The organism is Xanthomonas sp. NCPPB 1826, assembly GCF_056725285.1.
The window spans coordinates 457,369-685,211 of sequence record NZ_CM161521.1 but is presented as its reverse complement, the minus strand read 5'-3'; the positions used below and the strand labels follow the sequence as shown (position 1 = coordinate 685,211).

General features: G+C 65.8%; 199 protein-coding genes, 3 tRNA genes and 2 other RNA genes (2 of these 204 only partly in view). 95 read left to right on the top strand and 109 right to left on the bottom strand.

From position 1 onward, the window contains the following. The 3 genes from AC1PLA_RS02985 to AC1PLA_RS02975 all read right to left on the bottom strand — a co-directional run. A protein-coding gene (locus tag AC1PLA_RS02985; protein ID WP_481105566.1) for a beta strand repeat-containing protein crosses the window boundary here: on the bottom strand, positions 1-3,650 show its 5' portion. Its footprint begins 649 nt before the window's first position; 3,650 of the gene's 4,299 nt are visible here — the first part of the coding sequence; it begins with the start codon at positions 3,648-3,650; the stop codon falls past the left edge of the window. Between the two features lie 144 nt (positions 3,651-3,794). Continuing rightward, on the bottom strand, positions 3,795-4,109 hold the full coding sequence (locus AC1PLA_RS02980; RefSeq protein ID WP_481105565.1) for a hypothetical protein: 315 nt from the start codon (positions 4,107-4,109) through the stop codon (positions 3,795-3,797). 27 nt (positions 4,110-4,136) lie between these two features. Continuing rightward, positions 4,137-4,346 carry a hypothetical protein gene (locus tag AC1PLA_RS02975; RefSeq protein WP_481105564.1) on the bottom strand — a complete coding sequence of 70 codons (210 nt, stop codon included), beginning with the start codon at positions 4,344-4,346 and terminating at the stop codon, positions 4,137-4,139. 42 nt (positions 4,347-4,388) lie between these two features. Between AC1PLA_RS02975 and AC1PLA_RS02970 the strand changes: the two genes are divergently transcribed. The 4 genes from AC1PLA_RS02970 (at position 4,389) to yccS (ending at position 10,151) form a co-directional block, all read left to right on the top strand. Continuing rightward, positions 4,389-4,832: a hypothetical protein gene (locus tag AC1PLA_RS02970; protein WP_481105563.1), complete on the top strand. Its 444-nt coding sequence runs from the start codon at positions 4,389-4,391 to the stop codon at positions 4,830-4,832. After that, entirely contained in the window at positions 4,822-6,405 is a 1,584-nt protein-coding gene (gene purH / locus AC1PLA_RS02965) for a bifunctional phosphoribosylaminoimidazolecarboxamide formyltransferase/IMP cyclohydrolase (protein ID WP_481105562.1), read from the top strand. Before AC1PLA_RS02970 ends, purH begins: the two co-directional genes overlap by 11 nt. A gap of 120 nt (positions 6,406-6,525) precedes the next feature. Then, positions 6,526-7,821 carry a phosphoribosylamine--glycine ligase gene (gene purD / locus AC1PLA_RS02960; protein ID WP_481105561.1) on the top strand — a complete coding sequence of 432 codons (1,296 nt, stop codon included), beginning with the start codon at positions 6,526-6,528 and terminating at the stop codon, positions 7,819-7,821. A gap of 116 nt (positions 7,822-7,937) precedes the next feature. Further along, positions 7,938-10,151, top strand: coding sequence for a YccS family putative transporter (gene yccS / locus AC1PLA_RS02955; protein WP_481105560.1), 2,214 nt, complete (start codon positions 7,938-7,940; stop codon positions 10,149-10,151). Positions 10,152-10,282: 131 nt separating this feature from the next. On the opposite strand, the gene AC1PLA_RS02950 is transcribed toward yccS, so the two are convergent. After that, entirely contained in the window at positions 10,283-11,473 is a 1,191-nt protein-coding gene (locus tag AC1PLA_RS02950; RefSeq protein WP_481105559.1) for an MFS transporter, read from the bottom strand. A gap of 97 nt (positions 11,474-11,570) precedes the next feature. Here AC1PLA_RS02950 and AC1PLA_RS02945 point away from each other — a divergent pair, with 97 nt between their 5' ends. From AC1PLA_RS02945 to AC1PLA_RS02930, 4 genes are all read left to right on the top strand, one after another. After that, positions 11,571-12,473, top strand: coding sequence for a LysR family transcriptional regulator (locus AC1PLA_RS02945; protein ID WP_104646848.1), 903 nt, complete (start codon positions 11,571-11,573; stop codon positions 12,471-12,473). A gap of 67 nt (positions 12,474-12,540) precedes the next feature. After that, a complete protein-coding gene (locus AC1PLA_RS02940) occupies positions 12,541-14,463 on the top strand; it encodes an MFS transporter (protein ID WP_481105558.1) in 1,923 nt (640 codons plus the stop codon). A 241-nt stretch (positions 14,464-14,704) separates the two neighbouring features. Continuing rightward, positions 14,705-15,049: a CD225/dispanin family protein gene (locus AC1PLA_RS02935; protein WP_016902410.1), complete on the top strand. Its 345-nt coding sequence runs from the start codon at positions 14,705-14,707 to the stop codon at positions 15,047-15,049. Next, a complete protein-coding gene (locus tag AC1PLA_RS02930) occupies positions 15,049-15,459 on the top strand; it encodes a DUF2752 domain-containing protein (protein WP_104576671.1) in 411 nt (136 codons plus the stop codon). The genes AC1PLA_RS02935 and AC1PLA_RS02930 overlap by 1 nt, the downstream gene beginning before the upstream one ends. 41 nt (positions 15,460-15,500) lie before the next feature. Here the strand turns inward: AC1PLA_RS02930 and AC1PLA_RS02925 are convergent, their stop codons facing one another. From AC1PLA_RS02925 to AC1PLA_RS02900, 6 genes are all read right to left on the bottom strand, one after another. After that, positions 15,501-16,394 carry a hypothetical protein gene (locus tag AC1PLA_RS02925; protein WP_481105557.1) on the bottom strand — a complete coding sequence of 298 codons (894 nt, stop codon included), beginning with the start codon at positions 16,392-16,394 and terminating at the stop codon, positions 15,501-15,503. 79 nt (positions 16,395-16,473) lie between these two features. Further along, a complete protein-coding gene (gene nudC / locus AC1PLA_RS02920) occupies positions 16,474-17,364 on the bottom strand; it encodes an NAD(+) diphosphatase (protein ID WP_481105556.1) in 891 nt (296 codons plus the stop codon). A 303-nt stretch (positions 17,365-17,667) separates the two neighbouring features. After that, positions 17,668-18,930, bottom strand: a complete 1,263-nt coding sequence (locus AC1PLA_RS02915; protein ID WP_481105555.1) for a lipase family protein — start codon at positions 18,928-18,930, stop codon at positions 17,668-17,670. Positions 18,931-19,566: 636 nt separating this feature from the next. Further along, a complete protein-coding gene (gene erpA / locus AC1PLA_RS02910) occupies positions 19,567-19,953 on the bottom strand; it encodes an iron-sulfur cluster insertion protein ErpA (protein ID WP_024938186.1) in 387 nt (128 codons plus the stop codon). An 82-nt stretch (positions 19,954-20,035) separates the two neighbouring features. After that, positions 20,036-20,485, bottom strand: a complete 450-nt coding sequence (locus tag AC1PLA_RS02905) for a bactofilin family protein (protein ID WP_039513525.1) — start codon at positions 20,483-20,485, stop codon at positions 20,036-20,038. A 3-nt stretch (positions 20,486-20,488) separates the two neighbouring features. Further along, a complete protein-coding gene (locus tag AC1PLA_RS02900; RefSeq protein ID WP_349779750.1) occupies positions 20,489-21,226 on the bottom strand; it encodes a DUF6776 family protein in 738 nt (245 codons plus the stop codon). A gap of 143 nt (positions 21,227-21,369) precedes the next feature. Here AC1PLA_RS02900 and AC1PLA_RS02895 point away from each other — a divergent pair, with 143 nt between their 5' ends. From AC1PLA_RS02895 to AC1PLA_RS02885, 3 genes are read left to right on the top strand one after another with little or no spacing between them, the layout of a single operon-like run. Further along, the gene (locus AC1PLA_RS02895) at positions 21,370-21,996 is read left to right on the top strand and encodes a DUF4126 domain-containing protein (RefSeq protein ID WP_349779751.1); all 627 of its coding nucleotides are present in this window, start codon (positions 21,370-21,372) and stop codon (positions 21,994-21,996) included. A 38-nt stretch (positions 21,997-22,034) separates the two neighbouring features. Next, positions 22,035-23,993, top strand: a complete 1,959-nt coding sequence (locus AC1PLA_RS02890) for an EAL domain-containing protein (RefSeq protein WP_481105554.1) — start codon at positions 22,035-22,037, stop codon at positions 23,991-23,993. Between the two features lie 39 nt (positions 23,994-24,032). Then, positions 24,033-26,300: an ATP-binding protein gene (locus AC1PLA_RS02885; protein WP_349793481.1), complete on the top strand. Its 2,268-nt coding sequence runs from the start codon at positions 24,033-24,035 to the stop codon at positions 26,298-26,300. A 347-nt stretch (positions 26,301-26,647) separates the two neighbouring features. On the opposite strand, the gene bfr is transcribed toward AC1PLA_RS02885, so the two are convergent. From bfr to AC1PLA_RS02870, 3 genes are all read right to left on the bottom strand, one after another. Further along, complete coding sequence (gene bfr / locus AC1PLA_RS02880) at positions 26,648-27,118, bottom strand: bacterioferritin (protein WP_481105553.1); 471 nt, start codon at positions 27,116-27,118, stop codon at positions 26,648-26,650. 351 nt (positions 27,119-27,469) lie between these two features. Beyond that, entirely contained in the window at positions 27,470-27,679 is a 210-nt protein-coding gene (locus AC1PLA_RS02875; RefSeq protein WP_024938191.1) for a (2Fe-2S)-binding protein, read from the bottom strand. Positions 27,680-27,759: 80 nt separating this feature from the next. After that, positions 27,760-28,377, bottom strand: coding sequence for an RNA pyrophosphohydrolase (locus AC1PLA_RS02870; protein ID WP_024938192.1), 618 nt, complete (start codon positions 28,375-28,377; stop codon positions 27,760-27,762). Between the two features lie 118 nt (positions 28,378-28,495). Between AC1PLA_RS02870 and AC1PLA_RS02865 the strand changes: the two genes are divergently transcribed. Together AC1PLA_RS02865 and AC1PLA_RS02860 are read left to right on the top strand one after the other, a co-directional pair. Beyond that, positions 28,496-28,572, top strand: a tRNA-Met gene (locus AC1PLA_RS02865). A gap of 51 nt (positions 28,573-28,623) precedes the next feature. Beyond that, positions 28,624-28,697, top strand: a tRNA-Gln gene (locus tag AC1PLA_RS02860). 453 nt (positions 28,698-29,150) lie between these two features. On the opposite strand, the gene rpsI is transcribed toward AC1PLA_RS02860, so the two are convergent. Then, positions 29,151-29,543 (bottom strand): 30S ribosomal protein S9, encoded by a 393-nt coding sequence (gene rpsI / locus AC1PLA_RS02855; RefSeq protein WP_016902423.1) that lies wholly within the window; start codon positions 29,541-29,543, stop codon positions 29,151-29,153. A gap of 2 nt (positions 29,544-29,545) precedes the next feature. After that, a complete protein-coding gene (gene rplM, locus AC1PLA_RS02850; RefSeq protein WP_481105552.1) occupies positions 29,546-29,974 on the bottom strand; it encodes a 50S ribosomal protein L13 in 429 nt (142 codons plus the stop codon). Between the two features lie 181 nt (positions 29,975-30,155). Between rplM and coq7 the strand changes: the two genes are divergently transcribed. Then, positions 30,156-30,809, top strand: coding sequence for a 2-polyprenyl-3-methyl-6-methoxy-1,4-benzoquinone monooxygenase (coq7, locus tag AC1PLA_RS02845; RefSeq protein WP_039514749.1), 654 nt, complete (start codon positions 30,156-30,158; stop codon positions 30,807-30,809). 205 nt (positions 30,810-31,014) lie between these two features. On the opposite strand, the gene AC1PLA_RS02840 is transcribed toward coq7, so the two are convergent. Then, a complete protein-coding gene (locus AC1PLA_RS02840) occupies positions 31,015-31,329 on the bottom strand; it encodes a DMT family transporter (RefSeq protein WP_003483069.1) in 315 nt (104 codons plus the stop codon). 164 nt (positions 31,330-31,493) lie between these two features. Beyond that, positions 31,494-32,288 carry an adenosylmethionine decarboxylase gene (gene speD / locus AC1PLA_RS02835; protein ID WP_005990692.1) on the bottom strand — a complete coding sequence of 265 codons (795 nt, stop codon included), beginning with the start codon at positions 32,286-32,288 and terminating at the stop codon, positions 31,494-31,496. Between the two features lie 137 nt (positions 32,289-32,425). Here speD and crp point away from each other — a divergent pair, with 137 nt between their 5' ends. Continuing rightward, positions 32,426-33,118, top strand: a complete 693-nt coding sequence (gene crp, locus AC1PLA_RS02830) for a cAMP-activated global transcriptional regulator CRP (RefSeq protein WP_024938194.1) — start codon at positions 32,426-32,428, stop codon at positions 33,116-33,118. A gap of 289 nt (positions 33,119-33,407) precedes the next feature. On the opposite strand, the gene AC1PLA_RS02825 is transcribed toward crp, so the two are convergent. From AC1PLA_RS02825 to AC1PLA_RS02805, 5 genes are all read right to left on the bottom strand, one after another. Then, entirely contained in the window at positions 33,408-34,124 is a 717-nt protein-coding gene (locus AC1PLA_RS02825; RefSeq protein WP_016902427.1) for a haloacid dehalogenase-like hydrolase, read from the bottom strand. After that, entirely contained in the window at positions 34,117-34,989 is an 873-nt protein-coding gene (trpC, locus tag AC1PLA_RS02820) for an indole-3-glycerol phosphate synthase TrpC (protein WP_481105551.1), read from the bottom strand. The genes AC1PLA_RS02825 and trpC overlap by 8 nt, the downstream gene beginning before the upstream one ends. A 54-nt stretch (positions 34,990-35,043) precedes the next feature. Further along, entirely contained in the window at positions 35,044-36,081 is a 1,038-nt protein-coding gene (gene trpD / locus AC1PLA_RS02815; RefSeq protein WP_039518637.1) for an anthranilate phosphoribosyltransferase, read from the bottom strand. Between the two features lie 117 nt (positions 36,082-36,198). Beyond that, positions 36,199-36,831, bottom strand: coding sequence for a flavin reductase family protein (locus tag AC1PLA_RS02810; protein ID WP_481105550.1), 633 nt, complete (start codon positions 36,829-36,831; stop codon positions 36,199-36,201). Positions 36,832-37,006: 175 nt separating this feature from the next. Next, positions 37,007-37,585 (bottom strand): anthranilate synthase component II, encoded by a 579-nt coding sequence (locus AC1PLA_RS02805; protein WP_016902431.1) that lies wholly within the window; start codon positions 37,583-37,585, stop codon positions 37,007-37,009. 453 nt (positions 37,586-38,038) lie between these two features. Here AC1PLA_RS02805 and AC1PLA_RS02800 point away from each other — a divergent pair, with 453 nt between their 5' ends. After that, complete coding sequence (locus tag AC1PLA_RS02800) at positions 38,039-39,619, top strand: thioredoxin family protein (protein WP_481105549.1); 1,581 nt, start codon at positions 38,039-38,041, stop codon at positions 39,617-39,619. A 96-nt stretch (positions 39,620-39,715) separates the two neighbouring features. Here the strand turns inward: AC1PLA_RS02800 and AC1PLA_RS02795 are convergent, their stop codons facing one another. Both AC1PLA_RS02795 and dctA read right to left on the bottom strand, forming a co-directional pair. Next, the gene (locus tag AC1PLA_RS02795; protein WP_166772712.1) at positions 39,716-40,879 is read right to left on the bottom strand and encodes a mandelate racemase/muconate lactonizing enzyme family protein; all 1,164 of its coding nucleotides are present in this window, start codon (positions 40,877-40,879) and stop codon (positions 39,716-39,718) included. Between the two features lie 28 nt (positions 40,880-40,907). Beyond that, complete coding sequence (gene dctA / locus AC1PLA_RS02790) at positions 40,908-42,224, bottom strand: C4-dicarboxylate transporter DctA (protein ID WP_481105548.1); 1,317 nt, start codon at positions 42,222-42,224, stop codon at positions 40,908-40,910. Between the two features lie 154 nt (positions 42,225-42,378). Between dctA and AC1PLA_RS02785 the strand changes: the two genes are divergently transcribed. After that, on the top strand, positions 42,379-43,296 hold the full coding sequence (locus tag AC1PLA_RS02785; RefSeq protein WP_481105547.1) for a LysR family transcriptional regulator: 918 nt from the start codon (positions 42,379-42,381) through the stop codon (positions 43,294-43,296). Positions 43,297-43,348: 52 nt separating this feature from the next. Here the strand turns inward: AC1PLA_RS02785 and AC1PLA_RS02780 are convergent, their stop codons facing one another. Beyond that, on the bottom strand, positions 43,349-43,927 hold the full coding sequence (locus AC1PLA_RS02780; protein WP_047129550.1) for a TetR/AcrR family transcriptional regulator: 579 nt from the start codon (positions 43,925-43,927) through the stop codon (positions 43,349-43,351). Positions 43,928-44,039: 112 nt separating this feature from the next. Here AC1PLA_RS02780 and AC1PLA_RS02775 point away from each other — a divergent pair, with 112 nt between their 5' ends. Next, the gene (locus AC1PLA_RS02775; protein WP_481105546.1) at positions 44,040-44,789 is read left to right on the top strand and encodes an SDR family oxidoreductase; all 750 of its coding nucleotides are present in this window, start codon (positions 44,040-44,042) and stop codon (positions 44,787-44,789) included. Positions 44,790-45,053: 264 nt separating this feature from the next. Here the strand turns inward: AC1PLA_RS02775 and AC1PLA_RS02770 are convergent, their stop codons facing one another. Together AC1PLA_RS02770 and AC1PLA_RS02765 are read right to left on the bottom strand one after the other, a co-directional pair. Further along, complete coding sequence (locus AC1PLA_RS02770) at positions 45,054-45,794, bottom strand: NADPH-dependent F420 reductase (protein WP_481105545.1); 741 nt, start codon at positions 45,792-45,794, stop codon at positions 45,054-45,056. A 35-nt stretch (positions 45,795-45,829) separates the two neighbouring features. Further along, positions 45,830-47,158: an NtaA/DmoA family FMN-dependent monooxygenase gene (locus AC1PLA_RS02765; RefSeq protein ID WP_065050353.1), complete on the bottom strand. Its 1,329-nt coding sequence runs from the start codon at positions 47,156-47,158 to the stop codon at positions 45,830-45,832. A 303-nt stretch (positions 47,159-47,461) separates the two neighbouring features. Between AC1PLA_RS02765 and AC1PLA_RS02760 the strand changes: the two genes are divergently transcribed. The 3 genes from AC1PLA_RS02760 to AC1PLA_RS02750 all read left to right on the top strand — a co-directional run bounded on the left by AC1PLA_RS02760 (position 47,462) and on the right by AC1PLA_RS02750 (position 51,305). Next, positions 47,462-47,935 (top strand): TetR/AcrR family transcriptional regulator, encoded by a 474-nt coding sequence (locus tag AC1PLA_RS02760; protein ID WP_386142227.1) that lies wholly within the window; start codon positions 47,462-47,464, stop codon positions 47,933-47,935. Then, entirely contained in the window at positions 47,865-48,737 is an 873-nt protein-coding gene (locus AC1PLA_RS02755; RefSeq protein ID WP_481105544.1) for an NADPH-dependent F420 reductase, read from the top strand. The genes AC1PLA_RS02760 and AC1PLA_RS02755 overlap by 71 nt, the downstream gene beginning before the upstream one ends. Positions 48,738-49,037: 300 nt before the next feature. Next, the gene (locus AC1PLA_RS02750; protein ID WP_481106149.1) at positions 49,038-51,305 is read left to right on the top strand and encodes a methyl-accepting chemotaxis protein; all 2,268 of its coding nucleotides are present in this window, start codon (positions 49,038-49,040) and stop codon (positions 51,303-51,305) included. Between the two features lie 181 nt (positions 51,306-51,486). On the opposite strand, the gene AC1PLA_RS02745 is transcribed toward AC1PLA_RS02750, so the two are convergent. Continuing rightward, positions 51,487-53,772, bottom strand: coding sequence for a glycoside hydrolase family 3 N-terminal domain-containing protein (locus AC1PLA_RS02745; RefSeq protein ID WP_481105543.1), 2,286 nt, complete (start codon positions 53,770-53,772; stop codon positions 51,487-51,489). Between the two features lie 347 nt (positions 53,773-54,119). Here AC1PLA_RS02745 and AC1PLA_RS02740 point away from each other — a divergent pair, with 347 nt between their 5' ends. Then, complete coding sequence (locus AC1PLA_RS02740) at positions 54,120-54,944, top strand: DUF1460 domain-containing protein (RefSeq protein WP_481105542.1); 825 nt, start codon at positions 54,120-54,122, stop codon at positions 54,942-54,944. 831 nt (positions 54,945-55,775) lie between these two features. Further along, entirely contained in the window at positions 55,776-57,338 is a 1,563-nt protein-coding gene (locus tag AC1PLA_RS02735; RefSeq protein WP_481106148.1) for a hypothetical protein, read from the top strand. Between the two features lie 125 nt (positions 57,339-57,463). On the opposite strand, the gene AC1PLA_RS02730 is transcribed toward AC1PLA_RS02735, so the two are convergent. Then, entirely contained in the window at positions 57,464-58,036 is a 573-nt protein-coding gene (locus AC1PLA_RS02730; RefSeq protein ID WP_481105541.1) for a lytic transglycosylase domain-containing protein, read from the bottom strand. 374 nt (positions 58,037-58,410) lie between these two features. On the opposite strand from AC1PLA_RS02730, the gene xopA reads away from it, so the two are divergent. Next, a complete protein-coding gene (gene xopA, locus AC1PLA_RS02725; protein ID WP_039517013.1) occupies positions 58,411-58,806 on the top strand; it encodes a XopA/Hpa1 family type III secretion system protein in 396 nt (131 codons plus the stop codon). A 76-nt stretch (positions 58,807-58,882) separates the two neighbouring features. On the opposite strand, the gene sctC is transcribed toward xopA, so the two are convergent. The 9 genes from sctC to AC1PLA_RS02680 form a co-directional block, all read right to left on the bottom strand. Further along, positions 58,883-60,709: a type III secretion system outer membrane ring subunit SctC gene (gene sctC, locus AC1PLA_RS02720; RefSeq protein ID WP_481105540.1), complete on the bottom strand. Its 1,827-nt coding sequence runs from the start codon at positions 60,707-60,709 to the stop codon at positions 58,883-58,885. 174 nt (positions 60,710-60,883) lie between these two features. Beyond that, positions 60,884-61,714: a type III secretion system export apparatus subunit SctT gene (sctT, locus tag AC1PLA_RS02715; RefSeq protein WP_481105539.1), complete on the bottom strand. Its 831-nt coding sequence runs from the start codon at positions 61,712-61,714 to the stop codon at positions 60,884-60,886. Next, positions 61,711-62,220 carry a type III secretion protein HrpB7 gene (locus tag AC1PLA_RS02710; RefSeq protein ID WP_481105538.1) on the bottom strand — a complete coding sequence of 170 codons (510 nt, stop codon included), beginning with the start codon at positions 62,218-62,220 and terminating at the stop codon, positions 61,711-61,713. Before AC1PLA_RS02710 ends, sctT begins: the two co-directional genes overlap by 4 nt. Continuing rightward, positions 62,213-63,541: a type III secretion system ATPase SctN gene (sctN, locus tag AC1PLA_RS02705; RefSeq protein ID WP_481105537.1), complete on the bottom strand. Its 1,329-nt coding sequence runs from the start codon at positions 63,539-63,541 to the stop codon at positions 62,213-62,215. The genes AC1PLA_RS02710 and sctN overlap by 8 nt, the downstream gene beginning before the upstream one ends. Beyond that, positions 63,531-64,232: a type III secretion system stator protein SctL gene (gene sctL / locus AC1PLA_RS02700; RefSeq protein ID WP_481105536.1), complete on the bottom strand. Its 702-nt coding sequence runs from the start codon at positions 64,230-64,232 to the stop codon at positions 63,531-63,533. The genes sctN and sctL overlap by 11 nt, the downstream gene beginning before the upstream one ends. After that, positions 64,217-64,846, bottom strand: a complete 630-nt coding sequence (locus AC1PLA_RS02695; RefSeq protein WP_481106147.1) for a type III secretion protein HrpB4 — start codon at positions 64,844-64,846, stop codon at positions 64,217-64,219. The genes sctL and AC1PLA_RS02695 overlap by 16 nt, the downstream gene beginning before the upstream one ends. Before the next feature lie 24 nt (positions 64,847-64,870). Further along, positions 64,871-65,635 carry a type III secretion system inner membrane ring lipoprotein SctJ gene (sctJ, locus tag AC1PLA_RS02690; RefSeq protein ID WP_481105535.1) on the bottom strand — a complete coding sequence of 255 codons (765 nt, stop codon included), beginning with the start codon at positions 65,633-65,635 and terminating at the stop codon, positions 64,871-64,873. A 1-nt stretch (position 65,636) separates the two neighbouring features. Then, positions 65,637-66,029: a type III secretion protein HrpB2 gene (locus AC1PLA_RS02685; protein WP_481105534.1), complete on the bottom strand. Its 393-nt coding sequence runs from the start codon at positions 66,027-66,029 to the stop codon at positions 65,637-65,639. 31 nt (positions 66,030-66,060) lie between these two features. Then, positions 66,061-66,516 carry an HrpB1 family type III secretion system apparatus protein gene (locus tag AC1PLA_RS02680; RefSeq protein WP_481105533.1) on the bottom strand — a complete coding sequence of 152 codons (456 nt, stop codon included), beginning with the start codon at positions 66,514-66,516 and terminating at the stop codon, positions 66,061-66,063. Between the two features lie 212 nt (positions 66,517-66,728). On the opposite strand from AC1PLA_RS02680, the gene sctU reads away from it, so the two are divergent. The 12 genes from sctU to AC1PLA_RS02620 all read left to right on the top strand — a co-directional run bounded on the left by sctU (position 66,729) and on the right by AC1PLA_RS02620 (position 76,476). Beyond that, on the top strand, positions 66,729-67,802 hold the full coding sequence (sctU, locus tag AC1PLA_RS02675) for a type III secretion system export apparatus subunit SctU (protein ID WP_481105532.1): 1,074 nt from the start codon (positions 66,729-66,731) through the stop codon (positions 67,800-67,802). A gap of 8 nt (positions 67,803-67,810) precedes the next feature. Then, positions 67,811-69,733: an FHIPEP family type III secretion protein gene (locus AC1PLA_RS02670; RefSeq protein ID WP_481105531.1), complete on the top strand. Its 1,923-nt coding sequence runs from the start codon at positions 67,811-67,813 to the stop codon at positions 69,731-69,733. Next, positions 69,733-70,368: a type III secretion system protein SctP gene (gene sctP / locus AC1PLA_RS02665; RefSeq protein WP_481105530.1), complete on the top strand. Its 636-nt coding sequence runs from the start codon at positions 69,733-69,735 to the stop codon at positions 70,366-70,368. Before AC1PLA_RS02670 ends, sctP begins: the two co-directional genes overlap by 1 nt. A gap of 93 nt (positions 70,369-70,461) precedes the next feature. Then, positions 70,462-71,415 (top strand): type III secretion system cytoplasmic ring protein SctQ, encoded by a 954-nt coding sequence (gene sctQ, locus AC1PLA_RS02660; RefSeq protein WP_481106146.1) that lies wholly within the window; start codon positions 70,462-70,464, stop codon positions 71,413-71,415. Beyond that, entirely contained in the window at positions 71,402-72,046 is a 645-nt protein-coding gene (gene sctR, locus AC1PLA_RS02655; RefSeq protein ID WP_006451038.1) for a type III secretion system export apparatus subunit SctR, read from the top strand. Before sctQ ends, sctR begins: the two co-directional genes overlap by 14 nt. Positions 72,047-72,050: 4 nt before the next feature. Further along, entirely contained in the window at positions 72,051-72,311 is a 261-nt protein-coding gene (sctS, locus tag AC1PLA_RS02650; protein WP_016901415.1) for a type III secretion system export apparatus subunit SctS, read from the top strand. Beyond that, positions 72,308-73,120, top strand: coding sequence for a 4-hydroxyphenylacetate catabolism regulator HpaA (locus AC1PLA_RS02645; protein ID WP_481106145.1), 813 nt, complete (start codon positions 72,308-72,310; stop codon positions 73,118-73,120). Before sctS ends, AC1PLA_RS02645 begins: the two co-directional genes overlap by 4 nt. Further along, a complete protein-coding gene (gene hrpD5 / locus AC1PLA_RS02640; protein ID WP_481105529.1) occupies positions 73,117-74,052 on the top strand; it encodes an HrpD5 family protein in 936 nt (311 codons plus the stop codon). Before AC1PLA_RS02645 ends, hrpD5 begins: the two co-directional genes overlap by 4 nt. 22 nt (positions 74,053-74,074) lie before the next feature. Then, positions 74,075-74,317 carry an HrpD6 family protein gene (gene hrpD6, locus AC1PLA_RS02635; protein ID WP_102583248.1) on the top strand — a complete coding sequence of 81 codons (243 nt, stop codon included), beginning with the start codon at positions 74,075-74,077 and terminating at the stop codon, positions 74,315-74,317. A 73-nt stretch (positions 74,318-74,390) separates the two neighbouring features. Next, positions 74,391-74,657: a hypothetical protein gene (locus tag AC1PLA_RS02630; protein WP_102583247.1), complete on the top strand. Its 267-nt coding sequence runs from the start codon at positions 74,391-74,393 to the stop codon at positions 74,655-74,657. A 68-nt stretch (positions 74,658-74,725) separates the two neighbouring features. Then, positions 74,726-75,196, top strand: a complete 471-nt coding sequence (locus AC1PLA_RS02625; protein ID WP_104625906.1) for a CesT family type III secretion system chaperone — start codon at positions 74,726-74,728, stop codon at positions 75,194-75,196. Between the two features lie 170 nt (positions 75,197-75,366). Continuing rightward, positions 75,367-76,476 carry a pectate lyase gene (locus AC1PLA_RS02620; RefSeq protein ID WP_193552764.1) on the top strand — a complete coding sequence of 370 codons (1,110 nt, stop codon included), beginning with the start codon at positions 75,367-75,369 and terminating at the stop codon, positions 76,474-76,476. A 421-nt stretch (positions 76,477-76,897) separates the two neighbouring features. Here the strand turns inward: AC1PLA_RS02620 and xopF1 are convergent, their stop codons facing one another. Continuing rightward, complete coding sequence (xopF1, locus tag AC1PLA_RS02615; protein WP_481105528.1) at positions 76,898-78,916, bottom strand: type III secretion system effector XopF1; 2,019 nt, start codon at positions 78,914-78,916, stop codon at positions 76,898-76,900. After that, positions 78,913-79,359, bottom strand: a complete 447-nt coding sequence (gene hap3 / locus AC1PLA_RS02610; RefSeq protein WP_481105527.1) for an Hpa3 family type III secretion system protein — start codon at positions 79,357-79,359, stop codon at positions 78,913-78,915. Before hap3 ends, xopF1 begins: the two co-directional genes overlap by 4 nt. Positions 79,360-80,248: 889 nt before the next feature. Between hap3 and AC1PLA_RS02605 the strand changes: the two genes are divergently transcribed. After that, entirely contained in the window at positions 80,249-80,803 is a 555-nt protein-coding gene (locus AC1PLA_RS02605; protein WP_481105526.1) for a hypothetical protein, read from the top strand. A gap of 776 nt (positions 80,804-81,579) precedes the next feature. On the opposite strand, the gene AC1PLA_RS02600 is transcribed toward AC1PLA_RS02605, so the two are convergent. From AC1PLA_RS02600 to AC1PLA_RS02585, 4 genes are all read right to left on the bottom strand, one after another. Next, on the bottom strand, positions 81,580-84,375 hold the full coding sequence (locus tag AC1PLA_RS02600) for an HrpF/NolX family T3SS translocon protein (RefSeq protein ID WP_481105525.1): 2,796 nt from the start codon (positions 84,373-84,375) through the stop codon (positions 81,580-81,582). Between the two features lie 373 nt (positions 84,376-84,748). Continuing rightward, entirely contained in the window at positions 84,749-86,962 is a 2,214-nt protein-coding gene (gene paoC / locus AC1PLA_RS02595; protein ID WP_481105524.1) for an aldehyde oxidoreductase molybdenum-binding subunit PaoC, read from the bottom strand. A 287-nt stretch (positions 86,963-87,249) separates the two neighbouring features. Continuing rightward, positions 87,250-87,939 (bottom strand): glutathione binding-like protein, encoded by a 690-nt coding sequence (locus tag AC1PLA_RS02590; protein ID WP_481105523.1) that lies wholly within the window; start codon positions 87,937-87,939, stop codon positions 87,250-87,252. Positions 87,940-88,112: 173 nt separating this feature from the next. Next, positions 88,113-89,024: an NADP-dependent oxidoreductase gene (locus AC1PLA_RS02585; RefSeq protein ID WP_481105522.1), complete on the bottom strand. Its 912-nt coding sequence runs from the start codon at positions 89,022-89,024 to the stop codon at positions 88,113-88,115. A 171-nt stretch (positions 89,025-89,195) separates the two neighbouring features. Between AC1PLA_RS02585 and AC1PLA_RS02580 the strand changes: the two genes are divergently transcribed. Further along, positions 89,196-90,083, top strand: a complete 888-nt coding sequence (locus AC1PLA_RS02580; protein WP_481105521.1) for a LysR family transcriptional regulator — start codon at positions 89,196-89,198, stop codon at positions 90,081-90,083. A 381-nt stretch (positions 90,084-90,464) separates the two neighbouring features. Continuing rightward, positions 90,465-91,205 (top strand): SDR family oxidoreductase, encoded by a 741-nt coding sequence (locus AC1PLA_RS02575; RefSeq protein WP_104645506.1) that lies wholly within the window; start codon positions 90,465-90,467, stop codon positions 91,203-91,205. A 173-nt stretch (positions 91,206-91,378) separates the two neighbouring features. Here AC1PLA_RS02575 and AC1PLA_RS02570 read toward each other — a convergent pair whose 3' ends face one another. The 3 genes from AC1PLA_RS02570 to AC1PLA_RS02560 all read right to left on the bottom strand — a co-directional run bounded on the left by AC1PLA_RS02570 (position 91,379) and on the right by AC1PLA_RS02560 (position 92,588). After that, a complete protein-coding gene (locus tag AC1PLA_RS02570) occupies positions 91,379-91,522 on the bottom strand; it encodes a hypothetical protein (protein ID WP_481105520.1) in 144 nt (47 codons plus the stop codon). A gap of 165 nt (positions 91,523-91,687) precedes the next feature. Further along, on the bottom strand, positions 91,688-91,987 hold the full coding sequence (locus AC1PLA_RS02565; protein ID WP_481105519.1) for a YciI family protein: 300 nt from the start codon (positions 91,985-91,987) through the stop codon (positions 91,688-91,690). A gap of 31 nt (positions 91,988-92,018) precedes the next feature. Beyond that, entirely contained in the window at positions 92,019-92,588 is a 570-nt protein-coding gene (locus AC1PLA_RS02560; RefSeq protein ID WP_481105518.1) for a flavodoxin family protein, read from the bottom strand. Between AC1PLA_RS02560 and AC1PLA_RS02555 the strand changes: the two genes are divergently transcribed. The 3 genes from AC1PLA_RS02555 (at position 92,575) to AC1PLA_RS02545 (ending at position 95,032) form a co-directional block, all read left to right on the top strand. Beyond that, positions 92,575-92,889, top strand: a complete 315-nt coding sequence (locus tag AC1PLA_RS02555; protein ID WP_481105517.1) for a hypothetical protein — start codon at positions 92,575-92,577, stop codon at positions 92,887-92,889. The genes AC1PLA_RS02560 and AC1PLA_RS02555 overlap by 14 nt on opposite strands. 144 nt (positions 92,890-93,033) lie before the next feature. Then, positions 93,034-93,918 carry a LysR family transcriptional regulator gene (locus AC1PLA_RS02550; protein ID WP_230673737.1) on the top strand — a complete coding sequence of 295 codons (885 nt, stop codon included), beginning with the start codon at positions 93,034-93,036 and terminating at the stop codon, positions 93,916-93,918. 205 nt (positions 93,919-94,123) lie between these two features. Beyond that, positions 94,124-95,032 carry a LysR family transcriptional regulator gene (locus tag AC1PLA_RS02545; protein ID WP_481105516.1) on the top strand — a complete coding sequence of 303 codons (909 nt, stop codon included), beginning with the start codon at positions 94,124-94,126 and terminating at the stop codon, positions 95,030-95,032. 132 nt (positions 95,033-95,164) lie between these two features. Here AC1PLA_RS02545 and AC1PLA_RS02540 read toward each other — a convergent pair whose 3' ends face one another. The 6 genes from AC1PLA_RS02540 to rpe all read right to left on the bottom strand — a co-directional run bounded on the left by AC1PLA_RS02540 (position 95,165) and on the right by rpe (position 101,089). Further along, positions 95,165-95,941, bottom strand: a complete 777-nt coding sequence (locus AC1PLA_RS02540) for an SIMPL domain-containing protein (protein WP_053054140.1) — start codon at positions 95,939-95,941, stop codon at positions 95,165-95,167. 27 nt (positions 95,942-95,968) lie between these two features. Continuing rightward, the gene (locus AC1PLA_RS02535) at positions 95,969-97,036 is read right to left on the bottom strand and encodes a threonine aldolase family protein (protein ID WP_481105515.1); all 1,068 of its coding nucleotides are present in this window, start codon (positions 97,034-97,036) and stop codon (positions 95,969-95,971) included. Then, positions 97,036-98,511 (bottom strand): anthranilate synthase component I, encoded by a 1,476-nt coding sequence (gene trpE / locus AC1PLA_RS02530; RefSeq protein ID WP_481105514.1) that lies wholly within the window; start codon positions 98,509-98,511, stop codon positions 97,036-97,038. The genes AC1PLA_RS02535 and trpE overlap by 1 nt, the downstream gene beginning before the upstream one ends. 256 nt (positions 98,512-98,767) lie before the next feature. After that, entirely contained in the window at positions 98,768-99,697 is a 930-nt protein-coding gene (gene yegS / locus AC1PLA_RS02525; protein ID WP_039517086.1) for a lipid kinase YegS, read from the bottom strand. Between the two features lie 232 nt (positions 99,698-99,929). Next, a complete protein-coding gene (locus AC1PLA_RS02520; RefSeq protein ID WP_481105513.1) occupies positions 99,930-100,421 on the bottom strand; it encodes an N-acetyltransferase family protein in 492 nt (163 codons plus the stop codon). After that, positions 100,418-101,089: a ribulose-phosphate 3-epimerase gene (gene rpe, locus AC1PLA_RS02515; RefSeq protein WP_016901363.1), complete on the bottom strand. Its 672-nt coding sequence runs from the start codon at positions 101,087-101,089 to the stop codon at positions 100,418-100,420. The genes AC1PLA_RS02520 and rpe overlap by 4 nt, the downstream gene beginning before the upstream one ends. A gap of 123 nt (positions 101,090-101,212) precedes the next feature. Here rpe and AC1PLA_RS02510 point away from each other — a divergent pair, with 123 nt between their 5' ends. Then, positions 101,213-102,052 (top strand): outer membrane protein, encoded by an 840-nt coding sequence (locus tag AC1PLA_RS02510; protein ID WP_039511280.1) that lies wholly within the window; start codon positions 101,213-101,215, stop codon positions 102,050-102,052. Between the two features lie 126 nt (positions 102,053-102,178). Here AC1PLA_RS02510 and AC1PLA_RS02505 read toward each other — a convergent pair whose 3' ends face one another. Further along, positions 102,179-102,508 carry a J domain-containing protein gene (locus AC1PLA_RS02505; RefSeq protein WP_016901358.1) on the bottom strand — a complete coding sequence of 110 codons (330 nt, stop codon included), beginning with the start codon at positions 102,506-102,508 and terminating at the stop codon, positions 102,179-102,181. A 207-nt stretch (positions 102,509-102,715) separates the two neighbouring features. Between AC1PLA_RS02505 and AC1PLA_RS02500 the strand changes: the two genes are divergently transcribed. The 7 genes from AC1PLA_RS02500 to AC1PLA_RS02470 all read left to right on the top strand — a co-directional run bounded on the left by AC1PLA_RS02500 (position 102,716) and on the right by AC1PLA_RS02470 (position 110,323). Continuing rightward, positions 102,716-103,642: a phosphoribosylaminoimidazolesuccinocarboxamide synthase gene (locus tag AC1PLA_RS02500; protein WP_481105512.1), complete on the top strand. Its 927-nt coding sequence runs from the start codon at positions 102,716-102,718 to the stop codon at positions 103,640-103,642. A 118-nt stretch (positions 103,643-103,760) separates the two neighbouring features. Continuing rightward, positions 103,761-104,441 (top strand): hypothetical protein, encoded by a 681-nt coding sequence (locus AC1PLA_RS02495; protein ID WP_481105511.1) that lies wholly within the window; start codon positions 103,761-103,763, stop codon positions 104,439-104,441. A gap of 289 nt (positions 104,442-104,730) precedes the next feature. Further along, complete coding sequence (locus tag AC1PLA_RS02490) at positions 104,731-105,237, top strand: hypothetical protein (RefSeq protein WP_481106144.1); 507 nt, start codon at positions 104,731-104,733, stop codon at positions 105,235-105,237. Positions 105,238-105,487: 250 nt separating this feature from the next. Continuing rightward, positions 105,488-105,883, top strand: coding sequence for a hypothetical protein (locus AC1PLA_RS02485; RefSeq protein ID WP_481105510.1), 396 nt, complete (start codon positions 105,488-105,490; stop codon positions 105,881-105,883). 109 nt (positions 105,884-105,992) lie between these two features. Then, the gene (locus AC1PLA_RS02480; RefSeq protein ID WP_481105509.1) at positions 105,993-107,717 is read left to right on the top strand and encodes a peptidoglycan-binding protein; all 1,725 of its coding nucleotides are present in this window, start codon (positions 105,993-105,995) and stop codon (positions 107,715-107,717) included. 425 nt (positions 107,718-108,142) lie between these two features. Continuing rightward, positions 108,143-109,738 (top strand): M4 family metallopeptidase, encoded by a 1,596-nt coding sequence (locus AC1PLA_RS02475; protein ID WP_104590962.1) that lies wholly within the window; start codon positions 108,143-108,145, stop codon positions 109,736-109,738. A 99-nt stretch (positions 109,739-109,837) separates the two neighbouring features. After that, positions 109,838-110,323 (top strand): Mpo1 family 2-hydroxy fatty acid dioxygenase, encoded by a 486-nt coding sequence (locus AC1PLA_RS02470; RefSeq protein ID WP_104554502.1) that lies wholly within the window; start codon positions 109,838-109,840, stop codon positions 110,321-110,323. A 169-nt stretch (positions 110,324-110,492) separates the two neighbouring features. Here the strand turns inward: AC1PLA_RS02470 and AC1PLA_RS02465 are convergent, their stop codons facing one another. Then, positions 110,493-111,395 (bottom strand): NAD-dependent epimerase/dehydratase family protein, encoded by a 903-nt coding sequence (locus AC1PLA_RS02465; RefSeq protein ID WP_481105508.1) that lies wholly within the window; start codon positions 111,393-111,395, stop codon positions 110,493-110,495. A 166-nt stretch (positions 111,396-111,561) separates the two neighbouring features. Here AC1PLA_RS02465 and AC1PLA_RS02460 point away from each other — a divergent pair, with 166 nt between their 5' ends. From AC1PLA_RS02460 to AC1PLA_RS02435, 6 genes are read left to right on the top strand one after another with little or no spacing between them, the layout of a single operon-like run. Continuing rightward, the gene (locus AC1PLA_RS02460) at positions 111,562-114,390 is read left to right on the top strand and encodes a monovalent cation/H+ antiporter subunit A (protein WP_481105507.1); all 2,829 of its coding nucleotides are present in this window, start codon (positions 111,562-111,564) and stop codon (positions 114,388-114,390) included. Next, the gene (locus AC1PLA_RS02455; RefSeq protein WP_016901335.1) at positions 114,390-114,764 is read left to right on the top strand and encodes a Na+/H+ antiporter subunit C; all 375 of its coding nucleotides are present in this window, start codon (positions 114,390-114,392) and stop codon (positions 114,762-114,764) included. Before AC1PLA_RS02460 ends, AC1PLA_RS02455 begins: the two co-directional genes overlap by 1 nt. Further along, a complete protein-coding gene (locus tag AC1PLA_RS02450; protein WP_481105506.1) occupies positions 114,761-116,305 on the top strand; it encodes a monovalent cation/H+ antiporter subunit D in 1,545 nt (514 codons plus the stop codon). The genes AC1PLA_RS02455 and AC1PLA_RS02450 overlap by 4 nt, the downstream gene beginning before the upstream one ends. After that, entirely contained in the window at positions 116,302-116,808 is a 507-nt protein-coding gene (locus tag AC1PLA_RS02445; RefSeq protein ID WP_481105505.1) for a Na+/H+ antiporter subunit E, read from the top strand. Before AC1PLA_RS02450 ends, AC1PLA_RS02445 begins: the two co-directional genes overlap by 4 nt. Then, complete coding sequence (locus AC1PLA_RS02440) at positions 116,805-117,089, top strand: K+/H+ antiporter subunit F (protein ID WP_016901330.1); 285 nt, start codon at positions 116,805-116,807, stop codon at positions 117,087-117,089. Before AC1PLA_RS02445 ends, AC1PLA_RS02440 begins: the two co-directional genes overlap by 4 nt. After that, positions 117,086-117,511 carry a Na+/H+ antiporter subunit G gene (locus AC1PLA_RS02435; RefSeq protein ID WP_053046010.1) on the top strand — a complete coding sequence of 142 codons (426 nt, stop codon included), beginning with the start codon at positions 117,086-117,088 and terminating at the stop codon, positions 117,509-117,511. The genes AC1PLA_RS02440 and AC1PLA_RS02435 overlap by 4 nt, the downstream gene beginning before the upstream one ends. 145 nt (positions 117,512-117,656) lie before the next feature. Here AC1PLA_RS02435 and AC1PLA_RS02430 read toward each other — a convergent pair whose 3' ends face one another. Beyond that, on the bottom strand, positions 117,657-118,274 hold the full coding sequence (locus AC1PLA_RS02430; RefSeq protein WP_349793466.1) for a lectin: 618 nt from the start codon (positions 118,272-118,274) through the stop codon (positions 117,657-117,659). Between the two features lie 165 nt (positions 118,275-118,439). On the opposite strand from AC1PLA_RS02430, the gene AC1PLA_RS02425 reads away from it, so the two are divergent. Then, positions 118,440-118,988, top strand: coding sequence for a hypothetical protein (locus tag AC1PLA_RS02425; protein ID WP_481105504.1), 549 nt, complete (start codon positions 118,440-118,442; stop codon positions 118,986-118,988). A gap of 84 nt (positions 118,989-119,072) precedes the next feature. On the opposite strand, the gene hmgA is transcribed toward AC1PLA_RS02425, so the two are convergent. The 3 genes from hmgA to hppD all read right to left on the bottom strand — a co-directional run bounded on the left by hmgA (position 119,073) and on the right by hppD (position 122,180). Beyond that, positions 119,073-120,386 (bottom strand): homogentisate 1,2-dioxygenase, encoded by a 1,314-nt coding sequence (gene hmgA, locus AC1PLA_RS02420; protein ID WP_481105503.1) that lies wholly within the window; start codon positions 120,384-120,386, stop codon positions 119,073-119,075. Between the two features lie 102 nt (positions 120,387-120,488). Continuing rightward, entirely contained in the window at positions 120,489-120,818 is a 330-nt protein-coding gene (locus AC1PLA_RS02415; RefSeq protein WP_230582035.1) for an endonuclease domain-containing protein, read from the bottom strand. A gap of 246 nt (positions 120,819-121,064) precedes the next feature. After that, positions 121,065-122,180, bottom strand: a complete 1,116-nt coding sequence (gene hppD / locus AC1PLA_RS02410; protein ID WP_166767368.1) for a 4-hydroxyphenylpyruvate dioxygenase — start codon at positions 122,178-122,180, stop codon at positions 121,065-121,067. Positions 122,181-122,302: 122 nt separating this feature from the next. Between hppD and AC1PLA_RS02405 the strand changes: the two genes are divergently transcribed. Next, entirely contained in the window at positions 122,303-122,791 is a 489-nt protein-coding gene (locus AC1PLA_RS02405; protein WP_349779794.1) for a MarR family winged helix-turn-helix transcriptional regulator, read from the top strand. Between the two features lie 50 nt (positions 122,792-122,841). On the opposite strand, the gene AC1PLA_RS02400 is transcribed toward AC1PLA_RS02405, so the two are convergent. From AC1PLA_RS02400 to AC1PLA_RS02390, 3 genes are all read right to left on the bottom strand, one after another. Continuing rightward, positions 122,842-123,432 (bottom strand): thioredoxin family protein, encoded by a 591-nt coding sequence (locus AC1PLA_RS02400; protein WP_481105502.1) that lies wholly within the window; start codon positions 123,430-123,432, stop codon positions 122,842-122,844. 11 nt (positions 123,433-123,443) lie between these two features. Further along, positions 123,444-124,961: a peptide MFS transporter gene (locus AC1PLA_RS02395; protein ID WP_039517133.1), complete on the bottom strand. Its 1,518-nt coding sequence runs from the start codon at positions 124,959-124,961 to the stop codon at positions 123,444-123,446. Positions 124,962-125,116: 155 nt separating this feature from the next. Further along, on the bottom strand, positions 125,117-126,019 hold the full coding sequence (locus AC1PLA_RS02390) for a tryptophan 2,3-dioxygenase (protein ID WP_481105501.1): 903 nt from the start codon (positions 126,017-126,019) through the stop codon (positions 125,117-125,119). 428 nt (positions 126,020-126,447) lie between these two features. On the opposite strand from AC1PLA_RS02390, the gene AC1PLA_RS02385 reads away from it, so the two are divergent. The 6 genes from AC1PLA_RS02385 to AC1PLA_RS02360 all read left to right on the top strand — a co-directional run bounded on the left by AC1PLA_RS02385 (position 126,448) and on the right by AC1PLA_RS02360 (position 136,320). After that, the gene (locus AC1PLA_RS02385; RefSeq protein ID WP_481105500.1) at positions 126,448-130,029 is read left to right on the top strand and encodes a lamin tail domain-containing protein; all 3,582 of its coding nucleotides are present in this window, start codon (positions 126,448-126,450) and stop codon (positions 130,027-130,029) included. Positions 130,030-130,206: 177 nt separating this feature from the next. After that, on the top strand, positions 130,207-131,295 hold the full coding sequence (gene pdhA / locus AC1PLA_RS02380; RefSeq protein ID WP_016901647.1) for a pyruvate dehydrogenase (acetyl-transferring) E1 component subunit alpha: 1,089 nt from the start codon (positions 130,207-130,209) through the stop codon (positions 131,293-131,295). Continuing rightward, the gene (locus AC1PLA_RS02375) at positions 131,288-132,361 is read left to right on the top strand and encodes an alpha-ketoacid dehydrogenase subunit beta (protein ID WP_039515775.1); all 1,074 of its coding nucleotides are present in this window, start codon (positions 131,288-131,290) and stop codon (positions 132,359-132,361) included. The genes pdhA and AC1PLA_RS02375 overlap by 8 nt, the downstream gene beginning before the upstream one ends. Position 132,362: 1 nt before the next feature. Continuing rightward, positions 132,363-132,746: an SH3 domain-containing protein gene (locus AC1PLA_RS02370; RefSeq protein WP_016901649.1), complete on the top strand. Its 384-nt coding sequence runs from the start codon at positions 132,363-132,365 to the stop codon at positions 132,744-132,746. Continuing rightward, positions 132,743-134,191, top strand: a complete 1,449-nt coding sequence (locus AC1PLA_RS02365; RefSeq protein ID WP_481105499.1) for a dihydrolipoamide acetyltransferase family protein — start codon at positions 132,743-132,745, stop codon at positions 134,189-134,191. The genes AC1PLA_RS02370 and AC1PLA_RS02365 overlap by 4 nt, the downstream gene beginning before the upstream one ends. An 836-nt stretch (positions 134,192-135,027) precedes the next feature. Next, positions 135,028-136,320, top strand: coding sequence for a DEAD/DEAH box helicase (locus AC1PLA_RS02360; protein WP_167704905.1), 1,293 nt, complete (start codon positions 135,028-135,030; stop codon positions 136,318-136,320). Between the two features lie 59 nt (positions 136,321-136,379). On the opposite strand, the gene AC1PLA_RS02355 is transcribed toward AC1PLA_RS02360, so the two are convergent. After that, positions 136,380-136,712: a DUF6172 family protein gene (locus tag AC1PLA_RS02355; RefSeq protein WP_024938227.1), complete on the bottom strand. Its 333-nt coding sequence runs from the start codon at positions 136,710-136,712 to the stop codon at positions 136,380-136,382. A 363-nt stretch (positions 136,713-137,075) separates the two neighbouring features. Next, on the bottom strand, positions 137,076-137,423 hold the full coding sequence (locus AC1PLA_RS02350; RefSeq protein WP_241235801.1) for a winged helix-turn-helix transcriptional regulator: 348 nt from the start codon (positions 137,421-137,423) through the stop codon (positions 137,076-137,078). Positions 137,424-137,518: 95 nt separating this feature from the next. On the opposite strand from AC1PLA_RS02350, the gene AC1PLA_RS02345 reads away from it, so the two are divergent. Continuing rightward, positions 137,519-138,367, top strand: coding sequence for an SDR family oxidoreductase (locus AC1PLA_RS02345; protein WP_481105498.1), 849 nt, complete (start codon positions 137,519-137,521; stop codon positions 138,365-138,367). Positions 138,368-138,562: 195 nt separating this feature from the next. On the opposite strand, the gene AC1PLA_RS02340 is transcribed toward AC1PLA_RS02345, so the two are convergent. From AC1PLA_RS02340 to AC1PLA_RS02330, 3 genes are all read right to left on the bottom strand, one after another. Further along, positions 138,563-141,652 carry an efflux RND transporter permease subunit gene (locus tag AC1PLA_RS02340; protein ID WP_481105497.1) on the bottom strand — a complete coding sequence of 1,030 codons (3,090 nt, stop codon included), beginning with the start codon at positions 141,650-141,652 and terminating at the stop codon, positions 138,563-138,565. Next, on the bottom strand, positions 141,649-142,794 hold the full coding sequence (locus AC1PLA_RS02335; protein ID WP_481105496.1) for an efflux RND transporter periplasmic adaptor subunit: 1,146 nt from the start codon (positions 142,792-142,794) through the stop codon (positions 141,649-141,651). Before AC1PLA_RS02335 ends, AC1PLA_RS02340 begins: the two co-directional genes overlap by 4 nt. A gap of 77 nt (positions 142,795-142,871) precedes the next feature. Then, positions 142,872-143,489: a TetR/AcrR family transcriptional regulator gene (locus tag AC1PLA_RS02330; protein ID WP_102254977.1), complete on the bottom strand. Its 618-nt coding sequence runs from the start codon at positions 143,487-143,489 to the stop codon at positions 142,872-142,874. 88 nt (positions 143,490-143,577) lie between these two features. Here AC1PLA_RS02330 and AC1PLA_RS02325 point away from each other — a divergent pair, with 88 nt between their 5' ends. Then, a complete protein-coding gene (locus AC1PLA_RS02325) occupies positions 143,578-145,053 on the top strand; it encodes an efflux transporter outer membrane subunit (protein WP_481105495.1) in 1,476 nt (491 codons plus the stop codon). A gap of 312 nt (positions 145,054-145,365) precedes the next feature. Here the strand turns inward: AC1PLA_RS02325 and AC1PLA_RS02320 are convergent, their stop codons facing one another. From AC1PLA_RS02320 to AC1PLA_RS02305, 4 genes are all read right to left on the bottom strand, one after another. After that, the gene (locus AC1PLA_RS02320) at positions 145,366-145,803 is read right to left on the bottom strand and encodes a VirK family protein (RefSeq protein WP_102583213.1); all 438 of its coding nucleotides are present in this window, start codon (positions 145,801-145,803) and stop codon (positions 145,366-145,368) included. Positions 145,804-145,937: 134 nt separating this feature from the next. After that, positions 145,938-146,369 (bottom strand): VirK family protein, encoded by a 432-nt coding sequence (locus AC1PLA_RS02315; RefSeq protein WP_167704908.1) that lies wholly within the window; start codon positions 146,367-146,369, stop codon positions 145,938-145,940. Positions 146,370-146,924: 555 nt separating this feature from the next. Beyond that, a complete protein-coding gene (locus AC1PLA_RS02310) occupies positions 146,925-148,334 on the bottom strand; it encodes an FAD/NAD(P)-binding protein (RefSeq protein WP_481105494.1) in 1,410 nt (469 codons plus the stop codon). A gap of 243 nt (positions 148,335-148,577) precedes the next feature. Next, a non-coding RNA gene (locus AC1PLA_RS02305) (sX9 sRNA) lies at positions 148,578-148,654 on the bottom strand. 214 nt (positions 148,655-148,868) lie between these two features. Here AC1PLA_RS02305 and AC1PLA_RS02300 point away from each other — a divergent pair. Then, positions 148,869-149,645: an SDR family NAD(P)-dependent oxidoreductase gene (locus tag AC1PLA_RS02300; RefSeq protein WP_481105493.1), complete on the top strand. Its 777-nt coding sequence runs from the start codon at positions 148,869-148,871 to the stop codon at positions 149,643-149,645. A gap of 367 nt (positions 149,646-150,012) precedes the next feature. Here AC1PLA_RS02300 and AC1PLA_RS02295 read toward each other — a convergent pair whose 3' ends face one another. The 8 genes from AC1PLA_RS02295 to glgA form a co-directional block, all read right to left on the bottom strand. Then, positions 150,013-150,645, bottom strand: a complete 633-nt coding sequence (locus tag AC1PLA_RS02295; protein ID WP_481105492.1) for an NAD(P)H-binding protein — start codon at positions 150,643-150,645, stop codon at positions 150,013-150,015. A gap of 16 nt (positions 150,646-150,661) precedes the next feature. Continuing rightward, positions 150,662-152,824 (bottom strand): glycogen debranching protein GlgX, encoded by a 2,163-nt coding sequence (gene glgX, locus AC1PLA_RS02290; RefSeq protein WP_016901662.1) that lies wholly within the window; start codon positions 152,822-152,824, stop codon positions 150,662-150,664. A gap of 124 nt (positions 152,825-152,948) precedes the next feature. Continuing rightward, positions 152,949-153,122 carry a DUF2934 domain-containing protein gene (locus tag AC1PLA_RS02285; protein ID WP_005993048.1) on the bottom strand — a complete coding sequence of 58 codons (174 nt, stop codon included), beginning with the start codon at positions 153,120-153,122 and terminating at the stop codon, positions 152,949-152,951. A gap of 13 nt (positions 153,123-153,135) precedes the next feature. After that, entirely contained in the window at positions 153,136-155,739 is a 2,604-nt protein-coding gene (gene treY / locus AC1PLA_RS02280) for a malto-oligosyltrehalose synthase (RefSeq protein WP_481105491.1), read from the bottom strand. Beyond that, complete coding sequence (locus tag AC1PLA_RS02275) at positions 155,736-157,685, bottom strand: 4-alpha-glucanotransferase (RefSeq protein WP_481105490.1); 1,950 nt, start codon at positions 157,683-157,685, stop codon at positions 155,736-155,738. Before AC1PLA_RS02275 ends, treY begins: the two co-directional genes overlap by 4 nt. After that, positions 157,682-159,439 (bottom strand): malto-oligosyltrehalose trehalohydrolase, encoded by a 1,758-nt coding sequence (gene treZ, locus AC1PLA_RS02270; RefSeq protein ID WP_481105489.1) that lies wholly within the window; start codon positions 159,437-159,439, stop codon positions 157,682-157,684. The genes AC1PLA_RS02275 and treZ overlap by 4 nt, the downstream gene beginning before the upstream one ends. A 2-nt stretch (positions 159,440-159,441) precedes the next feature. Continuing rightward, a complete protein-coding gene (locus tag AC1PLA_RS02265; protein ID WP_481105488.1) occupies positions 159,442-161,673 on the bottom strand; it encodes a 1,4-alpha-glucan branching enzyme in 2,232 nt (743 codons plus the stop codon). Continuing rightward, a complete protein-coding gene (gene glgA / locus AC1PLA_RS02260; RefSeq protein ID WP_026064138.1) occupies positions 161,670-163,253 on the bottom strand; it encodes a glycogen synthase GlgA in 1,584 nt (527 codons plus the stop codon). The genes AC1PLA_RS02265 and glgA overlap by 4 nt, the downstream gene beginning before the upstream one ends. Before the next feature lie 485 nt (positions 163,254-163,738). Here glgA and AC1PLA_RS02255 point away from each other — a divergent pair, with 485 nt between their 5' ends. Beyond that, positions 163,739-165,367: a GGDEF domain-containing protein gene (locus tag AC1PLA_RS02255; protein ID WP_039811774.1), complete on the top strand. Its 1,629-nt coding sequence runs from the start codon at positions 163,739-163,741 to the stop codon at positions 165,365-165,367. A gap of 155 nt (positions 165,368-165,522) precedes the next feature. Here the strand turns inward: AC1PLA_RS02255 and AC1PLA_RS02250 are convergent, their stop codons facing one another. Beyond that, positions 165,523-166,464, bottom strand: coding sequence for a DUF808 domain-containing protein (locus AC1PLA_RS02250; protein ID WP_016901675.1), 942 nt, complete (start codon positions 166,462-166,464; stop codon positions 165,523-165,525). Positions 166,465-166,704: 240 nt separating this feature from the next. On the opposite strand from AC1PLA_RS02250, the gene AC1PLA_RS02245 reads away from it, so the two are divergent. The 3 genes from AC1PLA_RS02245 to AC1PLA_RS02235 all read left to right on the top strand — a co-directional run bounded on the left by AC1PLA_RS02245 (position 166,705) and on the right by AC1PLA_RS02235 (position 172,496). Further along, the gene (locus tag AC1PLA_RS02245) at positions 166,705-168,429 is read left to right on the top strand and encodes an ABC1 kinase family protein (RefSeq protein ID WP_039516537.1); all 1,725 of its coding nucleotides are present in this window, start codon (positions 166,705-166,707) and stop codon (positions 168,427-168,429) included. A gap of 383 nt (positions 168,430-168,812) precedes the next feature. After that, positions 168,813-170,921 (top strand): phosphoglycerol transferase I, encoded by a 2,109-nt coding sequence (locus AC1PLA_RS02240; RefSeq protein WP_481105487.1) that lies wholly within the window; start codon positions 168,813-168,815, stop codon positions 170,919-170,921. A 651-nt stretch (positions 170,922-171,572) separates the two neighbouring features. Further along, positions 171,573-172,496, top strand: coding sequence for an IS110 family RNA-guided transposase (locus AC1PLA_RS02235; protein ID WP_481105486.1), 924 nt, complete (start codon positions 171,573-171,575; stop codon positions 172,494-172,496). A gap of 317 nt (positions 172,497-172,813) precedes the next feature. On the opposite strand, the gene AC1PLA_RS02230 is transcribed toward AC1PLA_RS02235, so the two are convergent. Continuing rightward, positions 172,814-175,237 (bottom strand): DUF3772 domain-containing protein, encoded by a 2,424-nt coding sequence (locus AC1PLA_RS02230; RefSeq protein ID WP_481106143.1) that lies wholly within the window; start codon positions 175,235-175,237, stop codon positions 172,814-172,816. A 353-nt stretch (positions 175,238-175,590) separates the two neighbouring features. On the opposite strand from AC1PLA_RS02230, the gene AC1PLA_RS02225 reads away from it, so the two are divergent. Continuing rightward, on the top strand, positions 175,591-175,932 hold the full coding sequence (locus AC1PLA_RS02225; protein WP_016903259.1) for an HPF/RaiA family ribosome-associated protein: 342 nt from the start codon (positions 175,591-175,593) through the stop codon (positions 175,930-175,932). A 162-nt stretch (positions 175,933-176,094) separates the two neighbouring features. On the opposite strand, the gene AC1PLA_RS02220 is transcribed toward AC1PLA_RS02225, so the two are convergent. Then, positions 176,095-176,171, bottom strand: a tRNA-Arg gene (locus AC1PLA_RS02220). 231 nt (positions 176,172-176,402) lie between these two features. Between AC1PLA_RS02220 and ubiA the strand changes: the two genes are divergently transcribed. Beyond that, positions 176,403-177,308 carry a 4-hydroxybenzoate octaprenyltransferase gene (ubiA, locus tag AC1PLA_RS02215; protein ID WP_481105485.1) on the top strand — a complete coding sequence of 302 codons (906 nt, stop codon included), beginning with the start codon at positions 176,403-176,405 and terminating at the stop codon, positions 177,306-177,308. A 116-nt stretch (positions 177,309-177,424) separates the two neighbouring features. On the opposite strand, the gene AC1PLA_RS02210 is transcribed toward ubiA, so the two are convergent. Beyond that, complete coding sequence (locus tag AC1PLA_RS02210; RefSeq protein ID WP_481105484.1) at positions 177,425-178,150, bottom strand: ComF family protein; 726 nt, start codon at positions 178,148-178,150, stop codon at positions 177,425-177,427. A gap of 49 nt (positions 178,151-178,199) precedes the next feature. On the opposite strand from AC1PLA_RS02210, the gene bioB reads away from it, so the two are divergent. The 5 genes from bioB to bioC all read left to right on the top strand — a co-directional run bounded on the left by bioB (position 178,200) and on the right by bioC (position 183,437). Next, entirely contained in the window at positions 178,200-179,234 is a 1,035-nt protein-coding gene (bioB, locus tag AC1PLA_RS02205) for a biotin synthase BioB (protein ID WP_481105483.1), read from the top strand. A gap of 97 nt (positions 179,235-179,331) precedes the next feature. Beyond that, positions 179,332-180,537, top strand: a complete 1,206-nt coding sequence (bioF, locus tag AC1PLA_RS02200; protein ID WP_016903255.1) for an 8-amino-7-oxononanoate synthase — start codon at positions 179,332-179,334, stop codon at positions 180,535-180,537. 236 nt (positions 180,538-180,773) lie between these two features. Next, the gene (gene bioH / locus AC1PLA_RS02195; protein ID WP_481105482.1) at positions 180,774-181,535 is read left to right on the top strand and encodes a pimeloyl-ACP methyl ester esterase BioH; all 762 of its coding nucleotides are present in this window, start codon (positions 180,774-180,776) and stop codon (positions 181,533-181,535) included. A 43-nt stretch (positions 181,536-181,578) separates the two neighbouring features. Continuing rightward, positions 181,579-182,361 carry an SDR family oxidoreductase gene (locus AC1PLA_RS02190; protein ID WP_039518318.1) on the top strand — a complete coding sequence of 261 codons (783 nt, stop codon included), beginning with the start codon at positions 181,579-181,581 and terminating at the stop codon, positions 182,359-182,361. A 191-nt stretch (positions 182,362-182,552) separates the two neighbouring features. Further along, complete coding sequence (gene bioC, locus AC1PLA_RS02185; protein WP_039517288.1) at positions 182,553-183,437, top strand: malonyl-ACP O-methyltransferase BioC; 885 nt, start codon at positions 182,553-182,555, stop codon at positions 183,435-183,437. A gap of 169 nt (positions 183,438-183,606) precedes the next feature. Here the strand turns inward: bioC and AC1PLA_RS02180 are convergent. Continuing rightward, positions 183,607-183,682, bottom strand: a non-coding RNA gene (locus tag AC1PLA_RS02180) — sX9 sRNA. Positions 183,683-183,783: 101 nt separating this feature from the next. Here AC1PLA_RS02180 and lpxO point away from each other — a divergent pair. Beyond that, positions 183,784-184,689: a lipid A hydroxylase LpxO gene (gene lpxO / locus AC1PLA_RS02175; protein ID WP_016903250.1), complete on the top strand. Its 906-nt coding sequence runs from the start codon at positions 183,784-183,786 to the stop codon at positions 184,687-184,689. Positions 184,690-184,895: 206 nt separating this feature from the next. Here the strand turns inward: lpxO and AC1PLA_RS02170 are convergent, their stop codons facing one another. From AC1PLA_RS02170 to AC1PLA_RS02160, 3 genes are all read right to left on the bottom strand, one after another. Continuing rightward, positions 184,896-185,315, bottom strand: a complete 420-nt coding sequence (locus AC1PLA_RS02170; protein WP_039517295.1) for a nuclear transport factor 2 family protein — start codon at positions 185,313-185,315, stop codon at positions 184,896-184,898. Positions 185,316-185,395: 80 nt separating this feature from the next. Continuing rightward, positions 185,396-186,013: a YdcF family protein gene (locus AC1PLA_RS02165; RefSeq protein WP_026064498.1), complete on the bottom strand. Its 618-nt coding sequence runs from the start codon at positions 186,011-186,013 to the stop codon at positions 185,396-185,398. Continuing rightward, on the bottom strand, positions 185,998-186,957 hold the full coding sequence (locus AC1PLA_RS02160) for a pyridoxal-phosphate dependent enzyme (RefSeq protein WP_016903247.1): 960 nt from the start codon (positions 186,955-186,957) through the stop codon (positions 185,998-186,000). Before AC1PLA_RS02160 ends, AC1PLA_RS02165 begins: the two co-directional genes overlap by 16 nt. 157 nt (positions 186,958-187,114) lie before the next feature. On the opposite strand from AC1PLA_RS02160, the gene AC1PLA_RS02155 reads away from it, so the two are divergent. Both AC1PLA_RS02155 and mnmG read left to right on the top strand, forming a co-directional pair. Beyond that, a complete protein-coding gene (locus tag AC1PLA_RS02155; RefSeq protein WP_016903246.1) occupies positions 187,115-187,594 on the top strand; it encodes a hypothetical protein in 480 nt (159 codons plus the stop codon). A 581-nt stretch (positions 187,595-188,175) separates the two neighbouring features. Beyond that, positions 188,176-190,080, top strand: a complete 1,905-nt coding sequence (gene mnmG, locus AC1PLA_RS02150) for a tRNA uridine-5-carboxymethylaminomethyl(34) synthesis enzyme MnmG (protein ID WP_481105481.1) — start codon at positions 188,176-188,178, stop codon at positions 190,078-190,080. 87 nt (positions 190,081-190,167) lie between these two features. Here mnmG and AC1PLA_RS02145 read toward each other — a convergent pair whose 3' ends face one another. Then, a complete protein-coding gene (locus AC1PLA_RS02145; protein WP_181109634.1) occupies positions 190,168-190,305 on the bottom strand; it encodes a hypothetical protein in 138 nt (45 codons plus the stop codon). On the opposite strand from AC1PLA_RS02145, the gene AC1PLA_RS02140 reads away from it, so the two are divergent. Then, complete coding sequence (locus AC1PLA_RS02140; protein WP_104554777.1) at positions 190,304-191,014, top strand: DUF2490 domain-containing protein; 711 nt, start codon at positions 190,304-190,306, stop codon at positions 191,012-191,014. The two genes, AC1PLA_RS02145 and AC1PLA_RS02140, sit on opposite strands and share 2 nt — an antisense overlap. Positions 191,015-191,145: 131 nt before the next feature. Here the strand turns inward: AC1PLA_RS02140 and AC1PLA_RS02135 are convergent, their stop codons facing one another. Then, complete coding sequence (locus tag AC1PLA_RS02135; protein ID WP_104561278.1) at positions 191,146-192,114, bottom strand: alpha/beta hydrolase; 969 nt, start codon at positions 192,112-192,114, stop codon at positions 191,146-191,148. A gap of 43 nt (positions 192,115-192,157) precedes the next feature. Between AC1PLA_RS02135 and AC1PLA_RS02130 the strand changes: the two genes are divergently transcribed. Then, positions 192,158-192,445: a hypothetical protein gene (locus AC1PLA_RS02130; protein ID WP_146096758.1), complete on the top strand. Its 288-nt coding sequence runs from the start codon at positions 192,158-192,160 to the stop codon at positions 192,443-192,445. On the opposite strand, the gene AC1PLA_RS02125 is transcribed toward AC1PLA_RS02130, so the two are convergent. Next, positions 192,442-193,302 (bottom strand): PA4780 family RIO1-like protein kinase, encoded by an 861-nt coding sequence (locus AC1PLA_RS02125; protein ID WP_104554532.1) that lies wholly within the window; start codon positions 193,300-193,302, stop codon positions 192,442-192,444. The genes AC1PLA_RS02130 and AC1PLA_RS02125 overlap by 4 nt on opposite strands. Positions 193,303-193,449: 147 nt before the next feature. Here AC1PLA_RS02125 and AC1PLA_RS02120 point away from each other — a divergent pair, with 147 nt between their 5' ends. Then, positions 193,450-194,307 (top strand): IclR family transcriptional regulator domain-containing protein, encoded by an 858-nt coding sequence (locus AC1PLA_RS02120; protein WP_104554533.1) that lies wholly within the window; start codon positions 193,450-193,452, stop codon positions 194,305-194,307. A 16-nt stretch (positions 194,308-194,323) separates the two neighbouring features. Here AC1PLA_RS02120 and AC1PLA_RS02115 read toward each other — a convergent pair whose 3' ends face one another. The 9 genes from AC1PLA_RS02115 to AC1PLA_RS02075 all read right to left on the bottom strand — a co-directional run bounded on the left by AC1PLA_RS02115 (position 194,324) and on the right by AC1PLA_RS02075 (position 202,863). Then, positions 194,324-195,250 (bottom strand): alpha/beta hydrolase, encoded by a 927-nt coding sequence (locus tag AC1PLA_RS02115; RefSeq protein WP_481105480.1) that lies wholly within the window; start codon positions 195,248-195,250, stop codon positions 194,324-194,326. Positions 195,251-195,519: 269 nt separating this feature from the next. Then, positions 195,520-195,924, bottom strand: coding sequence for a 4-carboxymuconolactone decarboxylase (gene pcaC, locus AC1PLA_RS02110; protein ID WP_104571480.1), 405 nt, complete (start codon positions 195,922-195,924; stop codon positions 195,520-195,522). A 235-nt stretch (positions 195,925-196,159) separates the two neighbouring features. Then, positions 196,160-196,948, bottom strand: coding sequence for a 3-oxoadipate enol-lactonase (gene pcaD, locus AC1PLA_RS02105; protein WP_047127901.1), 789 nt, complete (start codon positions 196,946-196,948; stop codon positions 196,160-196,162). Between the two features lie 10 nt (positions 196,949-196,958). After that, positions 196,959-198,311 (bottom strand): 3-carboxy-cis,cis-muconate cycloisomerase, encoded by a 1,353-nt coding sequence (locus tag AC1PLA_RS02100; protein WP_104571495.1) that lies wholly within the window; start codon positions 198,309-198,311, stop codon positions 196,959-196,961. A 320-nt stretch (positions 198,312-198,631) separates the two neighbouring features. Beyond that, positions 198,632-199,195, bottom strand: a complete 564-nt coding sequence (pcaG, locus tag AC1PLA_RS02095) for a protocatechuate 3,4-dioxygenase subunit alpha (protein WP_039517326.1) — start codon at positions 199,193-199,195, stop codon at positions 198,632-198,634. A 4-nt stretch (positions 199,196-199,199) separates the two neighbouring features. Then, complete coding sequence (gene pcaH, locus AC1PLA_RS02090; protein ID WP_102255492.1) at positions 199,200-199,928, bottom strand: protocatechuate 3,4-dioxygenase subunit beta; 729 nt, start codon at positions 199,926-199,928, stop codon at positions 199,200-199,202. A gap of 81 nt (positions 199,929-200,009) precedes the next feature. Continuing rightward, a complete protein-coding gene (gene pcaF, locus AC1PLA_RS02085; protein WP_104571482.1) occupies positions 200,010-201,218 on the bottom strand; it encodes a 3-oxoadipyl-CoA thiolase in 1,209 nt (402 codons plus the stop codon). After that, positions 201,215-202,003, bottom strand: a complete 789-nt coding sequence (locus AC1PLA_RS02080) for a CoA-transferase subunit beta (protein WP_481105479.1) — start codon at positions 202,001-202,003, stop codon at positions 201,215-201,217. Before AC1PLA_RS02080 ends, pcaF begins: the two co-directional genes overlap by 4 nt. After that, positions 202,000-202,863: a CoA transferase subunit A gene (locus tag AC1PLA_RS02075; protein WP_481105478.1), complete on the bottom strand. Its 864-nt coding sequence runs from the start codon at positions 202,861-202,863 to the stop codon at positions 202,000-202,002. The genes AC1PLA_RS02080 and AC1PLA_RS02075 overlap by 4 nt, the downstream gene beginning before the upstream one ends. A 256-nt stretch (positions 202,864-203,119) precedes the next feature. On the opposite strand from AC1PLA_RS02075, the gene AC1PLA_RS02070 reads away from it, so the two are divergent. From AC1PLA_RS02070 to glpK, 7 genes are all read left to right on the top strand, one after another. Further along, a complete protein-coding gene (locus tag AC1PLA_RS02070; RefSeq protein WP_016904721.1) occupies positions 203,120-204,196 on the top strand; it encodes an aromatic ring-hydroxylating dioxygenase subunit alpha in 1,077 nt (358 codons plus the stop codon). Positions 204,197-204,216: 20 nt separating this feature from the next. After that, positions 204,217-205,020: a GntR family transcriptional regulator gene (locus AC1PLA_RS02065; protein WP_016904720.1), complete on the top strand. Its 804-nt coding sequence runs from the start codon at positions 204,217-204,219 to the stop codon at positions 205,018-205,020. Beyond that, the gene (locus AC1PLA_RS02060) at positions 205,013-205,996 is read left to right on the top strand and encodes a PDR/VanB family oxidoreductase (RefSeq protein WP_065047047.1); all 984 of its coding nucleotides are present in this window, start codon (positions 205,013-205,015) and stop codon (positions 205,994-205,996) included. The genes AC1PLA_RS02065 and AC1PLA_RS02060 overlap by 8 nt, the downstream gene beginning before the upstream one ends. 55 nt (positions 205,997-206,051) lie before the next feature. Further along, positions 206,052-206,879: a DeoR/GlpR family DNA-binding transcription regulator gene (locus tag AC1PLA_RS02055; RefSeq protein WP_016904930.1), complete on the top strand. Its 828-nt coding sequence runs from the start codon at positions 206,052-206,054 to the stop codon at positions 206,877-206,879. A 223-nt stretch (positions 206,880-207,102) separates the two neighbouring features. Then, entirely contained in the window at positions 207,103-208,617 is a 1,515-nt protein-coding gene (glpD, locus tag AC1PLA_RS02050) for a glycerol-3-phosphate dehydrogenase (protein WP_211921804.1), read from the top strand. A gap of 177 nt (positions 208,618-208,794) precedes the next feature. Then, the gene (locus AC1PLA_RS02045) at positions 208,795-209,613 is read left to right on the top strand and encodes an MIP/aquaporin family protein (RefSeq protein ID WP_016904933.1); all 819 of its coding nucleotides are present in this window, start codon (positions 208,795-208,797) and stop codon (positions 209,611-209,613) included. A 132-nt stretch (positions 209,614-209,745) separates the two neighbouring features. Then, positions 209,746-211,245: a glycerol kinase GlpK gene (gene glpK / locus AC1PLA_RS02040; protein WP_039517354.1), complete on the top strand. Its 1,500-nt coding sequence runs from the start codon at positions 209,746-209,748 to the stop codon at positions 211,243-211,245. A 135-nt stretch (positions 211,246-211,380) separates the two neighbouring features. Here the strand turns inward: glpK and AC1PLA_RS02035 are convergent, their stop codons facing one another. Both AC1PLA_RS02035 and pobA read right to left on the bottom strand, forming a co-directional pair. Continuing rightward, positions 211,381-211,893 (bottom strand): nuclear transport factor 2 family protein, encoded by a 513-nt coding sequence (locus AC1PLA_RS02035; protein ID WP_016903479.1) that lies wholly within the window; start codon positions 211,891-211,893, stop codon positions 211,381-211,383. Positions 211,894-212,149: 256 nt separating this feature from the next. Then, positions 212,150-213,334: a 4-hydroxybenzoate 3-monooxygenase gene (gene pobA, locus AC1PLA_RS02030; RefSeq protein ID WP_481105477.1), complete on the bottom strand. Its 1,185-nt coding sequence runs from the start codon at positions 213,332-213,334 to the stop codon at positions 212,150-212,152. Between the two features lie 98 nt (positions 213,335-213,432). On the opposite strand from pobA, the gene AC1PLA_RS02025 reads away from it, so the two are divergent. Further along, positions 213,433-214,329, top strand: a complete 897-nt coding sequence (locus AC1PLA_RS02025) for a helix-turn-helix domain-containing protein (protein WP_481105476.1) — start codon at positions 213,433-213,435, stop codon at positions 214,327-214,329. Positions 214,330-214,643: 314 nt separating this feature from the next. On the opposite strand, the gene AC1PLA_RS02020 is transcribed toward AC1PLA_RS02025, so the two are convergent. The 6 genes from AC1PLA_RS02020 to AC1PLA_RS01995 form a co-directional block, all read right to left on the bottom strand. Continuing rightward, positions 214,644-216,125 (bottom strand): benzaldehyde dehydrogenase, encoded by a 1,482-nt coding sequence (locus AC1PLA_RS02020; RefSeq protein WP_481105475.1) that lies wholly within the window; start codon positions 216,123-216,125, stop codon positions 214,644-214,646. Between the two features lie 28 nt (positions 216,126-216,153). After that, positions 216,154-216,921: a coniferyl-alcohol dehydrogenase gene (locus tag AC1PLA_RS02015; protein WP_154831282.1), complete on the bottom strand. Its 768-nt coding sequence runs from the start codon at positions 216,919-216,921 to the stop codon at positions 216,154-216,156. A gap of 33 nt (positions 216,922-216,954) precedes the next feature. Beyond that, positions 216,955-217,896 (bottom strand): SphA family protein, encoded by a 942-nt coding sequence (locus AC1PLA_RS02010; protein WP_481105474.1) that lies wholly within the window; start codon positions 217,894-217,896, stop codon positions 216,955-216,957. A gap of 125 nt (positions 217,897-218,021) precedes the next feature. Next, the gene (locus AC1PLA_RS02005; protein ID WP_024938805.1) at positions 218,022-218,498 is read right to left on the bottom strand and encodes a MarR family winged helix-turn-helix transcriptional regulator; all 477 of its coding nucleotides are present in this window, start codon (positions 218,496-218,498) and stop codon (positions 218,022-218,024) included. A 585-nt stretch (positions 218,499-219,083) separates the two neighbouring features. Further along, on the bottom strand, positions 219,084-220,328 hold the full coding sequence (locus tag AC1PLA_RS02000) for an HD-GYP domain-containing protein (protein ID WP_481105473.1): 1,245 nt from the start codon (positions 220,326-220,328) through the stop codon (positions 219,084-219,086). 138 nt (positions 220,329-220,466) lie between these two features. Further along, the gene (locus AC1PLA_RS01995; RefSeq protein WP_481105472.1) at positions 220,467-221,777 is read right to left on the bottom strand and encodes an MFS transporter; all 1,311 of its coding nucleotides are present in this window, start codon (positions 221,775-221,777) and stop codon (positions 220,467-220,469) included. A gap of 720 nt (positions 221,778-222,497) precedes the next feature. On the opposite strand from AC1PLA_RS01995, the gene AC1PLA_RS01990 reads away from it, so the two are divergent. Beyond that, positions 222,498-223,043, top strand: coding sequence for a gamma carbonic anhydrase family protein (locus AC1PLA_RS01990; RefSeq protein ID WP_024938808.1), 546 nt, complete (start codon positions 222,498-222,500; stop codon positions 223,041-223,043). Between the two features lie 80 nt (positions 223,044-223,123). Next, positions 223,124-224,020, top strand: coding sequence for a DUF2167 domain-containing protein (locus tag AC1PLA_RS01985; protein ID WP_047126267.1), 897 nt, complete (start codon positions 223,124-223,126; stop codon positions 224,018-224,020). A gap of 13 nt (positions 224,021-224,033) precedes the next feature. On the opposite strand, the gene AC1PLA_RS01980 is transcribed toward AC1PLA_RS01985, so the two are convergent. After that, positions 224,034-224,300 carry a YkgJ family cysteine cluster protein gene (locus tag AC1PLA_RS01980; protein ID WP_080959949.1) on the bottom strand — a complete coding sequence of 89 codons (267 nt, stop codon included), beginning with the start codon at positions 224,298-224,300 and terminating at the stop codon, positions 224,034-224,036. 45 nt (positions 224,301-224,345) lie between these two features. Further along, entirely contained in the window at positions 224,346-225,713 is a 1,368-nt protein-coding gene (locus AC1PLA_RS01975) for a glycoside hydrolase family 5 protein (protein WP_481105471.1), read from the bottom strand. Positions 225,714-226,126: 413 nt separating this feature from the next. Here AC1PLA_RS01975 and ilvD point away from each other — a divergent pair, with 413 nt between their 5' ends. After that, positions 226,127-227,843: the 5' portion of a dihydroxy-acid dehydratase gene (gene ilvD / locus AC1PLA_RS01970; protein WP_167707617.1), read on the top strand. It continues 122 nt past the right edge of the window; only the first 1,717 of its 1,839 coding nucleotides appear in the window; the start codon lies at positions 226,127-226,129; the stop codon falls past the right edge of the window.

Here is a 227,843-nt window from a genome sequence, read left to right as displayed (position 1 = left end):
GTCAGATAGCTGCGCACGCCGCTGGTCAAGCTGCTGCCATAGCCGGCAATCAGCGAGCTGTCCTGCCCGGCGATTTCGGTGCTGCCGTAGCCTGCGGTCAACGAGCTGTTGTCCTGCGCGGTCAGGGTGCTGCCATAGCCTGCGGTCAGCGTGCTGTCGCCACCGGCGGTCTGGCTGCTGCCGTAACCGGCGATCAGGGTGCTAGAAAACCCGGCGATTTCGGTACTTCCGTAGCCGGCGGTGAGCGAGCTGTTTTCCAGCGCGGTCAGCGTGCTGCCGTAACCGGCCGTCAGGGTGCTTTCGTAACCGGCGGTCTGCGTGCTGCCATAGCCGGAAATCAGGGTACTTTCGTAGCCGGCGGTGGAATTGCTGCCGTAACCGGCGGTCAGGATGCTGCCATGGCCGGCGGTTTGCGTACTGCCGTAACCAGTGGTGAGCCAGCTGATTTCCTGCGCGGTCTGGGTACTGCCGTAGCCGGCGGTCAGGGTGCTTTCGTAACCGGCCGTCTGCGTGCTGCCATAGCCGGCAATCAACGAGCTTTGGAAGCTGGCGGTGGAGGTACTGCCGTAACCGGTGATCAACCAGCTGCTGCTCTGCGCGGTCTGGGTACTGCCGTAACCGGCGGTCAATGAGCTGTCGTAACCGGCGGTCTGGGTACTGCCATACCCTGCGATCAGCGAGCTGTCCGGGCCGGCCATGGAGGAACTGCCGTAGCCGGCGATCAGCGAACTGCCTTCCTGCGCGGTCTGGGTACTGCCATAGCCAGTGGTGAGAATGCTCTTGTAGCCGGCGGTCTGCGTACTGCCGTAGCCGGCAATCAGCGTACTGTCATGCCCTGCCGTCGAGGTGCTGCCGTAACCGGTGGTGAGCGTGCTGCGCTCCTGCGCGGTTTGCGTGCTGCCGTAGCCGGCGGTGAGGATGCTCTTGAAGCCGGCGGTCTGCGTGCTGCCACAGCCGGCGATCAGCGAGCTGTCCGAGCCTGCGGTGGAAGAACTGCCATAGCCGGCAGTGAGCATGCTGCCCTCTTGCGCGGTCTGGGTGCTGCCATAGCCGGTGGTCAGGATGCTCTTGAAGCCGGCCGTCTGCGTGCTGCCATAGCCGGCGATCAATGAACTGTCCGAACCGGCGGTGGAGGTGCTGCCGTAGCCGGCAGTGAGGTCACTGCCTTTCCGGGCAGTCTGCGTGCTGCCGTATCCCGCCGTCAGGGAACTGTCGCCACCGGAGGTTTGCGTACTGCCATAACCGGCAATCAGCGTGCTGTCGGCACCAGCTGTCGACGTGCTGCCGTAACCGGTGGTGAGGTCGCTGCCCTTGCGCGCGGTCTGCGTGCTGCCATAGCCGGCGGTGAGCGAACTGTCACCGCCAGAGGTTTGCGTACTGCCGTACCCTGCAATCAAGGTGCTGTCGGCGCCAGCGGTGGAGGTACTGCCGTAGCCGGTGGTCAGGTCGCTACCGCTGCGCGCGGTCTGCGTACTGCCGTAGCCAGCGGTGAGTGAGCTGTCACCGCCAGAGGTTTGCGTGCTGCCGTACCCTGCAATCAAGGTGCTGTCGCCACCGGCCGTGGAGGTACTGCCGTAACCGGTGGTCAGGTCGCTGCCCTTGCGGGCGGTTTGCGTGCTGCCGTAGCCCGCAGTGAGCGAACTGTCACCGCCCGAGGTCTGGGTGCTGCCGTAACCGGCGATCAGCGTGCTATCGGCGCCAGCGGTGGAGGTACTACCGTAGCCGGTGGTCAGGTCGCTGCCGCTGCGTGCGGTCTGCGTGCTGCCGTAGCCGGCGGTCAGCGAGCTGTCGCCGCCCGAGGTCTGTGTGCTGCCATAGCCGGCGATCAAGGTGCTGTCAGCGCCGGCGGTGGAGGTACTGCCGTAGCCGGTGGTCAGGTCGCTGCCGCTGCGCGCCGTTTGCGTGCTGCCGTAGCCGGCGGTGAGCGAACTTGCACCACCGGACGTCTGCGTGCTGCCATAGCCGGCGACCAGCGTGCTGTCGGCGCCGGCGGTGGAGGTACTGCCGTAGCCGGTGGTCAGGTCGCTGCCGCTGCGCGCGGTCTGCGTACTGCCGTAGCCGGCGGTGAGTGAACTGTCACCGCCAGAGGTTTGCGTGCTGCCGTACCCTGCAATCAAGGTGCTGTCGCCACCGGCCGTCGAGGTGCTGCCATAGCCGGCGGTCAGGTCGCTGCCCTTGCGTGCAGTCTGCGTACTGCCGTAGCCGGCGGTAAGCGAGCTTTCGCCACCGGAGGTCTGGGTGCTGCCATAACCGGCGATCAGCGTGCTGTCCGCGCCGGCGGTTGCGGTGCTGCCGTAGCCGGCGGTCAGATCGCTGCCTTTGCGCGCGGTCTGCGTGCTGCCGTAGCCGGCGGTGAGCGAGCTGTCGCCGCCGGAGGTCTGGGTACTGCCATAACCGGCGATCAGCGTGCTGTCCGCACCGGCGGTGGAGGTACTGCCGTAACCCGCGGTGAGGTCGCTGCCGGTGCGGGCGGTTTGCGTACTGCCGTAGCCTGCCGTCAGCGAGCTGTCGTTGCCCGAGGTCTGCGTGCTGCCATAACCGGCAATCAGGGAGCTGTCTGCACCTGCGGTGCCGGTGCTGCCGTAGCCGGCGGTGAGGTCACTGCCGTCCTGCGCGGTCTGCGTGCTGCCATAGCCGGCGGTCAGCGAGCTTTCTCCGCCCGAGGTCTGGGTGCTGCCATAGCCGGCAATCAACGAGCTGTCGGTGCCTGCGGTGCTGGTGCTGCCGTAGCCGGCGGTGAGGTCGCTGCCGTTCTGCGCGGTCTGGGTGCTGCCGTAACCGGCAGTCAACGAGCTGTCGCCGCCGGAGGTTTGTGTGCTGCCATAGCCGGCGATCAGCGAGCTGTCTGCACCCGCGGTTTCCGTGCTGCCGTAACCTGCAGTCAGATCGCTGCCATGGCGCGCGGTCTGGGTGCTGCCATAGCCGGCCGTCAGTGTGCTGCCGCCGCCTGCGGTCTGGGAACTGCCGTAGCCTGCGACGATGGTGCTGTCGGATCCGGCCACGCCGGTGCTGCCATAGCCGGCGATCAACTCGCTGCCGTTACCCGCGGTTTCGGTACTTCCATAGCCTGCGATCAGCTGGCTCTGATCGGCGCCGGTGAGCGTGCTGCCATAGGTGGCGATTTCGCGTGTGCGCAGGATCGCAGCTGTAGCTTGTGCGGTTTGTGGATCGATGCCGTGGGTCGCAACCGGCATTGGCGCGGTGGAATGCGCAGCGCTTTCGACGAGCGGTGCGGTGAATTGCGCCTGCGCTGCCTTGGGAATGAAATCCGCGGCAATGACCGGCGTTGCCGGCGGCTCCGGCTGGGGCGGCGCGTGCTGCGCAATGCCCGCGGCAATGCACTGCATGGCACCGGCACTGCTGCCGGCGTAGACCACCTCGGCCCTGGGAAACTTGATCATGCCCTCCTCGCCCAGCCAGATGATGTCGGCGGTATCGACCATGCAGACCACCCAATGCGCATCGGCATGCATGTTCAGATGCGCATTGGTTCCCTGTCCCCACAACAGGCCGGTCAGGCCGTTTTCCTGCTTGATGGTGGGTTGCCAATGCCGGCATTCGACACTGCCCGACTGCGGCCAGATCAGCCCGCAGTGATCGGACATGTTGTTGGTGCAGGTGCGTAATGCCAGGACTTTTTCGCGATTCATAAGGGTGATCTCATAGGGATGTTCCGAGCAGCTGCGCAAACCGGCATGCATGCCCTGGCCGACGAACGGGTGCGGAGCGTCCCGCCGTGAAGGCGAGACGGATCGGCCCATTGGCAAGGGCAGTACCGGCACTGCGAGGGTTGGTCATCGACGAACGCCACAAGGCGCACGCGCGCTGCGGTGTCTTGCTTGAATCGCAGGGTCATGGACGGCCGTGACGGCAAGACGCAGCGGGGAGTGATGGCAAGGCTGGCTCCTGCGCGACAGCCGTTGCAGCAAGTAGCGACGGGACGCCTCGCCGAAAGCGTCGTTGCTGGTGAACCGGTTGAGTGAATCGATCAGCGAGCACAGATCGTCGGTCAGCCCGTCGCTGGTAACTGTCGCCGTAGCAGAAGACAGGTGCGCATTACCGAAGAACAGGCATGCGTTGCGCGCCCGAAAACAGGTCTTTTTGATCAATCTGCGACCGGCTCCGGATTGTGTTCGTCAGTGCACGACCGGAACCAAAAAGAGTTTTGCGCAGCCATCAAATCCCGTCTCGAAAGATTTCCGGACTGACAATGGAATGCCATCGCCACGCGCAGGCATGCAGCCACGCACCGTAGCAATGCCGTGCGAGGCTTTAAATGAGAACTGCGTTATTGCTTGCAAGTGATCCATCGTCGCGTTCAGACGCTGCACCGTTGGCAGTTTCATCCTGCGAAGGATTGCCCGAAGCGGTAACTGCAGTCAGGCAACGTGCGCAGCAACACGTGCAGGCATCAGAAACTTTTGCGACTGGCGGCCTGCAGATGCAATCGCCGCCGCAGCATCGAACGCATCGAGCGTTGCGACGCATCACATCACGATCAAAGCCCTGGCACCCTCTGCCCGCACCGCGGCGTCCTCGCCATCCCGGTGCTCGGCGCCGCTGCAAGTCTTGCGCCGAGGTGGGTCACACGTACATGCCCGGCCACAGCGGATGCCGCGGCGGCCACCAGCAACGCCACCGCTGGCGTGAGCGAGCCGGTGGCGCTGATGCCGCCGCGCGACAGCGCGCCCGCCATCAGCCGCAGCAGCGCCTGGCAGCGCCTTTTCGGCGCATGGATCGACGCCATTGCGGGCGCACGGGTCCATTCAAGCGCCGGCGCGGCCTACAATATGGGCTGCCCCGCTTTGATATCCCCCACCGATGGCCTCTGATCTCCTGCCCGTGCGCCGGGCCCTGCTCTCCGTTTCCGACAAGACCGGCCTGATCGATCTGGCCCGCGCGCTGGCAGCGCGCAACGTCGCGCTGCTGTCCACCGGCGGCACCGCCAAGGCGATCCGCGAGGCGGGCCTGCCGGTCACCGACGTCGCCGAGCTGACCGGTTTCCCGGAGATGATGGACGGCCGCGTCAAGACCCTGCACCCGCTGGTGCACGGCGGCCTGCTCGGCCGCGCCGGCATCGACGAAGCGGTGATGGCCGAACACGGCATCGTGCCGATCGACCTGCTGGTGCTGAACCTGTATCCGTTCGAATCGGTGACCGCCAAGGCCGACTGCACGCTGGCCGATGCGGTGGAAAACATCGATATCGGCGGCCCGGCGATGCTGCGCTCGGCGGCGAAGAACTTCGCCCGCGTGGCGGTGGCCACCGACCCGGCGCAGTACGCCGAGCTGCTGGCCGAACTGGAGGCCAACGACGGCCAGCTCTCGGCGGCCAGGCGCTTTGCGCTGTCGGTGGCCGCGTTCAACCGCGTGGCGCAGTACGACGCGGCAATCAGCAACTACCTGTCGGCGGTGGCCGACAGCACCGAAAACGTGCCCACGCGCAGCCCGTTCCCGGCGCAGATCAATTCCAACTTCGTCAAGGTGATGGACCTGCGCTACGGCGAGAACCCGCACCAGGCCGGTGCGTTCTATCGCGACCTGTATCCGGTGCCGGGCACGCTGGCTACCTTCCAGCAATTGCAGGGCAAGGAACTGAGCTACAACAACCTGGCCGATGCCGACGCGGCGTGGGAATGCGTGCGCCAGTTCCATGCGCCGGCCTGCGTGATCGTCAAGCACGCCAACCCCTGCGGTGTGGCGGTGGGCGCGGCCTGCGGCGATGCCTACGAGCTGGCCTATGCGACCGACCCGACCAGCGCCTTCGGCGGCATCCTGGCCTTCAACAAGACCCTCGACGCGGCGACCGCCAAGGCCATCCTGGATCGCCAGTTCGTCGAGGTGCTGATCGCGCCGGACTATGAGCCGGGCGCGCTCGACTACGCCACCAAGAAAGCCAACGTGCGCGTGCTCAAGATCCCGCACGGCAACGGCCTCAACAACTACGACACCAAGCGGATCGGCTCGGGCCTGCTGATGCAGTCGTCCGACAACCGCGGCATGTCGCTGGGCGAGTTGAGCGTGGTCACCCAGCGCGCGCCCAGCGAGGCCGAACTGGGCGATCTGCTGTTCGCTTGGCGCGTGGCCAAGTACGTCAAGTCCAACGCGATTGTCTACGCCAAGGACCACCGCACCATCGGTGTGGGCGCCGGGCAGATGAGCCGCGTGGTCAGCGCCAAGATCGCCGCGCTCAAGGCCGAGGAAGCCAAGCTCACGGTGGCCGGCTCGGTGATGGCATCGGATGCGTTCTTCCCGTTCCGCGACGGCATCGATGCCGCCGCGGCGGCCGGCATCCAGGCGGTGATCCAGCCCGGCGGCTCGATGCGCGATGGCGAAGTGATCGCCGCCGCCGACGAACACGGCATCGCGATGGTGTTCACCGGCGTGCGGCATTTCAGGCACTGACGTGCCGGGATTCGGGAGTAGGGATTCGGGAGTGGCAACGTCGCTCTGGTCTCTCCTGTTTCCGGTCTCTGCCTTGCTTCAACCAATCCCAAATCACGACTCCCCAATCTCGGCACTTACATGAAAATCCTCGTCATCGGCTCCGGCGGCCGTGAACATGCCCTGGCCTGGAAGATCGCGCAGTCTGCGCGCGTGAGCGAGGTGCTGGTGGCACCCGGCAATGCCGGCACTGCGACCGAAGCCAAGTGCCGCAATGTCGCGATCAAGGTCGACGACCTGGATGGCCTGCTGGCGCTGGCGCAGCGCGAAGCTGTGGCGCTCACGGTGGTCGGCCCGGAAGTGCCGCTGGTGCTGGGCGTGGTCGACCGTTTCCACGCGCTGGGCCTGCGCATCTTCGGGCCCACCGCCAAGGCCGCGCAGCTGGAAGGCAGCAAGGCCTTCGCCAAGGATTTTCTGGCGCGCCATGGCATCCCCACCGCGTATTACGCGGTGCACACCGAGGTGGACGCCGCGCTGGCCTACGTGCGTGAGAAAGGCGCACCGATCGTGGTCAAGGCCGACGGCCTGGCCGCCGGCAAGGGCGTGATCGTGGCGATGACGCTGAGCGAGGCCGAAGACGCGGTGCGCGACATGCTCTCGGGCAATGCGTTCGGCGATGCCGGCGCGCGCGTGGTGATCGAGGAATTCCTCGATGGCGAGGAAGCCAGCTTCATCTCGATGGTCGACGGCAGCCACGCTTTGCCGATGGCCACCAGCCAGGACCACAAGCGTGTCGGCGATGGTGACACCGGCCCCAATACCGGCGGCATGGGCGCGTATTCGCCGGCTCCGGTGGTCACACCCGAGGTGCACGCGCGGGTGATGCGCGAGGTGGTCGAGCCGACCGTGCAAGGCATGATCGCCGACGGCGTGCCGTTCACCGGTTTCCTGTACGCCGGGCTGATGATCGACGCGCACGGCGCGCCCAAGGTGATCGAATTCAACGTGCGCTTCGGCGACCCGGAAACCCAGCCGGTGATGCTGCGCCTGCAGTCGGACCTGGTGGATCTGCTCGACGCCGCCATCGACGGCAAGCTCGACAATACGCAGGCGCAGTGGGACCCGCGTCCGTCGCTGGGCGTGGTCATCGCCGCCAGGCCGTATCCCGAAGCCCCGATCACCGGCGAGGTCATCAGCGGGCTGGACGCGGTTCCGGCCACCGCCAAGGTCTTCCATGCCGGCACCGCGTTGAATGCAAACGGTGAGGTGGTCAGTGCCGGTGGCCGCGTGCTGTGCGTTGCCGCGCTGGGCGACAGCGTGCTGGAGGCGCAGCGCAATGCCTATGCCGGCCTGCAGCCAATCCACTGGGCCAGCGCCTTCCAGCGCAGCGACATCGGCTGGCGTGCGATCGCCCGCGAGCAGGGTGCACAGGCCTGAGCGGCTTGCCTCAGGCACTTGCGACAACGCGGCTACTGACAAAGAACTAGCCGCCCTCCACCCCGATGGCGCGTGCCTGCGGCAATAATGCCCGGGCACCTTGCCTTGCAGAGACTGTGGCCACTTCCTCCTTCGAAACCCGCCTGAGCCGCCTGTGGGCCCATGAAAAGGCCAGCTATGGCCTGCGTGTGTTCATCGCGCTGGCAGTAGCAATGGGGGTGTGTTGGCACTGGCAGCAGCTCACCGCAGTGCCGGCGCTGTTCCTGGGCGCGATCGCCAGCGCCATCGCCGAGACCGACGACAACTGGCTGGGCCGCATCAAGTCGGTGCTGCTGTCGCTGCTGTGTTTCGCCGCCGCCGCCGCGTCGGTGGTGCTGCTGTTTCCGTATCCGCTGGCGTTCGTGACCGGCATGGCGGTGGCGACCTTCTCGTTGACCCTGCTCGGCGCGCTGGGCGAGCGCTACGCCTCGATCGCGCAGGCCACCGTGGCCTTGTCGATCTACGCCATGATCGGCATGGACCAGCACGGCAGCCACGATCCGTCGATCGCCTGGCATGGCGCGATGCTGCTGCTGATCGGCGCCACCTGGTACGGCGTGCTGTCGATCCTGTGGACCCTGCTGTTCGCCAATCGCCCGGTGCGCGAGCGGCTGTCGCGGCTGTTCTTCGAGCTGGGCCGCTATCTCAAGCTCAAGGCCGACCTGTTCGAACCGGTGCGGCAGAGCGACCTGCACGCGCGCCGGCTGGCGCTGGCCGAGCAGAACGCCAAGGTGGTCGGCGCGCTCAACGCCGCCAAGACCGCGATCATGAGCCGCTTCGGTCGCTCGGGGCGGCCGGGCGTGCAATCGGGCCTGTATTTCCGGCTGTACTACATGGCGCAGGAATTCCACGAGCGCGCCAGCTCCTCGCACTATCCCTACGAAGCGCTGACCGACGCGTTCTTCCACAGCGACGTGCTGTACCGCTGCCAGCGCCTGCTCGCGCTGCAGGGCAAGGCCTGCGCCGCGTTGGGCGAGGCGATCCGCCTGCGCCATCCGTTCGACTACGGCGACAACAGCCGCCTGGCCACCGAAGACCTGCGGCAATCGCTGGACTATCTGCACGCGCGTGCCGACCCCGCACTGGCGCGTCTGCTCGGCGCGCTGGAATTGCTGGTGACCAACCTGCAGAGCATCGAACGCAAGCTGTCGGAAGCTGCGCAATCCGACTCCACCAGCGACAACCTCGACACCCGCCTGCGCGACTCCTCGCCGCACACCCTGCGCGAAATGGCGGCGCGTCTGATGCAGCAACTCACGCCCGGCTCGGTGCTGTTCCGCCACGGCCTGCGCATGGCCATCGCGCTGGTGGTCGGCTACGCCATCATGCAGTCCATCCATGCCGACAACGGCTACTGGATCCTGCTCACCACCGCCTTCGTGTGCCGGCCCAATTACGGCGCCACCCGCCTGCGGCTGGTGCAGCGCATCGCCGGCACCCTGATCGGCCTGGTCGCCACCTGGGCACTGATGCAGCTGTTTCCCGGCACCGAAGTGCAGCTGCTGCTGGCGCTGGCCGCCGCGCTGGTCTTCTTCATCACCCGCACCGATCGCTACATGCTGGCCACCGCCGGCATCACCGTGATGGCGCTGTTCTGCTTCAACCTGCTTGGCGATGGCTTCGTGCTGATCTGGCCGCGCCTGATCGACACGCTGATCGGTTGCGCGATCGCCGCGGCCGCCTCGTTCCTGATCCTGCCGGACTGGCAGGGCCGCCGCCTCAACCAGGTGATGGCCACGGTGCTGGCCAGCTGCGCGCGCTATCTGGCCCAGGTGCTGGAGCAATACGCCAGCGGCATGCGCGACGACCTGCCCTACCGCATCGCGCGCCGCGACATGCACAACGCCGATGCCGCGTTGTCGGTGGCGCTGTCCAACATGCTGCGCGAACCCGGCCGCTATCGGCGCAACCTGGATGCCGGTTTCCGCTTCCTGGCGCTGTCCAACACCTTGCTCGGCTATCTGTCTGCGCTCGGCGCGCACCGCGCCGCGCTCGATGGCGAACACGATCCCGCCATCGCGCAGGCCGGCGACTACCTGCAGCGCGCGCTGGGCGAAATCGCCACCGCCTTGCGCGAACGCCAGCCGCTGCCGGCGCACGACGAAAGCCAGGAAATCGCCACCGCCGAAGCGCTGGAGCAGCATGCCGTGCAACTGCCGCCCAAGCAGCGCCTGGTGCGCGACCAGTTGGCACTGACCCTGCGGCTGCTGTCCAAACTGCGTGCCGCTGCCGTGGCGGTCACCACCGCGCCGGCAGAGGGCGCACCGCGCCTGGCGACCAGCAAGGCCTAGTGCGTCGTCGGCGGTGCGCATGCGCGCCGCGCATCCACTGCCGCATCGATGTGAGCGGCGATGCCGACGCACCGCGATGCGCGCGCAGGCCACTTGATCCGGTGGCCGCGGCGCCGTTCCGGCAGCCGCGCCTACTTCCAGTGCTTGCGCGCCACGCTCAGTCCCACCCAGCCCAGTGCCGCCACCGCCAGCACCGCCCCACCGATCACCACACCGTTCCAGCCGGCCTGCGCATACGCCGCCGTGCCCAGCGTGGAACCCACCGCACCGCCGATGAAGTAGCAGGTGATGTAGGCCGAGGTGATGCGATTGCGCGCGTTCGGATTACGCTGGTAGATAACGCTCTGGTTGGCGATGTGCACGCCTTGCACCGCGATATCCAGCAGCAGCACGCCGACGATCAGCAGCGCGATCGACTGCGGCGCAAACGCCAGCAATCCCCACGACAGCAGCAGCATCACCAGCCCGCCCCAGCTGACGCGGTCGCCATGGCCGTGATCAGACCAGTGACCGGAACGGTTGGCCGCCAGCGCGCCGGCCGCACCGATCAGGCCGAACAGCCCGATCACCGCCGCGCCATAGCCATACGCAGGCCCGGACAACAGGAACGCCAGCGTGGTCCAGAACATGCTGAAGCCGGCAAAGATCAGCCCGCCCAGCACCGCACGCGAGCGCAGCACCGCATCGTCGCGTAGCAGCGTCAGCACCGAACCCACCAGCTGCGGATACGACAGCTGCGCATTGCCCGGATGCCGCGGCAGCCCGCGCCACAGCAGCCAGGCGGTGACCAGCAGCAGGCCCGAGGCGATCCAGTACACCGTATGCCAGCCGCCAACGCCGGCCAGCACCCCGGCCGCGGTGCGCGCCAGCAGAATGCCCAGCAACAGGCCGCTCATCACCGTGCCGATCACCCGCCCGCGCTCGTGCGGGGCGGCCAGGGTCGCGGCAAACGGCACCAGGATCTGCGCCGCCACCGAGCTGGCACCGGTGACGATCGTGCCGGCCAGCAACATGCCGAAACTGTGCGAGGCGGCGCTCACCAGCATGCCCAGCGCACTGAGCACGAATAGGCCGACGATCAGCCCGCGCCGCTCCAGCCGGTCGCCCAGCGGCACCAACAACAGCAGCCCCGCCGCATAGGCCAGCTGCGCGGCGGTCACCACCGCCCCGGCACTGCGCACCTGGATCCCGAACGCCTGCGCCAGCGTCTCCAGCAAGGGCTGGGCGTAGTAGTTGCTTGCCACCGCCAGTCCGGTGGCGGCGGCCATCAGCAGCACCAGTCGGCGCGGCAATGGCGGGTGGGCGATCGGTTCGACGGTCATGGCAGGTGCCTGCTGTAGGAATGGGCGCAGTGTGGGCAGCGACGCGGCATCTTTCCAATGTATTGTTTTCACCGTGTCCATCGCGTTTGGAGATCGCATGCTGACCCTGCGCCAACTGGAGTTCGCCGTGGCCGTGGCCGAGGAAGGCGGCTTTACCGCCGCCGCACGCCGGTGCAACACCGTGCAATCGGCGCTCAGCCACCAGGTCGCCAAGATCGAGGAATCCCTCGGTGCGCGCCTGTTCGAGCGCGGCACCCGCCAGGTGCGGCCCACCGCGGCCGGCGAGGTGTTTCTGCACAACGCCCGCGCCACCTTGCGCGCGGCCGAGCGCCTGCACGAGGAAATGGCCCAGGCCCTGGGCACGGTGCGCGGTCGGCTCACGCTGGGGCAGATCTCCTCACTCACCACCGTGCAGCTGCCGACGCTGCTGCGCGCCTTTCGCAGCGCGCATGCGCGGGTGGACGTGCACCTGCGCACCGCCATGAGCGAGGCCCTGCTGCACGACCTGGGCGAAGGCCGGCTGGATGTGGCCCTGGTCGGCGTCGGCCCGCAGGTCGCGGTGCCGGAACAGCGGCTGCTGCTGCACGAGGAAGCCCTGGCCTTGATCGTGGCGCCCAGCCATCGCTTCGCCACGCGCAAGCGGGTGGCGCTGGCCGAGCTGGACGACGAACCGATGGCCGGGCTGATCGCCGGCGCCGGCGTGCGTGGTATCGTCGATGCGGCCTTCGCGCAGGCCGGCTTGCGGCAACGCCAGCAATACGAGGTCACCCATGCCGATCTGATGCGCGAACTGGTCGCCGCCGACCTGGGCGTGGGCATCGTGCCGCAGACCATGGCCACGGCCATGCGCGGGGTGGTGACGGTTGCGCTGAAGGAGCGCTTCGGCTTTCTGACCTATGCGGTGTGGCGGCCCGATCCCACCCCGGCCGCACGGGCCTTCATGGCGCTGCTGCGCGCCCAGGTCGCGCGACGTGCGCCATCGGCACGCGCGCCACGCTGAGCGCGTCTGCATGCACCAGCGCGCCGTGGAAGCCTGCTAGGCTGCGCGCGTTCGCAAAGGAAACTGCATGTCCGGTCACAGTCAGTTCGCCCTGCTCAGGCAGCGCCGCTTCTTGCCGTTCTTCGCCGTGCAGGCGTTGGGCGCGTTCAACGACAACGTCTATCGGCAGGCCATTATCGGCCTGTTGTTCTACCTGGGCATCGATGCGGCGCAGCGCACGCTGTACACCAATCTGGCGCCGGCACTGTTCATCCTGCCGTACTTCCTGTTCTCCGCGCTGGCCGGGCAGATCGCCGAGAAGCTGGAGAAGCAGAAACTCATCGTGATCACCACCACGATGGAGATTGCGATCATGTCGCTGGCGGCGGTGGGGTTTGTCACCGAGAACATGGTGATCCTGCTGGTCGCGCTGTTCTGCACCGGCCTGCAGTCCACGCTGTTCGGGCCGGTGAAATATTCGATCCTGCCCTCGGTGCTGAAACCGGAGGAACTCACCGGCGGCAACGGCCTGGTCGAGATGGGCACCTCGATCTCGATCCTGTGCGGCATGATCTTCGGCGGGCTGATCTTCCAGATCGCCGGCAGCCACGGGCCGATTGCCGCGGCCACCGCGGTGATCGCGATTGCCGTCACCGGCAACCTGGTCGCGCGGCTGGTGCCCAAGGTCGATGCCGGCGCGCCCGAGCTGAAGATCAACTGGAACCCCATCCCCGAATCGCGCGCCATCATGCGCCTGACCCGGCGTACGCCGGCGGTGCGCAACGCCGTGCTCGGGGTGTCGTGGTTCTGGTTCGTCGGCACCGTGCTGACCGCGCAGTTGCCCACCTACGCGCAGGTCAATCTTGGCGGCCAGCAGGATCTGTATGTGTTCGCGCTGGCGCTGTTTTCGATCGGCACCGGTGTCGGTTCGCTGCTGTGCGAGCGGCTGTCCGGGCGCACCGTGGAAATCGGCCTGGTGCCGCTGGGCGCGTTCGGCATCAGCGCATTTCTGCTGGACCTGTACTTCGCGCGTCCCGGTGCTGCACCCGTCAGCGATCTGTCGATCGGCCAGTTCGTGCAGCAGGCCGGCAGCGTGCGCCTGATCGTGGATCTGGTCGGCATTGGCCTGTTCACCGGCTTGTTCGTGGTGCCGTTGTTTGCGCTGATCCAGAGCCGCACGCCCAAGGCCGAACTCTCGCGCGTGATCGCCGGGCTCAACATCCAGAATTCGTTGTTCATCGTCACCGCCGCCGTCATCGGCATTGCGCTGCAGCTGCCGCAGCTGGTGCTGTTCGGCGTGCGCATTCCGCTGCCGGGCCTGAGCATTCCGCAGGTGTTCCTGGCCCTGGCGCTGGCCAATACGCTGGTGGCGCTGTGGATCTTCACCCTGGTGCCCGAGTTCCTGATGCGCTTTCTCAGCTGGGTGCTGGTGAGCGTGCTGTACCGGCTGCGCACGCGCGATATCGACCGCCACGTGCCCGACGAAGGCGCCGCGTTGCTGGTCTGCAACCACGTCAGCTACATGGACGCGCTGATCCTGTCGGCGGTGATTCCGCGCCCGGTGCGCTTTGTCATGTACTACAAGATCTTCCGCATCCCGGTGATGCGCTGGATCTTCCGCACCGCCAAGGCGATCCCGATCGCCGGCGCACGCGAAGACCCCGCGCTGATGCAGCAGGCCTTCGACCGTATCGATGCCGCGCTGGCCGACGGCGAGCTGGTGTGCATCTTCCCCGAAGGCGCATTGACCAGGGATGGCGAGATCGCACCGTTCAAGTCCGGCGTGGAAAAGATCCTGCAACGCCGCCAGGTGCCGGTGATTCCGATGGCACTGCGTGGCATGTGGTCGAGCATGTGGAGCCGCCGCGACACCCGCCTGGGCCGCATGCGCGTTCCGCGCCGGATCCGCGCGCATATCGAAGTGGCCGCCGGTGCAGCGGTTCCCGGCGACGCGGCGACCGCCGCGCTGCTCGAACAGCAGGTCCGTGCACTGCGCCAGGATCAGCCGTGACTGGGCCAGCGCGGGCTTTGCGTCCGCCGCGTGCCGCGAGTAGCCTGTGCGCCATTGCACGCATTGCCGCCGCGCTCGCCTAGCGGGCGCGACAAGAAGGACCGGGGGGAAGTCGTCGTACGCCACATCACCGTGTCAGACGCGTTCGCCGTGATCGGTGGACGCTGCCTGCGCGGCCCGTCACTGCCTTCCCCACGCGCTGCAACATCTCGCTGTTGTTTACCACCCAAGGAGCTTCACCATGAGTGCCATCCCACCGCCGATCCATCCCTCGCCCAGCGCCGCACCGGGCCCGATTCCCAATCACCTGATCTGGGCGATCGTCTCCACCGTGCTCGGCTTCTGCCTGTGCTGCCCGGCCCTGATCACCGGCATCGTGGCGATCGTGTTCTCCAGCAAGGTCAACGGCCTGCTCAACCAGGGCGACATCGACGGCGCACGTCGCGCCTCCAACACCGCCAAGACCTGGTGCATCGTGACCAGCGTGCTGGCCGTCATCGGCCTGCTGATCAACATCGGCATGGTCGCCACCGGCGGCATGCAGGGCTACATGGACTACATGCAGCAGTTGCAGCACATGCAGTAATGGAACTGCGTCCACGCCACTGGCTTGGACTCGGGGCGGCCACCAGCGTGGCCGCCTTCGGCGTGTCGCTGCTGTATCGCTTCGATCCGAACGCGAGCAACAGCCCGTTCCCGCCCTGCGTGTTCCGTGCCGTGACCGGCTGCTACTGCCCCGGTTGCGGCATGACCCGCGCGTTGTATGCGCTGGTGCACTTCGATCTGCCCGGGGCCTTCGCAATGAACCCGGCCGCCGTGCTCGGCCTGTTCACCCTGCCCGGCCTGATCGCCTGGAAAGCCGGCTGGCGCTCGCGCTGGTTCGCACCGGTGGTGGCAGTGATGTCCGAGCCGAAGTTCTGGTTATGGGCGTTGCCGACGTATTGGGTTGCCAGGAATCTGCCTTGGTACCCGTTTACCTTGCTGGCACCGGGTTAGCAGGTCGCGAACAGCCGCGCGATCGGAATCAGGCTGCGCGCCTACCGCACCCAGCCGGCAATCACCAGCAACGCCAGCACCACCATCCACAGCAGCAGCACGCGCCAGACCAGGCTCATCGCATCGCGCACCTCCGGCAGCCGGCGCCAGACCGGCACCAGCCCCGAATCGGTGTAGTCGTGCGCTTCCTCGCGTAGTTCGGCACTGACGCTGGCACGCGCCACCGCACCGAGAAAATGTGGCTCCAGCGACCACCGATTGCCATGCGCTTCACGCCAGGCACGGAACACCGTGTCGAAATTGCCCACCAGCGCCATCGACACCGTGATCAACTGCGCCACCGGCCATTCCAGCGCGGCCAGCAGCCAGCGCGCGCCGGCCAGGTTGCGCGGCGGCAGCAGCACCGAGAGCGGGCTTTCCACCGCCAGCGCCGTCAGCCGATACAGCACCGCACCGAACGGCCCCATCAGCAAAAACCACCACAGCACCGCGAACCAGCGCCGCAACCCGTTGACCACCACCGCTTCCACCAGTGACGGCGCATCCTCGTGCACGCTGCCGCCGGCGGCCTGCAGCTGTGCGATCGCATCGCGGCGCGCGCCCGGTTCGTCGGCGTCGATCACCGCTTCCACATCGCGGTCCAGATCGCGCGGCCCCCAGGTCCAGGCCAGCACCGCTACGCCGAACAGCAAGGCCCAAAACCCGCGCCAGACATCGTCCAGCAGCCATTGCAGCAGCACGACCACCAGCAAGGCCGGCAGCAGCGCCAGCACCACGCCATAGCGCCCCTGCCACGCACCGCGCCCGGCAGCATGGCTGTCCAGCCGGCGCAGCCACTGGCCGAACCATTCGAAACGCCGCAGCCGCGCCACCTGGGCAGGCGCCAGGTGGCCCAACGCAAGTGCGACGACGACAGCAACCAGGGTGGTGAACATGGGTGGGCCTCCTCAGCCGAGTCTAGCCGAGCCGATGCAGGCGCACCCGATCTGCCTGCGCTGCAGCGCCCGCCACGGCTCAGCCATGCGCGCGATGCCAATGCTCGATCAGCGCCCGCGCGATGGAAATGCGCGGCGGCAGCCCGATCTGGCCTTCGCCGGCCAATGCCGCGGTGACCTCGGCATGGCTGACCCAGCGCGCGTCTTCCAGCTCACCGGTGACCTGTGGCACCTCGCTTGCCGCAGCGCGTGCGGTGAAGCCCAACATCAACGCGCCGGGGAACGGCCACGGTTGCGCGCCCAGGTAGCGGCAGTCCTGCACCTGCACGCGGGTTTCCTCGAACACCTCGCGCGCCACGGTCTGCTCCAGCGACTCGCCGGGTTCGACAAAGCCGGCAATCACCGAATAACGCCCCGGCGCCCAGCTTGCCTGCCGCCCCAGCAGCAAGCGCGCGCCATCGCTGACCGCCACGATGATCGCCGGGTCCACGCGTGGGTAATGCTCGGTCTGACATTGCGTGCAATGGGCGATGAAGCCGGCACGGCGGAACGCGATCGCCCCGCCGCAGACGCCGCAGAAACGCGTGCGCGACTGCCAGTGCAGCATTGCGCGCGCATAGGCAAAAGCAGTGGATATGTCTGCCGGCCAGTCGGCGGCGGCCTGGCGCAGGTCGATGCGCTGCGGCGCTTCCACACCGAGCACATCGGATGGCAGGCAGAACCAGCCGACGTCATCGCGCAGCCCAAGAAAGATCGCCCTGTCCGGCCCGTCGCCAAGCGCGGCACCGTCCATCAGCAGCGGCTGGCCATCCGCATCGGCCAGCGCAGTGCCCTTGGCATCGAGCAGCAGCACGCGGCCCTGCGGCCACAGACGCGCCAGCGCCGCTGGATCGTCGCGCAACAGATCGCCACGATCCAGCGGCGCATGGGTGAAGGCAAAACCGGAGGTTGAAAAAGAAGACTCTGACATCGGCGCAAGCCTGCCGATAATCGGCATCGCCCGCAAGCAGCGCACCATCGATGCAGGCCCGGCCGGCGGCGCGCGTTCAGACGTCGACACCGCCTGGCGCCCGCCGGGCGGTCATGAGCGCGTCACATCGCAGAGCAGGCCACGTGCGATCGACATGGTGTTGCAGCCATCCGGGTCCGAATCCCGGCATCTTCAGCCTGGTCGCCTGCGACAGCGACAAGGCTCCATCGCAGGGTGAGACATCCGGCGCCGATGCCTGACGCAACGATCATCCAGCGCTGTCAGCGACGCGCCCTCCCAGCCTCAGCGCTGCTTGTCCAGCAGTTGATGCCGCACGGCGACGATGCACGGTTCGTTGGTGGTCAGATGCACGAACGCCGAGTTGTCGTTGGGGTCGCCACTGCCGATGTCGACCAACGCTGCCTGGGTGCTGCCGCGATGCTTGAAAGCGGCAATCGCGGTCACCGCATTCTTCAGCGGGATGGTGGCGTCGTTGGACGAACCGCATAGCAGCGTCGGCGTCTGCGGCGCCCAGTCCAGCAGGTCGTTGCGTGCCAGGTCCTTGCGGAACGGATTGCCGGGGTTGCTGGCAAAGTCGCGATAGAACCCGGGCTGGAAGTACGCCTTGAGCTGATCGATCCCGGGCAGCGTATCGCCCAGGACCAGATCGGTCAGGCCCAGCTTGCCGGGGAACAGCGCCTCGACCCGGGCCGCCCACGGATCCTGGAACACCTGCCCGGCCGCCAGATAGATATTGCGATACGTGTGCTGCATCGCGACGATCGCGTAGCTGCCCAGGATGATGCCGAAGCTGCTTTCGCCAACCGCGTTGCTCCCGCTCCAGCTGTCCACGAAGGTCTGCTCCAGCGCGTAGGGCCCGGAGATCGGCGCGCTGGCGACCAGATGGAACTCCCTGGACAGATGCGCTTCGATCTCCCGCTGAGTTGCCAGTGCGGCATGGCCGCCTTGCGAATACCCCGACAGCATGACCTTGCCGGACAACGGCGTCTTCAAGCGCTGCAACACGCTGCGTGCCGCGCGCAAGGCATCGATCGTCGCACTGGCCTCGGTCGCGCTATGCAGGTAGGGATGGAAGCCGTAGCTGGATTGACCGAGCCCCAGATAATCGCTGCTGACCACCACATAGCCCTGGCTGGCCAGCCGTGTGACCAGCGGGTCGTCGCCCTTGGCGTCACGGATGTCCTTGGCCTGTTCCTCATTGCGGATCGTCGCTGTCGACCGCCCCCAGCCCAGCAACGGATACGGCCCGCTGCAACGCTCGCCACCTGGAATCAGCACCACGCCCGACGCAGTGGCCGGTTCGCCATCGACACCGACGGTGGCATAGGTGAACTCGGCCACGCGCACATTGCATCTGGGCTGTTCGGCCTGCGGCTCGGAGGTGAGCAATGCGGCAATCGCATCACGGGTGTAGCTGGTCAGGAAATTGCTGCTGAGCAAGCTGCCGCGTGCGGGCGATGCCTGCGCGCTGGATGCAAGCACTGCGCTGGCGATACCAAGCATGGCCAGCAGGCCCAGCGTCGATCGGGATCTGATCTGCAACATGGTGAGGCGTCTCTCGTGGATGACTGCAATGGGCAGGGGACTGGCGTGTCGAAGGATCAAGATCCGTTGTGCGATCAACGTACGCGGGCTGGGCGGCGTGGTGACTGCGCCATGGGGTGGAATCGGCGCGGCGCGCGGTACGCTCGGTCAACGCAGTGGCGACCGCCCGCGCGCGTCACGCAAGGCAAAACGCGATGCATGAATCCAAATCGGCATGTGCTGGCACCAGCGCTGGGCATGCGTGCAGTATCACCATCGCCGCACGCGGCCCAGCTCGCGCGCACGAAGCTTGCGCGCGCATGGCGAACCCCGCAGCAGGCGAATGTTCACAGCGCGTTGGACATGTACATCGATAGCGCGTGGCGCTTCGCCAGTGCATCTGCGCAGTGCATGGATCACATGGATCGGCGTTTGAAAATCCGCCCGGCTGCGGTGTCGTTGACCCGCAACACGCGTCGCACCAAGAGTCATACAGCGCGTGCGAGCGACGCACAGCGTGAGGCCGTATCGACACACTCACGCGACTGCCACTATCACCGCACCATGTCAGACCTGAGAACGTCGCAGGCAGCAGATTGCCCGCGACTCGACCGCAACATCACACACAAACAACCAGGCGCCAGCAACCGCGTCGATTCAGACGCTGAAGCTGCTCCCGCACCCACAGGTGGTCTTGGCGTTCGGATTGCGGATCACGAACTGCGCCCCGGTCAGGCTTTCGGTGTAGTCCACTTCGGCGCCCATCAGGTACTGCAGGCTCAGCGGGTCCACCAGCAGCGTCACCCCGTCGGTGGCCACGGCCAGGTCGTCCTCGGCGCGGTTCTCGTCGAACTCGAAGCCGTACTGGAAGCCGGAACAGCCGCCACCCTGGATGTAGACACGCAACGCCAGCTCGGCGTTGCCTTCTTCCTGGATCAGCTCGCGCACCTTGCTGGCGGCGGCCACGGAAAAGTTCAACGGCCGGTCGATGGACTGATAGTCCGGGGCCGGGGCGGCGGTGGGAAGCGAAACGAGCGTGCTCATGGCGTCAGCATGGGGGCCAGGCGGCCCCACTTCAAGCGCTGCTTGCCAAATCTGGGGCCCGCTTCAGCTGCAGGCCACACCCTCAAGCGTCGGCAGTCTCGGCCTGCAAGGCCTTGACCGGCTCGACGCGGCCGGCCTCCGGCGCCGGCAACGCGGCGGTCGCGCCAGCGGTGGCGGCATGGATCAGGCGGCCGGTGAGCTGCGCGCCGGCGCTCATCTCCACCACCTGGTAATGCACATTGCCCTGCACCCGCGCGTTGGCGGCCAGTTCGACCCGCTCGGCGGCATGCACGTCGCCGGTCAGCTGGCCATTGATGATTACCACCGGCGCGCGCACCTCGCCCTCGATGCTGCCCTGCTCGGCCACCGTCAAGGTGGCGCTGGCGCCGTCTTCGGCAATCACCTTGCCCAGGATGCGACCTTCCACATACAGCCCGCCGCTGAACATCAGGTCGCCGCGGATGACCACCTGCGGCCCGATCAAGGTGTCGACCACGGTCTGCGCACCACGGTTGGATTTGTTTCCGAACATCAGCTACTCCCCCGCGCCATTCCCGGCGACTTTCCAGTCGAATGTCTGATTGACCGGCGCCCCATCGCCGCTCAGGGAGATTTTGACACGTTGCGGAGTGAAATCCTTCGGCAGGATCACGCTGCCGTCCAATTGCTGGAAATAGCGGAACGAGTACGGCTGCCCGGCCGCATCCGGCTTCTGGTGCAACTCGTTCCAGCTCACCGTGACCAGCTTGCCGGCACGCACGCCTTCCACCGCAAAGCGCAGCTGGCCCTGGCTGATCGCGCCGCGGTTGAGGTTCTGGGTCAGCACCACGCTGTAATTCCAGGTGCCGCCGGCCTCGGCGGTGAATTGCACCGAGTGCGCGTTCAGCCCCTTGCGCTGCGCGGTGGAGCCCACCAGGCGCTCGTAAAACGCCACATCCGCGCGCAGTGCGGCGATCTGCTCGTCGCGCTCGGCCAGCGAGGCCTGCACCTCGGTATTGGCGGCGCGGCTGATCTTGTCGGACATCGCCAGGTTGACCTGGCGCTGCTGCAACTGCGCGATCTGCCGACGCTGCTGGGCCTGGTTGCGCTGCGCCTGCTGCAGCGCCGCCTCGGCCTCGACCAGACGCGGCGCGGCAGTGCGGCTGGCCATCCACCACGTCACGCCCAGCGACGCCAGCCACACCAGTGCGATCACCAGCCATAACCAGCGGCCGCGGGAACGGCCACCGCCGGAGTCACATTGGACGATCTGAACGCGTGCGGCTGGTCGCATGGGCATCGGGTCCGGACGGGCCGGCGCAGTCATGGGCGGCGTAGTGTGCCAGAGCGCCACTGACCGTCGTGCTGGCGCTGGACCGGCGGTTATCCCAAAGTTCTGCGATAGTTCTGCAATTGTTTGCAGAGATCGACAACGCCATGAGCGAAGCCCATCTGTTCGTGATCGGCATCCTGCTGGCCTGGCTGGCCGGCATCCGTGTCTATCTCACCGTGTTCGGTGTCGGCCTGGCCGGCCTGCTCGGCTGGATCGAGCTGCCACCCGCCCTGCACCCGGCACAGTCGTGGTGGGTGCTGGGCACCTCCGGTGCACTGGCGGTGGCCGAATTCTTCGCCGACAAGATTCCCGGCGTGGATTCGGGCTGGGATCTGCTGCAGACGCTGGCACGTGTGCCGGCCGGCGCCTTTCTGGCCGCGGCCACGCTGTCGCCGGACGGTGATCTGAGCACGGGCGTGCTGGCCGCCGGCGCCGGCGTGGCGCTGACCAGCCATACCCTCAAGGCCGGCACCCGCGCCTTGCTCAACACCTCGCCGGAACCGGCCAGCAACTGGGTCGCCTCGCTGGCCGAAGACACCATCACCACCACCGCGCTGGCGCTGGCACTGGCGCACCCGTGGCTGGCACTCAGTGTTGCGGTGGGCTCCAGCGTGCTGGCCACGCTGGTTGTGGGGTGGGTCTGGCGACTGCTGTGGCGGGGCATGCGCCGGCTGGTCGCGCCGATGCGTTCCACCACCACGCCGGCTGCACGTCGCTCCCCGCTATCGTGAAGTTCATCGCATAATCATCGCGACTGCAGGGAGTATCGATGGCCGCCCGAGATCCGGTTCCTTTCACCCGTGACGACACCGCCACGCGCAATCGTCCACTGCGCGCCGAGACACCGCCGGCCGACTATTGGCGCCGCTGGGCCGACGAGGCCGCGGCGGCGTCCACCGTTGCCGAGCCGGTGAGCGCGGCCATCATCCCGGCGCCTGCGCTCGCTGCCGCACCCGCAATGATCGTGCCGATGGCGACAGCGCAGTCCGCTGCTCAAGGCAGCAGCGCGCACGCGACGGCCGCAGCGCCGACGCCAACGACTGCCTCAACCCCGCGCGAGGGCGATGACAACGTCGCCGCCGACGCGCCGTACCGCGTGCTGATCGTCGAGGACGACCGCTCGCAGGCGTTGTTTGCGCAGAGCGTGCTGCACGGCGCCGGCATGCATGCACAGGTGGAAATGACCGCCGCCAGCGTGCCGCAGGCGATCCAGGACTACCACCCGGATCTGATCCTGATGGATCTGCACATGCCCGAGCTGGACGGCATCCGCCTGACCACCCTGATCCGCCAGCAGCCGGGCCAGCAATTGCTGCCGATCGTATTTCTCACCGGCGACCCGGATCCGGAGCGTCAGTTCGAAGTACTCGACAGCGGCGCCGACGATTTCCTGACCAAGCCGATCCGCCCACGTCACCTGATCGCCGCAGTCTCCAACCGCATCCGCCGCGCACGCCAACAGGCGCTGCAGCAGGCCGGCGAACCGGTTAGCGTGCGCAGCAATCCGGAAACCGGCCTGCCGACGCGCGGCCATGTGATGGAACTGCTGGCCGATGCGCTGGCGCGCAAGCAGGCCGGCGGCCTGTTCTTCATCGAAATCGCCAGCGCACTAGGCCTGCGCGAGCGCTACGGCTATGCCGCCTACGAGCGCCTGATGACCCAGGCCGGGCATCGCCTGGCCAGCGCCGCGCACCCGTATCCACTGGCGCGCTTGAACGACAACAGCTTCCTGCTGCTGGGCGTGGACATGCCCGAATCCAGCCTGGAACAGCACGCGCTGGAGATCCGCCAGCGGCTGTCGGCGCATGCCTTCCCGGTGCGCGAGGAAGAATCGGTGCACGTGCGCTGCGCCATCGGCGTGGCACCGCTGGGCCTGGGCTTCGACGACACCGGCAGCGCGTTGGAAGCGGTCGAGCGCACTGCGCTGCAGGCACGCCTGCGCAGCGACGGCGTGCAGGCCTATCTGGCCCCCAGCCAGGCCGAACAACAGGAGCAACTGCGCCTGGTCGAAGGCCAGCTCGAACTGGCCTATCAACCGATCGTGGCGGTGGCCGGCGGCGACACCGCGCAATACCAGGTGCTGCTGCGGCTGCGCCAGGCCGACGGCACGCTGCTGTCGGCCGGCCAGGTGATTCCCGCCGCCGAAGCGGCCGGACGCATCGCCGATCTCGACCAGCAGGTCATGGACCACGCGCTCGGCCTGCTGCATCTGTACCAGCACGCCCACCCGCCGCTGCGGCTGTTCGTGTCGCAGTCGCCACGCACGCTGGCACGCGACGCCTTTGCCGACTGGCTGCTCAAGGCGCTGCTCGAGCGCGGCGTGGCCGGGCAATCGTTGATCGTCGACCTGCGCCTGGACGATGCCCTGATCCACGTGGTCACCGTGCAGCAGTTCTGCGCCAAATTGATGCCGGCCGGCGTGCAGTTCTGCCTGAGCCAGTTCGAGCCCGGCGACGAAGCCAACGCGCTGCTGGGCCAGTTGCCGCTGAGCTTCGTGCGCATGGCCAACCGCTTCGCCGATGCCCACGGCAACGCGGCAGTCCGCGACGAACTGCGCAGCGTGATCAATATCGCCCATCAGCGCGGCCTGCTGATCATCGGCCAACGCATCGAAGATCCGCAGGCGGCCGCGGCGATGTGGATGAGCGGCGTGGACTTCATCCAGGGCAACCTGGTGCAGACGGTCGGCAAGGAACTGGACTTCGACTTCACGAACGCGGTGCTCTGAGTGACAGCGCGGGCAGGAGGCCTCCGCGCCTGGAGCAGCCTGGCCACGCTGACCGCGCTGGTCGCTGCGCTGGGTGCCGGCCTGCAGTGGTCGGCCATCGACGGGCCGTGGCGCGCAGTGACGGCGCTCTCTGCAGCACTGACGGTGGTATTTGGTCTATGCGCCGCAGTTGCCGGCTACCGCAGCGCGCGCGCGCAACGCGCCCTGTCACAACGCCTGGAAGAAGCCGACGTTGCCCGTGAACGCCTGCAGCAGGAGCTGCAGCGTCACGGCGCGCTCGAACAGGAACTGTTGCGCGCCAAGCAGACCGCCGAGGCCGCCACGCTGGCCAAGGGTGAATTCCTGGCCACCATGAGCCACGAGATCCGCACCCCGCTCAACGGCATCATTCCGATGCTGGAACTGATCTCCAGCGGCCAGCTCAGCCTGGACCAGCGCGACATGCTGCAGACCGCCACCGGCAGCTCGCTGCAGCTGCTGCGCATCGTCGACGACATCCTCGACTACTCCAAACTCGAAGCCAACAAGCTCGAACTGGAGATCACCACCTTCAACCTGCGCGAGCTGCTGGACGGCGTCGTGCAGCTATTGCAGCGCACCGCCGAAGGCAAGCAGCTGCGCCTGGGGCTGGATATCGAACCGTCGGTGCGCCTGCTGGTGCGCGGCGACCCGATCCGCCTGCGCCAGGTGCTGGGCAACCTGATCGGCAATGCGATCAAGTTCACCGAGCGCGGCAGCGTCGACATCCAGCTGCGTCGCCTGGGCGAAACCCGCGCCCAGCATCTGCTGCGCTTCCAGGTGCGCGACACCGGCATCGGCATCGCCCCGGATCAGCAGGCACGCCTGTTCCGCTCATTCGCCCAGGCCGACGCCTCCACCACCCGCCTGTACGGCGGCACCGGCCTGGGGCTGGCGATCTGCAAGCGCATCATCGACCTGATGGGCGGCCGCATCGGCGTGGAGTCCGAGCCTGGGCGCGGCGCCACGTTCTGGTTCGAAATCCCGCTGCTCAAGGTCATCGGCGACCTGCAGCACAACACCGGTGCCGATGCCGCGCGGGTGATGGTGATCAGTTCCGACACCCGCCTGTCGCAACGCCTCAAGCGCCTGCTCGACAGCTGGGGCGTGTCGCACGTGCTGATGGAAACCACCCAGGAAGCATTGGAGCGGGTGCGTCGCCACAGCGACAGCGAAGGCTTCCGCTGCGTCATCGCCGACCACGACACGCTGCGCTACAGCGCACGCGCCGTGCATCGCGCACTTGCGCGCCCGGACGATCTCAGCGGCGCGCGCCTGATCTGGCTGTACGGCGACGAGCCGGTGCCGTCCGAGCTGCAGGACAATGCCACCCTGGTGCCGCGCCAGAGCCCGGACGAGACCCTGCGCTCGCTGGTGCTGCCGCCCGAGCCAAGGCCGGCCCACGCGGCCACGCTGGCCGCGGCGATGATTCCCGAGCCGATGGCGCCCGCGCTGGCCAACGCGCGCGACGTGCACATCCTGCTGGTGGAAGACAACCCGGTGAACCTGCTGGTCGCGCAGAAGCTGCTGGCCGTGCTCGGCTTCGACGCCGATACGGCCACCGATGGCGAAGCCGCGCTGAGCAGCATGGAGTCCACCCGTTACGACATGGTCTTCATGGATTGCCAGATGCCGGTGCTGGACGGCTATGCCGCCACCCGCCGCTGGCGCGCGATGGAAACCGAGAGCGGTGGCCGCCCGATCCCGATCGTGGCGATGACCGCCAACGCCATGGCCGGCGATCGCGAACGCTGCCTGGCCGCCGGCATGGACGACTATCTGTCCAAACCGGTTGCCCGCGAGCAGCTCGACGCCTGCCTGCAACGCTGGCTGCCGCGCCAACCATTGCTGCCTGGCCCGGCCACCGGCAGCCAGGCCACAGGCGACCCCGAAAGCGCCAGCAGCGCCGCGCAGGCGCGCGCCCTGCCGATCCTGGACAACAGCGTGATCGAGGAGCTGTACGAGGTGGCGGGCGCGGACACCATCACCATCCTGCAGCTGTTCCTGGAAGACGCGCCGGGCATCATTGAGCGCCTGGAAACCGCAGCCACCAACCGCGACAGCATGCAGCTGCGCGATCTGGCGCATACGCTCAAATCCTCCAGCGCCAACGTCGGCGCCAAGGCGCTGGCCAATGCCGCGCGCCGGATCGAACTGGCCGCGCGCACCGGCACCATCGAACGCCCCTCGGTGATGGTGGCGCTGGTCATCGCCGAATACGCACGCGCCCGCCTGGCGCTGCTCGGCCAGGTCGCCCGCCTGCAGGCCAAGACCCGCACAGCCGGCTGAACCGCGCAAGCCTGCAGCCGACGACAACAACCGGCCAGGCGACACAGTCGAAGACATCCTGCGAAGAAAAATCTCGCCCCGCTCTCGCCGCGGCGAGAAGGCAGGGTTTGCGCGCCACTGGCGTGCGTGCCCTGGAGCGCCCGCGTCGCAAACGCGGGCCCGGGGGCGCGGAAAGAGGTGGGGGTTGAGGTGCGCGCGCATCCAAATGCGGCCAGCCACAGCGACAGCACGACACCCATGCAGCGCCCGCAGCGCCTGCATGCTCCCCAGCAGTGCAGACGCTTACTGACTCAGACCCTCTTGCGCTGATCCCGACACACTGCTGACCAGCACCGCACCGAGCTCCCTCAGTCGTCCAGCTTGGTCAGCAGGTAATTCGGCTCGCCGATGCGCGCCACCAGATCCAGCTGCGTTTCCAGCCAGTCGATGTGCTCTTCTTCCGACTCCAGGATGTCCACCAGCAGCTGGCGGCTCACGTAATCGTTGACGGTCTCCGCATAGGCCACGGCCTCGCGCAGCACCGCAACCCCCTCGCGCTCCAGCGCCAGATCGCAGCGGAACATCTCGGTGGGGTTCTCGCCGATGCGCAACTTGCCCAGCGCCTGGAAATTCGGAAGTCCTTCGAGAAACAGGATGCGGTCGGACAGCTTGTCCGCATGCTTCATCTCGTCGATGGATTCCTTGTACTCATGCTCGGCCAGTTCTTTCAGGCCCCAGTTCTTCAGCATCTTGGCGTGCAGAAAGTACTGGTTGATCGCAGTGAGTTCGTTGTAGAGCACCTTGTTGAGGTACTCGATGACCTTGGTATCGCCCTTCATGCGATGTCTCCGAGACAGTGAGCCGGCCGCACTGTAGCGCGTTGCCGCGGCGCATGAAGGAACGCGAATCGTGATCAGTTGCGCGACGCCTGCCCGATCCCGGGTGGGCCGTCATCCGGCCTGTCGCAACAGCGGAGCGCGCATCGATCATTTGCCGAGCGATCGTTGCAGACTGCCGATCGAACCATGACTGCAGTCGGCGCCGAACCGACCGCGTGACCGGCAGCGAGGAAGGCGACCTATCGATTGCGCGTTGGTGGCGCGAGGGGAAAACGGCAGTGGGAGCCAGCAACCCGGCAACCCGTCTGCGGCAATCTGTTATCGACCCCGCGCGAGCACGCTGGAAGGCGCTCAGGCAGCGCTGGCAAGTCCCAGCATGGGCAGCGGCAGGGCGCGGCTCGCATGGGCCTGGCTCAGCACGTCGCCCGCCATTTCCAGGCACGACCCACAGTTCGAACCACAGCCGGTGCGCATGGTCAGCTCGGCCAGGCTGGCGCAGCCATTCTCGGCCGCTTCGCGGATCTGGTGGTCGGTGACCCCATTACAGATGCAGACGTACACGGTATCGGTCGGGTGCTGGCGATCCGGAGAGGACCGGGACCGATTGCACCGCAAACGAGAATAGGTGTCAATTCCAAACGTTAATCATTATTAATCCGCACCGCGCGAGGCCCGCCCCGCTTGCGTGGGCGCTTGCGCGGACTGTCATGTCCGGCCGCGCTGCTGCCCGGCAACCACGCTTCCAGCGCACGCTCGGGCATCACCCCGACCGCCGCGGAGCCCGCGATGGTCTGCGCCAACGGAGCCAGATGACGCAGCGCGCGCGCATAGACCCCGCGCTTGAACATCACCACGTGCTCGACCGGATACCAGAAATCCACCCAGCGCCAGTGATCGAACTCCGGCGTGTCGGTGTGGTCGAGCTTGAGATGGGATTCGTGGCCGGTGAACTGCAGCAGAAACCACACCTGCTTCTGGCCGATGCAGACCTGACGCTCGTTGCGCCGTACTGCCCGGCTAGGCAGGCGATAGCGCAGCCACCCAGGGGTGGCACCGAGCAATTCGACATGCTCGGGCAACAACCCGGTTTCTTCGCGCAACTCGCGGTACATGGCTTCTACGGGTGTCTCATCGGTATTCATGCCACCTTGCGGGAACTGCCAGCCGTCCCTGCGCACACGTCGTGCCCAGAACACCTGACCATCCTCTCGCATCAGCACGATGCCGACGTTTGGCCGGAAACCGTCCGGATCGATCACGATGCGGACTCCTGAAAATCTACTGTCACCGACTCTGCCACGGCGACGGCCGGCTCACAAGCTGAAAACGAAATGCTTGACAACACGCGAGCGCTTGGTAAGAATTGCCGGCTCCCTAGGCTATGTAGCTCAGCCGGTTAGAGCACAGCACTCATAATGCTGGGGTCGGTGGTTCGAGTCCACCCATAGCCACCAAGGTGTTCATGCGCACACAGGCATGCAATAATCTTGGCCAACACGTTTTATTGCCCCGTCGCCAAGCGGTAAGGCACCTGACTCTGACTCAGGCATCGGTGGTTCGAATCCATCCGGGGCAGCCAAACACGAAAGGTCCGATCTGACGATCGGGCCTTTTTTGTTGCCCGATTACTTCTGCCCAGCACAGCGGGGATGGAGCGCGCACGCAACCGTGCGCCCCGAGGTCGAATAGCGATTGCCGCAGGCGACGCCCCACCCCGCCCTCGTCCGGCAGAGGGGATACTGCGTCAGCCAGGCGCCCAGCAGAAGCGCCACCTTAGAACTGGCCACTCGCAGGCATCACCCCCGCCGCCGCGCGCAGGCGCCGCCACCGCGGGCTCTTGCTACGAGATGGCCATCCACCATTTACGGAAGCGGCCGGGCCCGGCCAAAGAAAACCTGTCTCGCAAGACAGCGAGTCATAGGCTACCGACAACAGGCTCCCACTGCGCAGACCCCAAAACGACAAAAGCCCGGCATGGCCGGGCTTTTGAAGCAGGCGCCCCGGCGAACCGGGACGCAACAAACGCGATGGATCAGCGCTTGGAGAACTGGGTCGCGCGACGGGCCTTGTGCAGACCGACCTTCTTACGCTCGACTTCGCGGGCGTCACGGGTCATGAAGCCAGCCTTGCGCAGCTCGGACTTCAGGGTTTCGTCGTACTCGACCAATGCACGGGCGATGCCCAGACGGATCGCACCGGCCTGACCGGTGGTGCCGCCGCCGGAGGCGGTGACCAGGATGTCGAAGCTTTCGGTGTTCTTGGTGAGTTCCAGCGGCTGACGCACGATCATGCGTGCAGTCTCACGACCAAAGAACTCGTCCAGCGGACGGTCGTTGACGGTGATGTTGCCGGTACCCTTGCGCAGGAACACGCGAGCGGTGGAGGACTTGCGGCGGCCAGTGCCGTAGTTTTGCGTGATAGCCATGATTAGATATCCAGAACTTGCGGCTGCTGGGCGGCGTGCGGATGATCGGCACCCGAATAGACCTTGAGCTTGCGGTACATGGTGCGGCCCAGGGGGCCCTTCGGCAGCATGCCCTTGACGGCGATTTCGATCACGCGCTCCGGGTGGCGCTCCAGCGCCTGCTCCAGGCTCTCGGTCTTGAGGTTACCGATGTAGCCGGTGAAGCGGTGATACTTCTTGTCTTTCAGCTTGTTGCCCGTGACCACGATCTTTTCGGCATTGATCACCACGAGGTAATCGCCGGTATCGACGTGCGGGGTATAAACCGGCTTGTGCTTGCCGCGCAGACGGCGGGCCAGTTCGGTGGACAGACGGCCGAGCGTCTTGCCGGCGGCGTCAACGAGATACCAGTCGCGCTGGACGGTCTCGGACTTGGCGGTGAACGTAGTCATGAGAAAACTCTTGATTGGTCGGGCGGATTGCAGCGGCAATGACCGCTGGAACTTTGCCACGCGTTGTGAAGGCGAAACAGAAGAGGCGGGATTGTACGGGACGATACAAGGCCACGCAAGTCGCCGGCCGGCCGGATTGCTGGCGGTTGGCAGCGGCTCGGTCCGGGGCCAGAATCGACGCATGACCCAGATCTCCTCTTTCCGACTGCATAGCCCGCTCGACCGGCTGCTGGTCGAAGCCCAGCGCGCGCTGGACACGGTATTCGGCAATCCGCCCGCCGAGCGGCCCAACCCGGCCGCCGACACCCCCGACGTCGCACTGGAACCGGATCAGCGTCGCCACGCCGCCGGCTTGATGCGGATCAACCACGTCGGCGAAGTCTGCGCGCAAGGCCTGTATTTCGGCCAGGCCGCGGTCGCCCGCGATGCCCACACCCAGCACCATCTACTGGAGGCGGCGCAGGAAGAAACCGACCATCTGGCCTGGTGTGCCGACCGCCTGCACGAGCTGGACAGCCGCCCCAGCCTGTTCAACCCGCTCTGGTACGCAGGCAGCTACGCGCTCGGCGCCCTGGCCGGATTGCGCGGCGACGACTGGAGCCTGGGCTTCGTGGTCGAAACCGAGCGCCAGGTCGAAGCGCATCTGGACGAACACCTGGAAACCCTCCCCGAGGTCGACCAGCGCAGCCGCGCGATCCTGCGCGTGATGAAGATCGACGAGGCCCGCCACGCCGACCAGGCCGAACAGGCCGGCGCGCGTATCCTCCCGCCCCCGATCCCCAGCGCCATGGCCCTGGCCTCCAAGCTGATGAAAGCGGTGGCGTACCGGCTGTAGCCGGTGGGGATTGGGGATTGGGGATTGGCGGCTGGCGGCGCCTAGCAAACTTATGCCCCACACCTCGCAACACCCCACTGGAGCAGAGCCCCCTTCTGTTAAGGGGGCGCGCCGAAGGCGGGGGGATAGGCTGCTACGAAGTGGGGCCCAAGGTTTGCTACGCAAACCTTGGGGGGTCAGGCCTGCGAAGCAGGACTGACCACGACTACCCCACCAGCTTCAGCCCGATCACCCCGGCCACGATCAGGCCGATGCAGGCCAGACGCGACCATGACGCGCTGTCGCCGAACAGCGCGATGCCGGCAATGGTCACGCCCAGCGCGCCGATCCCGGTCCAGATCGCGTAACCGGTGCCGACCGGAATGGTCTTCAGTGCCTGGGTCAGGAACCACAGGCTGATGCCCGCCAGACCGATCGTCAGCACGGTCGGCCACAGGCGGGTGAAGCCGTCGCTGTACTTCAGGCCCATGGCAAAACCAATTTCGAACAGGCCGGCCAGCAGCAGATAGATCCAGGGCATCGCATCACTCCTCACTTGAAAAACGCACAAAAAAAAAGCGACCCAGTGTTTGCACACTGGGCCGCCGTCGGCTGTGGAACGCGAGGTCATCGCGTGGCGGGCCGTCCCGCCTTGGTTCTTTCGCGCGCCTGCAGGCAGGTCGCACAACAGCTCGCTCGCTGCGCTTACTCGCTCAGGTTGCGTCCGTGGAACAGTTCTTCGATCTCGCGCTTGAGCAGCGTTTCGATCTTCATGCGCTCCTTGAACGAGAGGTTCTTGGCGCGCTCCTCGAACAGGTACTGGTCCAGGTCGAAGTCCTTCAGGTGCATCTTGGTGTGGAAGATGTTTTCCTGATAGACGTTCACGTCGAACATCTCGTAGCGCGACTTGACGTTCTTGGCGAGGAAGTGCTGGATCGAGTTGATCTTGTGGTCGATGTAGTGCTTCTTGCCCTTCACATCGCGGGTGAAGCCACGGACGCGGTAGTCCATGATCACGATGTCCGACTCCAGGCTCTCGATCAGGTAGTTCAGCGCCTTCAACGGCGAGATCACGCCGCAGGTGGCGACGTCGATATCGGCGCGGAACGTGGCGATGCCTTCCTGCGGATGCGTCTCGGGGTATGTATGGACAGTGATATGACTTTTGTCCATATGAGCAACCACGGCATCGGAGATCAGCTCCTTACCAGCCTGCTTCTTGTCGATGACGGGCTCTTCCGAGATCAGGATGGTGACCGATGCGCCCTGCGGATCGTAGTCCTGACGTGCGATATTGAGGATGTTGGCGCCAATGATCTCGGCAACATCGGTCAGGATCTGCGTCAGACGATCGGCGTCGTACTGCTCATCGATATATTCGATGTAGCGCTGACGCTCCTCTTCGGTACGCGCGTAACAGACGTCGTAGATGTTGAAGCTCAACGCCTTGGTGAGGTTGTTGAACCCCTGTAGCCTCAGGCGAGGCAACGGCTTGACCACGTCGGTCTGTCCTTATGGAAGGCGGGAAAGGAAACAATTATGAGCCAAAGATCCCAGCAACGAAATGCCGATGTTAAGAATGGTTTACCTTGCATGACTCATGCCGTTAAGCTTCAGGAATTACACGCGGAACTACCATGAGCCCAGGAAACACGACGGTTGTGACTACGACGGTACGTAACGCTACCCCTTCTCTGGCGCTGGACGCGGGCACGATCGAGCGTTTCCTGGCGCACAGCCATCGCAGGCGCTATCCGACCCGGACCGATGTGTTCCGGCCAGGAGACCCGGCTGGCACCCTCTACTACGTGATCAGTGGCTCGGTGAGCATCATTGCCGAGGAAGATGACGATCGTGAGTTGGTGCTGGGCTACTTCGGTAGCGGCGAGTTCGTCGGCGAGATGGGGTTGTTCATCGAATCCGATACCCGCGAGGTGATCTTGCGCACCCGCACCCAGTGCGAGCTGGCCGAGATCAGCTACGAGCGGCTGCAGCAGCTGTTCCAGACCAGTCTGTCGCCGGATGCGCCGCGCATCCTGTACGCGATTGGCGTTCAGCTGTCCAAGCGGTTGCTCGATACCACAAGGAAAGCCAGCCGCCTGGCGTTCCTGGACGTAACCGACCGCATCGTGCGCACCCTGCACGACCTGTCCAAGGAGCCGGAAGCGATGAGTCACCCGCAGGGCACCCAGCTGCGTGTATCGCGGCAGGAACTGGCACGGCTGGTGGGTTGTTCGCGCGAAATGGCCGGGCGCGTGCTCAAGAAGCTGCAGGCCGACGGCCTGCTGCATGCACGTGGCAAGACCGTCGTGCTCTACGGCACCCGCTAAGCGGTTGTGGTCGCGGCTGGTGCAGCACTGCACCAGCCGCAGCTTGAACCGCATGCCGCACAGTATGCGAACCGATGCAGTCGGGCGCGTTCCACCGCCGCACTGCGCGCATGCTATGCATTACTAGCTACTTACCCTTCCCTGCTGCTTCGGCGGGTTTGGCGTGACCGGTAAATCTTGGTGACAGCCACCGTATGCGCGCGAAGCAAGCCGTGTGTCTGCGCGGTAGCTGCCGAGCTCGAATACCTGCCGTGCCCGCCAGGCTGCGCGCCGCTACCGGCGCCAGGCGCTACAGCGCCTTGCCACCGCGATCGCGACATCCCCAGTTGAGGATCGGCGTGCCGGCCGGCAGCACCTGCCGGAACAGCGCTTCGCGATTGGCCTTCGGATTGACCACCACCGGCGCGCGCGCAGCCTTCAACAGCGGCAGATCCGCGGTGCTGTCCGAATAGGCAATGGCGATGTCGGCATAGCCGCGCTCGCGCAGCATGCGCATCTTCTCTTCGTTGTGGCAGTGACGTCGCGCGGTGACCGCACCCAGGCGTGGGCCGACCAGGCTGCCGATCACCGGCACGTCCTGATGGGCGACAAAGCCGAGAATCGCGCGCGCCAGTTCCGGCGGCGCGCCGGTGGCCACCACCACGCGGTCGCCGGCAGCGCGGTGGTCGGTGAACACCTTCAAGGCATGCGGCAACAGGCGCTGCCGGATCTGCGCCTCATGCTTGAGCACGTACGCATCGATGAAACGGTTGAACTCGCGCGTACGGTGCAGGCCGAAGGTGGCGATCCACACATACCCGGACACGCCGCGGCGGCGGGTCGGCAGCATCGCCACCATCGGGCCGAGGATTGGCGAGGCCAGCAGCGCCACCAGCAGACGCAAGGGGTTGCGCTTGATCAGCCAGGCGAACAGATGGCTGCCGGAGTCGCCGTCATACAGCGTGTGGTCGAAATCGAAGACCACCAGCGGTGCGTCGTCGCGCGGTACGGGATACGCCTCAGTCATGCGCGAAGAATAGCTGACGCAGCGACTCGCCGGGTTCGGGCGCGCGCATGAAGGTCTCGCCGACCAGAAACGCATTCACGCCTTGGCTGCGCATCAACTGCACATCGGCCGGAGTGACGATGCCGCTTTCGGTGACCAGGATGCGGTCGCGCGGCACGGCGGCGCGCATGTCCAGCGTGGTCTGCAGCGTCACCTCGAAGGTGCGCAGATTGCGGTTGTTGATGCCCACCAGCGGCACCGGCACCTGCACCGCGCGCTCCAGCTCGTCGATGTCGTGCACTTCCACCAGCACGTCCAGGCCCAGTTGCATGGCCAGGCCGGAGAGCTCGGCCAGTTGCCCATCGTCCAGTGCCGAGACGATCAGCAGGATGCAATCGGCGCCGAGCACGCGCGCCTCGTAGACCTGGTAGGGGTCGACAGTGAAGTCCTTGCGCAGCACCGGCAGCGTGCAGGCCTCGCGCGCCTGGCGCAGATAGGCATCGGCGCCCTTGAAGAAGTCCACATCGGTCAACACCGACAGGCAGCTGGCGCCGCCGAATTCATAGCTGACCGCAATGTCGGCCGGGTGGAAGTCGGGCCGGATCACGCCCTTGGACGGGCTGGCCTTCTTCACCTCGGCGATCACCGCCGGCTCGCCGGCGGCGATGCTGGCCTGCATGGCAGCAGCGAAACCGCGCGTGAGCGGCAGGTCGGCGCTGCGCGCGATCAGCTCGGCCAGCGGCACGCGCGCACTGCGCTCGGCGATTTCTTCGGCCTTGCGGGCGAGGATGGTGTTGAGGATGTCGCTCATCGTTTCGGGTCCTGGCGGGCGGGCATTATCGGTCAAGACGGCCGCAACTGACCGCCACGCGCCGGCGCGCAGCATGCCAGCGGGATTGTGAGGATGCCGAGGCCATGCCTGCCGGTGCGGTGGGAAGGGTCAGGCCTGCGGGGCAATCTGCCGGGTGAAGGCGACATAGGCGTCCAGCTTTGCACGCGCCGAGCCATCGGCCAGGACTGCACGCGCACGCACGACGCCGTCGGCGATGCTGTCGGACACGCCTGCCACGTACAGCGCCGCCCCGGCATTGAGCGCAACGATGTCCAGCGCCGGGCCGGGCACATTGTCGAGCACCTGCAGCAGCATCGTGCGCGACTGCGCGGCATCGGCCACCTTGAGATTGCGGCTGGCCGACATGGCAATGCCGAAATCCTCCGGATGCACTTCGTATTCGCGCACCTGGCCATCGCGCAGTTCGCCGACCAGGGTGCCGGCACCCAGCGAGAGTTCGTCCATGCCATCGCGGCCCCACACCACCAGCGCGCGCTCGGCACCGAGTTCCTGCAGCACGCGCGCCTGGATGCCGACCAGGTCCGGATGGAACACGCCCATCAGGATGTTCGGCGAGCCGGCCGGGTTGGTCAGCGGGCCGAGGATGTTGAAGATGGTGCGCACGCCCATTTCGCGGCGCACCGGCGCCACCACCTTCATGGCCGGATGATGCACCGGCGCATACATGAAGCCGATACCGGTCTGCGCCAGCGAGGCGGCAACCTGCTCGGGCTGCAGCTCGATCGCCGCGCCCAGCGCCTCCAGCGCGTCGGCACTGCCGGACTTGGAAGAGACGCTGCGATTGCCGTGCTTGGCGACCTTGGCACCACCGGCGGCGGCCACGAACATGGCGCAGGTGGAGATGTTGAAGGTATGCGAGCCATCGCCGCCGGTGCCGACGATGTCGACCATATGCCGGCGATCATCCACGTCCACGCGACGCGAGAACTCGCGCATCACCGTAGCTGCGCCGGCGATCTCGCCGATGGTTTCCTTCTTGACCCGCAGCCCGGTGAGGATGGCGGCGACCATCATGTCCGAGACCTCGCCACGCATGATCTGGCGCATCAACTCGACCATTTCGTCGTGGAAGATTTCGCGGTGTTCGATGGTGCGTTGCAGGGCTTCTTGCGGGGTGATGGGCATGGACGAGGACCGTGGCAAAACGTGAGAAAGAATAGGCGGCAGCGAGCTTGATCAATCAATCCTGGCGCTGCGGTCGCGCATGGCGGCAATGCCCTGCAGCGACGCGGCGCGCAGCGCTCACTGGCCCGGGCGCCGCATGCGGAAGCGTGCCTGCGCCTGCACTTCGAAATAGTCGGCGGCGCCGCCGGCGCGCAGAATCGTCTGCACGGCTGCGGGATCGTAGATGCCGTCCTGCAACGCCGCGTGCGCCAGATGCACGCCGACCACTTCGCCCAGGACCAGCCAGGTTTCGATGGCCTGCCCGGCTGCGCTCTGCAGCGGCAACAGCTGGCTAAGCCGGCATTCGAAACTGACCGGACTGGCCGCCACGCGCGGGGCACCGATCAGCCGCGATGGCGCCATCTGCAGCTCGGCCAATCCGAACTCGTCGACCTCCGCCGGCACCATCGCCGCACTGGCGTTCATCGCCTCGGCCAATGGGCGCGTGGCCAGGTTCCAGCTGAACTCGCCGGTGGCTTCGATATTGCGCAGGCTGTCCTTGCGGCCGATGCTGGCGAAACCGACGATCGGCGGCACGTAGTTGAACGCATTGAAGAAGCTGTAAGGCGCCAGATTGGCGATGCCCTCGGCGCTGCGCGAGCCGATCCAGCCGATCGGCCGCGGACCGACGATGGCGTTGAACGGATCGTGCGGCAGCCCGTGGCCCTGGCCTGGTTCGTAGAAGTGGAAGCTATCGCTGGCGGTGCTCATCGTGATCCGGATGCAGGTGTGAACGAAGCGAAGTGGGAAATCAGCTGCACGCTGGCGCGCAGCTGATTGCGGGCATTGCGCGCGCGGGTCGCCGGTGTATCGACGGTGCTGACGACCGCATCGAGACTGACGAAGGTTACGGCGGCCCTTGCGACGTGCGCGCTGCGCATTTCGATCAACGCTGCAGGAAGTTTTTCAGCAAGGCCTGACCGTGCTGGGTCAGGATCGACTCGGGATGGAACTGTACGCCTTCGACCGGAAACTGGCGATGGCGCAGGCCCATGATCTCTTCGATCGAGCCATCCGGATTCTCGGTCCAGGCGGTGACTTCCAGCGCGTCGGGCAAGGTGGTCTTGTCCACCACCAGCGAGTGGTAGCGGGTGGCTTCGTAGCTGTCCGGCAGGCCGGCGAACACGCCCTTGCCCTGGTGGCGGATCGGCGAGGTCTTGCCATGCATGATGTTGTCGGCGCGGATCACATCGCCGCCATAGACCTGCCCGATGCTTTGATGCCCCAGGCACACACCCAGGATCGGCGTGGTCTGGCCCAGCTGCTCGATCAGCTGCAGCGAGATACCGGCCTCGTTCGGGGTGCACGGGCCGGGCGAGATCACGATGCGCTCGGGCCTGAGCGCGGCGATCTGATCCACGCTCATCGCGTCGTTGCGCACCACCGTGACCTCGGCGCCCAGCGCCTGCAGGTACTGCACGAGGTTGTAGGTAAAGCTGTCGTAGTTGTCGAGCATCAGTAACATTTCAGGCCTATCTCTTTGTTTTTAAAGGGCAACAGCCCGAAACAACCCGCCGATACCCGCCCTGATCCCTTTCAACCCGCCTGGATACCCAAGCGGCCGGGGAGCGAGCAACACCGGAGCATATCTTCGCACGGGCTCGCTCAGCGCTCCTGTGTGCGATCAACGCGATCAGCCATGCAGACGCGTCATCCACGCTGTCCCTGCCCGGACCACAGTGCTCCGACAGGTCCGGACCGGCTAGACAACTTGCACCCCTCGCGCGGAACGCCGGCTGTCTCCAGCTTGGATCCAATGTGCGCCGTCATGTGCCCTAACGATGCGTTCGGCGTGACGGCAGTTCGCATCCTCCGCTCCGGGCAAACTTGAAAGACGTGATGCTTCGAGAAATTGGCATGCGTGGAGGTGTTTCCAGACAACCGCGCTCAGCTGACCTCCATCACGCAAAGGCTTCCCATGGCTCTGTCGTTTCGTTCGCCGTCCCCCAGGCTCATCGCTCTTTCCGCGTTGCTGGCAGCGCTGACGGCCTGCGACAGATCAACGCCGTCGGCGGCATCGGCGCCGCCCGCGGCAGCAACGCGGCCTGCAGCGGCGCCCGCGATAAACTGGCATGAGGGAAATGTGGAGAAAGCCCTGGAAGAGGCCAGGAACACCGGCAAACCACTCCTGTTGTACTGGGGCGCCATCTGGTGCCCACCGTGCAACCGGCTCAAGGCCACCACGTTCAAGGACCCGGGGTTCATCGCGCAGACGCGGCAATTCGTGGCAGTGCATCTGGACGCAGACCTGCAAGAAGCCCAGACCTGGGCCGAACGCTTCGGCGTCAGGGGGTATCCCACGGTCATCCTGCTACGCCCGGATCGCAGCGAAATCACCCGGCTGGTGGGCGACAGCAGTACCGCCCAGCTTGTCGATAGCCTGCGCGTTGCAGCTCAATCCACCGCAAGTACAAAGCAGATCCTGGAGCGGGCGCTCAACGCTCCACAAACGCTAAAGCCGGACGAGTGGACTCTTCTCGGCAATTACAGCTGGTTGCAGGACGACCAACTGGTCGATGCAAAGGCTGCGCCCGGCACCCTGGCTGCACTGGCGAAGGCGGCACCACAGCCGGCCTTGCGGCGTCGCTTCCAGCTGCTGGCAGTGGCCGTCACCAGGCAGAAGCCCGTCGCAAGCCCGGCGACGTACACGTTGCTGCAAACCGTGTTTTCCAACCCGTCAGAGGTGCGCAACAATCTTGATGTGCTGGTGCGTGGTGCTGCCACGCTGGTTGCTTCCGCGACCGACGATCCGGGCAAACGTGCCGCATTGTCCAGGGAGTTCAATCAGGCGCTGGCAAAGGCCTATGCCGATCCCACCTTGCCCATCGTTGATCGTTTGCGGACCGGGTATGCCGAGATCGACCTTGCTCGCCTGGCACAGGGACAGCCGACCAGAGCGGAAATGAATAAGCCGCAATCTCCGCTCCCTGCAGACGTGGTCAAGACCGTGCACCAGCGCGTGCAGTGGGCGGTGACGGAAGCCAAGACCGATGAAGAGCGTCAATCCACGATCACAAGTGCTGCCGGCTTGTTGGCGCTGGTGGGCGATAACAAGGGATCTGCGCAATTGATGCAGGCCGAGTTGACGCGTAGCAAGACACCGTCCTACTACATGCCCTACCTGGGCATCCTGGCCGAACAGCGCGGTGACACCAAGGCTGCGCTGTCATGGTTCAAGCAGGCCTACGATTCGAATGGTAGCCAGGGGACCGTGGTTGAGCGGGGCATGACCTATCTGGATGCGCTGGTCCGGCTCAGCCCGGAGGACGGTACAGGTATCGAGACGCTTGCAAGCCGAGTGATCGGCGATCTGGCGCGGCAATCCGATGGCTATCTCAAAGATAATCGCCAGCACTTCGAGGAAGTCGGCGCATCACTGAAGACCTGGAGCAAGCAGAGCCCGACAGGCAGCGCGGTGCTGACGCGCCTGCGCCAGAAGGCGCAGACACGTTGCGCCGACGAGAACAAGCCAGCCACCTGCGCCGACTGGCTGGGGTGAGGCGGGGCGCAGTCCTGATGCGCCTGCGAAGGTCGGCACAGGCATGCCCCGCGCAGGTGGTTCGCCCATCAGAAACGCAGCCAATGCCATCCCGTCCTATTCGGCCAGCTCACGCATGACCTTGATCAGGTCGGACTTGCCCTCGAAGCCGATACCCGGCAACTCCGGCATCACGATGTGTCCGTCCTGGACCTGAACGCCATCAGGAAAACCACCATATGGTTGGAACAGGTCCGGGTAACTCTCATTGCCGCCCAGACCCAGGCCTGCGGCGATGTTGAGCGACATCTGATGACCACCGTGCGGGATGCAACGTGCGGGCGACCAGCCGAACTGTTCCAGCACCTCCAGCGTGCGCAGATACTCGACCAGGCCGTACGACAGCGCGCAATCGAACTGCAGGTAATCGCGGTCCGGGCGCATGCCGCCGTAGCGCAGCAGGTTGCGTGCATCCTGGTGCGAGAACAGGTTTTCGCCGGTTGCCATCGGCCCCGGATAGAATTCGCTCAGGGCGGCTTGCAGCGCGTAGTCGAGCGGATCACCGACTTCCTCGTACCAGAACAGCGGATAGTCGCGCAGCATCTTGGCGTAGGCGATGCCAGTCTCCAGGTCGAAGCGCCCATTTGCATCCACCGCCAAGCGGGCCTGGCTGCCGATTTCCTCAAGCACCGACTCGATCCGGCCGCGGTCTTCGTCAATGGACGCGCCACCGATCTTCATCTTGACCACGTTGTAACCACGGTCCAGATAGCCGCGCATCTCCTTGCGCAAGGCACTGTTGTCCTTGCCCGGGTAATAGTAGCCACCGGCTGCATAGACGAAGACGCGTGGATCGGCTTGCCGGCCTTTCATCTGCGCCAGATAGCGGAACAGCGGCATGCCGGCGATCTTGGCGGTCGCATCCCAGATCGCCATATCCAGCGTGCCCACTGCGACGGAGCGCTCGCCATGACCACCCGGCTTTTCGTTGGACATCATCGCCTTCCAGATCCTGGACGGATCCAGATTGTCGCCGGCGTCGTTGCACAGCGATGCACTGTCTGCCTCCAGGATGCGATCGCGAAAGCGCTCGCGTATCAGCCCGCCCTGTCCATAGCGCCCATTGGAGTTGAATCCGTAGCCGACGACCCGACGGCCGGCGCGCACCTGATCGGTGACCACCGCCACCAGACTGGCGGTCATCTTCGAAAAATCGATGTAGGCGTTACGGATCGGCGAGGAGATCGGCTTGGTGATTTCAACGACATCGATGATACGCATTGGGTGGTCTCCCGCAGGTTGGTGTGAGTTATGAATCGGTTGAAGAGGCTGCGACAGGCATGGGCTCGCCCGCTTGTTGACGACGCATGATTTCCCGGGTCTTGGACAGATCCAGCGCGCCATCCCACTTGGCAATGGCGAGCGTGGCGACACTGTTGCCGATCAGGTTGACCACCGCCCTGGCCTCGTTCATGAAGCGATCGACGCCCAGCAGAAGCACCAGCCCCGCAACAGGCACCGTGTCGATGGTGGAAAGCGTTGCGGCCAACGCAACGAAACCCGCGCCAGCGACACCAGCCGATCCTTTCGAGGTCAGCAACAACACCCCAAGCAAGGCAATCTGTTGGTAGACCGGCAGCGGCGTATTGGTCGCTTGCGCCACAAAGATGGCTGCCATGGTCAGGTAGATACAGGTGCCGTCCGCATTGAAGGTGTATCCGGTGGGCAGAACCAGGCCAACCGTCGATTTGCGCACGCCGGCCAGTTCGAGCTTCATCATCATGCGCGGCAGCACGGCTTCGGTGGAACAGGTTCCGAACGTGACAAGTATTTCGTCCTTGATGAACCGGAGAAGGTGCAAAAGTGGAAAGCCCGTCCACCGTGCGATCGCTCCCAGCACCACAAACACGAACAGTGCCGACGTCACGTAGACGGCCAGCATCAAATGCCCCAGCGACCACAGGGTGGCAAGGCCATACTTGCCGATCGTGAAAGCGATGCCCGCACCTGCGCCCAGTGGCGCGAGTCGCATCACCATGTTGATCATCTTGAACAATGCTTGCAGCCCGTTATCGATGAGATCGACCAGGGGCTTGCCACGCTCGCCCAGCTGCAATAGCCCCACTGCAAACAACACCGAAACCAGGATGACTTGCAGCATGCTGCCTTTGGCGAAGGCGTCCACCAGTGTGGTGGGAATGATGTTCAGCACAAAATCGACCATGCCAGCATCGTCTTTTGCGCGATTGACATACTGCCCGATCGCGCTGCTGTCGATCGAACCGGCATCGATGTTCATGCCCTCGCCGGGGCGGATGATGTTCACCACGACAAGACCAATTGCCAGTGCGAGTGTCGACACGACCTCGAAGTAAATCAGCGCCTTGACGCCGGTTTTCCCGACCTCTCTGACGCTTCCCATCTTGGCGATCCCGACCACGACCGTTCCAAAGATGATCGGTGCCAGAAGCATCTTGATGAGCTTGATGAAACCCTCCGCAACAGGCTGCAAGACCACACCCAGATGCGGCCACACATAACCCACCAGGCCGCCAATGACGATGGCGATCAGGACCTGTACGTAGAGCTGGCCGAGCACCTGTCTTATGCCACTTCGTTTCTGCATGATCGCCCGCTCCCGTCGACATGCGAACCCACCGGAATTGCCGCTTGCTGGACAACCTGCCTGTGGAGGCGTTGCAAGCTCGAGTCGGAGCGTAAGTGCCAGCGCCCAAGCGCTGCCAATGCCTTTTTTATGCGCTTGATGCACAATCGGCATCATGGAACTGACATGGCTCGAAGACTGCTTGGCGCTGGCTGAGACCCTGAATTTCTCGCGCGCCGCACAACGTCGCTTTGTCACCCAGCCGGCCTTCAGTCGGCGCATTCATGCCCTCGAAGAATGGTTGGGCACGCCGCTGTTCACGCGCTCGCGCAAGGAAGTGCTGATGACGCCGGCCGGCGAAGCGTTCGTTCGCAAAGCATCCGGGTTGGTCTCGGGCATTTACGCTGCGCGGCAGGAAACACTGGAAGTGGCCGGGCGACACCGGCCTGCGTTGGCGTTCCTCGCCACCCATGTTCTTTCTTTCACGTTCTTTCCGGCATTTGTCAGGCGCATCGAATCAAACACCGGTATCGGTGCGTTTCAGCTGGTCTCCGACACGCTCAGGGCGTGCGAAAAATTGATGCTGCAAGGGGCAGCGCAATTCCTGCTCTGCCACCATCATCCGCGGATGTGTCTCGGGCTGGATCCGGAACAGTTCGAGCGGGTTGTGGTCGGCAACGATGTGCTCCAGCCCTTCAGTGCAGCGAAGGAAAATGGCGACGGCAGCCCGCGTTGGTCGCTCGTCTCAGCCGATGCAATGCCCTTGCTGTCCTACAGTGCAGATTCCGGCCTGGGCCGCATCATCGCCGGGCATCCAGCGTTCAAGGATGTGGAACCGCGCCTGACACCTGCGTTGACTTCCGATCTTGCAGCGACCTTGCTGGCCATGTGCCGCTCTGGTGCCGGGATCGCGTGGCTGCCGCGCACACTGGTGGAAGAGGACCTCGCCAAAGGGTTGCTGGTCCATGCAGCGCCCGGCGACACGCACTGGGATATCGGCATGGAGATCTGCCTGATACGTCACACCGGCGGCTTACCCCAGCAAGCCGAAGACATGTGGGAAAAGCTCAAGCAAGGCAAGCTGGAGACCTAGCAGGTGCGGCATGCGTACTGCTGCGCGCTTGGAATCCGGGCGCTTGCCGCCGCTATCCGCCTGCAGGCCGTCCTGGCGCTCCCGCGCACAATCCTTCCATCACCGTCTCCATGAGCCAGGCCAGGCGTGGCTGCCAGTTCTCGGTGGCGTCGATCTGCCAGATCCCTGCGATCGCCAGGAAAAACTTGTCCGTGGTGATCCCTGGACGAATCGTTCCGGCCTTCTCGTTGGCATCCAGCAACAATTGGGCGGCAGCGATCACGGGGGCATAGCCTGCGTTGCCTGCGCACTCTTTCGCGTTGGCGACAACCCGAAGCGCATCCGCCAGGCCCGCCTTGGTAATGGCGTATTCGGCCAGACGGTTCATCCACTCGCGTAGCGCCTGCTCCGGCGGACGCGTCTTCAGCAACTGCTCGGCGAACCCGGTGACCTGCAGCATCTCATGGCGATAGACCTCTACCACCAAGGCCTCCCGCGTCGGGAAGTGGCGGTAGAAGGTCCCTTGCCCGACGCCTGCCTTCTTGGCGATCGCGCTCAGTGGCACATCGGCCGAGCGCACCAGCTCCGTAAGCGCCACGGACAGGATGCGCTCGCGATTTTGCAGTGCATCGGATCGCGTTGGCTTTTCCACACCCTGTTCCTCACTGAATTTATTGACAAACGGACAGTTGTCCGCCAACGTTTCGAGGCAAGCGGACTGTTGTCCGTTTGGATTCTACCCCTTCCGTACCCAGGAAACATCCATGAAGAACAGCGGCAACACCATCCTCATTACCGGCTCGACCTCTGGCATCGGCCTCGGACTGGCGCTGCGGCTCCAGCAGGCTGGCAACATGGTCATCGTGTCAGGGCGAAAGAAAGCGCTGCTGGATCAGATCACTGCCGAGCATCCAGGCATCGAGGCAATCGAAATCGACGTTGCGGACGCGGACTCCATCGTCCAGGCCAGCCGCGTGGCGGCCGAGCGCTACCCCGCCTTGAATGTGGTGATCAACAATGCCGGCATCATGCCGAGCGAAAACGTCTTCAAGCCAGAGTCCTTGCAGGCTGCCGAAGAGGCGATTGCCATCAACCTGCTCGGCACCATCCGCATGACCTATGCATTCTTGCCGCAACTTGCCAGCAACAACGACAGCGTCATCATCAACGTCAGTTCCGCGCTGGGCTTTGTGCCGTTCCCGGCTGCAATGACCTACAGCGCCAGCAAGGCCGCGGTGCACTCGTTCACCGAAGCCTTGCGTGTGCAGCTGGCCGACAGCACCGTGCAGGTCATCGAGCTGGTGCCTCCGGGCGTTCGCACCAAACTGTACGGCCAAGGCAACGACGAACATGCCATGCCCCTGGACGAATTCCTCGACGAAGCACTGGCGCTGCTGCATGCAGAAAGCACGCCGAAGGAGATTGTCGTGGAACGCGCCAGGTTTCTTCGCGATGCGGCGGCCAATGGCAGCTACGACGAGATGCTGGGAATGCTTTCCACCGTCAAGTTCTAGGGCTGGCGCAGAACATCCAACTCGTCAGCACGGCGCCACCGCCGTGCTGAAGCCGGTCACTCACCCGTGGGGCATGAATGGCTGCAAGGCCGCTACCGCGAGATACGCAGGCATGTTTGCTGCGCGCATCCAGTGCTTCCAGGTGAGCGCCTTCGACACCTTTGCAGCGCGCAGACCATCCCGGTGCCATGTGCACCTGGCTGGATCCATTCGGGTTGGCACCCGCTCCTCGCGAAGGTTCTTCCGATCCCCTGGAAGCGGATCTCAGCGCGGCGCGGTCACTGCCCGATTGCGCGCAACGATCGTCTCGTGACTTGGCGGTGCGTCAGCGCCATAGAACTCGGCCATCAGTGCATCGCGATGACCCGGTGCATCGCCCTTCACTGCAGCCTTGAGCGCTGACGCCAGCTCAGGAATCGGAAGCTCGGTGCAATACGCAGGCGTGCCTGGCTGCTGCCGCCATGAATCTGCAAGATTTCCCGCGTCGACCGAGTCGAACCCGGCAGCGTCGAGCAGTTGCTGCGCGATCGCCTTGCCGGCCGGACTGTCGCCTGCCACCGGGATGGCGATCCGGTTCTGCGTGCCTGCGGGCTTGCCGCGCTCAGCCAGTGTCCTGGCGAGCACGGCGTTGAATGCCTTGATGAGGGGCCGGCCAAGCTGCTCGCTGGACCAGACACTTTCCAGCTTGCCGTCGTTGACTTGCGGGATCCTGGTGCCGAGCTGCGGGTAGTAGTTCGAGGTATCGATCACCACCACCTGTGCGGGTACGGTGGAGAACAGGCCCGCAACCTCGGGGATCCTGGCGAACGGGATGGACAGCACGATCACCTCGACGTCCTTGACCGCTTCTTCAGCGGCGACAGGCTCGGCGCCGATCGTTTCTGCCAGTTCACGAATGCTGTCGGGGCCTTTTGAACCAGCCAGTTTGACGACATGCCCGGCTGCAACGAATTTGCGTGCCAGGGTGCCACCGATATTGCCTGCGCCAATGATGCCGATGTTCATGTGTGCTCCTTCCGATGTGTGTGACGTGCTGCGGCTCACGCAGTGATGCGTGGATCGCGCCCGTATTGGGCAGGTGCGCCCAGGTGGTCGCGCAGCGTGGTGCCCCGGTAATCGCGATGGAACAGACCGCGTTGCTGCAGGATCGGCACGACTCCATCGACAAAGGCATCAATGCCGTCGTCATTGATATCCGGTGAGATCCAGAAACCATCGGCCGCACCTGCCTCGAACCAGGCCTGCATGTGGTCGGCCGCCTCGACCGCCGGGCCCACAATCACCGGGTGATAGTCGATGACGCCATGGGCCAGGATGTCGCGCAGGCTCCAGCCCTCCCGCGCGATCTGCAGCGCCTTTGTCGAGCGAGGATCCTGGGGCGACGGGCGTGCCGCAGCCAGTTGCGCGGGCGACAGAGGCCGCTCGAGTGCAGCAGGATCCAGACGTAGCCCGAGCATCTGTTGCAGGTAACCCAGCCGCTGAGGAAAGGTCTGCGCGGTCAGTGCAATCCGGCGATCCAGTGCCGCACGGCGATCCTGCGCGATTGTCGTCATCAGCCCGGGAATGAACTTGATCTCGTCCGGGTCGCGGCCGGCCTGCTTGGCGGCGTTGCGGAAGGCGGTGCGTTGCGCGCGGGCATCTTCAATGCTGAAACACGCACCGATCACAGCGCTGGCGTAGCGTCCGGCCAGCTCCAATGCATTGGGACTGCCGCCGGCATGGAAGATCACCGGCTGGCCCTGCTCCGAGGGTGGGATATACAGCGGTCCGCGGGAACCGACGAACCTGCCTTGCAGGTTGATCGGCGCAATTTGCCTGGCGTCGGCAAACCGGCCAGAGGCCTGGTCGTGCAGCCAGGCATCCTTCCCCCAACTGCCCCACAACGCCTGCACCAGTTGCACGAACTCGTGCGCACGTGCGTAACGATCCGCGCTGGGCGGAATTTTTCGCCCGTAGTTCGCGGCGACATCCTCACCACTGGAGGTCACCGCATTCCAGCCGGCACGCCCGTGACTCATGATGTCCAGCGCCTTGAACTGCCGCGCCAGATTGAACGGCTCGTTGAACGTCGTGGAGCCGGTGGCCACCAGACCGATACGCTCGGTGCCGCGCGCAACGGCAGCCAGGGTCATCATCACATCCAGGTTGAAGTGAGGCGCTTCGTTGTCGATATCGGCCACCGCGCTCGGACCGTCAGGCAGGAAAATGAACTGGAATTTCCCACGCTCGGCGGCCTGCGCCTGACGCACGCGGGCATCGAAGCTGGTGTAGTTGGTCGGATCCACCCACGGCATGCGCCAGGCTCCCGGCTGGGACCCGTAGCCATTGCCCAGGTGCAGGCCAATGATCATCGTCTTGGAGTGGCTCATGCGTTCCTCGATCTGCAGTGGTGGTGCGCGCGTCCGGCGGTGGCAACCGGCGGAGACAGCGACAGCCGGCCGCCGACTGCGCTCTTAAAACCTCCCGGTTCAAAGCGCCCCGCAAAAGGGAGACACGCTCCGTTTGTGCCGGGAAATATATGGAGATACACTCCGGATATCAAGAACCAGGCTAACCGACCTATGTCTTCCGACGTTCAGCCACGCCCTCCGCGCGCCGATGCCCAACGCAACAGGACCCAGATTCTTGAGGTCGCCGGCAACGCCTTTGCCGAGGAAGGCATCGATGTGTCGATGGACAGCATTGCCAAGCGCGCAGGCGTTGGCCCGGGGACCTTGTATCGGCACTTCCCCAGCCGCGACGCCCTGCTGGCAGCGCTACTGGAAACGCATTACGCCAACCTCGAGCAAGCACGCATGGCCATCAGGGCAGAAGAGCACGACCCGGGGCGTGCGCTGCAACGCTGGATCGAGGCGTTGGGAAACTGGATGAATGCCTACGAAGGTCTTCCGGAGCCGCTACGGGCCGCATGGTCCCAGCCAAGTTCGGTGTTGATGCCGACCTGCCAATCCGTGGTCGAGGCCTCAGGCGTGTTTCTGCAGGCTGCACAACGCTCCGGTCAGGCGCGGGCATCGTTGACTGGCCGCGACATCTTTCTTGCCGCGCTTGCGATCGCATGGGCAGGAGCTGCCAGCGGTGACGCGGACAGCGACGCCCGCCAGGCGCTGCAGGACGTGCTGCGCTCAGGCTGGGCGCTTCCTGCGTGAAAGGCACTTCCCTCGCCGCGTAAACCACCCCGCTCTCCACACAGAAGAACGCATCATGAAGCTAGGCATTATCGGCACCGGCCATATCGGCAAAACGCTGGTGAAAAAGCTGAGTTCGCTCGGCCATGAGGTCAAGGTTGCCAACTCGCGTGGGCCAGAGACGATTGACCTGCAACTGCTGTCCTCGGGCGCTCGCGCAGTGACTGCGCAAGAATGCGTGGTCGATGTCGATGCCATCATCCTTTCGATCCCGTTGAACAGGATTCCGGAGTTCAAGCCGCTGCTGGCGCAGGTTTCAAGTGATGTCGTGCTGATCGACACGTCCAACTACTACCCCGCGCGTGACAGCAAGATTGACGCGATTGAAGCGGGCCAGGTTGAGAGCCTGTGGGTGGCTGAGCAATTGGGCCGCCCGATCGCCAAGGCATGGAATGCGATCGGGTCTGGTTCGCTTGCCGAGAAAGGCCAGCCGGCCACTGCGCCCGGCCGTATCGCCATCCCCGTGGCGGCTGATCGCGACAACGATCGCGAGGTCGCGATGGCATTGGTGAATGACACCGGCTTCGACGCGTTTTATTCGGGCCACCTGGCTGATTCCTGGCGCCAGCAGCCAGGAGCGCCTGCGTATTGCACCGATTTGACCAGGAGCGAGATCGGCGATGCACTCGCCAGCGCCGACCGCAGCCGACTGGCGAAACGTCGCGACCTTGCCGTGGCGGTCATGCAGGAAAGGCTGGGCGACTCCGCAACCAATCCCGATGCAGGCTTCGGCGCCCGGATCAGCAGAGCCATCTACATGTAGCCAGGCAGGTCGGCAACATCGCCATGCAGTCGGCGCGTTTTAAAACGCAAGCAGGTGTTGCCGAGCCTGAGGATGGCAAGACGGCGGCACGGCGAACAGCGGTTTGTGCAAGGTGTGCAGCCGCCCGTCCTGACATGCGTCAGGAGCACCCCGACAGCTCCGGCGTTTTCTGAAGGGTGCGATGATAATTTAGTGACAGACATTCCAGTTTTGGACAAGGACGCCGTTATTGGGGAACCGGTGCCAGGCTCGCTAACAGCGTGGACATCGATGCCTCCACTGATCTCTTCTGGGACGTCCATGATCGCCTTTCTTCAACGCTTCAACGTCGGCCACCGCCTGGCCGTTGCATTCGGAATCCTGATTCTTCTCTCAGGCCTGCTGGTGGCCACCGGCCTGAGCACGATGGCGAACGCACGCGCGCAGCTGGACTTCATCGTTCTCGACCGCACCGCCAAGATCCAGATCGGCAACGGCATGCTGGATGCCAACTCATCGCTGCTGATCGCACTGGGCACGTATGCCATGGCGACAAGCGAGGAGCTCAACACCGAAGCGCTCAACACCATCAACGCCCAGCGCCAGCGCTACCAGGAGCTGCGCACCAGGCTGGATACGCTGTCCAGCTCGGAGGAAGGGCGGAAGATCCGTAACGAGATGGACGAGCGTCGGGCGACTTCCGTGAAGTTCAACGACGAAGTCATGGCACTGGCCGCCAAGAACGACAACGCGCAGGCCCAGGACATTCTCAGCGAGCAGGCGCGGCCTGCCACGCTCGCCTGGCAGGACAAGATCCGCGAGCTCGTCACCCGGCAGGAAGGACAGAGCAGACAGGCCTACGCAGAAGCAGTCCGGTCGATGGATCGCGGCAAGCTCCTGCTCATCCTCGGCGGTGCCGCGGTCGTGCTGGTCAGCAGCCTACTGGCCTGGCTTATCACCCGCAGCCTGACCCAGCCGCTGGCACGCGCCACCAACGCAGCCGAGGCGATCGCCAATGGTCAGCTCGGCAACAACGTGCAGACTCAGGCCAAGGACGAGACCGGCCGCTTGCTGCGCGCCATGCAGGGCATGCAGACACAGCTGCAGGCCCTTTTGACTGCACAGGGCGACATGGCCAAGCGCCACGATGAGGGCCAGACCAGCTTCCGCATGGATGCCCAGGCCTTCCCGGGCGACTACGGCCGCATGGCCGAGGACACCAATGCGCTTGTGGCCTCCCACCTGGCCGTGCAGTCCAACCTTGCACGGATCATGGGCCGCTATGCCATCGGCGACCTGAGCGAGAGCATGGAGCGCCTGCCCGGTGAGAAGGCCGTGCTGACGCAGACCATGGACGAGGTCAAGGCCAACCTGTCCGCGATGAACATCGAGATCAAGCAGCTGGCACAGGCTGCCGCGGACGGTGACTTCACCGCGCGCGGCGATGCCGAGCGTTTCCAATACGATTTCCGCGTCATGGTGGAGAGCTTGAACCTGCTCATGGCCACCGCGGACAGCAACCTGCAATCGCTGTCTTCGCTGCTGCAGTCCATTGCCGCAGGAGACCTGACCGCACGCATGACCGGCGAGTTCAAGGGTGTGTTCGCGCAGATGCGCGATGACGCCAACACCACCGCCGCGCAGCTTGCCGAAATCGTTGGCCGCATCCAGCGGTCGGCAGTGTCGATCAACTCGGCGGCCAGCGAGATTGCCGCCGGCAACCAGGACTTGTCGCAGCGCACCGAACAACAGGCGGCCAACCTGGAAGAAACCGCTGCCTCGATGGAAGAGCTGACCTCCACCGTGCGCCAGAACGCCGAACACGCACGTCAGGCCAACCAACTGGCGATCGGCGCGGCAGGCGTGGCCTCGCAGGGCGGCGAGATCGTGAGCAAGGTCGTAGGCACCATGGCTGGTATCGAAGCCTCGTCCAAGAAGATCGCCGACATCATCTCGGTCATTGACGGCATCTCGTTCCAGACCAACATCCTGGCCTTGAACGCAGCCGTGGAAGCGGCACGTGCCGGCGAACAGGGACGTGGATTTGCCGTGGTTGCCTCGGAAGTGCGCACGCTGGCCCAGCGGTCCACTGCCGCGGCCAAGGAGATTAAGACGCTGATCGACGACTCGGTCGAACGCGTCACCGAAGGCTCGACGCTGGTGCATACGGCGGGCACCACGATGGCCGAGATCGTCTCCAGCGTGCAGCGCGTGACCGACATCATGGGTGAGATCTCCGCCGCCTCGCAGGAACAGTCGGCAGGCATCGAGCAGGTCAACATCACGGTCACGCAGATGGATGAAACGACGCAGCAGAACGCAGCCCTGGTCGAGGAAGCGACGGCTGCAGCCCGTGCGATGGAGGAGCAGGCCACGCAGCTGACCGAGGCGGTGGCGGTCTTCAAGATCGACGGACAGAAAGCTGTTCCGGTCGGCGCAGCTGCTGGCACATCAGCCATTGCCAAGGCCGGCAGCAGGAAAACGGCAGCGCCCCTGAAGACACCTGCAAAGCTTGTTCCGCACCGGGCACCACGCAAACTCGAGTCAGTCGCCGGCGCAACAGACGGCGCAGGCTGGCAGGAGTTCTGACCGAACCGTGGTGGGCCCGGATTTCCGGGCCCACCCGCGTTCTGCTCTTGCACATCATTGCGCAGCATGGGATCCGCGTGCTCGGTCGCACCGACTGCTCGGGAACAACGGTCATCATCGGACTTCGGACGCAGGTGATGCTCAAGGTCATGAATATCGACCAGCATCACCGCACGTCACCTCACTCCACCAATTCGAAGCTCGCCGTCAGTCCTGCAGCTTCAGCCGATGGCGCCACCCATACATCGAACACACCCGGCTCCACGGTCGGTTGCAATGCCTGACCGATGAACAACAAGTCCGCACGCCGCAACACAAACTCCACCGGCGCGCTGCCGCCAGCCGGCACCGCGAGTTTGCGGAAATCCTTCAGCTCCCGCACCGGCCGGGTCACGCTGGCGCTGCGGTCGCGCACATACAGTTGCACCACTTCGTCCGCATCGCGCGTGCCGCGGTTGTAGATGCGTGCGCTGATGCGCATGCTGCCATTGGCTGGCAGGCGTGCATCGCTCAAGCTCAGTTCGGCATAGTCGATGCGCCCATAGGTGAGCCCATGGCCGAACGGAAACAGTGCCGTGTTGGGCGCCGTCCGGTAATGCGTGGTGTAAGGCTCCAGCTCGTCCGGCCGGGGATTGGGACGGCCGGTTGGCGGGTGGGCATAGGTGTAGGGCACCTGCCCGACCGCATGTGGAAAACTCACCGGCAAACGGCCGGACGGTGCCTGTGCACCCAACAGGATGTCAGCCAATGCAACACCGGCCGCCGAGCCCAGGAACCAGGTCACCAGGATCGCCGCGCATCCAAGCACCGGCCCTTCCAGCGCAAGCGCGCGACCGGTGCTGAGCAGGACCGCGACAGGCGTGCCGGTGGCGACGACTGCCGCCAGCAACTGTCGCTGCGCTTCGGGGATGCAGATCTCGCTGCGCGATTGCGCTTCGCCCGAGTAGCCCAGTGGTTCGCCAATCGCCAGCAGCGCGACATCGGCACATCTGGCGGCGACAACCGCGGCCTGCACACCGCCCGGCAATGCTTGCTCGAAGTCGCAGCCGTCCACCACCTGCAGTGCCTGCGGATCCTGCAGCGCATTCGCCAGCGCGGTGGCCAGCGTATTGCGCTTGTCTTCCTCGTCGAACAGGCTCCATGGCCCGGCGTGGTTGATCCAGTCGCGCGCCATGGGCCCGATCAAGGCAATGCGCTGGCCGCTGCGGCGCAATGGCAGCAACTCGCCATCGTTCTTCAGCAACACCACCGATTTGCATGCGGCCTCGCGGGCCAGTGCCAAGGTGTCGGTGTTGCGCTGCGATGACTGCGCCCGTGCGGGCCGGATGCGCCGGAACGGGTCGTCGAACAGCCCCAGTGCCGCCTTGAACGCCAGGACGCGTCTTACCGACGCATCCAGCCGTGCCATCGGCACGTCGCCTGCGGCAACCAAGGCCGGCAGGTGCTGTAGATACAGGCCGCTTTCCATGCTGATATCCACCCCGGCCAAAAACGCCAGTCTTGCCGCGTCACGGCCATCGGCCGCAACGCCGTGCGCGATCAGTTCCTGGTCGGCCTGGAAGTCGGACACGACCAGGCCGGGATAGCCCCATTCCCTGCGCAACATCGTATCCAGCAGCCACGCATTGGCAGTGGCGGGAATGCCCGACAGTTCGTTGAAGGCGGCCATGGTCGTGACCGCGCCTGCGGCAAACGCCGCCTGGAACGGCGGGAAATACACCTCGCGCAGCGTCCGTTCGGACACGTCCACGCGGTTGTAATCCAGCCCGCCCTCGGCCGCACCATAGGCGGCAAAGTGTTTGGGGCAGGCGGCCATCGCTTCGGGATGGGCCAGCCCCACATCGCCCTGAAAGCCGCGCACCCGTGCCTGCGCAAACAGCCGCGCCAGCAGCACGTCTTCGCCGGCGCCTTCCACGCCACGCCCCCAGCGTGCATCGCGGGCGATATCCACCATGGGCGCGAAGGTCCAGTCGAGACCCACAGCACTGGCCTCCATCGCCGCGGCACGCGCGGTACGCTGTGCCAGCGTTGGCTCGAAGCTGGCCGCCTCGGCCAACGGCACCGGGAACACCGTGGTATAGCCATGGATCACATCGGCGGCGAACAACAGCGGAATCCGCAACCGGCTTTGCAGCGCTGCCTGCTGCAGTTGCTGATGCCAGCGCACGTTGGACCCGTTGAACACTCCGGTCAGCCGCCCGGCTCGGGCGGCGGCCAGTTGAGCGCTCCCGTCGGCAGTGCGGGTCAGCGGATTGGCGACGATCGCCTTGCCATCCTGCTGCGCCGAACTGAACAGGCTGAGCTGGCCCGCTTTTTCCTCCAAGGTCATGCGTGCGATCAATGCATCGATGAAACCAGGCGGCCGCGCCGCACCGGTCGGCAATGCCCAGCCAGCGGGAATGCGCGCGAGCAGCGCCAGTGTTCCGGCGCTACGCAGCAGCTGGCGTCTAGTAGTGCATGCAGGCATAGGAAGGGTGCTTGGCGGCGGCGGTCAACGCTACTGGATGGGCAAGCCCGCACACACATACCGGTTCGCATTCGCGATGCCCGCTTCGGGACCAACCGATGGCGTCAGTGGATGCGCAGCCCCCCGGCATTGCCATCGGCGTGTTACGTCCACGCGCATCCATCATTTCGTCGCGGGCTCTGAAATATTTCTTCATGTCCCCGCTGCCTAGCCGGCTTCCAGGCGGCGGACGTCACATACGCACCCATGGAGACAGACGCGAAGCCCGGTGTTTGGCGCTACAGCAACATGAGTGACACTACACGAGCGGCAATCTCATCTCGCCTGCCCTGTGTTTGGAGACGGACATGTCCAGAGAAGCGCGATGGCTCCTTGTCACACTGCTCGCCATTACCTGTGCAACCGGATGCTGCGCTCGGGCTGAAAGCGCGCCAGAAGCATCGCCAGCACGCGTGCAGATGGATGCCTACACAGCAAACAAGTTGAACGCCGTGCTGGAGGAGACCTCACGGCATCGCGGCCTGAGCACCGGGCACATGATCGACTTGGTCTCTGCGCAGTTTTTGGAAACGCCTTATCGCGCAAACGTGTTGCAGGGTTCGGCCACGGTGCCAGAGAAATTGATCGTGGACTTTACCGGCTTGGACTGCTTCACCTATCTAGACTATGTCGAAGCAGCCCGGAAGTCGCACTCACAGCAGGACTTCGTCAACAACCTGATCATTACCCGCTATGTCGACGGTGTCGTCAGCTTTACGCACCGCAAGCACTTTTTTACCGACTGGGCGAACCGGCCGTACGAGCTTGCCACCGATATCACCACACGGATCAGCACCCACACTGTAACCGTGATGAAGCAGCTCAACTTGAAAGCAGACGGCAGCAACTATCTGCCCGGCTTGCCGATGGTCGACCGGGCTGTCACCTATATCCCCACCGAGCACATCGACGGCAGCGTCATCCGCAAGCTGCGTACCGGGGATTTCATCGGCATCTATACCCATCTGGCCGGGCTGGATGTCACGCACGTCGGATTCTTCATCATGACCGACACAGGCCCGGTGTTACGTAACGCCTCCTCCCGCAAGGAAAACGAAAAGGTCGTTGACTCGCCCTTCATGGAGTACGTGGCGCGAACGCCGGGAATCATCGTTTATAGAGCCAAGGAGTAAGCGTCACCTCTGCCTTCATTGTCGGCCGCCCACCTGGCCGCGTCGGCTACAGTGGATGCGACGCCCGCGCAGAAGCGGCAGCCAGCGCGCTGGCATGACGCGACTCCAGCGGCCTGCGGCCGAGCGATCTTCGCTGGGCCGCGCGGGGCCGATGCCTGGAAGGGCGCGCGTGTCCACCAGCCACAATGTCACTTGCTTCTTCATCCCGCATCTCCCGAAGCAACAAGCACGGCCGCGTGCCTGGGTGCCTCGTGTGCATCGATTGGCACTCAGGTGGCCAGCATCATGGCCGCATCCCGAGCTCGCTGCCTGAGCTGGCTCCTAAACCAAACCACGCTGCATCTCGACAGGGATCGTCGCTGCGGGCACGACGGAGTAGCCAGGTAGGCGAAGACCCGCGCGACAGCAGACACATTTCATCTGCAGGAGAACTGCCCTTTTCCGTTGCGGAATGATCATTTCGCAGGTGAAGCGTCCCGGGTCCGCAGCTTGATGTCATTTTCGAGTCACTGACGACGATGACGCATGCCACACAAGGTGGCCGTGAATGCCGGGCACGCCTGAGCATTTCGATTGCACGCTGGGAAGTCCGCACTGCAATTCCCCGAACCGTTGATGGCGGCAGCTGCGCCAGACCGTGTCTGCGTGGCGCACGTCGACCGTGCTGTCGCGCGCGTTGCCCTGCCAACAGCGAGCTATGCGCTGCAATCGAGGCCGGCACCGCCATGCGCCCATCGGATGAGGTGTCAGGTATCGATGCCTCACGTCAGCAGCCGCGCAAGCCCGGGCGGCAGCATGCCGCCCTTCCCCCCACAGCGAGGACATGCCGTGATGAAGACCCCTTCAGCCAGTGCTTCCCAGCCACCACGACCGACCGATACAGACGTCGTGATCGACATAGCGCCGCCACAACAGCACACCGCGGCGCCGACGCCCGCTGCCAACCCTGCATTGTCGCGCCTGGCTCCCAGACCGTCCGGACGGCGCAGCAACCCGGAACGCGGCACAGGATCTGGCAGCGCTGCCGACAGAAACCAGCACGGCGGTGAGAGCCCGCTGCTGCATGCCGACAACAGCACCAGCGAGCGCTTCTTCGACGCCGTGGACTTCCTGTCAGCAGCAGAGACGTCGTCCATTGACCACGAACACGCTGCACCACCCGATCCACCGGTGCCCACACCTGCAGCCACCAACACGCCGACACGCAGCGAGCGCCTGGGTGCACTGGCTGCATCGATCAGGACCAGTGCAGTGCGTGGCGCAAGCGCCGTGTTTGGACCGACTGCCAGCGCGGTGGCGGCGGCAGCGCACGGCATAGTCCCGACCAGTTTCGACGGACAATACCTGGGTGCGGCGCTGGGGCATCTGGTGCACCAGGCCAGTTCGGTGGGACCGACCACGTTCGCACGTGAATTGCTGGGCGAAGGATTGTTTGCCGCGCTCCGCCAGCTTCCGCCCGAAGCGGTGGTTGCCATGCAGGCCGTCTCCGGCACGCTGCAGATGGCGCTGCATACGCTACGACGCAACCGCGAGAACCGCAATCCAGACGCGGCTGCGCGGGGCTTCCACAATCTCAGTCTCGAACAGTGGGATGCATTGTCCGTCCAAGAACAGGGAAGCAGGAGAGAAGAACAGCAGCATTATTCGAATCTGGTCACCCGGCTCGCGTTGGGCGGCATCCTGAGCAACATCGCTGTGGGTGCGGCCGGCAAGGCATCCGGCCAACCGGAGCTGGCTGCCAGGCTGCTGGCCAGCGACCTGAAGATCGCCGCCTATGCCGCAGCCCGCGACACCATCCAGGCCACCTTCAAGATGGTGGGAATGCAAGACCCGGCCCGCTCCAATGGCGGCATCAACGATCCGCACATCACCAGCGCAGGCAGGTTCTACGGCATGGCCAACGTGCTGGCCAACCTGGCGTCGAACGAGCTGGCGTCGCCGGACTTCGCAGCGGCCCGGCAGCGCTGGGCCGGCCTGAACTCGCCTTTCACCAAGGGCGAGGCAACCAGCGTCATCTTGCGTCAATCGGCGATGACGGCGGCCTTGAATGTCGGCCTGGAAACGGCGGACTGGATCAATGTCACCCAGCACGAAGCCGACCAGGCCGGGACCAAGCAGATCTGGGAACCGGAGTGGAAGGGCAAGCGCGAGGATTACGAGAGGGTCATGGATCATTCGGTCGCCCGCACGGCCGCCATCAATTCCAATATCGCGCTTGGTACCGCCATCAACATGATTGGCGCCTGGGTCGGGCTGTCGCCCGCACGCAGCGGCCTGCTCTCCAACACGGTGTCCGGCGTGGCCGCCGGCATGCAGTACAAGACCATCGGCGCCACCTGGCAGGCCGATGGGGCCGTTCGCGCAGCCGAGGCGGCTCGCTCGCAGGCCGGGTAAGCACGGCGATCAAACCGCCGCGCTCGCCATCCGGCGGGCGCGGTGTGTACTCCCACGGCACTACCTCTGGGCACGCAGTGTGGGCAGGCAAGCAACGCAGTGCGCCACCGCCGCGTGCAGCAGCGTTACTCGGCAACCACGCCGCGCTTGCTCAGAATCGCGTGGATGGCATGCGCATACTTGTCGCGCTCGGCCGGCGTTTCGGAATGATAGGCGCCCACGGCGGCCCAGGTATTTCCGTATTTATTGGTCATCTCGCGCAGCCGCCAGGCGGCGACATACACGCTGACGCACGGCTGCATCAACGCGTCCCTGGAGATGCCGTAGCTGGAAAGACGGCGCAGATGGATCGAGTTGATCTGCATCTTTCCGTAGTCGACCGTGCCGTTGTTGTTGCGATGGATCGCGTCGGCACGGCCGCGTGATTCCTGCCATGCGATGGCGCGCAGCACCCATGGATTGACATGTTGATAGCCGGCGGCCTCTTCGAAGCAGTCTGCGCGTGCGAGTGGCGCGGCGCACAGCAACGCCGCCGCAATCAACACCCGGCGCCGGGAAGCGGCTGCCTGCCTGGGCCACAGCGCGTAGCAGTGCTCGCCCACGGGCAGGCTTTTGGAGAGCGTGGCCCACTGCTGTGGACGGCCAACACCCGTGCCGTGCACAACCGGACACGTGGTCGGCGTATCGGTTTCTGTCATGTCTGTCACCTGATCGTCGTTGATTCCAGCAACGTCGCGGAGTGGACAGGCATCCCCGGCTGATCCAACCCCCGCTCGATCGCAACACCATAACGGTGCTGTGCACACGCATGCACTTGCTGCACGAAACGTCTATGACCGAAACGAAATCACCCCACGCATCGTTTCAATGCAGCTGTTTTCCAGCGTATTCCGGATATTTTTCCGCCGCGACGTTCGCAAGTAAAAGCGCGCTTTCGCGTCCTTACCGATGCATCACCGGTACCTCTTCTACCTTGCGGACGGGGCAATGCAGCGTCCCCGTTGCGACCTTGCCGTGACAGCTTTCCGGCAACCGCGATGTACCCAGTCAACCACATGAGACGGGAATCACCATGGACTCATCTATCGGAAACTTTTCCAACTTCAGCAGCAACGTGCAGACGATGGGCATCGGGCCCCAGCAAACTCAGGACTCCGGTCAGCGCTCGTCTTCGGCTGGCTCCGAGCAACAGCTGGATCAGTTGCTCGCCATGTTCATCATGATGATGCTTCAGCAGAGCCAGGGCAGCGATGCCAATCAGGAATGCGGCAACGACCAGCCGCAGAACGGTCAGCAGGACGGCCTGAGTCCGTTGACCCAGATGTTGATGCAGATCGTGATGCAGCTGATGCAGAACCAGGGCGGCGCCGGCGTGGGCGGTGGCGGTTCGGTCAACAGCAGCCTGGGCGGCAACAGCCTGGGTGGCGGTTTCAACGCCAACCTGTCGAGCATCACCGGCCAGGCCTGATCGGCACTGCGTGCAGGCTGCCGGGCCATGCGGCAGCCTGCACGTTGCAGCACCATCGACTGCCGCGATGCCCTGCTTAGGGCGAGACGATATGCGGGGTCAGCAGGAACAAGCGCTGCAGCCGCGACCCACCCTGCTGGCGATGCTTGAACAGGTTACCCACCAGTGGAATCCTGGACAGCCCGGGCACCTTGTTCAGATCGGTCTGATCGGTATCCTGGGCATAGCCGGCGATCAGCAGGCTCTGGCCTTCGTTGACGAATGCCTGGGTGGTGATCTCGCTGGAAGTGATGACGGGAATGCCATCGACGGTATTGGCGCCCAACTGCCCGTCTTCGATACGCACATCCAGGCGCATCTGCCCGTCGGGCGAGCCCGGCACCACACTCGGCAATACGCGTAGCGACACACCGGCGGACAGGTTGTAGAGGTCCGCGGATGCATAACCGCTGACACGCACGAAGGCCTGCTGCTTGTGGTCCATCACCGCCTCCACGTTGTCCAGCGTCGCCACCTGCGGGGTGGACACGATCTTGGCCTTGTTGGTCTGCTCGAGCGCCGACACACGCGTCATCAGGTAACGCCCGGCGTCGCCCAGAACCGCCGTCAAGGTGCCGCCCAACGGAGCGTTTGCCCCTGCCGCCGCCGCACCGCTCAAGCTGCCGTCGTAGCCAAGCTGGCCGCCACGGCCGTCGCCAGTCTGCACATCCACACGCCGGCTGTGGAAGCGCCAGTCCACGCCCAGATCCTGCATGGCGCCGTCGCGGATCTCGATGATGGTGGCATCGATCTGCAGCAGCTTGGGGCGGTTGTCGAGCTGCTGGATCAAGCTGCCATAGGCGGCCATGCGCTCCGGGCGGTCGCGGATGAGGATGGCATTGGTGCGCGGGTCGGCTTCGATCACCGGCGCGTCCGATGCCGGCTCGCCGCCGCTGCCCGCATCCACCGCCAGTGGCGCATCGCGGCGCGCCTGGCTCATCTCCGGCCACACACTGGCTGGCGCATTGGCGCCCGTACCCGGCAACGGCGGGCTGACCGGCACCCGATCCGACGGCGAGCCACCGCCGAACCACGATGCAGGCAGGCCGAGAATGCCGTTGCCACCGTTGCTGCCGCCGCCATTCTGGGCCTGACCGTTGTTGCCGAAGGTATTGGATGAGCCGCCGCCGATCGGTTGCACCCGCCCGAAATTGGCACCCGGCCCGGGCAGCGCCGCCGTGGGCGCGCCATGCACGCCGTACATGCTGCGCAACAGACTGGCCATGCCCGGCACCTGGACGTCCTGCCCACCGATGCGGGTGCTGTGATCGGCGGCCTGCGCGTAATGCAGCTGAAACACCTGCACCTCGGTGGCATCGCGTTGGCGCGCGCCCTGCTCGACCTGCCTGGCAATCGCAGCGACGGTATCCACATAACCCGGCGGGCCGGACACCACCGCCACGTGCGCCGCCTCATCGTAACGGACCGGAAAGCGCGGATCGTCCAGCCGCATGCGTGCAAGCGCATCGCGCAGCGCACTGGTCGATGCAGCGCCCAGATTCAAGGTTGCATTCTTGGTTTCGTTGGCGCCCCAGATCCTGAGCACGGCACCGTCGTAATACCAGACGAAGCCGAACGTCGCAGACAGATCGTCGAGGAATTTCTGCGGGCTGGCCTCGAACTTGCCACTGAGCGTGCCGGTCACCTCCGGCGAAATCCAGGTGGTGATGGATTGGCTGGCGGACAGGTCGCGCAGCACCTCCTTGAGATCCTTGTGGTCGGCGACGTATTTGAAGCTGCGCGAATGCCATGGCACCTGCGCGGCAGTGGCATGCGACGGCAGCAACGGCAGCAGGCTCAATAGCAACGCGGCGGCCAATGGCGCGCGTCGATGGCGGTGAACTGGAGGACAGGCGTATGCCATGGCGTTCCCTCTGCGAGGCAAGTGAAAGAAGTCGATGGGGCGGCACCTGGCAGGCAGGCGTCGTCCGGGATTGCGTACCGGTTGCAGGCGGCTGCAGACACGGCGTCAAACAGCAAATCCGGGGCTGGTGCGGTCAGTGTAGGCAGCGCATCGCAGGCGATGTCTCAACAATGATCAATTCGCTGCGCCTCCTTTGCCGCCGATGTTGGCGGCATCGTGCAACTGCTGCTGGAAGTGGATGAAGCTAAGTGCGTCACCGGATTGCGCAATAAACACGCTGGTCAGCAATGCGAGCAGCAGCAGCGCCAGGACCCCACGGATCGGCTGGCTCAGATTGGAAGGCTCCAGCTTGTCAGCAGCGCGGGCCACAAAGCCGATGGCCAGATCCACCAGCACCAGCACCAACATCAGCGGTGCGGCCAGCTTGACGATTGCGGCCATCATGCCGTCGGTCTGCTGGATGACGAAGGATTCGGCGACCGCCCCCATGTCCGGCGTGAGCTGGCTCAGCGGCCACCAACGAAACGATTCGAACAGCGTACCGAGCAGCATCAGCATGCCGCCCAGCGCGTAGAAGGACACGATCGCCAGCTGCATCAACACCGTGGAGACCGGCGTGCTCTGCTCACCGCTCAGCGGGTTGGTCATCTGCACGTTGTTGTAGCCGGACACATCGTCGATCAGCAGGCCCACGCTCTCGGCAACCCAGAACACCGTGGATGCGGCAAACCCGATCAGCAGGCCAACGAAGGCTTCCTTGAACACCAGCCCGACCAGGCCGGTTGCTTCGATCCTGGCCAGCGCATCGGCAGGCTGTCCGTAGGCGATGAAGGAACTGAGCACATAGATCACGCCGTTGCGCGCCATCCCCGGAAGACTGTCCTGCGCCATGGCCGGCAGCACGAAGAACATCACGAACACGCGCACCCCGCACAACGCCAGCAGGGTCAGCAGCGACACGCCCTGGGACGACAGCGCCAGCAGCGCGGTGGCGGTGTCGCTCATTGCCGCACTCCGCGCGCGGCACGATGCAGGCGCAGTCCGACCAGGGCCTCGATCGCGTCTTCCTCTTCGGCCGCATCGCGTTGTGCCTGCCAGGCACGCTGCGCGCGGGCGGCTTTCTGCGCATACACATCCGCCTGCGCCTGCAGCCTGCTCAGTGCCTGTTGCACTGCTGCGGCCTCGTCGCGTGCGCCCTGCACCGCCTGCGTCGCTGCGACCAGCGCCTGCTCTGCGGCGCGGCAGCGCTCTTCCAGCACGGCGCGGAAGCGCTGGTGCTGCAGGATCGCCGCGATGTCGATCGGCTCACCCGCGCCGGCCTTTTCGGCCAGCGTGGCATCGAACGCGGCAAGACGCGCGGTGCAGGCGCTGGCCTCCTGACTGCAACTGACGCGCTCGCGCTCGCACTGCGCCAGCGCACGCCTGCAGTCGCCCAGACGGTCCTGCATCCGCGCGTGACGGCGCGTCTTCAGCTGCTGCAACGTCGCCCAGGTGCTGGCACGCTCACGCATCGTCGATCACGCCGGCAAGCTGCTCCAGGGTGGTGTCGTAGTCGCTGAGCTGATCGGTGGGCTGGCTGAGGAAGTCGCGAATCGCGTCGATCCTGGCGATTGCCTCGTCGGCGACCGCATCGCTGCCCTGGCGGTATTCGCCGACCTGCAGCAAGGTCTCCACCTCGTTGTACTTGGCCAGCAGACGCCGCAGCTGGCCGGCATACCGGCGTTGCTCGGCAGACACGATCTGGCTCATCACCCGGCTCAGGCTTCCCAGCACATCGATGGCCGGGTACTGGTTCCTGGCGGCGATCTCGCGCGACAGAATCAGATGCCCATCGAGGATGCCGCGCACTTCCTCGGCGATTGGATCGCTACCGGTGTCGTCCTCGGCCAGCACGGTGTAGAAGGCGGTGATCGAGCCGGTCTCGCCCATGCCGGCACGTTCGAGCAGGCGCGGCAGCTCGGCGAACACCGACGGCGGGAAGCCGCGCCGGGTGGGCGGCTCGCCGGCGGCCAGACCGATCTCGCGTTGCGCGCGGGCAAAGCGGGTCAGCGAGTCCATCATCAGCAGCACGCGCAGGCCCTGATCGCGAAAATATTCGGCGATGGCGGTGCCGACATAGGCCGCCTTGGCGCGCTCGATGGAGGAGCGGTCGGAGGTGGCGCACACCACCACGCTGCGCGCCAGGCCATCCTGGCCAAGAATCATCTCGATGAACTCACGCACTTCGCGTCCGCGCTCGCCGATCAGCACGATCACGTTGACGTCGCACTGCGTGCCGCGCGCGAACATGCCCATCAAGGTGCTCTTGCCGACGCCGGCGGCGGCGAAGATGCCCATGCGCTGGCCTTCGCCCAGCGTCATCAGGCCATCGACGATGCGCACGCCGGTCGGCATCGGTTGTTCGATCAGGCGCCGGCGCATCGGGTCCGGCGCCTGCGCCTGGATCTGCACCCAGCCGTCGCCGGCGACCGGCCCCTGGCCGTCGGCCGGCTCGCCCAGGCCATCGAGCACGCGTCCCAGCAGCGCCGACCCCACCGGCACCGCCAAGGGGCGCCCCGAGCCGATCACACGCGTCTCGCGCGATAAGCCCAGCAATTCGCCGAACGGCGCCAGCAGGGCGAGATTGCGGCTGAAGCCCACCACCTCGGCGCGCTGCAACAGCCTGCCATCGCGCTGGCGCAACTCGCACACCTCACCCAGGCTGACCTGCACCCCGGCGACCTTGAGCATGGTGCCGATCACTTCGACCACCTTGCCGTAGCGGCGACCGAAGGCCAGCGCAGCCAGTTCGCGCTCGAGCGTTGCCTCCAGCAGCGGCATCTCAACCGTCATCTTGCACCGCCTGCGGCGCGGCCAGCACGCGGCGGATGACCCGCTGCAGGCTGCGCAGCTGATCGCGCAGATCGGCCTCGAACACGCCGGTATCCCATTCGCATACGCAGGCGCCCAGCGCCAGCTGCGCGTCGCCGCACAGTTCCACCGGCATGGCCCAGCCGGCGGCCGCCGCGGCCGCATCGAAGGCGCGCCGCGCGTCGTCCAGCGCATCCGGATGCACGCTTACCCGCAGGCCCTTGGCCTCGTCCAACGCACCCTCCAGCGCCTGTGCGGCGCGCGCGTACAGCGCAGCGGGATCGTGCCCATGCAGGACCTGGGCGCAGGCATGCGCGACGATCCTGGCCAGACGCTCGCGGGCGCGCTGCGCGGCATCCTCGGCCGCGAAGGCATGGCGTACGCCGCGCTCGTTCCATGCGTCGAGCTGGCGGCGCAGCCCGGCGGCATAGCCCAACCGTGCGCTGCGCTCGGCCTTGTCCCGGGCATCGTTGAGGATCGCCGCGGCCTGCTGCTGCGCATCGTCGATCAGCGCCTGCGCACGCGCCTGGGCGTCTGCCAGCGTCTGCGCGCACCGCGCGTGCACCTGTACAGCCGCGGCATCCAGTTCCAGCACACAGGCCAACGCCTCGCGGGGAATGAGGTCGCCGTCCAGGCCCACCGCCTCCTGCGTGGACCTCAGCCACAGACGCATGGCAACTCCGGCAGCAAGGTGGGAAGCGCCTGCAGGAAGGCATCGCTGGCGCCATCTGCAGCGACAGGCGCCACACGGGCAGCGCCCAACGGCAAGGACAGCGCGATCACCTTGGCGACGCAGGGGTCGGGCCAGGCGCCATCGGCCGCCAGGCGACGCCAGCCATCGCCGACCCATGCCGCCGGGTCGGCATCGCGCGGCAACAGCGGCGCTGTCATGCCGGTGACCGCGCGATGGCGCACATGGTCGAGCACTGCCTGCCCCACCCGCTGCTCGAACCAGCTCAGGCGCTCGCGCTCGATGCAGCGGCGCAGCGCCAATGCACGCGAGAACAACGCGCGGCTCATCAACACTTTGGCGAGCAGTTCGGGCGCCAGCACGCCCAGCCGGCTGGCCAGCGGATCCAGCGCACAGGGCGGCATGCTCGACCACCCCGTCCAGGCCTGGACCACGCGCACACGACGCTGCGCAGGCGCACCTTCCCAACCCGACGCAGCGACCGTCCCCAGCCAGTGGGCCACCCGGTCTGCATCCAGCGATTGCGCCAGCGCGGACAGCGCCGCCGTCCCGCGTTGAAGCCACAGTGCCGCGTTGTCGATGCGTGCCTGGTCGATGCCTGACTTATCCATCCGCTGGCCTCACCCAGCATGTTTTCTGGACAACTCGCGCAGGCGCTGCCAGCCGCCCCAGCGCCGCGCATTGGCGTTCGGCCACCAGTACAGCGCTACCGCAGCGAGCGCCACGCACAGCGCCAGCGCGCATCCGGCCAGCCATGGCCACGCCCAGGCACGTGGCGGTGGCGATGCGGAAAACTGCGCATCGCTTTCCGCGCCACCAGGCACCAGCGTGACGCTGACGTTCTCGTAGGTCAGCCCTTCCACGCTGTGCATCACCAGCGTCTTGATGCTGGGCACCAGGCTGGTCAGATCGCTACCGACGCGAAACTTGATGAACACCGCGGCGCTGGAGGGCTTGACCGAGGTGGACAGCGGGTCGTTGTTGGGAAGCACGATCTCCACATCGGCCGCGATCACGCCATCGATATTCGACAAGGTCTGCGACAGCTGCTGCGACACGCCGTAGATGAAGCGCACGCGTTCTTCGGTGGGTGTGGAGATCAGGCCGTCCTTCTTGAACATCTCGCCAAGATTGGCGTGCCGCTCGTGCGGCATGCCATGCGCGCGCAGCACCTGCAACGCGTACGACACCTGATCGTGCGGCGCGTTGACCGCCCAGGTCTTGCCGTCATCGGGCGTGAGCTTTTCCGCATCCACACCGGCCGTCAGCAGCACGGCCAGCATGTCGTTGGCGTCGTTCTCGGTCAGCCCGGAATAGAGCTGCTGGTCGCAGCCAGACAGCAGCAGTGCGAGCAGCAACACCAGCAGATATCTAAGCGTTCGCATGCTATTGGTTCTTGAACAGTGTCTGCACGGCGTTCTTGCCCGACTCCGCTACCCCAACGCTGACATTGAGGTTGAAGCCGACCATCGTCACCTCATTCATCAACTTCATCTGTTGCGCAACCAGGTCATTCAGCCCCATGGTCGGCGCCTGCGTGCTGAAGACATCGATATGCTCGGTCATGCTGCGCACGCCATCGTTCTGCACGTCGACCATGCGGCTCATCATGCTCGGCTCGCCGACACGCTGCATGGCAGGCGGCAGCGGGCTGGAGGACTGCATCAGCGCCTGGAAACGACTGACAAGCGCCTGGTTCGGCGCCGCCGTCGGCGACGCCGCTGGCGTGGTCAGGCCGGTACTGGCAGTGATCGTTGCGACAGGAGGAATGAGCGTCATGACATGTTCCGCAGGCTGGGTTTTGTCGGGGTCAGGCGCGCAGATACTGGGCGTTGGGAACTTCCATCGGCGCGGCGGATTCGGCCGCCGCTTCCAGCGGCGCGGGTGCCGGGGTGTAGCGTCCTGACAGCGCCTTGACCAGGCCAACGGCGTCGGCATCGGCGTTCTCTTCGATCAGACCCTCTGCAATGCCATGCCACGACGGGTCGCCCACCGCAAACAGGCAACACGCGTACAAGGCCTTGCACAACGGCTTGGAGCCCGCATCGGCCTCCAGCTCACGCAGCAGGCGCGCGCCCTCCAGATAACCTCCGCGCTTGATCGCAATCCAGGCATCGAAGGTATCCAGCGCCTTCAACTCCGGCCGCAGCACCCGCACGGCGGCCAGTACCGCCGCGGCCTCTTCGAGTTTTTCGTGGGTCAGCCCGACCGTGATGAGGTTGATCAGCCCACTCACGACCGAACCGGAACATTCAATCTTTTCCATACCGCACCTCGTCATTCAATGGCTGTGGACAGCATGCGTGCGTAACGTACGCGTCGGCGCCAACCAAGACTTTTCAGAAGCGAACATCGGAATACCATCGCGAACAAACACATCGTGCTTCGTCCACCCATGCACACGTTCGCCCTGGAATCGGATCGCCTGACGATGGCTCGACCAGAATCGGCGTGCAGCAACAGCGGCCGGAGATCGCCATGTCGGATGAGAAGACCGAGAAGCCGACCGAAAAGAAACTGCAGGATGCGCGCAGGGATGGGGAAGTCCCGATCAGCCCGGATGTCACTGCCGCTGCGGTGCTGCTGGCCGCGCTGTTGGTGCTGAAACTGGCAGGCAGCTATTTTGTCGAACACCTGCGTGCATTGATGTCGATCGGTTTCGATTTCACCGCCAATACGCGCGATGCCACCGCCTTGCACCGTGCACTCGGTCGCATCGGCATCCAGGGCGTGTTGCTGACGCTGCCCTTCGTGGCGGCCTGCCTGGCCGCGGGATTGATCGGCACCTTTGTGCAGACCGGGCTCAATGCCTCGCTCAAACCGGTCACGCCCAAGTTCGATTCGCTCAACCCCGTGAACGGCGTCAAAAAACTCTTTTCGTTACGCAGTCTCATCAACCTGCTGAAGCTGGGCATCAAGGCCGCAGTGATCGGCGTGGTGCTGTGGTATGGCCTTCGTGCACTCATGCCGACCATCATCGGGCTCGCCTACCAACCAACGGCCGACATCGCACAGATCGGCTGGCGCGCATTGGGGGTCCTGTGCGCCCTGGCGGCGCTGGTGTTCGTGCTGGTCGGCGCGGCGGATTGGAGCGTGCAGCATTGGCTGTTCATTCGCGACAAGCGCATGAGCAAGGACGAGCAGAAGCGCGAACACAAGGAGAGCGAAGGCGACCCGGAAGTAAAGGGAAAACGCAAGGAATTCGCCAAGGAACTGGTCTTCGGCGACCCGCGCGAGCGCGTTGCCAAGGCCAAGGTGATGGTGGTCAACCCGACCCATTACGCCGTCGCGCTCGCCTACGAGCCGGACGGTTTCGGTTTGCCGCAAGTGGTAGCCAAGGGCGTGGACGACGGTGCGCTGGAACTGCGTGCCTATGCGCACAACCAGGGCATTCCGATCGTGGCGAACCCGCCGTTGGCGCGTGCGCTGCATGAGGTCGAACTGGGCGAGGCGGTTCCCGAATCCCTGTTCGAAACGGTGGCGGTGGTGCTGCGCTGGGTCGATGCGCTGGGCCGCGACAACGATGACGGCAGCGGTCCGCTGCCCTGCTAGGAGATGGCATGCGCCTGACACGGTATTTCTCATACACCGGTGAAGTGGCGATCGCCGCCTTGGTGGTGGCGGTCATCGGCTTGATGATCCTGCCGCTGCCCACCCCGCTCATCGATACGTTGCTGGGCATCAACATCACCTTGAGCGTGGTGTTGCTGATGGTCACGATGTATGTGCCGGACTCGATCTCGCTGTCGTCGTTTCCCTCGTTGCTGCTGTTTACCACGCTGCTGCGGCTGTCGTTGAACATCGCATCGACAAAATCGATCCTGCTGCATGCCGAGGCTGGCCACATCATCGAGAGCTTCGGCGAGCTGGTGGTCGGCGGCAACCTGGTGGTGGGCCTGGTGGTGTTCCTGATCATCACCACGGTGCAGTTCATCGTGATCGCCAAGGGCTCCGAGCGCGTGGCGGAAGTCGGTGCGCGCTTCACCCTGGATGCGATGCCCGGCAAGCAGATGAGCATCGACGCCGACCTGCGCGGCGGCAACCTGAGCGCGGACGAAGCACGCCGCAAACGCGCGCGGCTGGCCATCGAGAGTCAACTGCACGGCGGCATGGATGGCGCCATGAAATTCGTCAAGGGCGACGCCATCGCCGGCTTGGTGATCACCATGGTCAACATCCTGGCCGGCATCGTGGTGGGCGTGACCTACCACGGCATGAGCGCAGGCGAGGCGGCCAACCGCTTTGCGATCCTGTCGGTGGGCGATGCGATGGTCTCGCAGATCGCCTCGCTGCTGATCTCGGTGGCGGCCGGCGTGATGATCACCCGTGTCGCCAACGAGAACGAGGCCAGGATCAGCTCGCTCGGGCTCGAGATCGGCCGCCAGCTCACCGGCAATGCGCGCGCCCTGCTGGCGGCGAGCGTGCTGCTCGCCTGCTTTGCGTTCGTTCCGGGATTTCCTGCGCTGCTGTTCCTGCTGCTGGCAGCGGCCGTGGGCACAGGCGGTTATACGATCTGGCGCAAGCAGCGTGATGTCAGCGGCAGCGATCAGCCCACGCTGCCATCGACCAGCCGCAAGGGCGCCAAGGGCGATGCGCCGCACATCCGCAAGAGCGCGCCGGATTTCGCCTCGCCCCTGTCGATGCGCCTGTCGCCGCAACTGGCTGCGCAGCTGGACCCGGCACTGCTGGACCAGGCGATCGAGAGCGAGCGCCGGCAACTGGTGGAACTGCTGGGCCTGCCGTTTCCGGGGATCGCGATCTGGCAGAGCGACTCCCTGCAGGACCTGCAGTACGAGGTGCTGATTCACGACGTCCCGGAAACCCGCAGCGCATTGAGCGATACGGCTGACATGCCGAAAGCGCTGGCCCAGCAAGCCATCGCGCCGCTGCATGCACGCGCGCATCTGTTCGTCGGCATCCAGGAGACGCAGTGGATGCTGGAACAGGTGGGCGCGGACTATCCCGGGCTGGTCGCAGAGGTCAACAAGGCCATGCCCGCCCAGCGCATTGCCGATATCCTGCGCCGGCTGCTGGAAGAACGCATCCCGGTGCGCAACATCAAGAGCATCCTGGAGAGCCTGGTGGTGTGGGGACCGAAGGAAAAGGACCTGCTGATGCTGACCGAGTATGTGCGCTGCGATCTCGGCCGCTATCTGGCGCACACGGCCACCGCAGGCACCGGGCAGCTGCCTGCGGTGATGCTCGACCACGCGGTGGAACAGTTGATCCGGCAGTCGATTCGCGCCACGCCGGCAGGCAATTTCCTGGCGCTGCCACCGGAGCAGGCCAACCAGCTGGTCGAGCAGGTGGAACGCATCGTCGAAGATCAGGCGCGGCATCCACTGGCAGTGGTCGCATCGATGGACGTGCGGCGTTATGTCCGCCGCATGATCGAGGCGCGCCTGAACTGGCTGGAGGTGTATTCGTTCCAGGAACTGGGCGCAGAGGTGCAGCTGCAGCCGATCGGCAGAGTGGTGGCTTGATGCGTAAGCCACCGGTTCGCCACGTGCGCATCCTGCCTGTCACCGGTAAACCGCTGCAGCCGCCCGCAGCGCCCACACCGGGGCGTGCGACGCAGCGTGTCAGCTTCATGCAACTGCGCCGGCGCCTGGGCAGCGTGCCGCCCGGATTGCCGGACATGGTGTTGCCTGAGGATGGCGACGACACTGCGCCGCTGCCCGAAGCGGCGGATGCTGCCCGCGACGGTCACGACGCTGCGCGGCTGCAAAGCGCGCCAGCCTGTCTGGATGACAGTCATCGTGGACAGATCGCCCGAGGCGAGAACAGCGACGCGTTGGGTCGGCAGATCGCCGCCGAGTGGATCCGCACCCAACGCGCGCAGATAGCCATCCACCATATCGCGCTACGAGTGGCCGAGTTCTGCAATGCCACGCCGGTGCGCGGCGCAGGAATCTGGGAGGCATGGCTGGAGATCAACCACGACATCCTGCCGCAGACCACGCTGTTGTTGCGGCTTTCGCCAGACCAGCTATCGCTTCGCTTCGACAGCGGCTCGCCCGAGACGCGCGAGGTACTTTGCAATGGAAGAAAGCGCTTGGATACCGCATTGAAGGCCGCGCTCAGCGGCGCGCTTCAGATCAGCATCGAGGTCGTCTAGCGCCGCACACGCAGCAGGACAGCCATAACCAGGGACCCCGCTTTGTCAACCGTGCCGAGCCCGACGTCACCGACACGCGACCTGTCGCAAGCGCTGACCCACGTGCCAGCCGCACGCGCGCAGCTGGGCAGGGTGCTCTGCGATGCGCGTGCCGTGCAGCGGTGTGGCCTCACCGCGCAACGTCGTGGCATCCGGGCTGCGGAAGCGGCGCGTCTGCAGCTGCAGGTCGATAGCGGCAGCCTGGAGTTGCGGATCGCCGCACGCGACGGCCTGGCGCCGCTGTTGAACGAAGCCGACGACGCCCTGCGTGCAGCGATCGCCGGTGTGCTGTTGAGCGATGATCTGCGCGCCCTGGAACCACTGGGACTAGGCGCTGCCGAGGTGGTCGCCTTCGAGCGCTGTGCGGATGCAGTCGATCGCCTCGATATCGGCATCACGCTGGGCGGCATCGACGCAATCGCAGAGACCGCCAGCCCACTGCTGCTTGCCGCGCTGCAAACGGCTGTCGCTGCGCTGGCGATGCCATCGCCACTGCCGGCCTGGCTGGGGGCACTGCGGCTGAGTACGCGCCTGCTCATCGGCCAGCGCACGGCAACGGCGAGGCTGCTGCAAGCGCTGCGCCCGGGTGATGTGCTGCTGCACGCGCTCGCCCCGGCTCCCGTGCGCAACGGCGAGCTGCTCTGGGGCATCCCTGGAGGCGCGGTGTTGCGCGCTCCGGTGGCCCTGAACCTGCAACAGATGATTCTGGAGACCGCTCCCGCCATGCAGCACGATATGCCCGAGCTCGATGCCACATCGTCCACCACCGATGTGGCGGCACTGGAACTGCCTGTCCACCTGGAAGTGGATCAACTTGCACTGTCTGTGTCGGTGCTGTCGGGCCTGCAGCCCGGCCAGATACTCGAACTGTCGGTGCCGGTGGATCAGGCCGACATCCGTCTGGTGGTCTACGGCCAGACCATCGGCATCGGCCGGCTGCTGGCGGTGGGCGAACATCTCGGCGTGCAGATCCTCAGCATGTCGGAGACCGCGCATGCAGATGCCTGATGTCGGCTCGCTGCTGCTGGTGGTCATCATGCTGGGCTTGCTGCCCTTCGCAGCGATGGTGGTGACCTCCTACACCAAGATCGTGGTGGTGCTCGGCTTGCTACGCAATGCCATCGGTGTACAGCAGGTGCCGCCCAACATGGTCCTCAATGGCGTCGCGTTGCTGGTGTCGTGCTTCGTGATGGCGCCGGTGGGCATGGAGGCATTCAAGGCCGCGCAGAACTACAGCCCCGGTGCCGACAACAGCCGCGTGGTGGTGCTGCTCGACGCCTGCCGCGAACCGTTTCGGCAGTTCCTGCTCAAGCACACGCGCGAGCGCGAGAAAGCCTTCTTCATTCGTTCGGCGCAGCAGATCTGGCCCAAGGACAAGGCCGATACGCTCAAGCCGGACGACCTCCTCGTGCTGGCACCGGCATTCACGCTGAGCGAGCTGACCGAGGCGTTCCGCATCGGATTCCTGCTGTATCTGGTCTTCATCGTGATCGATCTGGTGGTGGCTAATGCGTTGATGGCAATGGGTCTGTCGCAGGTGACGCCGACCAACGTGGCCATTCCGTTCAAGCTGCTGTTGTTCGTGGCGCTGGATGGCTGGTCCATGCTGATCCACGGCCTGGTCTTGAGTTATCGGTGACGCCATGGACCATGACGATCTGGTGCGATTCACCTCCGAAGCCTTGTTGCTATGCCTCAAGGTGTCCTTGCCGGTGGTCGGCGTCGCCGCGTTGGCTGGCTTGCTGATCGCCTTCATCCAGGCAGTGATGTCGCTGCAGGATGCCTCGATTTCGTTCGCGCTCAAGCTGGTGGTGGTGGTGGCGGCCATTGCGATCACCGCGCCGTGGGGCGCCTCGGCGATCATGCAGTTCGGCCAGGCGCTGATGCAGGCGGCCTTTCCATGATCCGGCGCATTTCGCCAGGTGCCGTGCCGCCGTCGCTGCCGAGCGCGCCCGGCGCATCGCACCACGCCGATGCGCCGGGCGATGGCGCACAGCCGCTGGCGGACACGCCACATCATGCACCACGTCTGCGCCCCGCTCCGCCGCGCAGGCGGCGACGCGGCATGCGGTCGCTGGATGGCATGGACGACGAGCTCGACGCCACCGAGCTGGAAGACGCCGAGGTAGCACGTGTCTCGGCGCTACGCGGCAAGGTCAGCATCGCAGTCGCTCAGCCGCAGGAACAGGGGCAAGGCCAGGACGATCAGCATGGCGCCGGCGCTCGCGCACACGCCGGCGATCCGCAGGCACAGACATTGTCAAGCGCTTCGCCGGTCCACCGGGACGAGGATGTGCGTGCAGGTGTCCAGGCAGTCATCGATCGCTATGCGGCAACGCACGCCGGCGACCAGACGCTCAGACGGCAGGCCCTCACCGCTGCGTTCGTGGAGTTGCGTGACATCGGCATTGCCCACCCGGTTGCCGCATCGCTGACCACCATGGTCTGGATGTTGATGCGCGAGCACCTGCAATCCGGCCAGGCTGGCAGCTTTGCCGAAAGCATGGACATCTTGCGCAAACGCCTGGTGGAGATGGTGCACGCGCAACCGGAGCCCACACCAGCACTGCGTAGCTACAACCTGCTGCTGCCACTGATGCTGATCAGCGCGGGAAAACCGCGCAGACCCGCTGATTGTGCGCGTGGCGTCACGCGTTTGAACACGCTACTGATGGAACACCAAGACGGGGCCGCTCAAGGGATTCGTGCATGACCATGCAACTTCGCATACTGACGGGAATACACGCCGGCGCGCGATTAGATTTGCAGCCAGGCAGCTATACGTTGGGCGCCGATCTCCAGGCCGAGATCCGGATCGAAGACTGGCCTGATTGCCCGCTCATCATCGAGGTGGATGCAGATGGTCAAGTTCGTTATCGCAGCGACACGTTGCCAACGACACCGTTTGTTGCGCTGCATCCAATGCGGTTTGGTCCGTTGGTGCTGTGCATCGGCGAGGCCGCTGCCGCTTGGCCGGACGATGTGGCACTACTGGAGCGGTTGCTGTCTCCAGCCGCAGCGCCGGCAACACCCCCACCACGCAGGTCCAGGCGCACTGCGATGCGCGCAGTGGTGGGCGCCATGCTAGCGCTGGCAGCCGCAGCACTGCTGCCCTCCCTGCTCCCGGCCTTTCTCTCCGATGCGGCTCCCCCACGCAGCCAGGACAACCAGCTCAATCAGGTGCGATTCGTGCTCAAACAGCTCGGCTTGCGCGAAGCGCGCGTGGAGCAGGTCGGGTCGCGCGTGCGGGTCGAGGGTCTGGTGACAAGCAGCGCGGATGCGGCACGCCTGCGCGCGCAACTCCATCGGTATCAACATGCGGTCACCGTCGATGTGGTGGTGGTGGATGAGGTATTGGCAACCCTGCGCGATACCTTGGCCGACCGCGACCTGAGCGTGCGTTACGACGGCCAGGGCGTTTTCTCCATTGCCGGCAGCAGCGACAACGCAGAGCGCGCGATTCGGCGGATCGCCGATCTACGCAGCGATCTGGGCCCGGAGATCCGCAAGCTGCATGTGGACATCACCCAGCAGGACCAGTCGGTAAAACCGCCTTCGAACTACGATGCCGCCCTGTTGGTGGAAGGACTGCATTACGTGGAGACACCGGACGGCACCAAGCACCTGACTTCCACCACTTACTGAGTTAATCCAACGAGGATCGGTCATGTTCGAATCCATCACTGAAAGCATCGCCCATGACATGGGTGCCTTGATCAAGGTCAAATCCGAAGATGCCAGCGGCGAGCGCCTGGCAAGGATTGTCGATGCGCTGGATAACACAAGACAGCAGGTGCAGGTGCAGTGGATGGCCGCAACCGACGCTGCAGATCGCACCCGGCTTGCGACACTACACGAAGGCTTCAATGCCGCCCATGCGCTGGTCTCGCACATCGCGGCGGCTGCCTGACCCAATCCCTGCTAGTGAAGCAAGCAGGGTTTCCCGCGCCAACGGCGCTTCTCAAAAGAAATAGGAGATCAACATGTCACTTCTTGAAGGCATCAACAGAGGCGGATCAGCCAAGGACCTTCTGAGCAACACGTTCAAGGACAAGTTTGATAGCGAAATAAGCAGCATGGGTCAGTCCAGCCAAGCAAACTCTTTCATGGGCGGTGTAGGCGACTCAGTCTCAACAACCATCAAAAGCAATAACTATGTCAGCCGCGAGATGAACGCATTGAACTTGAATGCCTCGTTGAACAATGTAATCAGAAAATTCGGGGAGACGATGAAAGACGCGACACGTTAAGACAAAAATGGTTCATCACCTGCGCAGGCCCGCCCAGACGGGTCTGCGCAACCGACAGCGGTTAGGCAATGGCTTCGGCACGATTCGAAACCCTGGCTGCGGAACTGTGCGATGTGCTTGGCCTGCCGGATGTGCAGGAGTTGCTCGAGCACCGAACCATCCAGATAGACGGATTCGAGGTCTATCTGCACATGCCGGAGCCACAGTCCGAGGAGGATGCGCAGGAAGAAGCGCTTTACCTACGCATCTCCTACGGCCTTGCTCCTGCGGGACGGACCTTGACGGTCTTCCGGCTGCTGCTGGAAGCAAACCTGTCGGTATATGCGCAGGACCAGGCGCAACTGGGATTGAACGATGCCGGCGTGATCGTCCTGATCGTGCGCGTGCCGCTGGACGACGACGTCGACGGCGCATGGATCTGCGATCTGCTCGCCCACTACGCCGAGCATGGCCGTTACTGGAACAACAACATCTTCATTGCACACGACGACATGTTCGAAGGAATCGCAACGGGAAACTATCTGTGGCTACGCGCGTGAGGTGCTCGACCTTGCCTGCAGGCTGATGCTTGCCGCGAGACAGGCACGACCCGGCAGCACGCTGTCGGTGCCTTGCGCATCCGCTGCGCCGCGTCACCCGCCACGCTATCGCGCCGTTATCCCTCTCGCAGGATTTCTTCCGCCCTTCATCTCTCGCAAGGACATTCGCCATGAATCTCGCCATTCCCTCACACAACACTGCGAGCTTACAGCCGTCCTCGTTCTCCCTATCGCAGCAGCAGGCCCTCACCGCGGTGATCATGAGCATGCTGGCGTACTGCATGCAACGCATGCTCAGCGACATGCTGCAGCCACAGGATCAGCCATCCAGCGATGGTCAGCCACCGACCAATCCCACTCCGACACCCTCGCTGCCGCCCTCGAACCCGCCCGGCTCCACCAACGCCGGCGGGCAGCACGGCAGCGGGACCGGCGATGGCAGCGGCGGCAGTGGCGGCAACAACAAAGGCAGCGGAAGCACCAGCGGAACAGCAGCCGGCAACGGCGCATCGCCCACCAGCCCAGGTCAACCGGCAACGCCGCCCGGCAACGGTCAGCCGATCACGCCCGGCCCCAACGGTACACAGGCGCCACTTCCTCCCGGCAAGGTCGTCACCGCGCCGCCCGGCGTCCAGAACAAGCCCATCGTGGTGCACAAGGGCGAGGTGTTTGACGGCAAGAACCAGCTGTACGTCGGCGGCCCCTGCCTGGGCAAAGGCAACCAGGACGAGCATCAGCAACCGCTGTTCGTGGTCGAGGACGGCGGCAGCCTCTGCAACGTCAACATGACCGGCGGCGGTGACGGCGTGCATTTCATGGGCAGCGGCAAGATGGTCAATTGCGTCAACGAGGACGTCAGCGAGGATGCGGTCACCATCGATGGCCAGGGCAACCGCGAGCATGATGCGGGGATTGCCGGCTGCAGCCCGGAGGTCAGCGGCCGGCCGAAGGTCGAGATCATCAATTGCACGTTCAAGAACGCCGCAGACAAGGTCGTGCAGGACAATGGCGCTGCCGACGTGGTGATGTCGGGCGACACCGTCGAGGGTGCCAGCAAGGTCTTCCGCACCAACGGAGGGCATACCGATATCGACACCAATCTTCAGGTCGAGAATTGCGAGTTCAATCAGGTCAAGGAAGCGGTGTTCCGTACCGACGCGCCCGGCGCAACGGTGAAGCTGGCAAACCTGAAGACCGATGCGCCCAATGAGGTGATTGCCCCGGACGCGTCCCAGGCCATCGGGGCGACACGTATCGGCTACAAGGCCTACAGCGGCTGATCGCAGCCTGCAGCGGCGCTACGCGTCGATCCTGCCCGGCAGATGCATGGCGTTGCCGCATCTGCCGGGCATCGGCATTGGGTGGTGTCGAAATCACTGCATCCCTATGCGTCGGCTTTTGGCGCCCTATGCCTGGCGCGCCAGTTCACGCACGCGAGCAGGATGTGGGAGATCCCGATGCGCGCCCTGTCTGGTCAATGGCAACGGGGTACAACTGCAGGCCCCTATGGCCGACCGTGCCAGCCGAATCCGCAAACGCCAACGGTGCTGGCCACCTGGAAAGCACGGCGATGCAACGACATCGCCAGTTCCGGTGAGCGCATGGCGCGCAGCAGGACCGACAACAAACGACAGGCGTCACCGTGGTGACGCCTGTCGTTGCGGCATGCGGCGCGATTGGATCAACTGCAGCATCGACCGCTCACGGCCGGCCATTTTCCCACTGGCGAAGTGCCTCGCTCTCGTGCAATGCATGCCTGAGCGTCGTCAACCCGGTGTCCAGGGTCTCGGTCAGGTTGTTGCGCGGTACGCCGCTGAACATCGCCGCCTGCCCGGCGTGCAGCTCATCGCGCACGGTGTCGATGGTCGCAATCGAGACGGACTGCGTGTCGATCTCCGTGCGTAGTTTCTCCAGCGCATCATGCAATCTGACCGCCTGCGGCCCCGGTGCAGGCGCAAGCGGCTGCCCCTCCTCCAGGGCGCGCGCAATCTGCGCCTGTGTCGGCGCAAACATCGCGATCGCCTCGTTGATAGGCTCGGCCAATGACTGAAGCGTGCGTGCGATGGTGCGTTGATGACTGGCTGCGCTGACGGCACGCTGCTGATCCAGCCGCGTCGCCTGGGTGGTGTTGGCACCGTTCTTGGCCTTGAGCGCATTCCAGACCGTATCGTTGAACAAGGTCTGCACCGCCTGTTGCACGACCGTGGCGGTGGAGTTGGCGGCTTCGCCTGCAACGCTGCCGTTTGCATTGCCACCACGCAAGGGCGCGGCGATCAGGCGGCCGGCCCCGAGCGAGGCGAAGTTGGCCAGCACGTTGCTGAGCATGTGACGGCCCAGCACATCGCGTAGCGCAGTGGTGACCGCATTGGTGGTGCTCAAGGCCTGCCTGGCCAACGCCAGGCCTTCCTTCCCGGTCTCCAGCAGATAGTTGGGGGGGAACCGCACAGCGTCGGACCATTGCGCAGGCCGACGCGTCTTGTCCGGCAATGCCAACGCAAACAGATTCAGCCGCTGCTGTCCGCCAAGCAGGTCGGGGACACTCATCTGGCCGGTACGCGCCACCGCCTTGCCGGTTTCAAGCATCGCCTTCTGCACGACTCCTGCGCCGCCGATGGCGAGCGCGCTCAGGCCCAGCTGGCCGGCCGGCGTGCGCGTGCCCGGGTCGTCGGAGGTTCGCCGCGCCGCGTTGAATCCCGCGTTGATCGTCGGCTTGACCAACAAGGTGTCCAGGGACTTGTCGTCCAGGGTCGATTGCCACTGGGTGATGCCCTGGCGAAGGTCGTAGGTCTGCGCCTTGAGCTCCGCAAGCGTGGCTGCGTCGCCCTCGCCCGGGCGTGTGAAACGCTTGCCCTCGGCAGTGATCTCCAGCAGGGCCGGTGGCGGATCGGGCACCAGGATCTTGGGGTCGATGGCCTGGAACCGCGGCAGGTTGGCAACGCGCGCGCGCCGGTCCATTGCCGGGATCAGCAACGTATCGCTGGTATAGGACATCAGGCCCGCCACCGCGCCGGACAGCGTCGTCGTACTCAGCGTTTCCGATCCGGGTGCACGCGCACCATCGTAGGCTGCGCCTGCCGCGAGACCGAACGGGGTGCGCATCGAGCCGATGATGAAGGCCCTGAGACATTCGTAGGCGATCGGCCAAGCCGCCTTCGCGCCAGCCGTCTTCATGTCGCCGGCGATCTGGTATCCGGCATCCGGCCCGAACGCCGCGATGCGTTCCTGCACGCGCGCGTCCGCCCATTCCAGATATGCGGCCTGCAGTGCCTCCTGATCCTCCGAGGGGGCGGCAAATGGCAGGTCAACCAGGCGTGCACGTAGCTGCGCCTTCAACTCAGCCGCTGCCGATGCACTGCACTGCGCATGGGTCGTTGCAGCGGCAGGTGACTGCGGCTCATCGACAACCGAGGGCGTGGGGCTGGCCTGCGCAGTGTGAAACGATGCATCCGTCAGCTCGGAAGAATGCGACGACTGCGAGGACTCCGAGCGATGGGATGCGCCATGCGAGGATTCGGCCTGCGTCGTGCCGGCGGTGACGCGACGCGACAACGGTGCGCGACGACCGCGCAGCACCGGCCCCGAAGACAGGCCTGCGAGCGGCCCGGGCGGCGAGCGCGTCTGTGCCGGGGTCACGGTGTCCTCGGCCTGCGTTGGGTGTGCGGGCGCAGAAGTTGTTGAGCGGCTGCTGGAAGCGGTCCCGATGTTGCTGGTGAGTTTCATGAGGCCACCTCGGCCGCGCTACCGGCCTGCGTCACCAGCGCGTCAAGCACCACACGGGCAACCACTTGCCCGCGCTCCAGCGCGGTGGCCACGGCATCGGACGTGCGCTCGAGCAACAGCGGGCAGACACACAACAGGCCAAGATCCGAGAGCGTGAGCCGCCAGCCGTATTCGGTCAGCAATTGTTCCTGCAGCGCCAGCAGCGTCACCACCTCATCGCCGCCGAGCTCGCGTGCGGCCAACGGCAGGATCACTTCCGGAAACGCCGTCACTTCGCCCTGCTGCATCTGCGTGTGGACACGGCACAGCATGCCCGCAGGCCCAAGGATGGTTTCGCCTCCGCCGAGTCGTTGCGCGAGCTCGCCAGGTAACCCGAGACAGGCGCCAATGCTTAAGAAAAACGCGGTGTTCGCTGCGTGGTGATTTCCTGATTCCAACGTCATCTGAAACTCTCCGGGAAAATGCGATGAGTGGCCAATCCACCATTTCGGTAGAGCGCAGTGTCTGGCTGGCCATGCAAAGCCGGGCAAGACGCTGCGAATCACTCGCGCCGCACACGAAGTTGGTCTGGTGGAAGTCGCGCAATCGAGACCTGTGTCATACGCAACCTATGTGTGCGGGAGTGGCCGATGAATCGCTTGAAAGACCGCGGGGAAGGCGACGACGCGGATGCTCCCCGCAGCCGCGGGCAAGCGTTTTTTGAGCAAGCGCGACATTTTGACTGTTTCGCCAGACGCGCAACTACCGCACACGCGGGAGATATTCATTCCGGGCAAGCGCTCAAACCCGGACATTCATTGATGAGTAGGCAATGCATTCTTTCTCCGGCATCCAGGGCGTCGTGCGATCGCCTTGACTACTTGCCGGTTCAATTTTCGCACCAAGCACCATAATTAGCCTTAATTAATATAGTCAACTAACCATTTGATCCTCCTTAAATATTCCAATCTATATTTATGATTAACCAATAAGTTCAGAGAACGCGTTCACTGCAGCTTTCTCGGATACCTCCCAGACTCCCCGCGTTCGCACACAAGATGAATTCTTCGCTATCTCCCACCGAGATGGGCCAGCACCCGTCATACTAAACACCCCCGTTAATCAAATAGGTTATGATCCGTGGGTATCTGCTGCTCTAAACAAGACTATGTTTCGAATAACTACGCCCAGTCCGACGCACAGGGCGCATCTCCCCGCTCGCCGGTTAACGCAACGGCAATAGCCTCTTCAAATCAGTTGGACGGGCACTTAGGCGAGCTAGCGGCCTTGAACCGCGGTGCGTCTAGGGTTTCGTCGCTCCGTGGGCCGCGGATTCCGCTTTCACGCGAGCAGATGGCAGTAACCAAAGTCCTGCATCGAGTGAGGGATGAATTCTACCTTCGAAGTTCAAACTTCAAATCATCGAACAAGACCAGAAGTGGACGTGGCGACGTGGAGACACATCGCGTAGAAAATGCGCAGAGAGAGATTTTAAGAATGAGGGGGCAAGCGCTATACGACAGCGATACCGACTTCATCAGTGTCGCAATGGAAGGAAGAGCACATAACTGTGGGGAGCTCGCATCATTGGCAAAACTTTATCTGGAAGATGAAGGATTTTTGGCACGCACGATTGACTTCAAAGCTGACCATTCTGCTGCAGTCATCGGTGCAGATTTCGGCGGCCTGCCGGCAGACATGACACAATGGGAACCAAGTATTTATATTTGTGATCCCTGGTCCAATATCGCGTGTCGGGGCAGCGATTATCCCGATCAATTTCTTGCCAAGATGGCGAAATGGCAAGGACAGGGGAAGTCGATAAAAATCGACAATCGAGGGTTTGTCTCCCCCCTAGACCAGCAATGGGTGAATGACATGCTGCAAGGAGGGAAGGCAGCGTGTTGAATTCACGAATGCCGGCCGAGGAATCTCCGCCGCATTTCTAACCCTATAGTTTGAGAAGCCAGTGATGGCCTCTAAAGCTGAAACCCCGAATTTTTAATCAATTTATTTGCGCCGAAGATAGATAAATATCATCTTTCATACACCGCCCGTACGGGCGGTGTATTTATGAGTTCAACTATAAATACAGCTTAAGCGCGCCACAAGCCCGGCCTGATGCTTCCTGATATTTCGCTGCGTTCTAAAATTTATTTTCTCCACCACGGCCGGCTGCACCAGCTCCTGGAACGGACAAACATCTTATATCCCTCGCGACCGTCTAGACGACGGCCGACATAGCAACATCGCCACATAGGCTCTTGCTTAAATTACAGCATGAATTGCAGTCGATTCAGAGGCTGACACAGCTGCGACTTCGCGACGGAAATCAAGGGCTGCTAAAGCACGTCGGCGCGAGCTCAGACAGATGCCAACCATCGCCAGTGTAATTCTGGGTTAGCGAATATGCGTGCGGCCGTGCTGATCTTTACGTTCGGCGCCGGGCATACCAGGCCGCGAAACGCACCGTATAGGCAAAGCCCAGATATTGCTAATGCAGTGGCTTGCGGTGTCCAGGCCTGCTCATACAAAACGACGTATCTACTTGACTGGAGCTGGTACAGCTCTGGTTCCCAACACACATGCACCTGCGGACTGAGTTGAACGGCCCACTGACGAATTGGGCGATCATGCTGATCGCCCTTCCGTTCACGCAATAAGATGCTGATCAGGAACGATCATTACCTGCGCCGCCCATCCCTCAGACTTCTGAGGTTTTCCTTCGCGTCCGCCTCGAAGTTGTCCGCAACTTCCTTCGGGATAATTTGTTTCCCCAGCGGCACTCCGCCCGTGTCCTCCAGCTTCTGGTGGATTTCGCCTTCTTTCTTCTCTTTATCCAATCGCACCTCTTCATAATGCAGGCCAGCCAATACAGGCGCCTTAAGCATGTCGGTCGATCGATTAATGTCGTTGCCTACCAAATATCCTTTAAACCCGTTAATGCGCTCTTGCCCCTTGGTTGCGCCCTTGCCTTCTCCTTTGACTACGCCCTTGGCCGCGCCCTCGGTTGCACCCTTGGCCGCCTCCTCGCCCGCGCCCTTGGTCACCCCTTTGGCTGCGCCCTCGGCGACCCCCTTGGCGACCCCCTTGGCTGCGAGTCTGGCCGAGGGTCCACCGGCGGCCCCCACCACCGCCCCGGCCATGTTGATGCCGGCGAGTTCCCATGCCAGTTTCATGTCGCCACCTTGCAGCGCGGTGTCGATCACCTGGGCGGCCTGCGCTTCGCTCTCCAATGCCAGCGCTCCTACATCGGCAATCTCGCCAATGATCGGGATGCCGTTCAACGCACTCAACCCTACGGAGGCCCAGTCCATGATCTTGCTGTCCCACTTGAGGAACTCATGCAAGCCCTTGCCGACGGTACCGATGTCTTTTTTCTTCTGCTTGATCTCGGGTTGATCGGCCTTGCCCATCAACATGTCCGCGACAGCCTTCTTCTGGTCGGGCGACGTGGCCGCGTGCGTAGGCGATTTCTCCACGGCTTTGTTGGCCGCCGTCATGTGATCGTAGAACTGCTGAAAATCCTTGTTGCTGATCTTGCCCGAGTCGACGACATGGCCACCGCCGAAGAAGCTGTGGGGCTTCTTGTAGCCGGTGATCGAATTATTCAACAAACCGAACAGCAGCGGGTCGCCCAATAGCTGTTTGGCGGCATCGCGGACGGCAGGGTCGGCTTTGTCGTCCTTGGCGATCGTGTCGAGCTTGTCGCGGGTCACCTCCTTGCCATCGCCGAAGAACGCATCCTGGTGGCTGTTGATGGTGTCCAGCGTCTTCAGTTCCGCTGCGGTCAGGTGCATCTGCGATGCGGATTTCTGCAGAAAATCCGGCGTACTCATCGAACCCGCGTCTCCCGCCAGCGCCTTCCACTGGTCGGGATGCTCACGAAAATACTGCGCGGCGGCGATGACCTGTGGCGGGCACTTCTGGGTCTTGCTGTCGCCTTCGACCAGGTGCTTGAAGGCGTCCTGGTTCAGATCCTTCGGCAGATAGTCCGAATAGCGATAGAACTCGCGCATCGCGTCGCTTTCGGTCATGACCGTTGGCTGGGTCTTGTCCGGGCTGTCCGAGGCCACATAGTTCTGCGTGTAGCCCTTGGCTTGCTTGTTGGCGTATTCCGCAACCTGCGCGTGGCCGGCCGAGAATTTGCTCAGATCACCGGCCTTGATCTTGCCACCGCACTTGCCATCGCCCTGCGAGCCGATGGCGAAGAACAGCCGCGGATCGTTCTGCAGTTCCGTCAATGCCTGCTTCAAATCCGGCGGCGTCGCCGGATCGTTGATCTTCGCATCCAGGTCAGCCCACGCGACCGGCAGCTTGTCCTTGTGGCGATCGAGCGTGGTGACGATCTCCAGCTCGTTCTGGGTGAGCGTCCCGCCATCCCACGTGACCGAAGAGCCATCCACCGGCGGCGGCAGGTCACGGCCCTTCATCTTTTCAGGATTGTAGGTCGCGTTCTTGCCACCCAACGCGGTCACCTGCGGGTGACGGTCGGCAAAGTCGTAGAGGTTGGCGGCAATGAGCGTGCCGTTGCACTTGCCCTGGTCATCATGGTGGTGCTTGCCGTGGCCCTGGGATGCCAATGCGAAGAACAGGCCAGGATCCTGCTGCAGGCCTTGCAGCGCTTGTTTCATGTCCGGCGGAGTGGCTGGGTCGTTGATCTTTTCGTCGAGCTTGGCGAACTCGATCGGCATCATGTCGCGATGCTGATTAAGCGTGGAGACGATGTCGAGCTGCTGCTGCGTGAGCGTGCCGCCATCCCAGGTCACCGTTGAACCTTCTGCGGCAGGCGGCGGTGTCGCTCCCTTGATGTTTTTCGGATTGAACTCGGCATTCTTGCCGCCCAGGTCGGTGACCTGTTGGTGGTGGTCGGCGAAATCCCACAGGTCCTCGGCCTTGATCTTGCCGCCGCATTTGCCGTCGCCCTGCGAGCCGATCGCGAAGAACAGGCGCGGGTCTTTCTGCAAGCCTTGCAGCGCGCTCTTCAGATCGGCGGGCGTGGACGGGTCATTGATCGTGTCGTCGAGTTTTGGGAACTCAAGCGGCATCTTGTCCTTGTGCTGATTGAGTGTGGAAACAATCTGAAGCTCCGATGCGGTGAGCGTGCCGCCGTCCCATGTCACCGATGAGCCATCCACCGCAGGCGGCAGCCTGGATCCCTTGATGTCCTTGGCATCGAACGGGATCGATGGGCTCGGCCAGGACGTGCGTTTCTCGATCGGCTGGCCGGCTTGCACGTCGTCCGCTGAAGGCGTGCCCAACCCCGGAACGTCGCTGCCTGGCTCACTGATTGGCGTGTTGCCATAGGTGACGGCAATCAGGTTATAAATCTGCTGCAAAAACAGGTTGTCCATCGCCAGCAACAGATCGGAATCGTTCATGGCCGAATCGGATCCGGTTGCCTCCGGCGACGACGCGTCATCCGTCAGAGGTAGAAACAGACCGGCGGCACTCCCGGTCGAAAGCGTGTTGAGCGACATGTGCGGCCTCGCAGTGACATAGCAGTGACAGAGCAGCTGCATATGAGTACATGCTCATACGGTCACACGGGCATGTCTCATGCGGCGAGCACAAATGGTGCCACTCCTGCTACGCGACGCACGCACCGATGAACTATTTTGGCGAAAAAAGCGCAGGAAACGTGCATGGACAACGCCCTCACCCGACATCGGCTCTGGACGGTCCATCAACGCTACCGGAGCGCGCATGGCGTGATCAGCTCGAGCGAATGCGGGTCATCCTGCCCGGAGCGAATGCCAGGCCTCGAAGCCGGGCATACATGTCGACCGCGTTCTCCATCAGGGCAGTGTCACCTGCCCGTTGAAGCCCGCTGATGCCCGGCCGCGCCCCCGCTCATTCCGATGGAAGCGGGAGCTGCGCCAGCAGTTTGTCCAGCGTGATCGGATACTCGCGCACACGGATGCCGGTGGCGTTGTAGATGGCATTGGCGATGGCCGGTGCCACCCCCGTCAACCCCAATTCGCCGACGCCCTTGGCCTTGAGCGGCGACATGGTGGGGTCGACCTCGTCGATGAAGTGCGCCTCCAGATGCGGAATGTCGGCATGCACGGGGACTTCATAGCCGGCCAGATCGTGATTGACGAAAAAGCCCAGCCGGCGGTCGACCGCCATCTCTTCCATCAGCGCGGCACCGACGCCCATCACCATGCCGCCGATGATCTGGCTTCTGGCAGTCTTCGGGTTGAGAATGCGGCCGGCTGCACACACCGCCAACAGGCGCCGCACGCGGATCTCGCCGGTGTAGCCGTTGACGGCCACTTGCGCAAAATGCGCGCCGAAGGTCTGCTGGGCGTAGCGCTCCTTCAGGCCAGCGAACTCCATCGCATCCTCGACCACGATGTCGTGCTGCGCTGCCGCCTGGCGCAAGGGCACGCGGCGCGCGCCGGCCGTGACCATGCCATCGGCAAACTGCGCCGCGTCCGCCGGCATGCCGAGCCGCTGGGCGATCGCCTGGCGCAAGGCGACGCACGCTGCATACACGCCCGCGGTGACCGAGGCTGCGCCCTGCTGACCGCCCGACCCCGGCGTCTCCGGAAAGCTGGAATCGCCCAGGCGGACGACGACCTGGTGCAGTGGCACGCCCAGCATCTCCGCAGCGGTCTGCGCCACGATGGTGTAGCTGCCCGTGCCGATGTCGGTCATGTCGGTCTCGATGGTCACCGTGCCGGTGCGATCCAGCCGCGCACGCGCAGCTGCCTTGGAAATCGGCGCGCCGCGCACCGCAGCGGCCATGCCCATGCCGATCAGCCACTGCCCTTCGCGCACGCTTGCCGGCCGCGCCAGCCGTTGGCTCCAACCGAAACGTTCGGCACCTTCCTGCAGGCAGTCGACGAACGCGCGCGTGGAAAACGGCTTGCCTGGGTTCTCCGGATCCACCTGGGTATCGTTGAGGATGCGCAGCGCAACCGGATCCAGGGCGAGCCGTTCTGCCAGCTCGTCCATGGCGATTTCCAGCGCCATCAAGCCGGGCGCCTCGCCGGGCGCGCGCATTGCATTGCCTTCGGCAAGGTCGAGTACGGCAAGACGCACCTGGGTCATCCTGTTCGCACCTGCGTACAGCACGCGGGTCGAGAGCGTGGTGGGCTCGGTACGCCCGCCGGGCAGATTGCCGGACCAGCTTTCATGGCCAATGGCGGTGAGCCGCCCATCGCGTGTGGCGCCCAGCCGGATCCGCTGGATCGTTGCCGGCCGATGGATGGTGCTGTTGAACATCAGCGGGCGTTGCAGCGCCACCTTGACCGGCCTGCCGACCGCCTTGGCAGCGAGTGCGGCCATGACTAGATCCGACTGGACCGTGCCCTTGCCCCCGAAGCCGCCGCCGATATACGGCGAGAGCAAACGAATGTGGTGTTTGGGGATGCCGAGGATCTTGCCCAGATCGCGCCGGCCCCAGTTCATCTGCTGGATTGAGGTGCGGCAGGTGAGCTGATCGCCCTGCCAGCTGGCGATGCTGGCATGTGGCTCCATCATCGCGTGCGCCTGGTCCGGCGTGGTGTAGCGGGCATCGACCTTGACCGGCGCGGCCGCAAAGGCCGCGTCGAAGTCGCCTACCGCGGTTTGCGGTGGACCGCCAAACGGCGCCTGCTGTGCGATCGGCGCGCTGTCCAGCTGTTGCGCCAGATCGTAGCGGCCGGTCTCACGCACATAGTCCACGCGCACCAGCGCAGCGGCCGCACGCGCTTGCTCGAAGGTGTCGGCCACCACCACCGCAACAGGCTGGTGATAATGCTCGACCTCGGGCGCGGCCAGGAAACGTTGCACGTAGAACTCGCCGGTGCCCAGAGCCTGGGTATTCTTGTAGGTGAGCACATGCAGCACGCCGGCAGCTTTCGCAGCGGCGGTGGTGTCGATGTGCGCAATGCGCCCCTTGGCGATTGCAGCGCCGACGATGTAGCCATACGCCAGCTCCTGCAGGTTGTCGTGCCACTCGTAGGCGTAAGGCGCGTTGCCCGTCACCTTGAGCGGACCTTCGATACGGTCCACGGGCTTGCCGACGACGGTGAGTTGGTCGATGGGAGTGAGGCCTGCCGGCGTGTCGAACTTCATTGAGCGTATCTCCAGCGCAGCAGTCGAGAGCTGCGTATCGGGCAGTGCGATCGCGTGCTGTCGTTTCCTGCCCAACAGATGGCTGGGTTGCCAACGGGCTGGGGCTGCGCACACGAGCACATGGCCAGCTGTTGTACCAAACCCCAGGAGCACCGACGCTGGCCAGGCCGGGATGCGCTTATGAGAATTCCTCAGCAATCACTTATCGCGTCTGGGCATCAGGGGCAGGACCGCAGACAACCATCGTAGAACGCTGCCACATTATCCGGAGCCTGCGGAAGCATTCCTCAGCGTCTACCGAACATGTGTTGGCGCTCCTCGTCACTGAGCGGCTTTCCGGCATTCGGGTTGACCTGCTCCTTGAGCGCATAAGCACGTTGCACTGCCGGGCGTGCGGCAATGGCGCCCTGCCAGCGCCGCAGATGCGGAAACGCGTCGTAATCGGGCTTCAGGTCGCCGTAGACCTCGAACCACGGATAGCTCGCCATGTCGGCAATGCCGTACTCGGCGCCAGCGACGAAGCTGTGCTCTGCCAAGCGCTGGTCGAGCACACGATACAGTCGACGCACCTCGGCCTTGTAGCGATCGATGGCATAGGGAATGGTCTCCTGCGCATAGACGCTGAAGTGCGCCATCTGCCCGCTCATCGGACCAAGGCCGCCCACCTGCCAGAACAACCACTCCAGGGCATCGAGGCGGCTGCGTGCATCCGCAGGCAGGAACCGGCCGGTCTTCTCCGCAAGATACAGCAGGATCGCACCAGACTCGAAAACGCTCAGCGGCGCACCACCATCGGCCGGAGCGTGATCAACAATCACCGGCATCTTGTTGTTGGGCGAGATCCGCTGGAACTCAGGCGTGAACTGGTCGCCCTTGCCGATGTTGACCGGCTTGAGCGTGTAGTCCAGACCGGCCTCTTCCAGGAACACGGTGACCTTGTGGCCGTTTGGAGTGGGCCAATAGTAGAGATCTATCATCGTCTGCTCCTAATGGCCTGGCCATTCAAATGCTGACAAATCCATGGCGAAATGCGGAGCGCGCCTGTACTTCCGGCGGCAGCTGGCCAGGCCTGCATCGCTACGGGATCAAGGCCTGGCCGGCACACGGCCGAAAAATGCAGCGCGTTGCTGCGCTGCTGCAAGGCTCAAGCTCAGCCGAAGGTCACAACGAGCCGTCCGGTGACATGCCCCTGGGCACTCAGGTCATGCGCCGCTGCAAGATCCTGCAGCTGGAAGGTCTGTGCAACCGGCAATGTAAAAGCTCCCGCGACACACAGCGCCGCAACCTGCTCCAGCACCTTGGTCGCGCTGTCCTTGTCCAACGGCTCAAAGGAGGTCTTCGCCCCGTACTGCGGTGCAGTGAGATCGGAGATCGACACCACCTTCGACGGGCTACCGGTGATCGCCACCAACTCCGGAATCATTCCGGAGTCGACCACATCGAGCGCGGCATGTACCCCTGCTGATGCGAGCTCGGCAACACGTTGGGAAAGACCCGGGCCGTAGGTGGTCGGGATCGCTCCCAACGAACGTAGATAGTCATGCTTTGGCTCGCTTGCCGTGCCGATGGTGCGGATACCGGCAACGCGCGCGAGCTGGAGTGCGGCAGAACCCACGCCGCCGGCAGCACCGCTGACCAATAACGTCTCCCCGGGCTTGACGCCCACTTGATCGATGATACGTGCAGCCGTTTCGGCGGCGACCGAGAGCCCAGCCACTTCCTCGAATGTCAGTGCGTCAGGCTTGGCAGCCCACTCATCCAGGATGGCGTATTCCGCCATCGTAGCGTTGCCTTTGCCAAACACGCTCCTGCCCAGCAGATCGGCCGGGACGCCGTCGCCAACCGCATCGATCACGCCCGAGGCCTCGCACCCGCTTCCTGCGGGAAACGCAAGCGGCATCATTGCATGCATGTATCCGGCACGCAGTTTCCAGTCGATCGGATTGACTGCTGCCGCCCTGACCCGGATACGAACCTGACCCGGACCCGGCACCGGCTTATCGATCTCTTCGATCTTGAGGACCTCGGAACCGCCATAGGCGTGGAAACGTACTGCTTTCATGCGAGCATTCCTTGAAGACGTGAGTGAATGAAGTGACAACCCGAAAGGCACCGTGAGCTGGAGTGCACCCGTGAACCCCGGGATCCTGTCGACGCCGCCATTGTTTGCCCGCCCAAACCCAGCGCATAGTCCCGAATACCTGGACATGATGTCTTGCAAATGGAACACCCCTTGGATATCGCAGCCCTCGCAGACTTCAACCTTGTCGTGATCCACGGGGGCTTCGGAAGCGCAAGCCGTGCCAGTGGGCAACCCAAGGCCACCTTGTCTCGTCGAGTACGTTCGCTTGAAGAGAGCCTTGGCGTACGCCTGGTTGAGCGGGGCGGCCACAAGCTACGGCTCACGCCGGAAGGCGAAGTTCTACATGCGAGAACGTCCGATCCCTTCGGTGAAATCGCCCAGGTGGTCGAGGAGTTGAAATCAGGCATCGGTCGGCCACGCGGCGTGCTACGCATCAGCGCGCCGCTGCTGTTTTCGCATATCGCCATGGGGCGCATCGGCGCAGCCTTCCTGCGCGCGCATCCGGATGTGCAGCTGGAGGTGACTGCGGAAGACCGCCTGGTCGACCTTGTGGAAGACGGTTACGACATCGTGATCCGCTTCAACCCACCGACGGACGACAAGCTGGTCGGCCGGCGCTTCCTCAATGACCAATTGGTGCTTGTCGCTCCGCCGGATTTGAGCCGCCCTCAAGCCAGCGAAGCCGCTGCTTCCGGTGTAGAACTTCAGGTCATCACACGCATCGGCCGCAAGGTCATTCCTGCGTGGAAGGTCGTCGATAAAGACGGGCACCTGTGCACCTACCTCCCCAAGCCGGTGCTCTGGTACTCGACGCCGCTCCTGATCAGAAATGCGGTGCTGGCTGGTGCCGGTGCAGCCGTGGTGCCGCGGTCCGCCGTGGCTGAAGACATCGCCAACGGCAGGGTCGCCGAATGGGGCGTCGTGCAGGCACCGCTGCTCGAAGGCTGGGTGCTGCATGCCTCACGTCGCCTTGTAAGCCCCAAGGTGACCGCATTCGTCGAGTTTCTGTGCGGACATTTTTCCAAAGACACGCTTTAACGGCTTCCGGTGTCGACGCGTCCTCGCTTAGCGGTCGAACAGACGTTCTGGAATGCCTGCTCGTTGATACGCAAACTGCAGCTGCGACTCAAGTGGACCGAAGCAGTCGCCCTCATGCAACGCATTCCTTCACCCCTGGGTTTGTTGAATGCCGCAAGAGGACAGCAGTTGTAGCGAAAGAAGCGCCATGGTAGAAAGCGGCTGTCGAAAGAGTGCTGACCGGATGGTAGCCCGGTCGCCGTTCAAGTGAATGGCAACTCCTCCCGCTTCAGGGTATCCGCGACACCTCAGCCCCGGCATGCCGGTAGCGAAGGTGTGGCCGCTGATGCCTGGTTCATCGTCGACATACCTTCTACATTTCTTTGCGAAGGATCCAAGACGATGAAGCTCACACATAACACCATCCTCATCACTGGCGGCGCGACGGGAATCGGTCTTGCCCTGGCAAGGCGCTTTGTCGCCGACGGCAACCAGGTCATCATCTGCGGTCGCACTGCATCCTCTCTTGCGCAGGCAAAGGCTGAAGTCCCCGGCGTGATCACGCGCACCTGCGATGTGGCAGATCCAACCAGCCGCGACGCACTGACACAATGGCTGCAGGATGAGCACCCCACCCTCAATGCCATCGTCAACAATGCGGGCATCCAGGTCCATCGCGACTTTACGGCCGACCCCGGGATGGACACCCTCGAGCAAGAGGTGGCTATCAACTTCACTGCGCCAATCCATCTGATAAGCCGTCTACTGCCTTTGCTACAGCGGCAACCCAGCGCCTACATCATCAATGTCAGCTCCGGCCTGGCGTTTTCGCCGATGGCCGATGTCCCGGTTTACTGCGCCACCAAGGCCGCAATCCATTCGTTTACGCTCAGTCTGCGGCATCAGTTGCGGGACACCAGGGTCCGTGTGATCGAGATTGCGCCCCCTATCGTTGACACCGGTTTGGGTGGCAACAAGCGCAGTGGGGGTGTCTCCAACAATATGATGGTCAGCGCAGAAGAGTTCGTCGATGAAGCATTCGTGCAGCTTGAAGCGGGCAAGGACGAGGTTCTGGTCGGCATCTCCGCAAAGACGCGCGAGTTGGGAGAAGCAATGTTCGACCGCATGAACAGCCGCGCATAGTTAGACCTTGCAACTGACTCCGTGATCGCCGTTGAAGGTTGTAGCTTGTGCTGAAAGATTGGCGGTGATCTGGAAACGTTCGACCATCTGCGTTGAGCAAGCGCGTGGCCTCGCACATGCAAGGCCACGCGCCATGCGCTTGATGCTCCATGCACCATCAACAAGAAGGGCACTCAATCGTTTGCCTTGAGTTGCTTGATCGCCACCTCGCCGACCGCGCGTGCCGAGGCCGGATTCCGGCCAGTGATAAGGCGACCATCAATGACGATCTTTTCAGGCCAATTGGTTGCTGGCTGGTGCGGCGCGTCGCGTTTCACCGCCGTACTTGCCAACAGATCAAGTGCGAAGCCTGTTGGCTCGCCACTATCGCCACGGATCGAATGGCTGATGACAAACGCAGCGTATCGACTTGACCGCGTGAGACGTCCCTTCGCCTTCCTTGATTCTTGACTGAGTCCCTGTCAATGACAGCGCAGCAACAGTCAGTGACCGCCCGCCGCAAAGAGAACTTCCCAATTGACGAAAGGCCCGAACGGGATCACGTCCCAATCAATCAGGCCGGCCTTGGCCAGAGGGAACTCGGCGAGCGCGGATTTCGCAGCTGCTACCGAATCTGCCTCAACGATGATCACGACACCGGGACGATCCTGCCGGAAGTAGATGTCACGGATGACGCCTTCCTTGTAGTGCTGCCAACTATGCCGGACCTCATCCATCATATGTGGCTGGTACTTTTCCAGGGTTGCGCCCGGCTGCGGGATATCGAGGCAAAGCAATCTCATGGTCAATGTCCTTGGTTGGGTGTAAGACGATTTAAGTGCTGCAAAAGCGGCGGGTCGTTTCAGCAACACGGCGACCCAGGTACTCTGCGGTTCTGAGATCACTGGCAGGCGGAGCCAGCTCTGGAGCTTGGTCGTTGTTCGACTGCGTCATCACACCCAGCCAACTCCCGAGACGATTGAGATCGTCGACTCCTCCAGTGCTGCTACTGTTCCCCGGCATCAGATCCAGGCCCACCCAGATCATCCCGTGCTGCGCGGCAAACAACGCCATCGAGACAAGCGAATTGAGTTTGTCGCCGTGCTGCGCACCAGAGTTGGTGAAGCCTGCCGCGACCTTGTCGCGCCACTTCATGCCCGTCCATGCCGCCTTGGTCGAGTCTTCAAAGAACTTCTTCAACCTCGCGCTGATCATTCCGTTGTAGGTAGGCGATCCAAAAACGATCGCGTCACTTGCTTCAAGCGCTATCCAGTCGATCATCTCATCAGCCACTGCAATCAACCGGACATCGACATCGTCGACCTGCCCGGCGCCCTTTGCCACGGCCTCGGCGACCCGGGTGGTATGGCCAAAACCGCTGTCGTACACGATGGAAATCAGCATTTTCCTGCCTGTCAATTATGTTAATGCTGTAATGCTTCTTCGAACGCAAATGAACGAGTCAAGTACGCGTTACGCATCTGCCGCCGCTGCATTCGAGACGTACCTGCAGGACTATAAAGTAGAAGCCGGGCTGGTATTGGTGGCCATTTTTCCAGGGCATGCATCCGCATTTTCTACAATGGCAACAGCTGAGACCTCGCGTAAGATCCATCGAAGTTTCTGCGAAGCACCGACGACGCGGGCCGGAGAACAATGCACTCCTGAAGTGAGCCAATCGCCAAGTCACCAAGCGACCCAATGAAGAACGATGCAGTGAGACACGCTTTTTTTCCCATAGCCCGTACGGAGTGGCCAGGGCCTGCCATGGTCATCATTCCTAACTCACCCAGCTTGCTTCGAAAGCTACGAACACAAGGACCATCACGTGCGAAACAGGTTTGATGGTGTGCAGTTGTTCGTCGAGGTCGTTGAGGCCGGAGGCTTCGCCAAGGCAGGCCAGCGGCTCTCACTCACGCGCTCAGCAGTGGGAAAGGCGATAGCGCGTTTGGAGGACCGGCTCGGCGTTCAGCTCTTTCAGCGAACCACCAGATCACAATGCCTGACCGAAGACGGTCAGCAGTATTACGAGCGCTGCCTTCGCGCGATAGAAGAGTTGCGGGTTGGGGAAGTCATGCTGGAGAACGGCCAACGGGAAGTGGCCGGCAAGCTGCGCGTCACCCTGCCCGTCCTGTTCGGCCGGCATTGCGTGGCGCCTATATTGCGCTCGTATGCACGACAGCATCCCAAGCTCGAACTCGAACTGCACCTGAGTGATCGCAGTGTGGATCTAATTGCAGAGGGCTTCGATCTGGCGGTGCGTAATGGAGTGGTAGCAAACGGCTCGTCGTTGCGCTCTCGCCGCCTGCTAAGTCAACGCAAGGTTCTGTGTGTCTCCCAGGACTACCTGGCGGCACATGGGGAGCCGCGCACGCTTGAGGATCTGGCAGACCATGCGTTGCTTCCGTACTGGCGCAATGGTCATGGCCTTGTCTGGCGTCTTCCAAATGCCCAGGGGCAGCTCGTCGACGTTGCGGTCAGCTCACGCATGCGCCTCAACGATCTGGAGGTGATTGCAGCCGCAGCAACAGAAGGCATGGGGCTGGCGTGGCTCCCCTACTGGCTGGTTCGGGAACGGATGCAACGTGGGGAGCTTGTAGAAATCTGGGGAGATCGGCCAAGCACGGTCATGGAATGCAGCGCGGTGTGGCCAGCCATGCAGTATTTGCCGCTGCGATCGCGCCTGGCAATCGACCTGCTCGCCGCGGAGCTTGAGAAGTGGAAAGAGGAATGAACCGTAGTGCGACCGCAGAGATGCGCGCGTCCATGAAAGTCGAACCATGAAATTCGAACCTGGCGTATGGGCCATGTACGCGGTTGCGATCAAAGAACGGCGGCGAGGCGGGCTCTTGTTTGACGAGACTCACTCACACGAGCGGCCGTGAATCTGGCGCCCGAATCATCTTCAGCACTACACAGCACAATACCGATGAAGACAGATGAATCTTAATCGCGCAGACCTGGCCGACTTTGTCTATTTCCTGACCATTGCGCGGCATCTGAGCTTTAGCCGTGCTGCCACAGAGCTTGGGGTGAGTTCTTCAGCACTGAGCCACGCCATCAAGGGCCTGGAAACGCGTCTGGCAGTCAGGCTTCTTCACCGCACCAGCCGCAGCGTCACGCTGACAGCGGCCGGCGAACAGCTGCTACAGGCGATATCTGGGCCGTTTGGAGCCATCGGCGAGGCCATTGAGCTGCTGAACCAGCACAGGAACTCGCCCGCCGGCCGTATCCGGCTCAATGTCATCAATGATGCAGTGCCGCTCCTGCTCGGCCCGGTGCTGCCGATCTTTGCGGAACGCTATCCCAAGGTGGAAGTGGATATTGTTTCGAGCAATCGGATGATCGACATCGTCGAGGGAGGCTTTGATGCGGGGATTCGCTACGGTGGAACCGTCCCGGAAGACATGATTGCCCAGCGGCTATCGCCGGACATCCGATGGGTGGTCGCCGGGGCGCCCACCTACCTCGCACGCCATGGCATACCGCAGCATCCGCTCGACCTTCACCATCATCGGTGCGTGCGCATCCGGCTGGGCAATGACCGCATCTATCGCTGGGAGCTCGAAAAAGGCAGTGAACTCCTGACTGTCGACGTGCCCGGGACCATGACGATTGACGACACCAGGCTGGCCCTGGCCCTCCTCGCCGGCGGAGCGGGATTGGTCTATGCGCCCGAGCCAGTGCTGGCTCCGTTGCTTGCCGCGGGCACCGCCCGGCTCGTGCTGGAGGACTGGGCCAGCCCTGGCCCCGGCTTTCATCTCTACTACTCGAGCCGACGGCAACTGCCTACTGGCTTGCGCCTATTGCTCGATCTGGTCCGCGAGCTCGGCCCGCTCGGCAGCTAAAAATCATCTGTTGTCACCAGCCCGAACGTGACTGCTCCCGGCGTGCGCGACCTACGGTTCGCGTGCCTTGGTGGGCAGACGCTCCCCCATGCCATAGACGCCCTGCGCGCTGACGCTCCGCACGGCAGCGACTCATTGCGCGATCAGGAAGACCGCATAGATGTTTTCGGTGTAGGTGATGGTGCCGGTTAGCAGGCTTTCGCCTTGCGCACTGCCACCTACGCTGGACGGCGCTTGCGGTGCTGGAGATGAGGGAGGCGACACGATGGACGCGGGCGTCGGCGATGCTGGGGCCGACCAGGTACCGGCCTGGATGCCATACGAGAAGCTCGGTGCAACATCAGAAATGCTGTAAATCCCGGTCAAGCGCACGCCGTAAGCGGCGGCCAGACCTTGCGCCGATTCACGCGACTGCTTGGCCGCCTCACCTTTGAGGTCGGCACGCAGCCGCGCTACGTCGGCGTAGCTACTTTGCAGCGAAAGCACCTGCACGTTCTCGTTGGCATCGAGCCCACCAAGGAAAGCGCGCACATCCACCAGCGAGGTAAAGGTTCCGCGAATCCTGCGCTCTATTTGAGTGCCTGAGAAAACGGTTGTTCCATTTTCGTAGCGTGATTGCGGCGAGATCGACAGCGCCGATGCATAGAGCGAATCTTTCATGACACGATTGCGCTGCAACCCCTGCAAGACCTGCCTTGCGCGGTCTTCGACGAACTTTCGCGCCACATCCGGCTGGATATCGGTCTTGACGACCTTGAGATCTAGGATGAAACGGTCCGGATCAACCGTCCGCGAGGCCTGGCCTTTCACCAGCAAATGCGGCTGTGACGGCAGGCTGTTGACCTGCGCTGTCGCGGCGAGCGGCAGCATCAACAGGCTTGCGAAAATCCAGAGGGCAACTCGCTTCATCGGGTTCTTCCTTGATGAGATAGATGGTTATGAATGCATGGCCGAATGACTGAGCGCTGCGAAGTCCGCGCAGAGCCGGTCGACCGACGCGGCTGAGGTCGCCCACGAGGTCACGAAGCGGATCACCTGACTGCTGTCGGCGCGCACTTCCCAGCGCTCGAAGTCGTAGCCTTGCGCCAGCTGCGTGGCCTGCTGCGCGCTGACGGCGATGAACTGCTGGTTGGTCGGCGAGTCGCTGGTGAACTGCGCGCCAGCGGCCAGCAGTCCCGCGCGCAGGCGCTGCGCCATTGCATTGGCGTGCGCGGCCAGCTCGAAGAACAGGCCATCTTCGAACAGAGTGGCAAACTGCGACCCCAGCAGCATGCCCTTGGCCAGCAACGCGCCGCGTTGCTTGATCAGGTAGCGGAAGTCGGCCTGCAAGGCAGGAGTGACGATGACCAGCGCTTCGCCAAGCAAGGCACCGTTCTTGGTGCCGCCGATGTAGAACGCATCGGTCAGCGCGGCAATGGTGGGCAGATCCAGATCGTTGCCCTCGGCGGTCAGCGCGGCGCCCAGGCGTGCGCCATCCAGATACAGCAGCAGATCGTGGGCGCGGCAGAAATGCGACAGCGCCTCGAGCTCGGCACGGCTGTAGATGGTGCCACTCTCGGTGCTGTTGGAGATGTAGACCAGGCGCGGTTGCACCATGTGCTCGTTGCCGTGCACATCCAGCAATGGCTGGATCAGCGCCGGCGTCAGCTTGTCGTGCAACGCGGGCACGGTCAGCACCTTGTGGCCGGTTGCTTCGATGGCGCCGGTTTCGTGCGTGGCGATGTGCCCCGCTTCCACCGCGATCACCGCCTGATGCGGGCGCAGGAACGCGGCGATCGCGGTCAGGTTGGTCTGGGTGCCGCCGACCAGCAGATGCACCTCGGCCTGCGCCTGCGCCACTGCGCTGCGGATCAGCGCAAGCGCACGCGCGGTATGCCGATCGGTGCCGTAGCCGGCGTTCTGCTCGGCACTGGCCTGCGCCAAGGCCTGCAGCAGGCGCGGATGCGCGCCCTCGCTGTAATCGTTGCGGAAGCTGATGCGCGCAGCGTTGCCCTGCCCGTCCATCACAGCCCCTTGGCCGCCTGCGCAACCGCACGGAACAGCGCGCGGCCCTTGTTCATGGTCTCCTGCCATTCCAGATCCGGGTCCGAGTCGTAGACCACGCCACCGCCGGCCTGCACGTACAGATACCCATCCTGGATCACCGCCGTGCGGATCGCGATGGCGGTGTCGGCATCGCCGTGCCAGCCGATGTAACCGACCGCGCCGGAATAGACGTTGCGCTTGACCGGCTCCAGCTCACGGATGATCTCCAGCGCGCGGATCTTCGGCGCGCCGCTAACGGTACCAGCCGGGAAGGTCGCACGCAGCACGTCGCTATAGTTCAGGCCGGCCTTGAGCGTGCCGGTGACCTCGCTGACGATGTGCATCACGTGGCTATAGCGTTCGATCACGAACTGCTCGCCCACCTTGACCGTGCCCGGTTCGGCCACGCGGCCGACATCGTTACGACCGAGATCGATCAGCATCACGTGCTCGGCGCGCTCTTTCGGGTCGGCCAGCAGTTCGGCCTCCAGCGCCTTGTCCAGCTCGGGCGTGGCACCGCGCGGCCGGGTGCCGGCGATCGGGCGCACGGTGACCACGCCGTCGCGCAGGCGCGCCAGGATTTCCGGCGAGGAACCGACCACCTGCGTGCCGCCCACATCGAGAAAATACATGTACGGCGAGGGATTGAGCGCGCGCAGCGCGCGATACACATCCACCGGACGCGCACGGAACGGCACGCGCAAGCGCTGCGACGGTACCACCTGGAAGATGTCGCCGGCACGCACGTATTCCTGCGCCTTGCGCACCACTGCGTGATATTCCTCGCGGGTAAACGAGGAGTGGAAGTCCGACTCGTCGATCGCGTCGGAAACCTGCGCCTGCGGATACCCGGCGCCGCCCTGACGCAGCCGGTGCGCCAGTTCGTCCAGGCGCCGGTTGGCGCGCACATAGGCCTGCGGCTGGCGCGGGTCGGCATGCACGATCAGGTACAGCCGATCCTTGAGGTTGTCGAACACCGCCAGCTCTTCGGACAGCATCAGCAGGATGTCCGGCGTGCCCAGCTCATCGGGTTTGTCGCCGCTGCCCAGGCGCGGTTCGATGTACTGGATGCACTCGAAGCCGAACCAGCCGACCAGGCCGCCGGTGAAGCCGGGCAGGCCGTCGAGCTGCGGCACCGAATGCTCGGCGCGCAAGGCATCCACTTCGGCCAGCGGGTCGGCGACCTCGCGGGTTTCCAGCACTTCACCGTGCTCGCTGACTTCCAGCGTATGTCCGCGGAAGCTGTACACGCGGCGCGCCGGCAAACCGATGATGGAATAGCGCCCGAAGCGTTCGCCACCTTCGACCGACTCGAACAGATAGGTGTAGGGGCCGTCGGCGAGCTTCAGATAGACCGACAGCGGCGTGTCCAGGTCGGACAGCACTTCGCGGACGACGGGGATACGGGTGTGACCTTCAGCGGCCTGGCGCTGGAACTGCTCTGCAGTGATCAAGACGACTTTCCTTCCGGGACTCTGTGGCGGGGCGGACGACGGCAACGGGCCACCATCGCCACCAGCGGCGAGCGGAAGAGAAGGAGCGTGGAGTCGTCAAGCGGGACACGTCACTACTGTAGCGCAACTGCCGCGCCAGGGCAGCAGGCGCGAGGCGAAAGCCGCGCAAATTGCGAAGCCGGGCAGGCCAGCCTGGCGCCGTACAACCAGCCCCCGCTCTACCGATTCCCCAATCCCGATTCCCGATTCCCCACCCTCAAACGCTCCGCAACGGGCACTCCACCGGCAAATGCATCCGCAACCGCGCCGGCACACATTCGATGCGGAAATGCAGCGAGGTCTCCGGCTCGCCATCCAGGTTCAAGGTCAGCGGCTGATGGGCGACGATCTCCAGCCACGGCAGCCGCGCGCGCACGGCCACACGTTCCAGTGCGGCCTGTTTGCCGCCGGTGACCAGGGTGCCGAGGGTGGCGGCCACTTCGCCGTTGAGCGCGGGCACGATGGTGACGTCGAGCAGGCCATCGTCGATCAGGGCCTCCGGGCACAGCGCCTGGCCGCCGCCGGCCTGCCGCCCGTTGCCCAGGCCAAGCGCGATGAACTCGCCTTCCCAGCTGAAATCCGGGCCGCTGAAGCGGGCGCTGATCGGGTCGATGCGGCCCAGCCGAGACATGCCGGTGATCAGATACGCCAGGCCACCGAGCATCTTCTTCAGGCCTTCGTCGGTTTCGACGGTGACCTGGGTGCCGAACCCGCCACTGGCGACGTTGGCGCACCAGTGCGGGCCGTGCTCGGCATCGATGCGCAGCAGATCGATCGGCTCGGCAGGGCGCTCGGCAATCAGCGTCAGCGCAGCGAGCGGTTCGATCGGCAGGTTGGCGGCGGTGGCGAAGTCGTTGGCGGTGCCCAGCGGCACCAGGCCCAGCGATGGCAGCGTGGCGGCGTCGGCGGTGTGATGCGCCAGTGCGGCAGCCACTTCGCTCAAGGTGCCGTCACCGCCGGCCGCGATCACGGTGTGGGCGCCGTCGGCAACCGCTTCGCCGACATAGCGCTCGGCATCGCCGTCTTCCCAGGTGACCCGCACCTCGAGCTGGATGCCACGCTTGCGCAGCGTTCCCACCGCCTCACGCAGGTCCAGATTGTCGGTGGACTTGCCGTTGAGGATCAGACGCCAGTGGGACGCGGCCATGCACGCTGCCAATGCTGTGGGGGTGGTGGACGCAGGCTAGCAGCGGCCCGCTGCGCGCATCGTGAATACGCAATGTCGCCGGGCTGTCATCGGCATGTCACCGAGAACCTGGAGAGTGGAAGGCCATAGCAGGGACGACGGGCGGAGGCAGGATCAGCCTCCAATTTTCTCGAAGGCCGCTCCCATGGGGGCGGCCTTCTCTTTGCGTGCCACGGCGGCGCGCAGGCCGCGCTCAGGCGCCGGCGGCGAACGCGGCCAGGCGCTCGCCGTCGAGCCGGTAGACGGTCCAGCCGTCCATCGGGCGCGCACCGGCCGCCTGATAGAAGTCGATGGCCGGCTGGTTCCAGTCCAGCACCGACCATTCGAAACGCCCGCAGCCACGCTGCATGGCCAACCGGGCCAGGTGCCGCAGCAGGGCCAGGCCGGCGCCCTGCCCGCGCGCCTGCGGGCGCACGAACAGGTCTTCCAGATACAGGCCGTTGCGGCCGAGCCAGGTCGAGTAATTGAAGAAATACACCGCAAATCCCAGCGCCTGGCCGTCCTGCTCGCAGATCAGCGCATGCGCGGTGGCGCCGTCGCCGAACAGGCTGGCGCGCAGGTCCTGCGGGCTGGCCTTGACCGCATCCGGCTCGCGTTCGTACACCGCCAGTGCGGTGATCAGCTCATGCAGCAGCGCCACATCGTCGGGCGTGGCGGCGCGGATCTGCAGCGCGGGCGCGCTCATCGCACCGCATCCACCGCCGCGCGCATCTGCGCGATCACCTGCGCATAGTCCGGCGCGTTGAAGATCGCCGAGCCGGCGACGAAGGTGTCGGCACCGGCGGCAGCGATCGCGCCGATGTTGTCGGCCTTGACCCCGCCATCGATCTCCAGCCGGATCGGCTTGCCCAGCGCGTCGATCCTGCTGCGGATGGCGCGCAGCTTGTCCAGCGCCGAGGGAATGAAGGCCTGCCCGCCGAAGCCGGGATTGACCGACATCACCAGCACCAGGTCCAGCTCCGGCAGCACCCAGTCCAGAATGTCCACCGGGGTGGCCGGGTTGAGCACCAGGCCGGCCTGGCAGCCGTGCGACTTGATCAGCTGGATCGTGCGGTGCACATGGCGGCTGGCTTCGGGATGGAAGCTGATGGTGGTGGCGCCGGCCTCGGCGAAGTCCGGCACGATGCGGTCCACCGGCTCGACCATCAGGTGCACGTCGATCGGCGCGGTGATGCCGTGCTTGCGCAGCGCCTGGCACACCATCGGGCCGATGGTGAGGTTGGGCACGTAATGGTTGTCCATCACGTCGAAGTGCACCCAGTCGGCGCCGGCCTTCAGGACGTTGTTCACTTCCTCGCCCAGACGGGCGAAATCGGCGGACAGGATGGACGGGGCAATCGCCGTCGGTTGCATGGGCAGCTCGTCAAGGAACGGGAAACACATTGTCGCAGGCGCGCAAAGCCAGTGCATCCGCAGCGGTCCAGGCTGCGTATGCACCTGAACCGGCGCACCGCGCCCTTTCGCCAAGGACACCGCATGAAGACCACCCCGCTCGCCTCCGCTGCGCTCGTTTTGATGGCACTCGCCCCGTCCGCCTGGGCCCAGACCGGCCCGGCCGACTGGTCAGGTTTCTCGATCGGCGCCAATGTCGGCGGTGCCGACGTCAGTGGCGTTTCCGGCGGCCGCTTCGGCTTCGACACCAACCTGGACGGCCGCGACGGCGACCAGGTCAGCACCCCGACCGGTGCCGATGCCTTCTCGCCCGGGTTCTGCGGCGGCGCGGCGGCCGGGCGCACTCCGGCCAGCGGCTGCAGCAAGGACAAGGGTGGCGCCGAATACGGTGCGCGGCTGGGCTACGACTGGCAGGCCGGCAACTGGGTCTACGGCGTGGTCGCCGAGTACACCCGCAACGACCTGCGCGACAGCGTCAGCGCCTTCAGCACCACCCCGGCGTTCTACACCTTCACCCGCCAGCTCAACCGCACCGCCGCACTGCGCGGCCGTATCGGTTATGCCTTTGGCGCGCAGGGCGACTTTCTGGCCTATTTCACCGCCGGCGTGGCACGCGGCGAGTTCGACCACAGCTTCTCCAGCAGCAACACCGCCAACAGCTTCACCAGCAGCGGCGGCGACAGCGCCGACGGCTACCAGGCCGGCCTGGGCCTGCAGCGCCGCCTGAGCGACAACGTCTCGGTCGGGGTGGAATACCTGTTCACCCGCCTGCAGGACGAAGACACCCGCGTGCGGGTCGGGCCGGGCACTGCGCCGGCGACCAACCCGTTCCTGCGCGTCAACCCGGCCGGCACCGATCTGCGCCGCAGCGATACCGACTTTTCGTCGAATGCGGTGCGCCTGACGGCGACCTATCGCTTCTGAGTGCTTGACGTCCGAGTGACCGCGCCTGACCTGTCATGGGTCGGGCGTTTTTACTGGTGGCGCCAATGCCGGTTCGGGTGCGGACCGCTGTTCCGTCTGGCACTGATACCGAAGCGTCAGGCTGGATCAGCGTTTGCGCAGGCGCTGGATCCGATCGTAGGCCGCATTGATCTGGCTGGCCTTCTTCTCCGCCTGGCGGCGTGCTTCCGGCTCGGCGTTGGCCACCTTGTCGGGGTGGTAGCGCGACATCAGCCGGCGGTAGGCCAGGTCGATCTCGGCGGTGGTGGCGTCCGGCTCCAGTCCCAGCGCTTCGTACGGGTTGTCGGCGCGGCGCTTGAACCAGCCGGCGTCCACCGCATGCCCGATCGCCAGGCCGATCATCAGCCCGAGTACCGGCGCGCCGCGGAACAGCAGGGCGCCGGCCAGTGCGCCGAGCAGTTTTCCGTACCAGGACATGGGCGATCGGGGGCGGGAAGGCGGGCTGGCGATCTTACCCGAACGCCCGCCCGGCCTGGCTGACGCGGCATGCACGCCGGCCGCCGGGGCGACTCCAATAAATCCAGCGGCGCGCGCCGAAGCGCCGTACACTACGCGGCCCGCTGCCCATCCGCGGGCCCGCCGGGTCCCGGGGACAGCGTCATTGCGACGTCCTTAGGAGTGCCTGTGTCGACCACGCTGTTGCAATCCGATCTGCCCGGCCTGCCGTTGCGTCACCGTGGCAAGGTCCGCGATGTCTTCGACATTCCCCGCGAGCGCCTGCCCGCCGACGCGCCCTCGGGCGATTATCTGTTGATGGTGGCGACCGACCGCCTGTCCGCGTTCGACGTGGTGCTGCCCGACCCGATCCCCGGCAAGGGCGAGATGCTGTGCCAGGTCTCCAACTTCTGGTTCCACAAGACCGAACACCTGATGCCCAACCATCTGGTCGACATCAGCGTGGAGCAGGTCCTGCCCGAAGGCGTGGACCCGGCGCTGTATGCCAAGCGCGCCGTGGTCACGCGCAAGCTCAAGCCGGTGCCGGTGGAAGCGATCGCACGCGGCTACCTGATCGGCAGCGGCTGGAAGGATTACCAGCGTACCGGCAAGATCAGCGGCATCGAACTTCCCGACGGCCTGCGCCAGGCCGAGAAACTGCCCGAGCCGATCTTTACCCCGTCGACCAAGGCCGCAGTCGGCGACCATGACGAAAACATCGACTTCGATGCGATGGTCATGACCGTCGGCGCCGAGCTTGCCGAACGCGTCCGCGATGCCACCTTGCGCATCTACCGTTTCGCCGCCGATTTTGCCGCCGAGCGCGGCATTCTGCTGGCCGACACCAAGTTCGAATTCGGCACCGATGCCGATGGCCGCCTGTACATCATGGACGAGATGCTGACCCCGGACTCGTCGCGTTACTGGCCGGCCGACCAGTACGAACTGGGCACCAGCCCGCCCAGCTACGACAAGCAGTTCGTGCGCGATTATCTGGAAACCCTGGACTGGGGCAAGACCGCACCCGGCCCCAGCCTGCCGGCAGAAGTGATCGAACGCACGCGCGCAAAATATGCCGAAGCATTGCAGCGGTTGGCGGGTATTTCGGTCGATTGATCTCCAAGGCCCCGCTTCCGGGGCTTTGATGCTGTACTAAAGCAGCAATGGCGGGCAGCGCTCTTTATTGAGCGCTGAAGGACGCACCTGACGCGGTCTATTGTCCAAGGAAGTCGCAATGGCACTCTCATATTGTTCGTTCCGCAGATTGCCGGCGTTACGCAACGCACTGCTGCCCGGGCTGCTTGCAGTAAGCGCGTGCAGCGCCGGCGAATCGGCAGCCCCCGTCGCGCCACCAGTCACATCGACGGCATCGGCGTCTGCATCAGCACATGCATCGGCTTCTGCTGGCGCTTCCGTCAATGACCGGCTCGCGACGTTGTTACAGGCAAGCGGCGTGCAGTGTGCCGATGCGAATATGGCAAAAGACTGCACGGCCGGTAATGCCGATGCCGGCGATTTCTACGACGTGGAGCTCTCGCCTGCATGTGGCGATGCGGGCTTGTTTGCCGGCGTGGCGCAGGCAAACGGGGTGAATGCACTTGATGCGGTGCCGACCACTGGCAGTCGTGCGGTGACCAGAGCCAGGCTGGCGCAGGGCCAGCTCGTCTGCATTCAAGCGATCGGCCGCGCCGGACAGAATCCACTGTATTACTACGTCATTGCGATTCCTGCAGACAGCGTCGCCGGATGCAAGAACAAACCGACATGCGGGACATATGGCGACAGGCTGATCCAACGCTTAAAGAGCGCCACTGGCGAGAGCTGCCATGCTGCCGCGCCGGGCCAGTATGTCGGCGACTGCACACAGGGATGGGTGGGTGCGGATGCACTCGATGTATTTTCAAACGGGATATAGTCAGCCGCGCCACACCGGATAAATCCCCGCCAAACCATGATTAAATCATCATGACCTTTACGCAGGCTCGATCGCGATAACCTGCCTTCGCTGACAGCAATCAACGGCCGTGGACTCACCCGAGCACCGGGGCCACCGTCAGGCTGCTTGTTCTGCGAGGGTATTGGCCTGCCGCATGCCGGCCAGTTTGCGCAACCCACGACTCCGCGAGCCTTCACACATTGGCAAGTAGCGTGCGTATACCATCCCGCCCGCGTTCCAGTTGCTCCGCAATGATCAGGAGGATCCCTTGGCCCTTTTCCGAACGTCCCTGCACGCTTTCGCACTGAGCCTGGCGCTGGTCGCCTGCAAGCCGCAAGCAGAGCCCGCCGGCGCAGCGACGCCTGCTGCCAATACAGCACCTGCAGCCTCGGCACCCGCCACTGCTCCGGCAACGCCTGCGCAGGCGACAACCTGCCCCAGCGCCGACTTCTCTGCATTTCTGAAAAGCTTCAGTGCAGACATTGCAGTACAGGAAAAGGCCACCGCCGATCCGCTGACGATGATCGAGCTCGACCCGGACGCACAGCCCGAGCCCGCCCCGGTCACCCGCACGGTTCCGCTGGCCAAAGTCGAATGGCCCGTCATCCCGAACCTGGAGGCAGCCCGCAACGGCGGCCGCGAGGTCACGATTTCCGAAGAGGCCGATGGCCGCCAGGTACTGGTCCGCACACCGGACACCGGCGATCAGCAGGTCTACCACTTCGCCCAGCGCCCTTGCTGGATGCTGATCAAGGTGGACGACCAGTCTCTGTAAACGTCGGTGGGCGCTGGAAGCAGGTTCTGCCTGCTTGGCTATCCTCACCTACAACTCAAACCGTCAAAGAGGCGACCTGATGCGACGCTTCATCTCCGTCCTACCTGCGCTTGGCCTGAGCCTAGTGCTTGCCGCATGCGGTGACAAGCCAGGGCCCGCAGCTGCCCCCACCACCAGCGCGCCCAGTACGCCACCTGCCACTACCCCATCCCCGGCTTCGACAGAAGCAGATACACAAGGACGGAACGACATGATCAAGGAATGCTCCGGCGTGCGCCTGCACCTGAGCGCGTTGCCATCCGAGAGCGGCGGCTCCACCAAAACCCACCTGGAAATGGAGCGTGATGGCCAACGCCAGGAAGTGGCAGCACCTCCAGAGATGGCGGACTACACCGCAGTGGGCCTGGGTTGCGCGGAAGACGCAAAAGGAAGCACGTATTTTGTCGTCCAGTACGGCGAGCTTCCTTACGGCTGCGAATTTTGCGAATGGTTCTTCCTGTATGACATCAAGGGTCAGTTGCTGAATCACGCGACACCACCGCTGTATACACAGGACGGCCAGCAGAGCCCGAATAACGATGAGTACGAACACAAGCTCGAAGAGCTGGGACTGAAGCACCCGGAACTGGTGCCTTTCCAGCCCTGAGCACAGGATGCCCGTGCACCGATGGCGGTGCACGGCCAACGCAGTACGCAGTACATGGAGCAGCACCCGTTACAAGGAAGAATCTGTCTCATAGAAAGGAACGCACGATATGACCGACACCACGATTTATACCGAAATGCTTCAACCACGCGGCGCTGCATACAGCAGTGACCGGATCAAAGCCTGGAGCCATTACCGCGAGCCCATCGACAGCGGAGATGGCCGATTGCATGGCGAATCGCGTCGCTGGGGCGATGCCAGTCCACAAACCCAATCACGGGTAATCGATAGTCTTATCGATGCCTCGCGGGATGCCGGGCTTTCATCGCGCGAGACCGCTTACGTCCTTGCCATCGCCCGAGTTGAATCAGGCTTCAATCCTGATGCTGCTGCGGGCACAACGTCTGCCTCGGGCCTGGGTCAGTTCATCGACCGCACCGGCGCGCATTACGGCGTCAACGCGTCCAACCGCTTCGACGTGCATACGCAGTCGCAGGCCTTGGTGCAACATTTCATCGATAACCGCGACCTTGCGCGCAGCCGCGGTGAGGGCGAGGACTACATCTACAAATATCACCACGATGGTCCCAGCAAGGATTATGGCGGCCTTGCTCTGTCGCGGCGCGAGATTGCCCCTCATCTGGACAACTACACCCAGTTTGTCGAACAGCGTCTCGCCCAGACGCAGGGCAATGCCGTGGACCGGCCGGCACCAGCGATGCACCCGGCCGAGCCCAGCCATGGCGCTCGCAGCAATTTCCAGCAAACGATGGAACGCATGCTGCCCGGTCAAGGCAGTGCCGACCCGCATATCACCGGTCATTATGGCGAGCACCGCGGCAGCCACGGGCCGCACGGCGGTACCGACTTCAACTACCAGGGTGGCCAGACAGGACGCAACATGCAGCACCCGACGGTGCATTCGCCGGTCGCCGGAACCGTCACTTTTGCGGGCGGCAACTACGGCACCGTCAAGATTCGCGATGCACAGGGTAACTCGCACGAGATCCTGCACCTGGACGCACTCAAGGTGAAGGAAGGTCAGACGCTGTCCGCCGGCGATGCCATCGGCACGATGGGTGGACGCGGTCCGAGCGGTAACAACCAGTACGCGCAGCATGTGCATTACCAGCTGCGCGATGCCAACGGCAAGCTGACCAGTCCGGAGACATTCTGGAATCAGGGCCATCAGCAGGAGTCCGGCGCGCGCCACTCCCAGCCGGCGGCAGCGGGTGGCAGCGGCACGCTGCGGCATGGCGAGCAAGGTGGCGATGTCGGCAAGCTGCAGCAGGACCTCAACCGTCTCGGCGTGCGCGATGCGCAGGGCAACCGGCTTGCCGAGGATGGCCGCTTTGGCGACAACACGCGTGAGGCGGTGATTGCGTTCCAGAAGCAGCACGGGCTGCAGCCCGATGGCGTGGTGGGGCGCAACACGCAGGCCGCGTTGTCCGCACAACCGGCCCAGGCACAGGCAGCACAGACGCCGGTCGCTGCGCCCAAGGGGCCGTCGCTCGACGATGCCTCGCATCCGGACCATGCCTTGCACAACGCGATCCGCAGCAAGCTGCCCAGCATGATCTCCAACGAGACCGCGGCCCACGTCACCCTGCAGGCCAAGCAGAACGGTATCGATTCGGCAGACAAACTGCAGAACGTCACCGTGCAGGATGGCAAGGCATTTGTCATGGGCACCACGCCGGGCTTCCGTGCGGCGGTGGATCTGAACCAGCCAGCTCCCACGCTGGAGCAGACCAGTGCGCAATTGCTGGCTGGCCAGGCTTCGCAGCAGCGGGCGCAGGATGAGCAGCAGCGGGTTGCGATCGGCGGCCGCTGACGGTTCAACGCCGCAGCAAAAAAACCGGCCAGATGTCTGGCCGGTTTTTTTGTGCCTGTCTGCTCTCGATAGTAGCGCCGAGAGCGTCGCCGCGGCCGCGTCTGACTGCACACGCCGCGCGGATTGCCTGTCGTTGGCAGCGGGTTGTGCGTCGCTGGAGGTTGGCGCACCCTCCAGCTTGCGACAAGACGGCATGCCTGCCGCGCTGGCGATGTTGCACACGCAACGACACTCCTGCTGCTCTGCGATGCCCTCCACACCGCAAAGTGGCGCGGCGCACAGAACGCAACACAGTTGTAACTTTTACTACTGTGCCGTCATGGACTGTGCAAGTTTATCTGCCGGCACCTGTTGCCAGTCGCGATCGGCCGCGATGCGTATCGCCGCCGATCTTTGCATTGCACGTTTTCGGGGAGAGAGTCGTCATGCAAGTTCATGTCCTGGGCGCGGCGATCTGCTGCGCGCTATCGTTGTCTGCTGTCGCCACTGCTGCGGATCTTTCCGCGGATGCCGCGGTGTCGCGCGCGCAATCCTTGTTGGGCAATCACGCTGCGGCGCTGGCCAATCGTGCAACGGCCGATGCGTTTGTCGCGCGCGACAGCATTGTCGATGCCGACGGCAGCGAGCATGTGCGCTTCGATCGCACGTATCAGGGCCTGCCGGTGATCGGCGGCGATGTGGTGGTGCATTCGCGGCGCGGAGTGATGCGTCAGCTGAGCCAGAGCATGGACACCAGCGTGCGGCCGAGCATCGTGCCCGGCATCGATGCCGACACGGCAGTGCGTGCGGCCGGTACGCAGTTCGATCTGGCACCCGATGCCACGCCGCGCGCAAGCCTGGCCCTGTATGCGCGCCAGGGCGCACCGCGGCTGGTCTACGAAGTGATCTACAGCGGCATCAAGCCCGATCAGACGCCGACCGAAATGCATTACATCGTCGATGCAGTCAATCAACGCATTCTCGAATCCTGGGACACGGTGCACACCGCCTGCGCAGGTGGCACCAGTGCGGCCGGCACCGGGCGTTCGCTGTATGCAGGCAACGTGGCACTGGCGACGACACGTTGCAGCAGCGGTTACGAGTTGACCGATCTGAGCCGCGGCAGCGGCGCCACCTACAACATGCGCAACAGCACCTCCGGCAACGGCACGCTGGTCACCGATGCCGACAACGCCTGGGGCAGTGGCGCCAACAGCGATACGGTGACCGCAGCGGTGGATGCGCATTACGGCGTGGCGTTGACCTGGGACTATTTCCGCACCACCCATGCGCGCAGCGGCATTGCCAACGACGGTGTCGGTGCGCGCAGCCGCGTGCATTACGGTAGCCGCTACAACAACGCGTTCTGGCAGGACAGCTGCTTCTGCATGACCTTCGGCGATGGCGACGGCAGCACGTTCACGCCGCTGGTGTCGGTGGATGTGGCCGGCCACGAGATGACCCATGGCGTGACCAGCCGCACCGCGCGCTTGGTGTATTCGGGCGAGTCGGGCGGCCTGAACGAAGCCACGTCCGACATCATGGGCGCGATGGTGGAGTACTCCGCCAACAACAGCGCGCAGCCGGGCAATTACCTGATCGGCGAGAAGATCATCCCGGGCAACAGCAGCGGGACGCTGGCCCTGCGCTACATGTTCAAGCCCAGCCTGGATGGCGATTCGCCCGATTGCTACAGCAGCAGCCTGGGCTCGCTCAACGTGCATTACAGCTCGGGCGTGGCCAACCATTTCTACTATCTGCTGGCCGAAGGCGCGGTGGTACCGAGCGGCTTCGGGTCGGGCACCAGCTGGAACGTGACGCCGGCCGGGCTGGTCTGCAACGGCAATACGGCATTGACGGCGATCGGCCGGGCGGCGGCCAGCCGCATCTGGTACCGCGCGTTGACGGTCTACATGACGTCCTCGACCAACTACGCGGCCGCACGCAGGGCCACGTTGAGCGCGGCCACCGATCTATACGGCAGCACATCCACACAGTACCGCGCGGTTGCCGCGGCGTGGAGCGCCGTGTCGGTCAACTGATGCACGCCGGCCCCTGCCACGCGCACTGCGCGTGGCAGGGAGCACGGCTGCCACAGTGCCATCCGCGCGCGTATGCTTGGGTCATTCCTGGGAGGGAACATGACCGAACGCACCAAGACCGCGCGACCGATCGACCGCTATTTCGCCAGCTACGCCGACGATCACCGCAACACCACCAATCAGCAGATCCACGTGCTGGCGGTGCCGGCGATCCTGTGGTCGGTGGTGGCCCTGCTGTGGTGCATCCCGGTTGGCGGCACCTGGTTCAGCAGCGGCGTGTGGGCGGCGTTGTCGATGTTCGCGGCCTGGTCGTACTACAACCGCCTATCGCGTCCACTCGGGCTGGGCATGCTGGGGATCTTCTTTTTCTTCGGCTGCCTGTGCCGGTTGCTCGAAGGCAGACTCGGGCTCACCGGGCTGTTCACCACGGCGCTGACGGTGTTCGTGCTGGCCTGGGTCGCGCAGTTCGTCGGCCACCGGATCGAAGGCCGCAAGCCGAGCTTTCTGACCGACCTGACCTATCTGCTGATCGGGCCGATCTGGGTATTGGCCAAGCTCTATCGTCAGTTGGGTTGGCGGTACTGAGCGCGACGACAGCCATAACGTGGCCGGTCGCCGGCGTGGTCATGATCTGAAAGCAGCGGATTACGCCTGAGCGCTGCGGCGGCCACGGTCATGCCGCATCCCCCTGCACAGCAGAGCTAGCGGACCGCACGCTGTGCAGGTCTTCGAAGCACATCCGCCCAGACGAGCCTCACTCGCCGATGCCGAGTTCTTCGGGCAGGGGACGAAAGGCGCGCGGCGCATAACCGAAGTCGCGACGCGCCGGTTCCAGATCGAACACCAGGTCATCGCGCATGCGCTGCAATGCGGCCGCATTGATGCCACGCAGGTGCCCCAGCCGCTGCGCAGCGGTGAGGGCAAGGCCGAACAGGCCGGGCGGCACCTGATACAGCCGCGCCGGTCGCGGCAGCGCCGCCAGCACGCGCTCCACCATCTGCGTGTAGGCCAGCACTTCGCCGCCGCCGACGGCATAGCTGCGCTGCTGCGTCGCCGGCTGGGTGACCACCGCCAGCGCCGCGCTGGCCAGATCGTCCACATGCACCGGCTGGCGCAGCCCGGTCGCGTTGGCCGGCAGCACGAAGGCGCCGGTGCGCTGGGCCAGCCCGGCGATCTGGGTGAGCGTGCGGTCGCGCCCGGCACCATAGACCAGCGTGGGGCGCAGCACCGTCGCCGCGACGCCACGCGCCTGGGCTGCGGAAAACAGCGCCTGTTCGGCATTCGCCAGGCGCTGCGCGACATCGCGCTCTGCCGCGTCGATCGAGTGTTCCTTGACCTCCAGACTGGTGGAACCGAACGCCACGATGCGCGGAGCCCGCACTGGATTTTCGGCATACCAGCGCGCGAAATGGTCCAGCGGACCGCAGCTGAAGATCACCTCGAATGCCTCGCCCGCGGCGGCCGGCATGGCCAGATCGCCCTGCCGCCAGATCAGCCCGGCGCGCGCTGCGCGTGGCTGGCGCGACCATGCCGTCACCTGCCAGCCGCGGCCGAGCAGCCGTGTCAGCAGGCGTTCGCCGATCTGACCGCTGCCGCCGAACACCAGGGCGCGCGGCGCAGAAACGGCAGTGGACGGAGCGGGATCGGCAGCGGTCACAGGGCTCGGATGCAGTCTGGGTGATCCCAGCATAGCGAGTGACAGGCAGCGGCGCGACGCCGATCCGACGGCGATTTGCGCGGGCGCGCAGCCGCGGCGTTGACGCTGGCGTCAGTCAACGGTTTGTTAAGCTCTCTGGCCTGCTCGCGAATCTTGTGTTCCCTGCATGCCTTTCTCGCTGGAAATCCTGCTCGCGCTGCCATTTGTGATGGCGGCCGCCACTGCGCTGCTCTGGCGCACCTCCCGTTCGATCACTGCGTGGTTGGCTGCGGCCGCGCCGTTGGGCGGGCTGGTCATCCTGGCGACGCTCACACCGGCCGTGTTGCGCGGTGAGGTGATCGGCAGCCAGTACGCATGGTTGCCGCAGATCGGCCTGATGTTCTCGTTGCGGCTCGATGGCCTGGCGTGGATGTTCGCGTTACTGGTGCTGGGTATCGGTGCGCTGGTGGTGATGTATGCGCATTACTACCTGAGTGCACGCGACAGCGCATCGCGCTTCTTCGCCTATCTCATGCTGTTCATGGGCGCGATGCTCGGCATGGTGCTGTCGGGCAACCTGCTGTTGCTGATGGTGTTCTGGGAACTCACCAGCATCAGTTCGTTCCTGTTGATCGGCTTCTGGTCGCACCGCAAGGACGCGCGCGAAGGCGCGCGCATGGCCTTCGTGCTGACGGCCGGTGGCGGCCTGGCCCTGCTCGGCGGCATCCTGATGATCGGCCGCATCGTCGGCAGTTTTCAGCTGGATGCGGTGCTGGCGGCCGGCGATCTGATTCGCGCCAGTCCGCTGTATCCCTATGCATTGGGGCTGGTGCTGCTGGGCATCTTCACCAAGAGCGCGCAGTTCCCGTTCCACTTCTGGCTGCCGCACGCGATGGCGGCGCCGACGCCGGTATCGGCGTACCTGCACTCGGCCACGATGGTGAAGGCCGGCGTGTTCCTGCTGGCGCGCCTGCATCCTGCTCTGGCCGGCACCGACCTGTTTTTCTACACGGTCACCAGCATCGGTGCGATCACGCTGTTGCTCGGCGCATGGCACGCGATCTTCCAGCACGATCTCAAGGGCGTGCTGGCGTACTCGACCATCTCGCATCTGGGCCTGATCACCATGCTGTTCGGCCTGTCCACGCCGATGGCGGTGGTGGCAGGCGTGTTCCACATCCTCAACCACGCGGTGTTCAAGGCCTCGTTGTTCATGGCCGCCGGCATCATCGACCACGAGACCGGCACGCGCGACATGCGCAAGCTGGGCAACCTGCGCCGCCTGATGCCGGTCACCAGCGTGCTGGCGATCACCGCCTCGCTGGCGATGGCCGGTGTTCCGCTGCTCAACGGCTTTTTGTCCAAGGAAATGTTCTTTGCCGTGGCGCTGGAAACCGATGCGCCGCAGACGATGCGGGTGTTGGCCAGCATCGCCGCGCTGCTGGCCGGCCTGCTCGGGGTGGCCTACAGCCTGCGCTTCGTGCACGACACCTTCTTCGGCGAAGGCCCGCGCGATCTGGACACCACCCCGCACGAGCCGCCGCGCTGGATGCGGATTCCGGTGGATGTGCTGGTGCTGATCTGCGTGGCCGTGGGCATCGTACCGGCCTGGACCATCGCGCCGGTGCTGCGCGCCGGTGCCAGCGCCATCCTGGGCGCGCGCCTGCCCGACTACAGCCTGGCGCTGTGGCATGGCTGGAACTGGCCGCTGGCGATGAGCATCGCCGGCATGGTGGGCGGCACCCTGTTGTACATGGCGCTGCGCCGCACGCTGGACATGTACGCGATCCAGAACCGCTCGCCCGGCAAGGCGCTGTTCAACTGGAACCTGCGCGCGCTGTTCGCCGGTACCGTGCGCATGACCGATGCGGTCACCAACGGCAATCTGCAACGCATGCTGATGCTGCTGGTGCTGAGCGCTGTCGTGGTGGCGCTGGTGCCATTCCTGCAGGGCGACGCATTGCCGGCCTGGCCGGCGCCCACCCCGCTGCCGCTGCTGGGCTGGACGATCTGGCTGCTGATGATCGCCTGCGCCCTGGGCAGCCTGTTCCTGTACAAGCAGCGCCTGCTCGCAGTGCTGGTGCTGGGTGGCACCGGCCTGGCGGTCAGCATGGCCTTCGTGTTCCTGTCGGCACCGGATCTTGCGTTGACCCAGTTGCTGGTGGAGATGGTCACGCTGGTGCTGATGCTGCTGGCGATGAATTACCTGCCCGAGCGCTCGCTGCCTGAGCCCGCGCGCCTGCGCAAGCTCCGCGATGCCGGCATTGCCGTCGTCGGCGGTGCCGGGCTTGCCGCATTGGCCTATACCTTGATGACCCAGCCCAGCCACACGGTCGCCGGCGAGCTGCTGCAGCGTGCGCTGCCGGAGGCCTACGGGCGCAACGTGGTCAACGTGATCCTGGTGGATTTCCGCGGCTTCGATACCTTCGGCGAGATCACCGTGTTCGCGATCGCCGGGCTGGTGGTACACGCGCTGCTGCGGCGCTCGCGGATGGCGCCGGAGCGCAGCATGCCCGGCCCGCCGATCAAGTTGCCGGTGCCGGCCGATCTGGCGCAGATCATGTTCCCGCTGACGCTGACGGTGTCCTTGTTCCTGTTCCTGCGCGGCCATAACGCGCCCGGTGGCGGCTTCATCGCCGGGCTGGTGCTGGCGGTACCGTTGCTGATGCAGTACGTGATCCAGGGCACCGCGTCGGTGGAATCGCGCTTCGGCTTCGACTACATCCGCCTGATCGGCATCGGCCTGCTGTGCGCGCTGGTCAGCGGTGCCGGTGCACTGGTGTTCGGCATGCCGTTCCTGAGCAGCGGGCATCTGGCGATTCCGTTGCCGCTGCTGGGCGATCTGGAACTGGCCAGCGCGCTGGGCTTCGATGTCGGCGTGTATCTGGTGGTGTTCGGTGCGGCGATGCTGATGCTGTCGATGATGGGCACGATCAAACCCTCGCGCACGCGCAGCTCGCAGCGCGGCGAGATCGATCCCACCCAACGTTCGACACGCACCGCGGAGCAGCATTGATGGAACTGGCAGTGGCAAGCGCGATCGGCGTCCTCACCGCATTGGCGATCTACCTGTTGCTGCGCGCACGCAGCTTCGACGTGATCCTGGGGATGACCTTCCTGTCGTACGCGACCAACCTGCTGATCTTCGCCGGTGGGCGGCTGCGCAGCGGCCAGGCGCCGGTGCTGCGCGAGGGCGTGCCCGCCGACCTGATGCACTACACCGATCCGTTGCCGCAGGCGCTGGTGCTGACCGCGATCGTGATCGCCTTCGCGATGACCGCGGTGAGCCTGGTGCTGGCGATCCGCAGCCGCAGCGACAACGGCAGCGATCATGTGGATGCGCATGAAGACGCCACCACCGGCGTGGATACGCGCGAGGCCCGGCGATGAACCATCTGCTGATCCTGCCGATCCTGATCCCGATGCTGGGCGCGTCGGCGTCGCTGTTCGTCGAACACCGCCGCTATGGGCCGCGCGTGCAGCGCACGGTGGCATGGGCAAGCATGGCCTCGCTGGCCGCATCGGTCATCGCCTTGTTCACGCGCGCCGCCGAAGGCCAGGTGCTGGTGTACCTGCTCGGCGACTGGCCGGCGCGCATCGGCATCGTGCTGATGGGCGACCGCCTGTCGGCGTGGATGCTGTTGACCACCCTGATCCTGGGCGCGGCCTGCCTGCTGCATGCCTGTGCCGGCTGGGACCGGCGCGCGCCGCATTTCCATGCGCTGTTCCAGTTCCAGCTGATGGGCTTGAACGGTGCATTCCTGACCGGCGACATCTTCAACCTGTTCGTGTTCTTCGAAGTGATGCTGATCGCCTCCTACGGTCTGCTGCTCAGCGGCGGGCGCGGGCTGCAGATGCGTGTGGGCCTGCATTACGTGGTGTTCAACGTGTGCGCGTCGACCCTGTTCCTGATCGCGCTGGGCCTTTTGTTCGGCGTGTTCGGCACCTTGAACATGGCCGAGCTGTCGCAACGCATCGCCGCGTTGCCGGCGCAGGACCTGCCGCTGGCCAAGGCCAGCCTGGGCCTGTTGCTGCTGGTGTTCTGCAGCAAGGCCGCGTTGCTGCCGCTATACCTGTGGCTGCCGGAGACCTATTCGCGCGCGCCGGCGGCGGTGGCGGCGTTGTTTGCGATCATGACCAAGGTCGGGCTGTACGCGACGCTGCGGGTGTCGGCGCTGTGGTTCGGCGCCGGTGCCGGCGCGCTGCAGGGCTTCGGCCGCCACGCATTGCTGTGGCTGGGCATCGCCACGCTACTGATGGCCGCCTTCGGGGTAATGGCCGCATCGCGGCTGCGGGTGATGGTGTCGTATCTGGTGGTGTTCTCGGCAGCGACATTGTTCATTGCCTTCTCGCTGGACGATGCCGGCGCGTTGGGTGCGGGCCTGTACTACCTGCCGCATAGCAGCTTCGTCGCCGCGGCGTTGTTCATGGTGTCGGACCTGATCCGGCGTCGCCGTGGCAGCGCCAGCGACCGCAAGGAAGTGGTCGCGCCGCTGCCGCGACGCGGGATCCCCGGCGCGATGTTCATGGTCGCCGCGGTCGCGGTCGCCGGGCTGCCGCCGTTGTCCGGCTTCCTGGCCAAGGCCGCGTTGCTGCAGCACGTGCCCGAGGGCCTGGTCGGGCCGGTGTGGTTCGCCATCCTGGGCAGCAGCCTGCTGGTGGTGATCGGCCTGACGCGTGCCGGCGTGCGCCTGTTCTGGCGCGTGCCCGAAGCGGTGCAGGACGTCCCCGAGCTGCAGCCGCAACGGCGTGCGCGCATGCGCCCGGTGGAAACCGCAGCCACGCTGCTGTTGCTGAGCGGGCTGGTGGCGATGACGGCCGGTGCCGGCCCGTTGATGCGCTACACCGACGCGGCCGGCGTGCAGCTGCGCGACCCCGGCGCCTACGTCGAGCAGGTCCGCGCCACCACGCCGCAGCGGAGGCAGCCATGAGTACGCGCATGCCGCTGCGCAGCCGGCTGCTGCCCTCGCCGTCGCTGAGCGTGACGGTCTTCATTTTCTGGCTGTTGCTCAGCGACAGCTTCGGGCCGCAGCAATGGGTGCTGGGCTTGTTGCTCTGCTGGGTGGTGCCGATCTTTGCGGCGCGCCTGGACCGCGAGTTCGCCCGCATCGGCTCGCTGCGTTCGGTGCCGCGCATGTTGCTGGTGGCCGCCGGCGACATCGTGCGCTCCAACATCAAGGTGGCCGGCCAGGTGCTCGGCCCGGAGTCGCGCATCCACCCCGGTTTCATCTGGGTGCCGCTGGATATCGCCAACATCCACGGCATCGCCGCGCTGACCAGCATGATCACGCTCACTCCCGGCACGGTGTCGGCGGCGCTCTCGGACGACCGCAAGTATCTGCTGGTGCACGTGCTGCACCTGGACGACCCGGACGCCTTGATCGCCGAGATCAAGACCCGCTACGAGAAGCCCCTGATGGAGATCTTTCCATGACCGGCCACATGTTCATCGAATCGACCATCGTCATCTGCATGCACGCGGTGGGCCTGGCCATGCTGATGGCACTGTGGCGCCTGCTGCGCGGCCCGAGCGTACCCGATCGCATCCTGGCGCTGGATACCCTGTCCATCACCGCCATCGCCGAGCTGATGTTGCTGGGCATGTACCTGGATTCGCCGATCTACTTCGAGGCCGCGCTGGTGATCGCGATGCTGGGCTTCGGCAGCACCGTGGTGCTGAGCAAGTTCGTGTTGCGTCGGGACATCGTCGAATGATCGCACTGACCGAATATCTGCTCAGCGCGCTGTTGCTGGTCGGCACCTTCTTCATCCTGATCGGCGCGTTCGGCCTGGTGAAGCTATCGGACTTTTTCAAGCGCCTGCATGCGCCGACCAAGGCCAGCACGCTGGGGGTGGGCTGCGTGCTGCTGGCATCGGTCGGCTATCACCTGTTCCTGGGTGTGGACCCGCAACCGCGCGAGTTGCTGATCACCGTGTTCCTGTTCATCACCGCACCGATCAGCGCCCATCTGATGGCCAAGGCCGCGCTGTCGCTGATGATGGAAAACCGCCCGGAAGTGCCCAACCACGGCGAGATGAAGAAGGAAGGCCTGCCCACGCCGCAGACGCAAGGCGATGTTGGCGAAAACGCGGAAACCGCCGAGCAGCACGCCGAGCAGGACAAGGACTTGCACTGAGTTTTGCAGCTGCTTCGAGCCCCGCTGCCCGGATGGTCTCGACATGTTGTTCTACGCGCATGCTGCCAATCGGATATGCGCGCGCACGCTGCGCTGCCGGAAGCCGCTTGCGCCGCCGATGCGGCGCAGCGGCAGCCGTGACGGATCAGCCGCAGCCTTCCACATAATCCACTTGCGGCGGCTGCCCGACCCGCCAGCTGCTGACCTTGCCGTCGGCATCGGTCTCGAACACCAACGCGGACCGGGTGGCCGCATCGGCCATGCGCAGGGTGAACGCGCCGGGGACGTATTTGTGCGGCTGTTCGGTCAGACCTGCCGGATACAGCGCGCGCAGCTGCGCCAGCGTCATGCCGACCTTGCCGCCACCCGGGGCGAGCTCCTTGGGTTCGTTGGTTTGATAACGCACAAGGCGATCGCCTTCGAACATGAAACCGAAGCGGCGTGCATCCTCGGCCCACTGCGGCCGTAGCAGATAGCAGCCGCCGTCGGTCGCCGGTTCGCCGCGCAGGTCGCCGCCCCAGGCAGCGCGCGCCTGCGCTGCATCCATGCCCAGGCGCAGATCGCCGTACCCATCCAGGCGCGCGAGCGCAGCCGGCTGCTGGCGCAGTTGCGGCGGAAACGTGCCGGCCGGCGCAGTAGCTGGCGGAACATCGCCGGCTGGCTGATCGTTGGCGGCTGCCACCGGTGCGGGTGCCGCATCGGGCGCGGCCGTGGTGGCGTCCTCGGCACGGTTGCAGCCGGTCAGCAACAGCAATGCGCCCATCAAGCCGAGCAATCTGGTGGTCATGCATGCATTCCTTACGGGTCCGCCACAGCCTACACAGCCCACATCGCGACCATGTGCAGAACGCGCTGGCGTTGCCTCGTGCCGATGTCATCGGCGCTTCATTGGCGGCGGGCAAGCTGGGCGCCTCGCAGGACCGCCGCCATGACCCCACGCAAGACCGAGCTCGCCCTCACCGCGCTGCAATCGCACCGCAGTCCACTCACCTTGCTGCAGCGACGCGCGCTGATCCTGGCCGACGGCCAGCGCGATCTGGCAACGCTGGCCGTGCTGCTGGGCGGCGACGGCGCCGCGCTGGTGCATGCGCTCTGCGCGATGGGCTATCTGGAGTCCGGCACGCAGGCAGGGAGTGCGACACGCACTGCCCAGGCGTCTGATTCCTCACCGGCAGGCGTGCCCGGTACCCACGTGCCGCCGCCAGCGGCACCACCGAGCGAAGAAGACCTGCAGCGCCAGCGCCGTCGCGCGGCCACCAACGCGCGGCTGTACCTGCTCGACATCCTGCAGCTGCAACGTGACCCAGTGGCCGCCGCGCTGCATCGGCAACTGCAGGCCGCACGCGCCGAAGACGCCATCGGCGCCGCCATCGCCGACGCGCTGCGCGCCTTGCCGCAGATCACCTCGGCAACCTACGCCGAGCGCGTACGTGCCCGGATCGGCGAATTGCTGCCGGATGCGCTGCAGGCGGCTTGATCGGATAACTGGAACCCTCGGTCAAGTACCTGCGACTTCTGACTGCCGTAGTGCCTGATCAGCACACTCGCCCAACTGCCTGAGTTACTGCGCACCCTCTGAGCCGGGCGCCTGAAACGCCGCGCGCAATCCGGACCAGCACTGCTGGTAGTCGCCCTGCCGGTGCGCGGCCTGCAAGGCCTGCTGAGTGGGGCGCAGCACCGCACGCGTTTCGAACATGAAGGCCATGGTGTCGGCGATCACATCCGGGCGCGTCAGGTCCGCATGCGAGGCCTTGTCGAAGGTCGCCGCATCCGGGCCATGCCCGCTCATGCAGTTGTGCAGCGAGGCACCGCCCGGCGCGAAGCCGTCGGCCTTGGCGTCGTAGACGCCGTGCACCAGCCCCATGAACTCGCTGGCCACATTGCGATGGAACCACGGCGGGCGGAAGGTGTGCTGCGCCACCAGCCAGCGTGGCGGGAAGATCGCAAAATCCATGTTCGCCGTGCCATGCGTGTCGCTGGGCGAGGTCAGCACGGTGAAGATGCTCGGATCCGGATGATCGAAGCTGATCGAGCCGATGGTGTTGAAGCGGCGCAGATCGTAGCGATACGGCGCGTAGTTGCCATGCCAGGCCACCACGTCCAGCGGCGAGTGGCCGATGTCCGCACGCCACAGATGGCCCTGGAATTTGGCCATCAGCTCGAACGCACCTTCGCGCTGTTCGTAAGCCGCATGCGGCGTTTCGAAGTCGCGCGCATTGGCCAGCCCGTTGGAGCCGATCGGCCCCAGGTCGGGCAGCCGCAGCAATGCGCCGAAGTTTTCGCAGACATAGCCGCGCGCCTCGCCGTCGGGCAGCTCGACGCGGAAACGCACACCGCGCGGTATCACCCCGATCTGCTGCGGCTCCAGCTCCAGCACACCGAGCTCGCTATGGATGCGCAGGCGGCCCAGTTGCGGCACCAGCAACAGCTCGCCATCGGCATCGTAGAAGAAGCGATCGTGCATGGATGCGTTGGCCGCATACAGATGCACGGCGACACCGGACATCGCCTCCGGCCCGCCATTGCCGGCCATGGTGTAGAGACCATCGACGAAATCGGTTGGCGTGGACGGCAGTGGCAATGGGCTCCAGCGCAGTTGATCCGGCGGCACCGGGCCGCGCCCGAAATCGTTGTGGAGCTGCGACTGTTCGACCAGGGAGAAACTGCCATGCACGGCCGCCGGGCGAATGCGGTACAGCCAGCTGCGCCGGTTCTCGCTGCGTGGCGCGGTGAACGCGGTGCCGGACAACTGCTCGGCATACAACCCGTGCGCCACACGCTGCGGCGAGTTCTGCCCGACCGGCAAGGTACCGGCCACCGCCTCGGTCGCAAACGCGTTGCCGAAACCGGTCATGTAGTGCTGGTTGTTATGCATGGCATGCGTCCGGATCTTGGCCCTACCTTCCCGGATGCAGAAGGTTGGGATTGAATTGAATCAGGCCGCTTTCCTACCGAAGAAGAGCTAAGGCCTGGCGGATTAAGCCCCTCTCCCCGCGGGAGAGGGGTTGGGGTGAGGGTACGGCGTAGCGACCATCGTGCAGATCGCTTCGACCACCGCATCCAGCGAAAGCAGCACATCGTTGTTCCAGAACCGCAGCACTTTCCAGCCCTTCGATTGCAGCCAATGCGTCCTTGCCTGATCGCTGGATGTCTGATGCTGCGAACCATCCAGTTCAACAATCAAACTTACTTCCACGCAACAAAAATCTGCGATGTACGGCGGAACTGGATGCTGACGTCTGAACTTGAGGCCGTGTAGCTGATTGCCGCGTAGACATCGCCAAAGCTTGCGTTCTGCGTCTGTCATTTCTGTGCGTAATACGCGTGCATGGGTGCGTGTGACAGTGGGCAATGGCGGTTTGAGTCTCATCGCTCCACCGTACCCTCACCCCAACCCCTCTCCCATCGGGAGAGGGGCTTTGCGCGCTTGCGTTTTCATTGGTCCGTGCTGTCAGGCAACCAGTACGGGGGCACCCGACAGTGCAAACGCTCTTGAGCCTTCATCGTAGCGACTGAGGCCGCCTCAACAAATCCCAATCCCCAATCCCCGCCCTCAAAGCACCCCACGCTTCATCTGGTCGCGCTCGATGCTCTCGAACAGCGCCTGGAAATTGCCTTCGCCGAAACCCTCGTTGCCCTTGCGCTGGATGATCTCGAAGAAGATCGGGCCGATGCAGTTCTGGGTGAAGATCTGCAGCAGCTTGCGCTGCTTGGTGTCCACGTCGGCGTCGATCAGGATCTTGTTGCGGCGCAGGCGTTCGACATCCTCGCCGTGGTCGGGGATGCGCAGGTCCACCACATCGAAATAGGTGTCCGGCGTGTCCAGGAATGTCACGCCGGCCTCGCGCATCTTTTCCACCGAGCTGTAGATGTCGTCGGTGAAGCAGGCGATGTGCTGGATGCCTTCGCCATGGTAGGCGTCCAGATACTCGTTGATCTGGCTCTTGGGGTCGGAGGATTCGTTGAGCGGGATGCGCACGATGCCGTCCGGGGCGGTCATCGCCTTGGACACCAGGCCGGTCTTGGCGCCCTTGATGTCGAAGTAGCGGATCTCGCGGAAGTTGAACAGGCGCTCGTAATAGTCCGACCAGCGCTGCATGTTGCCGAAGTACAGGTTGTGGGTCAGGTGGTCGATGAAGGTCAGCCCGAAGCCGGCCGGGTGCTGGTCGGCGCCTTCGATCGGCTCGTAGTCGGCGTCGTAGATGCTGCCCGCCTCGCCGTAGCGGTCGACCAGATACAGCATGCAGTCGCCGATGCCCTTGACCACCGGGGCCGGCACGGCGCGGGTGTCGGCCTTGTCCTGCACCGCTTCGCCGCCGTTGCCCAGCACGGTCTGCAGCACCGTCTCGGCCGGGGTGCGGAAGCGGATCGCAAAGCCGCAGGCGCTCGGGCCGTGCGCGGCGGCGAAATCGGCGGCGAACGAATCGGGCTCTTCGTTGAGCAGGAAGTTGACCCCGCCCTGGCGATAGACGGTAATGGCACGGCTGCGGTGACGCAGCACCGCGCTGAAGCCCATCTTGCGGAAGTAGTCGTGTAACTGCGCTGCCTGCTCGGCGGGCGCGGCGAATTCGACGAATTCGAACCCGTCGATCCCCATCGGATTGTCGAAGGTGGTGACCTGCATGCCCAGGTTCGGGCGGGTTGCGGTACTGCTCGGTTGTGCGCTCATCGTCGTTTCTCCACGCTAGGCCGTCCGCAGGGCTATGCGGGGTGGCAGAAGACCCGCGAGAATGCGCAGGCCACCCACCGTTTGTAGTTGCAAATGAAACCAAAATCAAGACACAGTGCAACATGAGCGATCTCGACGCCCCCGCCCCGCCGCCGCATCCTGTGCTGCTCAACCTCGAGCAGTTCCTGCCGTATCGCCTGAGCGTGCTGTCCAACCGCATCAGCAGCAATATCGCCAAGGTCTACGGCGATCGTTACGGCATGGCCATTCCCGAGTGGCGGGTGATCACCATCCTGGCGCTGTATCCGGGTTCCTCGGCCAGCGAGGTCTCCGACCGCACCGCGATGGATAAAGTTGCAGTCAGCCGCGCCGTGGCGCGCCTGCTGGAGCGCGGCTTCATCCGCCGCGAAACCCATGGCGACGACCGCCGCCGCTCGATGCTGGCACTGTCGCCGGCCGGCCGCCAGGTCTACGAGACCGTTGCCCCGCTGGTCAACGAGATGGAACAGCGGCTGATGTCGGTGTTCAGTGCCGAGGAGCAGCAGATCCTGGAAAAGCTGATCGACCGGCTTGCCAAGGACGGGCTGCCGCGCATGGCCGGCAAGGACTGATAAAAAACCCCCGCAGTGCGGGGGTTTTTGCATGCCACGGCAACGACGGATCAGGCCTGCGGCGGCGCCCACTGCTTGAGGAAGTCGAACAGCTTCCGGCGGTCGAAGCCTTCGCCCTTGCGCAGGTCCGGGCCGGTCTGGGTGGTCAGCAGCTTGCCGTCGTTGTCCAGCACCAGCAGCGACGGATAGTCGTTGAGCTGGGCGAACTGCGACAGGAACGCGGCATTCTCGTTGGCCGTATCGCGATTGACCTTGACCACCACGAAGTGCGCATCGCGGAAGCTGCGCAGCTCCGCATCGCCGCCCATCAGCTCGTCCAGCGCCTTACACGGCTCGCAGGCCGCATTGCCGACATTGAGCACGATGCGCTTGCCGCCGCGCTTGGCCTCGACCTTGGCGGTCTCCAGATCAGCGGCCGGATCACGCGAAGGGTCGTACTGCGCATTGAGTGCCGCCGCCGCGGCGATGTCCGCCGCAGTCGGCGTATTGCCCGAGGACACCGGCTGGCTGGGATCGGCGCTGGGCGGCTTCTGCATCGAGGTATCCAGCGGCCGTGGCGCCTCCTGTTGCTCGGTGGGCTGCCCGCAGGCGCTCAACAGACCTGCCAGCAGCAGGCCACAGACAGTGGGTTTGATCGGCATTGCTGTTCTCCTTACTTCACACCATGCATCAGTTTGTTGATCAACGGCGCGATCAGGAACAACACCGCGCCAGCGCCCAATAGCGCCCAAAATCCGAAGGTATACCCGCTCAGGGCCGAGGACACGCTCATCCCTTCGCTTCCGCTGACATGCCCGGCAAAAATGCCCGACAGGTTGTTGCCGATGCCGGTGGACAAAAACCAGCCGCCCATTCCGAAACCGACCAGGCGCACCGGCGCCAGCTTGGTCACCATCGACAGGCCGATCGGCGACAGGCACAGCTCGCCCACCGACTGGATCACGTACACCATGAACAAGGTCCAGAACGGTACCTTGCCAGCATCGTTGACCAGGCTCGACAGTGCAAACATCAGCAGCAGGAACGCCAGGCCGTTGAACAGCAGGCCCAGGCCGAACTTGCGCGGAATCGACGGGTTGAAGCGGCCGGCCTTGACCCAGATCCAGGCGATGATCGGCGCCAGCGTGATGATGGCAATCGAGTTCACCGACTGGAACCAGGCGGTGGGGAAGGTCCAGTCGCCGAAACCGCGGTCGACGATGTTGTCGGCCAGGAAGGTGAACGAGCTGCCGGCCTGTTCGAAGAACATCCAGAACAGCACGTTGAAGGCGAAGATGATCAGCATTGCGATCACCTTGTCGCGCTGCACCTTGCCTTCGCGGATGCCTTCGACCAGCAGCATCACCGACAGGCCGACGAACAGCACCGTCAGCACGATCTGCAGCACGTCCGCACCGACGGCGAGCAGGAAGTACACCACCGGGATCGCCAGCACGCAGCCGACCAGCACCATCAGCACGCGGCCGATGCCCTGCGCGTTCGGCGCCGGTGCACCGATGCCCTTGAGCTGCGCGCGGCCGATCCAGAACCACACCAGGCTGATCAGCATGCCCGCGCCGGAGGCCATGAACACCATCTTGTAGGACGGCATTGCCTGGGTGCCGAACACCTTTTCGGCCAGCAACTGGGTCAGCACCGGCGAGATCATCGCGCCGAGGTTGATGCCCATGTAGAAGATGGTGAAGCCGCTGTCGCGGCGCGGATCGGCCACTGAATACAGCTTGCCGACCATGGTGGAGATGTTCGGTTTGAACAGCCCGTTGCCTACCACCACGGTGGCCAGGCCGATCTCGAACATGGTGTGGTCGGGAATGGCGATCAGGAACAGGCCGGTGGCCATCACGGCCGCACCGACCAGGATCGAACGTTGGTAGCCGAGCACGCGGTCGGCCACGTAGCCGCCGAAGATCGCTGCCGCATACACCAGCGCCAGATAGGCGCCATAGGTGCGTCCGGCCGGCGCCTGGCCGGTGGCATCGCCGTTGAAGAACTGCGCCACGATGTACAGCACCAGCGCCCAACGAATGCCGTAGAACGCGAAGCGTTCCCAGAATTCGGTCATGAACAGCATCCACAGTGGCCGGGGATGACCGAGCAGCGTCGGGAACTCGGGCGGTGCCGGCGGCGGCGGAGTGGCGGCGGAAGTCGGCGCGGTAGCGTCAACGCTCATGGAATGTCCCTTGCGTATTCAGTAATGGCTGGGTGCCCGGAGCGTACCCCGGGAGACGCGCGAGGATCACTTAGACGTCATGTACGCGTCAAATTCGCAGGACTCATCGGCCTGATGGCGGCCGGTCTGCGGGGATGACGCCCGTAGCGACCCGCTCAGCCCTCCTCAGACTCACCGCGCGCCCCACCCACCGGCTCACGACCTTCCACGCCCACCGAGGTGCGCACGTCGAACAGCTCCGGGAAGAACGTCAGCGCCAGCGCCTGCTGCAGAAAGCCCACGCCGCTGGACCCGCCGGTGCCGCGCTTGAAGCCGATCACCCGCATCACCGTGCGCATATGGCGGAAGCGCCAGAGCTGGAACTGGGTTTCCACATCGACCAGGTCCTCGCACAGCGAGTACTCGCGCCAGTAGCGGTCGGTGTTTTCGTAGATGCGCTCGAACACCGGGCGCAGGCTGTCGTCGGCCACATGCGCGCAGGTCCAGTCGCGCGCCTGGTATTGCGGCGGAATCGCATGCCCGAAGCGCGCCAGATAGCGCAGGAACTCCTCGTACAGGCTGGGCGCTTCCAGCACCTCGCGCAGCCGCGCCTGCCCCTGCGGGTCGTACGCGAACACCTGCAGCATCTGCGGGTTCTTGTTGCCGAGCAGGAACTCGATATAGCGGTATTGCAGCGACTGGAAGCCGGACGAGGGGCCCAGCACATCGCGGAATCCCATGTACTCGCTCGGCGTCAGCGTTTCCAACACCGACCACTGTTCGGTGAGCTGGCGCAGCACCTGCTTGCTGCGCGCCAGCACCTTGCGGCACTGCCAGACCTGGTCGTTCTGCAGGTGCACCATCGCCGCGCGCAGCTCGTGCGCCAGCAGCTTCAGCCACAGCTCGGAGGTCTGGTGCTGGATGATGAACAGCATCTCGTCGTGGTGCGCAGGCTCGGACAGGGGCTGCTGCGCCGACAGCAACTGGTCCAGCCGCAGATAGCCGCCGTAGGTCAGCCGCCCCTCCAGATCGGTGTGGATGCCGGGTTCCAGGTCACGCAGGTTCTTGTCGACGGGCATGGCAGTGCAGGTGGATCGGGCCGGTCAGGGTAGCTCAGTGGCGGGGATTGGGGATTGGGGATTGGGGATTGGGGAATCGGGATTCGGGATTCGGGATTCGGGAGGCAGTCGTTGCAGCGCGCGGCCTTGATGCATGTCGCTGCGTTGCGCTGCGTCGCATTGCCGTAGCAGCGTCCGGTTTGCCTGGGTGGTTTGCCTAGGTGGCCTGCTTACTTGGCAGCCTGGCAATGCCGTGGCGTACGCGACCGGTACTTCACACCTGAAAATCCTGTCGCTTTCGACCGCGCGGTCGCAGCCGCTGCGCCGGTGTCACCGTATCGTCAACCAAGGTCTGCAAATTCATGCAGAATCGAACGGCGCTGCCGGCCAGGGACGTGGCCGGACCAGGGGAGCGCTTCACGTCTCATGGATCAGGGGACTCTCATCTCATGCATGTGTTGCAGCGTCGTGCAGCCTTACTTCTCTGTGCGCTGGCGGTTGCCGGCCACGCCAATGCCCAGGTCGTCATCAGCCAGGTCTACGGCGGTGGCGGCAACAGCGGTGCCACCTTCCGCAGCGACTTCGTCGAGCTGCACAACATCGGCAGCACCACGGTCAGCCTGGACGGCTGGTCGGTGCAATATGCCTCGGCCGCCGGCAGCAGCTGGCAGGTCACGCCATTGGCAGGCAGCGTTCCGGCCGGCGGCTATTACCTGGTCAAGCAGGCCGATGGCAGCGGCGGCAGCGTCGCGCTGCCCACGCCCGATGCCACCGGCACCATCGCCATGGGCGGCAGCGCCGGCAAGGTGGCGCTGAGCAACAGCGCCTCCGCGTTGAGCGGCGCCTGCCCCACCGGCAATGCCGATCTGGTCGGCTATGGCAGCACCGCCAGCTGCGCCGAAGGCAATGCGCCCACGCCGGCGCCCAGCAATACGCTGGCAGTGCTGCGCGGCGGTGATGGCTGCACCGACACCGACAACAACGCGGCCGATTTCGCCACCGGCGCGCCGGCCCCGCGCAACGCCGCCAGCCCCGCACGGCTGTGCAGCGGCGGCGGCCAGCCGATCGCCACGCTGGCCGACGTTAGCCAGGCCGAAGGCAACAGCGGCAGCCGCAGTTTCGTGTTCACACTGAGTCTGAGCCAGCCGGCCGGCGCAGGCGGGGTGAGCTTCACCGCCGCCACCGCCGATGGCACGGCCACGGCCGGCAGCGACTATGTCGCCCTGCCCGCCTCCAGCGTCCACATCGCCGCCGGCGAGCGCAGCGCCAGCATCACCGTGGAGGTGCTGGGCGACACCACGCCCGAACCCGACGAGACCTTCGCGCTGCAGATCAGCGGCCTCACCGGCGCGTTGCCGGCCACGCTGAGCGCCACCGGCACCATCCTTAACGACGACTTCAGCCTGCTGCCGATCCACGCCATCCAGGGCAAGGGCGCACGCTCGCCGCTGGAAGGCCAGGTGGTCGCCACCTCGGGCATCGTCACTGCCCGTCGCAGCGCCGGCTTCTTCCTGCAGGCAGCGGATGCCGAAACCGATGGCGATCCGGCCACCTCCGAAGGCGTCTACGTCTACACCGGCAGCGCACCGCCGGATGCCGCTGCCATCGGCAACCGGGTGCGCGTGCAGGGCACGGTGCTCGAGTACGTGCCCACCGCCGACCCGACCCAGCCGCCGCTGACCGAGATCGGCGGCAGCCTGACCGTGCTGTCCGATTCCACCGGCAACCCGTTGCCGATGCCGGTGGCGTTGAGCGCGAACTTCCCCAACCCGAACGGCGCCTTTGATCAGCTCGAAGCGCTGGAAGGCATGCGCGTCACTGCCGCCAGCCTCACCGTCAATGCGCCCACCGGCGGCAGCGTCAACGAGACCAACGCCAGCGCCGCCAGCAATGGCGTGTTCCATGCGGTGGTCACCGGCCTGCCGCGCGCCTTTCGCGAGCCCGGCGTGCAGTTGCCCGACCCGCTGCCGGCCGGCTCGCCTGCCGGCGTGCCGCGCTGGAACACCAACCCGGAAGTGATCGCCGTCGGCAGTGCCGGCGTGGGCGCCGAACGGCTGGATCTGGCCTCCGGCTGCGTCGTGCTGGATGTCACCGGCCCGCTGGATTACAGCTTCCGCCGCTACACGCTGTATCCGGAACGCACCCCGCAGGTGAACTGCAACGGTGCCGACCAACCGCGCCCCGCACCGATGCCGCAGGCCGACGACGTGGCCGTGGCGACCTACAACATGGAGCGCTTCTTCGACGACCAGAACGACCCGGCGATCGGCGAACCGGTGCTCACCCCGGCCGCGTTCCAGGCCCGCCTCAACAAGGCCTCGCTGGCGATCCGCAACTACCTGCACACGCCCGACATCCTGGGCACGGTGGAGGTGGAAAACATCAGCGTGCTGCAGACCCTGGCTGCGCGCATCAACGCCGATGCCATCGCCTCCGGCCAGCCCAACCCGCAGTACGTGGCCTACCTGCAGGAAGGCAATGACGTCGGCGGCATCGACGTCGGTTTCCTGGTCAAGACCGGTGCGGTGTCGGCCGGCATGCCGCGCGTGGAAGTGGTGTCCATCGCCCAGGAGGGCAAGACCACCACCTGGACCGAACCGGGCGGTGGCGTGAGCCTGCTCAACGATCGCCCGCCGCTGGTGCTCAGCGCCAGGGTGCATCAGGCCGATGGCCGCGTGCTGCCGCTGACCGCCATCGTGGTGCATCAGCGCTCGCTCAACGGCGCCGAGACCGACGATGCGGCCGGCACCCGCATCCGCGCCAAACGCCAGGCCCAGGCCGAGTACCTGGCGCGCCTGCTGCAGACGCGTCAGCAGCTCGACCCGGCCGAGCAGGTGCTGGTGATGGGCGACTTCAACGCCTTCGAGTTCAACGACGGCTATGTGGATGCGATGGGCACCGTCACCGGCAGGCCGGCGCCGGATGCGCAGACCGTGGTGAGCGGCGATGGCGCGGACCTGGTCAACCCGGACTACACCGATTTGACCTGGTTCAACACGCCCGATCAGAGCTACTCGTACGCCTTCGACGGCAACGTGCAGTCGCTCGATCACATCCTGGCCAACGAGGCGCTGATGCGCGCACCCGGCATCGCCTCGCTGTCGGTGGGCCACGCACGCATCAATGCCGACTTCCCCGGCACCGCGCGCAACGATGCCAATACGCCCACGCGCTTGTCCGACCACGACCCCACCGTGGTGCTGTTGCGCATGGCGCCCGCGTTGCGTGCCGACCTGGGCGCGATGGTCACTGCGGCACGCGCACAGGTCACCGAAGGCGAGCGCATCGACTTCAGTGTGGATGTGGACAACCGTGGGCCCGACAGCGCGGCGTTTGCCGCGGTGGCACTGGCCTTCGATGCCGCGGTCAGCCCGCGGGTCACCGCGGCACCGGGCTGGAGCTGCCAGGCGCCGGAAACCGCGACGCAGACGGTGGTCACCTGCACCATCGCCTCGCTGGCAGCCGGTAACGCACAGCGCTTTGCCGTGCAGGTCGACGCTGGCGCGGAACTGGCAGGACGCACGCTGACCCTGGCCGCTTCGGTCGCCTCGCAAACGCCCGACCCGCAGCCGGACAACAACACCGACACCGCCGCAGTCAGCGTGCAGCCAGCGCTGCGCAGCGATCTGGCAGTGCGCCTGGAAGGCCCCGCCACGCTGCCCACCACCGCCTTCAACGCCACCTACCGGGTGTTGCTGGACAACCGCGGCAACGCAGCGGCCACCGGTGCCAGCGTGCGGATCGAAGGCAACACGGTATCGGCGCTGTCACTGCTGGTGCCGCCCAGCGGCTGGCGTTGCACCAAGCAACTGCAGTCGTTGCGCAACGCAGTGTTTGTCTGCAGCACCGCCGCCGCAGTGCAGCCGGGCGCGCGGGCCGCGTTTCAGCTGACCGTCGCGGCAAAGCCGATCCCGGCCGAACGCGCGGTGCGGGTGCAGGCCAGCGCCAGCTCGACCTCGCCCGATGCCAACCCGGCCGACGACACGGCGCTGATCGTCACCCCGATCGGTGGAGGCGCCGGCCGCCGCTGATTGCGGTGCAACACGTCGCAGTTCTGTACTGCGACAAAGGGCGCGGCCTGGTCCGCGCCCTTTTTTTTGTGCAAGCCAGCATCATTGTGTGCTGCGGTGCAGGACAGCTTTTTGCTGCGTGGTCCTTAACATCGCAACTCATATCATTTGAAACTTCTTGGTGAAGGTGTCGCCGCAATGAGCGTAGCCGCGCAGTTCGAGATCGAATATCTGCAATACATGGATGCGGACGGCCAGATCGTCCGCGACGACCTGCCGGCCGACGCCGCCAACCCGCAACAGTTGCTCGCGCTGTTCAAGCGCATGCTGTTCGTGCGCACCTTCGACAGCAAGTCGGTCGCGCTGCAGCGCACCGGCAAGCTGGGCACCTATGCGGCCTGCCTCGGCCACGAAGCCACCCACGTGGGCATCGGCGCATCGATGCGCAGCGGCGATGTGTTCGCGCCCAGCTATCGCGAGTACGGCACCATGTTCGAACGCGGCGTGCGCCCGCGCGACGTGCTGCTGTACTGGGGCGGCGACGAACGCGGCAGCGACTATCCGCGCGATGCCGATGCGGCGATCGACTTCCCGATCTGCGTGCCGATCTCCACCCAGTGCCTGCACGCGGCCGGTTCGGCGCTGTCGTTCAAGCTGCAGGGCAAGCCGCAGGTGGCAGTGGCCTGCTGCGGCGATGGCGGCAGCTCCAAGACCGACTTCTACGCCGCGCTCAATTCGGCCGGCGCCTACAAGCTGCCGCTGATCCTGTGCGTGATCAACAACGGCTGGGCGATCTCGGTGCCGCGCTCGGCGCAGACCGGCGCGCAGACGCTGGCGCAGAAGGGCCTGGCCGGCGGCCTGCATTGCCTGCAGGTGGACGGCAACGACCTGATCGCGGTGCTCGAGGCGATGCGCCAGGCGCGTGCGCGTGCACTGGCCGGCGACGGCGGCACGGTGATCGAATTCCTGACTTACCGCCTGTCCGATCACACCACCGCCGACGATGCGCGGCGCTACCGCGGCGAAGAAGAGGTCAAGCAGGGCTGGGCGCGCGAGCCGCTGCTGCGGCTGCGCCGTTATCTCACCGCGCAGGGCCTGTGGGACGAGGCGCAGGAAACCGCCTGGAAGGCCGAATGCGGCGCGCGCGTGGACGAAGAAGTCAACGCCTACCTCAACACGCCGGTACAGCCGGTCGAAGCGATGTTCGATTACCTCTACGGCGACCCGCCGGCCGAGTTGCTGGCCCAGCGCGCCGAAGTGATGGCGCAGGAGGCCCGCCATGGATGAGCTCAACCAGTCACACCTGGCTGCGACACAGCAGCAGGCCAGTGCCCCTTACAACGCCGCAGCCACGCGCGGAGAGATCGCCATGAGTTCGCCCATCACCCTGATCGAAGCCATCACCCAGGCGCTGGCCTGGGAGCTGGAACACGACCCTGCGGTGCTGGTGCTGGGCGAGGATGTCGGCGTCAACGGCGGCGTGTTCCGCGCCACCGCCGGCCTGCAGCAGCGCTTCGGCAGCGAGCGGGTGCTGGACACGCCACTGGATGAAACCACCATCGCCGGCCTGAGCGTCGGCCTGGCCGCGCAGGGCATGAAGCCGGTGGCCGAAGCGCAGTTCGACGGCTTCGTGTACCCCATGGTCGATCACCTGATCTGCCACGCCGCACGCCTGCGCAACCGCACCCGCGGCCGCCTGCATTGCCCGATGGTGCTACGCGTGCCGTGGGGCGGCGGCATCCGCGCGCCGGAACATCACAGCGAAGCCAACGAGGCCATCTTCACCAACGTGCCCGGCCTGCGCGTGGTGTTGCCGTCCTCGCCGCAGCGCGCCTATGGCCTGTTGCTGGCCGCGATCCGCGACCCGGATCCGGTGATCTACATGGAGCCCAAGCGCATCTACCGCCAGTACAAGGAAGTGGTCGCCAACGACGGCGAAGCGCTGCCGCTGGACGTGTGCTTCGTGCTGCGCGACGGCACCGACGTCACCCTGGTCACCTGGGGTGCGCAGGTCAAGGAAGCGCTGGAAGCGGCCGACAAGCTCGCCGGCGAAGGCATCAGCGCCGAGGTCATCGACGTGGCCACGTTGCGCCCGCTGGACTTCGACACCATCGCCGAATCGGTGGCCAAGACCGGCCGCTGCGTGATCGTGCAGGAAGCCCCACGCACCGCCGGCTTCGGTGCGGAGATCGCCGCGCAGCTGGCGGAAAAATCGATGTACGACCTGCTCGCACCGGTCGAACGCGTCACCGGCTACGACACCCATATCCCGCTGTTCCGGCTGGAAATGAAGTACCTGCCGAGCGTGGAGCGCATCGTCACCGCCGCCCGTCGCGCGGTGGCCGCCGGCTGACATGCGCGCCCGTCTGCTCTGCGATTACCGCGCCGCGTACGCCAACCCGATACGCTTCCGTGCCGGCCAGCAGGTGACCATCGGCGTGCGCGATGAGGAATGGCCGGCCTTCGCCTGGGTCAACACCGGCGACGGCCATGCCGGCTGGGCCCCGGTGGCCTGGCTGCGCCCGCTGGGCGACGGCCAGGCCGAAGCACTGCGCGACTACGACGCACGCGAACTCGATGCCCACCAGGGCGAGGACGTGCTGCTGCATTACGAACATGGCGGTTGGTGGTGGTCCGAGCGTGCCGATGGCATGCAGGGCTGGCTGCCGGCCGCCGACCTCGAACTCCTCGACGACACCACGCCGCCGCTACCTGCGGCGCAAGAGAACCTGCCATGAGCGAAGCCAAGAATTTCCACCTGCCCGACCTGGGCGAAGGCCTGCCCGACGCCACCATCGTCGAGTGGTTCGTCAAGGAGGGCGACAGCGTGCGCCTGGACGACCCGCTGGTCTCGATGGAGACCGCCAAGGCGGTGGTCGAGGTGCCCTCGCCGTTTTCCGGCACCGTGACCAAGCTTGCCGGTGCCGCCGGCGACATCATCGTCACCGGTGCGATGCTGGCGCAGTTCGCGCTGGACGCCTCGCAGCCGCAGCGCGCCGATGGTCAGGACACCGGGCACTCGCATGGCCCCGCACCCACGCACACGCCCAGCACCGGCGACAGCGCGGCCGGCCCGACCGCGCGCGTGGTCGCCTCCGACAACGGCGGCGAGATTGCCGACGCCGATTCCAGTGGCGGGAGCGAGCGTGACGACGCCGGTACCGTGGTCGGTGCGATGCAGAGCTCCAACGCGGTGCAGAGCGAACAGGCAATCGCCGTGGGCGGCGTGCGCGCGATGCCGGCCGTGCGCGCGCTGGCGCGCAAGCTGCGCGTGGACCTGGCCCAGATCCGCGCAAGCGGCCCCGATGGCACGGTGACCATGGCCGATGTGAAGCAGGCCGCCGCGGCCGGCAGCGCGCCGCTGTCTGCAGCGCGCGCCAGCGCATCGGTCACGCAGACCAACGGCGACAACGCGCGGGCAGCCGCGCCGCACGCCGCTGCCGGCACGCACTCGGCAACCAGCGCAGCCGGCAACGCGCAACCGCGTGCAGCGCTGTCTGCCAGCGGCAAACCGATGCGTACCCAGTCGCCAGGCGTGGTCGCCAAAGGCCAGCCGGAGCAGCTCAAGGGCGTGCGCCGCAACATGGCGCGCGTGATGGCCGATGCGCACAGCAAGGTGGTGCCGACCACGCTCAACGACGATGCCGACATCCACGCCTGGCAGCCCGGCAACGATGTCACCGTGCGGCTGGTGCGCGGCATCGTGCGGGCGTGCCAGGCAGTGCCGGCGCTCAATGCCTGGTTCGACGGCGAGGCACTTAGCCGCACCCTGCACACCCAGGTGGATATCGGCATTGCGGTGGATACCGAAGAAGGCCTGTTCGTGCCCGCGCTGCGCAATGCCGACATGCTCGACGCGCACGGCATTCGCGAAAGCGTCAACCGGCTGCGTCAGCAGGTGGAAAATCGCAGCATCGCCGCCTCCGAACTCAGCGGCTACACCATCTCGCTGTCCAACTTCGGCATGTTCGCAGGCCGCTACGCCACCCCGGTGGTGGTGCCACCATGCGTGGCCATCGTCGCCGCCGGCCGCGCGCGCTACCAGCTCACCCCGGTGATGGGCGGAGTGGAAACCCACAAGGTGATGCCGCTGTCGCTGACCTTCGACCACCGCGCCGCCACCGGCGGCGAAGCCGCGCGCTTCCTGCGCGCACTGCTGGACGATCTGGCGCTGGCCAACTGAGGCACGGATTGCAGGTAGAGCGGCTGATCCTGGCTGCGGGGCCCTTGCCCGCCCACCATCGCGGGACACGCCGCGAGTACGTCCTTGTAGGCTCTTACGCGGCGTCCATGCCGCGTAAGGTCCCGCGACGGTGGGCGGGCAAGGACCAGTCGAGCTGGTCGGTGTGCACGGTTAAGAGCAGTGCATGATGCGGCGTGTGGATTACTGCGCATCCGATCAGTTGCCAATGCCAGGTTTGGCTGCAGGGCCCTTGCCCGCCCACCCTCGCAGGACACGCCGCAAGGACGTCCATGTAGGCTCTTACGCGGCATCCATGCCGCGTAAGGTCCCGCGACGGTGAGCGGGCAAGGACCAGTCGAGATGGTCGGTGTGCACGGTCAAGAGCGGTGCGCGATGTGCATCGTTGGAGAACGATGGGTGGGTTCAATGGCTCAGTGGTCGATGCATGTCGAGCAAGCAGCTTTCATTCGACCACCGACCAACTTTCTGGTGCGGTGCCCTCGCCGGTTGCGGGACCCTCGGCGGCATGGATGCCGCCGAGGAGCCTCCACGGACGGATTCACGGCGTGTCCCGCAAGCGGTGAGGGCACCGCGCACTCGATGCACCAGGCTTTGACTTAAGCATCTGATCGCCCCTAAGAATCCATGGGTCGAAGTCTTGGTTGCGGTATGCGTTGTGCCACGATGGACTTGGACGATATGGAGAGATGCGCTGCCGAGAGGCGGCGCTGCGCTCTGGTTGCGGCGCCCTGCCCGCCCATCGATGCATTGCCCAGCGGCAACCCCGCATGACGTCCCACCGACCATTGCAGCGCAAATGCCTGGATAATCGGTCCATGTCATTTGCCCATCTCTCGCTGTCGCCACAGCTGCAGCCATTCTTCGATACTGCACTGGCACGCGCCGGTCACCACACACCCACGCCGATCCAGCAGCAGGCCATTGCGCCGATGTTGCAGGGGCGCGATCTGATCGCGATGGCCCAGACCGGCTCGGGCAAGACGCTGGCCTATGCGCTGCCGCTGCTGCAGCAACGCTGCCTGGCGCCCGACACCGCGCCACGCGTGCTCGGTGCGCTGGTGCTGGTGCCCACGCGCGAACTCGCCGCGCAGGTCGAAGACACCCTGCGCCAACTGGCCGCGCATCTGCCGCGGCGGCTCAAGATCGTGGCGGCCACCGGCGGCAGTTCGATCAATCCGCAGCTGCTTGCCCTGCGTGGTGGTGCCGATATCGTGGTCGCCACGCCCGGCCGATTGCTGGATCTGGTCGACCACAACGCGCTGCGCCTGAGCGAGGTCGCCACACTCGTGCTGGATGAAGCCGACCGTCTGCTCGAGCTGGGCTTCGGTGCCGAGCTTGATCGCATTCTGGCCTTGCTGCCGACGCAGCGCCAGAGCGTGCTGTTTTCGGCCACGTTTCCGCCCGGCATCGCCTCGCTGGCCAAGCGTCGCCTGCGCGACCCTCTACGCATCACCGTTGCCGCCACCCCGGAGGCTGCGCCTGCGATCGAACAACGCGCGATCGCCGTCGATTCCGGCCAGCGCACGCAACTGCTGCGCCACCTGCTGCAGGAGCATGGTTGGTCGCATGTGCTGGTGTTCGTCGCCAGCCGGCACACCGCCGAAAAAGTCGCCGAAAAACTCGGCAAGACCGGCATCAATGCGCAGCCACTGCACGGCGAACTGAGTCAGGGCCGCCGCGAGCGTACGTTGCACGCCTTCAAACAGCGCGAGCTGCAGGTGCTGGTGGCCACCGACCTGGCCGGGCGCGGCATCGATATCGATGCGCTGCCGGCCGTGATCAATTACGACCTGCCGCGTTCGACGGTGGATTACACCCATCGTATCGGCCGCACCGCACGCGCCGGCGCCAGCGGCCTTGCGATCAGCTTCGTCACGGCAGAGAGCCAGCCGCAATGGCGTTTGATCGAAAAACGCCAGGGCCTGCGCGTACCGACCAGCGTGCTTGCCGGGTTCGAGCCGAGCCCCGTGACAGCAGCGCCTGCAACACAGATGCCGAAGACCGGCACGCGCGCTGCGGACGACAACGGCGGCATCAAGGGCAGGCGGCCGAGCAAGAAGGACAAGCAACGCGCGGCAGCGGCGACGCAGGCAGGCAAGCCCGACTGAAGGCGGTGGGTGACCCCTGACGCGCTGTCGTCACGCCGAGGCGGACGCCATGCGAAGACTCAGTCCTGCTCGAAATCCAGCTCGCCGCCCGCGGCGCTGTCGCCATCGGCACGCGGAGTCCGCTTGCCGGGCTTGCGCAGGATTTCCACGAAGAACTGCTCGCCACCTTCGCTGGTGAGCGCATTGATCGAGCGGATCAGCTCGGCCGGCGGCAGCGGCGCAGCACTGGCCTCGTCCACCCCGAAGCGCATGTCGAAGTCCCAATAATCCGCCCCTTCCGGCAAGTCCTTGCGACGCTCGCGGCGGATGTACTTGCGGATATCGTGCTTGCTGGATTCCAGCAGACGGTCGCGGTTCTTGCCTTCGAGGTTGAGCTGGTAGGTCTTGCGCATGGCGACATCGGTTGGGAGCTGGCCGCCTATTGTGAGGCCACACGGCCGTTCTGGGTGAATCGCCGGGGATCCGGTGGCCGGCGGCATGGTCGCAAGCGTTTGCCTGCCTCGGCGTGGAGAATGCCACGCGCGCCCTGCGCCAGCATGGATGCACGCCGCCGCTACGGCGCGACGGGCGGCCCATCGATGCAGGCTGGCACAGGCGGGCAGGCCGCCACCGCCTCATGCACGACGACGGCGTGTCGCAACCCTCGGCCTGCTACCTGGCTGCTGCGGTCTTGCTGCCAGGCAGCAAGACCGCAGCGTGTCCGGCGCATCATCGGGACGTTGCCGCAGCGGACACGTGCAGGTGTGCCGCAGTGCTCATCCCTTTAAGGCGGCTGCCGATGCCGCAGCGTGACTGCTCTCGTCCCCTTGCCGTTCGGCCGCAATCACCTCATCGGCGTGATCCTGGCACCAGTGCAGCAGCGCGAGCAGTGGCGCTTCCAGCGTCTCGCCCAGCGCGGTGCGCCGATATTGCACGGCCACCGGCGAGGAGGAGATCACTTCCCTGCTGATCAGGCCGATGCGCTCGAGCCGCCGCAGCGCTTCGGTCAGCGACTTGTGGGTCACGCCGTCCAGTTGCCGCTTGATGTTGTTGAACCGCGTGGGCCCGTTGCACAGCACGGTCATGATCATGATCGACCACTTGTTGGCGATCGGCTCCAGCACCGTCCTGATATCGGCAACCCGCGTGAGGCTGCACGGGGTGGCGGTTTCCTCTGCCATATCTAGTTACCTCAAGGTGCGCAATTGAAACTAAGTATATGATGGATATCATCTCGCTGGCACTGAAGACCGATTGGACGGGAGCACTCCCTGCGTCCAGTCCCGCATCGACAACCAACGAGAGAATGTCCATGTCAACGAATGAGCTCCACGGCAAAGTGGCCCTGATTACCGGCGCCTCCAGCGGTATCGGTAGCGCAACGGCAAAGAAACTCGCAGCGGCAGGAATGAAGGTGGGCATCGCCGCACGTCGCATCAACCGGCTGCAGGCATTGAAGTCAGACATTGAACAGGCGGGCGGCCAGGCCGTGGTGCTGGAAATGGATGTCGCCAACAAGCACTCGGTCACTGCCGGCGTCGCAGCACTGATCGCCGCTTATGGCGCAATCGATGTGCTGGTCAACAACGCCGGCATCATGCCCCTGTCCGGCATCGATGACTTCCATACCGACGAATGGGAACAGATGATCGATGTCAATGTGAAAGGCGTGCTCAACGTGGCCGCAGCGGTGCTGCCGCAGATGATCAAGCAACATTCCGGCCACGTCTTCAATACTTCCTCGATCGCCGGGCGCAAGGTGTTTGGCCAGGGATTTGCGGTGTACTCGGCAAGCAAGTTTGCAGTGACCGCGTTCACCGAAGGCCTGCGGATGGAAGTCGGCAAGAAGCACAACATCCGCGTCACCAGCATTCAACCGGGCATCGTCGCAACCGAGCTTCCGGCACAGACCACCAGCGCGGAATATCAGGCCATGATGGCCGGTTATGCCGGCACGGTTCGCATGCTGGACCCGATGGATATTGCCGACACCATCCTGTTCGCAGCGCAGGCACCGTCCAACGTCAACATCGCCGAAGTCTTCGTGCTTCCGACCGACCAGGTCTGAGTCACCGCTTCACCAGGCAAACTACAAGGCACGGACGCACTGTCGTCTGTGCCTTGCACGGCGCCACTGTTCCCGCACGCCGGCCTGCCGGCCGGCTGTCAGTTCCTCGCAGGCCGCGGCGGCGGCCCACGCTGGTGAACGACCGCGCGACAACCCGCGCGACAACCGCGGCTTGGCCGCCTTGGCCGAGCGGCATCAGGCGTGCTGCGTCGCTGCCCGGGTATTGCCGGAATCGGGCCGGATCTTGAACCAGATCGAATACATCGCCGGCAGGAACACCAGCGTCAGGATCGTGCCGGCCAGGGTGCCGCCGATCAGCGTATAGGCCAACGTGCCCCAGAACACCGAATGCGTGAGCGGGATGAACGCCAGGATCGCCGCCAGCGCGGTCAGGATCACCGGGCGCGCACGCTGCACGGTGGCTTCCACCAGCGCATGGAACGGGTCCAGCCCTTCGGCCTCGTTGTGATGGATCTGCCCGATCAGGATCAGCGTGTTGCGCATCAAAATGCCCGACAACGCGATCAGGCCCACCAGCGCATTGATGCCGAACGGTTGCTGGAACAGGATCAGGGTCGGCACCACGCCGATCAGGCCGAGCGGGCTGGTCAGAAACACCATCACCATCGCCGAGATCGAACGCACCTGCAGGATGATGATTAGCAAGGTGGCCGCCAGCATGATCGGGAACAGCGGCAGCATCGCAGTGGTTGCCTTGCCGGATTCCTCGATCGAACCGGCCTCCTTGATCTGGTAACCGCTGGGCAATGTGTCGATGATCGGCTGCAGCTGCCTGGTGATCGCCGCCGAGACATCCGGCGGCTGCAGCTGCTCGTCGACATCGCCGCCGACGGTGATCGTCGGCACCCGATCGCGGCGGCGCATGATCGGTTCTTCCATCCGCACATCCACCTTGCCCACCTGCGACAACGGCACGCGCTGGCCATTGGCACCGGCCAGGGTGAAGTCGGCAATGCGTGCCGGATCGAAGCGCGTATCGCCGGCCGAACGCGCCATCACCTGCACGCTGCGGATATCCTCGCGCACCAGCGTGACCGGCACGCCGCTGAGCAGGAATTGCAGTTGCTGCGCCACCGCGGTCGAGGTCAGCCCTACCGCCTGCAGGCGGTCCTGGTCCAGGGTGAAATGCAGCGTGGGCGTGCGCGTGCCCCAGTCGGTGTTGACGGTGCGCAGCATCGGGCTGTCCTGCATGACCTGCGTGACCTGCGCGGCAATGCCACGCACCACCTGCGGGTCGGCGCCGCTGACCCGGTAGGCCACCGGAAACTGCGAGTACGGGCCGAAGGTGAGTTGGGTCACGCGTACGCGTGCTTCGGGTGCCAGGCCTTCGGCAACCGCCTTGCGCATGCGCAGCTTCAACGCGTCGCGCTCGTGCTGGTTGTCGGTGCGCACCACGATCTTGGCGAACGACGGATCCGGCAACTCCGGGCCCATCGCCAGGAAGAAGCGCGGCGCGCCCTGGCCGATATACGCGGTGACAATCTTCGCTTCGTCCTGTTTGGCCAGCCAGGCTTCCAGCTTGGCCGTGGCCGCGCTGGTCTGGGTGATCGAGCTGCCGTACGGCAGTTGCACTTCGACCAGCACTTCAGGGCGATCGGAGATCGGGAAGAACTGCTTCTTGACGATGCCCATGCCAAGGATCGCAAGCACGAACAGGCCCACCACCGAGCCGGCCACCAACCACTTGCGCGCGATGACGCGTGCCAGCGCATTGCGGAAGCGGTTGTAGCGCGGCGTGTCGTACATCGCGGCGTGGCCGCCTTCGATCTTCTTCAGATCCGGCAGCATCTTGACGCCCAGATAAGGCGTGAACACCACTGCCACCACCCACGACACAATCAGCGCGATCCCCACGATCCAGAACATGTTGCTGGTGTATTCGCCGGCAGTGGAGGCGGCAAAGCCGTTCGGCATGAAGCCGACCGCGGTCACCAGCGTGCCGGACAGCATCGGCGCGGCGGTATGGCTCCACGCATAGGCCGATGCGGCGACGCGGCTGTAGCCTTCCTCCATCTTCACCACCATCATCTCGATCGCGATGATGGCGTCGTCCACCAGCAATCCCAGCGCCAGGATCAACGAGCCCAACGTGATGCGGTCGAAGTTCTTGCCGGTGGCCAGCATCACCACGAACACCGCCGCCAGCGTCAGCGGCACCGCGGCCGCCACCACGATGCCCACGCGCCAGCCCATGCTGACGAAGCACACCAGCATCACCACCAGCAGTGCGACGAAGAACTTGGTCATGAACTCGCCCACCGACGCGTCGATGTTGACCGCCTGGTCGGTGACCTTGCTCAGGGTCATGCCCAGCGGCAGCTCGGCATTGATTGCGCTCACTTCGCTGTCCAGCGATTTGCCCAGATCCAGCCCGTTCCAGCCATCGCGCATGATGATGCCCAGCAGCAACGCCGGCTCGCCGCCACTGCGGATCATGAAGGTGGACGGATCTTCGTAGCCACGTTTGACCGTGGCGATATCCGACAGTTTCAGGGTGCGGCCCTGCACCACCAGCGGGGTGTCGCGGATCTTCTGCAGGCTGTCGAGCGCGCCGTCCAGGCGAATGAACACCTGCGGCCCGCGCGCCTCCACCGAACCTGCCGCATTCAAGGCGTTCTGTGCATTGAGCGCGGCAAACACCTCCTGCGGACCGACGCCCAGCGTGGCCAGGCGCTCGTGCGAGAACTCGACAAAGATGCGCTCGGGCTGTTCGCCGATGATGTTGACCTTCTTGACGCCCGGCACGTGCAACATGCGCTGGCGCAGGCTTTCCGCATCGCGCGCAAGCAAACGTTGCGGCTCGCCCTTGGCCTTGAGCGCGAACAGTGCAAAGGTGACGTCGGCATATTCGTCGTTGACCATCGGCCCGATCACACCGGCCGGCAGGTTGCCGACTTCGTCGCCCACCTTCTTGCGCGCCTGATAGAACTGCTCCTGCACCTGGCTGGGTGGCGTGCTGTCCAGCAAGGTCAAGGTCGTGAACGCAAGCCCGGGGCGCGTATAGGTTTCGCTGCGGTCGTACCAGCGCAGCTCCTGCAGGCGCTTTTCGAGTTTCTCGGCGACCTGGCCCTGCATTTCCTGCGGCGTGGCGCCCGGCCAGGCGGTCACGATGGTCATGACCTTGACGGTGAAGGCCGGGTCTTCGGCACGCCCAAGCTTGAGGAAGGCGACCAGGCCGGCCAGCGAAATCAGGACGATCAGAAACAGCGTGATCGAGCGCTCGCGCACCGCCAGCGCGGAAAGATTGAACCGGCCTTCGCTCACGGCTGCGCTCCTTCCGCGGCCGCGGCCTTGGCGCCGGTCGTGGCGCCGGCGGCAGGCGCAATCGTGTTGACCACCCGCACCTGCTCGCCGTCGCGCAACAGGTGCGCGCCCAGCGCCACGATGCGCTCACCGCGCGCCAGCTTGCCGGCAACCGTGGCGTGGTCGTCGTCCAGGCCCAGCACCGTCACCGACCGCCAGCGCACCTTGGCCGGATTGCCGGCAATCACCCACACGCCAGGCCCCTTGCCAGCATCGAACAACGCGGCCAGCGGCACCTGCAGCCCGGCCTGCGTGCCGGCGGCCGTGCCATCGGCAATGCGCAGGCTGACGGTGGTGCCCAGCGGCGCATCGCCCAGTGCGCCATCGAGCACGTAACGTGCCTCGAAGGTGCGGGTCAGCCGGTCGGCGCTTTCGGACAGCTGGCGCAAGGTCGCCGGCACGGTGACAGCGGCATTGCCGAACAAGGTGGCCTGCGCCACCGAGCCGACCTGCGGGCGCAAGGTTTCCGGCAACTGGATCACCGCCTCGCGGCGGCCGGCGTGCGCCAGCCGCACCACCGGTTGCCCGGCTGCGACGACCTGGCCCGGTTCGACCAGTGTCTCCATCACCACGCCATCGGCGTCGGCCAGCAGGTCGGTGTAGCGGTTGGCGTTGCGCGCCACTTCGGCCTGCGCCTGGGCGGCGCTCAGCTGCGCCCTGGCGGCGTCGGCGGCGGCCTTGATCTGGTCGTAGGCCGAGGCGGAGATGGCGCCGGTGCCGCGCAGATCGCGGTAGCGCGCTTCATCCTCACCCGCCTGCTGGGCGCGCGCCTGCGCGGCCGCCACCGCATCCTGCTGCGCCCGCGCGGCGAGCTTGAGGTCGACCGGGTCGATCCGCAGCAGCGGCTGGCCACGCTTCACGCGCTGGCCGGCATCGACCAAGCGCCCCTGCACCTTGCCGGCGACCCTGAACCCCAGGTCGCTCTGCACCCGGGCCGCGACCGTGCCGGAGAAGCTGCGCGCCGCTGCACCGGCGTCTTGGACGATGGCCACCCGCACCAGCGGGGCCTCGGTACGCGGGTCGGAAGGGGGCGCCTTGCCGCAGGCGATCAATGCCAGCGGCAGCACACAGAAAGCGGCAGAGGTAACGAGGCGCCGAAGCATGGCAAATCCAGGAGCGAGCTGATGAAGGCTCGCATCCTGATACTTGTGACTAAATCAGTCAATAGTCACAAACAAATTTAGGGCGACAGGCTACGCAACACCAGGTTCGACAACAGCACCGGCACCTCGTCGGCCTGCTCCAGGCTGTGCTGCAGCAGCAGCGGGTTCATGTAAGGGCGCAGCACCATGTAAATCGCCTGCGTAGCCTCGTCCAGTGGCGTCTTGCGCTCGAAATCGCCACTTTGCCGGCCCTGCTGCAGCACATCCTGCAGCAGCGTCTGGATGCGCACTTCATAGGCGCGGACTGATTGCCAGCGCTCGGTGGCCGCCGAGGTGGCGATCTCGTACAGCTTGCGATCCTGGAAGAACAGCCGGAGGCTCGCCTCGATCATCACCTTGAAAAGCCTGCGCAATTTCTCCGGCGGCTGCTCCGCCTCGTCGACCGCGGCACGCACCTCGGTCTCGATCTCGCGCAGGCAGTTGCTGCAGATCATCTCGCCGATGGCCTGCTTGGATTCGAAGAACTTGTAGATATAGGCCTTGGAGAACCCGATCGCCTTGGCCAGGTCCGAGACGGCGGTCTTCTCGTAGCCGTAGCGGCTGAAATGCTCGGTGGCCGCAATCACGATCTGATCGCGCACGTCATGGTCGGCCGGGCCGCGGCCCGAAACCGGATAGCTGGGTGTCTTGCTCATGCCGCCAGCTTAGCGCCCCAGCGCCCGACATACAAAAGTGACCATTTCGTATTATAGTCACCGCTCATTCCTGCCTGCCCGGTCTGCCATGTCCCCGTTCCGTCCTGTTGCCGTGCTTGTCGTTGCCAGCCTTGCCACGGGCTGCGCAGTCGGTCCGACCTATACCCGCCCCGCAGCGCCCCTGCCAGACCGTTACGCCGGCCAGGCGGCGGTCGAAGTGCGCCCGGCAGCGCGACCGGCCGAGCTTTCGACTTGGTGGACCGGCTTCGACGACGCGGACCTGAGCCGCTACGTCACCCAGGCGCTGGCGCAGAACCTGGACCTGGCCCAGGCCACCGCGCGCGTCACCCAGGCCCGCGCCGGCCTGACCGCCGCCACTGCCGCACTGCTGCCCTCGGGCAACATCAGCGGCAACGCGACCCGCGCCTACCAGTCGCTGGAAACGCCGCTCGGCCAGGTGCTCAACAGCACGCCCAACTTCGACCGCTATGCCAGCACCTACGAAGCCAACCTGGGCGCGAGCTGGGAGCTGGATCTGTTCGGCGGGCTGCGTCGCGGGCGCCAGGCCGCACTGGCCGACTACCAGGCCAGCGAAGCCGGCGCCGCCGCCACCCGCCTGGCGGTGGCGGCGCAGACCGCCGATATCTACATCAGCATCCGCGGCCTGCAGGCACGGCTGGAGGTGGCGCAGCGCCAGGTCGCCACCCAGCAGGGCCTGCTGTCGATGGTGACGCTGCTGCACGGCAAGGGGCTCGCGCCGGAGTTGCAACTGCACCAGGCGCAAGGCGCGCTGGCACAGGCGCAGGCCTCGGTGCCCGGCATCGAAAGCGGCCTGGTCGCGGCGATGAACGCCCTGGACGTGATGTTGGGCGTGCCGCCGGGCACGCACCGCGCGGAACTGGCCGCCACCAAACCGATTCCGCTTGCGCCGCGGATCGCCGAGACGGGCACGCTCGGCGACCTGCTGCGCCGCCGCCCCGATCTGATCGCGGCCGAACGCAGGCTGGCAGCGTCGAACGCACGCATCGGCGTGGCGATGGCCGAGTACTACCCCAAATTCTCGCTCAGCGGACTGCTCGGCAGCGCCACCGCGATCTCCGGCGCCAACCTGTTCACCGGCGATGCCAGCCAGTCGGCCGGCGTGCTGGGCCTGCGCTGGCGGCTGTTCGACTTCGGCCGCATCAATGCGCAGATCGCCCAGGCCAAGGGCCAGGAAGCCGAGCAGCTGGCGGCGTATCGCCTGGCGGTCCTGCGCGCCACCGAGGACGTCGAAAATGCATTCACCGCACTGGTCAAACGCGAGCAACAAGCCAGCGTGCTCGCGCAAGGCGTGGAGGCACTGGGCAAGGCGCGCACCGCGTCGGCGCTGGCCTACGAAAAGGGCGTGGTCAGCCTGATCGAAGTGTTGAATGCCGACGAGCAGTTGCTGCGCGCATCCGATGCGCAGGTGCAGGCGCGCACGGATGCCGCGCGCAGTGCAGTGGCCACTTTCAGGGCACTGGGTGGCGGCTGGCAATCCAGCGCCGCCGACGCGGTTGCGCTGCAGCAGCCGTCACCGCGCTGACGCAAGCACTGACAGGATCGCGACCGGGCAATCACCCGCTGCGGCGATTGCATCGCATCGGTGGGCGCTCATTGCCCACCGAGGTCTAGGCCGACCCTATGCATCTGGCCGGTGACAACCCCATGTGCGTTGCACGATGTAGATGCGGATGACGACTGCGCGTCGCCTTGCATGCCGCGAACGTACGCACCCGGCCAGACCGCATCGATGTTGCTGCTGTCGCGTCATTGACGCGATGCCAGCCGCAGGTGAGCGACGCAGCGAAACAGTCTGCACGCGCTGCGCGGTGGCATCGCGCAACGCAGCGGCGCTTCAATGCGCGTGGAAGCGAATGCCTTGGTCGATCGCGCACTGATACGCCAGCAACGGCCCGCGTTGCTGCAGGCTGGGCAGGTCGTACATGTAGGTGGTGAGCCGCACGCGATTGTCCGCGCCCACCTGATAGCGCTGGAACTGTTGGAATGGCTTGCCGTCGCTGCTGGCAGCAATGAACTGGGTATCGGAAAACGCCAACGTGCCATCGGCGGTCAACCGGTACGCACCGATGCGCACACCGCCGCGGCTCTGGCTGGATGCGGTGCCCGCCTCCGCCGTGCAGCGCGACAGATCCACCGACACCGCCACCGCGCGCCCCGCTTCCAGCGCAGCGATCAAGCTGGCCTGGCTACGTAACGATTCAGTGGCAAACGCGGGCACCGCCGCGATGCACAGCGCGGCGGCAACGAGTGATAGACCTGGATGTGACGGCATGCGGGTTTCCTCGAGAGTGAGTGGCGGTCAAGTGCATTGCAGGACGCGCGGGTGCTGGAGCGGTTACGACGGCTGCAGGCTGCAGTGCGCGCAGTGGCGCTGCTGCAGACCGCAGTCGTCACGGGGCAACGCACTCAATCGGCGTGGAAGCGGATGCCTTGATTGATCGTGCATTGATATGCCAGCACCGGCCCGCGTTGCTGCAGACCCGGCAGGTCGTACATGTAGGTGGTGAAACGCACGCTGCCATCCGGGCGCAGCTGGTAGCGCATGAACTGCTGGATCGGCTTGCCGTCGTTGGCCACGGTGAAGTGCGAACCTGAAAACGCAGCCGTGCCGTCCTCGGTGATGCGGTACGCGTCGATATGGCGGCCGCCACGGGTCTGCGTGACCGGCGTGCCTTCTTCGGGTGTGCAGCGGCCCAGATCGGTGGTCAGGCTGACGTCGTAACCGGATTCCAGGGCTGCGAGCACTTCCGCACGAGTATTGAGCGATTCACTGGCCCAGGCGGGCAGCGCGCAGGCGCACAGCGTGGCGAGCAAGACGGCGGGAGCAAGACGGGGCATGGCAAACTCCAGGATGGGGGAAGGAAGCGACCTGGACTGTAATCAGCCCAGGGCCGTCAACATGACCCAGTCCTGTCTGCAGCGGCGCAATGCGCTACGCATCACGCGGCATGATTGCGCTGTTTGGCGGAGTCCGCGCGAGATTGCGCCGTGCAGGCTATGCCTGCGCGCGCAGAGGCTGTTTGTTGCGTGATCGGGCGCTTCTATCGCCAGAAGAAGACAAAGGAACGTCGGTCATCGGCAATCGGCAGACGGCAGACGGCAGACGGCAGACGGCAGACGATACGAGCATTACGCAAGCGTCTGATGCACGCACAAAAAAATGCTGCAACTGGCACGCGTCGACCGGAGCAACTTAAAGAGGCATCACGCAACCCCACGGGGCTGCGTACCTACCCTCATCCGGCGCTGGCGCGTCACCTTCTCCCGATGGGAGAAGGGTTCAGGACGCGGGGTGATGAGGCACTACTCTCGATGAGAGGAGGCTCAAACTCGCACTCGTCACAGCTTCAACTTGATACAACCACCAAGAAGCTGCAATGCAAATCCACCCCACTACAAACGCGCATTGACCTCGCGCGGCACCTGTTCCGGCTCCGGCTGTAACGCCGGCATCGCACCCAGCAATAGACGTTCTGCCAGGGCGCGCGTGGCCACGCGCAGCTCCGGCACCGCGGTGATTTCCCAATAGCGCCCGCGTAGCAGCGGACCCACGCAATACAGTCCCGGCACGATTTGCCCGGCGCCATCGCGCACGCGCAGTTGTGCATCGGTGTCCACGCCCAGGCCCAGCGGGTCGGCACGCAACAGGCCCGCTTCGCGCATGCCGGCGATCAGCGGGTCGCTGGTGCGGTCGATATCGGTATCCAATCCGGTGGCGCGGATCACCGCATCGTAATGATCGGTCTGCGCGTCGGCCGATCCACGCGGGCGAACCACCGCTTCCACGCCATCGGGCACCCAACGCGCACGCAGCAGCCGCGCTGCGACGATCTGCAGTTGCCCCGATTGCTGCAATTGCGCCAGTTGTTCCGCTGCGCCCGGCGCAACCCGATGCCGCGCCACCTCCCAATACGGGCGCAGATGGCGCAGGAAACGCGCACGCTGCGGCAACTCCAGCCGCTGCCACAGCGGTTGCAGATGCGGGCGCAAGGCATCCACCACGCGTCGCCAGTCGTCGACCACTGCACTCAGTTGCCGTACGCCGCGCAGCAGGCCACGCAGGTCGGCATCCTTGACTGCGCGCTGCAGATGCGGCGGCAACTCCAGCGCCGCGCCCGGCTGGCGCAGATGCGCCTGCGGCGCCAGGCCGCGTCGCGAGATCGCCAGCAGGCGGCCGCGATGCCCGCGCGTGTGCAGGGTCAATGCCACGTCCACCATGGTCAGCCCGGTGCCGACGATCAGCACATCGTCGTCCGGCGACAAGCGCGCCAGGGCATCGCCCTGCCACGGCCAGCCGATATAGCGCGGATGCACGCTCAGGCGCGGGCCGATCCCGGCCAGCGCCTGCGGCTGCAGTGCGCCCACCGCCAGCACCACCCGATCGCTGTGGAAGGCATCGCCATTGGCCAGGAACACGCGAAAGCCCTTGCGCGCACGCTCCACCGCCACCGCTTCCTGCGACAGCCGCACGATCGACGCTTGCGCGCCACTGACCGCGGTATCCAGCTCGCTGCGCAGATAATCGCCATAGGCAAGGCGCGGCAGGAATTCCAGTCGCCCGCTGTCGCCCAGATGCAGGGTGTCGGCGAAGGCGCCTGGCGCCTGCGCGTCGATGCCCAGGTCCTTGGCGCGTACGTTGAGCAGATGCTCCGGCCGGGCGGCACCATAGGCGATGCCGCTGCCGAAGGTCTCGGTCACGCCGACCAGGGTGATGCGCACCTGCGCATCGGCCGTCTGCGCCAGTGCACGGACCAGCGCGGTGCCGCAGAAGCCGGCACCGATGACGGTGATATGGGTTTCCATGTGCAACTCCCACTGAATGACCCACACGTTGTGCCCGCAGCGCAGCGCAAACGTGTAAACAAATGGTTAGCGGCGAGAAACCGAAAACGCATGAGCTGATCATGCTTGGTGATGAGGCTTGCGTTGCAAGCGGCGTGCGGACGGCATTGCACAAAGATGACAGCGCACGCGACCGCAGCCAGGTGCCGGTGCATGGCTCCCAACCTGGCTCGCAGCGCAGCGCTGCGCAACACGATTTAGGGTGGCTGACAAAACATAGCGAGCAATCGCTCGGGGCGTGGGGACGGCGCGCTCAAAGCCTGAGTGTACGAGTGGTACATGGCAATTCCGAGCACCGGCCGCGCACGCCTGGGGATGAGTGCAGTAGATCGCCAGCCCGCTACGCGCGGTGGCCGGCGCGTCGTTGGCAGAAGCGGTAGAAGTTGTGGAACGGACAGCAGACATTGCGATGCTGCGTTCAACACTGCAACGGTACCGAGCACCGCGTCATGACCGGGCTGCTCGATAATGTCGGTTTCCGATCGAGTGTCCGCCATGTCCATTTCCGCAGCACCCACGCAAATTTCGCCGCGCAATCAACGCGTGCTGATCGCAGGCGGCAGCCGTGGCATCGGCTTGGCGATTGCCGACGCGTTCGTGCGCAACGGCGCGCAGGTCTCGCTATGCGCACGCAATGCCGATGGCCTGGCACAGGCCGCCCATGCGTTGGCGCCTCATGGAGCCCCGGTACACACCTTCGCCTGCGACCTGTCGGACGCTGCGCAGATCGAGGCTTATGTGGAGGCCGCAGCGCAGGCGCTGGATGGGCTGGACGTGGTGATCAACAACGCCTCCGGCTATGGGCATGGCAACGACGATGCAAGCTGGCAGGCCGGCCTGGACGTGGATCTGATGGCCGCAGTACGCTGCAATCGCGCCGCGCTGCCGTACCTGCGCAACAGCGACGCGGCAGTGATCCTCAATGTCAGCTCGATCAATGCGCAACGCCCCACGCCGCGCGCGATCGCCTACTCCACCGCCAAGGCGGCGCTCAATTACTACACCACCACGCTGGCCGCCGAGCTCGCACGCGAGCGCATCCGTGTCAACGCGATTGCACCGGGCTCGATCGAATTCCCCGACGGGCTATGGGCCCGCCGCCGCGATGAAGAACCGGAGCTGTATGCACGCATCCGCGACAGCATCCCGTTCGGGGGATTCGGTCACATGCAGCACATCGCTGATGCGGCGTTGTTCCTTGCATCGCCACAGGCGCGCTGGATCACCGGGCAAGTACTGGCGGTGGATGGCGGGCAGTCGTTGGGGGTGTGAGCGGGGATTTGTGCTGGCGGAGATGCCGGTCCGCTGCGCGCGACTCTGTAGGAGCGTGCCTGCGCGCGATGAAGCTTTATCGGTAATGCCCCGTCGCGCAGGCACGCTCCTACGAATAGCAGACAAGCAGTTTCTCCCTCTGCAACGCCCTCGCGACGACGGGCAGATGCTGATGGATGGTGGGCAGTCGTTGGGAGTGTGAGCACGGTATTTGTGCTGGCGAAGATGCCGGTCCGCTGCGCGTGAACCTGTAGGAGCGTGCCTGCGCGCGATGAAGCTTTACTGGTAACGCCCCGTCGCGCGCAGGCACGCTCCTACGATACGGCGGCCTCTTGCCGCTGTCCGGCTGCCTCGCGACGAGGCGGCGTTAGCCAACCAACTCCGCAGTCTCGACGCTGTGCTCGCCACGCGCCGGCGCTAGCGCGGCGCTCACCATGGCGGCGGCGATGCGTTCGGCTGGATTGATGCGGAAGCGGCGTGGTAGCAGCGGGCCGAGCGCGCCCAGCACGAGGCTGCCGATGTGTTCGCCGGTACGCCGCTGCTCGCGTTCGCCGCCGATCAGGCCCGGGCGCACGAAGGTAAGCGAGGGGAAGCCGACCGCGCGCAGGTCGCGTTCCAGTTCGCCCTTGACGCGGTTATAGAAGATGCGCGAGTGCGCATCGGCACCGGCCGCCGAATTCAGCACGAACACCGAGGTGCCCTGCGCGCAGGCGGCGCGTGCCAGCGCCATCGGATAGTCGTGGTCGATGCGATAGAACGCCTCGCGCGAGCCGGCCTGTTTCATCGTGCTGCCCAGGGCGCAGATGGCCGCCTCCATGCGCGGTGCGGTCCAGTGCTCCAGGCGCTCGAAATCGATCACCTGGTTGCGCAGTTTGGGATGGATCTGCGACAGCGGCCGGCGCGTGATCGCCACTACGCCGGTACAGCGCGCATCGGCCAACAGTTGTTGCAAAACATGTCCACCGACCAGCCCGGTGGCCCCTGCCAGCAGCACATCCATCAAACCGCCCCTGCCATCAGCGTGCGCCCTCGGAGACGATGCGTGCGCTGCTGGCGATGCGATCGCGCTCCACCGCCAGCAAAGTCAGCGAGTGCGCCGGCGCCTTCCATTCGCTGCCGCCGGCCACCACGCGGCCGCCATGGCGTGCGGTGTCGACCAGCACGCGCCAATGTTCGTCGTGCATCGCCGGCAGCGTGAACGACACGCTGGTGGAGGCGGCATTGATCAGCATCAGCAAGGTCACGTTGGCGGCGATCTCGCGCAAGCCGGTAGTCGGCGAGCGGCCATCCAGGCGCAGCATCAGCGCGCGCGCTTCCGGGTCGTGCCAGCCGGCTTCGTCCATCTCGTGGCCGTCCGGTGCCAGCCAGGTGAGATCCTTCAGGCCCAGCGCTTCGTCGAACTTGCCATCGAAGAAGCGGGCGCGATGCAGCAACGGGTAACGCTGGCGGATGCGGATCAACCGCCGCACGAATGCAGCCTGATCGGCGGCAGCGGCCTTGGTGGCGGCAGTCCAGTCGATCCAGGTCAGTTCGTTGTCCTGGCAATACGCGTTGTTGTTGCCGTTCTGGCTGTGGCCGAACTCGTCACCGGCCAGCAGCATCGGCGTGCCCTGCGACAGCAACAACGTGGCCAGCAGGTTACGCATCTGCTGACGGCGCAGCTGCTTGATGGCCGGGTCGTTGGTGTCGCCTTCGACGCCGTAATTGGCCGAGATATTGTGGTCGCTGCCGTCCCTGCCCTCTTCGCCGTTGGCGAAGTTGTGCTTGCCTTCGTAGCTGACCAGATCGCGCAGGGTGAAGCCGTCGTGCGCGGTGACGAAATTGACCGACGCGGTGGGGCGGCGGCCGCTATGGTTGAACAGGTCCGCCGAGCCGGTCAGGCGCGTGGCCAGTTCGGCCAGCTGACCACCGTCGCCACGCCAGAACGCGCGCACGTTGTCGCGGAACTTGTCGTTCCATTCCACCCAGCCCGGCGGGAAGTTGCCGACCTGGTAACCGCCCGGGCCGATGTCCCACGGCTCGGCGATCAGCTTGGTCTGGCTCAGTACCGGATCCTGGCGCACCGCATCGAGAAAGCTGCCCGACGGATCGAAGCCATAGCGCTCGCGGCCGAGGATGCTGGCCAGGTCGAAGCGGAAGCCATCGACATGCATTTCCTGCACCCAGTAGCGCAGCGAGTCCATCACCATGCGCAACGCGCCGACGTTGGTCAGGTCGAAGGTGTTGCCGGTGCCGGTGTCGTTGATGTAGAAGCGGCGATCGTCGGCCAGGCGGTAGTAGCTGGCATTGTCGATGCCCTTGAACGACAGCGTCGGCCCCAGCTCGTTGCCTTCGGCGGTGTGGTTGTAGACCACGTCCAGCAGCACTTCCAGCCCGGCATGATGCAGGCGCGCCACCATCTGCTTGAACTCGGCCACGGTGCGCGTGGACATGTAGCGCGCCTGCGGTGCGAAGAACCCCAACGTGTTGTAGCCCCAGTAATTGCGCAGGCCTTTTTCCAGCAGGTACTGGTCGTCGACGAAGGCGTGGACCGGGAGCAGTTCCACCGCGGTGACGCCGAGCGAGCTGATGTGGTCGATCAGCTCATCGGTCTTGAGGGCCGAGAAGGTGCCGCGGTTTTCCGGCGGTACTGCCGGATGCAGCATGCTCAGCCCGCGCACGTGCGCTTCGTAGATCACCGTGCGGTTCCACGGCGTCTGCGGCGGGCGGTCCTGGCCCCAGGTAAAGGCCGGGTCGATCACCGCGGATTTGGGCATGAACGCGGCGCTGTCGCGACGGTCGAAGCTCAGATCCTTGTCGCGGTGCCCGATGGTGTAGCCGAACAGATGCGGCGCCCATTTGAGCTCGCCGACGATCTGCTTGGCATACGGGTCCAGCAACAGCTTGTTGTGGTTGAAGCGGTGCCCGGCCTCGGGCGCATAAGGTCCATGCACGCGGTAGCCGTATAGCTGGCCGGGGCGTGCGTCGGGCAGATAGCCGTGCCAGACCTCGTCGGTGTATTCGGGCAGCGCCAGGCGCTCCTGCTCACGGCCACGCTCGTCGAACAGACACAGCTCGACACGGGTAGCGTTACGCGAGTACAGCGCGAAGTTGACCCCCAGGCCATCCCACGTGGCGCCGAGCGGGTTGGGACGGCCTTCGCGAATGCGCGAGCGCTGAGTGAACTTGCGGGTGGCCATCGGTAACTCCTGAGAACGGTGAACTCAAAACGCTGAGCGAATGCGGGTGCCTGCGTGCCTGGGCACGCTCACCCTGGCACGGCACAGCCTGCAGGGTGAATCATGCAAGGTGACAGAGGCACCGTTACTGGCGTGCAGTCACCGGCGGGCCGGCCTGTTCGGCGGCGCGCTCTTCGGCATCCACCAGCCGCTCGGCCATGGCCCAATGCCGATCTGCGTGGCCGTCCGGGCGGCCTTCGGCCTCCCAGATCTCCTGTGCCAACTGGCGAAGCCGCGCTTGCCGTTCCGTGTCGTTCATTGCTTACGTTCTCTTAGAGGGTCAACAACACTGCCACTGGCGCACGTGCAAACAGCGTGGATATCGCCACGCGGCCGCCTTGCGGCTGCAGCGTGCTGCCATCGAGCACATTACGATACGTGGCTTGCGGCAATGCCAACGACGCCTGACCCCAGGCTGCCGGCGGCAGCAGCAGCGGCAGGTCGCCATCGCCCTGGTTGCCGGCACCCAGCCGCGTCACTGCCACCACCAGCGACTGGCCGCGGTACTGGCGGCGGAACGCCAGCACCTGCGCATCGCCGTTGACCGCCACGGTCAAGGGCTGATAATCGCCCTTCGCAAACAGCGACGGATGGTCGGCACGCAGCTGCAATAGCAATGCGGTGAGACGTGCCTTGACCGCGCCATCGCGCCAGCTGCGCAGCAGCGTGTTCCAGTCGCGCGCCCGCTCCAGCCATTGCTGGCGCTGCGCGTAGTCGACCGGGCGGCGGTTGTCCGGGTCCACCAGCGACAGATCCCAGCCTTCGGTGCCCTGGTACAGGTCGGGCACGCCCGGCACGGTCAGGCGCAACGTGGTCTGCACCAGCGCCTTGCGCGCACCGGCCGCGGCGATGTGGTTGCTGGCGCGCAGCAGCGCCCGCCGCAGCGGCAAGCCGGCGCGGCTGCACAGCACCTGCTCCACGGTGGCCTGCACGGCCTGCTCGTAGGCCGGCGAGCCGTCGGTCCAGCTGGTGTGCAGCTTGGCTTCGCGCACCGCCTTGAGCAGCCACTGCGCAATGCGCTCGGCGTACTCGGCCAGCGGTTCGGTCTGGTCGGCGCCCAGGCCGATCGGCCAGGCGGCCACCAGGGTCTGCCAGAGCATCTGCTGGTCGCCACCGGCCAAGGCCGGCGAGTCCAGCGTCTCGGTCAAGGCATCGAACTGGCTGCTCTGCTCGATCCACCAGCGCGGTTGCTCGGAGAGCACCGCCAGCCGCATGCGCAGGTCTTCGCCGCGCTTGTGGTCGTGCGTGGCGGTGGCCAGCAACGCACGCGGGAAGTGCTTGGCGCGTTCGAGATTCTGCGCGTGGAACTCGGCCGCGTCGTTGGCGAAGTGGGTCGGATGGCTGCCGACCTCGTTGCGCGACAGCAGCACGCCATGCCGGTAGAACGCGGTGTCTTCCACCGACTTGGCATTGAGCGGTGCGGACAACTGCTCCACGCGACGACGCAGGATGCGCCGCAAGGCGACCTGCGCGCGATCGGCGCCGGCATCGTCGAGCAGCCAGCGCTCGATCGCGTCGACGGCCGCAACGATCGACTCCGGCATGCCCTCGCGCGCACGCGCGGCGGTGGCGCGCAGGCGCTCGGCTTCGCTGCCGGTCACGCCCTTGGCACCGGCGTAGGTGCGGTACACCGGGAACCAGCGCAGCAACACGCACAGGCCGCGCGCCAGCATCTGCGGGCTGAACTCGCGCGTGGGCGGGTCCAGTCGCGCCAGTGCCGACAATGCACCGACGGCGCGATTGAATTCGGTCTGCAGCGGGCCGCGCAGGATCTCGTCGCGTGCGCTGCGCTCTTCCTGTGCGAAGTCGCCACTGCGCCCGCTCGCCTTTTGCCAGGCACGCGCCAATGGCTTGAAGCCGGCCGGGTCATGCAGCACGCCGCCGACCTGGTCCATGAAGTCGTAGCCGGTGGTGCCATCGCAGGGCCAGTCGGCCGGCAAGGCTTCGCCGGGCGCCAGGATCTTTTCCAGATATAACCCCAGCGTGCCGGGCTTGAGGCCACGCGTGCGGCCGGCCGCATCCAGCCGGCTGCGCAGCTTGCGCACATAGCCGGTGGGGTCGGTGAGCCCGTCCACATGGTCGATGCGCAAGCCATCCAGATGGCCTTCGGCCACCAGCCGCAGCGGCAGCGCATGCACCGCGTCGAACACCGCCGGCAGCTCCACGCGCAGTGCCACCAACGAGGTGATATCGAAGAAGCGACGATAGTTGAGCATGTCGTTACCCACGCGCCACCAGTTCAGGCGGTACGGCTGGCGCTCGATCAGCTTGTGCAGACGGCCATCGCCGCGCTTGGCGCCGTCGTTGTAGTCGCGCAACCATTGCGCGCGGGCGGCCTTTTCCGGCACCTCCAGCGTCTGCGGGCGGATCGGATAACGCTGGTCGTAATGCGCCAGTGCCGCGCTGCCGTCGTCCTCGACCACCAGCGTGATCAGGCCTTCGGCCAGTGCGGTGGCATACGGGCGGTCCAGCACCGCCAGCCACAACTTGCCGTCGCGCCCGGGCGCGCGCCAGTCGATGTCGAACCAGTCGGCATGCTTGGCGCTGCGGCCATTGCGCAGCACATCCCACCACCATGCGTTGTCCGCATGCGTGGCCATGTGGTTGGGCACGATGTCGGCGATCAGGCCCATGCCGTGCTCGCGCGCGGCCTGCGACAGGGCGATCAGCGCGTCTTCGCCGCCGAGTTCGGGATTGACCACGGTCGGGTCGATATTGTCGTAGCCGTGGGTCGAGCCCGGCACCGCAGTGCCGATCGGCGACAGGTACAGATGGCTGATGCCGAGGCCGGCGTAATACGGCACCTGCGCGAGCGCATCGTGCAGGGTGAAGCCGACATGCAGTTGCAGGCGGGCGGTGGCGCGAAGCTCGATCATGGATGCGGTTCCGAAACAGCCGCGACGCGACGCGCCTCGGCAAAGCCCTGCAGCGCCGTACTCAGGCGCGCATGCGGCAAGGGATCAGGCAGGCGTCGACGCCAGTTTGGATGGACCTCGACGGTGCCCGGCAGATTGGGTTGTTCTTCCAGCGCCAGCGCGTCTTCCACCGGCAGCAAGGCCAGGGGCGACACGCTGGTGGCGGTGAAGCGCAGCGCGCCCAGCAGCGGGTCGTCTGCCGCGCTGAGGCCGGCGTGTTCGACCGCCGCATCCAGGCGTGCCAGATCCTTGCTGCGCGCGGTGGCGTCATCGCTGGCCTGCGCGGGCTGGATCAGTTCCAGCTTGCGCCGCCAGTCGATATCGCGGCCTTGGCGCCAGCCGGTCAGGGTGGGCAGATCGTGCGTGGTGGTGGTGGCCACCGCATCCGGCCGCCACAGCGCCGGCGAGACGAAGGCGCCATCGTCGTCGCGGGTGAACATCAGCACATCGATGCCCATTACCCCGCGCCGCGACAGTTCCTCGCGGATGCCCGGCGGCACCACGCCGAGGTCTTCGCCGATCACGATCGCCCGGTGCCGCCACGATTCCAGCGCGAGCAGGTTGAGCAGATCGTGCAGCGGATAGGCCAGATACGCGCCTTCGTTGGAGCTGGCAGCTTCCGGCACCACCCACAGCCGCAACAACCCCAGAATATGGTCGATGCGGATGCCGCCGCGGTCGCGCAGCACTGCGCGCAGCAACGCGATATACGGTGCATAGCCGCTACGCCGCAATGCGGTGGGCGAATACGCACCGATGCCCCAGTGCTGGCCGTCGGCATTGAAGGCATCCGGCGGCGCGCCCAGCACCAGGCCGCGCAGCACGGTGTCGGCGGCCGCCGCGGCTTCGGCGCCATTGGGATCGAAGCCCACGGCCAGATCGGCGATCAAACCGATCTTCATGCCGCGCTCGTGCGCCTCGCGTTGCGCATCGGACCAACTGCGTGCCGCCAGCCATTGCGTGAACACGTGCAACTGCGGATCGCCGTCGCCGAAATCCTGCGCGGCAAACCGTGCAAAGCCCTCCAGCGCCTCACCGCCCTCGCTGCGGAAGGCAGCCAGATCGGGGTGATCGGCGGGCACGCGGGTGTAGAGATGACGCAGCAGCTGCCACTTGGCCTGCGCCGAGGCCGGCCAGTCGATCAGGGCGCTGTGGTGCAGCGTATCGAAGCGCTCGCGCAGGCCGGGCACCTCGTTGATCGCTTCCAGTGCGAGTTCACCCAATACGCGCACCGGTGCGGCATGCAGGGGATCGAGAAAACGCCGGTCGCTGGGCGAATACGGGCTGTAGCCGCCGGTGACCGGGCGCGCGGCATGCACCGGGCTCAGGGCCAGGGCATCGGCGCCGGCCAGTGCGGCATGCCGCACCCATTCCACCGTGCCCGATGCGTCGCCGATGCCGGCGTCGTCGATGCTGCGTGCCGAATACACCTGCAGCGCCATGCCCCAGGCACGCGGTGCCGGCAGGCCACAGGCATCGGCCACGCTGAAGCAGCGTTGCGGGGCGACCGCAACCTGCTGGGTCAGGCTGCCGATCTGCAGCGTCCAGTAGCCGAAACGCTGCGGCGCACGCACCTGCCCCTGCGCATCGGCATGCGCCGGCTCGCTGGCGCCGCTGTCGTCCAGCCAGCGGCCGCTGGCATTGGCGGCGACCGACACCGGCAGCAGCCCGGCCACCTGCACGGTCAGCAGCGGCGCCGGCTCGGTGGCGTGCGCCTTGCAGCGACGCAGGCTGTCTGCGCGCTGCGCAGCGGTGCCGGCAGGCAGTTCCAGCGCGGTGAGCACCGCATGCAGCGATTGGTCGGACACCTGCCGCGGCTGGTCGCTGGCATCCACCCAGTCCACCATCACCCCGGCCGCGCCGGCCAGCGCATGTAGATCGCTCCTGCTCAGATCACGGGTACTCATGCGCGCGCCTCGTGCCAGGCGATGAAGCCATCGACCGGCAACTGCTGCGCGTCGGCGGCGACGTTTTCGACATGCGCCACGCGGCCGCGCAGCGGCGGCATCGGTACCGCCGAGGCGCCAACGTTGAAGGCGATATGCCACAGCCCGTCGGGCAGCTCCCAGCTAGCGGTCACCGCGCCGTCGGCCAGCACGCTGGCGCCCACCGCGCGTGCCTGTGCAAGCCCCGGTACCAGCCACTGGCGACGCACGCCCAGCAGCGCCTTGGACCAGGCTGTCCACTGCACGCCTTCGCCCTGCGCGGCGTCTTCGATCGGCGAGCGCGAGGCGGCGAAGGTGTCGTGGCTGTTCGGATCGGGAATGGTGGCCCGCTGCGCTTCGTCGGCGAATGCGGCGAAATGCGCGAATTCACGACGGCGCCCTTCGCGCACCGCATCGTCCAGCGGCGGGCCGAAGTCGGTGAAGAACAGGAACGGCTGCGTGGCGCCCCACGGCTCGCCCATGAAGAACAGCGGAATCATCGGCGTCAGCGTGGTCAGTGCCAGCGCAGCACGCAGGCGTTGCGGCGACACCAGCACGCTCAGCCGCTCGCCGCGCGCACGGTTGCCGATCTGGTCGTGGTTCTGCGCAAAGACCACGAACTTGTGCGGCGGCAGCGCCCCGCTGGGCTCGCCACGCACATGCCCGCGCGGGTCCGGCTCGCCCTGGTAGGCGAAACCTTCGCCGAGCACCCGCGCCAGGTGTTCGGTGGGCTTGTCGGCAAAGGCGGCGTAATAGCCTTCCTCTTCACCGGTCAGCAGCACATGCAGGGCATTGTGGAAATCGTCGTCCCACTGCGCGGTGTAGCCGCGTTGCAGCTGCGACGCCTGGTTGGCCTCGTTTTCCAGCACCATATGCACATGGCGGCCGGCCGGCAGGCTGGCCTGCACGGTCTGCCGCAAGGTATCCAGGAAGGCGTTCGGGGTGATCGCATGCACCGCATCCAGGCGCAGGCCGTCGAAGCCGTATTCGTGCAGCCACATCAGCGCATTGTCGAGAAAGTAACGCTGCACCTGCGGCTTGCGGAAATCGATCGCCGCGCCCCACGGGGTGGGCTTGTCCTCGTTGAAGAACGGGGCGGCATAGCTGTGCAGATAATTGCCGTCCGGGCCGAAGTGGTTATAGACCACGTCCAGCAACACCATCAGGCCGTGTCCGTGCGCGGCGTCGATCAGCGCCTTCAATTGGTCCGGCGTGCCATAGGCTTCCACCGGCGCGTACGGCAGCACGCCGTCGTAGCCCCAGTTATGCGCGCCCGGAAATGCGCTCAGCGGCATCAGCTCGATCGCGGTGATGCCCATCGCCGCCAGCTGCGGCAGTTGCGCCTGCACACCGGCATAGCCGCCGCAGGTGCCGACATGCAGTTCGTAGATCACCGCCTCGTCCCACGGCCGTCCCTGCCACTGGGTGTTCTGCCAGGCGTAGCCATCGCTGCGCTGCACGGCGCTGGGGCCGTGCACGCCGTCGGGCTGCCAGCGCGAGGCCGGATCCGGCACCGGTTCGCCGCCATCGACGCTGTAGCGATAGCGCGCATCCGCCGCGCAGGCGATCATCGCGCTGAAGAAGCCATCCTGCGCGGCCTGCAACGCGACGCGCGCGCCGTCGTCGAAGACCACTTCCACGCTTTTGGCGTCCGGTGCCCAGAGCGCGAAGCGCACCTGTCCCTCACCCGCTGGCCATGCACCCCATGCCGGCGTGGTGTCGTTGCGCTCGTTCATTCTTATTTCTCCGCTTGCAGATAGATCGTGGCCAGCGGCGGTAGGGTCAGGCGCAGGCGTTGTGCGTGCCCGTGCATGCCCATCGGCTCGGTCGCCAGGCGACCGCTGTTGCCGAGGTTGCTGCCACCGTAATGGGCACTGTCGGTATTGAGGATTTCGCGCCAGCCGCCGGCACGCGGCACGCCAACGCGATAGTCTTGGTGCGGTTGCGGGGTGAGGTTGCTCACCGCCAGCAAGGGTGCGCCGCCATCGGGATCGTGGCGGATGAACGCCAGTACGCTATTGCGCGCATCGTCGGCCACGCTCCAGTCGAAACCGTCGGCACGATGCGTGCCGCGGTACAACGCCGGCACGCGACGCAAGGTGGCGTTGAGATCGCCCACCAGTTGCTGCACGCCGCGATGGGGCGCGCCGTCGAGCAGATGCCAGTCCAGCGATTGATCGTGATTCCAGTCGTTCCACTGGCCAAATTCGGCGCCCATGAACAGCAGCTTGTCGCCCGGATGCGCCCACATCAGCGCCAGGTAGGCGCGCAGGTTGGCAAAGCGCCGCCAGTCGTCGCCGGGCATCTGGCCGAGCAGGCCACCAGTGCCATGCACCACTTCGTCGTGCGAGAGCGGCAGCACGAAACGCTCGGAGAACGCGTACACCAGGCCGAAGGTGAGCTGGCTATGGTGCTGCGCGCGCTCGGCCGGATCGCGCTGCATGTAGCTCAGCGTGTCGTGCATCCAGCCCATGTTCCATTTGTGGGTGAAGCCCAGGCCGCCCTCGCTGATCGGCGCGGTCACGCCCGGCCAGGCGGTGGACTCTTCGGCGATGCTCAGCACACCGGGAAAGCGCGTGGCGATCTCGCTGTTGAGCTGGCGCAGGAAGGCGACCGCTTCCAGATTCTCGCGGCCGCCATGCGCGTTGGGCACCCACTCGCCTTCGGCACGGCCATAGTCGCGATACAGCATCGAAGCCACTGCATCCACGCGCAGGCCGTCGAGGTGGTAGTGGTCGATCCACTCCAGCGCGCTGCCCAGCAGGTAGGCGGTCACTTCGGGCCGGCCGTAGTTGTAGATCAGCGTGTTCCAGTCGCGATGCATGCCTTCGCGCGGGTCGGCATGCTCGTACACCGCGGCGCCGTCGAACTGCGCCAGGCCGTGTGCATCATCGGGAAAGTGCGCGCTGACCCAGTCCAGGATCACGCCGATGCCGGCGCGATGACAGGCATCGACGAACTGGGCAAAGCCATCCGGGCTGCCGTGGCGCGCAGTCGGTGCATACAGCCCCAAAGGTTGATAGCCCCAGGAGCCGCCGAACGGATGCTCGGTGATCGGCAGCAACTCGATATGGGTGAAGCCGAGCTGCTGCACATAGGGGATCAGCTGTGCGGCCAGCCCTGGCCAGTCCAGCGGCTGGTTGTGCCCATCGCGCCGCCAGGACGCGGCATGCACCTCATAGATCGACAGTGGCGCCGGCGCGGCATTGGCATCGCGCGCGGCCATCCAGGCGGCGTCGGTCCAGGCAAACGCTGCCGCGCCCGGCACCACCGAGGCGGTGGCCGGCGGCAATTCGCTCTGGCGCGCCACCGGGTCGGCCTTGAGCAATACGCGGCCATCGGCAGCGGTGATGGCGTACTTGTAACGCGTGCCGGCTTCCACACGCGGCAGGAACAGCTCCCAGAACCCGCCGATGCGCGGGCGCATCGGGTGCCGGCGCACGTCCCAGCCATTGAAATCACCCACCACCGCCACGCGCTGCGCATGCGGCGCCCACACCGCAAAGCGCACCCCGGGCACGTCGTCGCAGTGCAGGTGCTGGGCACCCAGGGCACGACGCAACGCCTGGCCATCGCCGGCAGCGATCTGCAGCAGGGTGGATTCGTCCAGCGTGGCGGCAAAGGCGTAGGGGTCTTCGATCTCCTGCACCACGTCCGGCCAGACGATGCGCAGCCGATACGGGCCTTCGACCGCCAGCGTGCCCTCGAACACGCCATCGACCGTGCCGGCCTGCATGCGCGCCAGCAACTTGCCGCGTGGATCGATCAGGCCCATGGCCTCGGCACCGGGCGCCAGCACGCGCACCAGCCGGCGGCCGTCTGCCTGGGAATGCGGGCCCAATACCGCGAATGCATCGGCAGGCAGGCCATCGGCCAGCGCCTGCACGCTCTGCACCAGATCCGACATCCCATCCATGGTCACCGCCGTCGCTTCCGTTTCCTGCCCCTGCACGCCCAGCCGTTCGCTCATGACACCGTCGCAAGCGCGGGAGCGGTTGCGGCGGTGCGTTCGTACAGCGAGAGGTATTTCTTGCCCGCCACATCCCAACCACTGGGACGCAGCATCGCCGCGCGGCGCATCGCCGACAGCAGGCTGGGCAGGCGGAAGGTACGGAATGCGCGCTCCAGGCAGCGGCGCAACGCTTCCACGCTGGCGTGCTGGAACAAAAACCCGGTGACGCCGTCATCCACGGTGTCGATCAGACCACCGGTGGCGTGCGCGATCGGCAGGCAGCCAAAGCGCTGTGCATACATCTGGCTCAAGCCGCACGGCTCGAAGCGCGACGGCATCAGCAGGAAGTCGGCGCCGGCGAACATGCGCCGCGCGAGGCCTTCCTCGAAACCGATGAAGGCACCGACCTGGCCCGGATAGCGCCGGGTCAGTTCGGCAACCTGTTGCTCGATCTCCGGCTCGCCACCGCCGATCACCGCGATCTGGCCGCCGGCCGCCACGATCTGCGGGGCGACCTCGCAGATCAGGTCCAGGCCCTTCTGGTGCACCAGCCGCGATACCACCGCAAACAGCGGGCCGGTGCTCTCGCGCAGCCCGAAGGCCTTGCGCACCTGCGCGGCGTTGGCCTGACGGCCCTGCCACTGATTGACGCTGAAGTGCGTGTCCAGATATTCGTCGGTACGCGGGTCCCAGCTGGCGTCGATGCCGTTGACGATGCCGGTCAGCGCGCCCTTGGCGGCGCGGCCGGCCAGCAGGCGGTCCAGGCCGCAGCCCTGCGCCGGGCCGGTGATCTGCTGGGCATAGCTGACGCTGACCGTGTTGACGTGGTCGGCATGCACGATGCCGCCGCGCAGGAACGACATCTGCCCGTAGAACTCCAGCTCGGCCACACGCTCGGCCGGAATGCCCAGCGCAGCGGCCATCGAATACGGCACCAGGCCCTGGTAGGCCAGGTTATGGATGGTCAACAGGCACGGCGTGGTGCCGCCGGACCAGCGCACATAGGCGGCCGCCAGCGCGCACGGCCAGTCGTTGAGGTGCAGCAGGCGCGGCTTCCAGCCCAGCCCGGCATGGCCGGCGGCGATCTGCGCGGCGGCATGCGACAAGGTGGCAAAGCGGATCGCGTTGTCTTCGAATTCCGAGCCGCTGGTGCTCACATAGGGCGAGCCGTCACGTTCGAACAATTCCTTGGACAGCAGGATGTAGATCGGCAGGCCGTCCGATTGCACGATGCGGCCGATATCGCAGGCCGGCAGTGCGGCATGCGCCAGCACCCGGCCGACGATCTCCACCTTGCCCGCGCGTGCCAGCACCGCGCGATAGCCGGGGATCAGCACACGGACGTCGTAGCGATGGCGCAGCGCGCGTGGCAGCGCTGCAGCCACATCGCCCAGACCGCCCGCCTTGATGAAGTCCGCCATCTCCGACACCACGAACAAGGCCCCGCGGGTATCGGCCGGCGACACCGGCAGACGCTCGTGATGGCGAATGAAGCGGCCACGTGCATCACGCGGTCGCCCGCTCTTCTTCAGAGTGGGGAGCATCGTGCTGCGCTCGAAGCGTGCGGTAGTAGCGTGAAGCGGCATCATGGCAACCATCTAAACGTCCGTCGTAAAGTGGGTGGAGACGGAAAACAGCGAAGCGACAACCATCATCTGCCGATTCAGCCAGACGACCTGCTACGAATGAGGAGCGGGGCCAACGCGCGTACTCCACGTTGTCCTTGAGATGAATCTACACCCCGTGCAAATAAAATATGCGTGAATACGTGCTGACTTTTCTGCGACAGCTAAATTCCCTTGCGCATGGTTGCGCATGCCTACTGGCATAAGCGGCGCATTGCAGTGCGATGACATCCCTGCCGTGGTGCGCGGTTGTTGAAACGCACCGAAAGCGGGCGTTGACGGCGGCGCCCGCCATCATCCGCCTGACTTGTTCAGGCATGCGCGCAGGTGGCGCATCGTCCACCGCTTGGCATCGGGCGGGCATGCCGGAACTGCGCAGAACTGCCCAGACCGCTTAAGCGCGCCGCCTGCGCGCCGATAACCAGCGATGGCACCACGACTTTCCGAGATCCCGGCGCATGGCAGACCAGCCTGAACTTCCAAGCCGCCCACGTGGCGGACTGCGCCGCCTGTTGCCCTGGGGCGGGGCGGACAGCGCGCGCCCGGCCGCCGCCCTGCCCAGCGTGATCGGTAGCGAGCGCGGCGGGCACGGCCTGGCCGCGCATCAGCTGGTGCCGGCCAAGAACAAGTCCGGCGCGCACGACCCGGCGGCCGCCACCGCCCTGTTGATGCGGCTGTTCTCGCACGCCGCGCATCCGGAGGCTTTGCTGCTGGCCTTCGCCGAAGGCATCACCAGCCTGCATGGCGAACTTGGCGACATGGGGGTGCGCCTGAGCGCGGCCTATGCGGCTGGCGACTGGCCCGGCTACGGCCGCGCCTTGCGGCAACTGATCGACAAGTACATCCGCACCATCGATACCGGCGACTCGCTGGCCGAAGGACGCACCGAAGCCGAGCAACTGCGCGACCTGCTGCGGCACGCGCTGGGCAATGCCCTGTCCACGCTGCTGCAACGCAGCCCGGAACTGGCCGAGGAAGCGCAGACCCTGGCATCGGCACTGCGCCACTGGCGCCCCGGCCATGAGCTGATCACCCTGGAACAGCGCCTGCGCGAACTGAGTCATCAGATCGGCCTGCGTGCCGAAGATGCCAGCGAGCAGCAGAACCTGCTGCTCGGCCTGTTCGACCTGCTGTTGGAAAACGTCGGCGAACTGCTCGACGATCGCAGCTGGCTGCAGGGCCAGATCTCGGTGGTGCGGCAGCTGATCTCCGGGCCGCTGGATGTCGGCTCGATCGAACAGGCACGCGGCACCTTGCGCGAGGTCATCTACAAGCAAGGCCTGCTCAAGCAAGGTATTGCCGACTCCAAGACCGCGATGCGCGAGATGATGGTGTCATTCGTCGACCGGCTCGACGGCATGGCCACCAGCACCGGCGAGTACCACGATCGCGTTGCCGGCTATTCGCAGGCGATCGGCGACGCTCGCAGCATTCCCGACCTCAACCGGCTGTTGCAGGACGTGCTGCAGGACACCGCCGGGGTGCAGGCGCAGGCGCTGGCCGCGCGCGACGAGCTGCTGGCCGCACGCCGCCAGGTCGAGGACGCCGAGCAGCGCATCGCCTCGCTCGAACAGGAACTCAAGGACGTGGCCGGGCTGGTGCGCGAAGACCAGCTGACCGGCGCGCTGAACCGCCGCGGTTTCGAGGAACTGTTCCAGCGCGAGGCCGCACGCACCCAGCGCGGCGGGCAACCGTTGTGCGTGGCGATGCTGGATCTGGATGACTTCCGCCGCCTCAACGAGACCCACGGCCACGCCGGTGGCGACGCCGCGCTGCGCCACACCGTGGACGTGGCCAAGTCGGTGCTGCGCACCACCGATGCCATCGCCCGCTTCGGCGGCGAGGAGTTCGTGCTGCTGCTGCCGGACTCCACCATCTTCGAAGCCAGCGCGGCGGTGATCCGCCTGCAGCGCGCCCTCGCCCAGCGCTCGTTGCTGCACGAGGACGTGCGCGTATTCGTCAGCTTCAGCGGCGGCGTGGCACTGCGCCATCTCGACGAGGCCCAGGACGATGTGATCCGCCGTGCCGACCGCGCCATGTACGACGCCAAGGCGGCCGGCAAGAATCGCGTGATCAGCGCCGACTAGCCGCGAACCCGGTCTGCCGCATCGACCGGTCGGACCGGGTTGCCGGCGCACGACGCAGAGGCGCCGCAGTTCTTCGGTTGCCGCCGGGCCCCCACCACGACCAACAGCTTCCGTGCGGCGGGCCAGGGGCTCCCCTGGCCCGCCGCGGCACGGCGTCAGTGCGCCGCCGGCTTCCCGCGCAGCTTCTGGAACAGCATCACCGCGCCCAGCACGATCGCACCGGCAACCACGCCGACCAGCATGTTGCCCAGTGCATCGACCAGCCAGCCCATGCCGCCGGCCGACTTGGCCAGGTCCTGCACCAGGTGATGCAGCGCCGGGATGTTGTGCACCAGGATGCCGCCGCCGACCAGGAACATCGCCAGCGTGCCGGCCACCGACAGGAACTTCATCAGCCACGGCGCGGCCACCAAGATGCCGCGGCCCAGCGCCGCCAACGCTGCGCCCTTCTTGCTCAGGTACAGGCCCAGGTCGTCCAGCTTGACGATGGCCGCGACCAGGCCGTACACGCCGATGGTCATCGCCAGCGCGATCGCTACCAGCACCGCGACCTGCTGGCCGAACGACACCCCGGCCACCACGCCCAGCGACAGCACGATGATCTCCGCCGACAGGATGAAGTCGGTGCGGATCGCGCCCTTGACCTTGTCCTTTTCCAGCGCCACCACGTCCACGTTCTGGTCGGCCAGCGCGCGGGTGCGCTCGGCATGCCGCTGCGCTTCCTCGTCCTGGTTGTGCAGGAACTTGTGCGCCAGCTTCTCCACGCCCTCGAAGCACAGGTAGGCACCGCCGATCATCATCAGCGGCATCACCAGCGGCACGTTGTAGCCGCGCCCGCGCAGCCAGGCTTCCAGGGCGCTGATCGCCAGCGCCGCCGGCACCAGGATCACCTTGTTCATCAGCGAGCCCTTGGCCACTGCCCACACCACCGGCAGCTCGCGGTCGGCGGTGACGCCGGTGACCTGCTGCGCATTGAGCGCCAGGTCGTCGCCGAGGACGCCAGCGGTCTTCTTGGCCGCGACCTTGGTCAGGATGGAGACATCGTCCAGCAGCGTGGCGATGTCGTCGAGCAGAGTGAACAGGCTGGCACCGGCCATGCGGAGGTCCTTCATGAGTGGCGGTGGATTCTCGCCGATCCTGCGCCCGTATGGGGTGATGGCAGGCCGTTGCACGCCGTTGCCGACCGTTGGCGCTTGATGCCGATGCCCGCCGGCCGCACAATCCGGCCGTGTCCACCGGCCTCGAGCCGCACGCGACCACGCCATGGCAACACGTCTGGATTCACCGCCTGACGACCCGCCGCTGGCCACACTCGCGCTCTTGCACGACCGCCGGAGATGGCCTTGAGTCCGAACGACCCGTACCGCACACCGGCCCAGGCCGCGATCCCCGCCGACACCGGCGTGGTGGGCGGCATGAGCCGTCGCACGCAGATCCTGCGCCTGTTGCTGCGGTATCGCGGGTCGGGCGTGTTTGCCGGCATGAACCTGGATCCGGCTGCGATCAACGAGTACGAAGTGCCCGCCGAAGGCACGCCCGACCAGTTCGTCTCCGACCTGGAAGCGCTCGGCCCCACCTTCGTCAAGCTCGGCCAGATGCTGTCCACGCGGCCGGACATCGTGCCGCCGGAGTTCGCCACGGCGCTGGAGCGCATGCAGGAGAACACCAGTTCGGTGCCGGTGGAGCGCATCCGCCAGATTATCGAAGAAGAACTCGGCGTGTCGGTCAACAAGGCGTTCTCGTTTTTTGATCCGGTGCCGCTGGGCTGCGCCTCGCTGGCGCAGGTGCACCGCGCCGCCCTGCGCGACGGCACCCCGGTGGCGATCAAGGTGCAAAAGCCCGAAGTCGCCGCCCAGGTACGCTCGGATCTGGACGTGCTCAAGAGCTTTGCCACCGCCGCCGACCGCCTGACCGGCATCGGCCGGCGCGTACGCTTTGCCGACTGGCTGGGCGAATTCGGCAAGACCCTGCGTGCCGAGCTCAATTACGAAGACGAGGCCGAGACGCTGGTGCGCTTCGGCAAGCATCTCAAGCCGTTTCCGCTGTTGTGGATCCCGCAACCGGTGTGGGACCTGAGCAGCCGCAAGGTGCTGACCATGCAGCTGGCCGAAGGCGTGCGCGTGGACAAGATCTCCGGCCTGCGCCGCACCGAGCAGCCGATGGACAAGCTGGCCGCAGAGCTGGTCAAGGGTTACCTGGACCAGATGTTCGTGCATGGCGAGATCCATGCCGACCCGCATCCGGGCAATCTGCGCGTGCTGCAGGATGGGCGCCTGGCGATCTTCGACCTGGGCATGGTCGCGCACGTGCCGCCGCGCCTGCGCGAGCGCTTGCTCAAGCTGCTGTTCGCCGCGGTCGACGGCCGTGGCGAAGAGGTCGCCGAAGAGACCATCGCGCTGAGCACGCGCCTTGAGGATTACGACGAAGACCGCTACCAGCGCGAAACCGGGCAGATGATCGCCCGCTACGCTGCGCACGACACCACCTCCGAGGGCCGCGTGGTGCTGGACCTGGTGCGCATCGCCACCGCCAACGGCTTGCGCACGCCGCCGGAGCTGAGCCTGCTCGGCAAGACCTTGTTGAACCTGGAAGGCGTGTGCCGCACGCTGTCGCCGCACCTGGACACGCGCCGCGTCGTCGAGCGCCACCTGCAGCATGTGATGCGCGCGCGTCTGAAAAAGTCCCTGTCGGCGGCCAATCTGGCCAGCGAGGCGATGGAACTGCAGCATCTGGTGCGCGAAGGACCGCGCCGCATGTCCGAGATCCTGTCGCTGGCGGCAGAAAACCGCCTGCAGATGCGCGTCACAGGGCTGGAAGAATCGCATCTGATGGAAAGCCTGCAGAAGATCGCTAACCGCGTGGCGGCCGGCATCGTGACAGCGGCGCTGATCATGGCCTCGGCGCAGATGATGCGTATCGAAACCGGCTTGAAACTGTGGGGCTATCCGGCGATCGCGATGGTGCTGTTCCTGCTCGGCGTCGTGCTGGGCCTGGGCATCGTACTCAGCGCGCTGCTGTTCGACCGCCGCGTGCGTGCACGCGAAGAACGCGGGCATCGATAGCGCTTCACACAACCACACCCCCGCGTAGGAGCGCACCCGGGCGCGACGCAGCTTAACCGGGGTCGCATGCCAAGACCGCCGCGTCAAGCTGTCAACGTGGGTCGGGCGATGTAGCGTTATAGAGACATCGCCTATACGCGAGAACCGCGCCAGATGCGGAGTACAGAAACCGTGGATCTCTTAGCGAGCACCACCGCGACCAGCTGATCATCGCCGCGCACGCTGTGCCGCGCTACGACAAGCACTCAACTCCAACAAACATTTCAGTCAGCTTCAGCGCGGCATAGTCCGTCATCCGGGTGTCACATTGGGTGTGGCGCACAGGACATGGCGAGCAAGGCGTCCGGTACGCGCTCGCATCATTCCCCCACGGACGCTGCCGCATGCATTGGATGTTGTTGTTTTCGCTGTTGCTCCTGCTTTGGCTATTGGTCGCCTCGCCGCGTCTGGCATGGCTGAAGGCCGGATTGTTGTCGTTGCTGCTGCTGTTGCTCAGTGCCTGGGGCCTGGTGGATCGGCTCAGCGGCGACGGCATCAACGCTGCCACGCTGTATCACCTGCGCGCGGACATGGACGGTGCCGGCGTCAGCGATTTCTCCGGCTATATCGCCGTGTTTATCGGCATGGTGCTGCTGTCGCTCAGCCCGCTGGTGTTACTCAGGGTGCGACGTTTCCGTCGCCCGCGTGGAGGCAATGCGGTATTCGGCGGCTTCGTGGTGATGTTGCTGGTGAGCATCGCGGTCAGCCCCTTGTACCGCGACGGCAAGCGCCTGTACTACCAGCTGCGCCCGGTGGATTACGCCACCGTGGTACCGGAATATCTGGTGCCGCAGCAGCCCTTGCAGAAGCGCAAGAACATCGTGTGGATCTACGGCGAGAGCCTGGAACGCACCTACTTCGACGAAGACGTATTCCCCGGCCTGATGCCGAACCTGCGCGCGCTGGCCAGCGAGGCGGTGGACGTGCGCAACCTCACCTCCACCGAGGGCAGCGGCTGGACCATCGCCGGCATGGTCGCCTCGATGTGCGGCGTGCCGCTGACCACCGCGCCCGGCGATGAAAACAGCATGGGCCGCATGGGCCTGTTCCTGCCCGAAGCACGCTGCCTGGGCGACTATCTCAAGGATCAGGGCTACCGCAATCACTATGTCGGTGGCGCCGATGCCAGCTTTGCCGGCAAGGGCAGTTTTCTGTCCAGCCATGGCTTCGATGTGGTGCACGACGTCAGCTACTTCCGCGACAAGGGCGTGGCGCCGAAACACTTTTCCGCCTGGGGCGTGCATGACGATGTGCTGCTGGACGATGCCTGGGACAGCTTCCAGACGCTGTCGCGCGCCGGCCAGCCGTTCATGCTCACCACGCTGACCATGGACACCCACCACCCTGCCGGCCATCTGCCGCTGGCGTGCAAGGGCCAGCACTACGACAGCGCGTTGGGCGACATCGGGCTGCTGCATGCGCTCAAGTGCAGCGACCGGCTGATCGGCGAGCTGGTCGCGCGCATTCGCAATAGCCGCTACGGCAAGAACACCATCATCGTGATCGCCTCCGACCACCTGGCGATGCCCAACGATCTCAGCGATGTCCTGGCCAAGCAGAAGCGCGAAAACCTGCTGCTGTTCCTGGGCAAGGACATCGCCCCGCAGCAAGTGGTCACGCGCGCCGGCAGCACATTGGATTCGGGGGCGACGCTGCTGCAGTTGCTGGAACCGGGCATGCGCACGCTGGGCTTCGGCCGCTCGCTGCTGGCCAGCGATGCGCCCCCCAGCGCCAGCGTTGCGGCCAACCGCGACAGCGGCAAGGACTACCCGCGCTATCTCGCTTACGCACGCACGCTGTGGACCGGGCGCAGCACCCGCATGCTGCGTATCAACGGCAATGGCGATGTGGTGGTGGGCGTGCAGCAGGTGCGCCCGCCGGTGCTGCTGGAATACGACGACGACACCAACCTCAAAACCGTCTATCTGGAAAACACCTCGCGCCAGTTCGACCGCACCCACACCGAGGGCACGCTGGCCTATGTGGATCGCTGCACGGCGTTCGAGGACGGCTCGGCCGATGGCGACTGGTGCGCGCTGGTGGTCGACCGCCACCAGAGCATGAAGCTGTACCGCGACCCGGACCTGACCCGCGGCATCGCCGTGGATGCACCGCTGGAGGCCAGCCAGCAAGGCCCGCGCCCACGCGTGCGCCAGCCGATCATGCTCACCCAGGCCGCGCGCAAGACCGAAGCCGGTCGTTACATGCTGGAGCTGTACGCCAAACGCCGGCCGACGCGTGCATTCTGGGTAGAGGCAGTCTCGTCGGAGCGCAAGGTGGTGCTGGCCCAGCAATGGGTGGTGCCCGATGCGGCCGGTCGCATCCGCATGCCGGTAGGCCTGGAACATGCGGTGGACGATCTGGAAATCCGCGCCTGGCTGGACTACACCGAAGACGTCAGCGTGGACGACCTGGCGCTGGTGAAGCAGACCCAGGTCGCGGATCGCTCCTGAGTCTTGCTGTCGTCCTGTATGAAGCAACGGCGAAGGCAAAGCTCAAGAGCAACGTCGAAGCTTGCGATCTGTGGCCTGGCTGCGGGCCCTTGCCCGCCCACCCTCGCAGGACACGCCGCAAGTACGTCCATGTAGGCTCTTACGCGGCATCCATGCCGCGTAAGGTCCCGCGACGGTGGGCGGGCAAGGACCTGTCGGGATGGTCGATGTGCATGGTGCAGGCAAAGCAAGACGTGCGTTGTTCGATCACTGTGCGTGCGACCAGCCTTGCATCGCAAGTTGAGCATTGGGCAGGTTTTCAAAACGCGGCCTGCAACCTCTTTATTCGCCTATCGCAGTGCAAACCGGGCAATACGCTTTCAAAAAAGCAGCCGAGCAACTTTCTGGTGCGGTGTCCTTGCCGGTTGCGGGACCCTTGGCGGCATGGATGCCGCCAAGGAGCCTTATCTGTTCAGATTCTGCCAGTCTGGGTGTCGAGAGCCGACGTGGGCCACCGTTAGAGCCTAGATCATTGCCGATCGTCGTGGAGACAGGTGCCCACGTCGGTTTCTCCCCCGTATCGCCCGAACAGTTGCCAGTGTTGCCACGCGTAGACGTAAGGCTGGGCAGGCGGGGGAGCTCTCGACCCTTTAAGCCTAACGGAGTTCACCCATGAACGGCATCGGGATTGATGTGTGCAAGGCCATGTTGGATGTGGCCGTCCATCGCGGCCCTTTCGAGCGGTTTCACAACACACCCGCGGGCCATCGCAAGCTTCTGTCCTGGCTGGCGACGCAGCAGGTTGGCCAGGTTGTCCTGGAGGCGTCTGGCGGTTACGAACAGCAGATACTGGATGCCCTGTTCGACGCCGGTCACCAAGTCGTGCGGGCCGATGCGTACCGCTGCCAGGCCTTCGCTGCTGCCACCGGTTTGCCGGCAAAAACAGATCGCCTGGATGCGACCAATCTGGCCTGCATGGCGGCCACCCTTGAGCTGCGTGCCTATCAGCCGATGGAGCCTTGGCGGCGAAAGCTGCGCGAGTTCGTGCGTGCGCGACAGCAGCTTGTGGACCTGGCAACAAGCGCGCAAAACCAGTTGGAACAGGGGACGGACACCAGCTTACGCCGCCTGCTGCAGGCCAATATCACGCAGATGAAAAAGCACTGCGTGCGACTGGAAAAACACATCGCCGAACAGGTCCGCCAGCAACCGCAGTTGGAAGCGATGCGTTCGTTTAAAGGCGTCGGAGCGATCCTGCAAGCGGTGATCGCCAGTTATCTGCCGGAGCTGGGCACCCTTGATGGCAAGGCCATTGCCAAGCTGGTCGGCGTCGCTCCCATCGCCCACGATAGCGGCACCACACGCGGCATCCGCAGGATCGGCGGCGGGCGGATCGAGGTGCGCAACGTGCTGTACATGGCCTGCCTGTCGGCCATCCAGCACGAGCCCCAGATCCGGGAGTTTTATCGGTCGCTGCGGGCACGCGGAAAGCCCGGCAAGGTCGCCGTCGTGGCGGCGATGCGCAAGATGCTGGTCATCCTCAACGCCCGCGCCAGAGATGCGCTAGGCGGACAGGCCCAAGCCATCCCGACCTGAGTGTCAATGCGCTCGATGGGGCCATGGCTGCCGACAGGCGGCCAGCACCACCGTGCCCGGCTTGCGGAGCGGCAGAGCCACTCCAACAACACAGTTGCTCCATGGACGGATTCACGGCGTGTCCCGCAAGCGGTGAGGGCCCCGCACGCTCGACCAACCAGCTTTTGACCTAGGCGTTTGACCGTATCTAAACAACGCCAACACCCGAAATCCCGGTTGTTTGGAACAGTTGGACGGTTCGGATAACTCAGTTGTAGCGCGGCAGATCCGAAGCCCCACTGCAGCGCCCCTTCCGCGCGCTGCATCCACGCGCCGACTCAATCTTCCGATGCAGGCGTGCCATCGGCCGGATCGCGCGCCACCGCGGCACCTGCACGGCTGAAGCGAATTTCCTGCGGCGATTGCAGTGCAATCCCCGCCGTTTCCATCCGCTGCAATAACGCGAAGAACAGCTCGCTGCGCACCCCGTACGAATCGCGCGGGCTGCGCACATAGGCGAACGAATTGAAGTTGACGTGCCCGCCGGCCAGCGAATCGATGAATACCGAGGGGGCCGGATCGGCCAGCACCTTGGTGTGCTCGGCGAACAGGTCAAGCAGCATGTTGCGCACCTTTGCCACGTCGGTTTCCAGCGGCACCGAGAACTGCAGCTGCACCCGCCCCATCGGGTTGGACAGGGTCATGTTGCGCACGCTCTTGGTGATCAATTCCGAGTTGGGCACGATCAGCGTGGAGCGGTCGCCGACCTGGATCTCGGTCGCACGCACGCTGATCTTGCGTACGTCGCCTTCCTGGTCGCCGATACGCACCCAATCGCCGATCTTCACCGGCCGCTCGGCCAGCAGGATCAGGCCCGACACGAAGTTCTGCGTGATCGCCTGCAGACCGAAACCGATACCCACCGACAGCGCGCTCAACACCAGCGCAAGCCGCTTCAGATCCAGGCCCAATGCAGTCAGGCCCCACACCACCACGATCAGCCAGCCCAGATAGCGCGCCACCGTGCTGATGGAATTGCGCGCGCCGTCATCGAGCTCGGTCTTGGGCAGATAGGTGTTGAGCAACCACTGCTGCACCACGTGCACCAGCCCCATGCCGAGCAGGAACACGCACAGCGCCCTGAACACATCGCCCGGGGTGATCACCAGCTCCTTGCCGATGGTGATGCCGTGGGCGATGTTCTCCGCCCAGTCGGTGACCACGCTGATGTTGGCGCCATACGGCGTCAGCAGTACCGCGATGCCCAGCAGCACCAATAGCACACGGGTTGCCGCCGATATCAGCAGCCCGAGCTGCACCAGGCGTCCGCTACCGATGCTGAGCGCATGCGACAAGGCCCGGCTGAAGCGGCCGTCGGGCTTGAACAGCCAGGTCATCAGATCGTCGGCAAAGACCACCAGCAGGCCGAGCAGGCTGCACACCAGGGTGATCCAGATGATCTGCCGCTCCACGAACAACGCCAGATTGAGATAGCCGAACAAGGCCGCGATCAGCGCGAAGATCACCGCCAGATGGCCCAGCAGGCGGATCAGCACGATGAAGCCGCCACCACGCGAGACCACCGGCGGCGGCGCATCGCTGTCCGGATCGGCCACACCGGCATTTGCCGCATGCGCGCGCAAGGACAGGCTCAGCCCGGCCAGCGCCGACAGGATCAACCCCGCGTACAGCAACGCGGCCAGCGCATCGGTGGCGGTGGTCAGTGCGGGGCTGCTGCCGGCCACCTCGTTGATCTTCATCGCCATGCCGCTGAACCAGATCACCGCCGCGGTGGCCAGGCAATGCACGCGCAGGCGGTCGACGGTGGCATCGTCCAGCGGGAACAGGCGCCAGCTGGGCTGGTGCTTCATCAACAGGCTGGCACTGAGCGAACCGACGAAGGCGGCCACCACGCTGATGGCGACGAATCCGGTCAGCAACTGGTCCAGATCGTCAGGCAGCTCGCCGAGCGCGCGGATGCCCTCGACCAGCACGAATGCCGCAATCCCCAGAGTCAGCGTGCCGACCAGCAGAAACCACAGTGCCAGCCCCGAGCGTCGCAGGCGTCCGCCGGGCGCACGCGAGGCCGCATAGCGACGCCCCAGGTGGCGCAGGAAGATGCGCAGCGGAAGCGCCAGCAGCAACGCGATGACGGCAGCGGTCATCAGTCCGCCCACGCCGTTGGCGGCGATGCCGGCCTGCACCATCTGCACCGTCTTGTCGGACAAGGCCTGCAGGCGGGCACGATCGTCGGGCCACTGCTGCGCGATCTGTTTCCACAAGGTCGGCGACAACGGCGAGGCGACCCGCGTGGAGAGCTTCACGCTGAAGCGTTGCACGCGCTCGCGTTCGAGCCGGTCGGCCAGTTCCTTGGCATTGGAGACCAGCAGCGTGGCCCGGATGAACTCGGCATTGAGCTGATCGCGCTCCTTGATCAGCGCCCTGCGCTGTTTTGCCAGGTCGGCCGGTTCGTTCGGCGCCGCGACACCGAGCCCCTCCAGTCGCCCGTTGAGCTCCTTGAGCGGTTGTTCCAGCGTGCGCACCAGATCCTGCGCCTGCCGCTGCGCGCCGGCGACGTCGTCGGTGAGCTTGCCGAGCTGCTCGGTGTCGGCCTTCTCCAGGCCCGCGTCGGCCTGGGTCAGCACCTTCTGCATGTTGTCGAGCTGAGTCTGTGCGGTCTCTAGCAGCGTGTCGTCGTCCTGCGCCACGGCGGCGCCCACGCACACCATCCACAACGCGACCAGCAGCAGCACACGCTGCAACACGCCGCGACGGGCACCCAGGGCAACTCGGAATTCGGACACAGGCAGAGATCGGACAGGCGCACACCAGCGCGGTGCCGGCATCTTAATCCACTGCTTCCAGGCAGGCCGATCAAAGCTGCCGTGCGGGTTCAGCCTAGCAGAGCTCGCCAGCAGCGCCGGTTACTGCGCGATTGGAGGTTCTTTCGTGATCGCAGTGACAGCGCCGCCCGCCGCAGTGGATGCACCGTCCGGCCATCCCGACCTGAGCATGAACGCGGTGCAGCTTGTCACCTCGCGGCAACGGTGCGCTGCCGCAGAATCGAGTCACCGCTACGGCAGACGCAGCGGATGACCGCGAAGGAGAACACTCTATGCAGATTCAGATCCAGACCGACAAGCACGTGCCGCATGACCCTTCTGTCGTGCAGCATGTCGAGAAGACCTGCTCCGCCCAGCTGGCGCATTTCGCCAACGACATCACCCGCGTCGAGGTGCATTTACGCGATGAAAACGGCCAGCGCGGCGGCGCAGCGGATCGAACCTGCAGCATCGAGGCGCACGTCGCCGGCCTGCCGCCGATCGCGGCCACCAATAGCGCCGAAACCACCGCCTCGGCCGTCACCGGCGCCGCACGCAAGCTGCGCACCGCCATCGAACACGCACGTGGCAAGCAGCACGCCAAGGCCACCGCACCGCCGCCGGAAATGCTCTGATCCGCGCTTGGGCAGGGTGGCGCCTGGCGCCCCCTGCCAGCCGCTGCATCGTTGGCACCGCAGCGCAATGACGCATTGATACATCAGCCGGCACCAACTCCTGATCCAGAAACGCCATCGGCCCGCTGCAGTGTCACTGCAGCGGGCCGATGGGTTTTGATCTGGTGCGCCCGGAGGGATTCGAACCCCCGACCAATGGCTTCGGAAGCCACTACTCTATCCGGCTGAGCTACGAGCGCCTGGTCGGGCATTATGCCAGAACCGCCGCCGCGCGCGTGACACCCGCAACGCGGAGCCTGCCGAACGGCCGGACACCGCTGCATTGCCGACGGAACCCCGGTCCGGAGCCCGCGCCAGTGCGGGGCCGCTTGGCGCGACCTCGCGCAGCTGCCCGGAAGGGTGGACGATGCCTGGCTTGATCGTCACCCAGCGCATGACCGCAGCCGAGCCGCGCTGCTACCCTTTGCAGCATGAGCAAGCATGGTGTTGAACAGCTGCCGACAGCGCCCGCGTTGACCTGGCCGCAGCGACTGGGGCAGTACTGGACGTTGGTCCGCGGCGATCGTCCGATCGGCAGCCTGCTGTTGCTGTGGCCGACCTGGTGGGCGTTGTGGCTGGCCGCCGGTGGCCTGCCGCCGCTGTGGACGCTGTTCGTATTTACCGCCGGGGTCTGGCTGACCCGCTCGGCCGGCTGCGTGATCAACGACTATGCCGACCGCTGGCTGGACCCGCACGTGGAGCGCACCAAGTCGCGCCCGCTGGCCACCGGGGCGGTGTCCGGGCGCGAGGCGCTGTGGGTGTTCGTGGTGCTGATGCTGGTGGCATTCGCACTGGTGCTCACGCTCAACTGGCTGACCGTGGCCCTGAGCGTGCCGGGCGTGTTCCTGGCCGCCAGCTATCCCTATCTCAAGCGCCACACCCACCTGCCCCAGGTCTATCTGGGCATGGCCTTCGGCTGGGGCATCCCGATGGCCTTCGCCGCGGTGCAGGGCAGCGTGCCGCTGCTGGGCTGGCTGCTGTATGCGGCCAACATCCTCTGGGCGACGGCCTACGACACCTGGTATGCGATGGTCGACCGCGAGGACGACATCCGCATGGGCAGCAAGTCCACCGCCATCTTGTTCGGCAGGTTCGACCTAATCGCGCAGGGCCTGCTGTATGCATCGATGTTTGCGGCATTGGCGTTGGTCGGCCTGCGCGCCGGTCTCGGTATCGCGTATTGGGCCGGACTGGGCGTGGCCGCACTGCTGGTGGCCTACGAGTTTCGCATCGCCCGCCACCGCGAACGCGGCCTGTGCTTCCGCGCCTTCCTGCACAACAACTGGGTGGGCCTGGCGATCTTCGTCGGTATCGCCGCGGCGCTGGCAGTGCGCTGACGCGCACACAGGTCAATCGCCTCGGCTTAAGCCCCTCTCCCCGCGGGAGAGGGATTGGGGTGAGGGTAGGGGCGAAGCCCCCATGCTGCAGCTCACAACCCCCAGCCCACCAAGCCTCACGGCACCCGCGCGCATACCCACGCATCCACCCGCTGCACACCGGCCCGATGCAGGGCCTGCGCCGCCGCATGCAGCGTCGCACCCGTGGTCATCACGTCATCCACCAGGGCCACATGCGCGGGCAAGGCGCCACGCGCGACAAAGGCCTGGCGCAGATTGCGCTGACGCTCGGCCGCATCCAGCTCCGATTGCGGCGCGGTCGCGCGGACCCGGCGCAGCAACGGCAGGCAGGGCAGCCGCAGCGCGCGGCCGAGCGGTCTGGCCAGCTCCAGCGCCTGATCGTAACCACGCTGGCGCAAGCGCTGCCGGTGCAGACTCACCGGCACCAGCGCCTGCGGACGCGGCAGGCCTACGCAACGCGAGACCATCAACTCGCTGAGCAAGCGCCCGGCGGCCAGGTCCTGATGGAACTTGAAACGCCGCAGCAAGCCATCCACCGGCCAGCGATAGGTGAAACACGCATGCACGCGTTGCAGCGGTGGCGGGTGCTGCAGGCATTGCCCGCACAGCAGCGCGCCATCGCAGGCGTACAGCTGCGTTGCGCAACACAGGCAGGCGTGCCCGTGATCCGGCAATGCGGCGCGACACGACGGGCACAGATCGCAATCGGCGCTGCCGGGTTCCGCGCACACCAGGCACCGGCTCGGCAGCAGCAACCGCAACACCCGGCGCGGCCACCTGTAAACCGAGTGCGCCTCATCAAAGTTGACAGCCTCTTCCATGCTCACCAGACTGCCTGGCTTCCAAGCCGCTGACTGTCAGGAAACCCCGATGTCTGTTGTCGTACGCCATGACTGGGATCGCAACGAGCTGCAGGCGCTGTTCGATCTGCCGTTTCCGGAGCTGCTGCACCGCGCCGCCGGCGTGCATCGCGCCCATTTCGATCCGGCGCAGGTGCAGGTGTCCACGCTGCTGTCGGTCAAGACCGGCGGCTGCCCGGAAGACTGCGCGTACTGCCCGCAGGCGCAGCGCTACGACACCGGCGTGACCGCGCAGAAGCTGATGGAGACCGAAGAGGTCGTCGCCAAGGCCCGCCAGGCCAAGGCCGCCGGCGCCTCGCGCTTCTGCATGGGCGCGGCCTGGCGCTCGCCCAAGGAACGCGACATCCCCAAGGTCGCGGCGATGATCCGCGAGGTCAAGGCGATGGGCCTGGAAACCTGCGCCACGCTCGGCATGCTCGACGCCGGCCAGGCGCGTGCGCTCAAGGACGCCGGGCTGGACTACTACAACCACAATCTGGACACCGCGCCGGATTATTACGACTCGATCATCCACACCCGCCAGTATCAGGACCGCCTGAACACGCTGGAGCACGTGCGCGATGTCGGCTTGAAGACCTGCTGCGGCGGTATCGTCGGCATGGGCGAAACCCGCGAGCACCGCATCGGCCTGCTGCTGGCGCTGGCCACGCTGCCGGCGCATCCGGATTCGGTCCCGATCAACCAGCTGGTCCAGGTCGCCGGCACCCCGCTGCACGGCACCCAGCAACTGGACCCGTTCGAGTTCGTGCGCATGATCGCGGTCGCCCGCATCACGATGCCGCGTTCGATGGTGCGCCTGTCCGCCGGCCGCGAGGCGATGAGCGACGAACTGCAGGCGCTGTGCTTCCTGGCCGGTGCCAACTCGATCTTCTACGGCGAAAAACTGCTCACCACCGGCAACCCGGACACCGAACGCGACCAGGCCCTGTTCCAGCGCCTGGGCCTGCGCCCGATGCAGATCACCGTCGACGCCGCCGAGCACGACCACCCCGGCACCGTGCATGCGGAAATCACCCGCAGCACGGCCTGCGAGCACGCCGCCTAACCGCGAATCGAAAGCCCGGCACCGGTCGTCGGTGCCGGCTGGGCGTGCCGGGCGCGGCAGGCTACGCTAACGCCCCCTTCTGCCGTTGAACGCCCCCATGGCCCGCCCCGATCTGCACGAACGGATTTCGTCGCTGCGCACCTTGCGTGTGGCCCAGGAACGGGTGCGGGTGCGGCGACTGGTGGGCCGTCGCGATGGCGTGCGGCTGGAAGTCGATGGCCGCTGGCTGACCGGTTTCTGCTCCAACGACTATCTGGGCCTGTCGCAGCAGTTCGAAGTGGTCGCCGCGTTGCAGGACGCCGCCGCGCGCGATGGTGCCGGCGCCACCGCCTCGCATCTGATCTGCGGCCACCACACCGCGCACGAAACGCTGGAGCGCGAGATCGCCGAGTGGCTCGGCTATCCGTCGGCGCTGCTGTTCGGCAGCGGCTTCATCGCCAACCTGGCAGTGCAGCAGGCCCTGCTCAGCGAGGACGACGATGTCTGCGTGCAGGACCGGCTCAACCACGCCAGCCTGCTCGATGCCACGCGCCTGGCCGGCTGCCGGCTGCGCCGTTATCCGCACCTGGATGTGGAAGGCGCGATGCGTCAGCTCAAGGGCTCGCCCGAGGGCGCGGCGATGCTGGCCAGCGATGGTGTCTTCAGCATGGATGGCGATGTTGCGCCGCTGCGTGCGTTGAGCCTGGTGGCGCGCATGCAGCAGGCGCTGTTCTACGTCGACGACGCACATGGCGTGGGCGTGCTCGGCCCGCAGGGGCGCGGCTGCGTTGCCGATGCCGGACTGGGCGTGGCCGAAGTGCCGCTGCAGCTGGTGACCCTGGGCAAGGCGCTCGGCGGCTATGGCGCGGTGGTGGTCGGCGATGCAGCGCTGGTGCGCCATCTGGCCGAGACCGCGCGCCCCTACATCTACACCACCGCGTTGCCACCGGCGCAGGTCGCTGCGACGTTGGCAGCCGTGCGGCTGGCGCGTCGCGACGATTGGCGGCGCGCCAAGCTGGTCGAGTCGATTGGCAGTTTTCGCGATGGCGCACGCCGGCATGGCTTCGAGCTGATGGCCTCGGATACGCCGATCCAGCCCCTGCTGTGCGGCGAAGAAGCCACGGTGATGGCGATGTCCGCCGCGCTGGAACAGGCCGGCTTCCTGGTCGGCGCGATCCGCCCGCCCACCGTGCCCGAAGGCAAGGCGCGTTTGCGTGTGACCCTGTCCGCGCTGCATACGCCGCAGCAGGTGCAGGCCTTGATCGAGGCCATCGTACAGGCGCGCGATGTGGTCAGCCGGCAACCGCTGCGTGCGTCTGCCTGAGGGCGACGATTAGGACGGTTGTGCAATAGCCGCGCGATGGCGGCCGGTGCTCGACGTGGCAGTGTCCGCGTCGTTGATGTGAGCAGATCGCTACTGTCGGTGCGGTCCTGCGTGTCTGCAACCGGCTTGGCGTGCCGCGCAGATCGGCTCCACGCGCAGCGCAGGCTGGCGCAAGACACCTTGCGCCGCACACGCCGACCCATGCGCCGGTCAGCGCCATCAGCGACAATCCCCGCATGCATATCGATGTCATCGGCCACGGGCCTGCGCTGGTTCTCCTGCACGGTTGGGCGTTGCACGGCGGCGTGTTCGCGCCATTGGTGGAACGCCTGGCCGCGCAGCATCAACTGCATCTGGTGGATCTGCCCGGGCACGGTTTCAGCCATGGCGACAGCACGCCGCTGGCGCTGCCGGACGTGGTCGCCGGCATCGCCGCCGCCACGCCGCCGGCGGTGTGGGTCGGCTGGTCGTTGGGCGGGCTGTTCGCGCTGCATGCCGCGGCCACCCAGCCCAAGGTACGCGGGCTGGCGATGATCGCGGCCACGCCGCGTTTCGTGCGTGGCAACGGTTGGTCCGACGCCGTCGAGCGCGAGGTGTTCGTGCAATTCGGCCAGGACCTGGCGCGCGATTATCGCGGCACGCTGGAGCGGTTTCTGGCGCTGGATACGCTGGGCTCGGCGCATGCCCGCAGCGAGTTGCGCAGCCTGCGCGAGACGCTGGTGGCGCGTGGCGAACCGGCCGCCGAAGCACTGCAGCAAGGCCTGCAGCTGCTGGAACGCAGCGACCTGCGCCGCGCGCTGCCGCAACTCGCACGCCCCAGCCTGTGGATCGCGGGCCAGCGCGACCGGCTGGTGCCGGCGGCCGGCATGCAGGCCGCCGCCGCGCTGACGCCGCACGCGCAGGCATTGATCATTGCCGGTGGCGGGCACGCACCGTTTCTTGGCCATGCCGATCAGGTCGCCGAGGCGCTGCAACGCTTCGTTGCGTCCGTGCCGTGAGCGGATCGTCGATCATGCGGCATCGCTGATCGAGGACACACACATGGATCTGGGAATCGCCGGGCGCTGGGCACTGGTCTGCGCCGCCAGCAAGGGCCTGGGGCTGGGCTGCGCACGCGCACTGGCCAGCGAAGGCGTCAACGTGGTGATCGTCGCGCGCGGCCGCGATGCCCTGGAGCAGTCCGCCCAGGCATTGCGCGCACTGCCGGGCGCCGGTGAAGTGCGTAGCGTGGTGGCCGATATCGCCACCCCGCAGGGACGCAGCGATGCGCTCGCCGCCTGCCCGCAGCTGGATATCCTCATCAACAATGCCGGTGGCCCGCCGCCCGGCGATTTTCGCCAGTGGGAACGCGACGACTGGCTGCGCGCACTGGACGCCAACATGCTGGCGCCGATCGAACTGATCCGCGCCAGCGTCGATGCGATGCGCGCGCGGCGCTTCGGCCGCATCGTCAACATCACCTCCAGTGCGGTGAAGGCGCCGATCGACATCCTGGGCCTGTCCAATGGCGCGCGCGCCGGCCTCACCGGCTTCGTCGCCGGGCTGGCGCGCAGCACGGTGGCCGACAATGTCACCATCAACAATCTGCTGCCCGGCCAGTTCGCCACCGACCGCCTGCGCGGCAACTTCGCGGCGATCGCGCAACAGCAAGGCAGCAGTGCCGAAGACGTCGCCGAGCGCAAGCGTGCGGGCATTCCGGCCGCACGCTTCGGCGAGCCGGACGAATTCGGCGCGGCCTGCGCGTTCCTGTGCAGCGCGCAGGCCGGCTACATCACCGGTCAGAACCTGCTGATCGACGGCGGCAGCTATCCCGGCACGTTCTAGAGCGCCTCGGCCACGCGGCGAGTCGTGGCGACCGCCGCGGACATCCGGTGGGTGTTTGGTCAGGCCCCGTTGAACCCTTGCCGCTCGCCGCGCAGCCACCGGCAGACCGAACGTCTGCAGACTCGCCAGGCCGATGCCAGGCCACCCATCGATTCCCTCCGCCCCGGCCACAGGCGACAATAGCGCCGCTCATGAACAGTACTTTCGACCCCCGCCACGTCCGGCGCGCCTTCGCGCGTGCCGCCAGCAGCTATGCCGCCGCCGCCGCGCTACAGCGCGAGGCCGAAGCGCGCCTGCTCGAATCGCTCGACTACCTGGGCGACCAGGTGCCCAAGGTGGTGCTGGATGTCGGCGCCGGCCCCGGCCACGCCAGCGGCGCGATCAAGAAGCGCTGGCCCAAGGCGCAGGTGATCGCGCTGGACCAGGCCATGCCGATGCTGCGCCAGGCGCGCAAGGCGGCTGGCTGGTGGAAGCCGTTCGCGCAGGTCTGCGCCGATGCACGCGCCTTGCCGGTGGCCGACGGCAGCGTGGACGTGATCTTCAGCAACCTGTGCCTGCAGTGGGTGGAAGACCTGCCGGCAGTGTTCGCCGGTTTCCGCCGCGCGCTGCGCCCGGGCGGCTTGTTGCTGTGCTCCACCTTCGGCCCGGAGACGCTGATCGAGTTGCGCGAGGCCTTCGCCCAGGCCGACCCGGCCCCGCACGTCAGCCGCTTTCCGCCGATCGCCCAGTTCGGCGATGCCTTGCTGATGTCCGGCTTCCGCGACCCGGTGCTGGACCGCGACCTGTTCACGCTGACCTATAGCGACCTGCCCGCTTTGATGCGCGAGCTGCGCGCGATGGGCGCCACCAACGCACTCAGCAACCGCCGCGCCACCCTGACCGGACGCGGCCGCTTTGCCGCCGCCAGCGCCGCCTACGAGCCCTTGCGGCGGCCGGACGGCACCCTGCCCAGCTCCTGGGAAGTGATCTATGCCCACGCCTGGGCACCGGCGCCGGGCGCGCCCATCCGCGAGCAGGGACACGATGTCGCCAGCGTCCCGGTGGCCTCGATCCCGATCCGCCGCCGCATCGACTAGCGGCGGTGCAGATCGCCGGCAGCCACGCAGCCGTTGCCGGCGAGACACACAGTTTTGCGACGGCACCAATGCGGACCTGTCAGGCTCGGTCGCGACACCCGGTAGAATTCAGCAGTCAATGGCCGCATGTTCCTGTTGCGGCTTGCCTTTTCGACGCCTGAACCGGCGTGGCTAGCAAAACGCAGCACGCCGCCGTCAGGTGGCTGCAGACGGCGCGCAGGAACCGGCATGTACGCGTGGTACATGCCGGTTCCGAGTACCGGCAGCGCCCCCGCCCGGCTGCTGCATTGTCGTTTTGATAGCCGCTCTTAGGTTTGCGGCCCCCGTCCCCCAATCGGCCTTCCCAATGTTGAAGTGGCTCATCATCGCGCTGTTCATCGCATCGGCGCTGTACATCCATTACCGCGGTCGCGTGCGGCACCGGCTCAGCCGGCAGCTGCTGGACCATTCCACCTTCATGGCGCCGATCAACACGCTGATGTATCTGTGTTCGCGCGTGCCGACCACGCCGTTCATCGATCCCGGCAAGGAATTCCCGGAACTGGCGCCGCTGCGCGCCAACTGGCCGCTGATCCGCGATGAAGCGGTGGCGCTGCAGCAGATGCAGAAGATCCGCGCTGCCGACGGCTACACCGACATCGGCTTCAACTCGTTCTTCCGCCGTGGCTGGAAGCGCTTCTATCTGAAGTGGTACGGCACCGCGCACCCGTCGGCGTCCGAACTGTGCCCGCAGACCACTGCGTTGCTGAAGTCCATCCCCACGGTCAAGGCCGCGATGTTCGCCGAGTTGCCGCCGGGCAGCGAACTGCGCCCGCACCGCGACCCGTTCGCCGGGTCCATGCGCCTGCACCTGGGGCTGGCCACGCCTAACGACGACCGCTGCTTCATCGATGTCGACGGGCAGCGCCACAGCTGGCGCGATGGTGAGTGGACGATGTTCGACGAAACCTACATCCATTACGCGCGCAACGACACCGACCAGGACCGCATCATCCTGTTCTGCGACATCGAGCGCCCGATGCGCTGGCGCTGGGCCGCGGCGGTGAACCGCTTCGTCGGCCGCAGCCTGCTCTCGGCCGGTGCCTCGCCCAATCAGGAAGGCGACAAGACCGGCGGCATCAACCGCGTGTTCCGCTATTTCTATGCCGCGCGCCTGAAGGCCAAGGCGCTGAAGGAACGCAACAACCCGCTGTACCAGACGCTCAAGTGGGGCATCTTCATCCTGGTGGTGGTCGGGATCGTGTTGCTGTAATACCCGCTCACCCACGTAGGAGCGCACCCGGGCGCGACCGGCATTGCCGGTAACGCCCCATCGCGCGCAAGCGCGCTCCTACATAGGCATAGGTCCGGCCGCAACACCGCACCAATCACGTAGGAGCGCACCCGGGCGCGACCAGGCATTGCCGATAACGCCTTATCGCGCCCGGGTGCGCGCCTACGCCGTGACGGTCGATGCGCTCAGCGCGACACCTGCGCGATCCATTCCTGCAGGTTGTAGTAGTTGGTGACGCGGGTGATCTTGCCGTCGCGCACATCGAAGAACGCACCGCCCGGCAGCACATAGGTCTGCCCATTGGCTTCCGGCAGGCCTTCGTCGGTGGTGTGGTAGACCCCGTGCACCACGTACTCGGCACCGACCCGGGTGCCATCCTCGTTGGCGGTGATCACGATATCGCGCAGCTGCTCGCGGTAGCTGTCGTTCATGCGCTGCAGGAAGGCGGCAAATTCCGCCCGGCCGATCTCGCGCGGCCCCTGGTTGAGGTCGTGCGCGACGTCGTCGGCCAGGAACGCCAGCATGGCGTCCCAATCGCCGCGGTTGAATGCCGCGTAATAGGCCTGGACCAGGCCGGTGGCGTGTTGCCGATTGCGCTCGCTCATGCTCGAACCTGCCGCTGGGAAAGCCGCATCATAGAGCGCGTTTTGCGCTTCAACACGCCTGCCCTGCGGCATACCCGGCGTCAGGCGCCCTGCACCACCAGATCGCGATGGAAGTAATAGACCTCCTGCAGCAGGAAGCGCCAACTGGTGTGGAAGCTGCGAAAGCGCGTGCTGGGCGTGGAAGAGGCCAGCGCGTCCACCCCCAGCTCATCGCTCAGCCGCAGCGCGCGCGCCATGTGCAACGGGTCGCTGACGATGATCGCCCGGTGCATGCCGTGCCGGTCCATCAGCGCGCGTGCCTGCTGCAGATTCTGCCGGGTGGTGCGCGAGACCGTCTCGATCACGATCGCCTCCGGCGGTACGCCGTGGCGTAGCGCATAGCGCCGCGCCACCTGCGATTCGGCAAAGCGCGCGCCATTGCCAAAGCCGCCGGTGAACAGCAGCCGCGGCGCGTAGCCCTGCGCGTACAGGTCCAGCGCATGCCGGATGCGCTCTTCGAACACCGGCGATGGGCGCGCGTCGTAGGCGGCCGCGCCCAGCACGATGATCACGTCGGCCGGCGCGGCTTGGTCGCGATCGCCGACCCAGACGATCCAGCCGGCCACGCCCACCAGCCAGATCAGCGTCAGCATGCACAGGCGCCAGCACCAGCCCCACAGACCGATCCCACGCGACCGCCTGCTCACGCCGCGGCCCAGGGCAGCGCATCCAGGTCGACGTTGCCGCCGGACAGGATCAGCCCGACCCGCCGCCCGGCAAAGCGCGCCGGGTCGGCCAGCACCGCTGCCAGCGCAATCGCCGAGGACGGCTCCACCACCTGTTTGAGCACCTGCCAGATCAGCCGCATCGCCTGCACCACCGCCGCATCGTCCACGGTGATCACCTGCGCGCCGGCGGCCTGCAACACTGCAAAATTCGGCGCGCCCAGGGTGCCGCGCAACCCGTCGCAGAGCGTGTCGGGCACGAAGTCGACCAAACGCTCGCCGGCCGCCAGCGAACGCGCGGTATCGGCCGCCCCGCTCGGCTCGGCCAGCACCAGCGCACAGCCCGGCGCCGATTGCAGCGCCAGCGCACTGCCGGCGGCCAGCCCACCGCCGCCGACCGGTGCCACCAGCACATCCAGCCCGCCGCTCTGCAGCAGCAGCTCCAGCGCGGCGGTGCCCTGCCCGGCGATCACCGCCGGGTCGGTATATGGATGCACCAGCGTCGCGCCGCTGCTGGCCTGGACCTCGGCACACATCTGCTCGCGCGCCGCGATGGTGGGCGCGCAGCGCCACAGCGTGGCGCCGTGACGGGAAATATTGGCCAGCTTGGCGGCCACCGCGCCTTCGGGCACCACCACGTGGCAGCCGATCCCGCGCGTGCGCGCGGCAAGTGCGAGTGCGGCGCCGTGATTGCCGGACGAATGGGTGACCACCCCGCGCGCGGCCAGCTCCTCCGGCAACGACCACACCGCGTTGCAGGCACCACGGAACTTGAATGCGCCGCTGCGCTGCAGGTGTTCGGCCTTGAAGAACAGCTGCGCACCGCAGAGGGCGTCCAGGCTGTGCGAGGTCAGCAGCGGTGTTGGCGCGCACTGCGGCGCGATGCGCGCAGCGGCTTGCAGGACGTCGGAATGGGCAAGAGGGACCGTCTCGATCATGCCTGCAAGATTAACGTATCGTCTCCGCCTTCACGGCTGTACGCGCACTGCCCGCGCATGCTGGATCGATGCAGAAGCACCACATTGCGGCACAGTTAAGGACCGATTCAATGCATCGGTTCGAAAGTGACACCATGGTTGCAGGAGGGCACCATCCATGAAATTCCGTCTGATCTTCGCCGCCGGGCTGTTGGCCCTGGGCGGCTGCGCAACCTACGACTACACCGGTGCGGGGTCGGGCGGCTATTACCGCGGCGCGCCCGCGGTGCAGTACCGCTACCCGCCGGGCTACTCGCCGTATTTCTACGGCAACCCGTACGGCAACCCTTACGGAGCCGGGTCGATCGGGCTGTACGACTACCCGGTGTACCCGGTCTACCGCGGTGGCGGCTATTACTACCGCCCGAACGATCGACGCCCGCAGTACCGGCCGCCACGTCCGAACGGTTCGTTCAACAATGGCCCGCGTCCGAACGGCCCCCGCCCCAACGGGCCGCGCCCGCAACAACCCAATCGTCCGCCGGCGACTGGTGCACCGCCATCGCGGCCGCCTCCCCGCATCGGTGCGCCGCCGCGGGTGATCCGCGAGATTCAACGGCAGACCGCGCCACGCAACACGCGTGAGCAGATTCCCTGAGTTGCTGACTGCGACGTGGCCCACAAATGGTGACGTTGGGGGCTTGCGTTCAGCCGGCACTTGGTCGCAAGCTAGGTGCTCTGTGTGACCCGCCACGTCATTTTTTGACGTAGCCAGCCCCACTGACCGACTTATGTCGATGTCCGACAGGGAAATCTGGATCCCCCCTGTTCCGGCCCTGTCGGATATCGGCGCCTCCAACGCATAAAGCCCCGGCATGCCGGGGCTTTATGTTTTTGTCGTCTGGTCTGCTCTGCCGTACCTGCGGCTACCCGTGCGAGCAGGCTGGGCTGTATCGGCATTGGGTCGCAGAAAAAAATAAGGGTCGGCAGTCCCCCGACTACCGACCCTTACGCTACCCCATCGCACGCGTGGCTGGCCCCTGTTCCAATTCCAGCCTTGCGCCCATGTCGCAATGCCACGACGGGTGCAGTAGGGATATCCGCACGGAACATGCCAACTTGAGGGTCAGTGTTTGATAACGTGACTCACATCACACTTTTACCCATCGAGTGACCTCGCTCGCCCTTCAGCCGATACTTTCGCGGCCGCCAACCTCCTTCTGCTCCTGGTCCACGCCCATGTCTGACTCCTTCTATCGCTACGACGTCATCGTGATTGGCGGCGGCCATGCCGGCACCGAGGCGGCGCTGGCCTCCGCGCGCGCCGGGGCGCGCACCTTGCTGCTGACCCACAACATCGAGACGGTGGGTGCGATGAGCTGCAACCCGGCCATCGGCGGGATCGGCAAGGGCCATCTGGTCAAGGAGATCGACGCGCTGGGCGGGGCGATGGCACGCGCGGCGGATCAGGCCGGCATCCAGTGGCGCACGCTCAATGCCTCCAAGGGGCCGGCGGTGCGCGCCACCCGTTGCCAGGCCGACCGCAACCTCTACCGCAATGCGATCCGCCGCATCGTCGAGGCGCAGCCCAACCTGACCGTGTTCCAGGCGGCGGTGGACGACCTGATCATCCACAACGGCGCTGCCGAAGCCGACAGCGTGCGCGGCGTGATCACCCAGACCGGGCTGCGCTTCGAAGCGCCCTCGGTGGTACTGACCGCCGGCACCTTCCTGGCCGGCAAGATCCACGTCGGCGAGACCCAGTACGCGGCCGGCCGCATGGGCGACCCGCCGGCCACCACGCTGGCCGCGCGTCTGCGCGAGCGGCCGTTCGCGATCGACCGGCTCAAGACCGGCACCCCGCCGCGCATCGACGGGCGCACGCTCGACTACAGCGTGATGGCCGAACAACCCGGCGACGATCCGCTGCCGGTGATGTCGTTCATGGGCCAGCTCGGCGATCACCCGCGCCAGGTCAGCTGCTGGATCACCCAGACCACCGAGCAGACCCACGACATCATCCGCAGCGCGCTGCATCGCTCGCCGCTGTATTCCGGGCAGATCGAAGGCATCGGCCCACGTTACTGCCCGTCGATCGAAGACAAGGTGGTGCGCTTTGCCGAGAAGAGCAGCCACCAGATCTTCGTCGAGCCCGAAGGCCTGGAAGTGGCCGAGATCTATCCCAACGGCATCTCCACCTCGCTGCCGTTCGACGTGCAGCTGGCACTGGTGCGCTCGATCCACGGGTTTGCGCAGGCGCATATCACCCGCCCCGGCTATGCGATCGAATACGACTTCTTTGACCCGCGCGGGCTCAAGGCCTCGCTGGAAACCAAGCCGGTGGGCGGGCTGTTCTTCGCCGGGCAGATCAATGGCACCACCGGGTACGAGGAGGCCGCCGCACAGGGCCTGCTGGCCGGGCTCAATGCCGCGCGCCACGTGCAGGGATTGCCGGCCTGGTCGCCGCGCCGCGACCAAGCCTACCTGGGCGTATTGGTGGACGATCTGATCACCCACGGCACTACCGAGCCGTATCGCATGTTCACCAGCCGGGCCGAATACCGCCTGCAGCTGCGCGAGGACAACGCCGATGCGCGCCTGACCGGCGTCGGCCGCGCGATGGGCCTGGTCGATGATGTGCGCTGGGCGCGCTTCTCCGCCAAGCAAGAGGCGGTGCAGCGCGAAAGCGCGCGCCTGTCGGTGCTGTGGGCGACCCCGGGCAATGCGCTGGGCCGCGAAGTGGCCCAGACCCTGGGCGTGGCGGTGAGCCGCGAAACCAACGTGCTGGACCTGATCAAGCGCCCCGAACTCAACTACGCCACCTTGATGCGCGTGCCAACGCTGGGGCCGGGCGTGGACGATGCGCAGGTGGCCGAGCAGGTGGAGATCAGCGTCAAATACGCCGGCTACCTGGATCGCCAACGCGACGACATCGCACGCCAGCAGCGCCACGAAACCACGCCGATTCCGGATGGATTCGATTATGCCGGCGTGCGCGGGCTGTCGATCGAGGTGCAGCAGAAACTCGAGCGCGTGCGCCCGCAAAGCATCGGCCAGGCGCAACGCATTGCCGGCATGACGCCAGCGGCGATCTCGCTGCTGCTGGTGCATCTGGAACGGGCGCGCCGCAGCCAGGTGGCGTAAGCGCTCGCGATCCGCTGGCAGTTCGGTCAATGCCGACCGCCTGTTCGAACGCGTGCGTTTTATACGCCGCACTTGCGTCGATGTTTGTCAGCGGATGTCACGGCGCGATGCCATGTCGCCGCAGGCGAAGCAACACGCCGGTATCGCCTCGGCGATGCCGGAAAGCGCGATGGAGGTCGCGAACGAGTTGGTATGCTCCGGCACCACTGACGACTTCCTGATCATGAACAGACTGCGCGCGCTGCTGACGGCCACCTACCGAATCGCCTGCCCCGCCCTGCTGCTGATGCTGGGCGGCACCTCGCAAGCGGCCGCGCAGACCGAGGAAGACGGGCGTTACTGGCTGAGCGTGTATGCCCAGGGCAAGTTGCCGGTCGAAAACCTGTACTGGAGCATGGATGTGCACCCACGCTGGCGCGAAGAGGGCGAACAGTTCGACCAGTTGATCCTGCGCCCTGCGGTGTTTTACCGGTTCACTCCCAAGGCCAGTGTCTGGATGGGTTACGACACCATCATCAGCCACCCGGCCGGGCAATCCTCCAACCGCGAGAATCGCTGGTGGGGGCAGTTTCAATATCAGTTCGATCCGATTGCCAATATCACCATTACCAGTCGCACCCGCCTGGAGCAGCGTCACCGCGAAGGTTTCAGTGACGAAGGGTATCGGGTGCGCCAGATGATCAGGGCGGTCCGGCCCAGTGCGTTGTCTGCGCAACTGTCGTGGGTGGCGTTCAACGAACTGTTCGTCAATCTCGATCAGACCGAGTGGGGCGCCCGACGCGGTCTCGACCAGAACCGCGTCTTCGTCGGCATCAACTGGAAGTTCAACGATATTGCCAATGTCGACGTCGGTTATCTGAATCAGTTCGTCAACACCAGTACGGTGGACCGCGAAAACCACGTGCTGATGACCACGTTCCGCTTCAACTTCTGAGCCTGATGGTGGCCCGCAGGACTTGCGCACCTGCGAGCCTGGATCGTCGTCTTTCCCTCGAGCGTTGATCCACATGCGGGCATGGCCGCAGCGCTGCGGCAGCGCGCGCATGGCACGCCTGCCGCAGGCCCTTATGCGGCCCTGCGATCGACGGCGGGCAGCAAGCGCTGGCGCAGCAGCAGCGCTGCCATCTCCAGCGTTTCGCCGGCGGCGCGCAGGACTCCGCCCATATTGATGAAGCCGTGGATCATGCCGGGAAAGCTGTGCAGGGTGACTTCCACACCGGCGGCGCGCAGGCGTTCGGCATAGCTGCGGCCTTCGTCGTAGAGCATGTCGCGCTCGCCCACGATGACCAGTGCGGGTGCAACGCCGGCCACCTCCGGCACCAGCATCGGCGAGACGCGCCAGTCCTGTGCAATGGCGGGGTCGGGCAATAGATGGCGATTGAAGAAGCGCACTGCCTCTGTGGTCAGCGGCGGCAGGCCGGCGTTATGCGATCGCGACGGGTATTGGCCGTTGTCCTCGCGCGCATCGGTGAGCGGATACACCAGCACCTGGCAGCGCAACGCGATCCCGGCATCGCGCGCGGCCAGCGCCGCGACTGCGGCCATGGCGCCGCCGATGCTGTCGCCGGCCACGGCCAGGCGCTGCACATCGGCACCGACCGCATCGGGCTCGGCAACCAGCCAGTGCAGGGTCGCAATCACGTCCTCCACGCCGGCCGGCGCGGGATGTTCCGGTGCAAGGCGATAGTCGACCGCCAGCAGCTGGCAGCCGGCGCGCGCCGCCAGTTGCCGGCAGACGTCGTCGTGGGAATCGAGGTCGCCCACCACACCGCCGCCGCCGTGCACGAACAGGCAGGTTGGGGCCGGACCGGCAGCCAGCCCGGACGGGCGATACAAACGCAGGCGCACCGGGCCGGCGGCGGTGCCGGCCTGCAGATCGCGCACCTCGGCCATCTCCACACGCGGGAAGCCCAGCTGCGTGCCGAGTGCACGCATCATTGCGCGCGCGCCCTCGATCGGCAGGGTTTCCATCGGTGGTTGAGCGGCGTGTTGAAGCTGGGCAAACAGGCGCACGACATCGGGATCAAACGACATGGCGGACTCTCCAGGAGACGATGGCTGAGCCTGCCAGATACTTATGATCAATCACCATTCAACGCCATCAATTATTTCAATGGCGGTACCGGAGATGCGCGGCAGTACCGCAAAAACCCCCGTGCTGCCGATGCATGCGCCTGCCATGGCGATGCCTGGCGAACAGTCGCGCCATCAGCATCCGTTGGTTTTTTGCTGCACTGCATCGCGCCTGCGCGCCTACCTCGGCGCGCACCTGCTTGATCACCCTGAGCGGTGCATTGCGGCCGCGCGCCAGCTGCGCCGCTGCTGCTGTCACGCCGAATCGCGCGCGAACGCAACAGCGCTCTAGTCGTCGTCCTCGGCAGCGGCCTCGCGGCCCTGCTGACGGATGAGGTTTTCCTGGCGTGCGTCCTCGATCGAGGCGCGGATGGCACGCACGTCGGCGCGCCGGGTGTCGAACTTGAAGCGGCCGGTCAGCACGCTATCCGGGCGCAGCTCGCCCTTTTCGAACAGCGCCCACATCTCTTCGCCGTAATGGGTGTCCAGCAACTCCGGAGCGAAGCGGCCGAGGCAGTCACGCAGGTTGTGCACATCGCGCAGCAGCATGTCGCGTGCAGCGTTGTTGCCGGCAGCACTGACCACCTGCGGGAAATCGATCAACACCGGGCCCTCGGGCGAGACCAGCACGTTGTATTCGGACAGGTCGCCGTGCACCAGGCCCAGCGACAGCATCTTGACCACATCGCCGATCAGGCTGCTGTGGAAGCTGCGCGCCTGCTCCGGCTCCAGGTCCACCTCGCCCAGCCGCGGTGCGCTGTGGCCGGCCTCGTCGGTGACCAGGTCCATCAGCAGCACGCCGTGGAAATAGCCGCGCGGCTTAGGCACGTGCACGCTGGCGTCCATCAGTTGATAGAGCACCTCGGCTTCGGTGTTCTTCCATGCGGTCTCGGCTTCGCGCCGACCGAACTTGGTGGCCTTACCCATCGCGCGCGCCTGGCGGCTGCCACGCACCTTGCGGCCTTCCTGATACTGCACGCGCGCCTGGAAACTGCGTTGCGCCATGTCCTTGTAGACCTTGGCACACAGGATGTCGGCGCCCGTACTGACCACATAGACGGATGCTTCCTTGCCACTCTTCAGTGGTCGCAACACTTCGTCGATGATGCCGTCGTCGATCAGCGGTTGCAGGCCCTTGGGGGTTTTCATGGACTAAGGAGACCGATCCGAAACAAACCAGCAACGATTATGCGGCAACCAGGGTGAAGCGCTTACATGTCCAGGCGCAAGCTGCGACCGGGGGCATGTATCGGCGTGAGCGCTTACCATGCACGGACCCGTCCACGCTGCGATCCGATGCCCGAGCCCGCCTCCAGCCGCCGCAAACCCACCACCACCGTGGCCACCGCCGGGAGCGAACGCGGCCTGCCGCATGAGTTGATGCAGCAGATCGCCGCCGCCCAGGGCGACCCGGACTTCATGACCTCGCTGGGCCGCGGGCTGGTGGTGCTGAGCGTGTTCGCCCAGCACGCGCGCGAGGTGACGATGTCGCAGATCAGCCTGGAAACCGGCATCTCGCGTGCGGCGGTGCGGCGGGTGCTGCATACCCTGGCCAGGCTGGGCTATGTCGGCGAGCAAGGCCGCGGCTACGTGCTGCTGCCGCGCGTGCTGGGGATCGGCGGTGCGTATGCAGCGTCCTCGTCGATGACCGCGGCGGCGCAGCCGGTGCTGGACGGGCTGCGCGACCAGTTGCACGAATCCTGCTCGCTGGGCGTGCTGGACGGCGACGACCTGCTGTACGTGGCGCGCGCCGAGACGGTGCGCATCATGTCGATCGGGCTGCGCCCGGGCACACGCCTGCCGGCCTACTGCACCTCGATGGGCCGCGTCCTGTTGGCCACCCTGCCCGGCGACACCTTGCAGGCGTACCTGGAGCGCACCACGCTGCGCCCGCGTACCGACCGCACCGTGACCCAGGCTTCTGCACTGCTGGAAGTGCTGGCACGCACGCGCCGCGAAGGCATGTGCCTGACCGACCAGGAACTGGAAATCGGCCTGCGCTCGATCGCGGTGCCTGTGCGCAACCTGCGCGGCGAGGTGATCGCCGCGCTCAACATCGGCGCCCAGGCCGGGCGCGTGAGCCTGCAGACGATGCAGACGCTGCTGGAGCCGTTGAAGCAGGCGGCGCAGCGGCTGGGTGCGTTGTTGAGTTAGTCGCCGGCGGGCGCGCTCAGCGCGGCCGGCGCAGGAAGCTCACCACCGCATCCACCCAGGCGGCATGGGTGTCCTCGACATGCGCCACGTGATCGGCGTGCGGCAGCGTGACCCAGCTGCGGTCTTCGCTGCGCAGACGTGCGTACAGGTGCGCGTTGTCCGCCTGGGTCGCGATGGGATCGTCGACGCCACGCAGCAGCAAGACCGGCAACGTGGTCACCTGCTCGGGCTGGAAGGCGAACTGCTCCATCGCGCGCCAGTCGGTGCGCACCGGGTCGGCCGATACCGCCTGCGCCACATAGGCCGCACGCATGCTAGGCGGTGCGGCGTTGGCGGTGATGAAGTCCTCGCCGGCCGCCGCAGCTGTGGTGCGCGCACGCAATGGCTGCGCCGGCGCCGGGGTGGTGTCGGGCGCTGCGTCGACATCGTCGGGGAAGCCGTACAGCACCAGCGCCGACACTGCCTGCGGATGTTGCTGGGCGATCAGCAGCGCCACCCGCGCGCCATTGGAATAACCGAGCAGCGCCGGCGGCGGCAGCTGCGGGTGCTGGTGGGCAATCCAGCTCAGCACCGCATCGACATCGGCCACGGCGCGCGCGGGCGTGTTCCAGCCGCTGCGATCGCGCGCACTGCCGCCATAGCCGCGCAGATCGACCGCGTAGGCGGCATAGCCGGCCTGCGCCAATGCCGCCAGCACCGAGCGCGCATCGCGCGGCTCGTCGGGAACCTGCAGATCGAAATTGGGCAACGCACTCCAGGTGCGCCCATGCACCAGCAGGATCGTGCCGCGCGGCTGCGCCGGGACCCGCGACCACACCGCCAGCGTCTGGCCATCGTCGGCGCGCACCTGCGCCAGCTCGGTTCCGGGCCCGGGATGCGGTCGTGCGTGCAGTCCGGATGCGGTGAGCAGCAGCAAAAGCAAACACATGGTACGCATCAGCATCGGCAACCTCATGGGGAATGTCCTGTGCGAACGGAAGCGGTGGTCCGTTGCGGCACATGCATCATCCCGTCGTCGATGGGTGATGTCATCACCGACGGAGGTGGATGTAGGACGGCCAGGGTGCAACGCGGTGCGCGCGCTGGATCGCCACCCCTGCCCGGCGTGCCCTGAGTGCAGGCCAGGGGCACAGCCACCCTAACTGGTCGCATTGCCCGCCGCATGCCGCGCAAATGCAGCATGCCTGCTGCACTCACGCGTCGCCGTGGCCGTCAGCCTTCGCGCACCGGCTCTTCTTCGTCGGCCTGCTCCTCGAGGATGGGCTTGGCCAGCGCAAAGGCATGGTTGGCGGCAGGCACGCCGCAATAGACCGCGGCCTGCAGCAGGACTTCCTTGATCTGCTCGGGCGTGACGCCGTTGTTGCGCGCGGCGCGCACGTGCAGCTTGAACTCCTCGTCGTGGCCCAACGCCACCATCATCGCCAGGGTCAGCAGCGAGCGGGTGTGCGCGGGCAGGCCATCGCGGGTCCAGATGGTGCCCCAGGCGTAGCGGGTGATCAGCGTTTGGAACTCGTCGGTGAACTCGGTGCGTGCAGCCAGCGAGCGCTCGACATGCGCATCGCCCAGGACGCGTCGGCGCTCGCGCAAGCCTGTCTGGTAACGCTCGTCTTCGTGCATTGGAATTTCTCCTGCGTGGGAATGGGGAATGGGGGAATCGGAGTGCTGGCGGCGATCGCAGGGCAAGCGCTGGGATATCAGGTGCATTGGTTGCGATTGACGTCGCCGGCGACAGGCAGCTGGCCGTGGTCAGCTGGGCGCAGATGCAACGCATGAGCGGGGATGCCGGGCGTCGTGCGTGCCGGATCGGGGTGACGGCTCCACGCGTCCGGCAGCTGCCTGGCCGGGTGGAGGGTCACACGTGGTCGGCCTGCAGAAAGCCCAGCACGCTGTGGTTGAACGCGGCCGGCGACTCCAGGTTGCAGATATGCCGGCCGGGCACCTGTGCGTAGTGGCCGCGCGGGGCGGCGTAGGCGATCTCGCGCAGATCGGCCGGCGGACAGACCGGGTCGTCGTCGCCGGCCAGTGCGAGCAGTGGCAGCTCCAGCGTGTCCAGCGCGCCGCGAAAATCGGCGTCGGCCACCGCCTGGCAGCAGGCGATGTAGCCCTGCGGCGATGTCGACACGAAGGCGGCCACGATCATGTCCAGGCGCTGCGCATGGCTGATCGCAAAAGGTGGCGTGAACCAGCGCTGCAAGGTGGCATCGACCAGCCCCGGCAGGCCTTCGCTGCGCACCTGCTCGATGCGCGCGTTCCAGCTCTCGCTGCTGCCGATCTTCTGCGCGGTGGCGCACACCACCAGCCGGCGCAGGCGCTGCGGTGCATGCAGGCCCAGCCATTGCCCGGTGAGTCCGCCGATCGACAGGCCGCAGAAGTCGCTCTGCGCGATCTGCAACGCATCCCACAGCGCCAGCACGTCCTGGCCCAGGTCGGCAACCCGATACGGGCCGGGCGGCGTGTCCGAATCGCCATGGCCGCGGCGGTCGTAGCGCAGGATGCGGTAATGCGGCGCAAACGCGGCGATCTGCACGTCCCACATGTGCAGGTCGGTGCCCAGCGAATTGCAGAAGGTCAGCCAGGGGCGGCCTTCGGTGCCGTCGAGGCGGTAGTGCAGGCGATGCGTGGGCAACTGGAGATAAGCCATCGGAGCACCGTCAGCGGGATGAAGAAGCAGCCAGCACGCGATCGATCCAGACCGAGGACATGCCGCGCCAGCTGTCCACATCGAACACCGCCTGCAGTTGCGCCTGCGTGAGTACCGCGCTCACCTGCGCGTCGTCGCCGAGCACCTCGCGCAGATGGCGCTGCTGCGCCTGGGCGCGTGCCACCGCCTGTTCGACCAGCGCATGCGCCTGTGGCTTGCCGAGCCGTGGTGCCAACGCAAACACCGCTGCCTCGGCGTACAACGCTCCGCCATGGCTGTGCAGGTGCGCGCGCATGGCCTCGCGGTCCAGTTGCAGGTCGGTCAGGCAGCCTTGCATCTGCGCCAGGCTGCCGGCGGTCAGGCACACGATCTGCGGCAAGGTCTCCCATTCGGCATGCCATTGCCCGGCGGCGCGCTCATGCGGCTGCGCCATCGCGCTGAACAAGGTCGCCACCAGGCCGGGCACGCGGGTGGCAGCAGCAACCGCGGCGACGCTGGAGACCGGATTGCGCTTGTGCGGCATCGCCGAGGAGCCGCCCTTGCCGGCTGCGGCCGGCTCGAACGCTTCGCCGACCTCCGACTGCATCAGCAGCACCACGTCGCCGCCGATCTTGCCCAGCGTGCCGGCCAGCAGGCCGAACGCACAGCCGACCTCGACGAGGCGATCGCGTGCGGTATGCCACGGCATCGCGGGCAGCGGCAGCGCCAGCGTGGTTGCCAGCGCCTGGGCGACATCCAGACCGCGCTCCTGCAACGACGCCAGCGTGCCGGCCGCGCCCCCGAACTGCAGCACCAGGCCATCGTGCTGCAAGGCCTGCAGGCGCTGGTGCGCGCGCTGCAGCGCATCCAGCCAGGCGGCGACCTTGAGCCCGAACGTGACCGGCACCGCCTGCTGCAGCAAGGTACGTCCGGGCAGGCCGGTGTTGCGTTCGCGCGCGGCCAGCGCAGCCAGCTCGGCGCACAGGCCCTGCAGGCGCGGCAGCAGCAGGTCGAGCGCGGCGCGCAGCTGCAGTACCGTGCCGGTGTCGATGACGTCCTGGCTGGTGGCGCCCCAGTGCACCCAGCGCGCGGCCTGCGCATCGTGGGCGGCCACGCGCGCGGTCAGCGCCTTGACCAGGGGAATGGCGGGGTTGCCGGCAAGTGCGGTGGCCTGGGCCAGCGCGGCCAGATCGTAATGCTGCACGTCGCATGCGCCCGCAATGGCCTGCGCGGCCTCGGCGGGAATCACGCCGCATTGCGCCTGCGCGCGAGCGAGCGCGGATTCGAAGTGCAGCATTGCCTGCACCCGCGCCGTGTCATCGAACAACGCGTCGCAGGCAGGCTCGCCAAACAGGGATCCCAACAGGGAAGACGTCGCAGTCATGCATGGCCTCTGGTGGCGTGCCGGCAGCATGGCACCGATGCGCAAGAGTGCCAACTGGTGTGCGCGGTGCTGGGTGGTGTGCACGCGTGGTGGTCGGTGCAAGTCATGCGTGCTGCACGTTTGGACAAGGCGCGTGTCGCGGCGGGATCACGGCATTGCACGCAGCTGCCGCGCGATCGCGGTGGATCACCGAGGGCAGCGCGCGCTGGCACCTGCCTGCCCGGCGCGCGGCGACCGGTGCGCCGCACCTGCACGCAGATGCAGGGGTGCTGATCGCACGGAGACAACCCTGCATGGCAACCTGCGCACCGACGGCGCGATCAATAGTTGAAGAACACCGTTTCCGCATCGCCCTGCATATGGATGTCCCACACGTAATCGCTGCCACCGCGCGAGTGCGCCAGCAGCGTGCTACGGCGCTCGGCCGGCACCAGGGCCAGGATGGGGTCGCTGCCCAACTGCGGATCGTCGGCGAAGTACAGCCGCGTCGACACGCCGCGCAACAGCCCGCGCATGAAGACCAGCACGGTCAGATGCGCTGCCTGCAGCTTGCCATCCGGCCCGGCGACCTGGCCCGGCTTGACGGTGCTGAAGGAAAAACGCCCCTGCGCGTCGGTCGGCACGCGGCCCCAGCCATCGAAGCCGGGATCGTGCGCCTGGCAGCGCGCATCGGCGGCATGCGCATAGATGCCGGCCGCATCGGCCTGCCACAGCTCCAGCACTGCGTCGGCCACCGGATTGCCGGCGCCATCGAACACGCAACCGCTGACCTGCACGTGCGTGCCCGCGGCCTGCGCAGGCGCGAGTTGCGCGCGATACAGCGGCTCCAGCCCGAGCCGGTAATACGGGCCAACGGTCTGCGACGGGGTGGTGTGCAGGCTCATCGATTCACTCCCAGACCGTTTGCTTGCGGCCGCGCAACACGATGTCGAAGCGGTAGGCCAGCGCGTATTCGCTCACCGCGTTTTCCCAGTCGAAGCTGGACACCATGCGTTCGCGCGCCTGCGCATCGTCCACGCAGTTGTAGATCGGGTCGTGCGCCAGCAGCGGGTCGCCGGGGAAGTACATCTGGGTGATCAGCCGTTGCCCGATGCCATCGCCATGCAGCGAAAAATGGATATGCGCCGGCCGCCAGGCGTTGTAGTGATTGCGCCACGGATACGCGCCCGGCTTGATGGTCTTGAACGCGTAGCGGCCGTGGTCGTCGGTGAGCACCTGGCCGGTGCCGCGGAAGTTGGGATCCAGCGGTGCGTCATGCCGGTCGCCGGCATGTTGATAGCGGCCGGCGGCATTGCATTGCCACACCTCGACCACGCTGTTGCACACCGGCTTGCCGTTTTCGTCGAGCACGCGGCCGGACACGATGATGCGCTCGCCCAACGGCTCGCCCGCAAAGCCGGCAGTGAGGTCGGCGGCATGCGCGCCCAGGGTGAGCCGATTCAATTGCGGCCCGGTGACTTCCGACAGCGTGGCCGGGATATCGATCGGCGCGCGCGTGGGGCCGCGCAATGCGGTGGATGCGTAGGGCAGATGCAGGTAGGCCGGCTGCGTGCCGATCCGCGGCCGGCGATAGCCGAGCAGCGGATCGATCGACGTGTCAGAGCTGGGGTCGCGCATGCGGGATCTCCATCGGTTGCGCTACGGCAGGATCAAAACGTGGGGTGTGCGGTCACGGCAGCGGCGGTTGCAATCGGCGCACTAGACGCGCTCGATCGCCAGCGCCACGCCCTGCCCGACCCCGATGCACATGCTGGCCAGCCCAAGCCGCCCGTTGCCCGCCTCCAGTTGCCGCAACAAGGTCAGCGCCAGCCGCGCACCGCTCATGCCCAGCGGATGACCCAGCGCGATGGCGCCGCCATTGGCGTTGACGTGCGCGGCATCGTCGGCCAGGCCGAACGCGCGCGTGCAGGCCAGCACCTGCGCGGCGAAGGCTTCATTGAGTTCGATCGCGTCGAACTGCTCGATGCGCAGGCCCAGGCGCGCCAGCAGGCGCTGCGTGGCCGGTACCGGGCCGATGCCCATGTAGGCCGGCTCCACACCCGCCGAGGCGAAGCCGAGCACGCGTGCCCGCGGGGTCAGTCCATGCGCGTGCACGGCCTGCGCAGACGCCAGCAACAGGGCGGCAGCGCCATCGTTGAGACCGGCCGCATTGCCGGCCGTCACCGTGCCGGGCTGGCGGAACACCGGCTTGAGCTTGGCCAGCATCTCGGCGGTGGTGTTCGGGCGCGGATGCTCGTCGCGATCGACCGCGCTTGCCTCGCCCCCTTTGCGTGCGGGCACCGGCACCGGGGTGATCTCTGCATCGAAGAAACCGGCGGCCTGTGCGGCGGCGGCGCGTTGCTGGCTGCGCAGCGCAAACGCGTCTTGGTCATCGCGCGCGATGGCATGGCGCTGTGCCACGTTCTCCGCGGTCTCGCCCATCAGCTCCACGCCATAGGCGCCCTGCAGGCGCGGATTGATGAACCGCCAGCCCATTGTGGTGTCTTCCAGCTGTTGCGTGCGCGCGAACGCGCTCTCGGCCTTGCCCATGACCCAGGGCGCGCGGGTCATCGATTCGACCCCGCCGGCGATCGCCAGTCCCAGCTCGCCGGCACGGATGCCGCGCGCCACCGTGCCGACCGCATCCAGCCCGGAACCGCACAGGCGATTAAGCGTGCTGCCCGGTACCGAACTGGGCAGCCCCGCCAGCAACAGACTCATGCGCGCGACATTGCGATTGTCCTCGCCGGCCTGATTTGCGCAGCCCAGGTACACGTCGTCGATCAGCGCCGGCTCCAGTTGCGGATTGCGTGCCATCAACGCGGCAATCGGTATCGCGCCCAGGTCGTCGGCGCGCACGCCGGCCAGGGCGCCGCCGTAGCGGCCGATCGGCGTGCGGATGCCATCGATCAGATAGACCTCGCTCATGCCTCGGCTCCGGCTGCCTGCTTGCCATGCGCTGCGTCGGTGCGTGCCTGCAGCGCGCGCAGCGCCTGCAGTTCCGCAGCACTGGGTGGGGTGGTCTGCGCCAGATCGGCAGCGAAGCGGATCGGCCAGCCGGTGGCCGCGCTCACCTGCTCACGGGTGCTGCCGGGATGCAGCGCGGTGACGGTGAGTTCACGGGTCACGGGATCGGGCTCCATCACGCACAGGTCGGTGACCACCACGGTGGGGCCGGCGCCGGGCAGGCCGGCACGCTGCCGCGCATCGCCACCGTCCAGATGCCCGACCGTGGTGATGAAGTCCAGCGCCGGCACGAAGCTGCGTCTGGATTGGCGAATGATGATGAACACCTGTTTGGCGCTGGCCGCGATCTCCGGCGCACCGCCCGCGCCGGGCAGCCGCGTCTTGGGCGCGCCGTACGGGCCGATCACCGTGGTGTTGAGGTTGGCATGGCGATCGATCTGCGCCGCGCCCAGGAAGCCCACGTCCACGCGCCCGCCCTGCAGCCAGTAGCGGAAGATTTCTGGCGTGGAGACCACGGTGTCGGCGGTTTCGGCCAGCTCGCCGTCGCCGATCGACAACGGCAGCACCTCCGGGCGCGCGCCGATCGGGCCGGATTCGTAGATCAGGGTGACATCCGGCGCATGCGTCAGCCGCGCCAGGTTGGCGGCGGTGGATGGCAGGCCGATGCCGACAAAGCACACCGCGCCATCGGGCAGGCGACGCGACGCCGCCACGGTCATCATCTCGTTGGTGCTGTAGTCGCTCATGCGGCCACCTGCAGCAGCGATTGCGCGTACACGCGCTGAAACGCAGCGAAATCCTCGGTGTCGAGAATGTGCGTCTGGATCCACGCCTGGAAGCGTGCACGGTCGCGCGCGATCGCATCCCAGGCCAGGTAGAAGCGGTTGTCGCGGGCGTAATAGCCGTGCGCGTACGACGGCGCTGCACCGCCGGGCACGTGGCAGACCGCATCGACCACCCAGCGCGGCAGGATGCAGGCGTTGGGCGGCGCATCCAGCGTGTCGACGATCTCTTCCACCGTCACGATCACCTTGCGCGCCGCCAGCGCGGCTTCCTTCTGCACACCCAGGATGCCCCATAACAGCACGTTGCCGCGGCGGTCGGCCTGCTGCGCATGGATGACGGTGACATCGGGCTTGACCGCCGGCGTGGTGGCCAGCGTCTCGCCGGTGTACGGGCATTGCAGGAACTTGATGCTGTCGTTGACGCGCGGCAGGTCCGAGCCGACATAACCGCGCAGCACCGCGAACGGCAGGCCAGAGGCACCGGCCACGTACGCGTTGGCCATGTCGGCATGGCTATGTTCGCGAATCTGCAGCGGCTGCGGCCACGCATGTTCGACCGCATCGCGCAGCCGGTGCAGCGAGCCGACGCCGGGATTGCCGCCCCACGAGAACCGCAATGCCGATGCACAACCGGCGCCGATCAGCTGGTCGTAGATCAGGTCCGGGGTCATGCGCACCAGGTGCAGTTCGCGCTTGCGCTGGCGGATCACCTCGTGGCCAGCCGCATGCGGAATCAGATGGGTGAAGCCTTCCATCGCCACGCAGTCGCCATCGGCGATCAGCTGGGACACCGCTTCTGAAAGGGGGACGATCTGGGCCATTGCTTCGGTCCTGCGCAGCGAGCGTGTGGTCACGTTAGGCGCAGCTGCACGGCCCGGTCAATGCGATTATCGGTGCATCAATTCGATAATCGCACAATTTCGGCGAGCAACCGACGCCCCAACATTGTCTCCGGTGTATACATAACTTCGCTTGCAAGCAGACGCCAGCGCCGGCATGCGCGTCAACTGGTCGCCAGCCGGCGCACCGCTGCCGATCCGCACCCCAGGTTGTATACAAACCCCAGGAGCCACGGTCATGTCCCAGTCCAAGCAGCTGTTTCCCCTCAATGCGTGGTACGCCGTCGCCTGGGACCACGAGATCAAGCATGCGCTGACCCCGCGCAAGGTCTGCAACCTGGATGTGGTGGTCTATCGCACCACTGCCGGGGCGGTGATCGCGCTCGAAGATGCGTGCTGGCATCGCCTGGTGCCGCTGTCGATGGGCAAGCTGCGCGGCGACGATGTGGTGTGCGGTTACCACGGGCTGGTCTACAACAGCCAGGGCCGCTGCGTGCACATGCCCTCGCAGGAGACCATCAATCCCTCCGCGTGCGTGCGCAGTTTTCCGGTGGCCGAAAAGCATCGCTACGTGTGGATCTGGCCGGGCGATCCGGCACAGGCCGACACCCGCCTGATTCCCGATCTGCACTGGGCGCACGATCCGGCCTGGGCCGGCGATGGCCGCACCATCTACGCCAAGTGCGACTACCGGCTGGTGCTGGACAACCTGATGGACCTGACCCACGAGACCTTCGTGCACGGCTCCAGCATCGGCCAGGACGAGATCGCCGAAGCGCCGTTCGAGGTGATGCATGGCGACCGCTCGGTGGTGGTGTCGCGCTGGATGCGCAACATCGACGCGCCGCCGTTCTGGGCCAGCCAGATCGCGCGCCATCTGGATTACCGCGGCAAGGTCGACCGCTGGCAGATCATCCGCTTCGAAGCGCCCGGCACCATTGCCATCGACGTCGGCGTGGCCATCGCCGGCACCGGTGCGCCGGAGGGCGACCGCAGCCAGGGCGTCAACGGATACGTGCTCAATACGATCACGCCGGAAACCGACACCACCTGTCACTACTTCTGGGCGTTCATGCGCAACTACGCGCTGCACGACCAATCGCTGACCACGCTGACCCGTGCAGGCGTCACCGGCGTGTTCGGCGAGGACGAGGCGGTGCTGGAAGCGCAGCAACGCGCCATCGACGCGCATCCGGATCACACCTTCTACAACCTCAACGTCGATGCCGGCGGGATGTGGGCGCGCCGCGTGATCGATCGGCTGATCGCCCAGGAGCAGCGCGCGCAGGAACTGTCGCTGCGCATGGTGGGCTGAGCACCGCATCGGAGGTTTCCATGTCACCCGCCACCCCGTTTCGCAGCAGTGCGGCGCAGACCACGCGCGCACTGCTGTCGCTACGCGAACTGATCCTCGACGGCACCCTGCCGGCTGGAACGCGCCTGTCCGAGCTGGCGGTGGTGCAGCGGCTGGGCATGTCGCGCACCCCCGTGCGCGCCGCGTTGCAGCGGCTGTGCGAAGAAGGTCTGGCCAGCGCACTGCCCGGCGGCGGCTATGCAGTGCAGGCCTTCAGCGAACGCGACGTGCACGATGCGATCGAACTGCGCGGTACGCTCGAAGGCCTGGCCGCGCGCATGGCGGCCGAGCGCGGGGCATCGGCCGCGGCGCTGGCCCAGGCACGCCAGTTGCTGGATACGCTCGACCGCATCGTCGGCTCGCCGTTGCACGCCATCGACTTCAGCGCGTACGTGCAGGCCAATGCGCAATTCCACGCGTTGCTGGTGGCCATGGCCGGCAGCGATGTGCTGGGCCGCGAGCTCACCCGCGTGCTGCAGCTGCCGTTCGCCTCGCCCAACAGCCTGGTCATGGCGCAGACCACCAGCGCCGAGGCGCGGCTGATCCTGACCCTGGCGCAGGACCAGCACCGCGAAGTCCTGGCCGCCATCGAAGACCGCCAGGGCGCGCGCGCTGAAGCGCTGATGCGCGAACACGCCCGGCTGGCCCATCGCAATCTGCGCCACGTGCTGCAGACCCCGGCGGCGATCACTCAGGTGCGCGGCGGCGCATTGATCGGCCGCGCCCATCCCGCCACTGCCGGCAGCAGCCGGCCCACCCCTCTGCCTGGAGTTCCCCATGCGTAAAGACACCCAGTGGCACCGCGCCCATGTGGTCAGCATTGCCGACGCCTGCGAGGGCGTGCGCGAAATCGTGCTCGATCCGGGCACCGCCGCGCGTGGCTTCGAGGTCGGCAGCCATCTGGATTTTCGCGTGCAGCTGCATGGCCGCGCCGACGTGCGCTCGTACTCGCTGGTGGGCGAGCCGCGTGCCGATGGCCACTACCAGATCGCGGTACGGCAGATGCCCGACAGCCGCGGCGGCTCGCGGCACATGTGGACGCTGCAGCCCGGCGATGTGGTGGAGATATCCCCGCCCAGCAACAACTTCGCGCTGGACGAGGGCGGCGAGGAGATCCTGCTGATCGCCGGTGGGATCGGCATCACCCCGATCATCGGTATGGCGCAGCGGCTGGCGCGCCGGCACCGCGCGTTCCGCCTGCTGTATGCCGGGCGCACGCGCCGTGCGATGGCCTATGTCGACGAACTGGAAGCGCTGCTGGGCGAGCGCCTGCAGCTGCAATGCGACGACGGCGCTGGCCCGGCGGATCTTGCCGCCGAGCTGGCGCGGCTGTCGCCCAATGCCGAGGTGTACGTGTGCGGCCCGCTCGGCATGCTCGAGGCGGTGCGCCAGCACTGGCATGCCGCCGGGCGTCCGCGCGCGCGGCTGCACTTCGAAACCTTCGGCAACAGCGGGCGGGTGCCGGCGCAGGCATTCGTGGTCAAGCTGCCCGGGCTCGGCCTGGAAGTGCCGGTGGCCGAGAACGAATCGATGCTGGATGCGCTGGCCGACGCCGGGGTCGAGCTGATCGCCGAATGCCGGCGCGGCGAATGCGGGCTGTGCGCGGTCGAGGTGCTGGACAGCGCGGCCGATATCGATCACCGCGATGTGTTCTTCAGCGACGAACAGCGCCGCGAGAACCGCAAGCTGTGCGCCTGCGTCTCGCGCGCGGTGGGCGGCAGCATCAGCATCGATACCGGCTACCGCGGCGAGCTGGGCTGAGCGCAGCCATCGACACGCTGGGGCTCGCGCAGCGCGTGTTTGCATCCTCACGCGCATGCGCGATCATCTGCGCATGGAGTCGACTCACTACAGGACGGTCCCGGCGCCGGCACTCAACCCGCGCCAGGAACAATTGGTGGCATTGGTGCGGCAGCAGGGCTTTGCCGAGGTGGAAGGGCTGGCGACGCGCTTCGAGGTGACGCCGCAGACCATCCGTCGCGATCTGACCCTGCTGTGCGATGCCGGCGTGCTGCGCCGCTATCATGGTGGCGTCAGCATGCCCTCGAGCGTGGAAAACCTGGCCTACACCGCACGCAAGGCGCTGCAGGCGCGCGAGAAACAGCACATCGCCGCGCAGGTCGCCCGCTTCATTCCCGACGATGCCTCGTTGTTCATCAACCTGGGCACCACCAACGAAGAGGTCGCGCGCGCCTTGCTGCAGCACCGCGGCCTGCGCGTGATCACCAACAACCTCAACGTGGCGGTGATGCTCAGTGCCAACCCCAGCTTCGAGGTGATTGTGGCCGGTGGCGTGGTGCGCGGGCGCGACCAGGGCGTGACCGGCGAGGCGACGGTGGAGCTGATCCGGCAGTTCAAGGTGGACTTCGGGGTGATCGGCATTTCCGGCATCGATCTGGACGGCACCTTGCTGGACTTCGACTACCAGGAAGTGCGCGTGGCCCAGGCCATCATCGAGCACTCGCGGCAGGTGCTGCTGGCCGCCGACCACAGCAAGTTCGGCCGCAACGCCATGGTGCGACTGGGCGCGATCGCCCAGGTGCATGACTGGTTCACCGACCGGCCGCCGCCGCAGGAACTGGCCGCCGTGCTGGCCGAGGCCGGCACCCGCGTGCACTTGGCTGAGCCTGGCGACGCCGGCTGAGCGAATTGTTCGTTTTTGTGCGTTTGCGGTACGGCGTGCCGATTTAATCGCCCTAATGATCCGTCCTGGCTATCGAAGTCCCGACTTCAATAGACCTAATCGCTCGTTATTCCCTTAGTTCCAAGGCCTGACGGCTCTTCACGTCCCGAGAAGGTTTGATGTTCGAATATGTTCGAACATGACAACTTGGGTTCGCCACTGGCGTACCCGGACGGAGACACCGATGGGCGAGACATACGATCTTCTGGTGATAGGCGGCGGCATCAACGGGGTCGGCATTGCCCGCGATGCGGCCGGGCGTGGCCTGTCGGTGTGCCTGTGCGAACAGGACGATCTGGCCGCGCATACCAGCAGCGCCAGCACCAAGCTCATTCACGGTGGCCTGCGCTACCTGGAGCAGTACGAGTTCGCGCTGGTCGGCAAGGCGCTGGCCGAGCGCGAGGTGTTGCTGCGGCTGGCTCCGCACATCATCTGGCCGCTGCGCTTCCTGCTGCCGCATCAACCGCACCTGCGCCCGGCCTGGATGATCCGCGCCGGTCTGTTCCTGTACGACCATCTCGGCGGCAGCAAGCGCAGCCTGCCGCGCTCGCGCCGGCTGTCGCTGCGCACGCACCCGGTGGGCCAGCCGCTGCAGGAATCGCTGCGCACCGGCTTCGTGTACTCCGATGCGTGGGTGCAGGATGCGCGGCTGGTGGTGCTTAATGCGATGGACGCCGCCAGGCGTGGCGCACAGATCCGCACCCGCACACGCTGCGTCGGTGCCTGGCGCGATGCAGGCTTCTGGTACGCCGAGCTGGAAGACCGCGACGGCCGCCGCCGCACCGTGCAGGCGCGTGCGCTGGCCAATGCGGCCGGGCCGTGGGCGGTGTCGTTCCTGGACAAGGTCGCCGCAGTGCCGCACAAGCACGCACTGCGCCTGGTCAAGGGCAGCCACATCGTGGTGCCCAAGTTGTTCGACCACGACCACGCGTACATCTTCCAGCAACCGGATCGGCGCATCGTATTCGCCATCCCGTACGAGCACGACTTCACCCTGATCGGCACCACCGACGTGGATTACCAGGCCGACCCCGCCGCGCCCAGCATCGATGCGGCCGAAGTGCAGTACCTGTGCGATGCGGTGAACCTGTATTTCCAGCAGCAGATCGCTCCCAGCGATGTGGTGTGGAGCTATAGCGGCGTGCGTCCGCTGCTGGACGACGCCGAGGACAACGCTGCCGAAGTCACCCGCGATTACCAGCTGGAAGTGCTTACCGACGGCGCACCATTGCTCAACGTGTTCGGCGGCAAGCTCACCACCTATCGCAAGCTGGCCGAAGAAGCGGTCGACCGCCTCACCCAGGCGCTGGGTGCCCGCAAGCCGGCATGGACCGCGCGCGGCGATGCATTGCCCGGCGGCGAACAACGCGATATTGCCAGCCTGCTCGAGCGCGTGCGCAACGCATACCCGTGGCTGCCGGCGCCGACCGCGCAGCGGCTGGTACGTAACTACGGCACCTGTGCGGAGCAGCTGCTGGGCCAGGCGCAGGACATCGCCGCCCTGGGCACGCACTTCGGCGCCGATCTGTACCAGGCCGAGGTGGACTACCTGCGTGCCCACGAATGGGCCGTTACCGCAGACGACATCCTGTGGCGCCGCAGCAAACTCGGCCTTCACATCGACGCGGCCGGGCGCGCACGTCTGGAGGCGTATCTGCAGACACACTCGGTCCGGCAGGCGGACGGCGTGCCGGCCTGATCGAACCACGTTGCCGGCGAGGACGGGTCGCGAGGCAACGTATCCTGGCGCATTCGCCGGCATCATCCTGAGTCACGTGGAGGGCACCCTGATGAGCATCACCGAAGACCCCTGCGCGCTAATGCGCGCATCGCACCACCCTGCCTGCGTCATCGCCATCGGCGCGAGGACGCGCGCATGAGCCGCCAACTCGTGGGTGAGTTGATTTCCGAGGCGGTGGCGATGTTCATCATCATCGCGCTCGGCGATTCGGTCGCGGCGATGTACGTCCTCTACGACCCCAGCCCGTACCAGAACGCCTACTGGGGCGTGTGCATCGCCTGGGGCCTGGCGGTGACGCTGGCGATCTATGTCACCGGCTCGGTGTCCGGCACGCATGCCAACCCGGCGGTGACGCTGGCGCTGGCGCTGTTCCGTGGTTTCTCCTGGAAGAAAGTGCTGCCGTACTGGGGCGCGCAGGTGATTGGTGCGTTCCTGGGCGCGGCCATCGTCTACCAGTTGTACGGCCCGGTCATCGACCACTACAACCAGGTGCAGCAACTCACCCGCGAAGCCGGTGGCGCCGCCGGGGTGTTCTTTACCGCACCCGGCCTTGCGGTCACGCCGATGCATGCGCTGGTTGACCAGATCATCATCACCGCGTTCCTGATCTTCGGCATCTTCGCCATCACCGAACAATTCAACGAAGCCGCGCCGACCGCAAACTCCGGCGCGCTGATGATCGGCCTGCTGGTGGCGACGCTGGGCGCGTCGATGGGCTATCTGGAAGCCTGGGCGATGAATCCGGCGCGCGACTTCGGCCCGCGCCTGTTCGCCTACCTTGCCGGTTGGGGCGAGGCCGCGTTGCCGGCCAAGGACAATTACTGGTGGATCCCCATTGTCGGCCCGTTGATCGGCGGCCCGATCGGCGCGCTCGCCTACCAGTGGCTGATCCTGCCGTTCCTGCCGGCACGCGTGCGCCATCTGCAGGGCGGCAAACCGCTCGATCCGCGCTGATCGCCCTGCTGCACGACTGACAGCACAGCGCCGCCGCCAGACAGGCTGGGTTTTATCGGCCTTTCGCGCAGCGGCGTGCACTGCCCACTTTCTCGCCGTGCGCCAGCGCCGGCATTGTTCGAGGAATCTCCGATGGAAAAGCAATACGTCCTTGCGATCGATCAAGGCACCACCAGTTCACGGGCGATGTTGTTCGATCGCAACGGCAAGGTGGCCGGCGTGGCGCAGCGCGAGTTCGGCCAGATCTTTCCGCAGCCGGGCTGGGTGGAACACAACCCGCGCGAGATCATGACCAGCGTCTACACCACGATCACCGAGCTGCTCAACAACGCGCAGATCGATGCGCGCTCGATCGCCGGTATCGGCATCACCAACCAGCGCGAGACCGCGGTGGTGTGGGACAAGGCCACCGGCCAGCCGATCTACAACGCCATCGTCTGGCAATCGCGGCAGACCAAGGACATCTGCACGCAGCTCAAGGAGGCCGGGCACGAGCAGATGGTGCGCGACAAGACCGGCCTGCTGATCGATGCGTATTTTTCCGGCACCAAGGTCAAATGGATCCTCGACCACGTCGACGGCGCCCGCGAGCGCGCGCGTAACGGCGAGCTGGCCTTCGGCACCATCGACAGCTGGCTGATCTGGAATCTCACCGGCGGCAAGGTGCATGTCACCGACTACACCAATGCCTCGCGCACGCTGATGTACAACATCCACACGCTGGAGTGGGACGCCGAGCTGTTGGCCATGCTCGACGTGCCGAAGGAAATGCTGCCGGAGGTGCGCTCGTCCAGCGAAATCTACGGCATGACCCAGACCCAGTATTTCTACGGCGAGCAGGTGCCGATCGCCGGGATCGCCGGCGACCAGCAGGCGGCGCTGTTCGGCCAGGCCTGCTTCGAGCCGGGCATGGCCAAGAACACCTATGGCACCGGCTGCTTTGCGCTGATGAATACCGGCGACAAGGCGGTTGCGTCCAAGGCCGGTCTGTTGACCACGATCGCCTGGGGCATCGACGGCAAGGTCGAATACGCGCTGGAAGGTTCGATCTTCGTCGCCGGCTCGGTCGTGCAGTGGCTGCGCGACGGCCTGCGCATGCTCGGCAAGGCCAGCGACTCGCAGGCCTATGCCGAACGTGCCGGCGACAACGACGGGGTCTATCTGGTGCCGGCCTTCGTCGGCCTGGGCGCGCCGTATTGGCGCAGCGATATCCGCGGTGCGGTGTTCGGGCTGACCCGCGGCACCACCAAGGAACATTTCGTGCGTGCGGCGGTGGAATCGATGGCCTACCAGACCCGCGACGTGTTGACTGCGATGCAGGCCGATTCGGGTATCGAGCTGAAGGAACTGCGCGCCGACGGTGGCGCGATCGCCAATGACTTCATGGCGCAGTTCCAGAGCGACATGCTCAACGTGCCGGTCCTGCGCCCGGAAGTGGCCGAAACCACCGCGCTTGGCGCCGCCTATCTGGCCGGTCTGGCGACCGGGTTCTGGAGCAGCCGCGAAGAGATCGCCAAGCAGTGGGCGGTGGATCGCCGCTTCGAGCCGACCATGGCCGACGACAAGCGCGAACAACTCTATGCCGGCTGGCAGCAGGCGGTGGAAGCGACGATGGGCTTCCGCATCAGCTGACCGCTGCGCTCAAAAGACAACGCCCGCCGTCAGGCGGGCGTTGTCGTTTCCGTCAACCACTTGCATGGTCGCTGACGAGCTGCATGGATCACGCATTGCAGGGCTGCACGCTGCAGCCCTGCAATGCAGCAGCGATTACTGGCCGCCGCTATTGGCGCGGCCGGCAATGGTGTCCGGATCCCAATGCTCCTTGATCAGGCCTTTTTCGATGCGGAACATGTCGAACCAGGTGGTGGTGTAGGTAGTGCCCGGTTTGTTCGGATTGGGCAAGGTGCGCACCGACACCAGCGTGACCAGATCGCCGTCGGCAGTGATGGCCACCAGCGGCAGTTGCACGCGCGGCTGCACCGGCGTCGGCTTCACGAAGGCAGTCAGGAAGGCAATGAACGCATCGCGGCCATTGGCCACATTCGGGTTGTGTTGGATGTAGTTCTTGTCCATGTACATCGGCGCATACTGCACCTGGCCGGCTTCGAACACGATGCGCCAGAAATCGTAGACCAGCCGCTTGTTGGCGGTTTCATACCAGGTGGAGCCGAGCAGCATCTTCTGGTGGTTGGGATTTTCCGTCACTGCGGTCTGAGCGAACGCAGCCACCGGCGCCACCAGCATGACCAGCAGCAAGGCGCGTGAGAACAGCTTATTCATGGAAGACTCCTTATGTGGAGACGGGCGCCGTGCCGGCTGGGATACCAACACGGTGCACCGTTGATTGGGGGACGACGCGCCTTGGCATACAGGGTTTTCCACGCGTCGCCGCCAGCCTAACGGCCGCGTCCGCTCGCCCGCTAGCCGCCCTGGAGTGCACCAGGGCACCTGGGGTATTGGTGGTAATCAGAAGATAACCACCGCAGTCGTTTTCTCGCGCGCGTACGAGGCATCTCGACGGCGGCCATCGCTACGCTCAATCCGGCAGCTCCACCAACGGCAACCCCGCATAGTTTTCGGCCAGTGTGGCGCGCCCGGCCTCGCTGCCCAGCAGATAATCCAGCTCTGCGGCATGAATGCGTGCGGTGAATGCGTCCTGGTCGTCGAAGGTATGCAGCAAGGTGGTCATCCACCATGAAAACCGTTCGGCCTTCCACACCCGCTGCAATGCCAGCGCCGAATACTGTTGCAGCACCGTGGTATCGCCACGCGCGTTCCAGCGCTCGAACAACTGCGCCAGCAAGCCGACATCGGCCAGCGCCAGATTCAGGCCCTTGGCGCCGGTGGGCGGCACGATATGCGCCGCATCGCCGGCCAGGAACAGGCGCCCGTACTGCATGGGTTCGGCGACGAAGCTACGCAACGGCGCAATGCTCTTTTCGATCGATGGCCCGGTGAGCAGTTGCGCAGACAAGCTGGCTGGCAGGCGCGCACGCAACTCATCCCAGAACGCCTGATCGCTCCATGCCTCTACCCGCGCATCGGCCGGTACCTGCACGTAATAGCGCGAGCGCGTCGGCGAGCGCATCGAACACAAGGCAAAGCCGCGTGGGTGCTGCGCGTAGATCAACTCATCGTGGACCGGCGAGGTGTCGGCAAGCACACCAAGCCACCCGAACGGGTACACCCGCTCGAACAGGCGCAGTCGCTCCGGCGGGATGCTGGCGCGGCTGATGCCATGGAAGCCGTCGCAGCCGACGATATAGTCGCAGTCGATACGCAGGCGCTGGCCATCGTGGGTGAATTCCACCGCAGGCGCGTCGCTGTCCACTCCGCACAGCGTCACGTCCTGCGCGCTGTAATACGTTGGCGCAGCGCTGCGCGCACGGGCCTGCATCAGATCGGCAGTGACCTCGGTCTGGCCGTAGACGGTCACGCTGCGTCCGCAGCCGCGCAGCAGATCGATACGCTCCCGCCGGCCATCCAGCGACAGTTCGAAGCCGTGATGCGGCAAGCCTTCGCGTTGCACGCGTGCGCCAACGCCTGCCCGCTGCAGCAGCGCCACGCTGCCCTGTTCCAGCACGCCGGCACGGATACGCCCCAGCACATGCTCCGGGGTCTGCCGCTCGATCACCACGGTATCGATACCTGCCCGCAGCAACAGCTCGCCTAGCAACAGGCCGGAGGGGCCGGCGCCGATGATCGCGATCTGGGTTCGCATGCAATGCTCCTGCCTCAGCCGACGGATGCAGGCCAGTGTGGGTAGCCAAGCACATGCTTTGAAGGGATGATTGCGTGCAGTGCTTGGACTTTTCGACGATGCCCACACGCGCGCACGCCACTGCCGCCGCTACTGCGGTTCCCGCCTTCGGCCTGTATGGCGAGCAGCATGCCGACACGCCGGAGCTGTTGCACTGGGAGTCGATTGCCGCACGCAGCCGGCTGCATGACTGGCGCATCGCCCCGCACCGGCACGAAGACCTGGCGCAACTGCTGTACGTGCAACGCGGGCCGGCGACGCTGCAGCTGGATGGACGCAGCCAGCGCGTGCGTGGCGCAAGCGTGATCTGGCTGCCACCGCTATGCGTGCATGGCTTCAAATTCGATCCACAGGTGCGCGGCCACATCATCACCGTATGCATGCCCTTGGTACGTATTGCCTTGAGTGCAGCGCCGCTGTTGCAGCGCGCACTGACCGTCCCGCAGGTCCTGCACGCAAGCCGCGCACGCGGATTGCTCGACGTGCTGTTCGCCAGTATTGCCGGCGATCACGCATACCGACGCATCGGCCATGAGGCCGCATTGCATGCCGCCGCAGCGCAGCTGTTGATCTGGACCGCCCGCACGGCGCTGGAGCACGCGCAGGATGCGGCTGCGGTGAGCCCGTACGCCGACCCCGCATTGCGCCATCTGCGTGGTTATCAGGCCCTGATTGACCAGCACTATCGCGCGCACTGGCCGATCTCCCGCTATGCCGAGCAGTTGGGTCTGACTCCGGGCCATCTCAACGCGTTGTGCCAGCGACTGGCCGGCGCCTCGGCACTGCAGTTACTGCAGCGCCGGATCATGCTCGAAGCACGCCGCAGCCTGCGCTACACCAGTCTGAGCGTGCAGCAGATCGCCGCCAGCCTTGGATTTTTCGACGCTGCATACTTCAGCCGCTACTTCGCACGCCATGCCGGCTGCTCGCCGACGCAATTCCGCGCTGGCGAGTAGGAGTGGCTGGTCTGGAGCTTGGCTGCAGAGCCCTTGCGATAGCTCAATCGTAGAGCGGTTGATCTGCGGCTTTGTTGTAGGGCCCTTGCCCGCCCACCATCGCAGGACACGCCGCAAGTACGTCCCTGTAGGCTCTTACGCGGCATCCATGCCGCGTAAGGTCCAGCGACGGTGAGCGGGCAAGGACCAGTTGAGATGGTCGGTGCGCAAGGTTAAGAGCAGTGCGCTTGGACATCGCGGCTAGATCAACCCCAGAGCGGCTGATCCACGGCTCGCCTGCAGCCCCGCCCCCCCGGGTCAGTTGCACCGGCCGGTCAGAACGGGTACTGCGGCACTTCGTTCTTGATGGTCAGCCATTGCCAGTGGGTGTACTGCTCCCAATCGGCCGGTCCGCCGACACTGGTGCCGTTGCCCGACGCGCCGGTCCCGCCGAAGGGATTGATGACTTCATCGGCCACGGTCTGATCGTTGATGTGCAGCAGGCCGGTGTGCAGCTTGTCGCCCAGGCGCATCGCGCGCGACACCGACGCCGACAGGATGCCCGCAGCCAGACCATACTCGCCATGGTTGGCAAGTTCTGCGGCTTCGTCGTCGGTATCGAACACGGTGATGTTGATCACCGGGCCAAAGACTTCTTCGTCAAATGCACGCATGCCCGGACGCACGTTGGACAGCACCGTCGGTGCATAGAACAGGCCTTGGTTGCTGGCGCCGGCCTCCACCACCGCACCGGCGGCGACGCTGTCGTCCACGATATCGATCACCCGCTGCAGCTGGCGCTGGTCGATGATCGGGCCCAGTGCCACGGTGCCGCTGACTGGGTCGCCGACCGGCAGATGCCTGGCTTTTTCGGCCAGCCGCTGCGTGAATGCATCGGCGATCCCGCGCTGGACCAGCACGCGGCCGGTGGCCATGCAAATCTGTCCCTGATGCATGTAGGCGCCGAATGCCACTGCAGAGGCGGCCTTGTCCAGATCCGCGTCGTCGAGCACGATCACTGCATTGTTGCCGCCCAACTCCAGCGACACCTTCTTCAAATGCCGGCCAGCGATCTCGCCGATGCGCCGCCCGGCCGCGGTGGAACCGGTGAAGGCAATCATCGGGATATCCGGCGATTCGACCAGCGCCTGCCCGATGGCGGCATCGCCATGCAGTACATGCAGCAGTCCCTTCGGCAGGCCCGCTTCTTCCAGCACCTGCGCGATGATCACGCCACCGGTATACGGCGTGCGCGGGTCGGGCTTGAGCACCACTGCATTGCCCATCGCCAGCGCCGGGGCGACCGAGCGCAGCGACAGGATCAACGGGAAATTGAACGGGGAAATCACTGCGATCACCCCCAGCGGCAGATGCCGCGCCAGGCTGAGCTGACCGGCGCCCGTCGGTAGCACCTGGCCGACCGCCTGCAGCGGCAGCGCCGCAGACTGCTGGTAGATCACCACCGATTCGTTCACTTCGCGCTGGGCCTTGGGCAGGATGCCGCCGGTTTCGCGCGCGATCAGCAGCGCCGCTTCGGCACTGCGCGCTTCCATCAGCTGCGCGGCACGGTGAAACACCGCAGCGCGCTCACGCGGCGCAGTGGCTGCCCAGGCACGCTGCGCTTTCTTGGCCAGCGCCACGGCAGCGGCGACATCGGCCAGGTCGGCCTTGCCGACTTCGTGCAGCAGCGTGCCGGTGGCCGGTTCGATGATCTGCACGGTGCCGCCGTTGCCGGGCACCCAGTCGCCATTGAAGATGCAGCCATGCCACGCCGAAGCGGCGCTTGCGGCAATGGCGGTATTGGGGAGAGCGTTCATGGTCTAGCCTCCTGCTGAGGGGGTGGTGTTACAGAGTGGTGGACGCCAGCCCGCCATCGACCGGCAGGGTGATGCCGTTGATCCAGCGCGCCGCATCGGAGGCGAGAAACACGATGGCCTCCGCCACCTCGTCGGCATACGCCGGCCGCGTCATGCGCTTGGCATCTTCCTTGACGCGCTCCTCGCCGAGCATGGTGACGAAATCGCCAAGAATCGGCGTAAACACCGGCCCCGGCGAGACGTTGTTGACGCGCACGCCGTGCTCGGCGAACCAGGGCCGCGACTGCAGCAGCGTCCACACGATCAGCGCTTCCTTGAAGTACTGGTAGCAGGTGTCGTGCGCCACCGGATGCGCCTGCAGCCATGCATGACCAGACGCAAAGCTGTCGGTGGCGGCCAGTTGCTTGTGCAGTTCCAGGCGCTGCGGCCACTCGGCGCCCAGGATGGAAGCCACATTGATGATGGAACCACCGGGCGTCATGCGCGGCAGCAGCGCCTGGCTCAAATGGCGCAGGCCCAGATAGTTGACGCGCGCCACCACCTCCAACGGCGCGGTACCGGGGACGCCAGCCACATTGGCCAGCGCATCGATACGCGCCGGCAAGGCCTGCACCAGCGCATCGATGGATGCCGGATCGCCAAGATCAGCTTGGTGGAACCCGTGCAGCGACATCTGCACCGGCGTGCGATCGACGCCGATCACCGTGGCGCCATGGAAACGGGCCAGACGCGCGACTTCGGCACCGATGCCCGATGCCACGCCGGTGACCACGATCGTCTTGTTCTGCAAATTCATTGCCACTCTCCGAAGAGGCCGGATGTACCGGCGCTAGAACACATGGACGTACTGCAGGTTGACGTTGTTGCCGGAGGCGGCGTTCTTGACCTCCACCGGCAGATACACATTGGCGAACAGCATGTTGTTGGCATCCATCCGCCATACGCCACCGGGACCCGCATAGAACACGCTCTGGCGGGTGTCGGCCACGCGCTGCCCATTGGTGCGGTTGTCGCGGAACTGGGTGAGGTAATAGGCATTCACGCCAAGCCGGATGTCGGGTACCACTTCCCAGGAGGTGGCGAAGTTGATCCAGCCCGCGTCGCCGGCCTGGCCGTTGCGGAACTCGAAGCCCGGCGGCAGGTTCGGGCGCCGCTCGCTGCGGAAGTTGTTGATGTAGTTGATGCGTGCGCTGACTTCCCAGTTGGGGGTCGGGAACACGGTGAACGCATATTGCGGCACCAGCGACCAGTAGCCGGCGCCCTGATTGAGGTCGCGATCGCGGTCGAACTTGCCGATCGGCGCGATCGCATCGATTTCGAAGCGCTGCGAAAATACCGGCCTGCCATTGCGGATCACCGGCAGCATCTGCAGATACGGGCCGAAGGTCAGGTCACCCACGCCGGCGCCGTTGTCGCGCAAGCTGGCAATGCTGTTGCGCCCGAACGAGGCATCCAGATTGATCAGCGGCAGCAGCGTGTTGATGCCCACTGCGCCGCCGAAGAGCTTGTACGGGGTGACATAGGCGACCTGGGTCAGCAGCAGGGTGGAATCGATGCGTGGGCGGTCGAACACCAGTACGTCGTCGCCGCGGGAATCCTTGATCGCGTCCAGTGAGCTCTGGCGCAGATAGGTGATCACCGCCCAGCCGGGCGTGGTGCGGGTGAAACCGTCCAGATAGCTGGTGCCGCCGGTATTGATGCCGTTGGTCAGCGTCGTACTCTGCGGCAGGTTCTGTGCGCCGGCCGTGCCGGCAGCAAATAGCGACAGCATGCCAAGCGCTGCGCGGCGCAGTGCCGACGCGCGGGAAGACAACCCAGACAGGACCGACACGCCGGCAACGGCGCGTGCGCAGGTCAAAGGGAAAGCTGGCCGTGCGCCTGCACGGCAACGGCGGATTACGCGGTGTCCAGACGGTCCAGCCGGTCGAGTGCGCGCAGCAACGGCGCCTCGCTGCTGCCCAGCACCACGCTGAGCTGCTGTTCCATGCGCAGCACTTCGGCCTCGGCAGCGCTCAGCAGGGTCACGCCGGCGCTGGTCAGCGACAGATGCTGCATGCGTCGGTCCTGGCGTCCCCGCACCTGCCGCAGCAGGCGGCGCTTGACCAGGCGTGCCACCACGATCGCCAGGTTGGGCGCCGACACGTGCAGCACGTCGCCGATCTGGCGCTGGTTGATGCCCGGGTTGCCGTCCACCAGCATCAGCAACGAGAAGTCGACCGGCTTGAGGTCGAACGCAGCCACGCAGTCCTGAAACATCCGCCGCACCAGCAACTCGGTGCGGGTGATGCGGTAGCCCAGCAGCCGCAGCAGGCGTGCCTGATCCACCGTTGTGACGGCATCCGGCAGCGGTACGGCAGTGGCAGTGACGGACATGACGGTTCTCGCAGCGAAGACGACAGGCGGACCGGTGCGCGCAGCGCTCACCGCCCGCAACGCCGATCCGCGGCGTGAGCTGCATTGTAGACGCGCGCAGGCATGCCGATGTGGGCGTGGCCGCCAACCGCGTGGCACCGGCGTGCAGGCAGGTCGCCACAGGCTGGTGCCAGTCCAGCGCCAGCACGTGGCGGCCGCATGCGGCGGCACGCAGGTGTGGGAAGCGACGGTCATCCAGGCACGGCTGCGACATGGGATCCGGGGTCGGCAAGTGATTGCGTTCCGGAATAGTTATGGATCATAACTACATTGCCAAGCTGCAGCGCAGCATGGTCGCGCTCGCCAGGCTGACCAGGCGGGCCGATAGGCCTGGCGGGCATGGTGGCAACCGCCTGTGACAGGCACGCCGGGCACAGGTGTGCGCGGCATGCCGGGCCTGGCAGCGGTGGTGGCAATCACGACGGCAAGGCTGCGGCCGTCGCCGGACGACGGCTGCGGACCCAGACCACTCGCCCAGCGCATCTCCGCACCGGCTAGGCCGGGTGCACATGTGCGGCCTGTGGCCAGCGGGTTACGGGTTACGGGTTACGGCAGCCAGAGCTTCTCGAGATCGCGGAAGCCCCAGTCCGAGGGGCTTTCCATCTGCGCGATGCGGTCCTGGCAGTCCGGGCGCGACAGGTCGATGTCCTGCACCAGCACATGGCTGCGCAGCTTGGCCGAATAGAACACGCGCACCTTGGGCTTGAGCAGTGCATCGGGGGTCTGCTCGATCACCACCGCCAGTTTCTGCGACTCCAGCCGCACCAACGAGCCGACCGGATAAATCCCCAGCCGGCGCACGAAGGCCTGGAACACCACCGGGTCGAAGTGCCCCTGCCACGACGCCATGCGCTTGAGCGATTCGGCCGGATCCCAGCCGCGCTTGTAGGGGCGGTCCGAGCTGATGGCGTCGTACACATCGCACACCGCGCCCATCCGCGACATCAGCGCGATGTTCTCGCCCGCCAAGCGGTTCGGGTAGCCGCTGCCGTCCATTTTCTCGTGGTGGTGCAACGCGATCTCCAGCACCACCGCGTTCTGCACCCCGCCAGCCAGCAGCAGGCGATGACCGTCCAGCGGGTGCTGGCGCATGATCGCCATCTCTTCGTCGGTGAGCTTGCCGGGCTTGTTGAGGATGTCCAGCGGCGTCACCGCCTTGCCCATGTCGTGCAGCAGGCCGCCCATGGCCGCCTCGACGACCTGCCCTTCGGGCAGACCGAGCTGGCGCGCCAGCCCGCTCATCAGGCCGGCCACCGCCATCGAATGCAAATAGGTGTAGTCGTCGGCGGTCTTGAGCCTTGCCACGCTGATCAAGGCCTGCGGATGCCGCAGGACCGAATCGTTGATGGCTTCCACCAGCGGCATCGCCGCCTCGGTGTCGACGGTGCGGCCAAGCCGCACATCGCGGAACATCGCCTCGACCGTATCGCGGCCGTCTTCGAAGATCTTGCGTGCGCGCACCACTTCGGACTCGATGCCGACCTGCGCGGTGACGCTATTGGTCCGTGCGGTGCGCGTGGTGGTGGCCGGCTCGGGGGGGTCCGGTGCCGGCGGCGGCGGTTGCTCCGGCTCAGGCTGCGGATCGGGCGCGTCCGGCGCCGCCGTGTCCAGGTCCAGGCCACGCGCGGTATCGATCACCAGTTGCTCGATCCGGCTGCCATGGATCTTCTCCACGTCGTCCGAATCGACCAGGAACGAGGTCTTCCAGAACGGGTGGTGCACCCACGCGCCCAGCAGCTTGTAGACATACATGCCGGGGCGGAGTTGGTCTGAATCGATGGTTCTGAGCATGCCGGCGCTGATCTGCAAATGGTCCGCGGAAGAGCCCGCCACGACGATGGAGGGTCTGTCGGGTTATCGGCAGTGCGCAGGATTTCTTTGGTCCGGTAGAACTCGCTCGCGCCGCGCGGCGACCGCTGGCTGAGCAGTTCAGCGCGCCGGCAGGCGCATGCCCAGCACGGCGATGGCCGCGAGCAGCAGCGGCACGCTGCAGGCCAGGTACAGGGCCGCCGGCGACCAGCCCGCATCCACCAGCACGCCCACGCACAGCGGCGAGGCGATCGCACCGAAGCGGCCCACCCCGATCGCCCAGCCCATGCCGGTGGAACGCACCGCCGCCGTGAAGACCACCGGCGCCACCGCATACAGCCCGGCGATGGCGGCAAACAGCACCGCGCCGCTCAGCACCGCAATGACGAACGCCCAACCCAGCACCGTGCTGTACCAGCCAAAGGCCAGCAGCGCCAGCGCCGACAGCCCCAGCACACCGGCGGTCAGCCACGACAGCCGCGCACGCGCGGCCAGCGCGCTGAAGATCGCACCGCCGGCGATCCCGCCCAGATTCAACAACACGCCACCGGTGACGCCCTGCTCTGCCGACAAGCCGGCCACGACCAGCAGCTTCGGAGTCCAGCTGAGCACGAAATAGAACGCAAACATCAGCAGAAAGAACGCCAGCGCGATCAACAGCGACTGCCGCCGCAATGCCGGCACGAACAGGGCCGCATAGCCCCGCGCCCGATCGGAGCCATGCGGCGGTGGTGACGGCAGTACCGCTTGCGGCGGCATGCCCATGCGCGCAAGCACCGCATTGAAGCGTGCGCCTGCGTTGGGTGGGCGACGCGCGATCAGAAATTCCAACGACTCGGGCAAGAACGCCAGCACCAAGGGCACACACAGCAGCGACCCGAGCGCGCCGAGCACGAACACCGCGTGCCAGGACCAGTGCTGCAACAGCAGTGCTGCGATCGCGCCGCCCAGCGTCGCGCCGATCGGATAACCGGTGGCCTGCAGCGCCAGTGCCGTGCTGCGCCACTGGGCGGTGGAATATTCGGCAGCGATGACCGCAACGCAGGCCAGCATGCCGCCGATGCCGATCCCGGTAAATGCACGCAACGCGCCGAGTTGCCACACCCCGGTGGCCAGCGCCGACGCGCCCATGCCCATGGTCAAGATCGCCAGGCATACCAGGATCGTCGCGCGCCGCCCGATGCGGTCGGCCAGCGGCGCCAGCAGCAACGACCCCACCGCCATGCCGACCAGGCCGGCACTGAACAAGGCCCCGAGCAGCTTGCCCGACAACTGCCACTGCGCCGACACATGCGGGGCGGTGAAGGCCATCGCCATCACATCGAAGCCATCGAGCATGGTCAGCAACACGCACACCGCCACCGCCCTCCACTGAAACGGCGTCATGCGTTGCAGTACGAAGGGTGCAGGTGTCGCGGCGCTCTGGGTCATCGGGTGATCCTGGTTAGGGAGGGCAGCTGCATTGGCAACCTCACGCATGGCCATGCGCTCACGCAGCGCCGCCACGACGAAGACGCAAGCACGCTGGACGCTGCGACGGCCTTCGACAGCGCAGCGGCACTGCAACGCGGCAACGACAGTCGGGTGTTGCAATGTCACCGGCACGCTAGTCCGATCGCAGAGCGCGTTCAAGACAGCGACCTGCACGGGTGTGCGCTTATCGAACAAGCCGGCAGCGCGCTTCGCTTATCCCTCCACGCATTCGTTGAGCTGTCTGCGCAGCGGCATCTGCGGTGTGCGCCTTGCCTGCACGGAAACGATCGACCTCGCATGCGGCGCTGCAGCGCGTGACTTGAGTGCGATCAGACCTGGCGACCCTCACGTTCGTCTGGTCAGGCTTGCAAAGCGCAGTGCCGCACTCGTGGTGCAGGCATGGATGCAACGTTGCTGGCAGCGAGGTTGAACGACGCGACATGCGCATGACTGCACACCGCGACGCGCACCTCGATCCGTTCGAAGCGGCAGCGAATGTGCAGGCGCAGCCTCACACGCCCTGGCGCCAGCTGTTCCAACACGCTGCGCCGCTGCATCAGGCACGTCCGCAGCCAGATCGATCCACTGCCGCACCAGCGCTTTCCGCATGCCGACGCTCGCCCGCTATCATGCAGGCCGTGCCGCACCGGGCGACACGCCGACATGCCGGAGATCATCGTGACCCCAATTCGCTCGTTCCTGGAACACACCCCGCAACTGGGCGCACGCGTCTATGTCGATCCTGCCTGCACCATCATCGGCAAGGTGAGCCTGGGCGATGACGTGTCGGTGTGGCCGGGCACGGTGATTCGCGGCGACGTCAATCATGTACAGATCGGCGCACGCACCAACGTGCAGGACGGCACCATCATCCACGTCAGTCACCACAGCCCGTTCAACAAGGCCGGCTACCCGACCGTGATCGGCGCCGACGTCACGGTCGGCCACGGCACCATCCTGCATGCCTGCACCATCGAAGACCTGTGCCTGATCGGCATGGGTGCCTGCGTGCTCGACGGCGCCACCGTCAAGCGCTACGGCTTTGTCGGCGCCGGGGCGGTCGTCGGCCCGGGCAAGATCGTCGGCGAAGGCGAGTTGTGGCTGGGCAATCCCGCACGGCTGGCCCGCACGCTCAGCGACAAGGAAATCGAAAGCCTGCATTACTCCGCACAGCATTATGTGCGGCTCAAGGACCAGTACCTGGGCACCGTCGGCACCGGCTGAGCCGTTGTCCGCCCTACGCAGGCATGGCAAGATCGGCGCCCTGCGGCGTGGGGACGCTGCCCTCGAATGGATTCGACCCGATGCATACGCGTTTTGCCCTGGGCAGCCTGCTGGCCGCCTGCCTGCTGATCGCAAGCCCGTCGCTGCTGGCCATTCCAGCCGACGCCGTCGACGAAGCGCAGGTGCTGTCTGCCCTGCAGTACCGCGACGGCCACATCGACGTGCCGCAAGCCAAGGCGCACTTCGATCTGGACCCGGCGTTCCGCTACCTGGACAAGGCCGACACGCGCCGCGTGCTCGAGCAGCTGTGGGGCAACCCGCCCGACGACAGCGTGCTGGGCATGATCGTGCCGCGCACACCCGCGCTGGATGCGCCGGGTGGCTGGGCAGTGGTGGTGACCTATGCCGACGACGGTTATGTGTCCGACGAGGATGCCGCCAAGATCGATTACAGCGAGCTGCTGGCCGACATGCAGAAGGGCACCGCCGAAGACAACGCCGCGCGCCGCGAGCAGGGCTACGGCACCGTCGACTTGCTCGGCTGGGCGGTGCCGCCGCGGTACGACGCCGGCAGCAAGAAGCTCTACTGGGCCAAGGAACTGCGCTTCGATGGCGCCCAGCAGCACACGCTCAACTACGATATCCGCGTGCTGGGCCGCAGCGGCTACCTCAGCCTCAATGCCGTCGCCGGCATGGACCAGCTCGAACAGGTCCGCCAGGGCATGCAGCAATTGCTGCCGATGACCGAATTCGACCAGGGCGCGCGCTATGCCGACCACAACCCGTCCACCGACAAGATCGCCAGCTATGGGCTGGCCGGCCTGATCGGCGGTGGCCTGGCGGCCAAGGCCGGGCTGTTCGCCAAGCTGGGCCTGTTGCTGGCCAAGGGCTGGAAGCTGGTGCTGTTGGGCGTGTTTGCCGTGGGTACCGGCATCAAGCGGGTCTTCTCCCGCAAGGCGCAGGGCACCGGCAGCTGAGGCGTGCCGCGGCTCACGGCCGCGTGGCGTGTTCCAGTGCCGTCAACGTGGCCAGCGCCTGCGCGCGCGATGCGCCGCACATGTCCTCGGACGGACGCAGGCTGGCGCACACCGCCGGCCGCGTCGGCAACCCGAACAGGCGACAACGGCCCTGGCCGTCGAGCTGCACGCAGGGCACGCCCGCCGGCTTGCCTTGCGGCATGCCGGGGATGGCCGAACTGATCGACGGCGCGATGCAGCAGGCCGCGCAGCCGGCGCGGCACGGGATGTTCTTGCGCATGCCGCCAGTGTAAACCGCCGCCACCTGCCGCCAGCGGCAGCGTGGCTAGCGCGGCGGGATGTAGCTGGACAGGCGCACGTCGAAAAAGGCCTGTACGGCAGCGAGATTGCTCTTGGCCTGGATGTCCGCGCCCACGTCGCGGCTCATGCCGAGCACGTCGTCATCCGGCCAACCGGGGCCGAAACACCATTGCGTGCTGGGGATATTGTTCGCCTGCAGATGGGCCAACATCCGCATGGTGGCGACCTCCGCGCTGCGGTTGCCGGCAGGGTAGCCGTGCTCGCCGAGATAACCGCGCTTGCCGGCATCCCGCAGGGCGTCGATGAAGGGCGTCACCATCGTGATGCCGGTATCGGGCTGGATCACTTCGTTGCGCCCTCCCGGTCCGACCCAGTTGCCGCCGCCAGCCCCGTTGTTGTCCAGATAGTTGTGCGCTTCGTAGACGATGCGGTTGTAGGGATCGAGGATGTCGAACAGGCCCATCGAATCCTTCTGCCAGAGCCGGGCACTGGCATAGCCGTTGCCGCACACGAACACGAAGTGGTCGCGGTCGCGATCGATGATGGCCTTGCAGCACGCAGTGGCAGTGTTCTGCCAGTGCGTTGCCATCGACAGCACGCTGCCGTCGGCGGCGCGCTCGTCGCCCTGATAGGGCTCGTTCATCACGCCCCAGCCGAACACCGCCGGGTGCTGCCGGAACCGGTTGACGATGCGTGCCCACAGGTCGGGCAGGCCGGACGCGTTGTAGAGCGTGCACCCCGGCGTGCCGATCACGCGGTATTCGTACAGCTTGAGCAGCCCGTCGCGGCGATCGAAATAGCCCTGGTAGCCGAAATTGCGCAGCGGATAGGTGTCGGCCCAGACCGCGGCGGCCGCCGGGTCGTCGATACGGTTGCCGCGCGCATCCACAAGCGTGCCGCTGGCGTCGCGCCGATAGCCCGACTTGACGGCCACCCGCTGCGGCAGGCGCATGTAGTCGTGCAGCTCCACGATGGCGCGCTTGCCGCGGGCGGCGATGTGGTCCAGCGCATCCTGGACTTGGCTGCAGTAGGTCTCGTTCAAGGCCAGCCCCTGCCCCCGCGTGAAGCGCGCGGCGGTGGTCGGCAGCCGGAACAGCGGGCAAGCCCCGGCGGCGGCCACGTGCTGTGCGGTAATGGCGCGATAGTGGGTGCCGATCTCGGCATTCTCCACATAGCTGTTGGAGGCCAGGCCCGACAGGTTCAGGCCCGCGAACGGCAGGGTGGCGCTCTGCGCAGCCGCGCGGCCGCCCCACCCGAGGCCGGCCAGTGCCACCGCGCCGGCTGCGCCCTGCAGCACGCGACGGCGGGTGATCCCGGCTGCTGCTGCCGGCCTCTGGTCGATGGGATGCGGGGCTGCCGCCGCCGTGCGGCGTGGGTGTGGATGGTCGGACATGGGCGCCTCCTGCGGTGCCGTTGGTGGAGATCCTTGGCGGTGGTGCTCCCCTCTGCCGCACCGGTCTGACGGCGATGGTGCCGGTGTGGCAACGGCGCAATCTGCGCTCCGGTTTGCACTCCGGGCACTGCCTGCAACCCCGCATACGTTTACATCGCATTACATGCCACGCCGACCAGCGGGCGCCGCGTGCGGGAGGCGCGTGTTCGCGCGCCGTGCCGGCGAACGCTCCGGCGCCGCCTGTGCGATGCGCGCGGCCCGCGCCCTCCCCCACCGCCACGGCGTGCCCTGGCCCGCGTGCTACCGTGCCGGATCACCGGATCACCGGAGCGCGCCGCGACCGTTGCAGCAGCAACAGTCACGACGCGCTCTAATTGCCAGCCACCGCTCGCCAATCAGCCGTCGAATTCGCCATGCCCGAGTACCGCTCCAAGACCTCCACCCACGGCCGCAACATGGCCGGTGCCCGCGCACTATGGCGCGCCACCGGCATGAAGGATGGGGACTTCCACAAGCCCATCATCGCCATCGCCAACTCGTTCACGCAGTTCGTGCCCGGGCACGTGCATCTGAAGGATCTCGGCCAGCTGGTCGCGCGCGAGATCGAACGCGTCGGCGGCGTGGCCAAGGAGTTCGACACCATCGCCGTGGACGACGGCATCGCCATGGGTCACGACGGCATGCTGTATTCGCTGCCCAGCCGCGAGATCATCGCCGACTCGGTCGAATACATGGTCAACGCGCATTGCGCCGACGCGCTGGTATGCATTTCCAACTGCGACAAGATCACCCCCGGCATGTTGATGGCCGCGCTGCGGCTCAACATCCCCACCGTGTTCGTCTCCGGCGGGCCGATGGAAGCCGGCAAGACCAAGCTGGCCGAACACAAGCTCGATCTGATCGACGCGATGGTGATCGCCGCCGACGACAGCGCCTCCGACGAAAAGGTGGCCGAGTTCGAACGCAGCGCCTGCCCCACCTGCGGCTCGTGCTCGGGCATGTTCACCGCCAACTCGATGAACTGCCTCACCGAAGCGCTGGGCCTGTCGCTGCCGGGCAACGGCACCGTGGTGGCCACGCACGCCGACCGCGAGCAGCTGTTCCTGCGCGCCGGACGCGTGGCGGTGGAGCTGTGCCACCGCTGGTATGGCGGCGAAGACCCTACCGCCCTGCCGCGCGGTATCGCCACCTTCGAAGCGTTCGAGAATGCGATGACGCTGGATATCGCCATGGGCGGCTCGACTAACACCATCCTGCATCTGCTCGCCGCCGCGCAGGAAGGCGACGTGCCGTTCGGCATGCGCGATATCGACCGTCTGTCCAAGCGCGTGCCGCAGCTGTGCAAGGTCGCCCCGAACACGCCCAAGTACCACATCGAAGACGTGCATCGCGCAGGCGGCATCATGGCCATCCTCGGCGAACTCGCACGCGGCGGCCTGCTGCACACCAACGCGGCCACGGTGCACGCACGCACGCTGGCCGACGCCATCGCGCAATGGGATGTCACCCAGACCGACGCAGAGGCCGTGCACACGTTCTACAAGGCCGGCCCGGCCGGCATCCCCACGCAGATTGCCTTCAGCCAGGCCACGCGCTGGGACAGCCTGGACACCGATCGCAGCGAAGGCTGCATCCGCGATGTCGCGCATGCGTTCTCGCAGGAGGGCGGCCTGGCCGTGCTGTACGGCAATATCGCCCGCGACGGCTGCGTGGTGAAGACCGCAGGCGTGGACGAATCCATCCACGTGTTCGAAGGCAATGTGCGCGTCTTTGAGAGCCAGGATTCGGCGGTCAAGGGCATTCTGGCCGACGAAGTGAAAGCCGGCGACATCGTGGTGATCCGCTACGAAGGCCCCAAGGGTGGCCCCGGCATGCAGGAAATGCTCTACCCCACCAGCTATCTCAAATCCAAGGGCCTGGGCAAGCAATGCGCCCTGCTCACCGACGGCCGTTTTTCCGGCGGCACCTCGGGCCTGTCGATCGGCCACGCCTCGCCGGAAGCCGCCGCAGGCGGTGCGATCGGCCTGGTGCGCGACGGCGACAAGATCCTGATCGATATCCCCAACCGCTCGATCAATCTGCTGATCTCGGACGAGGAACTTGCTCTTCGTCGCGCAGAGCAGGATGCCA

Excerpts from the sequence above, each read along its gene's own strand:
- AC1PLA_RS02975 (WP_481105564.1), bottom strand. The coding sequence starts at position 4,346 with ATGAAACTGCCAACGGTGCAGCGTCTGAACGCGACGATGGATCACTTG.
- purH (WP_481105562.1), top strand. The coding sequence starts at position 4,822 with ATGGCCTCTGATCTCCTGCCCGTGCGCCGGGCCCTGCTCTCCGTTTCC.
- purD (WP_481105561.1), top strand. The coding sequence starts at position 6,526 with ATGAAAATCCTCGTCATCGGCTCCGGCGGCCGTGAACATGCCCTGGCC.
- AC1PLA_RS02950 (WP_481105559.1), bottom strand. The coding sequence starts at position 11,473 with ATGACCGTCGAACCGATCGCCCACCCGCCATTGCCGCGCCGACTGGTG.
- AC1PLA_RS02945 (WP_104646848.1), top strand. The coding sequence starts at position 11,571 with ATGCTGACCCTGCGCCAACTGGAGTTCGCCGTGGCCGTGGCCGAGGAA.
- AC1PLA_RS02940 (WP_481105558.1), top strand. The coding sequence starts at position 12,541 with ATGTCCGGTCACAGTCAGTTCGCCCTGCTCAGGCAGCGCCGCTTCTTG.
- AC1PLA_RS02935 (WP_016902410.1), top strand. The coding sequence starts at position 14,705 with ATGAGTGCCATCCCACCGCCGATCCATCCCTCGCCCAGCGCCGCACCG.
- AC1PLA_RS02930 (WP_104576671.1), top strand. The coding sequence starts at position 15,049 with ATGGAACTGCGTCCACGCCACTGGCTTGGACTCGGGGCGGCCACCAGC.
- AC1PLA_RS02925 (WP_481105557.1), bottom strand. The coding sequence starts at position 16,394 with ATGTTCACCACCCTGGTTGCTGTCGTCGTCGCACTTGCGTTGGGCCAC.
- nudC (WP_481105556.1), bottom strand. The coding sequence starts at position 17,364 with ATGTCAGAGTCTTCTTTTTCAACCTCCGGTTTTGCCTTCACCCATGCG.
- AC1PLA_RS02915 (WP_481105555.1), bottom strand. The coding sequence starts at position 18,930 with ATGTTGCAGATCAGATCCCGATCGACGCTGGGCCTGCTGGCCATGCTT.
- erpA (WP_024938186.1), bottom strand. The coding sequence starts at position 19,953 with ATGAGCACGCTCGTTTCGCTTCCCACCGCCGCCCCGGCCCCGGACTAT.
- AC1PLA_RS02905 (WP_039513525.1), bottom strand. The coding sequence starts at position 20,485 with ATGTTCGGAAACAAATCCAACCGTGGTGCGCAGACCGTGGTCGACACC.
- AC1PLA_RS02900 (WP_349779750.1), bottom strand. The coding sequence starts at position 21,226 with ATGCGACCAGCCGCACGCGTTCAGATCGTCCAATGTGACTCCGGCGGT.
- AC1PLA_RS02895 (WP_349779751.1), top strand. The coding sequence starts at position 21,370 with ATGAGCGAAGCCCATCTGTTCGTGATCGGCATCCTGCTGGCCTGGCTG.
- AC1PLA_RS02890 (WP_481105554.1), top strand. The coding sequence starts at position 22,035 with ATGGCCGCCCGAGATCCGGTTCCTTTCACCCGTGACGACACCGCCACG.
- bfr (WP_481105553.1), bottom strand. The coding sequence starts at position 27,118 with ATGAAGGGCGATACCAAGGTCATCGAGTACCTCAACAAGGTGCTCTAC.
- rpsI (WP_016902423.1), bottom strand. The coding sequence starts at position 29,543 with ATGGCTATCACGCAAAACTACGGCACTGGCCGCCGCAAGTCCTCCACC.
- rplM (WP_481105552.1), bottom strand. The coding sequence starts at position 29,974 with ATGACTACGTTCACCGCCAAGTCCGAGACCGTCCAGCGCGACTGGTAT.
- coq7 (WP_039514749.1), top strand. The coding sequence starts at position 30,156 with ATGACCCAGATCTCCTCTTTCCGACTGCATAGCCCGCTCGACCGGCTG.
- AC1PLA_RS02840 (WP_003483069.1), bottom strand. The coding sequence starts at position 31,329 with ATGCCCTGGATCTATCTGCTGCTGGCCGGCCTGTTCGAAATTGGTTTT.
- crp (WP_024938194.1), top strand. The coding sequence starts at position 32,426 with ATGAGCCCAGGAAACACGACGGTTGTGACTACGACGGTACGTAACGCT.
- AC1PLA_RS02825 (WP_016902427.1), bottom strand. The coding sequence starts at position 34,124 with ATGACTGAGGCGTATCCCGTACCGCGCGACGACGCACCGCTGGTGGTC.
- trpC (WP_481105551.1), bottom strand. The coding sequence starts at position 34,989 with ATGCTGCGCGCCGGCGCGTGGCGGTCAGTTGCGGCCGTCTTGACCGAT.
- trpD (WP_039518637.1), bottom strand. The coding sequence starts at position 36,081 with ATGCCCATCACCCCGCAAGAAGCCCTGCAACGCACCATCGAACACCGC.
- AC1PLA_RS02810 (WP_481105550.1), bottom strand. The coding sequence starts at position 36,831 with ATGAGCACCGCCAGCGATAGCTTCCACTTCTACGAACCAGGCCAGGGC.
- AC1PLA_RS02805 (WP_016902431.1), bottom strand. The coding sequence starts at position 37,585 with ATGTTACTGATGCTCGACAACTACGACAGCTTTACCTACAACCTCGTG.
- AC1PLA_RS02800 (WP_481105549.1), top strand. The coding sequence starts at position 38,039 with ATGGCTCTGTCGTTTCGTTCGCCGTCCCCCAGGCTCATCGCTCTTTCC.
- AC1PLA_RS02795 (WP_166772712.1), bottom strand. The coding sequence starts at position 40,879 with ATGCGTATCATCGATGTCGTTGAAATCACCAAGCCGATCTCCTCGCCG.
- dctA (WP_481105548.1), bottom strand. The coding sequence starts at position 42,224 with ATGCAGAAACGAAGTGGCATAAGACAGGTGCTCGGCCAGCTCTACGTA.
- AC1PLA_RS02785 (WP_481105547.1), top strand. The coding sequence starts at position 42,379 with ATGGAACTGACATGGCTCGAAGACTGCTTGGCGCTGGCTGAGACCCTG.
- AC1PLA_RS02775 (WP_481105546.1), top strand. The coding sequence starts at position 44,040 with ATGAAGAACAGCGGCAACACCATCCTCATTACCGGCTCGACCTCTGGC.
- AC1PLA_RS02770 (WP_481105545.1), bottom strand. The coding sequence starts at position 45,794 with ATGAACATCGGCATCATTGGCGCAGGCAATATCGGTGGCACCCTGGCA.
- AC1PLA_RS02765 (WP_065050353.1), bottom strand. The coding sequence starts at position 47,158 with ATGAGCCACTCCAAGACGATGATCATTGGCCTGCACCTGGGCAATGGC.
- AC1PLA_RS02760 (WP_386142227.1), top strand. The coding sequence starts at position 47,462 with ATGGACAGCATTGCCAAGCGCGCAGGCGTTGGCCCGGGGACCTTGTAT.
- AC1PLA_RS02750 (WP_481106149.1), top strand. The coding sequence starts at position 49,038 with ATGATCGCCTTTCTTCAACGCTTCAACGTCGGCCACCGCCTGGCCGTT.
- AC1PLA_RS02745 (WP_481105543.1), bottom strand. The coding sequence starts at position 53,772 with ATGCCTGCATGCACTACTAGACGCCAGCTGCTGCGTAGCGCCGGAACA.
- AC1PLA_RS02740 (WP_481105542.1), top strand. The coding sequence starts at position 54,120 with ATGTCCAGAGAAGCGCGATGGCTCCTTGTCACACTGCTCGCCATTACC.
- AC1PLA_RS02735 (WP_481106148.1), top strand. The coding sequence starts at position 55,776 with ATGAAGACCCCTTCAGCCAGTGCTTCCCAGCCACCACGACCGACCGAT.
- AC1PLA_RS02730 (WP_481105541.1), bottom strand. The coding sequence starts at position 58,036 with ATGACAGAAACCGATACGCCGACCACGTGTCCGGTTGTGCACGGCACG.
- xopA (WP_039517013.1), top strand. The coding sequence starts at position 58,411 with ATGGACTCATCTATCGGAAACTTTTCCAACTTCAGCAGCAACGTGCAG.
- sctC (WP_481105540.1), bottom strand. The coding sequence starts at position 60,709 with ATGGCATACGCCTGTCCTCCAGTTCACCGCCATCGACGCGCGCCATTG.
- sctT (WP_481105539.1), bottom strand. The coding sequence starts at position 61,714 with ATGAGCGACACCGCCACCGCGCTGCTGGCGCTGTCGTCCCAGGGCGTG.
- AC1PLA_RS02710 (WP_481105538.1), bottom strand. The coding sequence starts at position 62,220 with ATGCGTGAGCGTGCCAGCACCTGGGCGACGTTGCAGCAGCTGAAGACG.
- sctN (WP_481105537.1), bottom strand. The coding sequence starts at position 63,541 with ATGACGGTTGAGATGCCGCTGCTGGAGGCAACGCTCGAGCGCGAACTG.
- sctL (WP_481105536.1), bottom strand. The coding sequence starts at position 64,232 with ATGCGTCTGTGGCTGAGGTCCACGCAGGAGGCGGTGGGCCTGGACGGC.
- sctJ (WP_481105535.1), bottom strand. The coding sequence starts at position 65,635 with ATGCGAACGCTTAGATATCTGCTGGTGTTGCTGCTCGCACTGCTGCTG.
- AC1PLA_RS02685 (WP_481105534.1), bottom strand. The coding sequence starts at position 66,029 with ATGACGCTCATTCCTCCTGTCGCAACGATCACTGCCAGTACCGGCCTG.
- AC1PLA_RS02680 (WP_481105533.1), bottom strand. The coding sequence starts at position 66,516 with ATGGAAAAGATTGAATGTTCCGGTTCGGTCGTGAGTGGGCTGATCAAC.
- sctU (WP_481105532.1), top strand. The coding sequence starts at position 66,729 with ATGTCGGATGAGAAGACCGAGAAGCCGACCGAAAAGAAACTGCAGGAT.
- AC1PLA_RS02670 (WP_481105531.1), top strand. The coding sequence starts at position 67,811 with ATGCGCCTGACACGGTATTTCTCATACACCGGTGAAGTGGCGATCGCC.
- sctP (WP_481105530.1), top strand. The coding sequence starts at position 69,733 with ATGCGTAAGCCACCGGTTCGCCACGTGCGCATCCTGCCTGTCACCGGT.
- sctR (WP_006451038.1), top strand. The coding sequence starts at position 71,402 with ATGCAGATGCCTGATGTCGGCTCGCTGCTGCTGGTGGTCATCATGCTG.
- sctS (WP_016901415.1), top strand. The coding sequence starts at position 72,051 with ATGGACCATGACGATCTGGTGCGATTCACCTCCGAAGCCTTGTTGCTA.
- AC1PLA_RS02645 (WP_481106145.1), top strand. The coding sequence starts at position 72,308 with ATGATCCGGCGCATTTCGCCAGGTGCCGTGCCGCCGTCGCTGCCGAGC.
- hrpD5 (WP_481105529.1), top strand. The coding sequence starts at position 73,117 with ATGACCATGCAACTTCGCATACTGACGGGAATACACGCCGGCGCGCGA.
- hrpD6 (WP_102583248.1), top strand. The coding sequence starts at position 74,075 with ATGTTCGAATCCATCACTGAAAGCATCGCCCATGACATGGGTGCCTTG.
- AC1PLA_RS02630 (WP_102583247.1), top strand. The coding sequence starts at position 74,391 with ATGTCACTTCTTGAAGGCATCAACAGAGGCGGATCAGCCAAGGACCTT.
- AC1PLA_RS02625 (WP_104625906.1), top strand. The coding sequence starts at position 74,726 with ATGGCTTCGGCACGATTCGAAACCCTGGCTGCGGAACTGTGCGATGTG.
- AC1PLA_RS02620 (WP_193552764.1), top strand. The coding sequence starts at position 75,367 with ATGAATCTCGCCATTCCCTCACACAACACTGCGAGCTTACAGCCGTCC.
- xopF1 (WP_481105528.1), bottom strand. The coding sequence starts at position 78,916 with ATGAAACTCACCAGCAACATCGGGACCGCTTCCAGCAGCCGCTCAACA.
- hap3 (WP_481105527.1), bottom strand. The coding sequence starts at position 79,359 with ATGACGTTGGAATCAGGAAATCACCACGCAGCGAACACCGCGTTTTTC.
- AC1PLA_RS02605 (WP_481105526.1), top strand. The coding sequence starts at position 80,249 with ATGGCAGTAACCAAAGTCCTGCATCGAGTGAGGGATGAATTCTACCTT.
- AC1PLA_RS02600 (WP_481105525.1), bottom strand. The coding sequence starts at position 84,375 with ATGTCGCTCAACACGCTTTCGACCGGGAGTGCCGCCGGTCTGTTTCTA.
- paoC (WP_481105524.1), bottom strand. The coding sequence starts at position 86,962 with ATGAAGTTCGACACGCCGGCAGGCCTCACTCCCATCGACCAACTCACC.
- AC1PLA_RS02590 (WP_481105523.1), bottom strand. The coding sequence starts at position 87,939 with ATGATAGATCTCTACTATTGGCCCACTCCAAACGGCCACAAGGTCACC.
- AC1PLA_RS02585 (WP_481105522.1), bottom strand. The coding sequence starts at position 89,024 with ATGAAAGCAGTACGTTTCCACGCCTATGGCGGTTCCGAGGTCCTCAAG.
- AC1PLA_RS02575 (WP_104645506.1), top strand. The coding sequence starts at position 90,465 with ATGAAGCTCACACATAACACCATCCTCATCACTGGCGGCGCGACGGGA.
- AC1PLA_RS02565 (WP_481105519.1), bottom strand. The coding sequence starts at position 91,987 with ATGAGATTGCTTTGCCTCGATATCCCGCAGCCGGGCGCAACCCTGGAA.
- AC1PLA_RS02555 (WP_481105517.1), top strand. The coding sequence starts at position 92,575 with ATGGAAATCAGCATTTTCCTGCCTGTCAATTATGTTAATGCTGTAATG.
- AC1PLA_RS02560 (WP_481105518.1), bottom strand. The coding sequence starts at position 92,588 with ATGCTGATTTCCATCGTGTACGACAGCGGTTTTGGCCATACCACCCGG.
- AC1PLA_RS02545 (WP_481105516.1), top strand. The coding sequence starts at position 94,124 with ATGAATCTTAATCGCGCAGACCTGGCCGACTTTGTCTATTTCCTGACC.
- AC1PLA_RS02540 (WP_053054140.1), bottom strand. The coding sequence starts at position 95,941 with ATGAAGCGAGTTGCCCTCTGGATTTTCGCAAGCCTGTTGATGCTGCCG.
- AC1PLA_RS02535 (WP_481105515.1), bottom strand. The coding sequence starts at position 97,036 with ATGGACGGGCAGGGCAACGCTGCGCGCATCAGCTTCCGCAACGATTAC.
- yegS (WP_039517086.1), bottom strand. The coding sequence starts at position 99,697 with ATGGCCGCGTCCCACTGGCGTCTGATCCTCAACGGCAAGTCCACCGAC.
- AC1PLA_RS02520 (WP_481105513.1), bottom strand. The coding sequence starts at position 100,421 with ATGAGCGCGCCCGCGCTGCAGATCCGCGCCGCCACGCCCGACGATGTG.
- rpe (WP_016901363.1), bottom strand. The coding sequence starts at position 101,089 with ATGCAACCGACGGCGATTGCCCCGTCCATCCTGTCCGCCGATTTCGCC.
- AC1PLA_RS02510 (WP_039511280.1), top strand. The coding sequence starts at position 101,213 with ATGAAGACCACCCCGCTCGCCTCCGCTGCGCTCGTTTTGATGGCACTC.
- AC1PLA_RS02505 (WP_016901358.1), bottom strand. The coding sequence starts at position 102,508 with ATGTCCTGGTACGGAAAACTGCTCGGCGCACTGGCCGGCGCCCTGCTG.
- AC1PLA_RS02495 (WP_481105511.1), top strand. The coding sequence starts at position 103,761 with ATGGCACTCTCATATTGTTCGTTCCGCAGATTGCCGGCGTTACGCAAC.
- AC1PLA_RS02485 (WP_481105510.1), top strand. The coding sequence starts at position 105,488 with ATGATCAAGGAATGCTCCGGCGTGCGCCTGCACCTGAGCGCGTTGCCA.
- AC1PLA_RS02480 (WP_481105509.1), top strand. The coding sequence starts at position 105,993 with ATGACCGACACCACGATTTATACCGAAATGCTTCAACCACGCGGCGCT.
- AC1PLA_RS02475 (WP_104590962.1), top strand. The coding sequence starts at position 108,143 with ATGCAAGTTCATGTCCTGGGCGCGGCGATCTGCTGCGCGCTATCGTTG.
- AC1PLA_RS02470 (WP_104554502.1), top strand. The coding sequence starts at position 109,838 with ATGACCGAACGCACCAAGACCGCGCGACCGATCGACCGCTATTTCGCC.
- AC1PLA_RS02460 (WP_481105507.1), top strand. The coding sequence starts at position 111,562 with ATGCCTTTCTCGCTGGAAATCCTGCTCGCGCTGCCATTTGTGATGGCG.
- AC1PLA_RS02455 (WP_016901335.1), top strand. The coding sequence starts at position 114,390 with ATGGAACTGGCAGTGGCAAGCGCGATCGGCGTCCTCACCGCATTGGCG.
- AC1PLA_RS02450 (WP_481105506.1), top strand. The coding sequence starts at position 114,761 with ATGAACCATCTGCTGATCCTGCCGATCCTGATCCCGATGCTGGGCGCG.
- AC1PLA_RS02445 (WP_481105505.1), top strand. The coding sequence starts at position 116,302 with ATGAGTACGCGCATGCCGCTGCGCAGCCGGCTGCTGCCCTCGCCGTCG.
- AC1PLA_RS02440 (WP_016901330.1), top strand. The coding sequence starts at position 116,805 with ATGACCGGCCACATGTTCATCGAATCGACCATCGTCATCTGCATGCAC.
- AC1PLA_RS02435 (WP_053046010.1), top strand. The coding sequence starts at position 117,086 with ATGATCGCACTGACCGAATATCTGCTCAGCGCGCTGTTGCTGGTCGGC.
- AC1PLA_RS02430 (WP_349793466.1), bottom strand. The coding sequence starts at position 118,274 with ATGGGCGCATTGCTGTTGCTGACCGGCTGCAACCGTGCCGAGGACGCC.
- AC1PLA_RS02425 (WP_481105504.1), top strand. The coding sequence starts at position 118,440 with ATGACCCCACGCAAGACCGAGCTCGCCCTCACCGCGCTGCAATCGCAC.
- hmgA (WP_481105503.1), bottom strand. The coding sequence starts at position 120,386 with ATGCATAACAACCAGCACTACATGACCGGTTTCGGCAACGCGTTTGCG.
- AC1PLA_RS02415 (WP_230582035.1), bottom strand. The coding sequence starts at position 120,818 with ATGACAGACGCAGAACGCAAGCTTTGGCGATGTCTACGCGGCAATCAG.
- hppD (WP_166767368.1), bottom strand. The coding sequence starts at position 122,180 with ATGAGCGCACAACCGAGCAGTACCGCAACCCGCCCGAACCTGGGCATG.
- AC1PLA_RS02405 (WP_349779794.1), top strand. The coding sequence starts at position 122,303 with ATGAGCGATCTCGACGCCCCCGCCCCGCCGCCGCATCCTGTGCTGCTC.
- AC1PLA_RS02400 (WP_481105502.1), bottom strand. The coding sequence starts at position 123,432 with ATGCCGATCAAACCCACTGTCTGTGGCCTGCTGCTGGCAGGTCTGTTG.
- AC1PLA_RS02395 (WP_039517133.1), bottom strand. The coding sequence starts at position 124,961 with ATGAGCGTTGACGCTACCGCGCCGACTTCCGCCGCCACTCCGCCGCCG.
- AC1PLA_RS02390 (WP_481105501.1), bottom strand. The coding sequence starts at position 126,019 with ATGCCCGTCGACAAGAACCTGCGTGACCTGGAACCCGGCATCCACACC.
- AC1PLA_RS02385 (WP_481105500.1), top strand. The coding sequence starts at position 126,448 with ATGCATGTGTTGCAGCGTCGTGCAGCCTTACTTCTCTGTGCGCTGGCG.
- pdhA (WP_016901647.1), top strand. The coding sequence starts at position 130,207 with ATGAGCGTAGCCGCGCAGTTCGAGATCGAATATCTGCAATACATGGAT.
- AC1PLA_RS02375 (WP_039515775.1), top strand. The coding sequence starts at position 131,288 with ATGGATGAGCTCAACCAGTCACACCTGGCTGCGACACAGCAGCAGGCC.
- AC1PLA_RS02370 (WP_016901649.1), top strand. The coding sequence starts at position 132,363 with ATGCGCGCCCGTCTGCTCTGCGATTACCGCGCCGCGTACGCCAACCCG.
- AC1PLA_RS02365 (WP_481105499.1), top strand. The coding sequence starts at position 132,743 with ATGAGCGAAGCCAAGAATTTCCACCTGCCCGACCTGGGCGAAGGCCTG.
- AC1PLA_RS02360 (WP_167704905.1), top strand. The coding sequence starts at position 135,028 with ATGTCATTTGCCCATCTCTCGCTGTCGCCACAGCTGCAGCCATTCTTC.
- AC1PLA_RS02355 (WP_024938227.1), bottom strand. The coding sequence starts at position 136,712 with ATGCGCAAGACCTACCAGCTCAACCTCGAAGGCAAGAACCGCGACCGT.
- AC1PLA_RS02345 (WP_481105498.1), top strand. The coding sequence starts at position 137,519 with ATGATGGATATCATCTCGCTGGCACTGAAGACCGATTGGACGGGAGCA.
- AC1PLA_RS02335 (WP_481105496.1), bottom strand. The coding sequence starts at position 142,794 with ATGCTTCGGCGCCTCGTTACCTCTGCCGCTTTCTGTGTGCTGCCGCTG.
- AC1PLA_RS02330 (WP_102254977.1), bottom strand. The coding sequence starts at position 143,489 with ATGAGCAAGACACCCAGCTATCCGGTTTCGGGCCGCGGCCCGGCCGAC.
- AC1PLA_RS02325 (WP_481105495.1), top strand. The coding sequence starts at position 143,578 with ATGTCCCCGTTCCGTCCTGTTGCCGTGCTTGTCGTTGCCAGCCTTGCC.
- AC1PLA_RS02320 (WP_102583213.1), bottom strand. The coding sequence starts at position 145,803 with ATGCCGTCACATCCAGGTCTATCACTCGTTGCCGCCGCGCTGTGCATC.
- AC1PLA_RS02315 (WP_167704908.1), bottom strand. The coding sequence starts at position 146,369 with ATGCCCCGTCTTGCTCCCGCCGTCTTGCTCGCCACGCTGTGCGCCTGC.
- AC1PLA_RS02310 (WP_481105494.1), bottom strand. The coding sequence starts at position 148,334 with ATGGAAACCCATATCACCGTCATCGGTGCCGGCTTCTGCGGCACCGCG.
- AC1PLA_RS02300 (WP_481105493.1), top strand. The coding sequence starts at position 148,869 with ATGTCCATTTCCGCAGCACCCACGCAAATTTCGCCGCGCAATCAACGC.
- AC1PLA_RS02295 (WP_481105492.1), bottom strand. The coding sequence starts at position 150,645 with ATGGATGTGCTGCTGGCAGGGGCCACCGGGCTGGTCGGTGGACATGTT.
- glgX (WP_016901662.1), bottom strand. The coding sequence starts at position 152,824 with ATGGCCACCCGCAAGTTCACTCAGCGCTCGCGCATTCGCGAAGGCCGT.
- AC1PLA_RS02285 (WP_005993048.1), bottom strand. The coding sequence starts at position 153,122 with ATGAACGACACGGAACGGCAAGCGCGGCTTCGCCAGTTGGCACAGGAG.
- treY (WP_481105491.1), bottom strand. The coding sequence starts at position 155,739 with ATGATCGAGCTTCGCGCCACCGCCCGCCTGCAACTGCATGTCGGCTTC.
- AC1PLA_RS02275 (WP_481105490.1), bottom strand. The coding sequence starts at position 157,685 with ATGAGTACCCGTGATCTGAGCAGGAGCGATCTACATGCGCTGGCCGGC.
- treZ (WP_481105489.1), bottom strand. The coding sequence starts at position 159,439 with ATGAACGAGCGCAACGACACCACGCCGGCATGGGGTGCATGGCCAGCG.
- AC1PLA_RS02265 (WP_481105488.1), bottom strand. The coding sequence starts at position 161,673 with ATGAGCGAACGGCTGGGCGTGCAGGGGCAGGAAACGGAAGCGACGGCG.
- glgA (WP_026064138.1), bottom strand. The coding sequence starts at position 163,253 with ATGGTTGCCATGATGCCGCTTCACGCTACTACCGCACGCTTCGAGCGC.
- AC1PLA_RS02255 (WP_039811774.1), top strand. The coding sequence starts at position 163,739 with ATGGCAGACCAGCCTGAACTTCCAAGCCGCCCACGTGGCGGACTGCGC.
- AC1PLA_RS02250 (WP_016901675.1), bottom strand. The coding sequence starts at position 166,464 with ATGGCCGGTGCCAGCCTGTTCACTCTGCTCGACGACATCGCCACGCTG.
- AC1PLA_RS02245 (WP_039516537.1), top strand. The coding sequence starts at position 166,705 with ATGGCCTTGAGTCCGAACGACCCGTACCGCACACCGGCCCAGGCCGCG.
- AC1PLA_RS02240 (WP_481105487.1), top strand. The coding sequence starts at position 168,813 with ATGCATTGGATGTTGTTGTTTTCGCTGTTGCTCCTGCTTTGGCTATTG.
- AC1PLA_RS02235 (WP_481105486.1), top strand. The coding sequence starts at position 171,573 with ATGAACGGCATCGGGATTGATGTGTGCAAGGCCATGTTGGATGTGGCC.
- AC1PLA_RS02225 (WP_016903259.1), top strand. The coding sequence starts at position 175,591 with ATGCAGATTCAGATCCAGACCGACAAGCACGTGCCGCATGACCCTTCT.
- ubiA (WP_481105485.1), top strand. The coding sequence starts at position 176,403 with ATGAGCAAGCATGGTGTTGAACAGCTGCCGACAGCGCCCGCGTTGACC.
- AC1PLA_RS02210 (WP_481105484.1), bottom strand. The coding sequence starts at position 178,150 with ATGGAAGAGGCTGTCAACTTTGATGAGGCGCACTCGGTTTACAGGTGG.
- bioB (WP_481105483.1), top strand. The coding sequence starts at position 178,200 with ATGTCTGTTGTCGTACGCCATGACTGGGATCGCAACGAGCTGCAGGCG.
- bioF (WP_016903255.1), top strand. The coding sequence starts at position 179,332 with ATGGCCCGCCCCGATCTGCACGAACGGATTTCGTCGCTGCGCACCTTG.
- bioH (WP_481105482.1), top strand. The coding sequence starts at position 180,774 with ATGCATATCGATGTCATCGGCCACGGGCCTGCGCTGGTTCTCCTGCAC.
- AC1PLA_RS02190 (WP_039518318.1), top strand. The coding sequence starts at position 181,579 with ATGGATCTGGGAATCGCCGGGCGCTGGGCACTGGTCTGCGCCGCCAGC.
- bioC (WP_039517288.1), top strand. The coding sequence starts at position 182,553 with ATGAACAGTACTTTCGACCCCCGCCACGTCCGGCGCGCCTTCGCGCGT.
- lpxO (WP_016903250.1), top strand. The coding sequence starts at position 183,784 with ATGTTGAAGTGGCTCATCATCGCGCTGTTCATCGCATCGGCGCTGTAC.
- AC1PLA_RS02170 (WP_039517295.1), bottom strand. The coding sequence starts at position 185,315 with ATGAGCGAGCGCAATCGGCAACACGCCACCGGCCTGGTCCAGGCCTAT.
- AC1PLA_RS02160 (WP_016903247.1), bottom strand. The coding sequence starts at position 186,957 with ATGATCGAGACGGTCCCTCTTGCCCATTCCGACGTCCTGCAAGCCGCT.
- AC1PLA_RS02155 (WP_016903246.1), top strand. The coding sequence starts at position 187,115 with ATGAAATTCCGTCTGATCTTCGCCGCCGGGCTGTTGGCCCTGGGCGGC.
- mnmG (WP_481105481.1), top strand. The coding sequence starts at position 188,176 with ATGTCTGACTCCTTCTATCGCTACGACGTCATCGTGATTGGCGGCGGC.
- AC1PLA_RS02140 (WP_104554777.1), top strand. The coding sequence starts at position 190,304 with ATGAACAGACTGCGCGCGCTGCTGACGGCCACCTACCGAATCGCCTGC.
- AC1PLA_RS02145 (WP_181109634.1), bottom strand. The coding sequence starts at position 190,305 with ATGATCAGGAAGTCGTCAGTGGTGCCGGAGCATACCAACTCGTTCGCG.
- AC1PLA_RS02135 (WP_104561278.1), bottom strand. The coding sequence starts at position 192,114 with ATGTCGTTTGATCCCGATGTCGTGCGCCTGTTTGCCCAGCTTCAACAC.
- AC1PLA_RS02130 (WP_146096758.1), top strand. The coding sequence starts at position 192,158 with ATGATCAATCACCATTCAACGCCATCAATTATTTCAATGGCGGTACCG.
- AC1PLA_RS02125 (WP_104554532.1), bottom strand. The coding sequence starts at position 193,302 with ATGAAAACCCCCAAGGGCCTGCAACCGCTGATCGACGACGGCATCATC.
- AC1PLA_RS02120 (WP_104554533.1), top strand. The coding sequence starts at position 193,450 with ATGCCCGAGCCCGCCTCCAGCCGCCGCAAACCCACCACCACCGTGGCC.
- AC1PLA_RS02115 (WP_481105480.1), bottom strand. The coding sequence starts at position 195,250 with ATGCTGATGCGTACCATGTGTTTGCTTTTGCTGCTGCTCACCGCATCC.
- pcaC (WP_104571480.1), bottom strand. The coding sequence starts at position 195,924 with ATGCACGAAGACGAGCGTTACCAGACAGGCTTGCGCGAGCGCCGACGC.
- pcaD (WP_047127901.1), bottom strand. The coding sequence starts at position 196,948 with ATGGCTTATCTCCAGTTGCCCACGCATCGCCTGCACTACCGCCTCGAC.
- AC1PLA_RS02100 (WP_104571495.1), bottom strand. The coding sequence starts at position 198,311 with ATGACTGCGACGTCTTCCCTGTTGGGATCCCTGTTTGGCGAGCCTGCC.
- pcaG (WP_039517326.1), bottom strand. The coding sequence starts at position 199,195 with ATGAGCCTGCACACCACCCCGTCGCAGACCGTTGGCCCGTATTACCGG.
- pcaH (WP_102255492.1), bottom strand. The coding sequence starts at position 199,928 with ATGCGCGACCCCAGCTCTGACACGTCGATCGATCCGCTGCTCGGCTAT.
- pcaF (WP_104571482.1), bottom strand. The coding sequence starts at position 201,218 with ATGAGCGAGGTCTATCTGATCGATGGCATCCGCACGCCGATCGGCCGC.
- AC1PLA_RS02080 (WP_481105479.1), bottom strand. The coding sequence starts at position 202,003 with ATGAGCGACTACAGCACCAACGAGATGATGACCGTGGCGGCGTCGCGT.
- AC1PLA_RS02075 (WP_481105478.1), bottom strand. The coding sequence starts at position 202,863 with ATGGCCCAGATCGTCCCCCTTTCAGAAGCGGTGTCCCAGCTGATCGCC.
- AC1PLA_RS02070 (WP_016904721.1), top strand. The coding sequence starts at position 203,120 with ATGTCCCAGTCCAAGCAGCTGTTTCCCCTCAATGCGTGGTACGCCGTC.
- AC1PLA_RS02065 (WP_016904720.1), top strand. The coding sequence starts at position 204,217 with ATGTCACCCGCCACCCCGTTTCGCAGCAGTGCGGCGCAGACCACGCGC.
- AC1PLA_RS02060 (WP_065047047.1), top strand. The coding sequence starts at position 205,013 with ATGCGTAAAGACACCCAGTGGCACCGCGCCCATGTGGTCAGCATTGCC.
- AC1PLA_RS02055 (WP_016904930.1), top strand. The coding sequence starts at position 206,052 with ATGCGCGATCATCTGCGCATGGAGTCGACTCACTACAGGACGGTCCCG.
- glpD (WP_211921804.1), top strand. The coding sequence starts at position 207,103 with ATGGGCGAGACATACGATCTTCTGGTGATAGGCGGCGGCATCAACGGG.
- AC1PLA_RS02045 (WP_016904933.1), top strand. The coding sequence starts at position 208,795 with ATGAGCCGCCAACTCGTGGGTGAGTTGATTTCCGAGGCGGTGGCGATG.
- glpK (WP_039517354.1), top strand. The coding sequence starts at position 209,746 with ATGGAAAAGCAATACGTCCTTGCGATCGATCAAGGCACCACCAGTTCA.
- AC1PLA_RS02035 (WP_016903479.1), bottom strand. The coding sequence starts at position 211,893 with ATGAATAAGCTGTTCTCACGCGCCTTGCTGCTGGTCATGCTGGTGGCG.
- pobA (WP_481105477.1), bottom strand. The coding sequence starts at position 213,334 with ATGCGAACCCAGATCGCGATCATCGGCGCCGGCCCCTCCGGCCTGTTG.
- AC1PLA_RS02025 (WP_481105476.1), top strand. The coding sequence starts at position 213,433 with ATGCCCACACGCGCGCACGCCACTGCCGCCGCTACTGCGGTTCCCGCC.
- AC1PLA_RS02020 (WP_481105475.1), bottom strand. The coding sequence starts at position 216,125 with ATGAACGCTCTCCCCAATACCGCCATTGCCGCAAGCGCCGCTTCGGCG.
- AC1PLA_RS02015 (WP_154831282.1), bottom strand. The coding sequence starts at position 216,921 with ATGAATTTGCAGAACAAGACGATCGTGGTCACCGGCGTGGCATCGGGC.
- AC1PLA_RS02010 (WP_481105474.1), bottom strand. The coding sequence starts at position 217,896 with ATGCTGTCGCTATTTGCTGCCGGCACGGCCGGCGCACAGAACCTGCCG.
- AC1PLA_RS02005 (WP_024938805.1), bottom strand. The coding sequence starts at position 218,498 with ATGTCCGTCACTGCCACTGCCGTACCGCTGCCGGATGCCGTCACAACG.
- AC1PLA_RS02000 (WP_481105473.1), bottom strand. The coding sequence starts at position 220,328 with ATGCTCAGAACCATCGATTCAGACCAACTCCGCCCCGGCATGTATGTC.
- AC1PLA_RS01995 (WP_481105472.1), bottom strand. The coding sequence starts at position 221,777 with ATGACCCAGAGCGCCGCGACACCTGCACCCTTCGTACTGCAACGCATG.
- AC1PLA_RS01985 (WP_047126267.1), top strand. The coding sequence starts at position 223,124 with ATGCATACGCGTTTTGCCCTGGGCAGCCTGCTGGCCGCCTGCCTGCTG.
- AC1PLA_RS01980 (WP_080959949.1), bottom strand. The coding sequence starts at position 224,300 with ATGCGCAAGAACATCCCGTGCCGCGCCGGCTGCGCGGCCTGCTGCATC.
- AC1PLA_RS01975 (WP_481105471.1), bottom strand. The coding sequence starts at position 225,713 with ATGTCCGACCATCCACACCCACGCCGCACGGCGGCGGCAGCCCCGCAT.